Origin of the sequence: Mycobacterium sp. 852002-50816_SCH5313054-b, assembly GCF_001667185.1 — a bacterium.
GTDB lineage: Bacteria > Actinomycetota > Actinomycetes > Mycobacteriales > Mycobacteriaceae > Mycobacterium.
Genome location: NZ_LZIC01000030.1, coordinates 1 through 222,274, shown reverse-complemented (window position 1 = coordinate 222,274; position 222,274 = coordinate 1). Strand labels below are relative to the sequence as shown.

The following is a 222,274-nucleotide window of genomic DNA, read 5'->3' as shown; positions in this document are numbered from 1 at the left end:
CGCCGTCCACGCGCGCATTTTCAGTGAGGCAACGACCCACCCTTTCGCGCGCATTTCAGATGAGTCAACCCGGTCGGGGCCCGGTGGCATACTCGAACCTATGTTCGATGAAGCCGCTCGTGCCGAGGTGACTGCCCGGTTTGACGAGATGATCGAGCGTCACTGCCCGTCGGCGACGCCGGAGTCGGCGGTGCTGGTGGAGCGGATCTGCGCGGCGTCGCGGGCGGAGAACCGGGCGGCGGCCGCGCAGCTGGCTGCGATTCATGAGTTGTTTCGGTATCGGTTGTCGCGGTGCTCAGAGAGTGAGGCGTGGGCGATCGACACGATGGAGGCGGTGGCCGCCGAGATCGCCGCGGCGTTGCGGATCAGCCAAGGCCTGGCCGCCGGCCGGCTGCGTGATGCCCGGGCGCTGCATGAGCGTCTTCCCCGGGTGGGTGAGGTGTTCGTGGCCGGCGACATCGACTACCGGCTGTTTAGCACCATCGCGTATCGCACCGATTTGATTGTCGACGAGAAGGTGCTGGCCAGCGTCGATGCCCAGTTGGCGGCCGGCGTGGCGCGCTGGCCGTCGATGACCCGGGGCCGGCTGGCCGCCCAGGTGGACAAGATCGTCGCCCGCGCCGACGCCGATGCGGTGCGTCGGCGCAAAGAGCACCAGGTCGACCGAGAGGTGTGGATCGGTGATCGGGTCCAGGACGGGCTCGCCGAGATCCATGGCAGCCTGTTCGCCTCGGATGCCCACGCGTTGGACCGGCGGCTGAATGCGTTGGCGGCCACGGTGTGTGCCCACGATCCGCGCAGCCGTGAGCAGCGCCGCGCCGACGCGCTGGGCGCGCTGGCCGCCGGGGCGGACCGGCTGGGCTGCCGCTGCGCGCGCCCGGATTGCGCGGCCGGCAAACGCCCCGCGGCTGGCCCGGTGGTGATTCATGTGATCGCTGAGCAAGCCACCGTCGAGGGCACCGGCACGGCGCCGGGGTCCGAGGTGGGCGCCGACGGGCTGATCCCACCCGAACTGGTGGCCGAACTGGCCGCCTCGGCCAAGCTGGTGGCGCTGATCCACCCCGCCGACGCTGCGCCCGAAAACCGGTACGTGCCCTCCCAGGCGTTGGCCGATTTCGTGCGGTGTCGGGATCTGACGTGTCGCTGGCCCGGCTGTGATTGTCCCGCGGTGCAGTGCGATCTCGACCACACCATCCCGTATGCCCAGGGCGGGTTGACCCACGCGTCAAACCTCAAGTGCTACTGCAGAACTCACCACTTGATCAAGACATTCATGGGCTGGGCCGAACAACAGCTGGCCGACGGGACACTGATCCTGACCTCCCCGGCCGGGCACACCTACGTGACCACCCCGGGCAGCGCGCTGCTGTTCCCCAGCCTGTGTCAATCCGTCGGCGGGTTCCCGGCCGCCGAGGCCGACCCAGCCCCCGAGGACTGCGGTGAGCGCACCGCGATGATGCCCCGCCGGCGCCGCACCCGCGCCCAAGACCGCGCCAACCGCATCGCCGCCGAACGCCGACAAAACCGCGACGCACGTCTGGCCCGACAACCGACACGCCGCGACTACTTCGCCCTGCCGCCGCCCACCGGAGACGAAGAGCCACCGCCCTTCTGACGGCCGGTCAAGGATTTACCCGGAGGCGACTGCGGACAGCCGCCACTCGCGTCGTGCAGGATTTCCCCATGCCCGCGTCGCTACCGCCGCTCGCCGCCGAGGATCACGTCTGCGACGCCTGTTCGGTCGATTACCTGGGCACGGGGATCGACGACGCGGTCGCCGTCATCGCCGGCCTGCCGGGCGCGGTCGCCGACGCGATCGGCGCGGTCGCGCCCGAGGCCCGCCGCGTGCGGCCCGCCCCCGAGGTGTGGTCGGTCGCCGAGTACCTGTGCCATCTGCGCGACGTCTACGTCAGCTTCACCATCCGGCTGCACCGCGTCCGCACGGAGCACGAACCCGCCTTCGAACCGATGTTCAACGACCTGCGGGCCCGCCGCTTCCGGTACAACGACTGCGACATCGAGGCCACGCTCCACGAACTGGCGGCCGGCACCGCCGGCTTCCGCGACGAGGTCAGACGCACAAAAGACTGGGGCCGCGTGGGGAGCCGATTGCCGGGCGAGCGGCGCACCGCGCGCTGGCTGGTCCGCCAGGCGATGCACGAAGGCGTCCATCACCTCGCCGACATCCGCGGATTTGGCTCTGAGCTGGTCGTCCCCTAGACTCTAGGGGTTGCCTTGGGCAGACCTCGGCCGGTGCGAATCGGCCCTGCGTGCCTTTCGGTGACAAAGACCGCGCATGTCAGGCTTTTGGGTTCCTCCTGCCGTGCACACATGAACCAGGTCAGGAGATCGAGTGATTCAGCAGGAATCGCGGCTGAAGGTCGCCGACAACACCGGCGCAAGGGAGATCTTGTGCATCCGGGTGCTGGGCGGCTCGTCGCGACGCTACGCCGGCATCGGTGACGTCATCGTCGCCACCGTCAAGGAGGCCATCCCCGGCGGCAACGTCAAGCGTGGCGAGATCGTCAAAGCCGTCGTGGTGCGCACCGTCAAGGAGCGCCGCCGTCCCGACGGCAGCTACATCAAGTTCGATGAGAACGCCGCGGTGATCATCAAGCCCGACAACGACCCGCGCGGGACGCGCATCTTCGGACCGGTCGGCCGCGAACTGCGCGAGAAGCGATTCATGAAGATTATCTCGCTGGCCCCGGAGGTGTTGTAGATGAAGGTCCACAAGGGCGACACCGTCCTCGTCATCGCGGGCAAGGACAAGGGCGCCAAGGGCAAGGTCTTGCAGGCGTACCCGGAACGTAACCGCGTGCTGGTCGAGGGCGTCAACCGGATCAAGAAGCACACCGCGATTTCGACCAACCAGCGCGGCGCGCGGTCGGGCGGCATCGTCACGCAGGAAGCGCCGATCCACGTCTCCAACGTGATGGTGGTCGACTCGGACGGCCAGCCCGCCCGGGTCGGCTACCGGGTGGACGAGGAAACCGGCAAGCGCGTCCGTATCTCCAAGCGCAACGGCAAGGACATCTGATGACCACCGCAGAGAAGACTCAGCCGCGCCTGAAAGAGCGCTACCGCAACGAGATTCGGGATGCGCTGCACAAGCAGTTCGGCTACGGCAACGTCATGCAGATCCCGACCGTGACGAAGGTCGTCGTCAACATGGGAGTCGGTGACGCCGCCCGCGACGCCAAGCTGATCAACGGTGCGGTCAACGACCTGGCGCTGATCACCGGGCAGAAGCCCGAGATCCGCAAGGCGCGGAAGTCGATCGCGCAGTTCAAGTTGCGCGAAGGCATGCCGATCGGAGCCCGGGTGACCCTGCGCGGGGACCGGATGTGGGAGTTCCTCGACCGGCTCACGTCGATCGCGCTGCCACGTATCCGCGACTTCCGCGGCCTGTCGCCCAAGCAGTTCGACGGCGTCGGCAACTACACGTTTGGACTGGCCGAGCAGTCGGTGTTCCACGAGATCGACGTGGACAAGATCGACCGGGTCCGGGGCATGGACATCAACGTCGTCACCTCGGCGACGACCGACGACGAAGGACGAGCGCTGTTGCGGGCCCTCGGCTTTCCGTTCAAGGAGAACTGAGCAAATGGCGAAGAAGGCATTGGTCAACAAGGCCGCACGCAAGCCGAAGTTCGCGGTGCGCGGCTACACCCGCTGCAGCAAATGCGGCCGTCCGCGTGCGGTGTACCGCAAGTTCGGGCTGTGCCGGATCTGCCTGCGCGAGATGGCGCACGCGGGCGAGCTGCCCGGTGTGCAGAAGAGCAGTTGGTGACAGGGGACTAACGATATGACGATGACGGACCCGATCGCGGACTTCTTGACCCGTCTGCGCAACGCCAATTCGGCGTACCACGACGAGGTGAGCCTGCCGCACTCCAAGCTCAAGGCCAACATCGCCCAGATCCTCAAGGCCGAGGGCTACATCAACGATTACCGCACCGAGGACGCTCGGGTCGGCAAGGCGCTGGTGGTCCAGCTCAAGTACGGCCCGAGCCGGGAGCGCAGCATCGCCGGCCTGCGCCGGGTATCCAAGCCGGGTCTGCGGGTGTACGCGAAGTCCACCAGCCTGCCGCGGGTGCTCGGCGGCCTGGGCGTGGCGATCATCTCCACGTCCTCGGGTCTGCTCACCGACCGTCAGGCCGCCAGACAGGGCGTGGGCGGCGAAGTCCTCGCGTACGTGTGGTGAGGGGAACAGATGTCTCGCATTGGTAAGCAGCCGGTTCTGGTCCCCACCGGAGTCGACGTAACGATCGAAGGCCAGAACGTCTCGGTCAAGGGCCCCAAGGGCTCGCTGAATTTGACGGTCGCCGAGCCGATCACGGTGGCGCGCAACGACGACGGCGCGATCGTGGTCACCCGCCCCAACGACGAGCGGCGCAACCGTTCGCTGCACGGGCTGTCGCGCACGCTGGTGTCCAACCTCGTCACCGGCGTGACGGAGGGTTACACCGTCAAGATGGAGATCTTCGGGGTCGGCTACCGCGTGCAGCTCAAGGGCTCCAACCTGGAGTTCGCGCTGGGCTACAGCCACCCCGTGGTGATCGAGGCGCCCGAGGGCATCACGTTCGCGGTCCAGTCGCCGACGAAGTTCACGGTGTCGGGGATCGACAAGCAGAAGGTCGGCCAGATTTCGGCCAACATCCGCCGCCTGCGCCGCCCCGACCCGTACAAGGGCAAGGGCGTGCGCTACGAGGGCGAGCAGATCCGCCGCAAGGTCGGAAAGACAGGTAAGTAGTCATGGCTCAAAAGAAGGCTGAGACCGCCGCGCGGAAGCCGGTGGGGCAGAGCGTATCCGCGACCCGGCGCGTCTCGCGGCTGCGCAGGCACGCGCGGCTGCGCAAGAAGATCGACGGCACCCCGCAGCGTCCGAGGCTGGTGGTGCACCGCTCGGCGCGGCACATCCACGTGCAACTGGTCAACGATGAAAACGGCACCACGCTGGCGGCCGCCTCGTCGATCGAGGCCGACGTGCGGGGCCTGGACGGTGACAAGAAAGCCCACAGCGTGCGGGTGGGCCAGCTGATCGCCGAGCGCGCCAAGGCCGCCGGCATCGACTCCGTGGTGTTCGACCGTGGCGGATACACCTACGGCGGACGGATTGCGGCGCTGGCCGATGCCGCGCGCGAGAACGGATTGAGTTTCTGATGACAACTGGAAGGACCGCATAATGGCGGAACAGTCGGCCGGCGGGCAGGGCGCCCCGGACAGCCGCGACAGCCGGGACTCGCGCGGTGACCGCGACGGCCGCGGCCGGCGCGATGGTGGCGGCCGCGGCGGTCGTGACCGCGACGGAGAGAAGAGCAACTACCTGGAGCGGGTCGTCGCCATCAACCGCGTGTCCAAGGTGGTCAAGGGTGGACGGCGATTCAGCTTCACCGCGTTGGTCATCGTTGGTGACGGCGCCGGCATGGTCGGCGTCGGATACGGCAAGGCCAAGGAGGTCCCGGCCGCGATCGCCAAGGGCGTCGAGGAGGCTCGCAAGGGCTTCTTCCGCGTTCCGCTGATCGGCGGGACCGTCACGCACCCGGTGCAGGGTGAGGCCGCCGCCGGCGTGGTGCTGCTGCGCCCGGCCAGCCCGGGTACCGGTGTGATCGCCGGCGGCGCGGCGCGCGCGGTGCTGGAATGCGCTGGGGTGCATGACATCCTGGCCAAATCGTTGGGCAGCGACAACGCGATCAACGTGGTGCACGCCACCGTCGCCGCGCTCAAGCTGCTGCAGCGTCCCGAGGAGGTGGCCGCTCGTCGCGGCCTGCCGATCGAGGACGTCGCCCCGGCCGGGATGTTGAAGGCGCGGCGGGAGAGCGAAGCGCTCGCCGCCACCCTTCCCGCGGGCGCGGCGGTCCGGGAGGGAACGGCATAGCCATGAGTCAGCTCAAGATCACCCAGGTGCGCAGCACCATCGGTGCGCGCTGGAAGCAGCGTGAGAGCCTGCGCACGCTGGGGCTGCGGCGGATTCGCCACTCGGTGATCCGCGAGGACAACCCGCAGACCCGCGGCCTGATCGCGGTGGTGCGTCACCTCGTCGAGGTGGAGTCGGCGCCCGAAGGGAAAACACAGTGACCATCAAGCTGCACGACCTGAAGCCCGCGCCTGGGTCGAAAACAGCGCGCACCCGCGTCGGTCGCGGTGAGGGCTCCAAGGGCAAGTCGGCCGGCCGGGGTACCAAGGGCACCAAGGCGCGCAAGAACGTGCCGGCCACCTTCGAGGGCGGCCAGATGCCGATTCACATGCGGCTGCCCAAGCTCAAGGGATTCCGGAACCGGTTCCGCACCGAGTACGAGATCGTCAACGTCGGCGACATCAACCGGCTGTTCCCGCAGGGCGGTTCGGTCGGGGTGGACGAACTTGTGGCCAAGGGTGCCGTTCGCAAGAACTCGTTGGTGAAGGTCCTCGGCGACGGCAAGCTGACCGTCAAGGTCGACCTGACCGCGCACAAGTTCAGCGGCAGCGCGCGCGAGAAGATCACCGCCGCGGGCGGCTCGGTCACCGAACTGTAGTCAGCCCAGCTGCGGAATGACCTCCGCGGCAAGGCGTTCCATCTGCTCGCGGTTCTCTGGCACGTCGACGCCGACGGGATTGAGCAACACATACTCGGCGCCTGCGTCGATCACGTCGCGCAGCCCGCGCGCCACGTCGTCGGGTGTGCCCGACACCGGCACGTCTTCGACGCCGGGCATGTCGCCGTAGATGCGGTGCAACCCGGTAAGCACCCGCTCGCGGGCCCGGGACGCGTCGTCGTCGACCATCAGATACACGCGTTTGCCAATCGTGAAGCCCGCCGGGTCTTTTCGCTGTTCGGTGAGTTCGCGGCGCACCACCGTGACGGCGCCGGCGAAGGCCTCGGTGGTCGACGAGCCCGCGCCCAGAAACGAGTCACCCAGGCGCACGGCCCTGGCCAGGGCCTTGGGGGCCAGCCCGCCGAACCAGATCGGCGGATGCGGGCGCTGCACCGGCTTGGGTGCAATCGGTAGGTCGTCGACATCGCGGAACCGGCCGTGGAACGTCACCCTGGGCTCGTCGGACCAGGCCGCCTTCATCAGCTCCAGACCCTCGGTGAAATACGAGATGTACGTGGCCTTCTCGACGCCGAATGCGTCGAATCGGCGGAAGCCGCCGCCGGTTCCCACGCCGATGTCCAGCCGTCCGTGACTGAGCCGGTCGACGGCCGTCGCGGCCGAGGCGAGCTGGAGCGGGTCGTGCAGCGAGGTCACCAGGACGGCGACCCCCAGGCGCAGCCGCTCCGTGCAGGCGGCGCAATATGCCAGCAGCTCCAGCGGCGCCAGCAGGGGTGCGTTTCCGATGATCTGCTCGAGCACCCAGCCACCCTCGAACCCGAGCTCCTCCGCGCGGGCCAGGTAGGACCGCATGCCGGGCGCGTCGAAGCCGTCGTAGTCGAACTGGGGGATGGCGATGGAAAGCCTCACCCGACCACCGTACGGCGGCCGATCGGTACCCTGCACAGTATGTTCGGTTTCCTGCCCTCGCTTCCCGGCATCGATGACGTCCGTGCGCTGGCCGGCCGGGTGGATACCGCCCGCCATCACGGTGTGCCCAATGGCTGCGTGCTCGAGTTGGACCTGCGCTCGGTGCCGCCGGAGACGACGGGCTTCGATCCGCTGGCGATCGTCACCGGGGCCGGCCGGCCGATGACGCTGCGCGACACCGTCGCGGCGATCCACCGCGCCGCCGAGGACCCCCGGGTGGCCGGGCTGATCGCCCGCGTGCAGCCGGGCGCGTCGCCTCCGGCGGCGGTCCAGGAGCTGCGGGCGGCGATCGAGGCCTTCAGCGCCGTCAAGCCGTCCCTGGCGTGGGCCGAGACCTATCCCGGCACGCTGTCTTACTACCTGGCCTCCGCGTTCGGCGAGGTCTGGATGCAGCCCGCGGGAAGCGTCGGGCTGATCGGCTTCGCGAGCAACGCGATGTTCCTGCGCGACGCGCTCGACAAGGCGGGCATCGAAGCCCAGATCATCTCGAAGGGCGAATACAAGTCGGCGGCAAACCTTTTCACCGAGCATGGCTTCACCGAGGCCCACCGGGAGGCCGTCACCCGGATGCTGCAGAGCCTGCAGGACCAGGTGTGGCGGGCGGTCGCCGAATCGCGCAAGGTCGAGCCGGATGCGCTCGACGCGCTGGCCGACCGCGGCCCGCTCCTGCGCGACGACGCGGTGGCCTCCGGGCTGGTCGACCGGATCGGATTCCGCGACGAAGCCTACGCCCGGATGGCGGAACTCGCTGGGGGGAAGGACGTTTCGGACGAGGAAGAACCGCCCCGGCTGTACCTCGCGCGTTACGCCGGGGCGGCCCGGTCGCGACTCGCCCCGCCCGTGCCGTCGGTGCCGGGGCGCCGGACCAAGCCGACGTTCGCCGTGGTCACCGTCGACGGCAACATCGTCGGCGGCCGCGGCGGACCGCAATTCCTGCCACTCGGCACGCCCACCGCCGGCGCCGACACCATCGCGGCGGCGCTGCGGGAGGCCGCCGCTGACGATTCGGTATCCGCGATCGTGCTGCGGATCAACAGCCCGGGAGGGTCGGTCACCGCGTCAGAAACCATCTGGCGTGAGGTGAAAATGGCACGCGAACGCGGCAAGCCGCTGGTGGCGTCGATGGGTGCGGTCGCCGCGTCCGGCGGCTACTACGTCGCGATGGCAGCCGACGCGATCGTGGCCAATCCGGGCACGATCACCGGCTCGATCGGCGTGATCACCGGGAAGCTGGTGGTTCGTGATCTCAAGGGCCGACTGGGGGTTGCGTCGGATACGGTGCGCACCAACGCAAATGCCGACGCCTGGTCGGCCGATGCGCCGTTCACCCCCGAGCAGCGGGCGCATCGAGAGGCCGAGGCGGACCTGATGTACACCGACTTCGTGGAGCGGGTAGCCGAGGGCCGCAAGCTGAGCACCGAGGCCGTGGATGTCGTTGCCCGGGGCCGGGTCTGGACCGGCGCCGACGCCGCCGAGCGTGGCCTAATCGACGAACTCGGCGGCTTGCGGGCGGCGGTGCGACGCGCTAAGGCCCTCGCGGGCCTGGACGAGGACACCGAGGTGCGCCTCGTCGGCTATCCGAGCTCGTCGCTGCTGGACCTGGTGCGGCCCCGGGCGTCGTCCCAGCCGGCCGCCGCGTCGCTCCCGGATGCGCTGGGCGCGCTGCTCGGTCGCTCGATCGCCGGAATCTTGGACAGCGCCGAGCAAACGCTGAGCGGTGCCAGCGCGTTGTGGCTGGGGAATTCGCGCCTTTAACGTGGCCCGCGCTAGCCGGCGAGCCTGCCGCTGATGAAGATGATCTCGCCCAGCGGGTCGTCGTGCTCGGGGTTGGGCACCTCGATGTCGTTGCGCTGGAACAGTTCGGTTCGCGTGACGCCGTCGACGTCCCATCCCTTGGACCGCAGATAGTCGACGACGTGGTTGCGCTCTCCGGTGTAGACCAGCGATGCCATGTCGATGTCGACGCCGTGCTCGCGGAATACGCCGGCCATGTCATGCACGCGGCTGGCGTCGAAATCGATGATGCCGGGCACGAATTCGGTGGCGACGGTGCTGCCGGGCGCGCTGAGCGCGGTGATGTTGTCGAACAGCCGGTCCTGCGCCTCCGGCGGCAGGTAGATCAGCAGGCCCTCGGCCAACCACGCGGTCGGCGCCGTCGTGTCCAATCCCGCCGCCGTCAGCGCGGCCGGCCAGTCCCCGCGCAGGTCGATGGCGATGGTGCGCCGGGTGGCGGTCGGTTCGGCGCCGATGCCGGCCAGCGTGCTCGTCTTGAACTCGATCACCTGCGGCTGGTCGAGCTCATAGACCACCGTGCCGTCCGGCCACGGCAGCCGGAAGGCGCGCGAGTCCAGGCCGGACGCCAGGATCACCGCCTGGCGCACACCGGCGCCGGTGGCGTCGACGAAGTAATCGTCGAAGTACTTGGTGCGCACGGCCATCCCGTCGCTCATCGCCTGCGTGCGCGCCGGCGACGCGTTCTCGATCGCGTCGAGGTCGATTTCGCCGTCCATCAGCTTGGTGAACAGATCCACCCCGACGGCGCGCACCAGCGGCTCGGCGAACGGGTCGTTGATCAGACCCCGGGGGTCCTTGGTCGCCATGGCGCGGCCGGCCGCGACCATCGTCGCGGTCACGCCCACGCTGGAGGCCAGATCCCAATTGTCGTCATGAGCGCGTGCCATGGGTCAACCCTACTTGAGGGTCGCGGCGACGTAACTCAGCTCGCCGAAGGTGGCCGCCATGTCGTCCTCGGGGAAGTCAAACCCGTTGCGCGCGTACAGGTCCCTGGCGGGGTGGGCCGTCACCGCCCAGCCGTGTGTGCTGAGGTAGTCGACGACGACGTTGCGCTCGCCGCGGTAGAACAGGTCGGCGGCGTCGAGGTCGAAACCGAAGCGCTGCCACCGCTCGGAGATGCGCGCCAGGCGCTCATCGGAGAACGCGTTCGGGTCGGGCACATGCTCGGTGGCCAGCCGGCTGCCCGGCGCGCTGAGCGCGGTGATGTTGTCGAACAGCCGGTCCTGTGCCTCGGGCGGCAGGTACGGCAGCAGCCCCTCGGCGCTCCACGCGGTCGGCCGCGCGGCGTCAAAACCGCCCTCGCTCAGCGCGGCCGGCCAGTCGTCGCGCAGGTCGATGGCGATCGCGCGGCGCTCGGCGGTGGGTTCGGCGCCGATGCCGGCCAGCGTGTCGGTTTTGAACGCGAGGACCTGCGGCTGGTCGATTTCGTAGACCAAGGTGCCGGCCGGCCACCGCAACCGGTACGCCCTGGTGTCCAGCCCGGAAGCCAGGATCACCGCCTGCCGCACGCCCTCTTCGCCCGCGCCGGTGAAGAAGTCGTCGAAGAACCTGGTGCGCACCGTGATCTGCTGGGCCCGGGCTTTGCGGTTGAACAGCGCGTCGTCCTCGACATCGAGCTCGCCGTCGATGATGCGGATGAACGGGTCCAGCCCGACCGCGCGGACCAGCGGATCGGCAAACGGATCGTCCAGCAGCGCGTCGGGGCCCTGCGACGCCACGGCGCGGGATGCCGCGACCATGGTGGCCGTCGCCCCCACGCTGGCCGCGGGGCCCCAGCTGTCGCCGTCGGTGCGGCCCTTACTCATGCGTGCCGCTCACGTAGAGAACGTCGCCCATGCGCATGTCGTCGTCGGCGAGCGGCGGAAGGTCGTTGGCCGAGAACAGGTCTCGGATGCTGATACCGTTCATCGCCCAGCCGCGGTCGCGCAGGTAGGGGGCGGCCTCGTTGCGCTCCCCGAAGTAGACGAGCTCCGCCATGTCCAGGTCGAAGCCGTGCGCGCGCCAGCGTTCGGAGATGGTTTGCATGCGCTGTCTCATCTTGTCCTCGTCCCCGGGCTCGGGGTTGGGCGCGCTTTCGGTGGCCAACCGGCTGCCCGGCGCACTGAGCTCGGTGATGGTGTCCAGCAGGCGATCCTGCGCCTCCGGCGGCAGGTAGCCGAGCAGGCCCTCCGCGCTCCACGCGGTCGGCTGGGCCGGGTCGAACCCGGCGGCGCGCAGGGCGGCGGGCCAGTCCTCGCGCAGGTCGATGGCCACCACCCGCCGCTCGGCGGTGGGAGCCGCGCCCAGCCCGGCCAGCGTGCGGGTCTTGAACTCGATGACCTGGGGCTGGTCGACCTCGTAGACCACGGTGCCGGCGGGCCAGGCCAGCCGGTACGCGCGGGAGTCCAGGCCCGACGCCAGGATCACGACCTGCTTGACGCCCGCCTGCGTCGCGCCGAGGAAAAACTCGTCGAAGAACTTGGTGCGCACCGCCATGTTGTCGGCCATGCGGGACATCGCCCCGGTGGAGCCGGTGGCGCCGTCGTGCACGTCGTTCAGGTCGTCCGGGTTGACCTCGCCGGTCGCCAGCCGGGTGAGCAGGTCCACGCCGACGGCGCGGACCAGCGGTTCGGCGAACGGGTCGTCGATCAGCGCACGGTCGGCGCGGGTGGCCACGGCGCGGGCGGCCGCCACCATGGTCGCGGTCACCCCGACGCTGGAGGCCAGGTCCCAGGTGTCGCCCTCATACCTGGTGGAAGTCATAGTCGCCCCTGTTCGGATCTAGTCGATCTAATATTTAGCCGATATAACAAGCTTTCCCCACTGTACGCTTCCCCGGTTTAGCGGCAACCTTGACGGATGACCTACGCGGCGGCCGGCAAGCGGGTGCTCATCACCGGCGCCTCGTCGGGCTTGGGGGCGGCCCTGGCCCGGCAGCTGGCGGGGCGAGGGGCGGTGGTGGGGCTGATCGCCCGGCGGCGGGACCGCCTGGCCGAGGTGCTGGCCGACTGCCGGCGGGCCTCGCCGGAATCGGCGATGTGGGTGGCCGACCTGGCGGACACCGCGGCGCTGGCCGAGCTGGCGCGGCGGGCATGGGACGCGCTCGGCGGCGTCGACGTGCTGATCAACAACGCCGCGGTCCCGAAGCGGCGCCCCGTCACGGCGCTGGTGCCCGACGAGGTCGAGGACGTCATGCGGGTCAACTTCTTTGCGCCGATGCGGCTGACGCTGGCGCTGCTGCCGCGGATGCTGGCGCGCGGGTCCGGCCTGATCGTCAACGTGTCGAGCGTCGGCGGCCGGCTCGGAATCATCCACGAAACCGCCTACTGCGCAAGCAAGTTCGCGCTGTGCGGCTTCAGCGAGGCGATGGCCGTGGACCTGCACGGCAGCGGGGTCGCGGTGAAGCTGATCGAACCGGGCCCCGTCGACACCGAGATCTGGGACCACCCGGGCAGCGAGGAACCCCTCTACCAGGGCCCCAAGGTGCCCGCCGACGAGGTGGCCGAAGGGGTCATCGAGGCGCTGGGCACCGGCACATTCGAGCACTACGTCCCCGACATGAAAGCGGTCGTCGACGCCAAGAACGCCGACATCGACGCGTTCATCGTAGGGGCGGCCGGCCTCAAAACCAGGGAGTCGCCGCGATGAGGGCGCTCGTCTACGGCGTGCGGCCGGAACCCTTCGGGGTACCCGATGACGCCAACACGCTGACCCAGAACCTGGCCCGCACCCCGACCGCAATGCGAGAAGTGCCGGATCCGGTGCTGCCGCACGAGGACTGGGTGATCACCCGGCCGCGGCTGACCGGAATCTGCGGGTCGGACTCCAAGCAGATCCTGATGGATTTCGGCGAGGCCGACGCCGACAACGCCATGTCGGCCTTCTGCTCTTTTCCCCAAGTGATGGGGCACGAGGTGGTCGCCGACGTGGTCGCGCTGGGGCCGAAGGCCCGGGGGCTGCAGATCGGCCAGCGGGTGGTGCTCAACCCGTGGCTGTCCTGCGGGCCGCGCGGCATCTCTCCGCCGTGTCCCGCATGCGAAAGCGGCGACTACAGCCTGTGCTGGAGTTTCACCGACGGCGACATCAAACCCGGCATTCACACCGGGGTGTCGGCCGACGTGACCGGCGGCTACGCCGAGCTGATGCCGGCCCACGACAGCATGCTGTTTGCGGTTCCGGATTCCGTGCCCGACGAGCTGGCGGTGTTCGCCGACCCGTTTTCGGTGTCCCTGCACGCGATTACCCGCCACCCGCCGCCGCGGTCGGGCCGCGTGCTGGTGTACGGGGCCGGCTCGCTGGGGCTGTGCGCGGTCGCGATCCTGCGGGCGCTCTACCCCGAGGTGGCCGTCGCGGTGGTCGCGCGGTTCGCGGCCCAGCACGAGCTGGCCCGCAGGTTCGGGGCCGAACTGGTGCTGGAGCACGAACCCCGCCTGGCCGTCATCGAGGAACTGGTGGCGTGGGGCGGCGGCCGGCTGCGCCAGCCGCTGCTCGGCCTGCCGATGGCCTACCCGGGCGCGGTCGACGTGGTGTACGACACGATCGGCAAGCCGGAGACCTTCGAAGTCGGGGTCCGGGTCCTGCGCGCCCGCGGGACGCTGGTGCAGGCCGGTGTGCACGCGCCCAGCCGCTGGGAGTGGAGTCCGTTGTATTTCAAGGAGATCGCCCTCGTGGGGTCGAACGCGTTCGGCGTCGAGGAGGTCGAGGGCCGGCGCCGGCACGCCATCGCCCACTACCTGGACCTGGCCGCCGCTGATCGGGTGGACCTGCGGCCCATGCTGACCCACACCTTCGCGCTCGAGCAGTGGCGCGACGCCTTCCTGGCGATCGCCAACCAGGCCGACAGCGGCGCGGTCAAGGTGGCTATCGACCAGCGCTAGACGGGGCGGGTGGCGCGAAAGTAGTTCAATCGCCCGAGAATGCGGTGTCGCGTCGATGCGACCCCGGTGCAGTCGAATCCCGCCGCGGTCAGCAGTCGGGGGACCGCGTCGCCGAGGTTGCCGGCCGCGTGGGGGCTGCGCCTGATGAGCCGCGCGGTCGGGCCGTGGTCGGTGGTCGCCTCGCCGCCGATGTCGACCAGGTGCAGCCGCCCGCCGGGACGCAGGACCCGGAAGATCTCCGCCGCCGCAGCGGTTTTCGCGTCGCCGTCGACATGGTGCAGCATCATCGACGACAGCACCCTGTCGAATTCGCCGTCGGCGTAGGGCAGCCGCTCGGCGTAGCCGCGCTCGAAACGGATGTCGTTCGCCTTGCGGCGCGCCCGGTCGAGCGCCCGCGGGTCTGGGTCGGATCCCGTGACGTCGGCGGCGGGGTGGGCGCGCTTGACCCGGGTGGTGAGATTGCCGGTGCCGCAGCCGATTTCCAGGACGCGGTGGCCGTCGACGATCTCGGCCTGCGCGATCAGCGTGGCATAGAGCTTTGGCATTCCCAAGAGCCGGGCGAACAGGTCGTAGCAGGGGAGCAGCGCGTCGTGGCCGGCGGCGGGCAGGTAGTCATGTGGATGATGTTTTGGCATATATTCCATGGTGAACCGCTGGGGCCGCGGATAATTAGGTGATTCTTGGCAAAAGTAGGATTATCTTTGGTGGCATGAGTGCGGCGACTCGCTTGATCAGCCATCGCGGCGGCGTGCCCGTCTATCAGTATCGAAGCGATCGGGACACCCCGCCGGTATCCGTGATGTGGGCCGGGCGCGAAGACGTGCTCGCGCATGGCCGCCACATTCACGACTTCCCGGCGTTGTGGTACATCCCCGCCGCGGGGCAGGTGTATGTGGTGGCGGCGGGCGAGGTCATCGACCCCGCCGGCGTGAGCCAGATTGCCGGTGGGGTGGGGGTGTTCTTCGATCCCGCGGCGCTGGGCGAGGACGGGCGATCGCCATGGCCGGCGTGGCGGGCGCATCCGCTGCTGTTCCCGTTTTTGCACGGCCGGTCTGGCGGGCTGCTGCGGCTGGAAGTGCCCGCGGAGCGGCGGTCGGCGTGGGAGGGCGCGATCGCGTCGATCGACACCGAACTGACCGGGCGCCAAGACGGTTACCAGCAGGCGGCGCTGGCGCATCTCACGTTGCTGCTGATCGACCTCGCGCGCCTGGCCGTCGACGTGGTCGGCGACCTGCGGCGCAGCGGCGAACCGCTGCTGGCCGAGGTCTTCGAGGTGATCGACCGGCGGCACGCCGAGCCGTTGTCGCTGCGCGATGTGGCCGGCGAACTCGGCATCACGCCCGGACACCTGACCACCGTGGTGCGGCGCCGCACCGGGCGCACCGTGCAAGAGTGGATCATCGAACGCCGCATGGCCGAGGCTCGGACGCTGCTCGCCGAAACGGATCTGCCGGTCGCGGAGGTCGCCGGGCGGGTCGGGATCGGCGACCCGGGCTATTTCAGTCGGCTCTTCGGCCGCACTCACGGCACCTCGCCACGCGCATGGCGCGGTTCAAACCGTTAGCGCCCCTTTGGATCCGGCGATGGGCAGGTCGATCGGGGTGATGACGCCCGGCGGCGCCGCACACAGGAACGGTATGGCGTTGACTGCCGCGACGGCCGTGCTGTCCATCAACACGGTCATCACGTCCTCTCCGGGGTTGCCGAACCGGATCGTCGCGTCGACGCGCGGCTCACCCTCGATCACCACGCTGAAACCCTTGGGGTCGGTCCATTTCGGCTCGAGCGCGTCGTCGCTCATGGTCCAGCAGATGGCCAGCTCGACCACCGGACGGCCGCCGCGATAGCCGCGATAGGTGCGGCGCTGGCCCCCGGCGGTGCCGGCGGCGTAGTCGACCCAGCCCAGATTCAGGTCCCGGGTCAGCACCGCGGGCTCGACGAAGGCCTCCTTGGAGTCGAGCTCGGTACCCAGCATGGTGGCGATCATGTCCAGCGTCTCGAAGTAGCCGAGGCCGTATCGTTGCGTCGCCGGGTCCAGGTGCGTCACCCGCTCCCGGGGCGGTTTCCCGAACCCGAGCACCTTCCACACGTCCTGGACGGGATAGGTGGTGCAGTCCAGCGTTTCGACGAGCTTGACGCTGCGGACTTTTCGGCAGGCGCCGGTGAGGAAGCCGGCGACGACGTTGATGAAGCCCGGCTCGAACCCGGTTCCCAGGAAGGTCGCACCGCCCTGTCGGGCCGCCTCCTGCAGCGCCGGGAGTTCGGCCGGGTGATGGGTGCCGGTCACGAAATCTCCGGTGGTGACGACGTTGATGCCGGAGCGCAGCAACCTGATCACCAGGTCGTAGTCGATGGCGCGGGGCATGTAGTTCACGCAGTCCGGTTTCAGCGCGATCAGCGCGTCGGCATCGTCGGTGGCGGCAACGCCGACCGGGGCCTGGCCCGCCAGCTCGCCGGCGTCGCGGCCCACCTTGTCCGCGCCGAAGGCGTGGACGCCGACCACGTCGAAGTCGTCGCGCTCGAGCAGGGCGCCGAGCGCGCGCGTGCCGATGTTGCCGGTCGACCACTGGACCACTCGGTACGTCATGCTGACACCGTATCGATGTCCAACCATTCGTCGACCTCGAACTGGTCGCCGACGGCGCGGATCGTCGCGCCGCCGTGGCCGGGGTAGTGGGCGGGTATCACCGCGGCCTTGGCCCGGGCGGCCTCGGTGAAGATCCGGCTGCGGGTCACGGCGGCGGCCGAGGGGTCCACGTCGAACGCGCAGGCGTCGGCGGGCCGGCGCAGTTGCAGCGGACTGTGGGTGAGATCGCCGACGAAGACCGCCGGCTGACCGGCGTCCAGCCACAGCACCGAGGAGCCGGGCGTGTGCCCGGGGGCGGGCCGCAGTCGCAGCGACGGGCTGATCTGGAAGTCGTCGGACCAGTGCACCAGCTGCCCGGCCTCCTCGATGGGCAGCACGCTGTCGGCGAACACGATCCGCTCATTGGGCTGCTCGCCCGCGGGCCCGTCCGGTGCGAAGTGGCGGTAGTCGGCGGCCGGCACCAGGTACCGGGCGTTGGGAAAGGTCGGCACCCAGGTCCCGTTGTCTCCCATGGTGTTCCACCCGACGTGGTCGGAGTGGATGTGGGTGTTGACCACCACGTCGACCGCGCTGCGGTCGATGCCCGCCGATCCCAGCGCCGCCAGGAACCCGGTGTTGAGGTGGTCCAGCGGTGGCATGTGCGGGCGGTCGCGGTCGTTGCCGACACCGGTGTCCACGACGACGGTCAGCCCGTCGACCTCGACGACCCAGCTTTGGATCGCGATGTGCCATTGATCGGTGTCGGGGTCGAAGAAGTCCGGCACCAGCAGGTCGGCGTTGTCCCGCCACCCCGAGGGGGGCGTGCCCGGGAAGGCGCGGGTCGGCAGGTCGAACCGAAGTTCCAGCACCCGCGCGACGCTCGCGCGGCCGACCCGGAACCGGCGCATCAGGTGTTGGCGCGCAGATAGGTGTAGACGCCGGCGAAGTTGCGGTTCACGTCCTCGGGAATGGGCACCGGGCCGCCGAGCGCCCTTGCGCCCCAGACTATTTGGGCGGTCCGCTCGACCAGCGCGGTGACGTGCAGCACCTTGTCGGGGCGCGGCCCTACCGCGACCAGGCCGTGATTGGCGATCAGGGCGGCCCCCCGGCCCTCGAGCGCCTTCACCGCGTTGGTCCCGACCTCGGGCGTGCCCGAGGCGGCGTAGTCGGTGCAGCGGACCTCTCCGCCACAGTAGACCGCGAACTCGTCGATGCAGGCCGGAATCGGTTGGTGCGCAATGGCGAACATGGTCGCCCACACCGGATGGCTGTGGATGACGCTGCCGACGTCGTCGAACGCCTGGTAGCACGCCAGGTGGAGCTTCGCCTCCGACGACGGCGACCGGCCCTCGGCGGCGTGCAGCACGGCACCGTCCGGGTCGATCAGCACCAGGTCGTCGAGCTGCATGTCGCGGTAGTCGACCGACGACGGAGTGATGACGACGTTGCCGTCGGGGCGCCGCGCCGAGATGTTGCCGGCCGTTCCCTCGACCAGGCCCCGGCGCAGCATGTCCTTGGCGGCGTCCAGCACGGCATTTTCGGCGTTCTCCACGAATTTCATGGCGCCAGCACCTCCGGGTTGACGATATGGGCCGGCGTCCCGCCGTCCAGCAGCGCTTCCAGGTCGTCGACCACCATCTGCGCCTGCCGCGCCTCAGTGTTCCACGTGGCGCCCCCGATGTGGGGCGTCAGGACGACATTGGGCATGGCCACCAGCGGGTGATCGGTCGGCAGCCATTCGCCGACGAAATGGTCCAGCCCCGCGGCGGCCACCTTGCCGCCGCGCAGCGCCTCGACGAGCGCGTCGGTGTCGTGCAGCTGGGCCCGGGCGGTGTTGAGGAACACCACGCCGTCGCGCATGGCCGCGAACTGTGGCGCGCCGATCATGCCGGCGGTGCCCGCGGTCACCGGCGCGTGCAGGGACACCACGTCGGACTCGGCCAAGAGTTCGTCCAGGGAGTAGCGCGCCTGGTCGTTGTACGGGTCGTGGGCGATCACCCGCATGCCCAGCCCGGCCAGCCGCCACCGCGTGGCGCGGCCGACGGCGCCCAGGCCCACCAGTCCGGCGGTGCGCCCGGCGATCTCCCAGCCGCGGAACCGCTGATAGGGGATGCTGCCGTCGCGAAACGTGTTGCCGCTGCGGACATCCGCGTCGGCGGTCAGCAGGTGGCGGGTGACCCCCAGCAGCAGCGCCACCGCCATCTCGGCGACCGCGTCGGCGTTGCGGCCCGGGGTGTTCAGCACCGGGATGCCGGCGGCGGTGGCCCCGCCGATGTCGACGTTGTTCGGGTCGCCCCGGGTGGACGCGATCGCGCGCAGATTCAGGTCGAACACCGGGCCGCGCACCGAGTCGCTTTCCACCACAACGACATCGGCGGCCTCGGCGGCGATCCGCTCGGCCAGTTGCTCGGCGCTGTAGATCCGCAGCGGCGTCTGTTCGATCCAGGGGTCATAGACCACGTCGGCCAGTTGCCGGAGCTTGTCGAAGCCCGGCCCCCGCAGCGGGGCGGTCACCAAGGCGCGCGGTCTTGACGTCACGACCCCCAATGCTGGCGTACGGTGACGCCCGTGTCACGTGATGACGTCACAATCGGCATCGACATCGGCAGCACCGCGGTCAAGGCGGTGGCCGCCGACGCCGACGGCCGGGTGACGGCGCGGGCGCGCATCCCGCACCGGCTGCGGGTGCCGGCGCCCGATCGCCTCGAGCACGACGCGGACGAGGCGTGGCGGCGGGGGCCCGTGGCGGCCCTCGCGCAGCTGGACTGCCCGGACGCGAGGGCGGTGGCCGTCGCGGCGATGGTGCCCTCGCTCACCGCCGTCGACGCCGCGGGCACACCCCTGACGCCGGGGCTGCTGTACGGCGACGGCAGGGGCCGGGCTCCGGGCGGTGACGAGCAGCCGCTGCCGGCGCTGGGCGAGGCGGCGGAGTTCCTGCGCTGGACCGCCGCCGAGGCGCCCGGCGCCGCCGGATACTGGCCGGCGCCGGCGGTGGCCAACCACGCCCTGGCGGGCGAGGCGGTGATGGACCTCGCCACCGCGGCCACCGCCTTCCCGTTGTTCGACGGGACGGGCTGGAACGAGGCGGCATGCGCCGAGCGCGGCGCGGCCGTCGAGCAGATGGCCCGGGTGGCCACGATCGGGACGGCGGCCGGGCAGCTTCCCGGCACCGGGGCCGTGCTGGGGATCGGCGCCATCGACGCGCTGTGCGAACAAATCGTGGCCGGCGCCGACCGCGACGGCGACGTGCTGGTGCTGTGCGGCACCACGCTGATCGTGTGGAACACCATCCCCGAGGCCCGGCAGGTACCGGGCCTGTGGACCATCCCGCACACCGCGCCGGGCAAGAGCCAGATCGGCGGTGCCAGCAACGCCGGCGGCCTGTTCCTCGGCTGGGTGGATCGTGTTGTCGCGGAAGGCGACCCGACGGCCGCCGACCCGCGCCGGGTGCCCGTCTGGTCGCCGTACATCCGCGGGGAGCGCACCCCGTTCCACGACCCCGATCGCCGGGCCGTGCTCGACGCCCTGGACCTCACCCACGACGCCGCCGCGCTGCGGCGCGCGGCCTACGAGGCGTCGGCCTTCGTCGTCCGTCAGCTCATCGAGCTGAGCGGGGCTCCGGTGGCGCGCATCGTGGCCGTGGGCGGCGGCACCCGGGTCGCGCCCTGGATGCAGGCCATCGCCGACGCCACCGGGCGTCCGGTGGAGGTGTCCGCGGTGGCCGAGGGCGCCGCGCTGGGGGCGGCCTTCCTGGGTCGCATGGCGGCCGGCCTGGAGACCGCGATGGCCGACGCGGCCCGGTGGGCCCGGGTAGAGCGCATCGTCGAGCCGCAGCCGGCGTGGGCCGCGGCCACCGCGGACCGCTACCAACGCTTCCTGGAGCTGGGAAACCGACGATCTGACGCACTACCCCCGGCGGCGTTCTAGGCTGGTGCAATGACTGACCAGGACCGCAAAGCCACCCGCCGAGAGATCGCCGACGCCCTGTTAAAAGCTCTCGAACACCGGCACGAAATAGCCGATGTCGTGGTCGAGTCCGAGAACAACGCGGCCGCGGTCGAGGCGATCGTCCGGCTGCTCGACACGTCCCACCTGGCCGCCGAAGCGGTGATGAGCATGTCCTTCGCTCAACTCACCATCGACTCGCGCCGCAAGATCCTGGCCGAGCTCGAGGACCTGAACAAGCAGCTCAGCTTCACCCTCGGCGAGCGCCCGGCCAGTTCGGGGGAGACCCTCGAGCTGCGGCCCTTCTCCGCCAAGGAGGACCGGGACATCTTCGGCGCCCGCACCGAGGACATGGGCGCCGCCGGCGACGGGTCCGGCGGTCCGGCCGGCAGCCTCGACGACGAGATCGGCGCGGCGCTGGGGCGCCTCGACGACGAGGAGGCCGCCTGGTTCGTGGCCGTCGACTCGGGGGAGAAGGTCGGCATGGTGTTCGGCGAGCTTGCCCAGGGCGAGGTGAACGTGCGGATCTGGATCCACCCCGAGCACCGCAAGAAGGGCTACGGCACGGCCGCCCTGCGCAAGTCGCGCACCGAGATGGCGTGGTGCTTCCCCGCCGTGCCGTTGGTGGTGCGGACACCGCCGGCCAGGCCCGCCTGAGCAGGCTAAGCCAGCGCCGCCGACACGTACTTGATGTCGCCGAAGGCGACCATGGACGGCTGGTCGGGGAACTCAAAACCGTTCTGTGCGTAGAGTTCCGGCGTGCCGTGCACCGTCGAGCGCCAGCCGAGGCCGCCCAGGTAGGCCACCACATCGTTGCGCTCGCCGGGGTAGACCAGGTCGGCCCAGTTGAGGTTCAGGCCCAGCCGCCGCCAGCGCTCGCTCATCTCGCGGCCCCGCTTTTCGATGCGGTCGCGGATGTTGGGCACGTAGCCGGTGCCCAGCCTGCTGCCGGGGGCACTGAGCGCGGTGATGTGGTCGAACAGGCGGTCCTGCGCGTCCGGCGGCAGGTACCCCAGCAGCCCCTCGGCGATCCAGGCCGTCGGCGAAGCGGTGTCAAACCCGTTGTCGCGCAATGCCGCCGGCCAGTCGTCGCGCAGGTCGACGCCCACCGCCTTGCGGTCGGCGGTCGGGGTGGCGCCGAGCCCGGCCAGGGTGCGGGTCTTGAACTCGATCACCTTGGGCTGGTCGATCTCGTAGACGGCAGTCCCCGCCGGCCACGGCAGCCGGTAGGCGCGCGTGTCCAGCCCCGAGGCCAGAATGACGGCCTGGCGTATCCCGGCCCGCGCGGCGTCGAGAAGGAACGCGTCGAAGAACCGGGTGCGCACGGCCATGCCTTCGCCGAGCCGGCGGGGCGTGAAGGCCGGATCGTCTTCCGCCAGGTCGATTTCGCCGTTCATCATCCGGATGAAGGCGTCCACGCCGACGGCGTTCACCAGCGGCTCGGCGAACGGGTCGTCGATCAGCGGGTTAGGTCCCTTGGCGGCCATCGCCCGGCGCGCTGCGACCGCGGTGGCCGTGGCGCCCACGCTGGACGCCAGATCCCAGCTGTCGCCGTCAAATCGTTCCGCCATGCGCGTGCCCTAGCGCAGGGTGGCCGTGACGGCGATGATGTTGCGGAGCTGGGATTCCTCGTCGTCCGGGAACACGCGGCCGTAGTCGGCGAAGAACTCCCGGCGCGGCCGGGTGGTCACTTCCCAGCCACGCTCGCCCAGGTAGTCCACGACATTGCTGCGTTCGCCGTCGAAGAACAGCCCCGACAGGTCGATGTCGCACCCCAGGTTGGACCACCGCTCGTTGAATTGCCGCGCGCGCTGGGTCATGGTGCGGCCGGAATCGCCGTGGTACTCGGTGGCCAGCTTGCTGCCGGGCGCGCTGAGGTCGGTGATGTTGTCGAACAGCCGGTCCTGCGCTTCGGGTGGCAGGTACATCAGCAGCCCTTCGGCGCTCCAGGAAGTCGGCTGTGACGGATCGAATCCGCTGCGGCGCAACGCCTCCGGCCAGTCCTCCCGCAGGTCGATGGCAACGGTGCGCCGGTCCGCGGTCTCCTCGGCCCCCAGGTTGGCCATGGCGGCGCTCTTGAACTCGACGACCTTGGGCTGGTCGACCTCGTAGACCACGGTGCCGGGCGGCCAGGCCAGCCGGTAGGCGCGCGCGTCCAGACCGGCGGCCAGGATCACCGACTGCGTGACGCCGTCGCGGGCGGCGTTGAGGAAGAAGTCGTCGAAGAAGCGGGTGCGCACGGCGATCGAATCCGTCTCGAGTCGCAGGTCGCGTTCGCCGTCCAGCGCCTCGGTCGGGGCCACGTCGCCGTCGACCAGGCGGATGAAGAAGTCGAGGCCGACCGCTCGCACGAGCGGCGCCGCGAACGGGTCGTTGATGATCGCGTCCGGTTCGGCGCTGGCCAGCGCGCGGGCGGCGGCGACCATCGTGGCCGTGGCGCCGACGCTGGAGGCCAGATCCCAGGTGTCTTGATCGCTTCGGGTCATCGATGCTCCTACTTACTTAGCCAATGCAATGAGCCACCGAAACTCTACGCCTCGTGGCTGTCGGCAAAGGGTGTCGAACCGACCAGTCCCGCCCAGCTGTTAGTCTCGTACACGGTTTGACGCGCGACGCCGTACGTCCTGGCCTGCGGGTGTTAGGCGCGTGACGCAGGACGCAGGAGGAAGAGTGCTTTCGGCTTTCATCTCATCGCTGCGGACAGTCGATCTGAGACGGAAGATCCTCTTCACGCTTGGCATCGTCGTCCTCTACCGAGTCGGTGCCGCTTTGCCGTCGCCCGGGGTCAACTACCCGAATGTGCAGCAGTGCATCAAGGAGGCCAGCGGCGGCGAGGCGGGGCAGATCTATTCGCTGATCAACCTGTTCTCCGGCGGCGCGCTGCTCAAGCTCACGGTGTTTGCGGTGGGGGTGATGCCCTACATCACCGCCAGCATCATCGTGCAGCTGCTGACCGTGGTCATCCCGCGCTTCGAGGAGTTGCGCAAGGAAGGCCAGTCCGGCCAGGCCAAGATGACCCAGTACACGCGCTATCTGGCGATCGCACTGGCCGTCCTACAGGCCACCAGCATCGTGGCGCTGGCCGCCAACGGCGGGCTGCTGCAGGGCTGCTCGCTGGACATCATCGCCGACCAGAGCATCTTCACCCTGGTCGTCATCGTGCTGGTGATGACGGGCGGTGCGGCGCTGGTGATGTGGATGGGCGAGCTGATCACCGAGCGCGGCATCGGTAACGGCATGTCCCTGCTGATCTTCGTCGGGATCGCGGCGCGCATCCCCGCCGAAGGCAAGACCATCCTGGACAGCCGTGGCGGCATCATCTTCGGCGCGGTCTGCCTCGCCGCGCTGATCATCATCGTCGGCGTGGTGTTCGTCGAGCAGGGCCAGCGCCGCATCCCGGTGCAATACGCCAAGCGCATGGTGGGCCGGCGCATGTACGGCGGAACCTCGACCTATCTGCCGCTCAAGGTCAACCAGGCCGGCGTCATCCCGGTCATCTTCGCGTCCTCGCTGATCTACATCCCGCACCTGATCACCCAGCTGATCCGGAGCGGCAGCGGCGGTGTGGGCAACAGCTGGTGGGACAAGTTCGTCGGCAGCTATCTGTCCGACCCGAGCGACCCCGTCTACATCAGCATCTACTTCGGCCTGATCATCTTCTTCACGTACTTCTACGTGTCGATCACGTTCAACCCCGACGAGCGTGCCGACGAAATGAAGAAATTCGGCGGGTTCATTCCCGGCATCCGGCCGGGCAAGCCGACCGCCGATTACCTGCGTTATGTGCTGAGCAGAATCACCCTGCCGGGCTCGATCTACCTGGGCGCGATCTCGGTATTGCCCAACCTGTTCCTACAGATCGGCAATGGCGGAGCGGTCCAGAATTTGCCGTTCGGCGGTACTGCGGTTTTGATCATGATTGGTGTCGGTTTGGATACGGTCAAACAAATCGAGAGCCAGCTCATGCAGCGCAACTACGAAGGGTTCCTCAAGTGAGAGTGGTTTTGCTGGGACCGCCCGGGGCGGGCAAGGGTACGCAGGCCCAAAAGCTCGCCGAGAAGCTGGGGATCCCGCAAATCTCCACCGGGGAGCTGTTCCGCGACAACATCGAGAACGGGACCAAACTCGGCCTGGAGGCCAAGCGCTACCTGGACGCCGGTGACCTGGTGCCATCCGATTTGACCAACCAGCTGGTCGACGATCGCCTGGACGATCCCGACGCCGCCAACGGGTTCATCCTGGACGGCTACCCGCGCTCGCTCGAGCAGGCCAAGGCGCTGCACGAGATGCTCGGACGCCGCGGCACCGACATCGACGCGGTGATCGAGTTTCGCGTCTCGCAGGACGAATTGCTGCAACGGCTCAAGGCGCGCGGCCGCGCCGACGACACCGACGACGTGATCATCAACCGGATGAAGATCTACCGCGACGAGACGGCGCCGCTGCTGGAGTACTACCGCGACGAATTGAAGACGGTCGACGCGGTCGGCTCCATGGACGAGGTGTTCGCCCGCGCGCTGCAAGCGCTGGGCAAGTAATCATGAGCGCGCTGGCCCGGCTGCGCAGTCGCAGGGTCGTGCCGCAGCGCAGCCCCGGCGAACTCGACGCGATGGCCGCGGCCGGCGCGGTGGTGGCATCCGCCCTGCAGGCGGTCCACGCGGCCGCGGTCGAGGGGGCATCCACCCTGGGCCTCGACGAGATCGCCGAGTCGGTGATCCGCGAGGCCGGGGCCGTTCCGTCCTTCCTGGGCTATCACGGTTACCCGGCGTCGATCTGCGCGTCGGTCAACGACCGGGTGGTGCACGGCATCCCGTCCGCCGCGGAGATTCTGGCGCCCGGTGACCTGGTGTCCATCGATTGCGGCGCGGTGCTGGACGGCTGGCACGGCGACGCCGCGATCACGTTCGGGGTCGGGACGCTGGAAGCCGCCGACGAGGCGCTGTGCGCCGCGACCAGGGAATCGCTGGAGGCCGGCATCGCGGCGATGGTTCCCGGCAGCCGGCTGACCGACGTCGCGCACGCCATCGAAACGGGCACGCGCGCCGCCCAGTCCCGCTACGGGATCGCGTTCGGGATCGTGGAGGGCTACGGCGGCCACGGCATCGGCCGGCACATGCACATGGACCCGTTCCTGCCCAACGAGGGCTCCCCGGGGCGGGGTCCGCTCCTGGCCCCCGGCTCGGTGCTGGCCATCGAGCCGATGCTGACGCTGGGAACCAGCAAGACGCTGGTCCTCGACGACGCCTGGACCGTCACCACCGCCGACGGGTCGCGCGCCGCGCACTGGGAGCACACCGTCGCGGTCACCGACGCAGGACCGCGCATCCTGACCCTTGCTTAGCCGCCTGAACTGGCCACGATCGCAAGCGCGGCGAAGCCGGGCGTAGCGGGTCGTGGCCGTTGAACCGAGCGCCCGTTCGACTCGTTTCAGTAGTCGGAGGTGATCGAGTGGCCCGTGTGGCAGGCACGTGGAGGGCTTCGGGGGCTGCCGAAGCCGCCCTCATGAAGGCGCTCTACGACGAGCACGCCGCGGTTCTGTGGCGCTACGCGCTCCGGTTGACGGGGGACGCGAGCCAGGCCGAGGACGTCGTCCAGGAGACGCTGTTGCGGGCCTGGCAGCATCCGGAGGTCATCGGCGACACGGAGCGATCGGCGCGGGCGTGGCTGTTCACCGTCGCCCGCAACATGATCATCGACGACCGGCGCAGCGCGAGGTACCGCAACGTCGTCGGTTCGCTGGACGCGGAGGGGGCGCCCGAGCAGTCGACGCCCGACGAGGTCAACGCGGCGCTGGACCGGCTGCTGATAGCCGAGGCCATGACGCAATTGTCCGTCGAGCACCGGGCCGTGATCGAACGGTCCTACTACCGCGGTTGGACCACCGCGCAGATTGCTGCGGACCTCGAGATCGCCGAAGGAACAGTGAAGTCGCGACTACACTATGCCGTGCGGGCATTGCGGCTCACTCTGCAGGAACTTGGAGTCACGCGATGACCATCCGCATGGTCATCGGCTCCGAATACTTGATGGGTGACAGGAGATGGACGAGATGAGGACGCCGCTACGGGGCATCGGCCCGCCCGGTGACAACCACTTTGACAAAGAGGTGTTTGGGTTGACTACTGGGGACGACCACCGTTACGCGATGTGGGATGCCGCATACGTGTTGGGGTCGTTGTCGGCCAACGACCGCCGCGAGTTCGAGTCGCACCTGGCCGACTGCTCGGCATGCCGGGAGGCCGTCGCCGATCTGAGTGGCGTGCCGGCCCTGCTGTCGCAGCTCGACCGCGCGGAAGTCGCCGCGATCGACGAACCGGGCCGCGCCGCGGCGACACCCGAGATGTCGCCGGAGTTGCTGCCGTCGTTGTTGGCGACGGTGCGCTGGCGCCGGCGCCGCACCCGGGTGGCCACCTGGGTCGCCTCGTCCGCCGCGGCCGCGGTGCTGGGGGTCGGCGTGCTGGTCGGTGTGCACGGATACACCTCGTCGCCCGCGCAGCAGGTGACCGCGTCCTCGCAACCGATGGCGCAGATCGGCACCACCCTGCTGGCGTCCACGGTGCAGCTGTCCAGCCAGCACTGGGGGACGTCGATCAACCTCAAGTGCGTCTGCCTGGCCCCGCTGAACGCCCACCACGACACGCTGGCGATGGTGGTGGTCGGTCGCGACGGCAGCCAAACCCGGCTGGCGACGTGGACGGCCGAGCCCGGCCACACCGCGACGCCCGCGGGCAGCATCTCCACGCCGGTCGACCAGATTGCCGCCGTGCAAGTGGTCTCGGCCGATAGCGGTCAGGTGCTGCTGCAGCGCGCGATGTAAAACACGGCGCGCGGTGAACTGAAGTTACCCGCGCGTCGTGTTACAGGCATGCCCAGGAAGCAGCGGGTCGTCGACCACATTGTCGAGCGACTCGCCTCGGTCGGCGTCGACCACATCTTCGGCGTCGATGGCGCCAACATCGAAGACCTGTACGACGCCGCGCACTTCCGCTCCGAGGTCACCGCGGTGCTGGCAAAGCACGAGTTTTCCGCCGCGGCCATGGCCGACGGGTACAGCCGCAGCGGGGCCGGCCTGGGATCCGGCCTGGGCGTGGTGGCGGCGACCTCGGGTGGCGGGGCGCTCAATCTCGTTGCCGCCCTGGGGGAGTCGCTGACGAGCCGGGTTCCGGTGCTGGCCCTCGTCGGCCAAACGCCCACCGCCATGGACGGCCGGGGCAGCTTTCAGGACACCAGCGGCGACAACGGATCGCTGAACGCGCGGGCGGTGTTCGCCGCGGTGTCGGTGTCGTGCGAGCGGGTGCTGCGCCCGGCTGACGCCGCGTCGGCGCTGTCGAGGGCGATCGCCGCGGCGCGCACCGGTGGTCCCGCAGTGTTGTTGCTGCCCAAGGACATTCAGCAGGGCTACCTGGATTGCGAGCGCAACGGGCACGACGTGCAGTATTTGCGGCCCATCGGGAACCCCCACCCGATCGCCGGGATCCTGCGCGAAGCGAACGGCCCGGTCACCATCATCGTCGGGGAGCAGGTGGCCCGCGACGACGCCCGCGCCGAGCTGGAGGCGCTGCGGGCGGTGTTGCGGGCCCGGGTGGCGACCGTGCCCGACGCCAAGGACGTCGCCGGCACCCCGGGTCTGGGCTCGTCATCCGCGCTCGGGGTGACCGGCGTCATGGGCCACCCGGGCGTGATTGAGGCGGTGGCCGACAGTGCCGTGTGCCTGGTGGTCGGCACGCGCCTGTCGGTCACCGCGCGCACCGGCCTCGACGACGCCCTGGCCGCGGTGCGGACGGTCTCGATCGGGTCGGCGCAGCCCTACGTCGCGTGCACGCACGTGCACACCGACGACCTGCGCGCCTCACTGCGCATGCTGACCCGCGCCCTGTCCGGGCCGGGACGGCCGACGCTGGTGCGGGTACCCGACAGGGTCCGGCGCACCGAGTTGTCGCCGCCGACGTTCGCGGGCCCGGGCGTGCGCTACCGCGATGCGATGGCGGTGCTGGACGGCTGCGTGCCCGACGGCGCGGACATCGTCGTCGACGCGGGCAACACCGGCGCGGCGGCCGTGCACTACCTGCCGGCGCGGCGGGACGGCAGGTTCGCGGTCGCGCTCGGGATGGGCGGCATGGGTTACAGCTTCGGCGCCGGCATCGGGATGGCGTTCGGACGGGCCAACAGCGGGCGCCCCGGCGGTCGCACCGTGGTGATCGCGGGTGACGGCGCGTTCTTCATGCACGGCATGGAGGTGCACACCGCGGTGCAGTACCGGCTGCCGGTGACTTTCGTGCTGTTCAACAACAACGCCCACGCCATGTGCGTCACCCGCGAGCAGCTGTTCTACGACGACCTGTACAGCTACAACCGATTCCGCTCCAGTCGACTGGGCGCGGGCCTGGCGGCGATGTTCCCGGGCCTGAGGTCCGCCGACGTGACCGACCTCGACGGCCTGTCTTCCGCGCTGCGTGCGGCGCTCGCCGCCGACGGCCCGGCCGTCGTCAGCGTCGAATGTGCCGCCGAGGAGATTCCGCCGTTCGCACCGTTTTTGATTCCGACCGCCAAGGAGGCCAGGACCGATGTCGCTACCAGCGCTTGAGGACATTCCCACCCCCATCGACGGCGTGACCCGCATCGAGACCAGTCCCCGGGAGAAGGCCACCCCGATCATCATGGACATGATGCGTTCGGTGTATCCGCATGACCAGGTCTTCGGGGAATATTGCACCGTCAACGCCTACGTCGACTGTCCGCCCGACGAGCTGTACGACTACATGGCCGACACCCGCAGCCTCGAGGAGTGGACCTACAGCCTGCGCGGTTTCACCCCTACCGACGAGCCCGGGCTGTGGCTGGCCTACGACCGGCTCGGTTCGGAGACCGAGATCTACACGCGGACCATCGCCAACGAGCGGGCCCGCACCGTCGACTACCACTGCGCGTGGGACCAGGGCAAGCACCTGTGGATGGTCTACCTGATGCGCGTCGTCGATGCGCAGGTCGTCTTCGACAAGCCCGGTTCCGTTGTGCTGTGGACCAATTGCCATCACCCGTTCTATGACCACAACCCCTACCCGGAGACCGCACCGCCGCAGCGGCCGGTGTGGGTCGGCGACTTCTGGGACATGTTCGGCGCCGGCCACCTGCTGGAGCTGAACAACCTCAAGGCCATCGCCGAGTATCGCCATCGCAACGGCCTGCCGGTGACACCGGATTGGATGGCGTGACATGAGCAAGCCGAGCGTCAGCCTGATCGACGTCTCCACCTATCTGCCCGGTGCGCCGATCGGCGCCGAGTACTACGAGCAATTCGTCGAAAGTGACGACCTGCGTGACCATCTCATGTTCCGCGCCCCCAAGTTTCGCCATCACGTCGCGCCGGAGGAAAGTTCGATCGACATGATCGAACGCGCGGCCCACGGGCTCATCGAGCGGCACGGGCACGACGCCGTCGAGGGCGCCGACGTGCTGATCACCCACACCCAGGTGCCGGACATGGCGTTCTACGGCCAAGGGGGCGGCATCGCACACCGGTTGGGCATGCGGCCCTCCTGGGTGCTCGACCTGAACAACGGCGGGTGCGCCGCGTTCGTGTTGGCGCTCAACGTGGCCCGCAATCTGCTGTCGTCGGGGGAGGGGCACACCGCGCTGATCGCCATCGCGCAAAACGCCGCGGGGCAGTTCTTCGACCAGCCGACGATTCGCCGCAAGGCGCAATCGGCGGTGCCCGGCGACGGGGCGGCGGTGGCGCTGGTGACGTTATCCGACCAGTCGCCCATCCTCGACGTCGAGTGCCGCACTTACGGCGAATACGCCGGTGAGATGGCGCTGTCCTTCGACCCGCCCCGCAAGTGGTGGCAGGCAGGGCCCGGCGAGGGCAGCATCGGCTTCACCGAGAGCAAGATCACCAAGGTGCTGGCCCGCGGCAACCGGCAGGTGCCCGAGGTGGCGTTCGCCGTCTGCGACCGAATCGGCTTGTCCGCCAAGGACATCGATCTGCTCGTCACCAACCAGCCCAACCGGGTGTTTCTGCGCAATTGGCGCGACGCGCTCGAATTGCCCCCCGAGCGCCATCGCGACACCTTTGAGGAGTGCGGCAATCTGTTCGGCGCCGGGATCCCGGTCAACCTCGACCGTGCGATCTCCGCCGGTCAGGCCAAGGCGGGCGATGTGGTGCTGATGGCGGCCTTCGCCCACGCCGGCGACTTCGCCGGCGCGGCGGCGGTGCGCTGGGGCGGGCGAGGCTGATGCAACCCGTCCGCGGCCCGTTCGCCGCCGAGATCGACGACGCGTTCCCCACCGCGATCGATCCGCTTGCCTTGTCGCTCAACGAGAATCCGTTCCCACCGCTTCCGGCGGTGCGCTCGGCGTTGATCCGCTCCATCTATGCGGTCAACCGGTACCCCGAGTTCCTGCCCGAACGGCTGCGCGGCGTGATCGCCGGCCACGTCGGCCTGCCCGCCGAGCAGGTGGTGCTGGGTGCGGGCGCGACGGGCGTGGCGCTGCAGGCCCTGCAGGCGTTGACCGCGCCGGGTGACGTGGTGGCGATGGCGTCGCCGACCTTCGACGGCTACCCGATCATCGCTTCGATGGCGCGGCTGAATTCGCTGACCGTGCCGCTCGATACGGACGGCCACCACGACCTCGACGGGCTGGCCGACGCCGCCGCCGGCGCCCGCGTGGTGGTGGTCTGCCGCCCGCACAACCCGACCGGCACGCTGCAGCCCGCGGCTGAGCTCATCCGGTTTCTGTGCCGGGTGCCGCGCGACACCGTCGTGCTGCTCGACGAGGCGTACATCGAATTCGCCGCGCCCGAACACCGCATCGACGTCCCGGCGTTGCTGGGGCGCTTTCCCAACGTCGTGGTGGTGCGGACGTTCTCCAAGGCGTACGGGCTGGCGGGATTGCGGATCGGTTATGGGCTGGCGTCGCCGGAACTGGCCGGCACGCTGTGGACCCAGCAGCTGCCGTTCGGGATCGCGCTCACCAGCCTGCTCGCGGTAGCCGCCTCGTATGAGGCCGAAGACCAACTGCTGCAACGGATTCAGGCGATCAACGCGGAACGTCGCTATCTGCGGATGCGACTGAGTGCGTTGGGCGTCTACACCACCGACGCCCACGCGAACTTCATGTACCTGCCTTCGAGGGGTGGGCCGTGGCATGAGGTTTTCGCGGGTAGCGGCCTGCAGGTCCGCCATTACGCGGACGGCGGCGCGCGGATTACCGTGGGCAACCGCGCATCGACGCTGGCGGTGGTCTCGGCGATAGGAAAGGCCACGGTTGGGCCGCAGATGCGGTAAGAAGGGGCGTGGCCGCATCAAGCTCCAAGCGCGATCCGATCGCCGCGGCGCGGGCCAACTGGGAGCGCGCCGGGTGGGGAGACGTGTCGCAGGGCATGGTCGCGGTCACCTCGGTGATGCGCGCGCACCAGATCCTGTTGGCCAGGGTGGAGAACGCGCTGCGGCCCTACGACCTGAGTTTCTCCCGCTTCGAGTTGCTGCGGCTGCTGGCGTTCAGCCGGACCGGGGCGCTGCCGATCACCAAGGCGTCGGACCGGCTGCAGGTGCACGTCACCAGCGTGACCCACGCCATCCGCCGGCTGGAGGCCGACGGGCTGGTCCAGCGGGTGCCGCACCCGACCGATGGGCGCACGACGCTGGTGCAAATCACCGATCTCGGACGCTCGACCGTCGAGGACGCTACGGTCATGCTCAACGAGCAGGTATTCGCCGACATCGGGATCCAGGCAGCCGAATCCGAAGCGCTGGTGTCGTCCATCGAGACGTTGCGGCGCAACGCGGGTGACTTCTCAGACTGAAACGAGAGAAAGGCAGGACAGTGGACCCATTAGTTGCGCATCAGCGCGCCCAGGAGGCGTTCGCCGGCGTCCTTGCCCGCGTCAACCCCGACCAGCACGGCGCGCCGACGCCCTGCTCGGAGTGGACGATCGGGGACCTGATCGACCATGTCATCGGCGGCAACGAGCGCGTCGGGATATGGTCGGGCGGCGATCAGCCCCCGGCCCGGCCCGACGATGTCGTCGCGGCACACCGCGCTTCGGCCGACGCCGCACAGAAGATCTTCGCCGGGCCGGACGGGATGTCCACCATGTTCAAGCTGCCGTTCGGGGACGTCCCCGGACAGGTCTTCGTCGGGATGCGCACCTCCGACGTGCTGACCCACGCGTGGGATCTCGCCTTCGCCACCCACCAGTCCACCGATCTCGACCCGGAGCTGGCGGTCGAGCAGCTGGCCGCCGTGCGCGCGTTTGTCCGCAACGAGTTCCGCGGGCCGGGCCGGCCCTTCGGCCACGAGCAGTCGTGTTCGGCCGACCGCGCGCCCGCCGATCAGCTGGCGGCGTTCCTGGGCCGAAAGGTGCAGTGAGGCAAGCCCCTCACGCCGAGCCGCCGCGCAACGCCTCGATCACCGCGCTGAAGTCCTTGTCCGCGTGGTCGGCGGCGAACTTGGCGTAGATCTCCGCGGCGTGCGTGCCCAGCGGCGCCGCCGAACCGGTGGAGGTCACCGCATCCATCGCGAGGCCGAGGTCTTTGTTCATCAGCGCGGTCGCAAAGCCAGGCTTGAAGTCGTTGTTGGCCGGCGACGTCGGAACCGGTCCCGGGACCGGGCAATTGGTGTGTACCGCCCAGCAATTTCCGGTCGCGCCGGTGATGACGTCGAACAGGGACTGCGCCGACAGCCCCAGTTTCTCGGCGAGCACGAACGCCTCGCCGACCACGATCTGCTGCACCGCGAGCACCATGTTGTTGCACACCTTGGCCGCCTGGCCCGATCCGGCCGCTCCGCAGTGAATCACCTTGCCCGCCATGGGTTCCAGCACCGGTCGGGCGCGCTGCAGCGCCGACTCGTCGCCGCCCACCATGAACGCGAGCGTCCCGGCGACGGCGCCCTTCACGCCGCCGGAGACGGGCGCGTCGAGCTGTGAAACCCCATGGGATTGCGCGAGCGCGTGGATCTCGCGGGCGTCGGTGACCGAGATCGTCGAGCTGTCGATGAACAGCGCGCCGTCTCGGGCGGCGGGCAGTACCTCGGCGTAGCAGCGTTTGACGATGTCGCCGTTGGGCAGCATCGTGATGACGACGTCGGCCTCGGCCACCGCGTCGGCGGCGCTGTCGGATACCGTGGCGCCGCCGGCGGTGGCGGCGGCCGCTGCCGCGGGTACCGGGTCGTACCCGCGCACCGCGTGGCCGGCGGCAACCAGATTGACGGACATGGGTCCGCCCATGTTGCCCAACCCCAGGAACGCGATTGCCGTCAACTGAGCCTCCTAGGCGCTCGCCCGCACGCGGCCGGCCTCGGCCCGGCCGATGACCACCCGCATGATTTCGTTGGTGCCTTCCAGGATTCGATGCACCCGCAGGTCGCGGACGATCTTTTCCAGACCGTACTCGCGCAGATAGCCGTAGCCGCCGTGCAGTTGCAGCGCCTTGTCCGCGACCTCGAAGCAGGTGTCGGTGACGTAGCGCTTGGCCATCGCGCACAACTCGACCTTGTCGGGGTCGTCGGCGTCCAGCGCATTCGCGGCGCGCCACAACATCATTCGCGATGTCTCCAGCCCGGTGGCCATGTCGGCCAGGGCGAAGCGGATGGTCGGCTCGTCGAGCAGGGGCGAGCCGAAGGCCTGCCGCTCGCGCACGTAGGCGCCCGCCTTGTCGAAGGCGGATTGCGCGCCGCCCAGCGAGCACGCCGCGATGTTGAGCCGACCGCCGTTGAGGCCGTTCATCGCGATGCCGAAGCCGGCGCCCTCGCCGTCGGCGCCGCCGAGCATCGCGTCGGCCGGCACCCGCACGCCGTCGAGGATGACCTGCGCGGTGGGCTGGGCGTGCCAGCCCATCTTCTCCTCGAGCGCACCGAAACTCAGGCCGTCGGTACCCTTTTCGACGACGAACGCGGAGATGCCCCGGGACCCCTCGCCGCCGGTCCTGGCCATCACCACGTAGACGTCCGAGGCCCCGGCGCCGGAGATGAACTGCTTGACGCCGTCGAGCACGTAGTCGCCACCCTGCTTGACGGCGCGGGTGCTCAACGCGGCGGCGTCCGACCCGGCGCCCGGCTCGGTGAGGCAGTAGCTGGCGATGACGTCCATCGACGCCAGCCGCGGCACCCAGAACTTGCGTTGCTCGTCGGTGCCGAAGCTGTCGATCATCCACGCGCACATGTTGTGGATGGACAGGAACGCCGCGGTGACCGGGTCGGCGATGGCCAGCTGCTCGAAGATGCGGACCCCGTCGAGCCGGCGCAGCCCGCTGCCGCCGACGTCCTCGTGACAGTAGATCGCCGCCATGCCCAGCTCGGCGGACTCACGCAGTACGTCGGTCGGAAAGTGCTTGGCCGCATCCCATTCCAGCGCGTGCGGGGAGATCCGTTTGGCGGCGAACGCGGCGGCCGTCTCGGTGATGACCCGCTCGTCGTCGTTCAGGGTGAACATGGTGGCTAGTTCATTGTGGGGATGACGAATTCGGCGCCATCCTTGATGCCGGACGGCCACCGCGACGTGACGGTCTTGACCTTGGTGTAGAACTGGATCGACGCCGGGCCGTGCTGGTTGAGGTCACCGAAGCCGGAGCGCTTCCAGCCGCCGAACGTGTGGTAGGCCACCGGCACCGGGATCGGCACGTTCACACCCACCATGCCCACCTGCACCCGGGACACGAAGTCGCGGGCCGCGTCGCCGTCGCGGGTGAAGATCGCCACGCCGTTCCCGTACTCGTGTTCCGAAGGCAGCCGCAGCGCCTCTTCGTAGTCGTGGGCGCGCACGATGCACAGCACCGGCCCGAAGATCTCGTCGGTGTAGATCGACATCTCGGGGGTGACATGGTCGAACAGGGTGGGGCCGATGAAGAATCCGCCCTCGAGGTTGGCGTCCCCGAAAGTCAGGTCGTCGCTGGTCCGCTCGCGCCCGTCGATGACCAATTCGGCGCCCGCCTCGACGCCCTGGCCGATGTAGTCGCGCACCCGCGCCAGCGCGGCCTCGGTGACCAGCGGGCCGTAGTCGGCCTTGGGGTCCAGGCTGTGGCCGACGCGCAGGTTGCTGATCCGCTCGATCAGCCTGGCGCGCAACCGGTCCGCGGTCTGCTCGCCGACGGGCACCGCGACGCTGATCGCCATGCAGCGCTCGCCGGCGCTACCGTACCCGGCGCCGATCAACGCGTCGACGGCCTGGTCGAGGTCGGCGTCGGGCAGGACGATCATGTGATTCTTGGCGCCGCCGAAGCACTGTGACCGCTTGTCGTTGGCCGCGGCCGTGGAGTAGATGTAGTGCGCGATGTCGGAGCTGCCGACGAAACCCACGGCCTTGATGTCGGGGTGGTGCAGGATGGCGTCGACGGCCTCCTTGTCGCCGTGCACCACCTGGAAGACGCCCGGCGGCAGGCCCGCCTCCAAGAACAGCTCGGCCAACCGCACCGGGACCGAGGGATCGCGCTCGCTGGGCTTGAGCACGAAGGCGTTTCCGCACGCCAGGGCCGGCCCGGCCTTCCATAGCGGGATCATCGCCGGGAAGTTGAACGGCGTGATGCCGGCAACCACGCCCAGCGGCTGGCGCAGCGAGTAGACGTCGATGCCGGGGCCGGCGCCCTCGCTGTATTCGCCCTTGAGCAGGTGCGGGATCCCGATGGCGAACTCGATCACCTCGATACCGCGCTGGACGTCGCCCCTGGCGTCGGGCACCGTCTTGCCGTGCTCGAGGGACAGCAGCTCGGAGAGCTCGTCGATGTTCTTGTTGACCAGCTCGATGAAGCGCATCATCACCCGCGCGCGGCGCTGCGGATTCCATGCGGCCCAATCCTTTTGGGCCTCGACGGCCGAGGCCACCGCCGCGTCGACGTCGGCCTTGCCGGCCATCGGCACTGTCGCCTGCACCTCGCCGGTGCTGGGGTTGAAGACGTCGGCGGTGCGGGTGGACTGGCCGGCGGTGCGCTTCCCGCCGATGAAGTGCGGGATCTGTGTGGTCATGGGGCCCTCGAGTGTTGTTGACGCGCCTTAACTGATACTTGCATATCCTAGTAAATGGGGCCCGGGGTCCGCAAGGTGACGGGCAGCGCACCTTCCCGCGCGGCGGCCCTCCCGATCCGCCCAGGTGAACCACCAGCGGTTCCGCATCGTGCTAGTTCTGGGGGCCCGAGGTCCCCGGCACCCAAAACGCACGACGGGAGATCGCGGATGACGGCAGAGACCCGGCACAGCCCGGACACCGTTGTCATCGGCGCGGGGCCCGCCGGCCTGGCCGTCGCTCGCCAGCTCGACCATCAGCACGGCGTCAAAGCGCTCGTCGTCGACCGCGCGGCGGCCCCCGCGATGTCGTGGCGCACGCGCTACGACAACTTTCGGCTCAACACCACCGGCTTCTTGTCGCACCTGCCAGGGCAGCGCATTCCCTGGAACGCCGGCCGCTGGCCGACCAAGGAGGACATGGTCCGCTATTTCGACCGCTACGTCGCGCGGCAGAACATCGCGATCAGGCTCGGATGTGAGGTCCACCGCATCGACCGGGTCGGGGAAGCCTGGCGCCTCGACACAACGTCCGGTGAGATCCGAACCCCGGCAATCGTCCTCGCGACGGGCAACTACGGTGCGCCCACCATCCCCGCCTGGCCCGGGCTCGGCCGCTTCAGCGGCGAGATCGTTCATTCCGGCGACTTCACCAATGCCTGGCCCTACCGCGGCCGTGACGTGCTGGTCGTCGGCGCGGGCAATTCGGCCGCCGACATCGCCGTTCAGCTCGCCAACGACGGCGCGCGACGGATCTGGCTCGCGGTGCGCACACCGCCGCACCTGGTGCGGCGGGCCATCGGGCCGTTTCCCTCGGATATCTTCCTCGAACTGTTCTCGAGAGTTCCCGCGCGCGTGGTCGATCCGGTGATCGCGCGGATGAACCGGGTGATGTTCGGTGACCTGTCGGCCTACGGCTTCGACCGGCCGACGCTCGGGCTGAAGGCGACGGTGGAGACGCGGGGCCGCATCCCCACGCTGGCCGACGAACTCGTCGGCCAGGTGCGGATCGGGCGCGTCGAGGTCGTCGGCGCCGTCCAGGCACTCTCGGCCGGCGGCGTGGTCCTGGCCGACGGCACGTCCGTGGCGCCGCAGGTGATCATCGCCGCCACCGGGTTCGGCACGGATCTCGACGGCTTGGTCGGCCATCTCGGCGTCCTCGACGGGCACGGCCACCCCCGCGGCGGCTTTGCCTCGCACGTCGGCGACGGAATGTTCGCGATCGGCTACGGCATTCCGCCCAATGGTCCGCTGCGGGCGATCCGCATGAACTCGACGCCACTGGCCGCCGAAGTCGCGTCCTACCTGAAGCGGATTGGTTCATCCACCCGCGAGCCGCTTGCCGATGTGTCAGCGGATCTCGTGACATCAGGCCAGAAAACCAGAGGGGCACAATGATTTTACTTTCCACCGCAAAGGCCTTCCCCCGTGGCGCGGACGGTTACGAACGGGCGCGTCGGGAGACGGTGTGGAACGGGCTTGTGCCGGAACGCTTTCCCGACATCATCGTGCAGGCGTACGACGCCGACGACGTGGTCGCAGCGGTCCGTTATGCGCGGAGGAACGGATATCAGGTCGGCATACGTTCGGGCGGTCACAGCTGGACGGCCAGCCACCTGCGCGACGGCGGCCTGCTGCTCGACGTCAGCCGCCTCGATCATTGCGCCGTCGAACCGGACCGGATGACCGCGGACGTCGGCCCAGGCAAGGTCGCCAGCGTGTTCGCGACCGAACTGGACGCGCAAGGGCTGTTCTTTCCCGCCGGCCACTGCGAGGGAATCTGCCTCGGCGGCTATCTGTTACAGGGCGGATACGGCTGGAACAGCCCGGTGCTGGGGCCGGCCTGCGAGAGCGTGCTTGGACTGGAAGTGGTGACCGCCGACGGCGAACTGATCTACTGCGACCCCGAAAACCATCCGGACCTGTACTGGGCGGCCCGCGGGGCCGGACCGGGTTTCTTCGGCGTGGTCACCTCGTTCAAGCTGCGGGTTCACCCACGTCCCGCGGTCTGGGGCACCTGCCTGTACATGTATCCGATCGAGGTCGCCGACGAAGTGTTCGCCTGGGGACGTTCCCTCATTCCCGAGATCGACGACCGCGTCGAACTGCAGATCCACACCGGGCGCAGCTTTCCCGGAGCCGGTCTGGACCAACCCGGCATCACGATCGCCTCGCCGGTATTCGCCGACTCGGAGGAGGAGGCGATGAAAGCCCTTGCTCCGCTCGGGAGTTGCCCGGTCATCGACAAGGCGATCGTCAGCCTCCCGTATGCTCCGGCAACGTTGGCCAATTGGTACACCGCCGTGATGACCAGCTACCCGAAGGGGCACCGCTACATCGCCGACAACATGTTCACGTCGGCCTCCGCCGAAGCGCTGCGGCCGGGCATCCGCAAGATCATCGAGACCATGCCGCCGCATCCCTCGCACTTCATCTTCACGGGCTGGAAGACCGACCCGGCGCGCGCGGACATGGTGTACGGCGTCGAAGACGAGGTCTACATGGCGCTCTACACCATCTGGCAGGATCCGGCCGACGACGACCGGTACCGCGACTGGGCCGCGTCCAACATGGCGGCGATGTCGCACTTGGCGACCGGCAGCTCGCTCGCCGACGAAAATCTGTGCCGGCGTCCGTCGCGATACATTGCCGAGTCGAACATGGCACGACTCGACCAGGTGCGCTCGGCCTACGACCCGGATCGTCGGTTCCACAGCTGGCTCGGCGGCTCCTGACGGCAACCCCGCACCCTGCCGCTCAGCAAACCGCGGCCGGTGTGCGCTGAATGAACCGAACAGGCGCTTCGCTCGTTTCATCAGCATGGAGGATTTGAGTTGATGAGGGCGCTCCACCGCCCGCAACGAAAGTCGGAGCCCCGGACCGGCGGCTGACCGTCGTTGCGGTGACGCCCTGCCCGCCATTCAGGGCGGCTGAGGAATCTCCGAAATCTCTGAAAGAGCTTTAATACCATGATATCCCAGGAAACGGGGAGTAATAGGATGATGCCGCTTTGGCGGCCCGGGACGCCGACAGTCGGTCACCCGCCCGGGCATGACGAGTACGAGATGTGGGATGCCGCATACGTGCTGGGATCGCTGTCGTCGGCGCAACGGCGCGAGTTCGAAGCGCACCTGGGCTACTGCCCGTTGTGCCGCAGCGCCGTTGGCGAGCTCAACGGCGTTCCGGCCCTCCTGTCGCAACTGGGTCGCGGCGAGATGACCGCGATCGACGAGCACGACGGCGGCGACGCGGAACCGCTGCCGAGCGATGAGTTGCTGACGTCGCTGCTGGCCAAGGTCGACTGGCGACGGCGCCGGGCGCGCGTCGCGACCTGGGCGGCCGGGACCGTCGCAGCCGCGGTCCTGGCGATCGGTGTGTTCGTCGGCCTCGCCGGTCAATCCTCGCCAACCGCGCCGGTGCCGCAGGCCAACGAGTCGGTTCAGCCGATGGCCCAGGTCGGAACGGACAAGCTGGCCTCGACGGTATCCCTGAGCAGCCAGCGGTGGGGAACGTCGATCTCGATGAACTGCGTCTGCCTGGCCCCGCTGAACGCCCATCACGACACGCTGGCGATGGTCGTGATAGCTCGTGACGGCAGCCACACCCGGTTGGCAACCTGGGTGGCGAATCCGGGCCACACGGCGGTGCCCGCGGGCAGTATTTCAACACGTGTAGATCAAATCGCTTCTGTACAAGTGATTTCCGTCGATGACGGCGAGGTCCTTTTGGAGCGTTCACTGTGAATTGTTCGGTCTCGGGTGAACTGAAGTCACCTGGGGGTCGTGTTACTGGCAGCGACATGAGTTAGGTGAGCAGATGCCCAGGCAACACAGGGTGGTCGACCATATCGTCGAATACCTCGCGAGAATCGACAGCGATTACATATTCGGCGTCGACGGCGCCAATATCGAAGATCTTTACGACGCCGCACATTTCAATTCGGACATCACCGCGGTGTTGGCAAAACACGAGTTCTCGGCCGCTACGATGGCCGACGGGTACAGCCGCAGCGGCGCCGGTTTGGGCGTGGTGGCGGCGACATCCGGCGGAGGAGCGCTGAATCTCGTTGCGGGCCTTGGGGAATCGTTGGCCAGCCGGGTGCCGGTGTTGGCCTTGGTGGGTCAGCCGGCCACCACGATGGACGGTCGGGGCAGTTTCCAGGACACCAGCGGCTGCAACGGTTCCTTGAATGCCGAGGCGTTGTTCTCCGCGGTCTCGGTCTTTTGCCGGCGGGTCCTGACGCCCGCCGACATCCTTTCGGCGTTGCCCAGTGCAACCGCGGCCGCGCGCACCGGCGGCCCGGCGGTGTTGTTGCTGCCCAAAGACATTCAACAGGCCAAGGTAGAGATCGCCGACCACGCCGGTGCTGACCCTCGTGGCAGCGAGCACCCAGGGGCGAGCATCGGCGATCCACGTGCGATCGTGCGAGCCCTGCGGCGAGCGAGCGGGCCCGTCACCATCATCGCCGGCGAGCAAGTGGCTCGCGACGACGCCCGGGCCGAACTCGAGGAGTTGCGCGCCCTGCTGCGTGCCCGGGTGGCATGCGTGCCCGACGCCAAAGATGTCGCCGGCACACCGGGTTTCGGTTCCTCTTCGGCGCTCGGCGTGACGGGTGTGATGGGCCATCCCGGTGTGGCCGACGCGATCGCCGCGAGCGCCGTGTGCCTGGTAATCGGCACCCGACTGTCGGTGACGGCTCGCGCCGGCCTCGACGACACGCTCGCGGCGGTGCGGATGGTCTCGCTCGGCTCCGCCCCGCCCTACCTGCCGTGCACGCATGTGCACACCGAGAATCTGCGGGGATCGCTGGCGATGCTGACCCGGGCCTTGTCCGGGCGGGGGCGGGCAAGGGGGCTGCGCGTGCCCGATTTCGTTGCGGGCACAGAACTGCGTCCACCGTCCTTCGCCGGTACGGGCGTTCGTTACCGGGACGCCATGGTGGCGCTCGACAGCGCGTTGCCCGACGGGACCGACATCGTCGTCGATGCCGGCAACACCGGCGCGGCCGCGATCCATCACCTCCCCGTTCGCCGGGACGGTCGCTTCGCGGTGGCACTCGGGATGGGGGGCATGGGTTACAGCTTCGGCGCCGGCATCGGGATGGCGTTCGGACGGGCCAACAGCGGGCGCCCCGGCGGTCGCACCGTGGTGATCGCGGGTGACGGCGCGTTCTTCATGCACGGCATGGAGGTGCACACCGCGGTGCAGTACCGGCTACCGGTGACTTTCGTGCTGTTCAACAACAACGCCCACGCCATGTGCGTCACCCGCGAGCAGCTGTTCTACGACGACCTGTACAGCTACAACCGGTTCGCTCCCAGCCGGCTGGCGGCCGGTCTGGCGAGCATGTTCCCCGGGCTGTCTGCGGTCGACGTGGCCGACCTCGACGCGCTTCCCGCTGCACTTGAACGGGCGATGGCCGTCGACGGCCCGTCCGTGGTCAGCGTCGAGTGCGCCGCCGACGAAATCCCGCCGTTCGCAGCGTTCCTCAACAGAAAGCCCGCCAATCACGTGGTCGAACAACAGATCACAACGCAAAAAGGAGTACCGATTCCATGTCCGTAGCAGCGCTTGACGACATCGCCGTGCATAGCGGCACCACCCGGCCCATCGAGGGGGTGTTCCGCATCGAGACCTCGCCGCTCGAGGAAACCGCCCCGATGTTCATGGCGAAGATGCGATCGGTCTATCCGCACGACGAGGTCTTCGGCCAGTACTGCACGGTCAACGACTACGTCGACTGCCCACCCGACGAACTCTTCGAATACCTGGCCGACACCCGCAGCCTCGAGGAGTGGACCTACACCCTTCGTGACTTCACCCCGACGGAGGAGCCCGGGCTCTGGTTGGCCTACGACCGGTTGCTTCCGGACACCAAGATCTACACGCGCACGGTGTCCAACGCGCAGGCCCGCACGGTCGACTACCACTGCGCCTGGGACCAGGGCGAGCACCTGTGGATGATCTATCTGATGCGGGTGCTCGACGCGCAAGTGGTGCTCGGCAAGCCCGGTTCCGTTGTGCTGTGGACCAATTGCCGCCACCCCTTCTACGACCACAATCCGTATCCCGAGGCCGCCCCGCCGGAGCGCACGGGCTGGGTGGGCGACTTCTGGGACATCTTCGGGGCCGGCCACGGGCTGGAACTGAACAACCTCAAGTCGATCGCCGAATACCGCCACCGCAACGGCTTGCCCGTCACGCCGGAATGGATGAGCACATCATGAACCGACCCACCGTCAGCCTGGCCGACGTCTCCACCTACCTGCCCGGCGAACCGATCGGCGCCGACTACTACGCACAGTTCGCCGGCTCGGATGACCTGGCGGCCAACCTGATGTTCCGCGCGCCCAAGTTCCGCCATCACGTCGGCCCGGACGAAACCGCGACCGACATGATCGAGCGGGCGGCCCAAGGGCTGATCGAACGGCACGGCCACGACGTCATTGCCGACGTCGACGTGCTGATCACCCACGCGCAAATGCCCGACATGCCGTTCTATGGCGGGGGCGGCAGCATCGCGCACCGGTTGGGCATGCGTCCGGGTTCGGTGCTGGATCTGCATAACGGCGGCTGCGCGGCGTTCGTCCTGGGTCTCAACGTGGCCCGTCAACTGCTCGCGTCCGGACAGGGCAGCACCGCGCTGGTCGCGATCGCCCAGAACGCCGCCGGCCAGGTCTTCGACCAGCCCGGGGTGCGCCGCAAGGCGCAGGCCTCGGTCCCCGGCGACGGCGCCGCCGTCGGATTGGTGACGCTGTCGGACGAATCCCCGATCCTGGACATCGAATGCCGCACCTACGGCGAATACGCCGGCGACATGACGCTCGCCATCGACCCGCCCCGCAAGTGGTGGCAGCCCGGCCCCGGTGAGGCCTCCATCGGGTTCACCGAATCCAAGATCACCAAGGTGCTCGCGCGGGGAAATCGGCAGGTCCCCGAGGTAGCGCTGGCGGTCTGTGATCGAATCGGCCTTGCGCCCAAGGACATCGACCTGCTGGTCACCAACCAGCCCAACCGGGTGTTCTTGCGCAACTGGCGCGAAGCGTTGGAGGTGCCCGAATCGAGACACCTCGATACTTTTGACGAGTGCGGCAACCTGTTTGGTGCCGGCATCCCGATCAACTTGGATCGCGCGATATCGGACGGTCAGGTCAAGGCCGGTGACATCGTGATGATGGCCGCCTTCGCGCACGCCGGCGACTTCGCGGGCGCGGCGGCGGTCCGCTGGGGCGGACGAAGCTGATGATGCCCATGCTGGCGGCGAGCCCCGTCACCGCCGAGATCCTCGATGCGCTGCCGATCGCGAGCGATCCATTCGCCTTATCGCTCAACGAGAACCCGTTTCCACCGCTGCCTGCGGTGCGCTCGGCGCTGGTCCGCTCGATCGATGTCGCCAATCGTTACCCGGAGTTCCTGCCCGAGCGGCTGCGCCGCCTGGTCGCCGGTCACATCGGGGTGTGCGACGAGCAAGTCGTGCTGGGGGCGGGCGCCAGCGGAGTGGTGATGCAGGTCCTGCACGCGATGACGCGCCCCGGCGATCGGATTGTGCTGAGCGAGCCGACTTTCGACGGGTACCCGATCTTCGCCCGGATGGCCCACCTCACACCGGTCACCGTTCCGCTGGACACGCGCGGCCACCACAACCTGGGGGCCATGGCGGAAGCGGCGGCGGACGCCCGCGTGGTCGTCTTGTGCCGTCCCCACAACCCGACGGGCACCCTGGAGCCCGTCGCGGACGTGGAGCTATTCCTGCGGCAGGTGCCGGATGACACGATCGTCCTGCTCGACGAGGCCTACATCGAGTTCGTCGCCCCCAGGCTCCGCATCGACGGACCCGACCTGATCCGGAAATTCCCGAATGTCGTGGTGGTGCGGACCTTCTCGAAGGCCTATGGTCTGGCCGGGCTTCGCATCGGGTACGGGTTCTCTTCACCGGAATTGGCCGCCACCCTGTGGGCGATGCAGCTGCCGTTCGGCATGGGCATCACCAGCCTGGTCGCGGTCGCGGCGTGCTACGACGCCGAAGACCAGTTGCGGCAACGCATTCTGCGAATCAGCGGTGAGCGCGACTACCTGTCCCGGCGGCTTCGGGCAAAGGGTGTGTACACCACCGGCGGGCACGCCAACTTCGTTTACCTCCCCGCCGTCGCGAGACCCTGGCGAGAGGTATTCGGCGACACCGGCCTGACGGCCCGCTACTACTCCGACGGCGCCGCCCGGATCACCGTCGGAGGCCGCGCGTCCACCCGAGCGGTGCTGGCCGCACTGGCCAGCGCGCGGGGCTGATCCGAATCGCTTCCGGAGGTTGTGAAAATGGACCCCCTGCTGACGCTCTACTTCTCGGCGGGCATGTCGTTCGCCGGAGCCGGCCTGCTGAAGCTGCAAGCGCGCCTTGAGCGCTGGGCCTACGAGCGACACGCCGAGGACTGAAGTGAACCATTCCGACAAGCTCAGGATCCTCATCGTCGGCGCCGGCGTGGGCGGCATCTCCGCCGCCCGGGGATTGTTGCGCGACGGACACGACGTCACGGTCTTCGAACGGCGACCGGACGCGACGGCAGGCGGCGGCGCCGTGACCATCTGGTCCAATGGCTCGACCGTTCTCCGGCAGCTGGGGGTCGACATGGACGGGGCCGGTCAGCCACTGTCCACCGTGCGGGTCACCACACCGAGCGGCCGCGCGGTCGCCACCGTGGACCTGACCGCGATCACCGACCGGCTGAGAGCACCGGTTCGGATGGTCCCGCGTCGGGTCCTGCTTGAACGGCTGCTGGAAGGCTTTCCGCTCGATCGCATCCGTTGCAATAGCCGGGTGGCCGGGGTCGTCACGACGCACGACGGAGTTCGGCTCGAGTTCGACGACGGCACCTGGGCCGAAGGGGACCTGTTGATCGGCGCGGACGGCCTGCACTCGATGGTTCGCGGCGTCGTCGGTGCGCCGCAGGCGAAACCGACCGGCTGGTGCAGCTGGCAGGGGCTGGTCAGCCTGCCCGACATCGGCGACAAGCACGCCGCGCAGATGATTATCGGCGAGCACGGAAACCTTGGACTGTGGCCGGCCGGGGGTTCGGATCTGCAGTGGTGGTTCGACCTGCCGTGGTCGCCCGACTTCGTCAGACCAGAACGCCCGATCGAGCTGATCCGGTCCCATTTCGGGGGATGGTCCGAGGCGGCTGACCGGGTACTCGCGACAGTGACCGACGAGGATCTGGCCGCTTCGCCGTTCCCCCATTTCCGGCATCCGATCCCGGGCCCGGGCCACGGGCCGGTCACGCTGCTCGGCGACGCCGCACACACGATGCCGCCGACCCTGGCGCAGGGAACCAATCAGGCGCTGCTCGACACGATGGTGTTGTGTAAGGCGCTTTCGGATCTCCGCAAGGGCCGGCGGGGCGCGTACGGCAAGATCCGGGATCTCTCGGATGCGCTGCGCCGGTACGAGAACACCAGGCGACGCAAGGTCGGTGCGGTGTCCTGGGTGACCACGCAGCAGGTGTCGCGCAGCGAGACCGCGCTGAGGCCCGCCGCGATGGTCTCGGACCGCTTCATGACCTGGGCGCTCACGACGTTCCTGTGCGCGGTGAGCCACCGCAGGATGTCGGCGCAGATCGACCGAAGCCTCGGGGCCGCGACCACCACCGATCTTGTCGATGCCACATGATGCCTTCAACCAAGGTGCCGCCCGCCAGGCTGGCCCGCGCGCTCGAGTGGATTCGCCACTACCTGTACCGGCTGCATCAACGGCTGACACCCGCGCCGGCCGCGATGATGGAGATGATCATTGCGAACTGGACCTCGCAGGCGATCACCGCGGTGGCCCAACTCGGCGTCGCCGACGCCCTGGCCGACGGCCCGCTGCCGATCGACCAGCTGGCCGCCCGGGTGGGCGCCGACGCGGACGCGCTGGGCCGGCTGCTGCGGGCATTGGTCGGCAAGGGCATCTTCCGTCATCGGCGCGACGGGCGCTATGAGCTCAATTCCCTTGCCGGAACGCTGCGTTCGGACGCGCCGATCTCGATGACGTGGGCGGCGCAGTTCTACGGGTCGGCCGAACAGCGCGAACGCTGGACCCTGTTGGTCGACTCGATTCGCGCCGGAAGGACGGTCGTCCCGGCGTTGCGCGGTGCGGCGAGCTTCGACTACTTCGACCGATACCCCGAGCTTGCCAACCTCTTCAACCAGACGATGACGAGCGTTTCGGAGCTGACCGACGGGCCGGTGGTCGCCGGCTACGACTTCGGTGCCTACCCCACGATCGTCGACGTGGGCGGCGGGCACGGCCCGCTGCTGGCCGCCATCCTGGCGGGGGCGCCGGCGTCGCGGGGCGTACTTTACGACCTGCCCCCGGTGGTCGCGCAGGCCCCAAAGCTGTTGCGCGAGCGCAACGTCGCCGACCGCGTCAGCGTCGCGGAGGGCTCGTTTTTCGATAGCGTTCCCGGCGGTGGCGACGCCTACATCCTCAAGAACATCATCCACGATTGGCCCGACGACAAAGCGGTGCAGATCCTGCGCAATGTGCGCGCGGCGGCCGGCCCCCACGCGACGGTGCTACTGGTCGAACTGGTCATCCCCGGGCACGACCGTGACTTCCCGGGAAAATGGGTGGATTTGGAAATGCTGCTGAACTTGGGGGCCCGCGAACGCACCGCCGCCGAGTACCGAGATCTGCTCGGCCAGGCCGGATTCCGGGTCACCCGGGTGGTGCAAACCGCTTCTCCGCTCAGCGTGGTCGAGGCCCGGGCGACATAGCGGCAGCCGCCGCGAGGCGGCCGGGTTAGCCTTGACCCCGTATGCACACCCTCGAAGCCGACTACCTGGTGGTCGGGGCGGGCGCCATGGGGATGGCGTTCCTCGACACGCTGGTCAGCGAGACGCGGGCCCGCGTGGTGCTGGTGGATCGCAACCATCAGCCCGGCGGGCACTGGACCACGGCCTATCCGTTCGTGCGGCTGCACCAGCCGTCGGCGTTCTACGGCGTCAACTCGCTGCCGCTCGGTCGCGACGCCCTCGACCAGGTTGGCTGGAACGAGGGGCTTTACGAGCTGGCGACCGCCGGTGAGGTCTGCGCGTACTACGACCACGTCCTGCGCCATCGGTTCCTGCCGACCGGGCGCGTCGCCTACTTCCCGATGAGTGAATACCGCGGTGATGGCCGCTTTACGACGCTGGGCGGCACCGAGTACGCCGTCGACGTCACGGGCCGCATCGTCGACGCCACCTACATGCGCGTCGAGGTTCCCTCGATGCGGCCGCCGCCGTACGAGGTGGTGCCCGGCGTCGCGTGCGTCCCGCCCAACGACCTGCCCCGGCTGGCCGCCCGCGAGCGCTACGTCGTGGTCGGGTCCGGCAAGACCGGCATCGACACCTGCCTGTGGCTGCTGGGCCAGGGCATCGACCCGGACCGGCTGACCTGGATCATGCCGCGGGACTCGTGGCTGCTGGATCGCGCGACGATCCAGCCGGGGTCGTTGTTCGCCGACCGGATCAAGGCCGCGTTCACCGCGCAGCTGCGGGCCGTCGGCGACGCGGACTCCGTCGACGACCTGTTCTCCCGCCTCGAGGACGCCGGCGCGCTGCTGCGGATCGACCCGGCGATCCGCCCCACCATGTACCGCTGTGCCACCGTCACCCACGCCGAGCTGGAGCAGCTGCGCCGCATCACCGACGTCGTGCGCATGGGCCACCTGCTGCGCGTCGACGCCGACAAGATGGTCCTCGACGGCGGCGCCGTTCGCGCGGACGGTTCGGCGCTGTACGTCGACTGCACCGCGGACGGCGCCGAGAAGCGACCAGCCACACCGGTTTTCGAACCGGGCCGGATCACGTTGCAGAGCGTCCGGGGGTGCCAGCAGATCTTCAGCGCGGCGCTGATCGCCCACGTCGAGTCCGCTTACCCCGACGACGCCGCGAGGAACGAGCTTTGCCCGCCGCTGCCGCATCCCGACACCGACCTCGACTGGTTGCGCGTCGCGCGCGCCGACTACGGCAATCAGCTGCGCTGGCTCGACGACGCGGACCTGACCGCCTGGCTCGCCACCGCGCGCCTGGACCTGTTCGGACATCTGATGGGTCACCTGCTGGCGCCGGCGTCGGCGAAGCCGCGGGTGCGGGACCGGATCCTGCGCATCGCCCGCTCGGCCTTGTCGGCCACCGCCGCGAAGCTGGACCGGCTGATGGCCGGCGAACTCTCGTGTAACCCGAGCTGATACTTATCGGTGAAGGAGGCACGTGGCGGCTCACAACGAACCCGGCCCGCGTCCGCTGCGCGCGGTCCCCGATGACGGCTATCCCGACTGGGAGGCCGTGTACTCCGACAACGCGTCCTGGGTGTACCGCACGCTGTTCGCCCGGGTGGGCAACCGCGCCGACGCCGAGGACCTCACCGCGGAGGTCTTCCTGGCCGCGCTGCGGCCGCTGCGCCTGACGGCCAGCGTCGGCGAGGTGCGCGCCTACCTGCGGGCCACGGCCAGGACGGTCCTGGCCGCGCACTGGCGGGAGACCATGGGCCGGGAGATAACCTCGATCGACGACATCGAACAACCACCGGAGAGCGAGGAGGCGATCAGCACCGCGCCCCAGCGTGTCGCCAGGGTCCTCGACAGCCTGCCGGACCGGTACCGCCAGATTTTGGAAATACGTTTCTTACAAGGCAATTCGATCAAGGAGTCCGCCGCCGAGCTGGGAATCAGCGTCGCCAACGCCAAAGTGCTCCAACACCGGGCCCTGCGGCTGGCGGCACAGGTCAACGATGGAGGTCAGCGATGAACGCGCGAGGGTTGCGCCGCTATGTCGATGACCTGTTGCGGGGCCGCCGGCCCAAGCCGTTTGCGGCCGACGACTTCGAGGCGGCGCAGATCCGGACCGCGATCGAGCTGCGGGCGGCCGGGCAGGGTGATGATGAGCCCCGGCAGGAGTTCCTCAGCGAGTTGCACGGCCGGCTCGCCGAGCAGATGAACGGCGCGCCCGCGCCGGCGCCCACCAAGCATCCCACGACGCGCCGCCAGGTCATCGTGGGCACGTCGGCCGCCGCGGCCGCGGCGGCGGCGGCGGTGTCCATCGATCGGGCGCTGATGGGCAGCCCCACCGAAGGTCCGGCTGTCGCCGGGGAACTCAGGCCTTATGACGGAAGCTGGCAGCGCGTCGCGGCCAGCTCCGATGTGCCCGACGGCGTCATGCATCCGTTCGATCTGGGCTCGGTCACCGGATTCGTCCGCCGCGTCGACGGCAAGCCCGAAGCCATATCCGGTGTCTGCACACATCAGGGTTGCCGGCTGTGGTTCGACGCACCCGAGGGCACGCTGCGCTGCCCGTGCCACACGACGTCGTTCTCGCCCAGCGGGAAGGTGCTCACCCACCAGCTGCCAATCTCGCCAAAACCTTTGCCCGCGCTGATGGTCCGCGAGGTCAACGGCGTGATCGAGGTGTTCGCCCCGCCGCGCCGCGAGGTGTAACCCGCCGCCCTATCTCTTGGCATGGATATCGCCAAGCTTCGAAAACATCTGGTCGCGGTGCTAGCCGGGGGCGCGCTGATGCTGGCCGGTTGCTCGTCGTCGCCGCCGCCGGCCGCGCAGCCGTCGGTGACCTTCGGCTCGGGCGCCGGCGGCGTGCCCGGAATGCCGGGCATGAGCGGGATGCCCAGCGCACCGGGCCCGACGCCGGGCCCGGCATCGGCGACCGGGTCACCGGCCGCCGCCACGGGCGACCAGGTCACCATCGACAACTTCGCCTTCGCGCCGGTCACCTTGACCGTCAAGGCGGGCACCACCGTCACGTGGACCAACCGCGACGAGGAACCGCACACGGTGGCCGCGAGCGATGGCTCGTTTCACTCGCCCGGAATGGGAACGGGCGCGACCTTTTCGCACACCTTTCCCACGGCGGGGAAGTTCGACTACGTCTGCTCGATTCACCCGATGATGCACGGCACCGTGGTGGTGACGGGATGAACGACCCGAACACGATGACCCGCCGCCAGCTCATCCGGCACTCGGCGTGGTTCGGCGCGGCGGTCGGGTTCGCCGTCGTCGGCGGCGAGGTCATCTCGCACGTCGCCGGCACGGCGACGGCCGCGCGCACCCAGGCCCGGCCGACGCTGCGGTTCGCCCAGATCAGCGACAGCCACATCGGCTTCTCCGGCCCGCCGAACCCGGACGTCGCGAGCACGTTCGGCCACGCGATCGACGAGATCAACAACCTCGGCTACACGCCGGATTTCGTCATCCACACCGGCGACCTCACGCACCTGTCGAGCCCGGAGCAGTTCGACCAGGTGAAGCAGATGATGACCAAGCTGCAGACGCCGCACATCTTCACGGTGCCCGGCGAACACGATTCGGTCGACGACGCGGGACAGAAGTACCGCAGCGTCTTCGGCGCCGGAACCCGCGGCGACGGGTGGTACAGCTTCGACGTCGCCGGCGTCCACGTGATCGCCCTGGTGAATACCCTGAACCTCAAGAAGCTTGGGCATCTTGGGACGGATCAGCTGGCCTTCGTCGAGAAGGACGTCGCGGGATTGTCGAATGACACGCCGATCATCGTGTTCAGCCACATCCCGCTGTTCGCGATGTACCCCGACTGGGGCTGGGGCACTGATGACGCCGCCCAGGCGCTCAGCTACCTGAGCCGCTTCTCGTCGGTCACCTGCCTCAACGGGCATGTGCACCAACTGTTTTCCAAGACGGAAGGCAATGTGACGTTCTACAGCGGCACGACGACCGCCTACCCGCTGCCGCACCCCGGCGACGGACCGGCACCCAAGCCGGTGACGCTGCCGGCCGGCAAGCTGCGCGACGTGCTGGGGATTCGCGAGGTCAACTACACCAAGGGGCAGACCGCCCTGGCACTGAAAGAGACGACGCTGCAATGAGACTCATTCTTAGGCTCGGCCTGGCCGCCGCCCTGGCCGTCAGCGCCTTCAGCCACGCCTACCTGTATATCCACGGCTACCAACATATCCCGATGATCGGCAACGCCTTCCTGGTGCAGGCCAGCGTGTCGTTTTCGCTGGCCCTGCTGGTCGCCGCGGGTGGCCCGTGGTGGGTCGAATGGTCCGCCGCCGCGCTGGCCGGCGGCTCCCTGGTGGCCTTCGTGCTGTCGAGAACCGTTGGGCTCTTTGGCTTCACCGAGCACGGTTGGGAGCCGGCGCCGCACGCGGCCCTCACCGTGGTCGCGGAGGCGATGTGCGTGCTGCTGTGGGCGGCCGCCTTCGTCAGGATGCCTCGGACGAGGCGTGTTGCCGCCGTGTCTTAGGCCGGATCGAAATAGATCGTCCCCTGACCGGACCTGAATAGTCGTTCCCTGCGAGTCGATTCACGCATCGAATATGGTCGTTCCGGTGCCGCCGGGGCTGTAGGAGAGGTAGATCGGATCTTGTAGGAAGGGAGCGATCCCGGTGTTGAAGTTGCCGCCCAGGAAACTCGACACGACGGACGTCTGTTGCGAACCGACCGTCGTCGTGTACAGCAGCGTCGTCCCGTCGGGGGTGTAGACGGAAATGGTGGTTCCCGCCGGCAGGTATCCGCCGGCATTGGGCGGGTTGAGACTGTCCGGGACGGATCCGTACAGGCCGCCCGAATCGATGAACGCGCCGGAAGTCTGTTGGAGGGCACCGTTATTGATGCGTATGTCCAGGGTGGCGGAGGGGGCGCCGGTAACGGAGCCGATGGCGGGCAACGGGTTTGTACCGAACTCCATCACGCCCTTGGGTTCATCGATCAGCACACCCTGACCGAAACTGCCGGGCAATGCCGTCACGGGGCTGCTTCCGAGTGGTCCGGCGGGATTGACCCCGAGGCCCAAGATGGCCGGTACTTGGGAAGTTGGAACCGGATTTGAAAAGAAGAAGTCGATGGTTTGGGTCGCGGAGGTGGCCACGGCGACGGTGGTCGGCTGGGTGACGATTCCGTTCCCGAAATTCACCGTCGTCGTGTAGGTGGTGAAGTTCACGGTCAAGGTATTGCCGGGCCCGCCGTAGACGACGCTACCGCTCCCGGTGGGCGCGCCGAGGGTCGCCGTGTTCACGTCTTGGGGCGGGAGAATGAGACCCCGCGACCCGGTATCGACCACCACGGACGCTGTCGGTCCCCCGCCCACCGAGAGGCTCGCGATGATGTCGTTGTTTTGCACGGTGATCGGGACCGTGGCCAGGCCGGGGGCGCCGGTGGCACCGGCCATGCCGCCCAACAAGCCGCCCCTGCCGCCGGCACCGCCAAGCGCGGCGGGACCACCCGTCCCGCCGTTCCCGCCGTTTCCCCACAGGCCGGCGGACCCGCCCGCCCCGCCGGGTGCGCCGGTGGCGGTGCTGTTGCCGCCGTTGCCGCCGTTGCCGGACAATAATCCGCCGGCGCCGCCGGGCGTCCCTACCCCTTGGGCGTTGGTTATGCCGTTGGCGCCGTTGCCGATCAGCGGACGCCCGAAAAGCGCGTTAGTCGGCGCGTTGATCAGCCCCAGCACGTCGTCCTGGAGGGTCTGCAGCGGCGACGCGTTGGCGGCGTCGGCGGCGAGATAGGCGCCCGCACTCGCGTTGAGCGTCTGCACCAGCTGGGTGTGAAAAGCCGCCGCCTCGGAACCCAGCGCCTGATACGCCGAGGCGTACCGCGAAAACACTGCCGCGACGGCCGTCGACACCTCATCACCGGCCGCGGCGAGTACCCCCGTGGTGGGTACTTCCGCCGTAGCCTGGGCGGCGCTGATCGCCGAGCCGATGCTCGCCAAACGCGTTGCCGCATCGGCCATTACGTCCGGAACTGCAAGCACAAACGACATCCGACCCCTCCAAGCGTGAAGCGGTCGCGGCCCGACTACAGCGACAAGCGTGATAATAGCGCCACTAGTTGGCGAAAGTGCTTGTTTTCAACCGTGATTCGGTCGCGCCTCAGGAGGCGGTGGAATCCATCGCCCGCAGGCGCTTGAGCGTGAGCCGTGCGCTCCAGGTCGATACGGCCGGCGCGAGGCGTTCCAGATACCACAACGCCTTCCACCAGCCCGGCACGATGATGATCGCGTCGCGGCGCGACACGGCGCGAAGCACGCGCTCGGCGAACTTATCGGGCGCCATCGGCCGCATCGGCTCCCAGAACTTCAGCAGCGCCTCGTCGCCGGCGCCGGTCTTTGTCATCCGTCCGTACTTGCCGCCGGTGAGGATCGGGGTCCGGATCGCGCCGGGACACAGCACCGACACCGATACGCCATGGCGCTCGGCCTCCAACCGCAGCGCTCTCGAGAGTGCGACGACGGCGTGTTTGGCCGCGGTGTAGCTCACGGCGCCGGGCGAGGCGAGCAGGCCGGCCATCGAGGCCGTGTTCACGATGTGGCCCGAACCCTGCCGGATCATGATCGGATACACCGCTTGGATGCCGTGCACCACGCCGTGCAGGTTCACGTCCAAGACGTCGTTCCAGTCGTCGAGCGTGTACGAGTCGACCTCGCCGCCCACGCCGATGCCGGCGTTGTTGAACAGGTAGTCGATGCGCCCGGATTGCTGCGCCGCCCGGGCGACGGCGCTTTCGAATGCCGGGAAGCTGCGCACATCGAGCTCGATCGCGTGCGCCCTCGCGCCACCGTTGCTCAGGTGTTGCGCCAGCTTCTGCGCCGCCTCGAGTTGGCGATCGGCGATCCAGACCTCGGCCCCCGCGTCGGCCACGTTGGTGGCCAGCGCGGCGCCGATGCCGGACGCGCCGCCGGTCACGAATGCGATCTTGCCGGAGAAGCTCGACGCCATTGGGGGAAGGTTACTCGCCTACGGGCAGGTGACGTTGACTTCGAAAGGCTTGTGCACCTGCGCGCCCGCGTTGTCGGTGCCGCTGGCGGTGCCGGTGATCTTGTAGGTGTTGCCGGCCTTGGTGGCGGTGGCGTCTTCGCCGGGCACACCCTCGGTGAAGCTCATGACCACCCCGTCGACGGTGCCGAGCCCTGCGCCGTGGACCACCGACGCGTCGGGCTCGAGCCCGACGATGATGCCGGTGGCCATGTCACCGACCGCGATGGAGAACTTGCCGTTGTTCGTGCCGCACGCGACCGGCCCGCTGACTTTTTGGGGCTGGCCCCCGATGGTGACCCGCACGGGCCCGGCCGCGGTGGGAGTGCTGGTTGGGGCCGCGCTGGAAGATGTTGCGCTCGAAGCGTTGTCGCCCTTGGCGCAGCCGCCCAGCGCCGTGGCGACGGCCGCGGCCGCGACGGCGATCAGCAACCCACGCTTCATCGATCCCTCACGTATCGCGCAGCCCGGCGACGAAGCGCTGCGTCTCTTCCCAGGTGGGCATGAGGCCCGACGCGCGAACTTCCTCGAAGCTGGGCGCCGCGGCGTCGCGGTCGGACAGCGTGGGAGTGGCGCCGTCGACCAGCGGCCAGTCGATCGCCAAGTCCGGGTCGGTCGCGCAGATGGTGTGCTCGCGCTGCGGGTTGTATTCCGACGAACACAGGTACATGATCGTCGAATTGTCTTGCAGCGCAAGGAATCCGTGCCCCAGGCCTTCGGAGATGTAGACCGTCCGGTGGTCCTTGTCGTCGAGCAGGACGGAGTCCCACTGGCCGAACGTCGGGGAGCCGACGCGGGTGTCGACGACGACGTCGAAGACCGAACCGGACACGCAGGTCACGTATTTCGCCTGGCTCGGTGGCACCTGTGCGAAGTGCACGCCACGCAGCACCCCGGCCGAGGACACCGAACAGTTGGCCTGCCGGACGTCGAGCCGATGGCCGGCGAACTCGGTGAACGCGCGATCGGTGAGCCATTCGAAAAACCTGCCGCGGGAATCGCCGTGGATGGTCGGAGTGATCTCCCAAGCGCCGGCGACCTTGAGCTCGCGCACTCCCATGTCACTGACCCCGTTCTTCGTAGCGGCCCTCGGTGGCGTCCTTGAGCGGCCGCCACCACGACTCATTGGCGCGATACCAGTCGATGGTGGCGCGCAGGCCCTCCTCGAAGTTGGCATGCTTTGGCGTCCAACCCAATTCGTTGTACAGCGTGGTCGGGTCGATCGCGTAGCGCAGGTCGTGGCCGACGCGGTCGGTGACGTGGTCGAAATCGTCGGGGTCGCGTCCCAGCGCCTGCAGGATCGCGCGCATGACCGTCAGGTTGTCGCGCTCGCCCTCGGCGGCGATGAGGTAGGTCCGGCCGTTCTCACCCTTTTCCAGGATTCGCCGGACCGCGCTGTTGTGGTCGTCGACGTGGATCCAGTCCCGAACGTTGCCGCCCGCGCCGTACAGCTTGGGGCGGCGCCCGGTGAGCACGTTGGTGATCTGGCGCGGGATGAACTTTTCGACGTGCTGATACGGCCCGTAGTTGTTCGAGCAGTTGGAGATCGTCGCGCGCACGCCGTAGGACCGCACCCAGGCCCGGACCAGCAGGTCGCTGGCGGCCTTGGTCGCCGAGTACGGGCTCGACGGGTTGTAGGGCGTCGACTCGGTGAACCGGCTGGGCTCGTCGAGCTCCAGATCGCCGTAGACCTCGTCGGTGGAGACGTGGTGCAGCCGGACATCGTGCCGCCGCACCGCCTGCAGGATCGCGTAGGTCCCGACCACGTTGGTCTGCAGCGTCGTCCACGGGTCTTCCAGGGAGTTGTCGACGTGGGTCTCGGCGGCGAAGTGCACGACCGCGTCGGACTCGGCGACCAGCGCGGCGACCAGCGCGGCGTCAGCGATGTCGCCCTTGACCACCGTGATGGCGTCCTCGACGTCGGCCAGCGACTCGCGCCGCCCGGCGTAGGTGAAGGCGTCGAGCACCGTCACCGAATCCTCGGGATGCTCCCGCACCGTGCTATGCACGAAATTCGCGCCGATGAAGCCCGCTCCACCGGTGACCAGCAATCGCATGGTCACACACCCTAACCGAGCCGGACGATCAGTTTGGGGCGGTTAGCCCTAATGGCCCGGCCAGCTCGCGCAACGCTGACACCAGCGCTTCGCCGTCCGGGCTGCCCAGCACCTGGACGGCCACGTGGTCGGCCCCGGCTTCGCAATGTTCACCGAGGCGCCGCGCGATGGCCTCCGGGGTGCCATAGGCCACCACCGCGTCGATCAGCTTGTCGCTGCCGGGCTTGCGCACGTCATCCTGGGTGAACCCGAGCCGCAGCCAGTTATTGACGTAGTTGCTCAGCCCCAGGTAGCGGTCGGCCGTTCGCCGGCCGATCGCCCGGGCCTCCTCGGGGTCGGTGGTCAGCACCACCTTGTGCTCGGGCGCCAGGAACACCGAGGCGCCCAGCTGTTCGCGCGCCTTGGCCGTGTGTTCCGGCGTGGTCAGGTACGGGTGGGCGCCGGCGCTGCGTTCCGCGGCCAGCTGCAGCACGCGCGGCCCGAGCGCCGCGAGCACCCGCCGGCTGGTCGGCACCATCGCGGCGTCGAGCGCGTCGAGGTAGCTGACCAGGGCGTCGTAGGGCTTGACGTACTCCTCGGTGCGCTCCCGGTGGCCCACGCCGACGCCGAGCAGGAACCGCCCCGGGTGGGCGCTTTCGATGCGCGCGTAGGACTCGGCGACGGCCGGCGCCGGCGCGGACCAGATGTTGACGATCCCCGTCGCCAGCTGCAACGACGTGGTCTGCTCCAGGGCCGGGTCGACCCAGGCCAGGTCCGCGTCCGGCGACCCGCCGACCCAGACCGCGCCGTAGCCGAGAGCTTCGATCCGGGCGGCCAGGTCGGGCGTGATGGAGCGAGTGGGCAGAAATACGCCGAACCGGCCCAGGTCGGGTTTCAGTGCCACTGCCTCGGTCATCGGTGTCCCTTCGAAGTCGGTCAGCTCAGGCCGAGCGGCCCCGCCAATTCGGCCAACGCCGACACCAGGTTTTCATCCTTGGTGAGCACCTGCACGGGGACGTGGTCGGCACCCGCGTCGAGGTGTTCTTTCAGCCGCGCGGCGATCTGCTCGGGCGTGCCGTAGGCGACCACCGAGTCGACCAGGCGGTCGCTGCCCGGGCGGACGACTTCGTCGTCGGAGTAGCCCAGCCGCTTCCAGTTGTTGCGGTAGTTGGCCAGGTTGAAATAGATGTCGAGCGCCTTGCGGCCCACCGAACGGGCCTTTTCGGCGTCGGTGGTCAGCACCACCTTGTGTTCGGGGGCCAGGAACGCCGCCGGGCCGATGAGCTCGCGGGCCTGCGCGGTGTGCTCGGGGGTGGTCAGGTAGGGGTGGGCGCCGGCGGCGCGTTCGGCCGACAGCTTCAGCACCCGCGGGCCCAGGGCCGCCACCACGCGCCTGTCGGCCGGCACGCCGTACTCGTCGAGCTGGTCCAGGTAACCCGCGAGCGCGTCGTAGGGCTTGCGGTACTCGGTGTGCGCCTCGGGATGGCCGACGCCGATGCCCAGCAGGAAGCGACCCGGGTAGGCCTTGTCGATGCGGTGGAACGACTCGGCCACCGGCCCGGCGGCGGCCGTCCAGATGTTCACGATGCCGGTGGCCACCTGCAACGTGGTCGTGGCCTCGAGCAGGGGCTCCACCCAGGCCAGCTCGGCGGGCGGGGAACCGCCCACCCAGACGGCCCCGTAGCCCAGGGATTCGATGTCTTTGGCTTGCTGGGGCGTCACGCCGCGTCCGAACGATCCGAACCGGCCGAGGTTGGGTTTGCTCATGGTCGTTCCCAACCGGCCCGGGGGGTGCGGCTATTCCGCCGGGTCCTCGGCCGGCGGCGCCTCCAGCGGCAGCAGCACGATGAAGCGCGTGTCGCCCGGCACAGATTCCACTCGCAGATCCCCCCGATGGTTCTTGACGACGATGTTGAACGCCAGGTCCAGCCCCAGCCCCGTACCTTCCCCGAACGGTTTGGTGGTGAAGAACGGTTCGAAGATGTGCTCGCGCGCTTCCTCGGGCACCCCGGGGCCGGTGTCGCAGATCTCGACGCGGACCAAGTTCTCGCCCTCCCGGCAGGTGCGGACGGTCAGCGTGCCGCCCGTCTCGCGCATCGCGGCGATGGCGTTGTCGATGATGTTGGTCCACACCTGGTTGAGATCACCTGGATAACAAGGGATTTCGGGCAGCGACTGGTCGAAATCCTTCACCAGCGTGATCACGGGATTCTTACTGGCCTCCCGGCCGGCGTCCTTGGTCAACCGGTCGGCGAACATCGCCAGCGTGCTGCGCAGCAGTTCGTGGATGTTGGCCACCTGAAACGGGGCCCGGTCAAGCTGCGAATACTGCTTGGCGTCGGCGACCAAGGCCGAAATCCGTTTGCTCGCTTCCAGAATCTGGTTCATCAGCAACTCGCTCTCGATGGTGTAGTTGATCCACCGGATCGCCTCCTCCAACGATGTCGATGCGAGTTCCTCGCTGACGGTCGAAATCCGCTCCAACCAGTCGGTGTCGATGCCGCCTTCGACGAAGGTCGGCGCGATGTCCCAGCCGCCTTCGACGCCGTGCTCGTCCAGCCAGTCGCCGACGGCGTCCTCGCGGTCGGCGGTTTCCATCGCGCTCAGCTGTTCCGTCGCCGACTTGGCGACCTGCTCGGCCACCCCTTGCTGGAGGTGGACCAGGGCGCTGAGCGCCTCGGGGCTGACGGTGCCGTCGGCGAGCATGGCCAGCTTGCCCCGCATGCCGGCGACCCGGCCGCGCAGGTCGGCCGCCGCGCGCGCGATGGCCGCCGCGGGGTTGTTCAGCTGATGGGTCAGCCCGGCCGACAGCCGGCCCAGCGCGAGCAGCTTCTCCCGGTTGTCGATGATCCGCCGGGTCCGGTCGGTGCCGACGGCGATACCGTCGAGCAGGTGGACGGCCATCGGGAACTGGTCTTTCATGAACTGGGCGAACACCGGGGCGTCCATCACGAAGAACCGCGACGGCTTGGTCACGTGCACCGAGGCGTCGTAGCTCTTCTGCTTCCCGCCGGTGAACGCCCGCCAGGCGCCGCAGTAGACGCCGCGCTGCGAGGTGCGATTGGTTTCGATGTCCTGGCCGCCGGAGCGCTTGGACATCGTGAGCTCGCCGTCGATGAGGACGTAGAAGCAGGTCGCCGGCTCGCCCTCGACGCAGATCGGGCCCGGCTGGTAGTTCTCGATGTTCCCGTTGGCGCACAACACCGCCAGCTGCTCGTCGGTGAGCGCCTCGAACAGGAACAGGCTGCGCAGCTCGTCGGGCTCGCAGGGCGTCTTGGCGGTCATGGCCCCTCCTAGCTCTCGGCGAGGTAGCGATGCACCAGCATCACCGCCATGGATCCCTCGCCGACGGCGGCGGCGACGCGCTTGGCGGACTCCGCACGGACATCACCGGTGGCGAAGACGCCGGGGACGCTGGTCTCCAGGTGGTGCGGCGGCCGGTCCAGCGTCCAGCCGCACACGTTGCGCAGGTCCGGCCCGGTGAGGATGAAGCCGTGGTCGTCGCGGGCGAGCATCCCGTCCAGCCAGTCGGTGCGCGGCGCCGCCCCGATGAAGATGAACATTCGCGCGCAGGTGACGTCGTCGGTGTCCCCGGTCCTGTTGTCGACCAGGATCAGCCGCTGCAGGTGGTCGTCCCCGACGGCGCGGCGCACCTCGGTGCACGTGCGCACGGTGATGTTGGGTCGCTGCTCGATCTGCTGGATCAGGTAATACGACATCGAGGCCTCGAGCGACGGGCCACGCACCACGATGGTGACCGACTTGGCCTCGCGGGACAGGTACATCGCGGCCTGCCCGGCGGAGTTGGCCCCGCCGACGACGTAGACGTCCTCGCCCGCGCACTCGGAGGCGACGGAGACGGCCGCCCCGTAGTAGACGCCGCGGCCGGTCAGTTCGCCGCAGCCCTCCGCGGGCAGCTGGCGGTAGGCGACGCCGGTGGCCAGGATGACTGCGTGCGCGTCGATGGAGCCGCCGTCGGCGAACCGCACGGTGCGCTTGGAACCGTTCACCTCCAGCGCCGTCGCGGTGCGGGCGGTGATGAGTTCCGCCCCGAACTTCTCGGCTTGGCGGCGCGCGCGATCGGCCAACTGGCCGCCGGATACCCCGTCGGGGAAGCCGAGGTAGTTCTCGATGCGTGAGCTCTGGCCGGCCTGGCCGCCCGTCGCGGTGCGTTCGATCAGCACCGTGCGCAGCCCCTCGGACGCGCCGTAGACGGCGGCGGCCAGGCCCGCGGGACCGCCGCCGATGACGATCAGGTCGTAGAACTCCTGCGACGGCGTCGTGGTGAGGCCCAGGGTGTCGGCCAGCTGCGCGTCGGTCGGTTCGACGAGGGTGTCGCCGCGCTCGGTGACGACGACCGGAAGCCGCAGGCAATCCGCGCCGGCGGCCTTCAGCAACCGCTCGCCGTCGGGATCGTCGGCCATGAACCACGAGTAGTGCAGCCCGTTGCGGGCCAGGAAGTCGCGCACCTGCCAGGACCGCTCCGACCAGCGGTGCCCGATCACCTTGGTGTGCGGAATGGGGTGTTCCGGCGCCGCCCGCCACGCGTCCAGCAGCCCGTCGATGACGGGGTAGAACTTCTCCTGCGGCGGGTCCCACGGTTTGAGCAGGTAGTGGTCGAGGTCGACGACGTTGATCGCATCGATGGCGGCGTGGGTGTCGGCGTAGGCCGTGAGCAGCACCCGCCGCGCCGCCGGGTACAGGTCCATCGCCTGTTCGAGGAATTCGATGCCGCTCATCTGCGGCATGCGGTAGTCGGCGATGAGCACCGCGACCGTCTCGCCCCGCAGCTTGAGCTCCTTGAGCGTCTCCAGGGCGTCGGGGCCCGATTCGGCCCGCACGACGCGGTGCCGGTCGCCGTAATGGCGACGCAGGTCGCGGGCGACGGCGCGGGAGACCGAGGGATCGTCGTCGACGGTCAGCAGGACGGGTTTGCGGGCCTGCACCGCGGAGTCTGTGGGGCTGCTCATCGGCGTCAAGTATGCCCTCGTCAGGCCCGGTTCGGCAGGTCGTGGAGACGGCCCGGATTTCTCTGGCAGCGATTTTGGGTAAGGGCCCCTTACCAGGTATCGTTGACCAACGGTGCGTTTTCGCGCCGACTTTTTGCGTGCCCAGTCCCTAGGAATTTCCTGTCACCGGCTCACGTTTCGAAGTCGGTGAGTATGTCGCGCCGATCCGGGCGCTGACGCGAACGAAACGAATGACGAGGATTGCTGACAAGTATGGCCAAGAAGGACGGTGCCATCGAGGTGGAGGGCCGCGTGGTCGAGCCCCTGCCCAATGCGATGTTCCGCATTGAGCTGGAGAACGGTCACAAGGTGCTCGCCCACATCAGCGGCAAGATGCGGCAGCACTACATCCGCATCCTGCCCGAGGACCGGGTGGTGGTGGAGTTGTCTCCCTACGACCTGTCCCGGGGCCGCATTGTGTACCGGTACAAGTGACAAAAGCCCGAACCGACCACCGACGAGAAGACAGAACAGGATCGACCAGCCGTGAAGGTGAACCCGAGCGTCAAGCCAATCTGTGACAAGTGCAGGGTGATCCGTCGGCATGGGCGGGTCATGGTGATCTGCTCCGATCCGCGCCACAAGCAGCGCCAGGGCTGAGCCTTCCGAGCCGGAAAATCAGACCCAGACAACTGAATGCAGACCTCCCAGCACCACTGAACGGCTGGCATATCTAGATATGGGCCAGTTCATCCACGCCCGGACGGAGGCCGGGCCCCGCCCCCAACTTTGGGAGCGGGAACGGACTGGGATAAGACCTCCGCCTAGAAAAAGAGGAAACGCCACCTATGGCTCGACTAGTAGGCGTCGATCTCCCGCGCGACAAGCGGATGGAGATCGCGCTGACGTACATCTTCGGCGTCGGACGTACCCGCGCCAACGAAATCCTGGCCGCCACCGGCATCGACAGGGACCTGCGCACCCGGGACCTGACCGATGACCAGGTGACCCACCTGCGCGACTACATCGAGGCCAACCTCAAGGTGGAGGGTGACCTGCGCCGCGAGGTGCAGGCCGACATCCGCCGCAAGATCGAGATCGGCTGCTACCAGGGCCTGCGGCACCGCCGCGGCCTGCCGGTGCGCGGCCAGCGGACCAAGACCAATGCGCGCACCCGCAAGGGCCCGAAGCGCACCATCGCGGGCAAGAAGAAGGCCAGGTAAAACCGAATGCCACCAGCAAAAAAGGGGCAGGCAAGCTCCCCCAAGAAGGGGCAGCACAAGACCCGGAAGCGGGAAAAGAAGAATATTCCGCACGGTGCCGCGCACATCAAGAGCACGTTCAACAACACGATCGTGACGATCACCGACCCGCAGGGCAACGTCATCGCCTGGGCGTCGTCGGGTCACGTCGGCTTCAAGGGCTCGCGCAAGTCGACCCCGTTCGCCGCCCAGCTGGCCGCGGAGAACGCCGCGCGCAAGGCCCAAGAGCACGGCGTGCGCAAGGTCGACGTTTTCGTGAAGGGCCCGGGCTCGGGCCGCGAGACCGCGATCCGGTCGCTGCAGGCGGCGGGCCTGGAGGTCGGCGCGATCTCCGACGTCACCCCGCAGCCGCACAACGGATGCCGTCCGCCGAAGCGCAGAAGGGTCTAGGAGAACATCATGGCTCGTTACACCGGACCCATCACCCGCAAGTCGCGCCGGCTGCGCACCGACCTCGTCGGCGGCGACCAGGCGTTCGAGAAGCGCCCCTACCCGCCCGGCCAGCACGGGCGCGCGCGGATCAAGGAGAGCGAGTACCTGCTGCAGCTGCAGGAGAAGCAGAAGGCCCGCTTCACCTACGGCGTGATGGAAAAGCAGTTCCGCCGCTACTACGAAGAGGCCGTCCGGCAGCCCGGCAAGACCGGTGAGGAACTGCTGCGCATTCTCGAGAGCCGGCTGGACAACGTCGTCTACCGCGCCGGTCTGGCGCGCACCCGACGGATGGCCCGCCAGCTGGTGAGCCACGGGCACTTCAGCGTCAACGGCGTGAAGGTGGACGTCCCCAGCTACCGGGTGTCGCAGTACGACATCATCGACGTGCGGGACGGCTCGCTGAACACGGTGCCGTTCCAGATCGCGCGGGAGACCGCGGGCGACCGCCCGCTCCCGAGCTGGCTGCAGGTCGTGGGGGAGCGCCAGCGCATCCTCATCCACCAACTGCCCGAGCGCGCGCAGATCGACGTGCCGCTCACCGAGCAGCTGATCGTCGAGTACTACTCGAAGTAAAGACCCCCTGCGCTGAATCCGGCGCAGGTCTGAACGGCATCAAATAGCGGGTGCCGAGAAGGAGAAGAAGAAACACCATGCTGATCTCACAGCGACCCACCCTGGCCGAGGAAGTCCTCACCGACACCCGGTCCCAGTTCGTCATCGAGCCGTTGGAGCCGGGATTCGGTTACACCCTGGGCAATTCGCTGCGGCGCACGCTGCTGTCGTCGATCCCCGGCGCGGCCGTCACCAGCATCCGCATCGACGGTGTGCTGCACGAGTTCACCACCGTGCCCGGCGTGAAGGAAGACGTCACCGACATCATCCTGAACCTCAAGGGCCTGGTCGTGTCCTCGGAGGAGGACGAGCCGGTCACCATGTACCTGCGCAAGCAGGGCCCGGGCGAGGTCACCGCGGGTGACATCGTGCCGCCGGCGGGCGTGACCGTGCACAACCCCGACATGCACATCGCGACCCTGAACGACAAGGGCAAGCTCGAGGTCGAGCTCGTCGTCGAGCGCGGCCGCGGCTACGTCCCGGCGGTGCAGAACCGGGCCTCGGGCGCCGAAATCGGCCGCATCCCGGTCGATTCCATCTACTCGCCGGTGCTCAAGGTCACCTACAAGGTGGACGCGACCCGTGTCGAGCAGCGCACCGACTTCGACAAGCTGATCCTGGACGTGGAGACCAAGAGCTCGATCACCCCGCGCGACGCGCTGGCCTCGGCCGGCAAGACGCTGGTCGAATTGTTCGGCCTGGCACGCGAACTCAACGTCGAGGCCGAGGGCATCGAGATCGGGCCGTCGCCGGCCGAGGCCGACCACATCGCGTCGTTCGCCCTGCCGATCGACGACCTGGACCTGACCGTGCGGTCCTACAACTGCCTCAAGCGCGAGGGCGTGCACACCGTCGGCGAGCTGGTGAGCCGCACCGAGTCCGACCTGCTCGACATCCGCAACTTCGGCCAGAAGTCCATCGACGAGGTGAAGGTCAAGCTGCACCAGCTGGGCCTGTCGCTCAAGGACAGCCCGCCGACCTTCGACCCCTCCGAGGTCGCCGGCTACGACGTCGCCACCGGCACCTGGTCCACCGAGGCCGCCTACGACGACCAGGACTACGCGGAAACCGAACAGCTCTAACGACACGTCCGTCCCGGCCCTACCTGATACGGGGGCCGGCCCCACTCAGGAGATAGTGCAATGCCCAAGCCCACCAAGGGCCCTCGCCTCGGCGGGTCGTCCTCGCACCAGAAGGCCCTGCTGGCCAACCTGGCCACGTCGCTGTTCGAGCACGGCCGGATCAAAACGACCGAGCCCAAGGCTCGGGCGTTGCGGCCGTACGCGGAGAAGCTGATCACGCACGCCAAGAAGGGCACGCTGCACAACCGTCGAGAGGTTCTCAAGAAGATCCGCGACAAGGACGTGGTGCACGCCTTGTTCGAGGAGATCGGGCCGTTCTTCGCGGACCGCAACGGCGGCTACACCCGCATCATCAAGGTCGAGGCGCGCAAGGGCGACAACGCCCCGATGGCCGTGATCGAGCTGGTGCGGGAGAAGACTGTGACGTCGGAGGCCGACCGGGCGCGACGGGTCAAGGCGTCGAAGAAGTCTGACGCGCCCGTCGCGGCCGCGGCCGCGCCGCAGGCGGCGGTCGAGCCGGAGGAAGCCGTCGGTCCGACGGCCGAGGACGTCGTGGAGCCGACCGAGACCGAAGCCACGGAGGCCGAGGCCACGGAGGCCGAGGCTGCCGCTGAGGAAAAGCATGACGAGGCCGTGGCCGCGAGGGCCGAGGCCGAGGCCGCCGAAGCGAACGACGAGGCTGACGAGAGTTAACGACCCGGATTTTCAGGTCCGTCTGCGGCTCGACATCGCCTATGACGGAACGGAATTCGCGGGCTGGGCTGCCCAGGCCGGGCAGCGGACCGTTGCCGGCGTTCTCGATGAGGCGCTGACGACGGTCTTTCGCGCTCCAGTGCGGCTGCGCGCGGCCGGGCGCACCGACACCGGGGTCCATGCCAGCGGGCAGGTCGCCCACGTCGACGTCCCCGCCGACGCGTTGCCGAACGCGTACCCGCGCGCGCCGCGGGTGGGTGAGCCGGAATTCCTGCCGCTGGTGCGCCGCCTGGGCCGGTTTTTGCCCACCGACGTCCGGGTGCTCGATATCGCCCGGGCGCCAGCGGGTTTCGATGCGCGGTTCTCGGCGCTGCGCCGTCACTACGTGTACCGGCTGTCCACGGCGCCCTACGGCGTGGAGCCGCAGCAGGCGCGCTACATCACCGCGTGGCCCCGCGACCTGGACGTCGAGGCGATGGCCACCGCGTCGCGGGATCTGGTGGGGCTGCACGACTTCGCGGCGTTCTGCCGGCAGCGGGAGAACGCCACCACCATCCGCGACCTGCAGCGGTTGGACTGGTCACGCGACGGCGACCTGATCACTGCGCACGTCACCGCCGACGCGTTCTGCTGGTCGATGGTGCGGTCGCTGGTCGGGGCGCTGCTGGCCGTCGGCGAACATCGGCGCCCGGTGCCCTGGTGCCGCGAATTGCTTTCGGCCACAGACCGCTCCAGCGACTTCGCCGCCGCGCCCGCGCATGGGTTGACGATGGTCGGCGTCGATTATCCGCCCGACGACGAGCTGGCCGCGCGGATTTTGATCACGCGGGACCTGCGCACGCCCGGCTAGTGGCGATCGCGAGCGCGGTGTTGCCGGGCGATGCGGGTCGACACCATCGGGATTAGACCCGGCTGGCGGCGAAACTTGCGGCCTGGTTGGTGAACCCGGGCACGTAGCCCAGGTGCGCGCTCCACTTGTTGCCGTTGGAGCAGATCGGGTCGCCGGTGTTGCACAGGTCGATGGTCTTGCCGTCGAAATCCGGGGTCAGCGCGCTCATCAACCCGCCCGCCCGGGCCGACGGGTTCCCGAACAGGGCGACGGCGGCGACGTGATCGGCGGCCGCGGCAGGCAGGGGCTGCTGGAAGCCGAGGCCGGGAAGCGGTGCGGCGGTGACGATGTCGATGACCGCGGCGCCCTGGGAGTACCCGCCCAGCACCATCTTGGTCTTCGGGCAGTTGTTGGCCATCTGCTGGACGTGGTTGCTGGCGTCGTTCGCGCCGTCCGCGGCGGCCAGGAAGTCCTTGTTGGCGGGGTAGTTAACCGCGTACGCGCCAACGCTTTTGCGGGTGTTCTGGCGCAGCGAGTTGACGAAGGCCTGGCCCACCTTCCCGACGCCCGGCGGCTCGTCGGTGCCCCGGGCGAACACCACCTCGACGTCCGGGCACGACGCCGAAGCCAGCGGCAACAGCTTAGGGACGACGAAAAGCGCGACCGCCGCAAGGAATGCGGCGGTCAGCCCCAAGCGGATAAGCCTCACATGACGAGGCTACGGGCCGAAAATCAAGGCCCGGTAACGATTTAGACAAGCGGCGCTTGAGGATTCACCGTGGCCGGCGCGTTCGGCGTGTTCGGCGCCGGAACGTTACCGGGAACGGAAGGGCCGGAACCCGGCGTCTGCGGGCCGTATCCCGGTGCCTGCGGCGGGTAACCGGGCGTCTGCGGCCCGTAGCCGGGCACCTGCGGGTTGGACCCGGCCATCAGCTTGGACGCGACGAAGGCCGCCGCCTGCGTGGTGTACGCGGGGACGTAGCCCTCGGTGTGGCCGGTCCACTCGTTGCCCTGACCGGCGTGGCAGATCGGGTCTTGCGGATTGCACAGGTCGATCGCCTTGGAACCGAGCAGCGCGCTCTGGGCCGGCAGCGTGCCGCCGGCGCGGTCGGCCACGTCGCCGAAGGTGGCGACGGCCACGATGTTGCCGGCGTACTGGGGCGGCAGCGTGTTGCCCCAGTTGATGCCGCCGATAGGAACGCCCGCGACGATGTCCATCACCGACGCGCCCTGCGAGTAGCCGCCCAGCACGATCTTGGTGTTGGGGCACGTTTCCACGCTCTTCTTGACGCGGTCGATGGTGTCGTTGGCGCCGTCACCGCCGTGCAGCTGCAGCTTGCTGGCCGCGTAGTTCACCCCGTAGGGCAGGATGTTCAGGCCGGTCTGCTGGCGCAGCGAGTCGACGAACGCGTCACCGACCCGGCCGAGGCCGGGTGGCTCGTTGGTGCCGCGGGCGAAGATGACCTCGACGTCCGGGCAGTCGAAGGCGGAGGCGACCGGCGTCGCCGTTGGGGACAGGAGCAGGCCGGCGGTGGTGAGCACTGCAGAAACCCCCGGGCCCACCCAGCGACCTATGCGGTGGGAAGACACGCCGAAATATTACCCGCAACCAGCGCGAATCGAAATTCGGCGGCCTGTGGATAACGGGTGCGGCCGCGGTCTACCTGCGGCTTAACTGGACCAGGGAGACGGATTCCACAAGTTTTTCGAGGGTATTTTGGACCGTTCACAGCTGCGCCGGCCGACGAACCGGCAACTGGTCAGCGGGTACCGATTCCTGCTGCGTCGCCTCGAGTGCGCGGTGCTGGGCCGGGACATTCACGCCGCGAACGAACCGCTGCGGGCTCAGTCGGCGGCGCTGGGGGTCGGCTGCGTGCTGGCGGCCATCGGGGTGGCGGGATGCGCGTTGCTCGGTGTGCTGCGGCCGCAGGCGGATCTCGCACAGGCCCGGATCGTCATCGGCCAACCATCCGGGGCCTTGTACGTGCGGGTGGGCGACGCCTGGCATCCGGTGCTGAACTTGGCGTCGGCGCAATTGATCGCGGCGGCGGCCGCGAACCCGCAGCCGGTGCGGGAGTCCGAATTGGCCCGTACCAAGCGCGGTCCGTTGCTCGGCATTCCGGGCGCGCCACAGCTGATCGGCGCGCCGTTGCGCCCGGAGGAGTCGGTGTGGACGATCTGCGACACGGACGAAAGCGGCGCGACGACCGTCGTTGTCGGGCCCACCGGAGGATCGCCGGTTCACCGCCTGGCTTCCGACCATGCGCTCCTGGTCGTGCCAGCGTCGGGCTCGCCGGCCTATCTGCTTTTCAACGGACAACGCGCGGTGGTGGACCTTTCCGATGCCGCGGTGGTGCGTGCACTCCGACTGGAGCGCCGTGCGCCGCAACGCGTCTCGCAGGCGTTACTCAACGCGGTGCCCGAGGCCCCGGCAATACGCGCCCCACGGATTCGCGGGCTGGGCGCCGCCGCGATCGGACTGCCCGGGTTTTCCGTTGGCAGCGTCCTGCGCATCGCGCGCGGTGATGCCGACGAGTACTACGTCGTTGTGCCCGCCGGAGTCCAGCGCATTGGGCGCGTCGCCGCCGACCTCCTGCGCTTCAGCGATTCGCAAGGCACCGCCAACGCCATCACCGTCGCACCCGACGCGATCCGCGCCGCAGCGGTCGCGAACGTGCTGCCGGTGGCCGATTTCCCCGACCGGGCACCGGAACTCGACGTTGGCGACACCTTGTGCGTCATGTCGCGGCCCGCGCCGGCCGGAAATTTCGACGCCTCGTTCCTGATCGGTGGCGGCCTGCCGTTGCCGGCCGGTAGGGCGGCGGTGACCCTGTCTCAAGCCGACGGCCGCGGCCCCGCGCTGGACGGGGTATTCCTGCCGCCCGCCCGGAGCGCCTATGTGCGGGGCGGTAACCGAACCGGCACGCGTTACCTCGTCACCGACACGGGGGTGCGGTTCGCGATCCACGACGACGACGCCGCGCGCGATCTGGGTCTTCCGGCGCCGATTCCGGCGCCGTGGCCCGTGTTGGCGACCCTGCCGTCGGGACCGGAATTGAGCAGGCAGGGCGCGTCAGTCGCCCGCGACGCGGTTGGCGGAGGCCCGTAACCGCCCGGCTGCGAGGAGTCCCAGCAGCGCAACCAGACAGATGGCCGCGCCGCGCAATGCGATGTCACGGGCGTGCCGATCCGGCGGTGTCGGTGACGGCGGCGTGACGATCGGGACGGGCGCCGGTGTCGGCGTGGTGGTTTCGGGGGGACTGGAGTCGGTGCTGACCGCGGCCAGCACGTCGACGGTGCCGTTGCCAACGAACGGATCCCATCCGGCGGGCGGGTGGTGCGCGGTCGCCTCGATGCGCTGCGTCACCTGTCTCGCGGTGAACGCGGGGAAGCGGGAGCGGATCAGCGCGGCCAGCCCACTGACTACGGGCGCCGCATAGCTGGTGCCCGAAACGGGTTGTGCGCCCAGCACAGTCACGCCTTCGCCAGTGGCGGCGACATCAACCCAGGGGCCGGCAAGCGTGAAGTCCGACGGCGTCCCGTCGGCGTTGACCGAACCGACGGTCAGCACGTAGTCGTCATACCAGGCCGGACTGACCACGACAGTGGTCGTCTGCCAGGTCGCGTCGGACCGCTGACGTGGGCACTGGGCCGCGCCGCCGCTGTTGCCGGCCGCCGCCACGACGACGGCATTCTTGACGTCGACCGCATATGCCAGGGCGGCTCCCAGCGCTCGGTCGTCGAGTGTCGAGCCGACCGGAACGCAGGCAATCGAGGAGATGTTGATCACCGACGCGCCGAGGTCGGCGGCAGTGCGGACCGCCTTGGCCATGGTGTCCACATCGCCGACCGCCGCGTGCGAACGGTCGCGGGCGGGGGAGAATTTCGAACTGGACTGGCGGATGCTGATCACGGTGGCTTCAGGCGCCACCCCGGGGGAGCCGCCGGATTGGGAATCGGCGGCGGCGGCGATGATTCCGGCCACCAGGGTGCCGTGCGTGTCGCAATCCTGGGTGCCATCGCCGGTCGATACGTAATCGCCGCCGGGCACCACGTCGGGCAGCCTCGGGTGCGATGAGACACCGGTGTCGATGACCGCGACGCGTTGTCCCCCACCGCGAGTGAGTTGCCAGGCCCGGGGCAGGTCGCCGAGATGTGCCAACGGGTCGCGGCCCCTTGTCGAGTCCGTCGTCATCGTCGCGCAAACCTCGCGTTGCAATGTCGGCCACGGCGGCGCCGGCGGCGCCGGCTTGGGCAGCCACTTGTCGTCGATGCTCGGCGGCGAAACCGCATGTGCAGCAGGGGCTCCCAGGTGGGGTAGCGCTACCAGTGCCGACACCGCCAGGAGCCGCGCGGCGCGCGACGCGTTCACGTGAGACTCAAGCCGCGGACGGCGCCGTAGAGCCCGCATACCCAGCACGTGATGGGCACCATCGCGACCAGGGCCAGACCCTCCAGCACGTCGGCGACGCGGCGCAGCACCGGTGACGGTGCTGCCGCCGAAGCCACAAAGCCCAGGCACATCGCCGCGGCGACCAGCGCTGCCGTCATCGCCGCCGTCCATGCTCCGCTTGGCGCACCGCGGGCCAGGGCGGCGAAAGTGGTTGCGATAACCGCTGTTCCGCACGTGGCGAACACCAGTCCGCCTCTGCCGTCGCCGCGACCAGCGCGCAGCACCAACAACGCGCCCGCGAGGGCACCGAAAACGATGCGGGGCGGCCCCGGCGCGCCGGGGAGCACAGTAACGACGGCGCCCACGGTGGCCCCGCACGCGAACGCGGCGAGCAGGCTGGTCAACCAGGTGCCGGCGCGGATCGCCCTGGCGTCCAGATCCGGCGCGGGTGGCAGCTGCGGCGACAATCCGGCCAGAGCGATCGATATCCGCGCCGCCACGCCGAGCAGGCTCAGTGATATCAGCGCGGATACCGAGCCGATGACGTGCGGCGGTGCGGCGGTGATCACACCGACAAATGCTGCGGCGGCGATGATCGTTGCGACGCACGCGAGGGCGGTCAGTGTGACCGCGCCGCAGCCAGCCAGGCGCAGCGCCAAGACCGAGGTGACGGCCGCCGTCATCGCACCCAGCACCACGTTGGGGAGACCGGGGACGCCGGGCACCGCGAGGTAGCCGGCGACCGCGGTGAACGCGGTGGCGATCACCCCCAGCGCGAGCCCGGCGACCGCATCCCCATGCGTGCGGTGCGCAACCCCCGCACAGAGCAGGGCCACCAAACCGGCCGACACCGTGACTCCGATGGTGGCGCCGGCGACGTCGGCCGTGCACGCGTTTCGCATGAGGGTCAGCCCACCGATACCGGTCAGGACGCTCGCCGCGATCGCGCCGGTCAGACGGGCCGCTTGCCGGCGCCGCAAGCTGCTCTGGGGCCGGGCCGTTGAATCCAGCGTCGCCGACACCGCCTCTGCCACATCCTCGTAACGCGGAGCGGGCGGCGGCGTAGCGGACTCGGTCAGGATCAGCATTTCGCCGTCTCGGATGCCTTGCTGCGCCAGGGTTGTCGAGGTGCTGAACGCGGCCGCGCCGGGCCGGGACAGTCGGTAGCGCCTCGCCACCGGTTCACCGGAACCGCAGTCGTCGCGGCCGCCGAGGAAGTCGATGATCGACGGCATCAGGACGGCGACCGGGACCCTCGCGGGCAGGGCCAAGTCGACGGCGGTGCTGCCGTCGTGGACCGACACACGGCGCAGCCCCGGATCGATACCCGCCATCGGCGCCTCCTTCCGTCGGACAAGCGGCACGGTAGCCGGTTGCCCATCCCGCGGAATCCGGCTATCCACAGGCGACTTGCAGCCGATTCCGGCGCTGCATACCGTCGCCCCGACGGTGGGAGGTGCCGAGATGACTCAGTGTTTCGTGCCGGTGGCGCGGCGGCCGCCGCCGGCGGTCGAGGCCGCCGATATCGTCATCGAAGCGCCGCCAAGTCTTCCGCCGCCGCGATCACCCAGATGGCTGCCCGTTGTGGTGTCGGTGGCGGGCCTCGGCGTCATGGCGGCGGCCGTCGGCTCGGGGTCGACGGGCACTCGCAATCCGACGCTCCTGGCATTTCCGGCGATGACGCTGGTTTCCATGGCGGTGTCGGTGGCCGCCGGGCGTCGCCAACGGCAGGGGCGAGGCGTCGACGCCGACCGCGTCGACTACCTCTGGTACCTTAGCCGCCTGCGCGTGACCGTCACCGAAATAGCTGCCGCACAACGTGCCTCGTCGGTCCGTAGCCATCCGGACCCCGACGCGCTGTGGACGTTGATCGGCGGGGTGCGCATGTGGGAGCGCAGCGTGTCCGACCCGGACTTCTGCGTTGCCCGTGTGGGAGTCGGAAGCCGGCCGCTGCCCATCCGGTTGGTGGCCCCGGAGCCTTCATCCCATGAGCCGTCGGATCCCGTCACCGCCACGGCCCTGAGTCGCTTCCTCCAAGCGCATTCGATTGTCGCGGACGCGCCCGTCACGATCGCCTTGTCCGGCCCCGGAAAGGTCAGACTCGAGGGCGATTCGACCTCGGTGCGCGGACTGTTGCGCGCGATGATCTGCCAGCTCGCCGTGCTGCACCCGCCGGATCGATTGCTGATAGTCGGGGCGGTCAGCGACGCGAACCGAGAGTATTGGGATTGGCTGAAGTGGTTGCCGCACAATCAACATCCGATTGCCGCGGATGCGGTGGGTTCCGCCCGGATGGTGTATCGAAGTCCAGCGGAGGTGCAGCGGGCGCTGGTAGGTGTGGGACCCCATGCGATCGTGGTCGCGGACCTCGGGGAGCCCGCTACCCCCGGCGCGATCACGGGTGCCACGCTCCTCGAGGTCGGTTCCGGCCGCGAGGGCACGCCGGTGACGATCCGACGCGGCGACGAAGCCGAAGCGCTGCAATGCCCCGACTGGATGGACATCGTGGAGGCGCTGACGTGTGCGCGCCGGCTTGCGATGTATCGGGTTGCCTCGGCACCGCACGGCGCCTGGCAGGACTCGGCGGGGCTCGGAGATCTCACCGATTTCGATCCGACGGCGTTGTGGCGCAGCCAAGATCACCGCGCTCGGCTGCGCGTCCGCATCGGAGTCGCGCTCGACGGCGCGCCACTGGAATTGGATATCAAAGAGGCGGCGGAAAACGGTGTTGGCCCGCACGGGCTCTGTGTGGGTGCCACCGGCTCGGGCAAGTCGGAGCTGCTGCGCACCATCGCGCTGGGGATGGTAGCCCGGAACTCCCCGGCGGCGCTCAACCTGCTGCTCATCGACTTCAAGGGGGGCGCAACGTTTCTCGATTTGGCGCGCGCGCCGCACGTCGCCGCCGTCGTCACCAACCTCGCCGACGAGGCGCCGCTGGTGGCGCGGATGCATGATGCGCTGGCCGGTGAGATGGACCGTCGGCAACGGCTGCTGCGAGCGGCGCGGTGCGCCGGCGTCGCGGCCTACGAACGCGCGCGCCGGGCCGGCGGCCGGACGGAGGCCTTGCCGACGTTGCTGATCATCGTCGACGAGTTTTCCGAAATGCTCAGCCAGCACCCCGAGTTCGCCGACATGTTCGTAGCGATCGGCCGGCTCGGCCGGTCGCTGGGCATGCACCTGCTGCTGGCCAGTCAGCGCCTCGATGAGGGCCGGCTGCGCGGCCTGGACGCCCACCTCTCTTATCGGATCTGCCTGAAGACCCTGTCCGCCGCCGAATCGCGTGCGGTCCTGGGGACGCTTGACGGATACCAATTGCCCAACACGCCCGGCGCGGGATTCCTGCGGACGAGCAGCGGCGAGCCGATTCGTTTTCAGGCCTCATTTGTTTCGGGACGGGTGGCGGCGGGAGCGCAGGCTCCCGCGCCGACGGCGTCGGTACGGGTATTCAGCACTCGGCCGGTCGGCGCGGTCACCCGCGCGTCCGGGCCGGACTGCTCGGCCACTCGGTCCGTCCTGGAATCCGTGCTCGACCGGCTCACCGGACATGGACCGCCCGCGCACCAAGTTTGGCTGCCGCCGCTGGGGGCGGCCCCGGCCCTGGACACCCTGCTGCGGGACGCACCACCGGCGGCCGGCGGCCTCACCGCACCGATCGGCGTCGTCGACCGCCCCTTCGAGCAGTGCCGCACGCCGCTGATGGTGGAGCTGTCGGGAGCCGCGGGCAATGTGGCGATCGTCGGCGCGCCCCGATCGGGCAAGTCGACGGCACTGGGCACGCTCATCACGGCGTTGGCGGCCACCCATGGCCCGGGGCGGGTGCAGTTTTACTGCCTTGACTTCGGCGGCGGAGTGTTGGGCTCGCTGCGCGCCCTGCCGCATGTGGGTGCCGTCGCCGGGCGGGCCGAACCGGAGCTGGTCCGGCGTGTGGTCGCCGAGTTGGAATCCGTTGTCCGCCGACGGGAGAACCACCGAGGCCGCGCAGCGCGGGACAGCGATCCGTTCGCCCACGTCTTCCTCGTCGCCGACGGGTGGGCGAGCCTGCGGCAGGAGTTCGAGGAACTCGAGGCGCCCATCGCCGCCCTTGCGGCGCAGGGGCTTTCGTTCGGTGTGCATGTGGTGTTGTCGGCATCGCGTTGGGCCGAGATCAGACCCTCGCTGCGGGATCAGATCGGCACCCGCATCGAGTTGCGGCTGGGCGACCCCGCGGATTCCGAGATCGACCGCAAGCGGGCGCAGCAAGTACCCCTTGACAGCCCGGGCCGCGGCCTGTCCCGCGAGGGCCTGCACATGGTCATCGCTTTGCCCACCGAGCGGATCTGTGACGGTTCAGAGGCCGCGCCGCCGATACCGCTGCTTCCCCCGCGCGTGGACCGGGACGCCGTCGTCCAGCGGGCCGGTGCGCAACTTGGTGCGCGGATCCTGCTCGGCGTGGAGGAACGCCGGTTGGCGCCGGTCGCAATAGATTTCGGTCAACACTCACATTTACTGATCCTCGGCGATAACGAGTGTGGGAAGACGGCCACGGTGCGGACCCTGTGTCGCGAGATCGTTCGAACCAAGACCGCCGCGGAAGCCCAGTTGCTGATCGTCGATTATCGCCGCGCCCTGTTGGGCGTCGTCGAATCGGAACATCTCGGCGGCTACGCAATGTCCGCGGCCGCGCTGGGCCGGCTGCTACCGCGTCTGCTCGACGCGCTGCGGCGCCGGATGCCGCCGCCGGACGCCGCCCAGGCGCAGCTGCGCGCCGGGTCGTGGTGGTCGGGGCCCGACTACTACGTCCTGGTGGATGACTACGACCTGGTGGCCACCGCGGCGGGCAACCCGCTCGCTGCCGTCGTCGAATACCTGCCCTACGCAAGGGATCTGGGATTGCATCTGGTGGTGTCGCGGCGCAGCGGGGGCGCCGAGCGCGCCCTGTTCGAGCCGTTGTTGGCGGGCCTGCGCGACCTCGGCTGCATGACGCTGATGATGAGTAGGCGTCCGGACGAGGGCGCATCGTGGGGTGGCGGGCGCCCACGGCCGATGCCGCCAGGACGTGGTCTTCTGATGACCCGCGCCGGTGACGGACAGGTTGTGCAAGTGGCCTGGAGTCCGCCCCCATGACACGTCATCGGGCGGTCCTCGAGGCTGGCCCGGGCACAATCCGCCGATTGTGTTGTGGGACAGGCAAGGTCGCTGACGAGGACCTTTGCGAGGTCGTCCGGGAGGCGCTCGCCGCGGTAGACGATCGGGTGGCGCTGGTCGATGGCCGTCCGGTCGCCGTCGATTCGCTGTGGCGCGCCGCGCTGCGGTCGATGAAATGTGCCAACGGCGACGGCCTGGTCGTCGTGCATCCGTCCTGGTGGCCGTCATCGCGGGTCGACCGGGTGACCCGCGCCGCCAAGAACCTGGGCGATAACGCGCTGGCGCGTCCCAGATCGTGGCTGCTGAGGCGGGCACCCGAGGCCCAAAGCGACGCTGGGGCAGTCGTTGTGGTGGAGATCGCCGAGCGGCTCGTCGCGATCACCGGCGCCGAGGTCGCGGCGATACCGCGGGTGGCGGAAGCGCATTCGGTTGCCGAGGAGGTCGCGACGGTCATCGCCGGCATGACCGCCGCGGCGATCCTGATCGACGCACCCAGCACGGTGAGCGGCGCGCCGGCCCTCGCGGCGTTGATCGCTGACGCCGTGCGCGAGAGCGGCCGCGCAGCGGTCGAGATCGGAGACGCCCGGTTGGCGCGGTTGGCCCAGTCGGCTGCTTCGCTCCCGGACGAAGCGCGCGGATCGGCGGTCAACGCCGAAACCAGGGGAGTTCGATCCCGTGCGCGGACGGCCGGCGGGCTTGCGGCGGCCGCCCTGGTGCTCACGGCCTTGCCGCTGGCGATCTCGGGCAGTGCGCCCCGCGGCGGGCATGGCCCTTCTCCGCCGGCCGCCGTGCTTGCGGCGCCCACGACGTTTCTGGTCGAGGGCCGCGTGGCGCTCACGGTGCCCGCGGACTGGTCCGCGCAGCGGTTGATCACGGGGCCGGGGTCAGCCCGGGTGCAGGTCACGTCCCCGGCGGATCCCGAAGTGGCGTTGCACCTCACCCAGTCGCCGGTGCCCGGCGAAACGCTGAGAGGCACCGCCGAGCGTTTGAAACGCGCGATCGACGCGGAGCCCACCGGGGTGTTCGTCGACTTCAATCCCTCCGGAAGCAGCGCGGGCCGCCCGGCGGTGACCTATCGCGAAGTGCGCGCCACGCACCAGGTCCGATGGATCGTGCTGCTGGACGGGCCCGTCCGGATCAGCGTCGGGTGCCAGAGCCGTCCCGCCCGCGAGGAGGCCGTCCGCGATGCGTGTGAACAGGCGGTGCGGTCCGCCCACGCGATCGGTTGAGCCGACCAATCCGTCGGAACCGAATGCCGTCCCTTGCGGTCCAATCTGATATGGCGAACACACTGAGCACCGACTTCGGCCTCATGCGCTCGGTCGCGGCCACGACGGACGCGCGCAACGACGAGATCCGGGCGATGCTGCAGGCCTTCATCGGCCGCATGAACACTGTGCCGCGCCCCGTGTGGGGCGGGCTCGCGGCGGCGCGGTTCAAAGATGTGGTGGATCGCTGGAACGCCGAGTCGACGCGGCTCTACCACGTCTTGCACACGATCGCCGAGACGATCCGGCGCAACGAGGCGGCGCTGCTGGAGGCCGGCGAGGACCATGCCCACCGCATCGCCGCCGCCGGCGGGAACCTCTGAGGGACGGATCGACCGTGGATCAGGTCCTGTCCTACAACTTCGGCGAAATCGAATACTCGATCCGCCAGGAAATCCATGCGACGGCTGCCCGTCTCAACGCGGCGCTGGACGAGTTGAGCTCGCAGATCGCCCCGCTGCGAGAGCTGTGGACCCGCGAGGCGGCCGCTGCGTACCAGGTCGAGCAGCTGAAGTGGCACCAGGCGGCCACTGCGCTGAACGAGATACTGGTCGACCTGGGAAATGCGGTGCGCGACGGCGCGGAGGAGATGGCGGACGCCGACCGCCGGGCCGCCGGCGTTTGGGCAAGGTAGCTCCGTGGCCCCTGTGTGGTCCCGGCGGTGGAGAGCCGCCGGGACCACACAGTCATTTTGACCTGCGGGGATGCGCATCGGTATGCTGCTCGGTTGGCGTGCGGAACGCCGGGGCCTCGGGTCAATGTCGGTCGCCGAGAACCCTTCCTTTTGGACCCACCGTGAACGCCTGACCGGCACCCGGCTCGACCCGGGATCCACTTCGAGAAGAAGAGAAGGTAAGCACTGTGCCCACCTATGCGCCCAAGGCGGGTGACACCACACGGTCGTGGTACGTCATCGACGCCACGGACGTGGTGCTTGGCCGCCTTGCCGTCGCGGCAGCCAACCTGTTGCGCGGCAAGCACAAGCCGACGTTCGCGCCCAATGTCGACGGCGGTGACTTCGTCATCGTCATCAACGCCGAGAAGGTCGCCCTGTCCGGCGACAAACTGCAGCAAAAGCTGGCCTACCGCCACTCGGGGTATCCCGGCGGCCTGCACTCGCGCACGACCGGCGAGATGTTGGAAAAGCACCCGACCCGCGTCGTGGAGAAGGCCATCGTCGGCATGCTGCCCAAGAACAAGCTCAGCCGTCAGATCCAGCGCAAGCTCCGCGTCTACGCAGGTCCGGAGCATCCCCACACCGCTCAGCTGCCGGTTCCGTACGAGATCAAGCAGGTGGCCCAGTGACCGAAACGACCGAGGCCTTAGAGACCGCCGAGGCCGCAGAGACCCCAGCGACCCCGGAAACCCCGGAAACCCCGGAAACCCCGGAAACCCCGGCCGAGGCTCCGGCCGCCCGGCCTGCCGAGGCGTTCGTCTTCGAGCGGCCCATCCAGACCGTCGGCCGCCGCAAGGAGGCCGTGGTGCGGGTGCGCCTCGTTCCCGGCACCGGCAAGTTCGACCTCAACGGCCGCAGCCTGGAGGACTATTTCCCCAACAAGGTGCACCAGCAGCTGATCAAGGCCCCGCTGGTGACCGTCGACCGGGTGGAAAGCTTCGACGTCTTCGCCCTGCTGCACGGCGGCGGCCCGTCGGGTCAGGCCGGCGCGCTGCGCCTGGGCATCGCCCGGGCGCTGATCGTGGCCTCGCCGGAGGACCGGCCCGCCCTGAAGAAGGCCGGCTTCCTCACCCGCGACCCGCGTGCCACCGAGCGCAAGAAGTACGGGCTGAAGAAGGCGCGCAAGGCGCCTCAGTACAGCAAGCGCTGATCAGCGTTTCTTTCTGGCCGCAACTTGGCAACGTTGCGGCGTGTCTGCGCACCCGTACGCATGGTTTCGGTCAGAAAAGAACGGGCACGTTAGGTGAACGACCAGCAATTGTGAGAGGTTTTAGCGCATGGGTCGACTATTCGGCACCGACGGTGTCCGCGGGGTCGCCAATCGCGAGTTGACCGCCGAGCTGGCGCTGGCCCTGGGCGCCGCGGCGGCCCGGCATCTGGCGAGTTCCGACGGGCCGGGCCGGCGGGTCGCCGTGATCGGCCGCGACCCCCGGGCCAGCGGCGAAATGCTGGAGGCCGCCGTGATCGCCGGGCTGACCAGCCAGGGCGTCGACGCGCTACGGGTCGGGGTGCTGCCCACGCCCGCGGTGGCGTACCTGACCGGCGCGTATGACGCCGACTTCGGGGTGATGATCTCGGCGTCGCACAACCCGATGCCCGACAACGGCATCAAGATCTTCGGCCCCGGCGGCCACAAGCTCGACGACGACACCGAGGATCAGATCGAGGAGCTAGTCGCGGCCGGACCGGGATTGCGCCCGGTCGGCGCCGGGATCGGCCGCCGCGTCGACGCCGAGGACGCCGCCGACCGCTATCTGCGCCACCTGTCCAAGACCTCCACGCTGCGGCTGGAAGGTCTCACGGTGGTGGTCGACTGCGCCCACGGCGCGGCGTCGTCGGTGGCCCCACGCGCCTACCGCGCGGCCGGCGCCCGGGTGATCGCGATCAACGCCGACCCCAACGGGCTCAACATCAACGACGGCTGCGGCTCGACCCACCTGGACTCGCTCAAGGCGGCGGTCCTCGAGCACCGAGCCGACCTGGGTCTGGCGCACGACGGCGACGCCGACCGCTGCCTGGCCATCGACGCCAACGGTGACCTCGTCGACGGCGACCACATCATGGTCGTGCTCGCGCTGGCGATGCGGGACGCCGGCGAACTGGCCTCCGACACGCTGGTGACCACCGTGATGAGCAACCTCGGGCTGCACCTGGCGATGCGCTCGGCCGGCATCGCGGTGCGCACCACCGGCGTCGGCGACCGCTACGTCCTGGAGGAGCTGCGCGCCGGCGACTACAGCCTCGGCGGGGAGCAGTCCGGCCACATCGTGATGCCCGCGGTCGGTTCCACCGGCGACGGCATCGTCACCGGCCTGCGGCTGATGACGCGCGTGGTGCAGACCGGCTCGTCGCTGGCCGACCTCGCCTCGGTGATGCGGTCGCTGCCACAGGTGCTGATCAACGTCAAGGTCGCCGACAAGGCCACCGCCGCCGCGGCGCCCTCGGTGCAGACCGCCGTCGAACAGGCCGAGGCCGAACTGGGCGACACGGGCCGAATCCTGTTGCGCCCCTCGGGAACCGAGCCGATGATCCGGGTCATGGTGGAGGCGCCCGAAGAGGGCTTGGCGCAGCGGGTCGCCACCGCGGTCGCCGAAGCGGTGAGCGCCGCGCGCTGATCCGGCTCTGCGGGAACCCCGGCGCGGAGCCGGGCGTCGGATTAGGCATGAGACTCGATAGCTCAGGGGTACACAAGGTCGCCGACCAGCTGGGCGCGGCCGCCGAACTCCTCGACCGTGCCGTGGGAGATCACCTGTCGCGCTTGGCTTTCGGCGGGGCCGGCGCAGGCCGGGCGCACACCGCTCGCGGCGACGCCCTGCGCGTCCAACTGGAGCGACTGACGGCCGAGGTGACGCAATGGTCGCGGGCGGCGACCGACACCGCCGCGGCGCTGCGCGCGGGCGCTGACTGCTACGCCGACGCCGAGCTGTACGCCGCGGCGCGGATCGCGTGACCGTGGCCGAACGGCTGGACGTCGCCGAGCGCCTCGCCGAGGGCAGGCCCGCCGTCGAGCACACCCAGACCTACGTGCGGGCCTGCCACGCGCTCGGCTATCGATACCCCGAAATGACGTCGCATCCCTTGCGGATTCGCGAGTGGTATGACAGCGAAGAAGGCCTCGACCTTCGCGCGCTCCATCGCGACTGCACCGAACTGCGGGCGGCGGGCGCGGCGGTCGCCGAAGCGCTGCGGCTGCAGCGCGCACAGCTTGCCGACCTGGCGGCGGCATGGGCGGGCCCCGGCGGGGAGTCCGCGGTTCGGTTCCTCGAGCGTCATTGCGACGCCGCGAGCGCTGTCGCCACGGAGGTCCGCGCGGCCGCCCAGCGGTGCGAGTCCCTGCGCGACAACCTGTGGTACCTGGTCGACTCCAAGGTCGCGGCGGCCATCGCCATCGACGATCGAACGCGGGCGCAGCAACCGGGGTGGTTGGCCGCGGCCGCCGCGATCACGACCGGGGTGGGCGATCGGGCGGGCGCCGAGGACGTGGTCCGTGAGCAGATACAGCCCTACGTGGACAACGAGATTCACGACGACTGGCTGACGACGATGCGTTCGACGGTCGAAGGTGTGGACACGTCCTACGACATGGTCATCGACAGGATGGCCGCCGCGCCGCCGGCGCGCTTCGAGGTGCCCAGCGATCTCGGGCCCGGTTATCAGCCGCGCGCGGCAAGCCCTCCGGGTCCGTCCGCGGTGGTTGCGTCCGCCCCGTTCCCCGGGCGGCCGGCGGATCCCGTTCCGGGGCCGCCTCCGGCGATGCCGTCGCCGACTGCGGCGATCCCAGCGCCGCCCCTTCCTGACCTGGGGACCGCCTCGGCCATGCCCGCGGGCGACGTGGGCGGCGGCCTGAGCGGTCTGGGTGGTCTGGCCAACCGGATCGTCGAAGCGATGGGTTCCCTGCTGGGTTCGGCGGTTGATCCCGCTGACACTGCCGATGCGTTCGGCGACGAGGATCCGTTCCATCCCGACGATGCCGAGGACGCCGAGGACAAGCCCGACGAGCCGGACGAGGTCAAAGACGCCGATAAGGTGACTGACACCGCGGCGGCGAAGCCCGCCGAAGAGGCGATACCGGTCGCCGCGCCGGCCGCGCCGGTTGCCGAGCCGCCTGCGCCGGTTGCCGATCCGGCCGCGCCGGTTGCCGAGCCGCCGGCCCCTGTTGCCGATCCGGCGCCCCCGGCAACCGAGGCATCAACGCCGTGCGAGATCGCCGCCGACCAGCTTCCGCAGGCGGGGCGATGAGGGCTCAGGCGGGCCGCAGCGCGAGCACGTCCTCGACGAAACGCGCGCCTTCGCGCGCGTCGGCGGCCAGCGGGCTCACCAACAGTGTCGTCACGCCGGCTTCGGCGAAGGCGGCCAGGCGTTCGGCGACGTACCCGCGGGGGCCGACGAGCGACATCCCGCGCACCAGTTCGTCGGGCACCAGGGCGATCGCCTCGCCCTTGCGGCCCGACAGGTAGTGCTCCTGGATCCGATCGGCGACCTCGCCGAACCCGTAGCGGGTGGCCAGGTTGTGATAGAAGTTGCGGCCCTTGGCGCCCATGCCGCCGAGGTAGAGGGCCAGCTGCGGCTTGACCCAGGCCAGCCGCTCTTCGACGTTGTCGCCGACGGCCAGCGACGCGTGCACCATGACGTCGAGGGGCCCCAGCGCCGGGTCGCGTTTGGCGGCCCCGGCGGCCAGCGCCTCGCCCCACACCAGGTGGGCCTTCTCCGGGAGGTAGAAGACGGGCTGCCAGCCCTCGGCGATCTCGGCGGTCAGTTCCACGTTCTTGGGGCCCAGCGCCGCGATGGAGATCGGAATGCGTTCGCGAACAGGGTGATTGATGAGCTGCAGGGCCTTGCCCAGGCCGGTGCCGCGGTCGGCGGGCAGCGGGATCTGGTAGTGCTTGCCGGCGTATTGGACCCGCTCGCGGCGCCACACCTGCCGGCAGATCTCCACGATCTCGCGGGTGCGGCCCAGCGGGGCGTCGAACTCGACGCCGTGGAACCCCTCCATCACCTGGGGCCCGGAGGTGCCGATGCCGAGCCGGAATCGCCCGTCGGACACGAAATCCAGGCCGGCGGCGGTCATCGCCAGCAGCGACGGCGTGCGGATGTAGATGGGAAACACCCCCGAGGCCAGCTCGACGGTGCTGGTCCTGGCGGCCAGATACCCGAGCTGGCTGACGGCGTCGAAGGAATAGGCCTCGGCCACCACCGCGACGTCGATGCCGGCCTTCTCGAGTTCCACGATGCGGTCGACGCCTTCGTGAAACCCGCCCGAGTAATCCAGAGCGATCCCGATTCGCATCCACGACAGATACCACGACGGCGGCGGCGCGCCGCGGTCGGCCGGGCGTTGTGCGGAATTGCTCCCGTCGCGCAAAGTCGTGCCCTGTAATAGTCTTCTTGCTTGCGCGGCAACAATGCGGGGCAAAAGGAATTGGGGCGGGAAGACTCATGAAGAAGCTGGTAGCGGCGGCGATCGCCATTGGCGCGGCATTCGCAGCAACCCCCATCGCGAATGCGGACGACAATTGGATCGCGATGGCGATATCGGATTCCACCGGGCATATCTCCGGTATCTATGTCGGGCAGTCCAGCCGATCCGCCGCCGAGCAGCTGGTGATGTCGGAGTGTCGCAAGCGGGTCAGCGACTGCCGCGTTCTGGCCAGCGGGGCGGGCGGGTGCGTCGCGCTGGCCAAGAACGCCGCACAAACCAAGTACTTCGGGGGCTGGGGTCCGACGAGCGACGAAGCCGAGGCCGCGGCGCTGGCCAACGCCCACGGCGGCACGATTCTCAAAGACCAGGGCCACTGCCTGGGAGACGCCGCGAGCTGACGCGCTTGCGCGCCTGCCTACTTCAGCAACGCGACGACCTTCTCCTCGAGGGCGATCGGCTCCGCCTCGGGATCCACCGGATCGGTGCGCGGCAGCTTCGCGTCCGGATCGGCAAAGGCTTGGTACGTCTTGTCCCCGCCCAGCGCGTAGAGCAGGTAACCGGTCAGCAGCGCCCGGACCGAGCGCTGCGTGCGCCGGTCGGGGCCGGCCAGCCCGACCACCTTGGCCAGCCGGCGGCCCTCGACCAGCCCGCCGGATTCGGCCTTGTGCACGATGCGCAGCGTCGCGGTGCACCACGCCGCGTCCAGCGCCAGGGCGTTGGAGTTCAGCGATTTCGGGTCTCCCGGCGCGGTCAGGATCAGACCGGGGACCTTCAGGGTCGCGGCGGGCTGTTCGGCCGGGGGATTGGTGACCGACGGAAACAGCGCCGCCGCCGCCGCGGGCTTGTCGGGCATGCCGGCCGCGGCGAACACTGCCGCCGAGCCGCCGAAACCGTGGCCCACCACGCCGAGCTTGGCGGGATGCACGCTGATGTTGCCGGCCCCCAGCCGCACCCCGGCGACGATGTCGAGGGCGGTGCCGAGGTCGAAGGCCAGGTTCAGCACCGAGGGCGCCAGGCCCCGCTGGGTGTCGGGCGCCCCGGCCACGATGCCCCACGACGCCAGGTGCTCCAGCAGGCCCGAGTAGCGGGCGGCGCCGGCGAGCCAGTCGTGGCCGAACGCCACGCCCGGCAGATTGAACCCCGATTCGGGCGTGTACACCACGCCCGGCAAACCGGCGAAGGCCAGGTCACCGCGCAAAACGCGGTGCGGGCCACGGCGGCTGAGGGCTGCGACGAGCTTCCGGATCCGAGCCACCCGTCGACGTTAGCGCATGGCGCCGCTAGGCCGTGACCTCGATGACACCCACCCGCCACAGCGCCGCGTACAGGTGGCGCAGCGGGATGCTCAGCAAACGAGAGGCCGCGTCGACCATCGGGTCACCCCCGGCGAGCGGCGGGCGAGGGGTCCGCTTCGGGGCGGGCGCTACTGTCGGCCGCGGCGCGGCGGCCACCATCATCACTTCGTCGAACAGAACAGCGGTCATGATTCCCTCCTGAAAGATCTTTACGGGTCGTTCACCGACTCCGGATTTCTGTTCTTAACGTTTGCTAGATGGTCATTTGCGTGAGGTTTACGAAAAGTTGAACTATTGGCGTTGGCGGTTATTGCCGGCCAGATTTTCGGCGGCGCTTCGTTGCGTCAAATACCTGGTAGAAGGGCATATTTGCCGTTGAAGGCCGAGCGTCACCCCCGTTGTTCTTTCCGCTGGCCGCGAGTTGTTGCCAGCTGTTACCCGACATTTCGCAGTGTAAGGCTGGAAGTTGCTGGATAGCGGATGCCAATGGGAACGACGCGAATACATCCGGTGAAATGAACGCCGATCGTTCGTGAAGGCGGTGTGAATGCATCGCGGCGGTCCTTCCCGTGCCTGGTGTCGATGGCTATAGCTTCGGGCCCGCGCCTGGAGGGATTCTCAACGATTTCTTGGCGCGACCGGCGCGCGATAGCCGCAGGTCGGGGGCGTGCTGGCGGGGCCAGCGCGATCGCTGCACTACCCTGTTCAGGATGTGCGGGATTGTCGGCTACGTCGGGCACCGCCCGGCCTGCGAGGTCGTCATGGACGCGCTGCGCCGGATGGAGTACCGCGGCTACGACTCATCGGGGATCGCGCTGGTCGACCGCGAGGGCAAACTGACCGTCCGGCGTCGCGCCGGCCGGCTGGCCAACCTGGAAGAGGCGGTCGCCGAGATGGCGCCGGCGTCGAAGGTGGGCACCACGGGCCTGGGCCACACCCGCTGGGCCACCCACGGTCGTCCCACCGACCGCAACGCGCACCCGCACCGCGACGCCGCCGGCAAGATCGCCGTCGTCCACAACGGCATCATCGAGAACTTCCCGGAGCTGCGCCACGAGCTGGAGGCGGCCGGCGTGGAGTTCGCCAGCGACACCGACACCGAGGTGGCAGTGCACCTGGTGGCGCAGGCCTACCGGAATGGCGCGACTGCCGGTGATTTCACAGCCTCGGTGCTGGCGGTGCTGCGCCGGCTCGAGGGCCACTTCACCCTGGTCTTCGCCAACGCCGACGAGCCGGGCACCATCGTGGCGGCCCGTCGCTCGACGCCGCTGGTAATCGGGGTCGGCGAGGGCGAGATGTTCGTCGGCTCCGACGTGGCGGCGTTCATCGAACACACCCGCAACGCCGTGGAACTCGGCCAGGACCAGGCCGTCGTGATCAGCGCGGACGGCTACCGCATCACCGACTTCCACGGCAACGTCGACGTCGAGTACCGCGAGTTCCACATCGACTGGGACCTGGCCGCCGCCGAAAAGGGCGGCTACCCGTACTTCATGCTCAAGGAGATCGCCGAGCAGCCCACCGCGGTGGCCGACACCCTGCTCGGGCACTTCGTCAACGGCCGGATCGTCCTGGACGAGCAGCGCCTGTCCGACCAGGAACTCCGCGAGATCGACAAGGTGTTCGTGGTGGCCTGCGGCACCGCCTACCACTCCGGGCTGCTCGCGAAGTACGCGATCGAGCACTGGACCCGGCTGCCGGTGGAGGTCGAGCTGGCCAGCGAGTTCCGCTACCGCGACCCGGTGCTGGACCGCAGCACCCTCGTCGTGGCCATCTCGCAGTCCGGGGAGACCGCCGACACCCTGGAAGCGGTCCGCCACGCCAAGGAGCAGAAGGCCAAGGTGCTGGCGATCTGCAACACCAACGGCTCGCAGATCCCGCGCGAGTGCGACGCCGTGCTCTACACGCGCGCCGGCCCGGAGATCGGCGTGGCCTCCACCAAGACCTTCCTGGCGCAGATCGCCGCCAACTACCTGGTCGGCCTGGCGCTGGCGCAGGCCCGCGGCACCAAGTACCCCGACGAGGTCGAGCGCGAGTACCGCGAGCTGGAGGCGATGCCCGACCTGGTGGCCCGGGTGCTGGCGATGATCGAGCCGGTGGCCGCGCTGGCGCACCGGTTCGCCCAGTCCTCGACCGTGCTGTTCCTGGGTCGCCACGTCGGCTACCCGGTGGCGCTGGAGGGCGCGCTGAAGCTCAAGGAACTGGCCTACATGCACGCCGAGGGCTTCGCCGCCGGTGAGCTCAAGCACGGCCCGATCGCGCTGATCGAAGACGACCTGCCCGTGATCGTCGTCATGCCCTCACCCAAGGGGCAGGCCACGCTGCACGCCAAGCTGCTGTCCAACATCCGCGAGATCCAGACCCGCGGCGCGGTGACCATCGTGATCGCCGAAGAGGGCGACGACACCGTGCGTCCCTACGCCGATCACCTCATCGAAATCCCCTCGGTGTCAACGCTTCTGCAGCCGCTGCTGTCCACCATCCCGCTGCAGGTGTTCGCCGCGTCGGTCGCGCAGGCCCGCGGCTACGACGTCGACAAGCCGCGAAACCTGGCCAAGTCCGTCACCGTCGAATAGCCCGTACAATCTCCGGACGGTCAAGTCACGCGAGCGAACGGGAGGCACGTTGTCGGCGGATGGTTCGGCGAAGCGCGGCGGGCGCTTCGGAAGGGTGCTGATCATCGGCCTGGTGGTGCTCTTCGTGGCGACCTACGCCATCACGGTCGGGCTCTATTCCAGGTCCGGGTGCGGCTGCCCCCGTCAAATCACCCAGGGGCAGCCGGCGACCGACGGGACCACCGTGACCATCGATCTCCAGGAGCTCCAGTCGGTCAAGGGCGGGCTGAGCGGCAACGTCACCGTGTCGCCGGGGCCTGAGCTGCTCGATCCGCAGACCGGCGGCCTCACCGAGGATCTCACCGTCGCCGTCCACTCCGCGGTGACGCCCACCAAGCGCACCTGGGCGACGGGCACGGTGCCGGGCGTGTCTCCCGTCCCGCTGACCATCACCGGCGACCCGTCGGAGTGGCCCTTCGATCACTACCACTCGGGGCCGATCACGGTCGATCTTTTCCACGGCGATTCCCCGGTGCCGCAACGGGCGTCGGTCACGTTCGTCGACCGCATTCCGGGTTGGCGCGTCGACATACCCGTCAGCGGCAGATCGGATATCGCCGCGCCCATCGCCAAGCCCTACCGAGTGGAATTGCACCGGTCTCCGAGCACGGCGGCCTTCGCCGCCGTCATCGTCGCCATGATGATCGCGATCGCCGCGATCGGTCTTTCGGTCGCCGTGCTGACGGCGCTGGACCGGCGAAGATTTCAGCCTCCGATGACGACGTGGTATGCGGCGATGCTGTTCGCGATCATGCCGCTGCGCAACGCGCTGCCCGACGCGCCGCCCATCGGGTCGTGGGTCGATGTCACCGTGACGTTGTGGGTGATCGTCGCGCTCGTGAACGCGATGCTGCTCTACATCTTCTGCTGGTGGCGGCACCTGAAACCCGAGCCGTCCGCCGTCGCGTAGCAACGCCGGGCGTGCAACAGTTGAACTTGTGGCGAACGCATCGGTGAGCACGCGGCTGCGGCGCATCTGGCTCGCGGTGTGGCGCTTCGTCATCACCGCGCCGCTGACCTACGCCTGGCTGCTGGTCCTGACGATCACAACGATCATCCAGAACGAACTGCCCGGGCGCCAACTGCACTCGGTGCTGCTGCACCGTTCCACCAACATTCACGCATTGGGAACCGATCCGCTCGACGTGCTGTTCTCCAGCCTGCTGTGGCTCGACGGCAAGAACCTGGAACCGTACCTGCTGCTGTTCACGCTGTTCCTCGCGCCGGCCGAACACTGGCTCGGCCAATTGCGTTGGCTCACGGTCGGATTGACCTCCCACATTCTCGCGACGTATATCGGCGAGGGCATCCTGTACTACGCGATCGAGGAGCACGAGGCCTCCGAGCGGCTGGTGCACGCCCGCGACATCGGGGTCAGCTATTTCCTGGTCGGCGTGATGGCCGTGCTGACCTATCACATCGCGCGGCCCTGGCGCTGGGGCTACCTCGGTGTGCTGTTCGTCATCTTCGGTTTTCCGCTGCTGACGATGAGCCGCCACGGCGTGAACTTCACCGCGATCGGCCACTTCGCCGCGATCCTCATCGGGCTGTGCTTCTACCCGATGGCGCAGGAACGCAAGCGTCCGGCGCTGAATCCGGCGCACCTGCGAGCCGCGTTCCGGCGGATCGGTTCGCGCGAGGGGTAGCGATGGGGGTTCGCGCGCTCTACGGCGCATCGCTGTCACCCGACGCCACCGCGTTCGCCCACCTCGTCGACGACGGCGGCTATCCCCATGCGGTGCAGCGCTTCCTGCACGGCCGCCAGTTCAGCGCGCCGCGGAACGTCGAACTCCCGGTCGAGGGCCCGGTCTCGCGGGTCGTCCACTCCGCCGACGGTCACTGGCTGGCCTGCGAGGTGGCCCCCGAGGGCGGCACCCGCCACCAGATCTGGGTCGTCACCACCGATCCCGAGGACCGGATGGCCTGGCGCGCCGACCGCGAGGAGGACGGGACCGCCGAGCTGATCGGGTGGGACGGCACCCGGATCGCGGCCATCCTGACGGGCGAGGACGGGGTGGGGCAGTCGTGCCTGATCGATCCGGCCGACGGCGGTTGCACCGTGCTGGACCGCCGTTCCGGCGCCCGGCTCGTCGACGCGTGGGCCGGCGCGGCGCTGATCCGGGTCGGGCCGCGCGGCTACCAGGAAATGGTCATGCTGCACGGGGACACCGAAATCGCTCTGCTGCCTTCCGATCCCGGTGCGGTGACGGCCAGCGGCGCGATCCTCGACGATCACCATCCCCGCCGCCTGCGTTACGGGCCGACCGGCGAACTCGCCAGGCTGTACAAACCGGGCGTGGGCGCCGACGGATACTTCCGCGCGCTGCTCATCAGCGACAACGGCTGTGAACATGCCCGGCTGCTCGAGGTGATCGCCACGCTGGACGGCGTGAGCTACTTCGTGGTGGCCGAGCGCCCGGGCTGCGACCTCGACGAGTTCGCCGTCAGCGCCGACATGTCTACCGTCGCCCTGCTCTGGAACCTGCAGGGCCGCAGCGAGTTACAGATCCTCGACCACACCGACTACACACTTCAGGAACCGATTCCGCTGCCGGGCGATGTGGCCGGGGAGCTGTCGCTGAGCGCCGGCGGCTCGATGGTGGCGATGACCGTGCAGGGCCCGGCGCTGCCGCGCACCGTCGAGCTGGTCGACCCGCGCACCCGGGAATGGCAACTCGTGGATCACGAACCCAGCCGCGGCCCGCTGGCCCGCGGCTTTTCCGCGCGGCCGACGCTGGAGTCGATCACCGCGCGCGACGGGCTGAACCTGCCGTCGTGGCTGTACCGGTCGGCCGTAACTGGCTCCGGCTCAGGCGCTTTGGTGTACCTGCACGGCGGCCCGGAGGGGCAGGCGCGGCCCGACTACAGCGAGATCTTCCCGGATCTGCTCAACGCCGGGATCAGCGTGCTGACCCCGAACGTGCGCGGCTCCGGCGGGCTGGGACGCACCTTCGTGCACGCAGACAACAAGGAGAAGCGGTTCGCGGCCATCGATGACGTCGCCGACTGCGTGCGCTTCCTGGTGGACAACGAGGTGGCCGACCCCGGCCGAATCGGCTGCGCCGGCTGGTCCTACGGCGGCTACCTGACGATGGCGGCCATGACGTTCTACCCGGAGTTGTTCGCCGCGGGCGTCGCCATCTGCGGGATGAGCGACCTGACCACGTTCTACCGCAACACCGAGCCGTGGATCGCCGATGCCGCCTACCCGGAGTACGGCCACCCGGTCTACGACCGCGAACTGCTGGAGCGGCTGTCGCCGCTGCGCCGGGTCGACGCCCTGACCGCGCCGTTGCTCGTCGTACACGGCGCCCACGACACCAACGTCCCGGTCGGGGAATCCGAGCAGATCGTCGCGGCGCTGCGGGAGGCGGGCCGCGAGGTGCGCTACCTGCTGTTCGCCGACGACGGCCACGAGATCGTCAAGCGCGAGAATCACGAAGCGCTGGCCGCGGCGATGACCGAATGGTTGACCGAGGCGTTCGCCCCGCCCACCTAGGGCATGGAATGCTTGCGGTGATGCGGCACTACTACTGTGTTGACGCCATCCGCGACGCCGAAGCTCCGCTGTTGGCGAGCCTGCCCGACGGCGCGCTGATGCGCCGCGCGGCGTTCGGCCTGGCGACCGAGATCCTCGCCGAGTTGACCGCGCGGGCGGGCGGGGTGGCCGGGCGCCGGGTGTGCGCGGTCGTCGGCTCCGGCGACAACGGCGGTGACGCGCTGTGGGCCGCGACCTACGTGCGCCGCCGTGGCGCGGCCGCCGACGCGGTGCTGCTCAACCCCGAGCGCACCCACCGCAAGGCGCTGGCCGCGTTCCGCAAGGCCGGCGGCCGCATCGTTGAAAGTGTCCAGCCCACAACGGATCTCGTCATCGACGGGGTGGTGGGGATCTCCGGTTCGGGTCCGCTGCGGCCGGCGGCGGCCGAGGTTTTCGCGGCGGCCGAAGGCATCCCCGTCGTCGCCGTCGACATCCCCAGCGGCATCGACGTGGCAACCGGGGCCATCACCGGCCCGGCGGTGCACGCCGCGCTGACCGTCACCTTCGGCGGACTCAAACCCGTGCACGCGCTCGCCGACTGCGGGCGCGTCGAGCTGATCGACATCGGCCTCGACCTGCCCAAAACCGATGTGTTGGGGTTCGAGGCCGCCGACGTCGTCGCGCGCTGGCCGGTGCCCGGCCCGCACGACGACAAGTACACCCAGGGCGTCACCGGGGTGATGGCCGGCTCGTCGACCTATCCCGGCGCGGCCGTCCTGTGCACCGGCGCCGCGGTCGCCACCCACTCGGGCATGGTCCGCTACGCCGGCAGCGCGCACACGCAGGTCCTGGCGCAGTGGCCCGAGGTGATCGCGTCGCCCACCCCGGCGTCGGCCGGGCGGGTGCAGTCCTGGGTCGTGGGGCCGGGATTGGGCACCGACGAGACCGGGGCCGCCGCGCTGTGGTTCGCGCTGGACACCGACCTGCCGGTGATCGTGGACGCCGACGCGCTGACCATCCTGGCGGCCCACCCCGAGCTGGTCGTCAACCGCAGCGCGCCGACGGTGCTGACCCCGCATGCCGGTGAATTCGCGCGGCTGGCGGGTAACCCGCCGGGGGACGACCGCGTCGGCGCGTGCCGCAAGCTGGCCGACATGTTCGGCGCGACGGTACTGCTCAAGGGGAACGTGACGATCATCGCCGACCCCGGCGGCCCGGTGTATCTGAATCCCGCCGGGCAGTCCTGGGCGGCCACCGCCGGGTCCGGCGACGTGCTGTCCGGGATGATCGGCGCGCTGCTGGCGTCGGGGTTGCCGCCCGCCGAGGCCGCCGCGGCCGCGGCCTTCGTGCACGCGCGCGCGGCGGCGCTGGCGGCCGCCGACCCCGGGCCCGGTGAGGCGCCGACGTCGTCGTCGCGGATCGTCCCGCACATCCGGGCCGCCCTGGCCACGCTGTAGCTCCAAGCCGCCCAACGAAAGGATCGATCGTGACCCTCAGCCACCCGTCCGTGCCCGCGCACTCCATCGCCCCGGCCTACACCGGCCGCATGTTCACCACCCCGGTGCCGGCGCTGCGGCTGCCCGAGGAGTCGATGGACCCGGAAACCGCCTACCGCTTCATCCACGACGAGCTGATGCTCGACGGCAGTTCGCGACTGAACCTGGCGACCTTCGTGACCACCTGGATGGACCCGGAGGCCGGGAAGTTGATGGCCGAGACGTTCGACAAGAACATGATCGACAAGGACGAATACCCGGCGACCGCGGCGATCGAGCAGCGCTGCGTCTGCATGGTGGCCGACCTGTTCCACGCCGACGACCTGCGTGACGACGATCCGTTCAGCGCCATCGGGGTGTCGACGATCGGCTCCAGCGAGGCGGTGATGCTGGGCGGCCTCGCGATGAAGTGGCGCTGGCGGGCAAAGGTCGGAAAGGGCTGGGAGAAGCGCACTCCCAACCTGGTGATGGGGTCCAACGTCCAGGTGGTCTGGGAGAAGTTTTGCCGCTACTTCGACGTCGAACCGCGCTACCTGCCGATGGAGGAGGGGCGCTACGTCATCACTCCCGAACAGGTCGTCGACGCCGTCGACGAGGACACCATCGGCGTGGTCGCCATCCTGGGCACCACCTACACCGGCGAGCTGGAACCCGTCGCCGACATCTGCGCCGCGCTGGACAAGCTGGCGGCCGGCGGTGGTGTGGACGTTCCGGTGCACGTCGACGCCGCCAGCGGCGGGTTCGTGGTGCCGTTCCTGCACCCGGAAATCAAGTGGGATTTCCGGCTGCCGCGGGTGGTCTCGATCAATGTCAGCGGCCACAAGTACGGGCTGACCTATCCCGGCGTCGGGTTCGTGGTCTGGCGCAGCAAGGAGTACCTGCCCGAAGACCTGGTGTTCCACGTGAACTATCTGGGCGGCGACATGCCGACCTTCACCCTGAACTTCTCCCGCGCCGGCAACCAGGTGGTCGGCCAGTACTACAACTTCTTGCGACTGGGCCGCGAGGGTTACACGCAGGTCATGCAGTCGCTGTCGTCAACGGCTCGCTGGCTGGGCGAGCAGCTGCGGGTGGGCGACCATTGCGAGCTGATCTCCGACGGTTCGGCCATCCCGGTGGTCAGCTTCCGGCTCGCCAGGAACTGCGGCTACACCGAGTTCGACCTCTCCCACGAGCTGCGCGGCTACGGCTGGCAGGTGCCCGCCTACACCATGCCCGAAAACGCCACCGACATCTCGGTGCTGCGCATCGTGGTGCGCGAAGGGCTCTCCGCCGACCTGGCCCGGGCGCTGCACGACGACGCCCGCAGCGCGCTGGCGTCGCTGGACAAGCTCAAGCCGGGCGGGCACTACGAGGCCCAGCACTTCGCGCACTGATTTCTGGCGCCGAACGTCGACTTGTCGCGCTGATCAGGCCGAATGCGCGGTAACACGTCGACGCTCGGCGGCACTTGGGGCACTTCTGGGAGAATGGCAACCGTGGCCGTTACGCCGATATCCCTGACGCCCGGCGTCCTCGCGGAGGCCGTCGTGGACCTGGACGCCATCGCGCACAACGTGCGGGTGCTGCGCGAGCACGCCGGCGGCGCGGGTGTGATGGCCGTCGTCAAGGCCGACGGCTATGGGCACGGCGCGACGCGGGTCGCCGGGGCGGCCCTGGCCGCCGGGGCGGCGGAGCTGGGCGTCGCCACCGTCGACGAGGCCCTGGTGCTGCGCGCCGACGGCATCACCGCGCCGGTGCTGGCCTGGTTGCACCCGCCCGGCATCGACTTCGGGCCGGCGCTGCTGGCCGATGTGGAGATCGCGGTGTCCTCGGTGCGCCAGCTCGACGAGGTGGCCGACGCGGTGCGCCGGACCGGCCGAACGGCCACGGTCACCGTCAAGGTGGACACGGGACTCAACCGCAACGGCGTCGCCCCGGCGCAGTATCCGGCGCTGCTGAGCGCGCTGCGCGCGGCCGTCGCCGAGGACGCCGTCCGGCTGCGGGGGCTGATGTCGCACATGGTGTATGCCGACCAGCCCGACAACCCCATCAACGACGTTCAGGCCCAACGGCTTTCCGACATGCTGGCGCTGGCGCGCGCCGAGGGCGTGCGGTTCGAGGTTGCTCACCTGGCGAATTCGGCGGCCACGATGTCGCGGCCCGACCTGGCCTTCGACCTGGTGCGGCCCGGCATCGCGGTGTACGGCCTGAGCCCGGTTCCCGGGCTCGGCGACATGGGGCTGGTCCCGGCGATGACGGTGAAATGTCCCGTCGCGCTGGTGAAGTCGATTCGCGCGGGTGAAAGCGTGTCCTATGGGCACACCTGGACGGCGCAACGCGACACCACCCTGGCGCTGCTGCCGATCGGCTACGCCGACGGCGTGTTCCGCTCGCTGGGCGGACGTCTGGAGGTGCTGATCGACGGCAGGCGCCGGCCCGGCGCCGGCCGGATTTGCATGGACCAGTTCGTGGTCGACCTGGGTCCCGGACCGGTCGACGTGGCCGAGGGCGACGAGGCGATCCTGTTCGGGCCCGGCACCAGCGGCGAACCCACCGCACAAGATTGGGCCGACCTGCTCGGCACCATCCACTACGAAGTGGTCACCAGCCCCCGGGGGCGGATCACCAGAACCTATCGCGAGGCCGAAACCGTTGAGCCCGGATAAAACCCGCAGGCGGCAGAGGGAAAAGGCCTGGCTTGCGGGGGGTGCCGGGGTGACCGCCGTCGCCACCATCGTCGGAGCCTCCGCCCGTCGGTCGATGACCCAGCGTGCCGCCGCCCTCGAAGACCCCTACGCGGGTGAGGATTTCGATACGCTGGACCGCGACCGCGGTTATGTGGTCACCACCCCCGACGGGGTGCCGTTGGCCGTCCGAGAGGCCGGTCCGGTGGACGCGCAGGTGACCATGGTCTTCGTCCACGGCTTCTGCCTGCGGACGGGGGCGTTCCACTTCCAGCGGACCCGGCTGCCCGATCGGCTGGCGCCGCCGGTCCGGATGGTGTTCTACGACCAGCGCGGGCACGGGCGGTCCGGCGAAGGCGCGGCGGAGACCTACACGCTCACCCAACTCGGCGAGGACTTGGAAACGGTGCTGAGTGCCGTTGCACCCCGTGGGGTGGTCCTGCTGGTCGGCCATTCGATGGGTGGCATGACGGTGCTGTCGCACGCCCGCCAATTTCCCTACCAGTACGGACGCCGGATCGTCGGCGCCGCAATCATTTCCTCTGCGGCCGAAGGGGTCACCCGGTCGCCGCTGGGGGAGATCCTGAAAAACCCGGCGCTGGAAGCCTTCCGGTTCACCGCCCGCTCCGCGCCCAAGCTGATGCACCGCGGCCGTAACGTGTCGCGGTCGCTGATCGGCCCGATCCTGCGGGCCGCGTCCTACAGCGACCTGCAGGTCAGCCGGAGCCTGGACGCGTTCTCCCAGCGGATGATGAACGCCACCCCGATCGCCACCATGGTCGGCTTCCTGGACGCCCTGGAAAAGCACGACGAGACCGCCGGGCTGTGGACATTGCTCAAGGTGCCGACCCTGATCGCGTGCGGCGACCACGACCTGCTCACGCCGGACGAATACTCGCGCAAGATGGCCGCCTCGCTGCCGCGGTCGGAGCTGGTCATCGTCGCCGGGGCCAGTCACCTGGCGCTGCTGGACAAACCGGAAGCCATCAACGACGGGCTGGTCCGGCTCGTCCACCGGGCCGTCCCGGGCGAGATGACCCTGCGATACCGGCGGTTGAAGGAACGGTTGCGGCGCCGTGGTTGAGACCGTCGGCACGGCCACGTGCGAGCGCGTCGAGGACACCGTCGCGTTGGGCTCGCAGCTGGGCCGGGAACTGCGGGCCGGCGACGTGGTGGTGCTCTCCGGCCCGCTCGGGGCGGGAAAAACGGTGCTGGCCAAGGGGATTGCCGCGGCGATGGACGTCGACGGCCCCGTCACGTCGCCGTCGTACGTGCTGGCCCGGGTGCATCGGCCGCGGCGGTGCGGCGCGCCGGCGATGATCCATGTCGACATGTACCGGCTCCTCGACCAGGGCCGCGCCGACCTGCTGGGTGAGCTCGACTCCCTGGACCTCGACACCGATCTCGACGACGCCGTCGTCGTGGTCGAATGGGGCGAGGGCCTCGCCGAACGCCTCGCCGAGCGGCACCTGGACATCCGTTTGGAGCGGGTCAGCCACTCCGACGTGCGGATCGCCACCTGGGAGTGGGGGCGCCCGTGAATCTCGTTCTCGCCCTGGACACTTCGACTCCGGCCGTCACGGCCGGCTTGGTAGGTCTGGAGCGCGGCGTCCTCACCGGGCTGGCCGAGCGGGTGACCGTCGACGCCCGCGCGCACGCCGAGCGGTTGACGCCCAACGTTCTCGCCGCCCTCGCCGACGCCGCGCTGACGATGGCCGACCTCGATGCCGTCGTGGTGGGTTGCGGGCCGGGCCCCTTCACCGGGCTGCGGGCCGGGATGGCGACGGCCGCCGCCTACGGGCACGCGCTGGGCATCCCGGTGCGCGGGGTGTGCAGCCTGGACGCCATCGGGGTGCGCACCACCGGCGACGTCCTGGTGGTCACCGACGCCCGCCGCCGCGAGGTCTACTGGGCCCGCTACCGCGACGGGTCCCGCACGGCGGGACCGGGAGTCAACGCCCCCGCCGACGTCGACCCCGGACCGGCGCGCGCGGTGGCGGGCTCGCCCGAGCACGCGGCGCTGTTCGGCCTGCCGATCAGCGGGCCCGCCCACCCCACGCCCGCCGGCCTGGTCGCGGCGGTACCCGACTGGTCGGAGCGCCCGCTCCCACTCGTCGCGCTCTATCTCCGCCGCCCCGACGCAAAACCCCTGGCGGCCCCCCGGTGACTGCCTGCAGCGAGCCCGTGACCCTCGGCGCGTTGACGCCCGCCGACGCCGAGCGCTGCGCCGAGCTGGAGGCCCAGTTGTTCCCCGGCGACGACCCGTGGCCCGCGGTCGCGTTCAACCGGGAACTGGCCGCCAAGCACAACCACTACGTGGGTGCGCGCGTCGCCGGGAGGCTCGTCGGCTACGCCGGCATCTCGCGGCTGGGCCGCACGCCGCCGTTCGAGTACGAGGTGCACACCATCGGGGTGGACCCGGGCTATCAGGGCCGGGGCATCGGCCGCCGGTTGCTCGACGAGCTGCTCGCCTTCGCCGACGGCGGCGCCGTCTACCTGGAGGTGCGCACCGACAACGAAGCGGCCATCGCGCTGTACCGCAGCACGGGGTTCGAGCAGATCGGCCTGCGCCGGCGCTACTACCGGGTCAGCGGCGCCGACGCGTACACCATGCGCAGGGAGTCCCGCTCATGATCGTCCTGGCCATCGAAACCTCCTGCGACGAAACGGGAGTCGGCATCGCGCGCCTCGGTGATGACGGCAGCGTGACCCTGCTCGCCGACGAGGTCGCCTCCAGCGTCGACGAACACGTCCGCTTCGGCGGCGTCGTCCCCGAGATCGCCTCCCGCGCGCACCTCGAGGCGCTGGGCCCCGCCATGCGCCGCGCGCTGGCGGCCGCCGGCCTGGACAAGCCGGACCAAAAACCGGACGTTGTCGCGGCCACCATCGGGCCCGGGCTGGCCGGCGCCCTGTTGGTGGGAGTCGCCGCGGCCAAGGCGTACGCGGCCGCCTGGGACGTGCCGTTCTACGCCGTCAACCACCTGGGCGGGCACCTGGCCGCTGACGTCTACGAGCACGGGCCGCTACCCGAGTGCGTGGCGCTGCTGGTATCCGGCGGGCACACCCACCTTTTGCACGTGCGGTCCCTCGGCGAACCGATCGTCGAGCTGGGCAGCACCGTCGACGACGCCGCCGGCGAGGCCTACGACAAGGTGGCTCGGCTGCTGGGCCTGGGGTATCCGGGCGGCAAGGTGCTCGACGACCTGGCCCGCACCGGTGATAGGGACGCCATCGCGTTCCCGCGCGGGATGACCGGCCCGTCCGACGACGCGTACGCGTTCAGCTTCTCCGGGCTCAAGACGTCGGTCGCCCGCTACATGGAAAGCCACGCGAGCCATCCCGACTTCCGCGCGGCCGACATCGCCGCCGGCTTCCAGGAGGCCGTCGCCGACGTGCTCACCATGAAGGCGGTCCGCGCGGCGACCGCGCTGGGCGTCTCGACCCTGCTGATCGGCGGGGGAGTGGCCGCAAACTCGCGGTTGCGGGAGCTCGCCATGCAGCGCTGCGCGGCCGCGGGGCTGTCGCTGCGCATCCCCCGCCCGCGGCTGTGCACCGACAACGGGGCGATGATCGCCGCCTTCGCGGCGCACCTGGTGGCCGCGGGGGCACCGCCGTCGCCCCTGGACGTGCCCAGCGACCCGGGCCTGCCCGTGGTAAAAGCGCAGGTGAGCTGATGTTCGCTCAGCGCGGACACGCCAATGCGCCAGAAGCACCGGGGCGGCCTTGAGTGCTAGCACTCGCATGTATAGAGTGCTAGGTGGCAATCGGCCAAGCCCTGTGCCGGCACCCGCGACGACGGCGCTCGGGCAACGGATGGATGCTGGATCAACTGATAATTCGGGCGGTTCGGGGCGTGCCCCGGACCGACCGCCAACTCCGGCCGGGGTGAACGCCCCGGACCCGATCTAACTAGTGGAGGGCTCCAATCGTGGCGAAGGTGAACATCAAGCCACTCGAGGACAAGATTCTCGTGCAGGCCAACGAGGCCGAGACCACGACCGCGTCCGGTCTGGTCATTCCTGACACCGCCAAGGAGAAGCCGCAGGAAGGCACCGTCGTCGCAGTCGGCCCCGGCCGGTGGGACGAGGACGGCGAGAAGCGGATCCCGCTGGACGTTTCGGAGGGTGACACCGTCATCTACAGCAAGTACGGCGGCACCGAGATCAAGTACAACGGCGAGGAGTACCTGATCCTGTCCGCCCGCGACGTGCTCGCTGTCGTATCCAAGTAAGGACCGTGTTCCGCCCCGGCGATCCCCGCACATAACCCCGCGGGTGATTTCCGGGGCGGCATGCGTTCCGCGTGAAGGAGCCTGATGAGCAAGATCATTGAGTACGACGAGACCGCGCGCCGCGCCATGGAGGCCGGCGTGAACAAGCTCGCCGACGCGGTACGGGTGACGCTGGGCCCGCGCGGCCGGCATGTGGTGCTGGCCAAGGCGTTCGGCGGGCCGGCGGTGACCAACGACGGCGTCACCGTCGCGCGCGAGATCGACCTGGAGGACCCGTTCGAGAACCTGGGCGCCCAGCTGGTCAAGTCGGTGGCCACCAAGACCAACGACGTCGCCGGTGACGGCACCACCACGGCGACCGTGCTGGCGCAGGCGCTGATCAAGGATGGCCTGCGCATGGTTGCCGCCGGCGCCAACCCCATCGAGCTGGGTGTCGGGATCGGCAAGGCCGGTGACGCGGTGTCCGAGGCGCTGCTCGCGGAGGCCACCCCGGTGGCCGGCAAGGAGGGCATCGCGCAGGTGGCGACGGTGTCGTCGCGCGACCAGCAGATCGGCGAACTGGTCGGCGAGGCCATGACCAAGGTCGGCGCCGACGGCGTGGTCAGCATCGAGGAATCCTCGACCCTGAGCACGGAGCTGGAGTTCACCGAGGGCGTCGGCTTCGACAAGGGCTTCCTGTCGGCGTATTTCGTGACCGACTTCGACTCGCAGGAGGCCGTGCTCGACGACCCGGTGATCCTGCTGCACCAGGAGAAGATCACCTCGCTGCCCGACCTGCTGCCGATGCTCGAGAAGATCGCCGAATCGGGCAAACCGCTGCTGATCATCGCCGAGGACATCGAGGGCGAGGCCCTGGCGACCCTGGTCGTCAACTCGATTCGCAAGACGCTGAAGGCCGTCGCGGTCAAGGCGCCGTTCTTCGGCGATCGCCGCAAGGCGTTCCTCGAGGACCTCGCGGTGGTCACCGGCGGGCAGGTGATCAACCCCGACGCCGGGCTGCTGCTGCGCGAGGTCGACACCGATGTGCTGGGTTCGGCCCGCCGCGTGGTGGTCAGCAAGGACGACACCATCGTCGTCGAGGGCGGCGGCTCCAAGGACGCGGTCGAGGCCCGCGTCAAGCAGCTGCGTGCCGAGATCGAGAACAGCGACTCGGATTGGGACCGCGAGAAACTGCAGGAGCGGCTGGCCAAGCTGGCCGGCGGCGTGGCCGTCATCAAGGTTGGTGCCGCCACCGAGACCGCGCTCAAGGAGCGCAAGGAAAGCGTCGAGGACGCCGTCGCGGCTGCCAAGGCGGCCGTCGAGGAGGGCATCGTCGCGGGCGGCGGAACGGCGCTCATTCACGCCCGCAAGGCGCTGAAAGAACTGCGCGGGACGCTGAGCGGCGACGAGGCGCTCGGGGTCGACGTGTTCTCCGAGGCGTTGGCGGCCCCGCTGTACTGGATCGCCACCAACGCCGGGCTCGACGGCTCGGTCGTGGTGAACAAGGTCAGCGAGCTGCCCGCCGGGCAGGGGCTGAACGCCGAGACGCTCGCCTATGGCGACCTGCTCGGCGCCGGCGTCATCGACCCGGTCAAGGTGACCCGCTCGGCCGTCGTCAACGCGGCGTCGGTGGCCCGGATGGTGCTCACCACCGAGACGGCGATCGTCGAGAAGCCCGCCGACGCGGACGAACACGGCCACGGCCATCACCACCACCACTAGCGGTTGATGCCCGACTGTGGGGCTTAGGTAGGAAATCCCAACGATTTCCGTGCGTAGGCCCCACGGTCGGCATCCGGACTATCGAACGCCCCGGCTTGTCGCCGGGGCGTTTCGGTTTCTGATCCTTTAAGGCGTTCGCCGGGGTGAGATCTACTGGTGTGAGTCGCCGGACTGATCCACTCGGGAGCAACGTCGTTGCTCTCGCCGATAACGAATTGAGACGATGCATGAGCATGGCATACCTGGCGCAACCGGAGCAGCAGCAGCAGTTGGAATGGCTCGACGGCGGCACGCTGGCGATCTTGCTCGACGGCAAGGCCACAGATGGCCAGTTGATGATCGGACGCTTCGATGTTAGCGAGGGCGAAGCACCCCCGTATCACAAACACACGCGTGAGGATGAGGTCTTCATGCTGATCAAGGGGACCGCGTTGCTCTGGTACGACGACCAGGAGATGGAGCTATCGGAAGGCGGTATCGTGTTCTTGCCCAAGAACATTCCGCACGCATATCGCATCACATCCAAGAAAGCGGATCTGCTCATGGTCAACACCCCCGCGGGAATCGAAGGTATGTTCCGCTATGCCGGTCGTGACAAAGCAACGCCGCGCCCGGACGGATTCGAAATCTCGCCCGCGCGAATGGCCGAGGGAGCGGACAAGTTCGGACAGGTCATTCTCGGTCCCCCGCGCTGACCACTCGTCCGACGAACAAGCCCGCCGAGTACTCGAACGTCTTGTCACCCGCGACTCGACGGCACCTGGCTGTGGGGCATTGGACCAGCTCGCCCTCTAAGCGCCAGGCCGCGGCGGCTGTAATCCGATACCACCGAGACGGCGATCGTGGACAAGCCCGCCGACGCGGACGAATCCAACGGCCAAACCGGTCCCTGTCGGCCACGCGTCACCGTCGACGGGCGACCCCAACCGGCTAACCCGATTCGGCTATCCGGTCGGTAATGGCCTCAGCCGCTTTGCCGAGGCTGATCAGCTCGGCCCTGGTCAACGGGTCGACCACCAATTCGCGCACCTTCGCGACGTGAAAGGGGGCCGCGGCGGCGACCCTCTTCTTCCCCGCCTTCGTGAGTTCGACGACGCTCACCCTGCCGTCGTCGGCACAGCTCCGCTTGATCACCAACCCGTTGCCCTCGAGGCGGCTGACCACATGGGACAACCGCGACAACGAGGAGTTCGCCCTGGCGGCGAGCTCCGACATCCGCAGCGTCATCTCGTCGGCTTCCGACAGATTCGCCAGCACGAGGTACTCGAACGTCGTCAGTCCGGTGGTGCGCTGCAGGTCGCTTTCCAGGGCGGCCGGAAGCTCCATGATCATCGAGAGGATCTGGCGCCACGCACGCTGCTGATCGCCGTCGAGCCAATCCGTGTCCGGCTGACGACGCCGACGCCCGGGTCGCGTCACCGCGACGACCCGATGGCTTCCGATCGCTCAATCGTCATCCGTCCTCCTCCACCTGAAGGATAGTTCAACCGTCAACCGTCGACGGCTCCGTCGCGGCAACCCAGCGCCCCCGCCGGCGTCCCGTCCTTGTCCAGGCGCCACGGTTCGCGTCACGCAGAGGCGTTCGATCGGGGCCACATTGGTTGACGCTTTAAGTTAACTCCTGCTAGGTTGATTGATGCATCAACTAACGACTTTGGCGCCGCGTGGTGCGAGATTCGCAGGCGGCCGCTCGGGTCATCGGCCCTATGCGACACACACATCTTGGAGGAGCCCACGTGAACATCGCGGTCTGGACCGTGTCCGGATTACTCGCTGCCACCTACTTACTGGTCGGTGGCCTGAAACTAGTGACGCCGAAGGAGCGCCTGGCGAAGAACCCGTCGATGGCCGCCGCGGCCGAGGAGTTTTCCGCGACGTCGATCAAACTCATCGGTGCCGCCGAGGTCGCCGGCGCTCTCGGCCTGATCCTCCCGTGGCTCACCGGCGTCGCGCCTATCCTGACTCCCGCGGCCGCCGTGGGCCTCGCGCTGCTACAGGTGGGCGCGGCGGTGTTCCACGGTCGACGCCGAGAGAACAACCGGTTGCCCGTGAACGCCGTGTTCCTCGCGCTGGCGGCCTTCATCGCGGTCGCTCGGACTTCGGAGGTCGTCCGATGACCAGCGCTCTGCAGTACGCCATCGTGGGTACCGGCACCATCGGCCGGGTTCTGGCGCAACACTTTTCCGACCGGCAGGTCCCCGCGCTGCTCGCCAGCACGCGAGGTCCGGAGACGGTCGACGTCACCGAACTGTCCGACTCGATCACACCGGTCAGTCTCGACACAGCCCTGGATGCGGATGTGATCATCCTGGCCATCCCCTTCCTGCAGGTCCGCGAGCTGGGTCGGCGCCGTACCGACTGGTCCGGCAAGATCGTCGTCGACGCGACGAACGCGTTCCTGGTGCCCGAGGCCAAGGAAATCCTCGGCGACCGCCTGTCGACCGAGTTCAACGCCGAGGCCTTTCCCGGCGCCGCGGTGGTCAAGTCGTTCAACCAAACCGCCGCCAGGCAGTTCGCTGAAAGGCGTCCACCCGAGTTCGGAAAACGCGTCGTCTTCGTGTCCAGCAATGACTCCGCCGCGAGCGCCATGGTGGCCGGGCTGTGCACCGATCTCGGCTTCGCACCGATCGAACTCGGACGCATCGACGAGGGGGGCGTACTCATCCAGGCCCGCAATGCCCTGGTCTTGCGCAATCTCTACGAACTGCCGTCGGAACTCGAGAAGAGCACCGAGGTCGCCTCAACTGTCGAGCGGAAGCTCACCCCCGGCACGTGGACGATCGACCCCGTCCATTCGTCCATCACGTTCTCGGTGCGCCACCTGGTGATCGGCAAGGTACGTGGGCGCTTCGATGACTTCTCCGGCGCGATCACGGTGCCCGAGAACGGAACTCCGAGCGTCTGGGCGACCATATCGGTCGGATCGGTGAACACCGGCAACCCGGACCGCGACCAGCACCTACGGGCACCCGCCATCTTCGGCGTCGACGAGTTCCCCGCCGCGATCCTCGTCTCGACCGGTATACATAGCGTCGGGAAGGACGACTGGGTGCTCGAGGCTGACTTCACCCTGCGCGGAATTACCAAACGCGTGCCGCTGGCGTTTTCATTTCTGGGCGTGAGTCCAGGCCTTGGGCGCGGTGAGGTGTCGGGGTTTGAAGGCGTAATCAAGCTCAAGCGTAGCGATTTCGGCGTCATGACCGACACTCCCGTGCTATCTGGAGGCGCGCTGGTGGTCGGGGACATCGTCGACATCACCGTTTCCGTGGAGGCGGTCATGGCAACCTCCGCGCCGACGGAATGAAGTGGGGAGGCCCACCACGCCGCCTCTTACCGGGGAAGTAGCCCGAGCCCTGGTCCTTGGGTTCAAGATTCATATTTCAAGCGTGCATTCACCGGACGGTAGCCAGGTATATCGCGCCAGGGAGTGAAACCACGTGTGCGCCAGCATCTCTGATGCCGTCGAGGCCGGTCGACCACTGATCGTCGGTGGGATATTTGATCGGGTACACATCCATCGAGCGGCCGCCGAGACGCGTACCAAGCGCGTCGACGAATGCCTGGCCGGTTGGGGCCGACGCCGGGGTCCTCACCGGTGCCGTGGGCGAAGACGACTGGGGTGTCAGGGCAGGGCTGTGCCGACGTCGTAGGAGCACACTGGGCGGCGGTGCCGAAAGCCTGCGGCTGCGAGCAGGACTGCGACACAGAGGCGAAAACGGTTGACTGCCACCGTCTTTCATTGATTCCGGCTCGTGATGGTGCGGAGGTGATCGCTCAGCCTGCTGCCCGCAAGGGATGCGAAATGCGATCACCGGCTAGTCGTCCGTGCGCAGTTTCCAGGGCTGCCAACCGAGAGCTCTGGCCATGTTCTGCTGGAGCGCGACGCCGGCCGGCAGTGTGCGGTAGAAGATTCTCACCTCGGCGATCTCGCCGTCCACGTTGAGCTGAACCAAGAAGATTCCGTTGACCGCGGCGTCCCCGATCTGCAGCCGGAAGAGCGCGGCGTGGTGGGTGTCACCGCTGAGGACCTCCGTGTAGGTGTCGTCGGTCGACAGTTTGTTAACGCTTCGAATGGTCTCCACGACCGCGTCGCGGCCGCTGACCGGGTCATCGCCGAACGGCCCGTAGATCACCACGTCTGCGGCGAGTAAACGGGAGAGGGTGCCTGCGTCGACGCCGTCGCGGCCGGCGCCGTTGATGCAATCAACGAAGGATTCCAGCGTTTCGCGGTGCGAGGCGAAGGAGTTCATGGGATTGCTCCTGTGTCTTTGTTGGCGGAGAAGTAGTGGCCGTTGTCCAAATCGGTGAGCAGGCCGAGTTCAACCGGTTCCCAGCCCAAGGTCTGGCGGGTGATGAGGTTGGATGCCGGGTAGTTCTTCGTGACCAGGCTCGCGAGGGGCCCGAAGTATCCCGGCACCATCAGTTCGTCCACGGGAACGCTCACGACGGGCAAGTCCAGACGGCTGCCGATGGCCTCGGCGATCTCTCGGAGCGGGATGCCCTCGTCGTGGACCGCGTGCCAATATCTGCCAGCCGGACCCTTTTCCAGCGCCAAGCGGAAAACGGAGGCGACATCGCGGATGTGAACGGCGCTCCACGCGTTCGCGCCGTCTCCGGGGTATCCGGCGAAGCCCTTGTCCTTGGCGAGAGCGATCAGCTGCGGGAGGAAGCCGGCAGTATCGGTCGTGCTGTGTGCGATGAGCGGAAGCCGCACGATCGACGACCGCACTCCCTGCTCGGCGAGGCCGATGACAGCGCGTTCCACCACGTTGCGAGCCCGCAGGGTGCCCTTGTCCTCCTCCCTGCTGGGAAGGGCCGGGTCCTCCTCGGTGGCCGGCCGGCCCAGGCCCTGCCCGGGGCCACCGATGCTGCCGGCCACGACCAACGGCTTTCCGGTTCCGGCGAGGGCCTCGCCGTAGGCGTGCATGATCGGGAGCTCCGCGGCGGCCACGGCGTCCATCCCGCCGGAGGGAAGCAGGTCTTGGCGGTGGGCGACGTGGATGACACCGTCGGAGTCCGCGGCCGCCGCCTTGAGCCCGTCGAGATCCTCGAGGCTGCCGCGACGCACCGTCGCGCCCAGCGCAGAGACCGCCGCCGCGGATTCCTCGGACCGGGCCAGGCCGGTGACCTCGTGTCCGGCGCCGATGAGTTCGGGGATGATGTGCGAGCCGGCATGGCCGGTCCCACCGGTGATGAAAACGCGCATGTGAATGTCCTTTTCGGATTGGATTCGGATTGCGGGCGTCGGAGGATTCAGTCCAGAACCGTGATGCCCAGGGCGAAGTTGGTGTGGTTAAGGGTGTTCATCAGGTTCATTTCCAGCAGGCCCGCGTTCTCCAATGTCTGCGCCATGGGCAGCGGCCCGGCATCCAAGGGACGCAGTCCCAGGCTCTCGATAAATACCGATACTTGGGCCTTGGCCTGCGCGTCGTCGCCGGCGATGAACACATCCAACGAACGGCCCTCGGCCGCAGAGAGCGCGTTGGCAAACACGGTGTTGAACGCCTTGACGACATGCGCGCCGGTCGGGGCGGCCTCGGCGATCTCCTGAGCCCCGGAACTGCCCTCGGGGGTGACAAAGCCTGAGAGATCGGAGTTCGCGGGGTTGGTGATGTCGATGACAATCTTGCCGTTCAGGGCGTCCCCGTAGTCGCTGACCACCTCCGCCGCGGCGGCGTACGGCACGGCGAGAATGACGATGTCGCCGGCTGGCGCGGTGCCGGCCGTCCCGACGGTGGCGCCGTCGAGCGTGGCGGCCAATTCGTTGGCTTTGGCCGGGTCGCGACCGATGACCTCGACAGCGTTGCCGCTCGCGAGTGCGCGCTGGGCCAGAGCGTTGGCCATGGTGCCCAGGCCGATGATGCTGATGCTGCTCATGAAATATCCCCTCGGTTGACCATCAAAAGGTTGACTCCTCAACCATAAGTCGGGATTGGTGATGCGTCAACCAACGGGGGTAGGATCGCAGCCGATGGCACCGAACTGGCTCAACCCTCGTGAGGACCGCGCCTGGCGGGCCTTCGTGTATGCGAATTATCAGCTCGTCGCGCATCTCAACCGAGGCCTACAGAAATCGGGCCTGTCCGGGGCCGACTACGCGGTCCTGGAAGTGCTCTCGGCTCACGACGGAGACCGCATGCCCGCCCGCGACCTGTGCATCGCACTGAGCTGGGAGAAAAGCCGCGTCTCTCACCAGTTGCGTCGCATGCAGAAGGACGGGCTCGTCAGCCGCGAGCCCAACCCCAACGACGCCCGCAGCACGATGGTCTGCCTGCTACCGGCCGGCCGCGCCGCCATCGAGAACGCCGCACCCAGGCACGTGGAGGACGTCCGCCGCAACTTCATCGACCTGTTCACTCCGGCTGAGCTCGACACGCTCGCCGCCCTCAACGAACGAATCCAGCGCCACGTGGCCACCCACCACGACTCCCCCGGCGTGGACGAGCTTTCATAACGTTCACTGGCCGGAGGGCGCGGGCCTGCTTGTCGGTAGGGGCGGGCCGCTCTGGCGTGGGGGACTTCGACTTCCCCGTTGTCGTCAACTTCGGCTGAGCTCGCCGCCGGCTGGCGCGGGGATGGCGTCGTCGATGAGCACGACTGCGATGGCGGCGGCGGTGGCAAAGGTTTCGGTGTTGAGGACGCGGTTGCGGGCCGAAGCGCCATCCAGGAGCAGCGCCAGTTGTTCGCCGAGCTGTTCGGGGTCGGTGGCGCCGGCCTCGCGCGCGGTCTCGGTGAGCCGCGCGGCAAATGCCTTCTTGTAGTCGGCGGCGTGTACGCGTGCCGGGTGGTCCGGGTTGGGGATTTCGACGGCGGCCGCGATGAACGGGCATAGCGGCGCGTGGATGTCGAAGGCGGCGAGGAGCCGTTCGCGGGGTGTGAGATCGGCCCGGTCGAACACCTCGGGCAGGATGTCGGGATCGAACCGGCGTAGGTGTTCGGCGATCAGCTCGTCCTTGCCTTTGAAGTGCTGGTAGAACGTGCGCTTGGACACCTGGGCCACCGCGCAGAGCTGGTCCAGGCCAGTGCTGTTGATGCCTTGATCGCGGAACAGCTGTCGTGAAGCGGCGACGATGCGCTCTCGTGCGCCCCTGCCGCGGCGCAGGCCTCGCGGCCCCTTCTCCAACTCCGTCATGCACCCAGCGTAGCCCAGTTGGGTACGGATCGGTGTGCATAGCTTGCATCCCGCGTGAGCCTTCGATACGTTAAGGATACGGATCGGTGTACATAACATCGGCATCACCGAAGGAATGGAGCGATCGTGGGAAAACTCGATGGCAAGGTCGCAGTGATCACCGGCGCAACGAGTGGCATGGCCCTGGCCGGTGCCAAGTTGTTCGTTGACGAAGGAGCTCACGTCTTCATCACGGGCCGACGGAAGGACGCGCTGGACCAGGCCGTCGAACAGATCGGCCGGAACGTGACCGGCGTGCAGGGGGATTCGGCGAACCTCGACGACCTGGACAATTTGTTCGACACGGTCAAGCGGGAAAAGGGTTCAATCGATGTGCTGTGGGCGAGTGCGGGAACGGGTGAGCAGAGCAGGCTCGGCGAGATCACCGAGGAGCACTTCGACGCCACCTTCGGGCTGAATGCGCGCGGCACGCTGTTCACGGTCCAGAAGGCGCTGCCACTGTTCAACGATGGCGGCTCGATCTTCATGACCGGCTCAACCGCGTCGCTCAAGGGCTACCCCGGGTGGAGTGTGTACGCGGCGAGCAAGGCCGTGTTGCCCGCCTACACACGGGTGTGGGTGTCCGAGCTGAAGGACAGGAAGATCCGGGTGAACGTCCTGACCCCCGGCCAGGTCGCGACGGCGAAGCAGGAAGAGTTGTTCGACGAGGAAACGAAGGCGCAGTTCGAATCTTTGATCCCGCGGGGAAAGATGGGCCGCCCTGAGGAGATCGCGTCGGCCGCGTTGTTCCTCGCCTCCGACGACTCGAGCTATGTCAATGGCATGGAGCTGGTGGTCGACGGCGGCACCACGGCGATCTGAGTGATGACGACGGCGCGGACGTCACGCACCGTCAGGTCTCACACACCACGAGCAACACATCACTCAGGGAGAAACCATGACAGCATTCGCCCCGCACCGCGACACCGTGGAAGCCTTCGTCAATACCATGCACGGCGGCGCAGACAAAGACGCCCTCTCCGCAATCCTCGCCGAGGACGTGGTGCTGTACAGCCCACTCGGCGACGAGCCAGTCACCGGCCGCGAGGCGGTCCTGGAAGCCATGCGAGGGATCGGCGGGGCGGCCGACCTCACCTACAAAGAAGTCCTCAGCGGCCAGACCCACCACGCCGCGCACTTCCGACTACAGATCGAAGACACCGTGGTCAACGGGATGGACTACATCCTGCTCGACGCAGACGGAAAGATCGCCGAGGTGACCATCTGGTGGCGGCCGCTGCCGGCCGGCGTCGAGATGCAGCGGCACCTTGCGGGCCACCTCGGCATGAAGCCCTGGGAACTCCTCACCCACCCGCAGTAGCGGCGAGACCCGATCTCCCACGGGCATTTTGGGGCCAGACAACAAGCGGAAGAGAGCATCATGAGCAGCATCAGCATCATCGGCACGGGCAACATGGCTCGCGCGATCGGCACCCTGGCAGTCGCGGGCGGAAACGCCGTCGAGGTCATCGGCCGCGATCAGTCCAAGGCCGCTGACCTGGCCACGACTCTGGGCGGCAACGCCACGAGGGCAGACTTTGGCGCCACCCCAGCCGGGGCCATCGTCATTCTGGCCTTGAGGTACGCCGATGTCGTTCCGGTCGTCACCCAGTATGGAAACGCGTTGAGGGACAAGGTCATCGTCGACATCAGCAACCCGTTCAACGGCGATGCCGACGGGCTGGCCATCCCCGATGGCACCTCGATCGCCCAGGAAGTCGCCAAAGCGGCTCCGGCCGGCGCCCGCGTGGTGAAGGCATTCAACACCGTCTTCGGTCATGTCCTGAAGGAGGGGCGGACGCTGGATGTGTTCTTCGCTGGCGACGATTCGCAGGCCAAGGCGGGCGTGTCGGAGTTCATCGCCAGTCTCGGGCTGCGCCCGTTGGACGTCGGCGGCTTGACCATGGCGCACTGGTTGGAGGGAACGGGTCTGGTCCTCATGGGTCTGGCCCGTCATGGCGTAGACAACTTCGACGTCGCTCTCGGCGCCACCGAATTCGCCAGCTGAGCCGAACTGAACTAACCGTCAAGCCGGGCCCAATCCGGGTGACATAGACAGTTCCTCGTCCGCGCAGCTTTCCCTCGCTGCGCCGAATACGGTTAGGTGTCTGGCTCAGTTGGCTACGAACAGCCTGCGACTAGGGGGGAGCGGCATGGACGTATATGAGGCAGTCACAACCCGACGAGCCGTGCGTGGGTTCACCGACGAGCCTGTGTCGAGCGAGGTGCTGGAGCGCGTGCTGTCCGCCGCGGCGTGGTCGCCGTCTGGATCGAACCTTCAGTCGTGGAACGCCTACGTGGTGACAGGCGCGCCGCTGGCGGAGCTCAAAAAGCGCGCCGGCGAACGTGTGGCCGCTCGCGACCCCTGGGACGAGCGGGAGTACGAGATGTACCCGACCGACTTGAAGTCCCCCTACCGCGAACGTCGATCCGCTTTCGGCCATGAGCGCTACAGCGCACTCGGCGTTGAGCGCGAGGATTGGGAGGCGCGTCAGAGGGCCGCTTCCGCGAATTGGGACTGTTTTGGCGCGCCCGCCGCCCTGTTCTGCTACATCGACCGTGACCTTGGCCGGCCACAATGGGCCGACGTCGGCATGTATCTGCAGACCGTCATGCTGCTGCTGCGTGCCGAAGGGCTGCACAGTTGCCCACAGATGGCCTGGTCGGTATATCGCAAGACCGTTGCGGAGATCCTGTCACCCCCAGACGGCCTGATCCTCTTCTGTGGCATGTCGATCGGGTATGAGGACCCTGCGGTCGGTTACGCACGAACGGGGCGGGCGCCGCTCGGCGAGACGGTCACGTTCGTCCACGATTAGTCCAGCACCGTCATCACCACAAGCACCTGGGAAAGAGGCCCCGGTGAATGCGGCTTGGGGCGCTTTCGTTTGTCAGGGTTGACGCGCCGCGCACTCCGGGTGCAGTGTGATACCCGTCATATGACCACTGGTCATACGTGGCAGAAAGGCGGCCGTTCATGACCACGAGGGACAAGTACACGCAGGTGCCCGCGCCGTACTCGTGGGAGGTCCCCAGCGTCGGCGACGCGCGTTTTACCTGGGAGTACGACGACAGCCGCGCCCGACTCCTTTCCCTCTACCAAAAGGGAAAGGACAAGCAGTGGGATGCCCAGTCGCGCATCGACTGGGCGCAAGACGTCGACCCGACGAACCCGGTCGGGCTGCCCGACGAATTCCATCCGCTGTTCGGCAGCCCGATGTGGGACGCCGCCGACGACGCACGTCGCGCCGAGCTGCGCCTGCATTTCCAAGCCTGGCAGTTCTCGCAGTTCCTGCACGGCGAGCAGGGGGCGATGGTGTGCGCCGCCAAGATCGTCGAGGTGGTCCCGGACCTGGATGCGAAGTTCTACGCGGCGACCCAAACGATGGACGAGGCCCGACACGTCGAGGCGTTCTCGCGGTTCCTGCAGGAGAAGGTCGAGCTGGTCTACCCGATCAACAAGCACCTGACCGCGCTGCTGGACGACACCCTGCGCGACTCGCGCTGGGACATGCCCTACCTGGGCATGCAGGTCCTCATCGAAGGGCTCGCACTCGCCGCCTTCGGGGTGCTGCGTGACATGGCGCCGCAGGACTCGCTGGCCAAGCAGTTGCTGGCTTATGTCATGCAGGACGAGGCCCGGCACGTCGCCTTCGGCCGAATCTCGTTGAAGGACTACTACTCTGAGCTGACCGAGGCCGAGCGCGGCGAGCGTGAGGAGTTCGTCGTCGACGCCTGCTACCTGATGCGCGACAGGTTCCGCGGCGAGGAGGTCTTCGAGACCCTCGACATGGACGTCCAGGCCTGTGCCGACTGGGTCGACTCATCGCCGCTGATGATCCAGTTCCGCTCGCACCTGTTCAGCCGCATCGTGCCCATCGTGAAGGACATCGGGCTGTGGGGCGACAAGGTGCAGGAGGCCTTCCGGGACATGGGTGTGCTCGACATGGCCGGCTTCGACATCGAGACCCTGATGAAGGCCGATGAGGACCAGGCCGATGCGCTGGACAAGGCGCATGCCGAGATGGCCGAGCGGGCCCTCGAGGTGGACCAGGTGATCGCGGCGGGCGCGACCTAACCGAGCGCTTTCGTCGTCAGAGCCCGACGATGACGATCCCCACGCCGAACACGATCGCCAGCGCCAGGGACACCAACAGGAAGCCGACAACCCCTTCCTTTCCCGCCGAGGCCACGTGGTCGGTCGCCGCGATCGGGGCGAGTTTGCGGCCGGCGCCCCACGCCGCGGCGAGCAGCGTCGCCAACCAGTTCGCGTAGGCGGCGTAGACGATCAGCGCGACCGCCGTCACTCCCCAGGCGTAGGCCAAGTGGAGGTGCGGCCAGAGCAGGCCGAGTACCACCAGGAACATGCCGTTAAGCACCGCCTCGAGGTGGCTGGACAGCGCCATGCGCGGATTCTTCAGTGCGGGGATGGCGAACCCGGTGAGCAGGCCGATAAGGAACAGGACCAATCCGAGCGTGAACAGCACTGTCTGCATGTCAGCACAGTAGGGCCGACCGCCCGCGCCCGCCCTGGCCTGGGCCGACCACGCCCAAGATATGAGAGGCATATGAGCCGAGCGCCGGCAGCACTTCACGCGGCGGCCGTGTGCGAGCGTGGGTTTGTGGTCCCGGAACCGCAGTTGGCGGAAGCGCTCAGGCAGGCATCGAGCTACCTGTGGATCGCCGACGTGGCCGGCAAGAGAAATCTGCCGATGATCCAGTCGCTCTACAGCTTTGCCGCCCGGCAGATGGTTGCCTACACGACCGACGGCGACGAGTGGCGCCTGCGGGCCGCCGTCGCCGCCGCGCAGGACGCCACCAAGATGCACCACCTGCTCACCGGTCGCGGGCCGGCAACACCCGGCACGTTCGACAAACCGACGAACCTCTGACGCGCCAACGCGTCTCAGACGTGTACGTCGCGAAGGCCGGCCGCGAAGCGCACGCCCGAGCAGTTGTAGCACCCCACGCACCCGACGCAATTTGTGCAACCGAAGCAACCCAGGCACGCGACACAACGCTTGCAGAGCGCGCACGCGACACACGCGATGCTGCCGGCAATGGCCGCGCTGCCGGCCGTGGCGATCGATCCGGCCACGGCGGCGCTGGCCACGGTCGCCGCCGATCCGGCCACGGCGGCGCTGGCCACGGTGGCCGCCGAACCGGCGACTGCGGCGCTGGCCACGGTCGCCACCGACCCGACGACCGCGGTGTTCGCCCCCGTGGATTCGGGGTGGGCCAGATCGCTGTTGCCGTTAACCGAGTTGGCCACGTGGTCGGCGGCGCTCAGCGGCTGGGCGGAAGGCTCGGAGGCGTCGTCGTCACCGTGTAGCTCGGCGTCGACGTGACCGTCGGGGCGCTGGTGACCGTGACGGTGCTGGTGCTCGTGCTCGTCGACGCCGGTGGCACGGCGGTCGTGGTCGTGACCGTGGTGACGCTCGTCGTCTCGGTGGTCGACGAGGTCGTCGTCGCGGCCGCCGCGGCGATCACACCGCAGGCAATGTGCTTGCTCGATTCGCCGGTGGGGGTGGTGCCGAGGTTGTCCGCGGTCTGGTGGATGACCAGCGCGGTACCCGAGCTACTTCTCAGGTCCGCGGCGGTGAACGAGTTACTGGTGGTGACGAGTTTCGCCGAGCCGTCGGAGCGCACCTGCAACGCGGTCAGGTCGCCGCTGGCGGGAGAACCGGTGTGGCCCGGCGCCTGGTAGACGCTTCCGGCGGAGCTGAAATCCGTGCCCTCGCACTTGCCCACCGAGTGGATCTGCAGCCCGTGGAAACCGGGGCTCAGGACCTGGTTGGGGCCGGCCTCCACGGTGACCGTCGCGTAGCCGTTCGCGAAATCGAAGGTGGCATTGGCGACCTGAGTCCCGTCGGCGCTCTTCACCTGCGTGGTCATCCTCTCGGTGCCAGGCGGGCTGGAGGACGGTGACGTAGTGGACTGGTTGCCGCTCTGGCTTGCGCAGGCGGCTAACGGTGCGATCGTCGCGGTCAGTGCCGCGGTGGCAAACACTAAACCCTTATTCATTGACCGGATCTACCCCGATTGGCGAAGGTCGAAACGAGCCGAATCCCCTATGCAAACTCGCCGCTGAGCGCAATGCTCATCGCAGGCGGGGACCGGCACTAGGAGGACGAGATGTCAGCACCCACAGCCAAGGAGATCCGGGCCGCCCTCGAGCGGCACGTGCAGTTGTGGAACGCCGGCGACAAGGAGGCGTGGCTCGGGCACTGGAAACGCGTCGTGCCGGGTGAGGTCACGATGGAGGACCCCGTCGGCACGCCGGTCAAACGCGGGTGGGACGTCATGGGTGAAGTATGGGATGCCTCGCCGAACGCCGACTGGAAGCTGGGCATCGACCTGCTTCACGTGTGCGGCGCGACCGGCGCGGCCGTCATTCGCAACTCGGGCGCCGTGAACGGCGAACCGGCCGTCATTCAGAGCATCGAGGTCTACAAGTTCGGCGACGACGGCTCGCTGCACACATCGACTTTCTGGGACCTCTCGGCCGGCAATGAATACGCGCAGTGGACGGCCGAGACCGGCGAGGCGAGCTGACAGCTACAGCGAGCTGAGCAGGGCCTTGCGGCCTCGCACCCGGAGCTTGTGAACGTCCGATTGACGTAACCGGTCGATGCGCTCGACCATGTGGTTGCCCAGTGCGTCGAGCATGTCCCCGTCCAGATCGATTGGGGGCGGGCACAAGTCGCGCTCCTCTTCGCTGGCATGGGCGTCGAGGACCAGAACGAACGAGTGCCATTCGTCCTGGTATTCGGGCGCGGTTGGCGGCGTCCGCAGGAGCGCGGCAAGCTGATCCCAGACCTGGCGGTGTTCGGCATGGGCGATCGCCACGAGTTCGGTTGCCGCCGATACCGCCGGATAGAACAAGTCGTCCTCGATACGCATATGGATGTCCAGCTCGATCAACAGTTCGTCGAGAGCGTCTTGCCGTTCGTCAGTGTCCGGCGGTATTGCGGTGATCTTCTCGCAGAGTCCGCGCAATACCTTGTGGTGCTCGAAAAGCACGTCGTAGGCGTTCATTTCGCCACTCCATGCACCTCGACGAATCCGTCGCGTATTCTGGCCGGGTACCTCGGGAGCGGCGCTGTCGCCGGGCCGCGCAGCACCTGCCCGGATTCGCACGCGAACCTGGAACCATGCCAGGGACACACGATGCGGTCGCGGTCGATCCAGCCGTCACACATCGGTGCGCCCAGGTGGGGGCAGCGCTCACCGACGGCCAGCACCCGATCGTCGTTGCGATACAGAACCACGCCGACGCCGTCGACCTCGACCCACTGCGGCTGGCCGTCCAGTGCCGTTGCCGGCAGCACCGGCGTCCAGCGGGCGGCGCTCAGCCTCGTGCCGGCGCGATCTACGCCGGTGGCCGACCCGAACACCAAAGCGCCACCCAGGTAGCCGCTACCGAGCGTGATGCCATAACCCAAAGCGCTGCTTGCCATCCCACGCAGGTGACGGTCGCGGCGGCGGTCCCACCAGGACATCGCGTAAAGACCGGTCGCGACCGCGTTCAGGACGCCATGGACAAGACCGATCCGGCGCGACTGCTCATGCGTGTGCTGCCAGTCCGTCAGACCCGTGGCGGCCGCGCCGACGCTTCCGAGGATTCCGACGCCCAACGCAAACCTCGACGCGTCGCGCCACTGCGGGGTGCGACCCGGAAGCAGACCGGCCGCGTCCATGGCGACCGTCGTGGTCACCGCCCCGGTGGGCACGGACGTCAGCGCCGGATGCAGGGGATGACCGAGCCAGGTGCCATGCAACGCGTTGCTGACGCGGTCCCGGTATCGGCCCAAGGCGGCGAAGAGAAATGTCAGACCGTGCTCGAGCCGGTAGCTCGGCCGATCCAACCACTCCTGCTGTCCGAGGGTTGCTCGTAGGCGATCTGAAAAATGGCGTGACCGTTGCACCACGGCACTCCTCCTGTGCACGTGAGCGAACCGACGCGGGCCCCCGACCGACGGAACGCCCGAACCTGGACCGACGCGGCGCAGCGGATCTCGACACCGCATCGACCATGGACCGCGACCGGTCAGCGGCTCAGTCCACGACTAGAACACGTAGAGCGCCCGCGAATTGTTCACCCGACTAATGGGGCGCGTGGTGGGCCCCCAGCCGCGCAGCGGCCAGGGGAGAGCGGGCCGAAGATCAGGCCGAGCGGCGGATGCCGCGGGTGCGGCCGATGTCGCCCTTGAGGAGCATGTCGCGCTCGGCTTCCGACAGGCCGCCCCACACGCCGTAGGGCTCACCGACTTCCAGCGCGTGCGAACGGCACTCCTGAATGACCGGGCACTGCCGGCACATCTCCTTGGCGCGCTGCTCGCGCTGCATGCGCGCGCGGCCACGCTCGCCGTCGGGGTGAAAGAACATCGACGAATCGACGCCGCGGCACAGGCCCTGCAGTTGCCAGTTCCAGATGTCGGCGTTGGGCCCGGGTAGCTGCTCAGGCTGTGGCATTGGATCATTCCCTCTCTGCACGGCACGCCCCAGAAGGACAGGTCGCGAAGCGCCCGAAAAGCGGTTGTGCAACTGATTTTGGAGTGGCGTCACCGATGACTACCCGACAAACTAGAACTTAGGGCCGTGAGCGAATTTCCGTCAATAGCCACTTAGGTCGGCAAAGTATGTAAGCGTTGTAGCAAATTTAACTCGCCGTTCATCTGCCACCCATTCGGCGACCGTAAACCCTGCTACCAGGGGCTTGGCCGGACCGCGATTTCCCAGCTCAACGGGCGGAGCGGGGGCGGAAGTAATTAGTACGCGGCGGATAGTGATTAACAGTTCGGTAACACGGACACCACGAAGTGTTTACTACTATCACCGTGATTGAAACTCGTCACACTTCGGTGATTCACAGCACACTGGCCGCCGCCGCGCTCGGGGACCGGCCCGGCAGCTGGCCGCTGCCGGCCGCGACCGGCCCGGAGCAGCTGTGGTTGCGCGCCGTCGCGGCGGGTGGGCAGGGCCGCTACGGCAGCGCCTACCGGGACCTGGCGGCGCTGCGCCGCGGCGGCGCGGACGGCCGGTGGGCGTCGTTGGCGCACAGCACCCAGGGGTCGTTCCTGCGCCAGCTCGGCTGGCATTCGTTGGCGCGGGGCTGGGACGGGCGCGCGATGGCGCTGGCCGGCGGGGATCCGGAGGCCTGCGCCGACGCGCTGATCGGGCTGGCGGCAGACGCGCTGGGCATCGGCCGCTTCGCCGCCGCCGCAACGTTGTTGCGTCGTGTGGACCTGTCGCCCGGTGCGATCCCCGACCGGCTGCCGGTGCGCCGAGGGTGGGTGGCCGCCGAGCTGGCGATGGCCTCCGGCGACGGCAAGTCGGCCCTGCGGAACGCCGAAGAAGCCGTGGAGCTGGCCGACGCGATGGGCCAGCCGTCGGCGCGGCACCGGGTGAAAAGCGACGTGGTGCGGGCCGCGGCGCTGTGCAGCGCCGGCGACATCGAGCGCGCCCGCGCGGTCGCGGAGGCGGCGCTGGACGCCACCGGCCGCCTGACTCTGATACCGCTTCGTTGGGCGTTGGCTTGCTTGCTGATCGACATCGAAAGTGTCACGTTTTCAGCACAAAAATTGCGAGAAATTCGCGATATCTGCGCAGGCCAGGTGCGGCGCGCCGGGGGCGCGTGGCGTTGCGCTTAAAACGGCCTTCGGCCCGTTATTGTCATTTCGACAGTTAGCCCGCGATGTGTCCCGTTCGTAACGTTGGAGATACCGCCGTCGATGACAATTCAAGGGGAACGTCTCGACGCTGTGGTTGCGGAGGCCGTGGCGGGAGACCGGAACGCCCTACGGGAGGTGCTGGAGACCATCCGTCCGATCGTCGTGCGATATTGCCGGGCGCGCGTCGGCACAGTCGAACGGGGTGGTCTCTCAGCAGACGACGTGGCTCAGGAGGTGTGTTTGGCCACCATCACGGCGTTGCCGCGGTACCGCGAGCGCGGGCGCCCGTTCCTGGCTTTCCTCTACGGCATTGCGGCCCACAAGATCGCCGATGCCCACCGGGCCGCCGGCCGTGACCGCGCCTACCCCGCGGAAACCGTTCCGGAGCGCTGGTCTCCCGAGGCGGGGCCGGAACAGCGGGCCATCGAGGCCGATTCGGTCAGCCGCATGAACGAACTGCTCGAGATCCTGCCCGCCAAGCAGCGCGAGATCCTGATCCTGCGCGTGGTCGTCGGCCTGTCCGCCGAGGAGACCGCCGCCGCCGTCGGCAGCACCACCGGAGCGGTCCGGGTGGCCCAGCACCGGGCGCTGTCCCGGCTCAAATCCGAAATCGTCGCGGCAGGTGACTATGCCTGAGTCTTTGGATGAGTTCGCGCAAACCGACCTGCTCCTCGACGCGCTCGCCGAACGCAGCTCGGTCGACCTGGACGACGCCAACGACCCCAATTTCGAAGCGCTGGCCGTCCTGCTCGAAGACTGGCGCGACGACCTGCGGTGGCCGCCCGCCAGCGCGCTGGTGTCGCCGGAGGAGGCGATCGAAGCGCTGCACACCGGGCTCGCCGAGCGCAAGCGCGCGCGCCGCGGCCTGGCGACGGTCGGGTCGGTCGCCGCAACATTGCTGGCGCTGAGCGGGTTTGGCGCCATGGTCGTCGAGGCCCGTCCCGGGGACGCGCTGTACGGGCTGCACGCGATGTTCTACGACCAGCCGAGGGTCAACGACAGCCAGATCGAGCTGTCCGCCAAGGCCGAACTGGCGAAGGTTCAGCAAATGATCGACCAGGGCCAGTGGGCCCAGGCCCAGAACCAGCTGGCCCAGGTCAGCGGCACCGTGCAATCCATGAACGACGGGGCCAGCAGGAACGACCTGCTGGACGAGGTGAATTTGCTCAACACCCGCGTGGAATCGCGCAACCCGAACGCGACGGTGCCGCCCGCCGCGCCAAAGCCCAAGGCGCCGGCCGCATCGTCGACGCCGCCGGTCTCGCCCGGTCGCACGACCACACCGCCGACGGTGGCCGGCACAACGGCTCCGACACCGAGCGCATCGACGAGCCCGACAAGCCCCGCAACGACGAGTCCGTCCTCGGGTCGGCACCGGCATCACGGCCACTCGTCCACGCCGTCCTCGGTGGCACCGGACGAAACGCCCTAGCGGCGATCGCAAGCGCGGCGGAGCCGGGCGCGGCGGGTCGCCGCCATCGAGCTAGCGGCGATCGCAAGCGCGGCGGAGCCGGGCGCGGCGGGTCGCCGCCATCGAGCTAGCGGCGATCGCAAGCGCGGCGGAGCCGGGCGCGGCGGGTCGTCGCCATCGAGCTAGCGGCGATCGCAAGCGCGGCGGAGCCGGGCGCGGCGGGTCGTCGCCATAAATCTAGCGGCGGTCAGCGGCGGTGGAAGCCGTCCGCGTCTGACGACGTCGCTTCGTTGAGCGAGGCGTCGGCGTATCCCCGGCAGTAGTCCCACGTGACGTAGGAGTCGGGTTCGGGATCGTAGGCGGGCTCGTGCGGGCGGACCGTCCCATCGATGAGCAGCTGTAGCAGGTTGGCCCGCAACATGTCCCAGTCGTGGTAGTGGTCTTGCTGACACTCGTCGCAGCACACCACCAGCCCGCGAATGCCCTTGTGCGCCAACAGAGCCTCGTACACGGCCAGATCGGCCAGGTCGGCCTCGACCGCCATCCGCTCCTGCTGATCCAGCGGTTGCCCCGGCTCGACGGCCTCGAGCGCCGCCGACGGATCGCAGGGGTCGTCGGCGAACGGGTCGGGTGGCAAACCCGGTGGGAGGTGGTCACGCACGCCCCTAGCCTACGCAGGGGGGCCGTCATAGCGCCAGCAGGGACATGCCCGCCACGCGGCGTCCGCGGCACGCCCGGGCAAGCGGGTCCGGGGGCTGCGGGAGCCGATAGGATGGGCTTCTCACTCCGCGCGCGTATGGAGGGCCTCCCGATGACCCGTGGCATGTCCCACTTAGAAGACAGCTCCGACCTGGCTGTCGGGCCCTACGTGCGCGACCCGCATTTCGCGGGACTGGCCGACGAGCCGGTGCCGACCGGGGGCGACAACCCGTACAAGATCGCGATGCTCGGCCTGACCTTCGACGACGTCTTGCTGTTGCCCGCCGCCTCCGACGTGGTCCCCGCCACCGCGGACACCTCCAGCCAGCTCACCAGGAAGATCCGGCTCAAGGTGCCCCTGGTCAGCTCGGCGATGGACACCGTCACCGAGTCGCGGATGGCCATCGCGATGGCCCGCGCCGGCGGAATGGGCGTGCTGCACCGCAACCTGCCGGTCGCCGAACAGGCCGGGCAGGTGGAGATGGTCAAGCGCTCGGAGGCCGGCATGGTCACCGACCCGGTCACCTGCCGGCCCGACAACACGCTGGCTCAGGTCGACGCGCTGTGCGCCCGCTTCCGGATCTCCGGGCTGCCGGTGGTCGACGATTCCGGCTCGCTGGTCGGCATCATCACCAACCGCGACATGCGGTTCGAGGTGGACCAGACCAGGCAGGTCGCCGAGGTCATGACGAAGTCCCCGCTGATTACCGCCCAGGAGGGCGTCAGCGCCGACGCGGCGCTAGGGCTGTTGCGGCGCAACAAGATCGAGAAGCTGCCCATCGTCGACGGCCACGGCCGGCTGACCGGCCTGATCACCGTCAAGGACTTCGTCAAGACCGAGCAACACCCGCTGGCCACCAAGGACAGCGACGGTCGGCTGCTGGTCGGCGCCGCCGTCGGCGTCGGCGGCGACGCCTGGGTGCGCGCGATGATGCTGGTCGACGCCGGGGTCGACGTGCTGATCGTCGACACCGCGCACGCGCACAACCGGCTGGTGCTCGACATGGTCGGCCAGCTCAAGGCCGAGGTCGGCGACCGCGTCGAGGTGATCGGCGGCAACGTCGCCACCCGGGCGGCGGCCGCGGCGCTCATCGACGCCGGGGCCGACGCAGTCAAGGTCGGTGTCGGACCGGGATCGATCTGCACGACGCGCGTCGTCGCCGGCGTCGGCGCACCTCAGATCACGGCGATCCTGGAGGCCGTCGCGGTCTGCCGGCCGGCGGGCGTGCCGGTGATCGCCGACGGCGGGCTGCAGTACTCGGGCGACATCGCCAAGGCGCTGGCCGCCGGCGCGTCGACGGCCATGCTCGGCTCGCTGCTGGCCGGCACCGCCGAGGCGCCCGGCGAGCTGATCTTCGTCAACGGCAAACAGTTCAAGAGCTACCGGGGCATGGGGTCGCTGGGCGCCATGGCCGGACGGGGCTCCGGGGCAGCGGGCAAGTCCTACTCCAAGGACCGCTACTTCGCCGACGACGCCCTGAGCGAGGACAAGCTGGTGCCCGAGGGCATCGAGGGCAGGGTGCCGTTCCGCGGGCCCCTGTCGTCGGTGATCCATCAGCTGACCGGCGGGCTGCGCGCCGCGATGGGGTACACCGGCTCGCCCACCATCGAGGCGCTGCAACAGGCGCAGTTCGTCCGGATCACGGCGGCCGGCCTGCGCGAGAGTCACCCGCATGACGTCGCCATGACCGTCGAAGCGCCCAACTACTTCGCGCGGTGAGCAGCGAATTGGCCATGGTCGAGATCGGGATGGGCCGCGTCGCCCGTCGCACCTATGAGCTCAGCGAGATCAGCATCGTGCCGTCGCGGCGCACCCGCTCCTCGCAGGACGTGTCGACGGCGTGGCAGCTGGACGCCTACCGGTTCGAGATCCCCGTCATCGCGCATCCGACCGACGCGCTGGTGTCGCCGGAGTTCGCCATCGAGCTGGGCCGCCTCGGCGGGCTGGGCGTGCTCAACGGCGAGGGGCTGATCGGCCGGCACGCCGACGTCGAGGCCAAGATCGCGCAGCTGCTCGAGGCCGCCGAGAAGGAGCCGGAACCCTCGGCGGCGATCCGGCTGCTGCAGGAGCTGCACGCCGCGCCGCTGGACCCCGAACTGCTGGGTTCGGCGGTCGCGCGCATCCGCGAGGCGGGCGTGACCACCGCGGTGCGGGTCAGCCCGCAAAACGCGCAGGCGCTGACGCCGGCGCTGCTGCAGGCCGGGATCGACCTGCTGGTCATCCAGGGCACCATCGTCTCGGCCGAGCGGGTCGCCAGCGATGGCGAGCCGCTGAATTTGAAGACCTTCATCTCCGAGCTCGACGTCCCCGTGGTCGCCGGCGGGGTGCTGGATCACCGCACCGCGCTGCACCTGATGCGCACCGGCGCCGCCGGCGTGATCGTCGGCTACGGCTCCACCCGCGGGGTGACCACCAGCGACGAGGTGCTGGGCATCAGCGTGCCGATGGCCACCGCGATCGCCGACGCCGCGGCCGCGCGCCGCGAATACCTCGACGAGACCGGTGGCCGCTACGTGCACGTGCTGGCCGACGGCGACATCCACACCTCCGGCGAGCTGGCCAAGGCCATCGCGTGCGGCGCCGACGCCGTGGTGCTGGGCACGCCGCTGGCCGAATCCGCCGAGGCGCTCGGCGGCGGATGGTTCTGGCCGACCGCGGCGGCGCACCCGTCGCTGCCGCGCGGGGCGTTGCTACAGATCGCGGTCGGCGAGCGCCCGCCGCTGCGGCAGGTGCTCGGCGGCCCCTCCGACGACCCGTTCGGCAGCCTGAATCTGGTCGGCGGCCTGCGCCGCTCGATGGCCAAGGCCGGTTATTGCGATCTCAAGGAGTTCCAGAAGGTCGGCCTGACGGTCGGTAGCTGAGCGCAGGCCTTGCTGGTTTATTACCGGCGGGTACGGCCATACTGGTGCCATGAAGCCGGATTACGACGTCCTGATCATCGGTTCGGGATTCGGGGGCAGCGTCAGCGCGCTGCGGCTGACGGAAAAGGGCTACCGGGTGGGGGTCGTGGAGGCCGGCCGCCGCTTCTCCGACCAGGAGTTCGCCGAGACTTCGTGGGACCTGCGCAAGTTTTTGTGGGCGCCCAAGCTCGGTTGCTACGGCATCCAGCGGATCCACCCGCTGCGCAACGTGATGATCCTGGCCGGCGCGGGCGTGGGCGGCGGCTCGCTCAACTACGCCAACACCTTGTACGTGCCGCCGGAGCCGTTCTTCAACGACCCGCAGTGGAAGCACATCACCGACTGGCGTGACGAGCTGATGCCGCACTACGAGCAGGCGCAACGGATGCTGGGCGTGGTCGAGAACCCCACGTTCACCGACGCCGACCGCCTCGTCAAGGAAGTCGCCGACGACATGGGCTGCGGGGACACCTGGGTGCCCACGCCGGTCGGGGTGTTCTTCGGCCCGGACGGCACCAAGGCGCCCGGCAAGACCGTGCCAGACCCGTACTTCGGCGGCGCCGGGCCCGACCGCACCGGCTGCCTGGAATGCGGCTGCTGCATGACCGGCTGCCGCTACGGCGCCAAGAACACTTTGGTGAAGAACTACCTCGGCCTCGCGGAATCCCATGGCGCAGAAGTGATTCCGATGACGACGGTGAAAAACTTCGAGCAGCGCCCCGACGGGCTGTGGGAGGTGCACACGGTGCGCACCGGAAGCTGGCTGCGCCGCGACCGGCGCACCTACACCGCCGAAAACGTGATCCTGGCCGCGGGCACCTGGGGAACGCAGCACCTGCTGTTCAACATGCGCGACAAGGGCAAGCTGCCCCGCCTGTCGAAGCGCCTGGGCGTCCTGACCCGGACCAACTCCGAGTCCATCGTCGGTGCAGCGACGCTCGAGGTGCGGCCCGAGCTGGACCTGACGCACGGCGTGGCGATCACGTCGTCGATCCACCCGACGTCGGACACCCACGTCGAGCCCGTCCGCTACGGCAAGGGCTCCAACGCGATGGGGCTGCTGCAGACGCTGATGACCGACGGCGAGGGTCCGGGGGGCACCGACCTGCCGCGCTGGAAGCAGTTGCTGGAGCAGGGCCGCGAGGACCCGCGCGGCATCCTGCGGATGATCAACGTCCGCCAGTGGAGCGAGCGCACGGTGATCGCGCTGGTGATGCAGCACCTGGACAACTCGATCACCACGTTCACCAAGCGCGGCAAGCTCGGCATCCGCTGGTACTCCAGCAAGCAGGGGCACGGCGAGCCCAACCCGTCGTGGATCCCGGTCGGCAACGAGGTCACCCGCCGCATCGCCGCCAAGATCGACGGCGTCGCCGGCGGCACCTGGGGCGAGCTGTTCAACATCCCGCTGACGGCGCACTTCCTGGGCGGCGCGGTGATCGGCGACAGCCCCGAACACGGCGTCATCGACCCGTATCACCGGGTTTACGGCTATCCGACGCTGTTCGTGGTGGACGGCGCGGCGATCTCGGCGAACCTGGGCGTCAACCCGTCGCTGTCGATCACCGCGCAGGCCGAGCGGGCCGCCTCCATGTGGCCGAACAAGGGCGAGCAGGACCTGCGGCCGCTGCAGGGCGATACCTACCGCAGGCTGTCCCCGATCCCGCCCGAGCACCCCGTGGTGCCGGCGCATGCTCCCGGCGCGCTGCGCTGGCTACCGATCGACCCGGTCAGTACCGCGGGCTGATCCCTTGACGATCGCGAGCGCGGCGTAGCCGGGCGCTGCGGGTCGTCACCATCAGCTCGCGTCAGCTCGCGATCTCCTCCGGGCTGCTCACGTCCAGCGGGGCGCCGCTGACGACCCGGCTGCGTTGCCCGTGCACGTTGACGGGCACGTCGCCCATCAGCGTGACCCGGTGCATCAGCCGATGCTGGCCGTCGTAGTCGTCGATCGCGCGGTGCTGCGTCGCCCGGTTGTCCCAGATGGCGACGTCGCCATAGCCCCAGCTCCAGCGAATAGTGTTCTCGGGCAGGGTGATTCGGCGTTGCAGCAGCTCGAGCAGGACGCTCGATTCGTAGCTGTCCATTCCGACGAACCCGCGCACGAAATCACCCAGCACCAGCGTCCGCTCGCCGGTCTCCGGGTGCACCCGAACCACGGGATGCTCGGTCTGGAAGTCCGGCTTGTCGAACGCCTGCCGGAAGGCCCGCTGCACGTCGGTCAAGGCCTCTTCGGTGATGTAGTCATGGCGGTTGGTATGCAGCGCCCACAGGTTGTCGACGAGCCACTTCAGCGGCTCGGGCAGGTGGTCGTAGGCCGCCGCGGTCGAGGCCCACAGCGTCGAGCCCCCGTAACTCGGCAGCGTCACCGCGCGCAGGATCGAGGCCGCGGGGTAGTTCGCGGCGAACGTGACGTCGGTGTGCCAGCGCGTCGCCTTGCCGTACTCGGAGTTGATGGGCGTGATGATCGGCGCGTTCTTGGCGGCGAGGAACTTGGCCGCGGGGTGCCCGATCGGGGTGCCCAGCAGCCGCGCGAACGCGAGCTGCCCTTCGTCGTCGAGGTGGTCCTGCCCGCGAAAGAAGATCACCTTGTGGGCCAGCAGCGCCCCGCGGATCTCGTCGACGCTGGCCAGGTCGAGGTCACCGCCCAGGCGCACGCCGTCGACTCGGGCGCCGATCCGGCTGCCCAGCTTGGTGACGGTGATGGAGTGGGTCATTTCTTTCGTCCTTTTGCCTTTTGCGCAGATCGTGTGTAGTCAACTGACTACATGGGTTAGTGTAGTCATATGACTACAACTTCGGCAAGGGCCGGCCGAAAAAATCCCACCGGGCGCGAAGAGGTCGGGGCCGCGATCCTGCAGGCCGCCACCGAGCTGTTCGCCGAGCGGGGCCCGGCGGCGACGTCGATCCGCGACATCGCCGCCCGGTCAAAGGTCAACCACGGGTTGGTGTTCCGGCACTTCGGCACCAAGGATCAGCTCGTCGGCGCCGTGCTCGACCACCTGGGCGCAACCACGACCGCGTTGCTGCAGAGCGACCCGACCCCCGAGGAGGCGGAGCGGGCGCTGGACCGGCATTTGCGCGTCATGGCACGCACGCTGCTCGACGGCTACCCGGCGGGAAAGTTGCAGTCCCGGTTCCCGGGCGCCTCGCAGATGTACGACGACATCCGCCCGATGCACGGGCCCGGCCCTGACGGAGACCTCAGCGCGCGTCTGGCCGTGGCGAATGCCTTTGCGCTGCAGTTTGGTTGGCGGCTGTTCGCCCCTTTTTTACGCTCGGCGGTCGGCATCGATGACCTACCGGACGCCGAGCTGCGTCAGGCGATCGGCACCGAAATCTCTCGGGTACTCCAGCCTCACTGAGTGCGGGCCAGGGCGCGCCGGTGCATCGGCTCGCGGCCCGGCGGCTGCTGCGGCGTCGGCAGCAGGGGTTTGCGGACGCGCACGGCGACGGTCGTCGGCGCATCGGTGTTCAGCGTGAGTTGTTCGCCGGCGTGCCGCATGGTCAGCTCGTGCTCGGGGCCGTCCTGCACCGCGTAGGTGACGTCGGAGTGGTTGACGTCGACCGTGAGCCGGAAGTCGCGCCACCGCAGCCGGAACCGGAGTCGTGAAATGCCGTCGGGCAGCTGGGGATCCAGCGACAGGATGCCCTCGTCGTCGCGCAGGCCGCCGAACCCCACGACCAGCGTCATCCAGGCCCCGGCCAGCGAGGCCATGTGCAATCCGTCGCGGGTGTTGTGGTGCAGGTCGCGCAGGTCGATCAGCCCGGCCTCATACGCGTAGTCGTGGGCCAGCTCCAGATGCCCGACCTCGGCGCACAGCACCGCCTGGGTGCAGGCCGACAGCGAGGAGTCGCGCACCATGCGCCGCTCGTAGTAGTCGACGTTGCGCGCCTTCTGTTCCGGCGTGAACGCGTGGCTCTGCCATTGCATCGCCAGCACGAGGTCGGCCTGCTTGATCACCTGGGCGGGGTAGAGGCGCACGTAGGCCTCGTGCATCAGCAGGGGATAGGTGTTGTTCTTTTCGAAGTCCCACTCGGCGAAGGTGGTGAACCCCTCGCACTGCTGATGGACGCCCAGCTCGGCGTCGTAGGGGATGTTGACGGCGTCGGCCGCGTCGCGCCAGGCGGCCGTTTCCTCGGTGGTGACATCCAGCGCCGTCGCCTCGTCGGGGTGGCGGTTGCAGGCATCGGCGGCCGTGACCAGGTTGTGCGCGGCCATCAGGTTCGTGAAGACGTTGTCGCGCACGATCGCCGTGTACTCGTCGGGTCCGGTGACCCCGTCGAGGTGCCAGACGCCGTGCCGGTCGTGGTGCCCGAGCGACATCCACAGCCGGGCGGTCTCGACGAGCACCTTGAGGCCGCAGTCGCGCTCCAGGTCGTGGTCGCCGGTGACAATGCGGTACCGCTCGAAGGCCATCGCGATGTCGGCGTTGATGTGCCAGGCGGCCGTGCCGGCCGGCCAGTACGCCGAGCACTCCTGCCCGCGGATGGTGCGCCACGGGAAGCTGGCACCCTCCAGGCCGAGTTCGGCGGCGCGCTCCTTGGCCAGTTCCAGCGTCGACGCCCGCCAGCGCAGCGCGTCGGCGACGGTGTGCGGCGCGGTGTAGGTCAGCACCGGCAACACGTAGGCCTCGGTGTCCCAGAAGGCGTGGCCGTCGTAGCCGGTTCCGGTGAGCCCCTTGGCGGCGATGGCGCGGCGTTCGGCGCGGGCGCTGGCCTGCAACAGGTGGAACATCCCGAACCGGACGGCCTGCTGGGATTCGGGGTCGCCCTCGACCTCGACGTCCGCGTTCTCCCAGAAGTCGTCGAGGTAGGCGCGCTGCGCGTCCAGCAGGCCCTGCCAGCCGGTGTAGCGGGCGCTGTGGATCGCCGCGGCGGCCTGGTCGCGCAGCGCGGGGCGCGAGCGCATGCTCGACCAGCCGTACGCCAGATACTTGACGACGCGCAGCTTCTGGCCCGCACGCAGCCCGCAGATGACCGTGGTCCGGGCCAGATCCGGGCGGGCGTCGGTGCTGAACTCGACGCGCCCGGGGACGTCGATCTCGTGATCCATCGCGGCCGACATCATCAGGGCGCTGGCCCGGGTCCGGTGCATGAGAAGCGCCCCGGTCTCGGTGCTTTCGTGGTCGACGGCCTCCAGCGGATTCTCCAGGATCGCCGAGACCCGGGGGTCGTCGGAGGTCTCCGGCTGGTCCTCGTTGGTGACCAGTTCGGACTGCACGGTCACGCGGACGAATTCGTCGACCGCCTCCACCACGTACTCGATGGCGGCGACGCCGCGCTGGGCCAGCGAGACCAGCCGGGTGGACACGACCCTGACCTGCTTGCCATTGGGCGAGCGCCAGTCGGCGCGGCGGGTCATGGTCCCGGCGCGCAGGTCGAGCACCCGCTCGTGGGAGAGCAATTCGCCATAGCGGACGTCGAACGGCTCGTCTTCGACCAGCAACCGGATGATCTTGCCGTTGGTGACGTCGACGATCGTCTGGCCCGCCTCGGGATAGCCGAAGCCGGCCTCGGCGTACGGCAGCGGCCGCATCTCGTAGAAGGAGTTCAGGTAGGTGCCCGGCAGGCCGTGCGGCTCGCCCTCGTCGAGGTTGCCGCGCAGCCCGATGTGCCCGTTGGCCAGCGCGAACAGCGATTCCGACTGCGCCAGCAGGTTCAGGTCGAGCCGGGTCTCGCGGACCTGCCACGGCTCGACCGGGAACGCCTCTTCGGTGATCATGACAGCAGGTCGGCGAGATCGGTGACCACGACGTCGGCGCCGTTGCGGCGCAAGTCGTCGGCCTGGCCAAGTCGGTCGACGCCCACCACGTAGCCGAAGTTACCGGCACGGCCGGCCTGCACGCCCGACAACGCGTCCTCGAATACGGCCGCGGCGTCGGCGCCGACGCCTAGCAGCTCGGCCCCGCGCAGGTAGGAGTCCGGGGCCGGCTTGCCGGCGATGTGCTCCTCGCGCAGCGTGACGCCGTCCACCCGCTGCTGGACGAACCGGTCCAGACCGGTGATCTCGAGGACGTCGCGGGTGTTGGCGCTCGAGGACACCACGGCAATCCCCAGGCCCGCGGCCGACACCGCCTCCAAGTAGCGCCGCGACCCCTCGAAGACCTCGACGCCGTCGTCGTGCAGCACCTTCTGGAACATGTCGTTCTTGCGGTTGCCCAGGCCGTAGATCGTCTCGGCGTCGCCCGGGTCGTCCGGGTCGCCGTCGGGCAGCTCGATGCCCCGGCTGTCCAGAAACGAGCGGACCCCGTCCTCGCGCTTCTTGCCGTCGACGTACTCGCGGTAGTCGGCTGCCGGGTCGAACGGGACGAACTTTTCGCCGGTTCGCTCGGCCCGTTCGGACAGGTAGGCGTCGAACATGGCCTTCCAGGCCTTGGTGTGCACGCTCGCGGTGTCGGTGAGCACACCGTCGAGGTCGAACAGACAGGCGTGGACCTTCTCTGGCAGACCCAGCACGGTGGACCTCACTCTCGCGGCGGTGGGCGGCTACTTGGTGCGATACCCACTCCACCATGCCGAGATGCGTGCCGCCAATGGTCACCGCCCTGGCGGCGGACCGTTTACATGTCGTTCAGCAGGCCCCGCTCGATGAGGTCGAACACCTGGGCCCGCGCGAACCTGACGGCCGCGGGGCTCCCGGGCAGCGGTCCATCCAGTAGCAGGCAAGCCAGGCCGTGCACCGCCGACCAGGCGGCCACCTCAGCCCCCGGCCTGTGGCGCGCATCCAGCAGACCGGCGGTTTGCGCTTCGTCGAGCACCTGACCGAGGACCTCGAAAGGGTCCGGGCCCGTCGTCGCTCGGTCACTCGCTACGTCGGGGGAGGTCGCGGGATGCGAGGTGAACGCGGTGCGAAACAGTCCCGGCTCGGAAATCGCGAAGTCGATATACGCGGTGCCCACCGCGCGCAGCCTCTTGCGAGGGTCGTTGGTGCGATTGACGCGTCGGCGCATTTGCGCGGCGAGCTCGCTGCGGGCATAGCTGGACACCTCGGCCAGCAGCTCCTCGCGGTCGGCGAAGTGGCGGTAGGCGGCCGAGTGCGACACTCCGGCGGCCCGGGCCGCCTCACGCAGGATCACCCGATCGGGTCCGCCCTCGCGGGCCAGGGCGATGCTGGCCTCGATCAGGGCCGAGCGCAATGCGCCGTGGTGGTAGCCCTTTTTGGCAGGGGGGCCGGCGGAACTCATGCCATCACGATCTCACGCCGTCCGGGATGTTGACAACGGTCACATATCGACCGCATACTGCCGATGTAACCATTGGTCACATTGTCGTATCCGACGGGAAGGAACTCCAATGACAAACACACGTGTGCTGGTCACCGGCGCGACGGGAAGGATTGGCGCCGCGGTGGCGGCCCAATTACTGGAAAAAGGCGTGGCTACTAGGGCATTGGTACGTCGCGACGACGAGCGCAGCGCCCGGTTGCGGGCTTCGGGGGCCGAGGTCGTTGTGGCGGATATGCTTGACATTCAACAGGTTCGTGCCGCGGTCGACGGCGTGGATCGATTGTTCTTCAACCCCCCGTACCACCCGCACGCCCTCGACAGTGCGGTCGCCTTTGCCGTGGCCGCGCGCCGCGCGGGCGTGGAGGCGGTGGTCGCGCTCGGCCAGTGGCTGGCCAGCCCCGAGCATCCGGCCCTGATGACCCGCCAGCACTGGTTGTCCGACAAGCTGTTTCAGTTGCTGCCGGATACCGCCCACGTCGCGGTGGATCCCGGATTCTTCGCGGACAACTACTTCCAGGTGCTGCCGGTTGCCGCCCAACTCGGGGTGTTGCCGACGCCGAGGACCGGGGGACGACTCAACGCGCCCCCGTCCAACGAGGATATCGCCCGGGTCGCGGTGGGCGCGTTGCTCGACCCGCACCGCCACGACGGTCGGGCCTACCGCCCAACCGGGCCAAAGCTGTTGTCTGGTGCGGACATTGCCGACGCGGTGAGCGAGGCGTTGGGCCGTCGGGTCCGGCTCATGGAAATTCCTCCGTGGATGTTCATGCGAGCGGTGCGCCTGAACGCCAAGCGACTCGGAGCCGACATGTACTTCGAATCCGGTTTGCGCCATTACCTGCCAGAGACCGCCCTGGGAAGCTGGGAGGTGGGCGGACCGACCACCCATGTGCGTGATGTCGCCGGGGTCGAACCCGAAGATTTTCTCACCATCGCGCGACGCTACGTCAAAGCGGCGGACACCCGTCGCACAGCGGCAAAGACGTTGCGAGAGATCGGAAACCTCATGCTGACGGGGCTGGTGCCGGCGCACCGGCTCGACCGCTTCGACAGGCGCCAGCAGCATCCTCGGCCGGCGCGACCCCGGTATTCGGCCGAGTCGGCCGTGTGGCAAAGCGAGCACGACCCGTCGGCTGACCCCGCGCACTACCGGTTCGGCCTAGGCGAGCTGGCGGTGGATGTATAGCAGGTGGTGGTCCACCTCGTGCAGCGTGTTGGGGCCACCTGGCGCAGCGTCCGTTCGGCGCGCCGCGGCCAGTCGCAGACGATGCGCATTCAGGGCGTCTGACGGGAAAGGCACTGCCCTGGCTCGGATTCGCAAAAGGGCGTGACTCCGCGGAAGCGATACCGGTGGGCGGCGACCCACCGGTACACGCGTTCTTGGAGTAGGCCTACTCCCGGTAGGTGGTACGCGCGTAGTGGCAGCTTTGTGCCCAACGCAGCTGACAGCGCCGCGTTCACGGCCTCCGCTCCGGCGAAGACCGCGCCGGATCGGTCCAGCCACCAAACGGATTCGAGCAACCGCTCAGCCGAGACGCCGACCAGTTCGGCGGTACCCGGTTTTTGCATCGGCTCGGTTCGCAATCGCCCGGTCCTGTTCAACCGCAGCAGCCCGTTGCGCGCCCGCGTGCACATCCCGCAGTTGCCATCGAACAGGAGAACGCCGTCCACGCTGTTCATTGTGCGCCCCTTTGGACAGATCATCGGCGATGGCCATCGCCCGATAGCCTTCCTTCGCACGCACCAGCTCCCTTCGTCGAGTCGCGCTACGGGCCAACGAACATCAAGGGGACGGACGGTCAATCGTCCGCGGATGGCCGGCGTTCGCGCCAGCGCACGCCGCCAGCTAAAGCGGGCCGGACGACGCCAAAAGGATCGCCGTCGTGGGCGTCACTGCCTTACTCGGAAAACGCGCCACCCGAATCGTCTTCCACCCCCCACAGGTAGATACACCAGACGAGGAGTTCGTGGCGGACTGGACCGCGATGCTGGCCGGCCATATAGAACCAGCCCGGCGAACCTAGAGCCTGCGGCGCCTCACCGGGAGCCGGCACGCAACTGATCCGGAGTCAAACCGAGACCTGGCGCACGAATGTGGGCGGTGAATTCGGCAGCGCTGATCGGGCGGCCCGGATTTGTCGGAGGTGGCTGCGACGATGATGTTATGTCTTCGACCGCATCCGCTGGCGCCGTGGTGGTCAGTCCGAAAGAGCGTCTTGAGGTGTTGTTCGAGGAGTTGGCGGAGTTGGCCGGGCAGCGCAACGCGATCGACGGGCGCATTGTGGATATCGTCGCTGAAATCGATCGTGACGAGCTGTGTGGCATGACGGGGGCGCGGTCGGTGGCGGCGTTAATCGCTTGGAAGCTGGGCTTGTCCTCGGGTACCGCGCACACGTTCGCCGCGGTGGCGCACCGGGTGGAGGAGTTTCCGCGGTGCGCGGCGGGGTTGCGGGAGGGTCGAGTGTCACTGGATCAGCTCGGCGTCCTCGCGGCGCGGGCGGGTGAGGGTTCTGATGAGCATTACGTGCAGTTGGCGCACGTCGCCACGGTGAACCAACTGCGCACCGCCGTCAAGCTCGAACCACGACCCGAACCAGAAACTAGGGCCGAGCTTGCCTCGATCACCAAGACCTCCGATGAGCAGTTCAGTTGTTGGCGGATCAAACTTCCGCACTTTGACGCGGCGAAGTTCGACGCGGCGCTGGCCTCTCATCGCGAGGCGCTGATCACCCAGTGGCGCCACGATCACGGCGATGACGACCGCGCCTCAGGTCAGCGGCCCCCGATGCCCGGCACGCTGGAGGCGTTCCTGCGCCTGGTCGAGGCCGGCTGGGATACCGAGGCCACCCGCCGCCCACACGGGCAGCACACCACCGTGGTGGTGCACCTCGACGTTGCCCAGCGCGCCGCCGCGCTGCATCTGGGTCCTCTGCTGTCCGACGCCGAACGCCGCTACCTGAGCTGTGATGCCACCTGTGAGGTCTGGTTCGAACGGGACGGCCAGGTCATCGGCGCCGGGCGCGCGACGCGGGTGATCAACCGGCGGCTTCGCCGCGCGCTCGAGCACCGTCACCCCACGTGTGCGGTGCCCGGTTGCGGGGCCGGTCGCGGCCTGCACGCCCACCACATCCGGCACTGGGAAGACGGCGGGCCCACGGAGCTGGACAACCTGGTGCTGGTATGCCCCTATCACCACCGGCTGCACCACCGGGGTCTGATCACCATCACCGGATCCGCCACCGATCTCACCGTCACCGACGACGCCGGCCCGAGTATTGAGCCCGGGATCACTCGCGCGCCCACCCACTCAACCCCCGCCCGCGGTGGCTCCGTGCCCCGGGCCCTTCGGCGAACGTGCCGACTGGTGGTGGTACGAACCCTTCCAGCCACAACCACCACCAACCAACTAGGTCGGTGAGCACACGGGGCTGGGACTACAGATATTCGTCTGCGCTACCCGCTGCTATCGGAGCTTGATAACGGACGCCGCGCGTGCCGGATGATACGGACCATCTCCTCGGGCCGCTCGAGGGCCGAGAAGTGCCCAACGCCGGGCACCGTGGCGGCCCGGACACCAAGGAGGCGGGCGACTTGGTCGCGATCCGCCGGGCGCGACCAATCGTGTTCGCTGTAGACCAGCGTGACGGGTGTCTTCACCTGCGAGTAGCGGCTTTTCGCGTCGATGAGCCCGGTCAGGAGGCGCATGATGGCCCGATTGACCCTCGGGTAGCCGGGCCGGCGGCCGCTTCGCCGCAGCTCGGTGAGGAAGTCCTTGGGCAGCGCGTGGCGGTCGGCGAAGCCGCCGGCCAGCACGCCTTCGAGGATGAGGCGGTTTTCCAGCCGGGCGAAGACCGGTCCCGATCCGGGCAGGCGGACGCCCGTTCCGATCACGCGGGCGAACCAGTTACCGCGCTCGAGGCCGCCCGGGTAGTCGTAGGGATTGAAGGCGATCACGCCGCTCACCTGGTCCGTCAGCTCGATCGAGGCCAACAGCGCGAGCGCGGCTCCCATCGATTCGCCCGCCAGCGTGACTTCACGCAGGCCCAGGGTCCTGATGAATTCCACCACGGCGCCGCGCAATTCGGGCTATCCGTATCCGGCACCGGGCACCACGTCGGACCATCCCATGCCGGGCAGGTCCAAGGCGTACACGGTGAAGTCGTCCCAGAGCGCGGGCACGACCCGCTGGAAGTAGTCCAGCTGCGTGCGGACGGTGTGCAGCAGGACGAGCGGTGGGCCGGTTCCAGCCGTGAAGTAGCGCAACCGGGAGCCGTCGAAACGCCGCAGGAACCTGACCTCGCCGCGCCCGCCGCTCCACGCCAGCGTGTAACGCTGATCCGGAATCTCGTTGGTCCTCATTGCACTCGCCGTTCGCAAACCGCCTGGATGGCGCGCAGGCGCCCGTCGGCCAGGGCCTGGGTGAGGTTTTCGGCTTTTCGGCGGAAGTCGGTGACGAAGGCGTGCAGGCCCAGCGGGCTGTCGGGCTGGGCCAGGATGGCCTGCATGAGCGTGGCGGCCTGCTCGGTGAGGTCGTTCCAGTGTTCGACGGTGAACCCGGCGGACTCGACGACGGCGCGCAATTCGTCGGGGGTGGCCAGGTGGCTGTTCCCGGGGTGGTCGGCCCACGGCAGCGGAAAGTCAAGCTCGACCTGGTCCCCAATCGTGATGTCCCACAGGGCAAGCCGCCCGCCATCCTTGAGCACCCGGCGTGTTTCGGCGTACAGGCGCGCCTTGTCGGCGATGTTCATCTGGACATGCTGGCTGATGGCGACGTCGAAAGTGGCGTCGGCGAAGGGCAGTTCGGTGACGTCGGCCCGCTGCACCGAGATGAGGCCGTCGAGCCCGACGAGTCGATTGAGCCAGCGGTTCGTTTCACAGTATTCGTCGGTGAGGTCGACGGCGGTGACCCCGCAGCCGTAGCGGTCGGCGATGTAGCGAGCGGTACCGCCCACCCCGCTGCCGGCGTCGAGCACCGCGCTCTCGCCGGTGATCTGCGCCAGGTCCACCAGCTGGGCGGTCGCGATGCGGCCCATCGTATGAAAGTCCTCGAGCAGGCTCAGGTCGGCGGGCGCGAGGCGATCGAGGTCCTTGCCGGCGGAGCGCAGCGCTCGCTCGATGTTGTTGCGCGACAGGCCGGTCGAATACTGGTCCTGGATGGTGTTGCTCATTTGCGCACCCATGCCGTGATGATGGGCGGCATCGTGATGAGGGCGTTCGCCGCGAGCGCCTCCTCGCGGAAGCGCGGCACGAAGTCCTCGATGTCGGCGACCTCGTCGATGGCGAAGCCGCCCTGTTGCGCGATGGGGGAGACCAGCCGCCACACTTCCGCGCCGTAGGCCAGGATGTCGGCGTCGGCGGCCGTGCCGGTCGGGGCGCCGAGGGTCAGGTGCGGCGTGCCCAGGCCGGCGTCGGCGAAGATCGTGTGCAGCGTGGTGCCGAACCGCGCGCTGAGCCCCATGGCCTCGAAGGCCTGCACGATCCCGGCGATCACCCGACCGAACAGCGGCGTCTCCGGGACGCTGCGTCCTCCGGCGATGTCGTTCTCGGAGAACGCGATCACGCCGCCGGGTCGCACGAACGAGCTGAGCCGGCGCAGCGCCGCGGCCGGATCGGGCAGGTGCATCAGGATTAACCGGCCGACGATCGCGTCGACGGGCTCGTCCAGCTCGATCGCGTCGATCGCAGAATGGACGAAATGCACTGTGGACAAGCCTTGTTCGGCGGCCCGGGCGTTGGCCAGCTCGACCATCGCGGGCGCGGCGTCGACGCCGAGCACGCTTCCGGTTGCGCCGACCAGCCGGGCAGCGACGAACGACACGTCGCCGGGGCCGCTGCCGATATCGAGCACCCGCATGCCCGGGCGCAGCCCGGCGAGCCGCAGCGCGTGCTCGGTGTAGCCGTCATACAGCCGCGCCTGCAGGAGCAGCCGCTGCACCTCCACGTCGGCGTGTCCGAGGACATAGCTGTTGGCGGATGGCGTTGTAGTCATGCTTTTCGTGCCTTTCTTCGTCGGGATTTCTTAGGCCGTGGCCAGTGCGGGGGACGGTCCCTCTTGCCGCGCGCGTGCCGGCAAGAGCCAGGCCACGACGATCGCGGCGCCCAGCGCGATGCCCGCGCACACCAGCGAGCTCACCCGCATGCCGTCGAGGAACGCGCGATCGACGACGGCACGGATGTGGCCGGCCTGTGGGGCGGGCAGCTGCTGGATCACCGTGTGCGCCAACGCCATCGAATGCCGCATCGCCTCCGCGGGTAGTCCCGGCAAGGCCGTTGCTCCGAGATGCCCCGAGTACACCGACGCGAAGATGCTGCCGGCTATGGCCACGCCGAGGGTGCCGCCGAGTTCGCGCGTCGTGTCGTTGACGGCCGAGCCGACCCCGGCCTTGTCGGCGGACAGCGATCCCATGATGGCCTCGGTGGCCGGCGAAACGGTGAGCCCGAGACCGCCGCCGAGCAGCAGCATCTGCACGGCGATCTGGTTGTAGGGCGTGGCGGCGTCGGCGGTGGACGCCCAGGCGAGCCCGGCGGCGAAGACGGTCAGGCCGGTGGCGACGACGGCGGTGGTGCCGAGCCGTTCGACCAGCCGGGGACCCGCGATGCTGGCCAGCGCGATGGAGACGGCGACCGGCAGCAAGCGCACGCCGGCCTGGAATGCCGTGTAGTCCTTGATGAATTGGAAGTACTGGGTGATGACGAAGATGAAGCCGAACAGCGTGAGGAAGCCGGCGGTCACCGCCAGGCTGCCGCCGGAGAACCGACGGTTGCCGAATACGGACACGTCCAGCATCGGGTGGGTGCTGCGCCGCTCCCACCGGGCGAACCCGGCGAGAACGACTGTAGCGAGCGCAAACCCGGCCGCGGTCCGGACGTTGGTCCATCCCCAGGTGGGCGCCTCGATGACCGTGTAGACCAGCGCCGTGATTCCCGCCGTGGACAGGATCAGGCCGGGGACGTCGACGCGGGGCGCCGCCGGGTCGCGCGACGTCGGGACGAACAGGACGCCGCCAATGATCGCCAATGCCGCGATGGGAATGTTCACCATGAAAATCGAGCCCCACCAGAAGTGTTCGAGCAGCCAGCCCCCACTGATCGGTCCCACGGCCACCCCGACGCCCACCATCGCCGCCCAAAGCCCGATCGCCTTGGCGCGCGGCACCGGGTCGGTGAAGATGTTGGTGATGAGCCCCAGGGTGGTCGGAAAGATCACCGCCGCGCCCACGCCCATCGCGGCGCGGGCCGCGATCAGTGCGTCGGCCGAATTCACCTGTGCCGCAACACCGGAGGTCAGGGCGAACAGGGCCAGCCCGAGGCTCAGCGACCCGCGCCTGCCGAAGCGGTCGGACAGGCTGCCGGCCGACAACAGCAGGCCCGACATCACCAGGGTGTAGGCATCGACGATCCACTGCAGCTGGGCGGTGTCGGCGCCCAGTTCGCGAGACAGCGTGGGCAGCGCGACGTTGACAATCGTGGCGTCGACGCTGATGACGAAGACGCCGAGGCAGATGACGGCGAGCGCGGCGATTGGCCGGTTACGGAATATCGGGTCGGGACGCATGGACAAGACGCTAAAGCTTATAGACAAATAAATCAAGTGCTAAGTTGAAAAAGATGTCTATCCGCTGCTAGGCTGGGATGGTGCCGCCCCGCAGGAACTACAACCAGAACTGCCCGATCGCGCGCGGACTCGACGTCCTCGGCGAGCGGTGGACACTGCTGATCCTGCGTGAGCTGGTCGGCGGACCCCGCCGGTACGGGGACCTGCGCGACGCGCTGCCCGGCATTGCGACCAATCTGCTCGCCGAGCGGCTCAAGGAATTACAAGAGGCCGGGGTCGTCGACCGCACCGATCTGCCCGCTCCGATCGGGCGTACCGTGTACACGCTCAGCGACATGGGCTGGCAGCGGGTGCTGCCGGTGTTGCGGAGCGTCGCATGGTTCGGGCTCGATCGGCTGGACCCGATCGGGGACGGCCCGGCATCGCCCCTGAACGGATTTCTGGCCGGATTCCTGCTCGGGTTCGATTCGGGTGGCGCAGCCGGCCTGGAAGCGACGATTCGCATCGAAATCGATGGCCGCCGTTTCGAATTCGCGGTGACGCAGGGTCGGCTCGCCGGCGCTCGCGGCGAGCCTTCGGTGACCCTGACCGCCAGCGCCGCGGACCTGGTCACCGCGCGCCTCGGGGCGAGCGACGCCAAGCGTAAGGCGGCGCTGCGGCGCGTCACCTTCCATGGCGACCCGGAGGCCGTCGACGCGGTGCGTCAGGCCTTTTCGCTGCGGGCGTAGGCCAGCACCTCGTCTACCGTCCATTGGTCGTTGGCGTGGCGGCCGTGCCTGCAGGCCAGAACCCGCCCGTCCGGGCCGATCAAGAAGTCGGCCGGCAACCCCAGATGGCCGCCGGTCGGATGCATGTTCACGTTGCCCATGCCACTGCGGATCGCCGATGTCATTGCGCGGGGGTGCAATACGGAACGCGGCGAGGTGCCGACGCCGAACTCGTCGTAGAGCCCCTTGGTGGGGTCGCCGACGACGGCGAACGGCAGATCGCCGGCGTAGCGGAGCAACTCCTGATCGGTCGAGTGGAACACGACGACCTCGCGGACCCCGGCCCCGGCGATCTCGTCGTGCCGGCGCACGATCGACCGCAGGTGAAGGTTGCAGATGGGGCAGCCGGCGAACCGGCGAAGTTGCAGATGGACGAGTCGATCGGGATCGGGAATGGGCACCGCCTCACCGGAGACGGTGACCAGTTCTCGCGGGGCCACGACGCTCCCGACGTCGGCGCCCTTGCTCACGGGATGGCGGATCCGCCTCACCAGGACACCGGTAGTTCGACGAGCCCGCCGGCGAGCACGTCGCTACGGGTGGGAAGTGTTGCTGGATCGACGGTCAGGCCCATAGACGAAAATCGTGGAATCAGTTGTCCGAATACCGTTTTCAGCTCGATACGCGCCAACGGCGCCCCGATGCAGTAGCGTGCGCCGTGCCCGAACGTGAGGTGGGCGGTTTGCGTGCGGGCGACGTCGACGCGTTCGGGATGAGCGAACGCCGCCGGGTCGTGGTTGGCCGCTCCGATGTCCAGGAGCACGAGATCTCCGGCGTGGATGGTGACGCCCTCGATGTCGAAGTCGGTGCGCGCGTAGCGGGGAACGCCGCCCGCCCCGCCACCGCTCTCCGTCGCCCGCAACAGCTCCTCGACGGCGTGCGGGATCAGCGGGGGGTCATCGACGAGCGCCTGCCACTGATCTCGATTGGTCAGCAAAAGCATTGTCCCGAGCCCGATCTGCACCACCGTGGTCTCATGACCGGCGAACAGCAGGAACATCGACATCGTGGCGGCCTCCTCGTCGGAGACACCGTCGGTCGCGCACAGGCGCGATATCACGTCGTCGCCGGGGCCGGCGCGCTTGCGTTCGACCAACGCGCGGCCGTAATCGAACAGCTCGGCCAGTCCGCGCTCGGAGCGGGCGTGATCGCGCACGTTGCCGGCGTCCTCGGCCCACGCGCGGAACTGCTCGCGGTCGGAATACGGCACCCCGAGTAGCTCACAGATCACCAGGATGGGGAGCGGCAGCGCCAACCGCGCGTGCAGATCGGCCGGCGGGCCCTGCTCCGCCAGCTCGTCGAGCAGGGTGGTGGTGAGCGTCTCCACCCTGGGTTCCAGCGAGCGCAGGTGCCGGGGTGAGAAATGGGGTTGCAGCAGCGCCCGCATCCGGGCGTGGTCGGCCGCCTCGGTGTCGAAATCGCCCAGCGGACCACCGAATAAGGCCGATTCCCCCGTGCGCGCCGCCGTCTCGGGTTCGCGATGGGAGCGACCGAGGCGGTCGTCGTCGAGCAGCCGTCGCACCAAGGCGTAGTCGGTGACCAGCCAGGCCGCGTCGCCGACCGGGGTGCGCACCCGATGAACGGGCAGTCGGGTGGAAGTCATCGCATGTCGCCCCACCAAGTAGAAGAGATCTTATACAAGATTACTTGTATACTCAGCGCTAGACAAGAGGAGGTCGGGGTGACGGTTGTCCAATCCGAGCCGACGCGGCGGATGCCCCGCGCCCAACGGCGGGAACAGATCCTCGAGGCCGCCACGCGCGCCTTCGCCCGCGGCGGCTTCGCGAAGACCGGGCTCGATGCCATCGCCGCTGAAGCCGCTGTCACCCAGGTGATCCTGTACCGCCACTTCGCGTCGAAGGCCGACCTCTACCGGGAAGTCCTCGAGCATGCCAACAACCGCCTCCGCGAAGCCACTGGGGCAGACGACTTCGACGACTCCACCATTCCCGCTCTCGTACGCGCGGCCGCGGCCGATCCGGACGCCTTTCGGCTGCTGTTCCGCTACGCCGCCCGCGAGCCCGAGTTTCGCGACATGGCCGACAGTCTCGTTGAGGGTTCAACCGAGCTCGCCAGCCGCCACCTTGCCGGCATCGCCGACGATCGATGGCGGAACTGGGCGGCGCGACTGCTGCCCACCATGACGATCGACGCCGTCATAGCCTGGCTCGACGCCGGCCAGCCCGATCCCGATCAAGCGGCCACCCGAATCCGGAGCATTGTCGACGCGACGATCGCGGCCGCGTCGGCGCAGTGATCGGTGCGGTCACACTTGCATTGCGTTGATCCACTTTTCGAGCCGTCGGGCCTGGTGGGCCATGACTTCGGGCTCGGCCAGGGCGTTGGTGAGGACGGCGCTGCCCTCGTAGGCGATGACGAGTTCGAGCGCCAGGTCGCGGGCGTCGCGGCGGCCCATGGCGTGGAATTGCTGCTCGGTCCACTCCAGCAGGGTCTGCATGATGGGGGCGGTCAGGGCCGGCGATTGGCCCGGTTGGTTACCGAGTTCGGTGCACAGGCTTCCCAGCGGACAGCCGTGCTCGGCGATCGTGTCGCGCGACTCGGACAGCATCCCGACGAGCGCCTTGAGCCGGGCCTTGGGGCTGCCGTGCCGGCGCTGCAAGGCCGCGGTCGCGGAACGGATTTCCTCGGTGCGCGCCTCGACGACGGCGGCCACGATGTCGTCTTTGGTCTTGAAGTAGTAGTAAACGTTGCCCAGCGGCACCTCGGCGGCCTCGGCGATGTGCGCGAGTGTGGTGCCCGCGATGCCCTGGCGGTAGAACAGGTCGCATGCGGCTGCGATCAGTCGCTCGCGCTTGCCGGTTGAGTCAGCCATGTCACTCACGGACTATAGACGGCACGCGTCCATGCTCAGGTTCCACAGCAGGTCCCGGTTCTCCGGTGTGTTGTGGGCGGTCTTGACCTTCTTCGGCCTGGCATTCGTGAAGTACTGGCCGGAGACCTGCACCGCGTCGGGGGAGCCCGCGAGGAACACCGACGTGGCGGCGCCCTTCTCCGCGGATCGCGAAAACGGCAGCGCCGCATAGGAGATCGCACGGAAGATCCCTTCCGCCCCGCGCATCATCGGAGTCCTGACTATCCCAGGATGCACGGCGTTCGCGGTGACGCGCGTCGGAGCCAGTCGCTGCGCCAGCTCGATGGTGAACAGCAGCACGCAAAGTTTGGACGCGGCGTATGCGCCGATGGTGGAGAACCGGCGCTCGCCTTGCAGGTTGTCCGGGTCGAACTTGCCGGCGCGGTACACGCTCGAGCTCAGGTTGATGACCCGGCCCCGCGGGCTCTTTTCCAATGCGTCGAGCAGCAACTGGGTGAGATAGAACTGCGCGAGGTAGTTGACCTGAAACGTGGTCTCGTAGCCATCCTCGGTCAGTACGCGTTGCGGCATGACGACGCCGGCGTTGTTGACCAGGACGTCCAGCCGCGGGTAGCGCGCCGCGAACGCATCGGCCAGCCGCCGCAGCTGGGAAAGCGAGCGGAGGTCGGCGGTGAGGTAACCGACGTCGCGGTTGCCGGTGGCCGCCACGATTTCGGATGTGACGGTTGCGGCCTTGGCCTCGCTGCGCGCGGCCAGCACGACGGTGTGGCCCTCGCGGGCCAGCGCGGTCGCGGTGACCTTGCCGATGCCGTCGGTGGCGCCGGTAATGAGGCAGATCGGTTTATCCATTTTAGTTGGAGGCCGTCGTGACCCGGCTGGGCCGCAGCAACATGCGCGACATCATCGAGCGGGTGACTGACGCCGGCACGAGCGCGGTGGTTACCCGGTTGACCCGGCCCGGTATGCAGCGCGCCCGATTGCGCTCCAGCGCGCGCAACGCCTCGCGGGCACAAACATCCGGCGCCATGGGCGATATCGGCATCTGGTCGGGGTCCAGGCCGAACGCGGCGAGCGCCGGCGTGCGGGTGGGTCCCGGGTGTAGCACCGTGACGTGCACGCCGTGCTTGGCCAGCTCGCCGTGCAGGCCGGCGCCGAGGCTCGACGCATAGGCCTTGGTCGCCGCGGTGTTCGCCAGGTACGGCACGCCATGTGTGGCCCCCAGCGCGGAGACGAGCACGATGCCGCCGCGACCGCGCCGCGCCATTCGTGCACCGAAGTGGTGGCTCAGGCCCAGATGCGCGGCGGTGTTGAGCCGCAGGATCGCTCGCTGCGCCTGCAGATCCGAGTCCAGGAACGGCCCGGGTAGCGCCTCGCCGGCGTTCGACACCAGCAGGCCGACGTCGATGTCGTTGGTGGCCTGGATGATTGGGGTCAGCATGTCAGGGTCGGACAGGTCGACGCCGACGGCGCGATAGTCGACACCGTAGCCGCGAGCCAGCGCCGCGCCCAGGTCCTGCAGCACGGCCAGGCGCCGCGCGACCAGGACCACGTTGATGCCAGCATCGCCGAGCTGGTGCGCGAACTCGCGTCCGATCCCCGACGACGCCCCCGTCACGACCGCCCAGGGACCGAATCGATGTGCATTGATACTCATGGCCTTTGACCCTCTCTCGTCGGCCGGTGGTGGGACGGCCGGTGTGTTGGCAATTTAGTTGTACAACTTACTAGTTGCCGCAAGCCGAGGCAAGACCGTTGTGCCGCTGTTGTGCAAATATGCAGTCAAAGATGGATTGCGACCAGCGCTGTCTCAAGCTACGGTGTTAGTCACCCAACTTATTCCTTCGAGTAAACCCGAGGACGAGGATGACTGTCGTCAAACGCGCGTGGATCCCGCTGGTCGTCGTGACCATGGTCGCCCTCGCGGGTTTCGCCGTCTACCGGCTGCACGGCATCTTCGGCGTTCGCGGCGTCGGGTCGGCCGTCGGCGCCCACGCCGACGCCATCAAACCCTTCAACCCCAAGCACGTGACGATGGAGGTCTTCGGCCCGGCGGGCAGCGTCGCCGACATCAACTACCTCGATGTCGACGCCGTGCCGCAGCGAGTCGACGGCACGCCGCTGCCATGGACCTACAGCGTGGCCACGACCGCCCCTGCGGTCAGCGTCAACGTCGTGGCGCAGGGCGCCGATGACAACATCGGCTGCCGGATCACCGTGAACGGCGATATCAAGGCCCAACGAACCGTGGCGGGAATCCACCCACAGACCTTCTGCCTGGTGAAGTCCGCGTGATCGCGCGAACGGTTCGCCGGCTTTCGATGCCCATCCTGCTCTTCTGGCTGGGTCTTGCGGCGGTCACCAACCTCGCTGTGCCGCAACTGGAAGCGGTCGGGGAGGCGCACGCGGTGTCGATGAGCCCCGACGACGCCCCGGCGATACAGGCCATGAAGCGCATCGGCCAGGTGTTCAAAGAATTCGACTCCGACAGCGCGGTCATGATCGTCCTCGAGGGCCAAACGCCGCTCGGCGATGCGGCGCACCGGTTCTACGGCGACCTGATCGGCAAGCTCGCGCAGGACCACAAGCATGTCGAGCACATCCAGGACTTCTGGGGCGATCCGCTCACTGCGGCCGGATCGCAGAGCGCCGACGGAAAGGCCGCCTACGTGCAGGTCTTCCTCGCCGGGCGCCAGGGCGAGACGCTGGCCAACGAGTCCGTGGACGCGGTGCGGCGCATCGTGTCAAACGTGCAGGCGCCCACCGGCGTCAGGGCCTATGTCGCCGGTCCCGCGGCGGTGACCACCGATCAGCTCGAATTCGGCAACAAAAGCGCCCGCAAGGTGATGGGCGTGACCGTCGCGGTCATCGTCCTGATGCTGTTGATCGTGTACCGTTCCTTGGTCACCGTCCTGCTGACGCTGCTGATGGTCTTCATCGAATTGCCCGCGGTGCAAGGCGTGATCGCATTTCTCGGAAGCCGAGGCGTACTGGGGCTCTCGACGTTTGCGGTGCAAATCCTTCCGATACTCGCGATCGCCGCGGGCACGGATTACGCGATCTTCATCGTGGGCCGATATCAGGAGGCCCGTCAGGCGGGCCAGGACACAGAAGCCGCGTACTACACCATGTTTCGCGGCAGCGCACATGTGGTCCTGGGCTCCGGCCTGACCATCGCCGGCGCGATGTTCTGCCTCAGCTTCACCAGGCTGCCCTATTTCCAGACCCTGGGCGCGCCCTGCGCGATCGGGATGTTCACGATGGTGGCGGGCGCGCTCACGTTGGGTCCAGCCATCATCACCTTGGGCAGCCGCTTCGGACTTTTCGATCCCAAACGGAAAATCAAGACGCGGGGGTGGCGACGGCTGGGAACCGCCGTCGTCCGCTGGCCCGCACCGATACTCGCGGCGACGGCCGCGACCGCGCTCGTCGGCCTGCTGGCCCTGCCGTCGTTCACGACGAGCTACAACGATCGCAATTATCTGCCCCGGACCACACCGTCCAACATCGGATATGCCGCGGCCGACCGGCACTTTTCGCCCGCGCGCCTGAACCCCGACCTGTTGTTGGTCCAGACCGACCACGACATGCGCAATCCCGCCGACATGCTCGTCCTGGACCGGGTGGCCAAAGGCGTCTTCGGCGCCGACGGCGTCGCGCGGGTCCAGTCCATCACCAGGCCGTTGGGTGCCCCAATCACGCACACCTCCATTCCCTTTCAGATGAGCATGCAATCCACCACGCTGACCGAGAACATGAAGTACCTGCATGACCGGATGGCCGACATGCGGGCCATCGCCGATCAAATGGCGGGCGTCATCGACACCATGCAACGCATGCTCGGCCTGATGCGCCAGCTCGCCGGCACCACCCACGACGTCGCCGGCCAGACGAAGCAGATCGTCGCGGACACGACCGAAGTGCGCGACCGCATCGCCGATTTCGACGACTTCTTCCGGCCGCTGCGTGGCTATTTCTACTGGGAGCGGCACTGCTTTGATATCGGAGTCTGCTGGGCACTGCGGTCGGCATTCGATGCGCTCGACGGCGTCGACAAGGTCACCGACGACCTGGGCAGTCTCGTTAAGGACACCGACCGGCTGGATAGCCTGATGCCGCAGCTGATCTCGCTGCTGCCGCCGATCATCGACGCCACGACGACCATGCGAACGATGACGATGACGATGTACAGCACGTTCGCGGGCCTGCTCGACCAGATGGACGCCGCACAGCAGAACGCGTCCGCGATGGGACAAGCGTTCGACGCGGCCAAGAACGACGATTCCTTCTACCTGCCGCCGGAGGTCTTCGACAACCCCGACTTCAAACGCGGCCTGGCGATGTTCCTCTCGCCCGACGGCAGGGACGCCCGCTTCATCATCACCCACGACGGGGACCCGGCGACCCCCGAAGGCATCTCGCGCGTCGACGCGATCGAGAAGGCCGCGCGGCACGCCGTCAAGGGAACTCCCTTGGAAGAGGCCAAGATCTACCTGGGCGGCACGGCGCCGACGTATGAGGACATGAGTGGCGCGGCCAAATACGACCTGCTGATCGCGGGAATCGCGGCGGCCTGCCTGATCTTCATCATCATGCTGGTCATCACCGGAAGCGTCATCGCGGCGCTGGTCATCATCGGCACCGTGGTGCTGTCGCTGGGCGCCTCGTTCGGACTGTCGGTGCTGGTGTGGCAGGACATCCTCCGTATTCCGTTGCACTGGCTGGTGATCGCGATGGCCGTCATCATCCTGCTGGCCGTCGGGTCGGACTACAACCTGTTACTGGTTTCGCGGTTCAAGGAGGAGATCGGGGCCGGCATCAAAACCGGAATCATCCGCGCCATGGGCGGCACCGGCGCGGTGGTGACCTCGGCGGGGCTGGTGTTCGCCTTTACCATGTCGTCCTTCGTGTTCAGCGACCTGCGGATCATCGGTCAGTTCGGCACGACCGTCGGCATCGGGCTGCTCTTCGACACGTTGGTGGTGCGGTCGCTGATGACACCCGCGATCGCCGCCCTGCTCGGACGCTGGTTCTGGTGGCCCCGGCGAGTGGGCACCGGCCGTCGCGCGCAGCGGCCCCGGCTGCCCGACGCCGTCGCAACGCCGAGCCCCACCGAGAGCCTGCGCGCATGAACCGCCAGACGCTGTCCGACTCGATACGCATCGCCGCGCCGCCGGAGAAGGTGTGGGACCTGATCACCACCGTCGCCGGCATCGCGGAGTGGTACGACACCTGGGACGCCGTCGAGCATGCCGCCGATGATCAACGGCTCCAGGTGGGCACGTCGTTTCGCCTGATCCGGCACCGCGTCGGCCGCGACGACACCGCGCTGTGCCGGGTGACCTCGCTGCAGCCGCGCAGCCGATTGTGCTGGGTGCAGTACGTCCCCCGCCTGCCCACCATGTCCGTCGAATTCCGGCTACTCCCCGAGACCGACGGGACCACCGCCACCCTGTTGAGCCACACCAGGAGCTGGCTCGGGGATGTCAACCCCGGCCACTAAGCTTGCGGCGTGGCGAAACCTGATGACTCCGACGCGGCGGGGCCGGTCGACCGGCCGGTGCTGGTCGTCGACTTCGGCGCGCAGTACGCGCAGTTGATCGCCCGCCGGGTCCGCGAGGCGCGGGTCTTTTCCGAGGTCATCCCGCACACCGCCACGGTCGAGGAGATCAAGGCCCGCAATCCGGTGGCGGTGGTGCTGTCCGGCGGTCCGGCCAGCGTCTACACCGAGGGCGCCCCGCAGCTCGATCCGGCGCTGTTCGACCTCGAGCTGCCGGTGTTCGGCATCTGCTACGGGTTTCAGGCCATGGCGCAGGCCCTGGGCGGCACCGTCGCCCACACCGGCACCAGCGAGTACGGCCGCACCGAGCTGAAAGTGCTTGGCGGCGAGCTGCATTCGGGCCTGCCCGACGTCCAGCCGGTGTGGATGAGTCACGGCGACGCCGTCACCGCGGCGCCGGACGGATTCGACGTGGTCGCGTCCAGCGCGGGCGCGGCGGTGGCCGCCTTCGAGAACCGGGGGCGGCGCCTGGCCGGCGTGCAGTACCACCCGGAGGTGATGCACACCCCGCACGGCCAGCAGGTGCTCAGCCGGTTCCTGCACGACTTCGCCGGGCTTGGCGCCCAGTGGACGCCCGCCAACATCGCCGACGCGCTCGTCGAGCAGGTGCGCGCCCAGATCGGCGACGGCCACGCGATCTGCGGGCTGTCCGGCGGGGTGGATTCGGCGGTGGCAGCGGCGCTGGTGCAGCGCGCCATCGGCGAGAGGCTGACCTGTGTCTTCGTCGACCATGGGCTGTTGCGTGCCGGCGAGCGCGACCAGGTGCAACGCGACTTCGTGGCGGCTACCGGCGCCAACCTGGTCACCGTCGACGCCGAGGAGACGTTCCTGCAGGCGCTGTCGGGGGTGACCAACCCCGAAGGCAAGCGCAAGATCATCGGGCGGCAGTTCATCCGGGCCTTCGAGGGCGCGGTGCGGGACATCGTGGGGGACACCGATTCTCAGGTCGAGTTTTTGGTCCAGGGCACGCTGTACCCGGACGTGGTGGAGTCCGGCGGGGGCAGCGGCACCGCGAACATCAAGAGCCACCACAACGTCGGCGGCCTGCCGGGCGACCTGAAGTTCAAGCTCGTCGAGCCGCTGCGGCTGCTGTTCAAGGACGAGGTGCGTGCGGTCGGGCGGGAGTTGGGCCTGCCGGAGGAAATCGTTGCGCGCCAACCGTTTCCGGGGCCTGGTTTGGGTATCCGGATCGTCGGCGAGGTCACCGCGCAGCGGCTGGACACGTTGCGGCGCGCGGACTCGATCGCGCGCGAGGAGCTCACCGCCGCCGGCCTGGACAACCAGATCTGGCAGTGCCCGGTGGTGCTGCTGGCCGACGTGCGCTCGGTCGGGGTGCAGGGCGACAACCGCACCTACGGGCACCCGGTCGTGCTGCGGCCGGTGTCCAGCGAGGACGCGATGACCGCCGACTGGACCCGGGTGCCCTACGAGGTGCTGGAGCGCATCTCGACCCGGATCACCAACGAGGTGCCCGAGGTCAACCGCGTGGTGCTGGACGTCACCAGCAAGCCGCCCGGCACCATCGAGTGGGAGTAGCTCGTCCGCGATCAATGTCGATGATCGTGGCCTGGGTGGCGCTTTGCCAATCGGTCCTGCCGGCTGTCGACATCAGTGGCCGTGAGCGTTGCCGAAGCGGCGAGGACATCCTCGAGAGCGGCCGCCCACGATTCCCAATAGGGGCGGGCCTCGTCTTGCGCGATGCGGGCGATCAGCCGGGTCCGAAATGTCTTCCATGGCACTGCCGCGGTCTCGTTCAATGCCAGGGTGAGACCGAAAACGCGCTGTTGCCACGGCGCATCGAAGATCACCTCCCCGTTCGCGCGCGGTGGAGCCGCGGGCCCGGTCACGTCCACCCGGTGGACCGCGTTCATGGCCAGACAGCTTCGGCCACGCCGATCATGGCGTCGCGGGTGATCAGCCCCGCCAGATCGGCCTCGCTGAGGTTGTCGGTTCCCTCCGGGCGCATCGGAAGGACCAGGAACCGTGCCTCGGCGGAGCTGTCCCAGACCCGTATCCGGACGCGTGGGTCCAGGTTGAGGCCCATTTCCCGTAACAAGGCGCGGGGCTCGGCGACCATTCGGGACCGGTACCCGGCGCTTTTGTACCAGCTCGGGGGTAAGCCCAGAACCGCCCACGGATAGCACGAGCAGAGCGTACAAACGACGACGTTGTGGACTCCCGGGGTGTTCTCGACGACCTTGAGGTGCGCCGCCTCTAGCCCACCTAACCCAAACTCCGCGATCGCTCGTGTCCCGTCGGCGAGCAAGCGTCGCTTGTACTCGGGATCCACCCACGCGCGGGCAACGACCTTCGCCCCACTCATCGGGCCGACGTGGTGGGTGAAGTGATCGATGAGCCGATCGACCGTCGCCGGGTCGATCAGGCCCTTCTCGGCGAGCAATTCCTCCAGGGCCGCAACGCGGGTAGCGAAAGCCTCGTCACTCATGTTCACTCATTCGCGCTCCAGATATGGCTCGTACAAGTCGATCCTGACTTCCACTCCGTCCTCGGCGGTCGAACCCCACAACTCGCGTCCGTGGAAGGCGATCGTGTAGAGGTGTTGGGGGGGCTCGCGCCGCCCGACCGCGCGTGCGTCCGGCAGCAGAGCGGGCCCGTGATGCTCCGTGACCACGCCTCTCTTGCCAGTGACGTACCCCGGCTGTCGGGTGTGCCCGGCGCGGCGTGGCCGCACTTTGACGGTGTCGCCGACGGCAAACATCGGTGCACGGCGAGTCCAACGAACGCCGCCAAGCACCGGGGGGAGCACGTACACGCACATCCACCGCGGCAGGGTCGGCCTTGTTATCACCCGTAGCGCCACGGCGGCGAATCTGACCCGAACCCTCGACCCGCGCCGGCTTGCGCCGACCGGCTGGCCGGAGAGCATCGCATCCAGTTCGCCGGCGGCGAGATAGCCGTCGTGGTCCAGCTGGTTCTCGAGCGCCGCCAACCATCGCGCGTAGTACGAGAGGAAGTATTGCCGGGCTGGCAACTGCTCAATCTCGTATCGAAATTCGTGGATGGTCTTACCCAGCGTCGGCTGCATGAACGACACGAGGCCGAAAACCCTTGCCTCCCAGCGATCGTGAAAGGCCGGCTCGTCCGCGTCGTGATGAACTGGAGCGAAGTGTTCCGCTCGACCGCCCAAGTCGTGAACGTCGGGCACAGATCCACAATAGAGCCGGAAGCATCGATGTGGATCGTGCAGATCGAGCCGTTTTCACAACACTTGAGGACTTAGGTCTGGACAAATTCGCGCTTGCCGTAGGCGATCGTGGCCGCATCCCAGTCCCCGCCGGACTCGCCGACGAGCCGGCGGGCGACATCTCGGTCTTCGTCCCCGGCGACAAGGAGCAGGGTGTGGTCGGTCGTGGTGACGGACCCGCCCCGGATGCGATCGCGGGCGACCGGATCGGCCGCCAGCGCGTCGCCGAAGCGGGCGATGTCGACGTGTGGCACGGCGACGAGGATCGCGTTCTCGTCCGGCGCGCGCTCGTAGTCGAAGGTCAGCACCGCGTCCTGGTCGAACTGACGGCGCAGCGCCTCGGCGGCGGAGTGTGACGCGCCGTCGGCACCGCACAGGTGAAATTCACGCGAGCGCTCATAGGTGTTCCGTTGCAGCGCGCCCGACCAGTACACCCCGTCGAGCGGGGTCGATCCCGTCGCCGCCGCGCCGCTGAGCGCGATCGTCACGGTGGCCTGCGCCTCGAACAGGGGATCGGTGTTGTCGGAGGCGAACAGCTCCGCTTCTCGACACGGAGCGGCGGCGCTTGGCGCCGGGAAAGTGCAGCAAAAAAGCACCATCAGCCACACCAGTACCGACCGCATAAAGCAGCCTCTCACGTTTCTTGACGCTTGTCGGAGGGTGGGTGTTTACTCGCGAATGTATCGAACATACTTTCGAAAACGCGTGGGGGTAGGAGGCAGTCATGACCGCGGCTCTGGCCTCCGATCACCGCGCTGATCAGCTGGAATCGCTGCGCCGGCGGATGGCTGAGATCTCCGGGCGCGGCGCCCCCACCGACGACCTGCTGCCGGATTCGGAATCCTGGCTGGCGCTCCCGCGGTGGCTCGCGGATTCGCTGCCGGTGCCGTTGCCGCGGGGAACGGTGGCGGTGCTGTCGGGGGCCCGGTCGCTGGTGTTGGGCGTGGTGGCCGCGGTGACGGCGGCCGGCGGCAACGTCGCCATCGTCGGCCAACCCGACATCGGGCTGCTGGCCGCCGTGGAGATGGGGGCGGACCTGAGCCGGCTCGCGGTGATACCGGACGCCGGAACCGATCCGGTCGAGGTGGCCGCGGTGCTCATCGACGGCATGGATCTGGTGGTGCTCGGCCTGGGCGGGCGCCAGGTGCCGCACACCCGGGCGCGGGCGGTGGTGGCGCGGGCCCGCAACAAGGGATGCACCCTGCTGGTCACCGACGGCGACTGGCAGGGGGCGCCGACGCGGTTGGAGGCGCGGGTCTGCGGCTACGAGATCACGGCGAACGGCCGCCCCGGCTTCGGGCGCATCGGCAGGGTGCGGCTGCAGGTCGGCGGGGTGTGCGCGGGTAGGCGGGTGCTCGGCCGGTCGCGAGCCGGGTGAATTCGGGTGGCTTCCTCACGCGCGCTGGCGATCTGGTGCATGGACTGGCCCGCGGTCGCGGCGGCGGCAGCGGCGGACCTGCCCATGACGGCCCCGATCGCGATCACGTTGGCCAACCGGGTGATCGCCTGCTCGTCGGGCGCCCGCGCGGCGGGGGTGCGGCGGGGGCTGCGGCGACGGGAGGCGGCGGCCCGGTGCCCGCAGCTGCACGTCGCGACCGCCGACGCCGACCGCGACGCCCGCTTCTTCGAGGGGGTGATCGCCGCGGTGGACGATCTGGTGCCCCGCGCCGAGGTGCTGCGGCCCGGCCTTCTGGTGTTGCCGGTGCGCGGGGCGGCCCGCTATTTCGGGTCCGAGGAGCTGGCCGCCGAGCGGCTGATCGACGCGGTGGCCGCCGCGGGCGCCGAGTGTCAGGTTGGGATCGCCGACCAGTTGTCCACCGCGGTCTTCGCCGCGCGCGCGGGCCGGATCGTCGAGCCGGGAGGCGACGCGAGGTTTCTGTCGGCGCTGTCGATCCGGCAGCTGGCCACCGAGCCGAGCCTGTCCGGTCCGGGGCGAGAGGAGCTGACGGACCTGTTGTGGCGGATGGGGATTCGCACCATCGGGCAGTTCGCCGCGCTGTCGCGCACCGACGTGGCTTCCCGGTTCGGCGCCGACGGGGTGACCGCGCACCGGTTCGCCCGCGGCGAACCCGAGCGGGGACCGTCCGGACGCGAGTCGCCGCCGGAACTCGAGGCCATGCTGGACTGCGACCCGCCGATCGACCGGGTCGATGCCGCCGCCTTCGCCGGTCGCTCGCTGGCCGGCGCGCTGCACCAGACGCTGATGGCCGCGGGGGTGGGCTGCACCCGGCTGGCCATCCACGCCGTCACCGCCAACGGTGAAGAGCTGCAACGGGTGTGGCGGTGCGCCGAGCCGTTGACCGAGGACGCGACCGCCGATCGGGTGCGCTGGCAGCTCGACGGGTGGTTGAGCAACCGAACCGCCCGCAACCCCCGCCCGACGGCGGCGGTGACCCTGTTGCGGCTGCAGGCGGTGGAGGTGGTGTCGGCCGAGGCGCTGCAGTTGCCGTTATGGGGCGGCCTGGGCGAGGAGGACAGGCTGCGGGCCCGCCGGGCGCTGGTGCGGGTCCAGGGCCTGCTCGGGCCGGAGGCAGTGCGGGTGCCGGTGCTGGCCGGCGGTCGCGGGCCGGCCGAGCGCATCACGTTGATTCCGCTGGGCGACGAGCCGGTGCCGCATGCCGACCCGGGCCCGCCGTGGCCCGGGCAACTGCCGCAGCCGTCGCCGGCGGTGCTGCTCGACGACCCGGTGGAATTGATTGACGCCGAGGGGGATTCGATACGGGTGACCGGCCGGGGGATGTTCTCGGCCGACCCCGCCCGGCTGACCGTGCGCGGCCGGGACGAGCCGCTGCGCTGGTGGGCCGGACCCTGGCCGGTCGACGAGCGGTGGTGGGATCCCGAGGCCAAAGGACGTACCGCCCGCGCGCAGGTCCTGCTGGAGGACGAGCGGGCTTTTCTGCTGTGCTACCGCCAAAGACGTTGGTATCTCGAGGGTAGCTATGAGTGACGGCCGAGCCCGCGCGCGAACGGCGCGACCCGCTCGATGAACTCCTCGAAGAACGCCGCGGGGTCCACGTCAACGCCGATCAGGGCGTTGGCTTTTCGGTCGCCCGACCAGTCGGGCGTCGTCACGCCCCGGGTCGGGATATCCGCCAGTTCGATGTCCACCGTGGCGGCCCTGGTCGACACCAGCTCCGGCTCCAGCGCCGCCGCGGCGGCCAGCGGGTCGTGCATGAACGCGACGTAGCCGTGCCCGCGGACCTCGTGGGATTCGAAGTAGAACCGCATCGCGTCCTCGATCACCGGTAGCAACGGCGACGGGCCCGCGGCAGCGGCCAGCCGGTCCAGGACCTCCGGCGTCATCGCGACGCGCCGGGTGAGGTCCAGGCCACAGACGATCGGAAGTTGTTGCTGCCCGGCCCAGCCGGCGAAGACCTCGCCGGCCGCCTCGGGATCCACCCGGATGTTCCATTCGGCCATCGGATCGGTATCGCCGCCGAACGAGCCGCCCATGATCACCAGCCGTCGCAGCATCCTCGGCAGCGCGGGTTCGGCGCGCAGCGCCAGCGCCAGGTTGGTCAGCGGGCCGGTGACCAGGCCGATCAGCTCGCCGGGATGGGCGCGCGCCGCGGTCACCCACGCCGCGGTGGCGTCGTGGCCGGTGAGCCCGCGGCCGGTGGGGGGCAGGTCGGCATAGCCTAAGCCCTTGGGGCCGTGGAACTTCGAGTGATGCGGCCAGTGGCCGCACAACGGCTCGTCGGCGCCCTTGGACACGGGTATGGCTGGGGCGCGGCACAATTCGAGCAGACCCAGGTTATTGGCGCAAACCTGGTCGACGTGGATGTTGCCGCCGGTCGAGGCGATGCCGACCACCTCGGCGTCGGCGCTGGCCAGCAGGTAGATCAAGGCCATCGCATCGTCGATGCCGGTGTCGACGTCGACGAAAATGGGGTTCACCGCGGGGATTCTACGGCCAGGCCGACGCGAAGGTGATCACCAGGACATCGCGCTGCGCCGGTCCGGAGGCGTCGATCGGCCGGATCGGCGAGACGCCGTGCAGGGTGCGGCGGTCGTCGCCCAGCATCAGCGCCCCCGGCTCGGCCAGCGTCGTCGCCAGCAACTGCCGGCCCTGAAGGTCGCACACGGTGCTCTCGCCGCCGATGGCGTTGCGCCGCCCGATCAGCAGCGAGCTGACCAGGGTGACGCCGTCGCGGTGCAGGCCTTCGGGCGTCGGATGGCCGTCCTCGTCACCGCAGCAGCGAATGCGGAACGGATGCACCTTGACGTTCCAGTCGGCCACGTCATCCAGGGCCGCGGCAACCCGGGCCAGCAGCCCGACCACCTTGTGCAGCAACGGATCCGCGGCGAACGCGTCGGTCAGCGGCTCGAAGTCACGGTCCTTGCCGATGTAGAGCGGGTTGGAGTCCTCCGGCTGCACGAACGCGAGCTTGGGCATCGGGCGCAGCACCCCGTCCCGAAACGAGTACTGGCCGTAACGGCGCAGCCGCTGCACCCCCAGCTCCGCCGCATAGGGATCCGGCGCCAGCTGCCGCCAGTGCCGGGCAAACCGGGTCCATTCCTCGCGGCCAACCTCGAGGCTTCGCGTCACGTCGAAGGAGGACAGCACCGCGACCCCCGTCGTGGCGACCAGCCGGCCCGCGGCGGCCACCGGGTCGGCGTCCGTCCGCTTTTCGCAAAGGACCATCGCGCCGGGATACCGCAATCCGGTGGGGCTAAACCCGGCGTTTACCAGTGCACGCCGGGCACCAGCCGCACGAGCCGCTTGACCGGGCGCGGTGTCCGGATGCCCGCGGCGACGGCGCGGGCCGGGCGCTTGGGCCTCCGGTTCGGCGGCGCTTTCGCCTCGGTGGGCAGCCCGCGCGCCGCGGCGGAATCGGGGTAGCCCAGGTAGAGCTGGTGCAGGATGCGCCGCGACGTCCTCGGCGCGAAGTAATTGCCGACCTCGGCGAGCGTGCCCAGCGGGGTGTCGATGCGCGCCGGTTTCTCGACGAGGCCGCGCACCACCATCGCCGCCGCGCGCTCGGGGCTGATCGCGGGCACCGGGTTGAGCCGGTGCGACGGCGCGATCATCGGGGTGCGGACCAGCGGCATGTGGATGTTGGTGAACGTGATGTGGTCGGAGAGCGTCTCGGACCCGACCACGTCGGCGAACGCGTCCAGCGCCGCCTTGGTGGGCAGGTAGGAGCTGTACTTGGGGTTGCGGGCCTGCACGCCCGCGCTGGAGACGTTGACCACGTGGCCGAACCGGCGCTCGCGCCAGTGCGGCAGCAGCGCCAGCACCATCCGCACTGCCCCGAAGTAGTTGACCGCCATCACCCGTTCGTAGTCGTGCAGCCTGTCGGTGGAGTTGACCACCGAGCGCCGGATCGACCGGCCGGCATTGTTCACCAGATAGTCGACGTGGTCGAAGCGCCCCAGGATGTCCTTGACGGTGTGCTCCACCGACGTGGAGTCGGTGACGTCGCAGGTGAACGCGTGCGCCTGCCCGCCGCCGGCGCGGATCTCGGCGACCAAGGCATCCAGCGCGTCGGCGTTGCGGGCCAGCGCGAACACCGTCGCGCCCCGTTCGGCGACGGCGAGCGCAGCCGCCCGCCCGATCCCGCTGGACGCGCCGGTGATGATGACGTGCCGGCCCTGCAGCGGCGCCTTCGGGTCGTCGCGCCGGGCCCGGTCGGGGTCGAGGTGCTCGGCCCAGTACCACCACAGCTCGGGCGCGTAGCTCGCAAAGTCCGGCACTTCGATACCGGTGCCCTGCAACGCCTTTCGGGTCTCGTCGTTGACGAAAGTCGGCTTCAAGTCGACGACGTCGAATATCTCGGCGGGAATCCCGAGCTGGGTGGCCGCCATGTTGCGCACCACTCGGGCGCGGCCGCGCGCCTTGAGCACCGGCGCCGCCACCGAGCGGGGCAGCGACCCGCGCATCGCCGGCAACCCGGCCGCTTTGGCGACGCCACGGTAAATGCCGCGCAGCCCAATGGTTTTGGGGGAGGTGAGGTGGAAGGTGCGGCCATCCCAACCGGCACCGTAACCGTCCGCGTGGACGAGGGCGACCAGCGCGTCGACGACGTAGTCGACCGGGACGATGTTGGTGCGACCGGTGTCGGGCAACAGGATCGGGGTCAGTTTGGGCAACACCGCCAACTTGGCCAGCACGCCGAAGAAGTAGTACGGGCCGTCGATCTTGTCCATCTCCCCGGTGACCGAATCGCCCACCACAACGGCGGGGCGGTAGACGCGGTAGCGCAGCCCGGGCGTCGACCGCACCAGCGCCTCCGCCTCGAACTTGGTCCGGTGATAGGCGGTCGGCAGCCGCTGGCCGACATCGAAGTCCTCCTCGGTGTACTCGCCGGGAAAGTCGCCCGCCACCGCGATCGACGACACGTGGTGCAGCGTGGCGTCCAGCCGGCGTGCCAGGTCGATCACCGCCCGGGTCCCCTCGACGTTGACCGCCCGCTGCTCGGCCTCGCCGGCGGTGATGTCGTAGATCGCCGCGCAGTGCACGAGGTGATCGACCCGGCCCAGCTCGGCCAGCGTTCCGTCGGTCAGGCCGAGCCCGGGCAGCTCGCCGACCAGCGGCCTGGCCCGGTCGCCCCACACGGCGGCGAGGCGTTCGAAGCGCCCGAGCGATCCGCGGCGCACCAGCACCCACACCTGCGCGTCCGGCCGCGTTTCCAGCAGGCGCGACACGACGCGGCGCCCGATAAACCCGGTACCGCCGGTAACGACATACCGCATGCGGACATGGTAGCCGTCAGCCGTTGAAGTCGCGGATGCCGTCCCATTCCTGCAGCGTCCAGCCCGTCATCGGGTTGCCGGTGATCACCACGCGGCCGGTGTTGGGCAGCGGGTGGGTGGTGCGGAGGCTGTCCTTGGCGTTCTTGACGTTCATCAGCACCCAGTACTCGATGGAGTACAGGTGCGCGAACACCACCGGGTTGTTGTGCCCGCTGTCGTAGACCTTCTGGACGGCCGCGGTGAACCGGTCGTTGAACTCCTTGCCGGTGATCGAGCCGGGGATGCTGTTTTGCACGTCGCCGCTGAGCCAGTCCGCCGGCGCCAGCAGGTAGGTCGTGGGATCCATCGAGATCGGCTTGCCCTCGAACCAGCCGGCGCCGATCTCCTGGATGCCCTGCAGCACCTCCACCTGCTTGTGCAGTTCGGCCGCCAGCGGTTCGGCGGTCTGCTGGGCGCGCGCCATGGTGGAGGCGTAGACGGCGTCGTACTTGTTGTGGGCGACCTGATGCGCGAGCTGTTCGGCCTGCCCTTTGCCCTCGGGGCTGAGGCCCGGGCCCGGCACCGAGGTGTCGATGATCCCGCTGGCGTTGGCCTCCGACTGCGCGTGGCGGATGAACGTCAGCGTGATGCTGCGCGGCTGCGGTGAGCCGCCGCACGCACCGACGACGACCGCCGTCGCGAGCACTGCTATGGCTTTTGCGATCACGCTCCCCTTGCGCATGTCGATAGCCTGCCCTGCCGAGGGTGCCGGAGGGAAGGGTTTGCGACGGTCTGAAATGCTTCAGTACCGAAAAGTCCTTGAAAGGAGACTCGTATGGCCATTGACCCGAGTGCCGTCGGCGCGGTGAGCGATCCGACGCTGTTCGAATGGACCGACAAGGACACGATGCTGTATGCGCTCGGCGTCGGGTGCGGTCTCGACGATCTGTCCTTCACAACCGAGAACAGCCATGACATCGCCCAGCAGGTGCTGCCCACCTACGCGGTGATCTGCTCTCCGGCCTTCGGGGCGGCCGCCAAGATCGGAACGTTCAACTGGGCCATGCTCTTACACGGATCGCAGGGTGTCCGGTTGCATGCGCCGCTGCCGGCGGCGGGAAAGCTATCCGTGGTCTCCGAGGTCACCGACATTCAGGACAAGGGCGAGGGCAAGAACGCGGTCGTGATGCTGCGCGGCCGCGGCACCGACCCGGACTCGGGCAAGCTGATCGCCGAAACGTCGACGACGTTCGTCGTTCGGGGTGCGGGCGGGTTCGGCGGAGTGCCGGGCCAGCGGCCGATCGCACCGGAGATCCCGGACCGCGAGCCGGACGCCCGGATTCCGCTGCCGACCCGCGAGGACCAGGCGCTGATCTATCGGCTCTCCGGTGACCGCAACCCGCTGCACAGCGACCCCTGGTTCGCCCGGGAGCTGGCCGGGTTCCCCAAGCCGATCCTGCACGGGCTGTGCAGCTACGGGGTGGCGGGGCGCGCGCTGGTCGCCGAGCTGGGCAAGGGTGTGGCCGCCAACGTCACGTCGATCGACGCGCGATTCAGCTCACCCGTGTTTCCCGGCGAGACGCTGACCACGCTGATCTGGCGGACGGAGCCGGGGAAGGCGGTTTTCCGGACCGAGGCGTCGGGCGCCGAGGGCAGCCCCGCCCGCGTGGTGCTCGATGACGGCGCCGCGGAGTACGCGGAGGCCTAGCTGACGGCTAGGTCCCGTCGGTGCCCTAATCCGCGCGGGCCTCGCCCAACTGCCGGGCCAGCAGGTCGGTGAACTCCGCGGCCTGCGCGGGGGTCTCCAGCGCGAACCGCGCGGCGGTGGCGCGGTCACCGTCCTCGTTGTGCCGCACCAGGATCGGGACGCCCTCGTCGCTGATCGCATCGAACGCGTCCTCGTCGGTGATGTCGTCGCCGACATAGACCGGGACCAGCGGGCCGGAGGCGGCCTCGCTCAGGTGCTCCATCACCCAGCGCAGGGTCTTGCCCTTGTCCCAGTCCAGGTCCGGGCGCAGCTCGATGACCTCGCGCCCGGTGGTCACCCGAAGCGCGTCGCGCCGGCCCGCCGCGCGCACCGCCGCGGCCACCTCGCCGACGCGGTCCCGCGCGGCGTTGCGGTAGTGCACCGCCACACCAAATCGCTTGTGCTCCACCACAACCCCGGGAATCGAGCCCACCCTGTCGCGTAGCTCACCGGCCGCCTGTTCCAGCACCGGTACGGCCGCCGCCGCGTCCTCGTTCTGGTGGTGCGTCCCGTCGGGCGCGGTCAGCTCGAAGCCGTGGCTGCCGGCGTACCAGATGCCGGGTACGCCGAGGCGCTTCGTCACGTCGGCGAGGTCGCGGCCGGACAGCACCGCCACCGGACACTGCGCGGCCAGCCTCTGCAAGGCCTCGACCGCCCCGGCGACGGGCCGGGCCGCATCCGGATCGTCGACGATGTCCGACAGGGTCCCGTCGAAGTCGTAGAACACCGCCGGCCTGCGCTCGGCCAAGGCGCCCAAGGCCTCTCGCGCGGCGGGCAGCTGGGACATCCGGCGGTCCCCGGCCCGCACCGCGACCTCATCCGCGTCGGTGACCACAGCGTCGGCGCCGCAACGCCGCAGTCCGTCCGCGGCCCCGACGCCGATGACCAACGCGAAGCCGTTGTCGCGCGCCGCCTGAACGACTTCCGGGTCGCCGGTCACGACGGCGCATCGCCCCGGGCGAACCGCCGCCTCGTCAGTGCCCCACGAGAAGACGCCGACGCCGGCGTCGCGCAGCCGCCGGACCAGCGCCGGCGCGTCGCCCAACGCGGCGTCGAACAGCACCGCGTCGTGGCGGCGCGGATCGATGGTGACCGGCATGCACCAACCTTCTCACGATGCCGGGCACCGCCGGGGCCAGGGTCAATAGCGCGCCGACGGGTGCGCTCGATATGCCTGGCTCGGATGCCTGCGGGCCGCGCGCCTGCGCCGGTGGTCCTTGCCGAACAGCAGCACCGAATCCCCGCTGAGTGCCACCATCCGCGCCATGCCCAGTTCGATGCCGGCCACCAGCTCCTTGACGTCGGCCGCGGAGTCGTATTCGGCGGTGATCCCGAACACCACGTCGTCGCCGTAGCTGAGCACCGCGACCCCCGTGCTCAGCCGCACGGCGGTCGGGGGGATCGGCAGCAGGCGTTCTATCGTCCGGCCCATCAGCCGGAGTTGGTGGCGTGGTCCGGGCGTGTGGGTCCCCAGCGTCACGACGCCGGCGTGCGGCAGCCGGGCCAGCAGCTGTAAGACGTTGCTGCGCACCAGCGCCGGCAGGCAGTTGAGCGCCGACTCCACGATGCCGGGTTCACGCTTCTGGACCTTCCACCTGTTGTGCACCGTGCGCAGCTGCTGGACCGGGTCCTCGTGCTCGACGGGCAGATACGGCAGCATGGCCGAACGGACCGGCGCCCCCCACAGTGGCACCAGGGTCCGCAACGAATCCGCGCGCGGCTCCTCGCCGCGGCGCAGCAGAACCCGCCGGAAGCCCTCGGTGATGGCCGCCAGCGCAACGTCGTTGACGGTCACACCGAATTTGCGGCACACCTTGTCGACGTCGGCGGCGGGGACTCGCACCGTGCCGTAGCGCCGCATGACGGGATCGACCGGCAGCCGTTCCGCCGGCCACATCGCACCGACCAGTGTGCCGGCCAGCGCGGCGGCCCGGCCCAGGGCGTCGATCCAGCCGGGTCGCGGCGCCGACGAAACCTGGGTAGCGGCAAGGTCTTTGGCGACGGCGGCCTCACCGGCGTCGTCGCAGAGCCTGGTGAGCAGGTGGGCGGCTGAGTTGCCGTCGGCGACGTCGTGGTGGGTCTTGATCAGGATCGCCCACCGGTTGCCCGTCAGGCCCTCGATCACCCAGCATTCCCACGGCGGGCGGTTCAGGTCGAGGGGACGCTCGAGGGCGAAGGCGATGGCCTGGGACAGTTGGGTGTCGTCGCCCGGGCGCGGGATCGCCACCCGGCGCACATGACGGGCGACGTCGAATCCCGGGCAGTCGATCCACTCGAAGTCCTGCGCGCGCAGCAACTGCGTGCAGCGCGGTATCGACCGAAACCGTTCCACCAGCAGCGCTTTCAGCAATGTGGGATCGGGGGCCGGGCCATCGACGATGGCGACCGCGCCGATCGCCAGGCTCGCGTGCTGTTCGGGATCCTGAGCCTTGAGGTAAGCCGTGTCCAGTGCCTTCGCTTGCGCCATGCTCAGTCCCGCCGTCGTTTTTGCCCTGGTACCAGTATCTGTGCGGCGCCTGCCGGGCGGTAGGCCGGCAGCGTTAAGAACGTGTTTAGACCCGTTTAACAGCGCCGCTCACATTCGAACATATATTCGAGTAGGCTCGGGATGTGGGCTGGTTCAACGGGCCGCCGAGTTGGGCGGAGATGGAGCGGGTGCTCGACGGCAAGCCGCGCCATGCCGGCGCGCCGGCGGAACCCGCGGAGGACGCCCCGCTGTCGCGCAAGCGCGGCACCTACCAGCCGCCGGGCGACACCCGGGCGGCCCGCTCGTCCGTTGCATATGCCGAGCTGCACGCGCATTCGGCGTTCAGCTTCCTCGACGGCGCCAGTACCCCCGAGGAGCTCGTCGAGGAGGCCTCCCGGCTGGGCCTGCGCGCGCTGGCGCTCACCGACCACGACGGCCTGTACGGGGCGGTGCGGTTCGCCGAAGCCGCCGCCGAACTCGAGCTGAGCACCGTGTTCGGCGCCGAGCTGTCGCTGGGGCCGGGCGCCCGCACCGAGACGCCGGATCCGCCCGGTCCGCACCTGCTGGTGCTGGCCCGCGGTCCGGAAGGATACCGGCGGCTGTCGCGGCAACTGGCCGCGGCACACCTGGCCGGCGGGGAGAAGGGCAAGCCGCGTTACGATTTCGACGCGCTGACCGAGGCCGCCGGCGGGCACTGGCACATCCTGACCGGATGCCGCAAAGGCCATGTGCGCCGGGCGCTCTCGCAAGGTCCGGAGGCCGCGGAGCGGGCGCTGGCCGACCTGGTGGACCGGTTCGGGGCGAACCGGGTCAGCGTCGAGCTCACCCAGCACGGTCACCCGCTCGACGACGAACGTAACGCGGCGCTGGCCGCCCTCGCGCCGCGCTTCGGCATCGGCGTCATCGCCACCACGGGGGCGCATTTCGCCCACCCGTCGCGCGGCCGGCTGGCCATGGCAATGGGTGCCATCCGGGCCCGGCAGTCGCTGGACACCGCCGCCGGGTGGCTGGCCCCGCTGGGCGGCTCGCACCTGCGGTCCGGGGAGGAGATGGCCCGGCTGTTCGGCCAGCGGCCCGAAGCGGTGACGGCCGCCGCCGAGCTCGGCGAGCAGTGCGCGTTCGGGCTGGCGCTCATTGCGCCGCAGCTGCCGCCGTTCGACGTGCCCGACGGGCACACCGAAGACAGCTGGCTGCGCCAGCTCACGATGGCCGGCGCGCGCGAGCGCTACGGGCTCCCCGAATCAGCGCCCCGCGCCTACGCCCAGATCGAGCACGAGCTGAAAGTCATTGCACACCTGACGTTTCCGGGCTACTTCCTGGTGGTGCACGACATCGCCCGGTTCTGCCGGCGCAACAACATCCTGTGCCAGGGCCGGGGATCGGCGGCCAATTCCGCGGTCTGCTACGCGCTGGGCGTCACCGCGGTGGACCCGGTGGCCAACGAGCTGTTGTTCGAGCGCTTCCTGTCGCCCGCCCGCGACGGGCCGCCCGACATCGACATGGACATCGAATCGGACCAGCGCGAAAAGGTCATCCAGTACGTCTACGACAAATACGGCCGCGACTACGCCGCCCAGGTCGCCAACGTCATCACCTACCGGGGCCGGATCGCGGTGCGGGACATGGCCCGCGCCCTGGGCTTTTCGCAGGGGCAGCAAGACGCGTGGAGCAAGCAGCTCGGCCACTGGAACGGGCTCGCGGATTCGCCCGACGTCGAAGACATCCCAGAGCAGGTGGTCGATTTGGCGAACCAGATCCGGAACCTGCCGCGGCACATGGGCATCCATTCCGGCGGCATGGTGATCTGCGATCGCCCCATCGCCGACGTGTGTCCGGTGGAGTGGGCGCGCATGGAGAACCGCAGCGTCTTGCAGTGGGACAAAGACGACTGCGCGGCAATCGGTTTGGTGAAGTTCGACCTGCTGGGGCTGGGCATGCTCTCGGCGCTGCACTACGCCATCGACCTGGTGGCCGAGCACAAGGGCATCCGGGTGGATCTGGCCCGCCTCGACCTCTCCGAACCGGCGGTGTACGAGATGCTGTGCCGCGCCGATTCCGTCGGCGTGTTCCAGGTGGAGTCGCGGGCGCAGATGGCCACGTTGCCCAGGCTGCGGCCACGGATCTTCTACGACCTGGTGGTGGAGGTCGCGCTGATCCGCCCCGGGCCCATCCAGGGCGGGTCGGTACACCCCTACATCCGGCGGCGCAACGGCGTCGACCCGGTCGTCTACGACCACCCGTCCATGGAATCCGCGCTGCGAAAGACGCTGGGGGTGCCGCTTTTTCAGGAGCAGTTGATGCAGCTCGCGGTCGACTGCGCCGGCTTTTCCGCCGCCGAGGCCGACCAGCTGCGGCGCGCCATGGGCTCCAAGCGTTCGACCGAACGGATGCGACGGCTGCGCGGCCGGTTCTACGAGGGCATGCGCGCGCTGCACGGCGCCACCGACGAGGTAATCGACCGCACCTACGAAAAGCTGGAGGCCTTCGCCAATTTCGGCTTCCCCGAAAGCCACGCGCTGTCCTTCGCGTCGCTGGTGTTCTACTCGTCGTGGTTCAAGCTGCACCACCCCGCCGCGTTCTGCGCGGCGCTGCTGCGCGCGCAGCCGATGGGCTTCTATTCCCCACAGTCGCTGGTGGCTGACGCGCGCCGGCACGGCGTGGCGGTGCACGGCCCGGACGTCAACGCCAGCCTGGCAAACGCCACCCTCGAGAACGAAGGGACGGAGGTCCGCCTCGGCCTGGGCGCCGTCCGCCACATCGGCGACGACCTGGCCGAGCGTCTGGTCGACGAACGAAAGGCCAACGGCCCCTTCGCATCCCTGCTGGACCTGACCACCCGGCTGCAGCTATCCGTGCCACAGACCGAGGCGCTGGCCACGGCCGGGGCGCTGGGCTGCTTTTCCATGTCCCGGCGCGAGGGGTTGTGGGCGGCCGGGGCGGCCGCCACCCAGCGCCCGGACCGGTTGCCGGGCGTGGGGTCGTCGTCGCACATCCCGGCGCTGCCGGGGATGAGCGAGCTGGAGCTGGCCGCCGCCGACGTGTGGGCCACCGGCATCTCCCCGGACAGCTACCCGACGCAGTTCCTGCGCGAGGACCTGGACGCGCTGGGCGTGGTGCCCGCCGAGGCGCTGCTGGACGTGCCCGACGGCGACCGCGTGCTGATCGCCGGCGCGGTGACCCACCGGCAGCGGCCCGGGACGGCCCAGGGGGTGACCTTCCTCAACCTCGAGGACGAGACGGGCATGGTCAATGTGCTCTGCACGCCGGGGGTGTGGGCGCGACACCGCAAGCTGGCCAACACGGCGCCGGCGCTGCTGGTGCGCGGGCAGGTGCAAAACGCCAGCGGCGCCGTCACCGTCGTTGCCGAGCGGCTGGGCCGCATCACGCTGGCGGTCGGCTCGAAGTCGCGCGACTTCCGCTGACCCCTTTCGCCGAACGTGCACTCAGCGTGAGATTTCCGCCGAATATTCGCAGTGAGTGCACGTTCGGCGCTCAGGCCCTAGCTGGTGGGCGTGGTCCAGACCTTCGTCGGCGTGATCGCCAACCGGGTGCTGAACGCCGCCATCGACATCCCCTCGGCCGACTCCAACTCCTTCGCGAGCTCGCCGTACTTCGCCCAGTAGGGCTCGTCATCTGCGCAATTCACGTCGGTCGCGTCGACCGTCGCGGTACCACCGATGGCGACGATGCCGCCACCGTTACCGTCCGAATCCAGGTTCAGGCTCACTTCGGGGTGCGCCTTGATGTGGGCGACCTTGGCTGCCTGCGGCATGGAGTACACCGTCAGCCGGGTGCCGTCGAAGTAGAACCAGACCAGCCGCGGCACCGGTTGTCCCGATTTGGCGACCGTGGTCAGCCACCCGAACTTGTCCGAATTGAGCCTGCTGGAAACCTCTTGCGTCAGTTCGACTGTCATGAAGCCAACGGTAGTCTCCACCCATGACCCTCAACTTGTCCGTCGACGAAGTCCTCACCACCACCCGCTCGGTCCGCAAGCGCCTCGACTTCGACAAGCCGGTTGGTCGCGACGTGCTGATGGAATGCCTGGACCTGGCGCTGCAGGCGCCGACGGGTTCCAACTCGCAGGGCTGGCAATGGGTGTTCGTCGAGGACGCCGACAAGAAGAAGGCGCTCGGCGACATCTACCTGTCCAACGCGCGCGGCTACCTGAGCGCGCCGGGAGCCCAATACGACGAGGGCGACACCCGCGGGGAGCGGATGGGCAAGGTGCGGGACTCGGCCACCTACCTCGCCGAGCACATGCACGAGGCGCCGGTGCTGATGATCCCCTGCATCGAGGGCCGCGAGGACAAGACGCCGCTGGGCGGCGTGTCGTTTTGGGCGTCGCTGTTCCCGGCGGTCTGGAGCTTCTGCCTGGCGCTGCGCTCGCGGGGGCTGGGCTCCTGCTGGACGACGCTGCACCTGCTGCGCGACGGCGAGAAGCAGGCCGCCGACGTGCTCGGCATTCCCTACGAGAAATACAGCCAGGCCGGCCTGTTCCCCATCGCCTACACCAAGGGCACCGACTTCCGGCCGGCCAAGCGGCTACCGGCCGAGCAGCTCACCCACTGGAACGCCTGGTAGCTCAGGTCGTCAGCGGCCACACCTCGACGACCCCGTGCGCGACGGCACAGGGGGTTTGGCTCACCCGCTCGATCGCCGTTTCGAGATCCTCGGCTTCCAACACGGCGAACCCGGCGATCGGTAGTGCTGATTGCAAGTACGGCCCGGGCTCGGTTCGCACGCCTGAGCTGTCCGGATTGCGCACCCGAACGGGTCGGCCGGCAATTCCGATGAGCGCCCCGGCGGCGCGCATTGCGTCGTCGCGCGCGTGTGCGGCCGCTTTACATTCGTCGCTCGCGCGGTCGTATCCGGCCGCGTCCCCGTAGCCGATCGTGATGAAGGTAGCCATATCAATGCTGACTCGCGGGTGGCCCGGAACTCATCGCGGCTACACCGCCCCGGCGTACCCGTGCTGGCGCCACGCCTCATAGACGGCGATCGCGGCGGCGTTGGACAGGTTCAGCGAGCGCCGGCCCGCCAGCATCGGGATGCGCACCTGCCGGGTGATGTGCTCGTCGGCCAGGGTCGCCGCGTCCAGCCCGTCCGGTTCGGGCCCGAACATCAACACGTCGCCCGCCCGGTAGTCGACGTCGGAGAAAGGCGTTGTCGCGTGCGCGGTGAACGCGATCACCCGCGCCGGCGCGAGCGCGGCCCAGGCGGCCCGCAGCGACGGGTGCACGGTGACCGACGCGAGGTCGTGATAGTCCAGGCCGGCCCGCCGCAGCTTGGGTTCGGATAGATCGAAACCGAGCGGCTCGACCAGATGCAATTCGGCGCCGGTCGCGGCCGCCGTCCGAATGGCGTTGCCGGTGTTGGGCGCGATGCGCGGTGAATAGAACAGCACCTTGAACACACACGCCATCCTGCCCGGGGTCTTCGCTTGGATAATGCTGGCATGGTCGAGGAGAGCATCTGGATGCAGAAGGTGGCAGCGGATTCCGGACACTCGCACTGGTATGTCGAGCGCTTCCGTGCCATGGCACGCGCGGGTGACGACCTGCTCGGCGAGGCCCGCCTCGTGGACGCGATGGTGCCGCGCGGCGCCCACATTCTTGATGCGGGCTGCGGCCCCGGCCGGTTGGGCGGTTATCTGGCCGCGGCCGGTCACCGGGTGGTCGGTGTCGACGTCGACCCGGTGCTCATCGAGGCAGCCGAGCACGACCATCCCGGGCCGCGTTGGCTTGTCGGCGACCTCGCCGAACTCGACCTGCCCGCGCGCGGCATCGCCGAGCCGTTCGACGTCATCATGTCGGCTGGCAACGTGATGGCGTTCCTTGCCCCGAGTACCCGAGTCCAGGTGCTGGGCCGGCTGCGTGCACACCTCAGGGACGGCGGTCGAGCGGTGATCGGCTTGGGCGCCGGCCGCGGGTACGAGTTCAGCCAGTTTCTCGACGACGCGGCGGACGCCGGGTTCGCGCAAGATCTGCTGCTGTCCACCTGGGATCTGCGGCCGTTCTCCGATGAGTCCGATTTCCTCGTCGCGCTGCTTCGGCCGTCTTAGGTCCTACGCGCTGGCGGCCGTCGCCGTCCTGGATGGATCGTGACAAAGCCAATTTGAAAGCCAATGTGTTTGCCAGACTTGCATCCCCGTGCACCGCCCAACCTTGGAGGGCTCTGCCTACTCAGTAGGAATTGTGGAGACCTCGGCCGCGGGCTGTCATACTCGTCGGATTGCCAGGCGTTTACCTCTCGCGTCCACCTGCGCGTGGCAGTCGAATAAAGCAGGAAGTCTCATGAGTCTCTCGTTTCACCCAGCGCCCACGATCGGCGCAGCGGCCGGCCGCGCGGCCGCACGCACGTGACCATGTTCGCCCGCCCGGCCCACGCGGCCGGTGCGGCCACACCCAAGTTCGATGACGCGCCCGCCGCCGGCGCGTCGCGGGCCAAACGTCCGCCCACCTGGTCGCCGAGCAACTGGCCCGTTCGCTACAAGGTCCTGGCGATCATGCTGGTACCGCTGATTTTGGCGACGGCGTTCGGCGGGTTGCGCATCAAGGACGCGATGGCCAGCGCCCGCGGCCTCAAGCTGGCGGCCGCGCGCTCCGACGTGCTGCCGGCGATCACCAAGTACATGTCGGCGCTCGATGTCGCACTGCTGGCCAGCTCCACCGGACGCGACGTCGACGGCGCCAGGAAGAACTACGAGGCGCGCAAGCACGAGCTGCAACAGCGGCTGGCCGACACCGATGTCACCCCGGACGTCCGGTCCGGGGTGAGCACCCTGCTGAACGGCGGGCAGGGGCTGCTGGACAAGGTGGCCGACAACAGCGTCGGTTTGCGGGACCGGGTGACCACGTACGCCCCGCTGCTGCTGACGGCGGAGGACGTGATCAACGCGTCGGTGCGCGTCGGCAACGAGCGGATCCGCGCCGAGGCGCAGGGCCTGAGCCGGGCCGTCGGCGCCCGCGGGCAGATGACGATGCAGGAGATTCTGGTGACGCGCGGGTCCGACCTGCCCGAGCCGCAGCTGCGCACCTCGATGATGACCCTGGCCGGCACCGAACCGTCGACGCTGTTCGGGATGAGCGAGGTGCTGGGCGCCGGGTCACCCGAAGCCAAGACGCTGCAGCAGCAGATGGTCACCCGGATGGCGATCATGTCGGACCCGGCCAGCGCGCTCGTCGACAACCCCGAGCTGCTGCGCTCGATCCAGACCACCGACGGGATCGCCGAACAGGTCGTCACCGACGCCACCGCGTCCGTGACCAAGTCGGTGCAGGCCGAGGCCACCGATCGCCGCAACTCCGCGATCCGGGACACGGTGCTGGTGCTGGCCGCTATCGTGATCGCGCTTCTGGTCGTGTTGCTGGTGGCGCGCGCGCTGGTGCGGCCGCTGCGCGTCCTGCGCGACGGCGCGCTCAAAGTCGCCCACCGGGACCTCGAGGACGAGGTGGCCCGCGTCAAGGCCGGTGGCGCCGAACCCATCCCGCAGCCGCTGCCGGTCTACACCACCGAGGAGATCGGCCAGGTCGCCCACGCCGTCGACGAACTGCACACGCAGGCCCTGCTGCTGGCCGGCGACGAGGCGCGGCTGCGCTTGCTGGTCAACGACATGTTCGAGACCATGTCGCGGCGCAGCCGTTCGCTGGTCGACCAGCAGCTCACGCTGATCGACCGGCTGGAGCGCAACGAGGAGGATCCCGAGCGCCTCGACAGCCTGTTCCGGCTGGACCACCTGGCCGCGCGGCTGCGCCGCAACAGCGCCAACCTGCTGGTGCTCGCGGGCGCGCAGCTGGCACGCGACCAGCGTGAGCCGGTGCCGCTGACGACGGTGATCAACGCCGCGGTGTCCGAGGTCGAGGACTACCGGCGGGTCGAACTGACCGGCCTGCCCGACTGCATGCTCATCGGCGCGGCGGCCGGCGGCGCCATCCACCTGTTCGCGGAGCTGATCGACAACGCCCTGCGGTACTCGCCGCCGACGACGACCGTCCGGGTCTCGGCGGCCGGCGGCGCGGACGGCGGCGTCATGCTGCGGATCTCCGACTCCGGCCTGGGCATGAACGACGCCGACCGGCGGATGGCCAACATGCGGCTGCATGCCGGCGGCGACGTCACCCCCGACAACGCCCGGCACATGGGCCTTTTCGTGGTGGGCCGGATCGCCGCCCGGCACGGCATCCGGGTGGGGCTGCGGGGCCCGGCGGCCAACGAGGCGGGCGCGGGCACCACCGCCGAGATCTATCTCCCGCCGACGCTGCTCGCGGGGGTGGGCCAGGCGGTCGAGCCGCGCGGACGGGCCGGCGCCGTGGCATCGCCGAGCACCAAACTCGCCAACGCCATCGCGACGACGGACCCCTCGGGTGAGGCCGCCGGACACGAGCCGGCGAACCAGAACGGCGCCGAGGCGTCGGGACCGTCGGTCACCCTGCTGCCCCGCCGCAACCCCGGTTCCAGCGGCATCGCAGACGTTGCCAACGTTTCTGAGGCCCCTCCCGAACCTCCCGAGGTTTTCGAGGCGCCCGCCGCGGAGCTGCCCCGGCGGCACCGCCGCGAGCTCGCCACCCCGTGGTGGGAGGCCGGGCAGCAGGCCCAGCCGCAGCCGCAGCCCGACCAGCCGCCACGGCAGCCGCCGGCCAAACCCGCGGTGGCGTCGGACACGTCGGCGTTCTTCGCCGCGCGTGCCCAGAGCGCCCAGGGCAGCGACGCGCCGGAAGCCCCGTCGATCCCGACGATTCCGAAGGCCGCCAAGGCCGCCAACGCCCCCAAGGCTGCTGAGGCTCCCCAGGCCCCGGCCGACGACGACGTCATCTACCGTCGGATGCTGGCGGAGATGCTGGGCGACCCGCACGACCTGGTGAACAGCCCCGACCTGGATTGGCAGTCGGTGTGGGACCGCGGCTGGTCGCTGGCCGCCGCCGCCGAGGACAAGCCCGTCGAGTCGCAAACCGAGCACGGGCTGCCGGTCCGCACGCCGGGCGCCCGGCTGGTGCCCGGCACGGCCAACGGGGCCAGCGGGACCGAGGACGACGAGGACAACGAGCAGGATGAGGACCAGGGCTCCCTCGTCGGGTCCCACGCCGCGGCGCGGGACCCCGAGGCGGTGCGGGCCTCGTTCAGCAGCCATTTCGGCGGCGTGCGCACGGGACGGTCGCACGCCCGCGAGACGAGTGAAGGATCTGATCAGGAATGACGTCTGCTGGCAACTCGCTGGATTGGCTGGTGACGAAGTTCGCCCGCGAGGTCCCCGGGGTGGCGCACGCGCTGCTGGTGTCCGTCGACGGGTTGCCCGTCGCCGCTAGCGAGCACCTTCCGCGGGAGCGGGCCGATCAGCTGGCCGCGGTCGCGTCGGGGCTGGCCAGCCTGGCGACCGGCGCCGCGCAGCTGTTCGAGGGCGGCCAGGTGCTGCAGTCGGTGGTCGAGATGCAGAACGGCTACCTGTTGCTGATGCGGGTCGGCGACGGCTCGCATCTGGCCACGCTGGCCGTGACGTCCTGCGACATCGGCCAGATCGGCTACGAGATGGCCATCCTCGTCGAACGGGTGGGCGGCGTGGTGCAGTCCAGCCGCCGGTCAGCCCCCCAGCACTCTTGAGCCGCGATGGACAGACGCGAGCCCTGGCCAGCCTCCCGTGAGGCGAACCTGGTCCGTCCGTACACCCTGACGTCGGGCCGGACCGGCACCGACGTCGACCTTCCGCTGGAAGCGCCGATCCAGACGCTGCAGGCCGGCCTGGCCCACCGGTGGCCACCCAACGACACGAGAGGCAAGATCGTCCAACTGTGCGTGGAAAGCCCGTCGGTCGCGGAAATCTCGGCCCGGCTGGATTTGCCGGTCGGTGTCGCGCGCGTCCTGGTCGGCGATCTCGTGCTGTCCGGCTACCTTCGGGTGCATAGGACCCTGACCGAGCGCTCCACCAGGGATGAGCGCCACGAACTCATAGGAAGGACACTGCGTGGTCTTCGAGCACTCTGACGCGCGCGCACACGCTTCGACGAAGATCGTCGTCGCGGGCGGGTTCGGTGTCGGCAAGACCACGTTCGTCGGGGCCGTCTCGGAAATCATGCCGTTGCGCACCGAGGCGATGCTGACCGACGCGTCGACCGGCGTCGACGCGCTGGAGGCCACCCCGGACAAAAAGACCACCACGGTTGCGATGGACTTCGGCCGCATCACCCTGGACGAGGAGCTGGTGCTCTACCTGTTCGGGACGCCGGGTCAGCGCCGGTTCTGGTTCATGTGGGACGATCTGGTGCGCGGCGCGATCGGTGCGATCGTCCTGGTCGACTGCCGGCGCCTGCAGGACAGCTTCGCCGCGGTCGACTTCTTCGAGCACCGCAACCTGCCGTTCTTGATCGCGGTCAACGAATTCGACGGCGCCCCACGGTATCCCGTCGAGGCGGTGCGCGAGGCGCTGACGCTGCCCCGGCATATCCCGGTGATCACGGTCGACGCCCGCGATCGCCGGTCGGCGAGAGACGCGCTCATCGCCGTCAGCGAGTACGCCCTGGAAGCCCTGGCCGCGAGCTGATCCCGCATTGCAGCACTGGGTCGACCGCGAGTTCTCCGGCACGGACTTTCGCGACGACGACCTCAGCCGGCTGCGCACCGAGCGGGTGGTGTTCAGCGACTGCGACTTCAGCGGCGTCAACCTGGCCGAGTCGCAGCACCGCGGGTCGGCTTTTCGCAACTGCACCTTCGAGCGAACGTTGCTGTGGCACAGTACCTTTGCGCAGTGCAGCATGCTGGGCTCGGTCTTCGTCGGTTGCCGGATGCGCCCGATGACGTTCGACGAGGTGGATTTCACGCTGGCCGTGCTCGGCGGCAACGACCTGCGCGGGCTCGACCTGAGCGGGTGCCGGCTGCGGGAGACCAGCCTGGTGGAGGCCGACCTGCGCAAGGCCGTGCTGCGTGGCGCCGACCTGTCCGGCGTGCGGACGACGGGCGCCCGGATGGACGACGCCGACCTGCGTGGCGCCACCGTCGACCCGTCGGTGTGGCGCACCGCGTCGCTGGCGGGCGCGCGCGTCGACGTCGGCCAGGCGATGGCCTTCGCGCTGGCGCACGGGTTGCGCCTGGACGCAAAGGATTAGCGCTTGAGCCGGATGCGCCAGCGCACGATCGCGGCATAGCTCACCGACAGGGCGACGAGCATCCCCATGTCGAGCAGCCACGCGCCGGGCGTGTGCGCCCAGTGGCTGTCCTGCTGCACCAGCGAACCGGGCACCAGCAGCCGCACGTTGACCGTGGACGCCGACGCCGCGTAGCCCCACCGGGAGGGCAGCAGCCAGGACAGCTGGTCGAGGAAGATCCGGCCGGTCACCGGGACCATGCCCCCGGCGAGCACCAGCTGCAGCATGAGCGACACCACCAGCAGCGGCATGATCTGCTCGCTGGAGCGCGCGAGCGACGACAGCACCAACCCGAGGACCGCGGCGGCCACGCACATCGCGGCGATGGTCACGAACAGCTCGAAGCTCGCCGCGAATGGGGAGGAGCCGAGCAGCACCGCCGGCTGCGTCGGCGCCCCCTTGCCCGCCAGCACGATGGCCGTCACGATGGCGGCCTGCACTATCGCGAACACGCAGAACACCGCGAGCTTCGCGGCGAGGTAGGCACCCGTCGACAGGCCCACCGCCTGTTCGCGCCGGAAGATCGCCCGCTCGCCGATCAGGTCGCGGATCGTCAGCGCGGTGCCCATGAAGACCGCGGCGACCGACGTCAGGGTCAGGATCTGAGCGGATTCGTCGGGCGTCCCGCCGGTCGGCGCGGCGATGCCGAACCCGGTGTTGCCGGGGACGGTCAGCGACAGCGCGCCCAGGACGAACGGCAACAGCGCCAGGAACACGAAGTAGGCGCGGTCGGAGACGACCAGACGGACCTGGCGCCGGGCGATCGTGGAGAACTGGTGACGCACGCTGGTGTGCGCCGGGGCGCCGAGTTCGGCCGGCGCCGACTCCACCGGTGGCGGGGGCTTGGTCTGCGCCAGAAAGCGGCGGTTCGCCTCGTCGGGGTCGGCGCCCACCTTCGCGAAAATCTGGGCCCAATTGGTGGTGCCCATCGCGCCGCCGATCTGGTCGGGCGGGCCCAGGTAGGCCGTCTTGCCCCCGGGCGCCATCAGCAGCACCTGATCGCAGACGTCGAGGTAGGTCAGCGAGTGGGTGACCACCAGCACCACGCGGCCGGCGTCGGCGAGTTGACGCAGCATCGTCATCACCTGCAGGTCCAGCGCCGGGTCCAGGCCCGAGGTGGGCTCGTCGAGGATCAGCAGCGACGGCCCGGTCAGCAGCTCGAGCGCCACCGAGGCTCGCTTGCGCTGGCCGCCGGACAGCTTGTCGACGCGGGTGTCGGCGTGCTTGGTCAGCCCCAGTTCCTCGAGGACCTGCGCGACGACCTGTGAGCGGTCGGCCTTGCTGGTGTCGGGCGGCAGCCGCAGTTCCGCGGCGTAGCCCAGCGCCTGGTTGACCGTCAGCTGGCGGTGCACGACGTCGTCCTGGGGGACCATCCCGATCCTGGTGCGCAGCGACCCGTACTCGGTGTGGATGTCGTGGCCCTCGAAGGTGACCGAGCCGGTGGTCGGGGTGGCGTAGCCGGCGATCAGCCGCGACAGCGTGGTCTTGCCGGCGCCGGACCCGCCGATGATCGCGGTCAGGGTGCCGGGCCGGGCGGTCAGCGACACCCGTTCCAGCAGGTTCTTCTCGCCGATGCTGAAGTTGACCTCGCGCACCTCCAGGCCGCCGGTCCGCGCCGCCACCTCCTGGCCGCGCACCAGGATGCCGCCGGTGAACACCAGGTCGACGTTGCCGATCGTGACGACGTCGCCCTCGGCGAGCACCGCGGACCCCACCCGGATCCCGTTGACGAAGGTGCCGTTGATGCTGTGGGCGTCGCGGATCTCGGTGCCGACCGGAGTCGCGGTCAAGAACGCATGGTGGCGCGAGGCCAGCACGTCGTGCACGACGACGTCGTTGTCGAGCGAGCGCCCGATCCAGGCGGCGCCGGTGACCGGGGCCTCGAGCTTGCCGGACCCCAGCGCCTTGACCTTGGTGGTCGGGAACTCGGCGATCTCGCCGCTCACGCCGATCTGGGTGGGCGGGTTCAGATCCGACGGAGGCTCCGCCGGAGTCGGACCATGAGGCGCGGTCTCGGCGGGCTTGGCCGGCGGGACGATCGGAATGGCGGCGGTGCGCGGTGTTTCGTCGCGCGGGGGTCGACGCGGCGGTCGCGGCGCGAGGCCCCGGGGACGCACCGGCAGCGGGCCGCTGGGCGCCACGATCGTCGGCACCGTCTCCGTCGGCGGCAACAGCCCGACGGTGCCCTGGTGCTGCCCGACGTGGAACGTGACCAGTGGCCCGTCGGGCTTGCCGATGTTGACGCTCTGGCCGTCCTGGATGTCGACCGCCGGGACCCGCTGGCCGTTGAGGAAGACCCCGTTCAGCGAGTGGTTGTCGACGGCGATCCACCGTCCGTTGTCGAAGCGCAGCAGCAGGTGCGCGCGGGCGACCAGCGGGTGCGCCACGCGTAGGTCGGCGCGCACGTCGCTGCCGACGACCACGTCGCGACCCGGCGCGAAATTACCTTCCCACCGCTGAGATCGCACCGTCAGCACTGGCTGCGCGGGCTGAGCCATCAGCTCTTCGATCGTTTCCTCGCCCTGCGAGCGCCGCGGCCCGAGTGGTGCCCCTTGAGCCGGAGCTTCCACCAGGTGATGGCGCTATAGACCACGCACAACGCCAGGAGCATCCCGGTGTCGAACAGCCACGCGCTCGCCTTGTGGTCGAAGTGCTGGTCCTTCGGGTCGGTCGGGCCGACGACAAGCCGGTGGGTGTCGATCGTCGACGCCGACGACGCGTAGCCCCACCGGGCCGGTGTGGCCCAGGACAACTGGTCGAGCACGGGCCGGTTGGTCACCCAGATCAACCCGCCGCAGAACACCAGCTGCGACATGATGGCGATGACCAGGAACGGCATGATCTGGTCCTGGGACTTCGCGATCGCCGACAGGGCCATACCCAACAGCGCGGACGCCACGCACGTCAGCGCGACGTCGAAGAACAGTTCGAGGCCGGAGTTGCCCAGGACCACGGCGTTGGCGATCGGTTGGCCCCACCCGATCACCGAGATCGCGGTGGCGATTCCCGCCTGCGCGATCGCGAACACGCTGAACACCACGATCTTGGCGGCCATGTACGCCGCGGTCGACAGGCCGACGGCCTGCTCGCGCTTGAAGATGGGGCGCTCGCCGACGAGGTCGCGAATCGTCAGCGCGGTACCCATGAACACGGCGCCCACGGTGAGCATGACCAGGATCTGGTCGGCCTGGTTCGGCGAGTTGCTCGTGGGGTCCCCCATGCCGTACCCGGTCTTGCCGCGCACGGTGAGGGTGAGGACGCCGATGAGGAACGGCAGCAGCGCCAGGAACACGGTGTAGCCCCGGTCGGAGATGACGAGCCGCACCTGGCGGCGCGCGACCGTGGAGAACTGGCGCAGGACGTCGGTGTGCACCGGCTCGCCCAGGTCGCCCGGGCTGGACTCGGACGGGGCCTGCAGCTCCGGCTGCCGGTTTTCGGCGAGGAAGCGGCGGTTGGCCTCGTCGGGATCGGCGCCCACCTTGGTAAAGATGTCGGCCCAGTTGGTGGTTCCCATGGCCGCACCGATCTGGCTGGGCGGGCCCAGGAAGGCGGTTTTGCCACCGGGCGCCACCAGCAACAGCTGATCGCAGACGTCGAGGTAGGAGACCGAGTGGGTGACGATCAGCACCACGCGGCCGGCGTCGGCGAGCTGGCGCAGCATCATCATCACCTGACGGTCCAGCGCCGGGTCGAGGCCGGTGGTCGGCTCGTCGAGGATCAGCAGCGACGGCCCGGTGAGCAACTCCAGCGCCACCGAGGCGCGCTTGCGTTGGCCGCCCGAGAGCTTGTCGACGCGGGTGTCGGCGTGCTTGGTCAGCTCGAGTTCCTCGAGGACCTGCGCGACGACCTGTTCGCGGTCGGCTTTGCTGGTGTCGGGGGGCAGCCGCAGTTCGGCCGCGTAGCCCAGCGCCTGGTTGACCGTCAGCTGGCGGTGCACCACGTCGTCCTGGGGGACCATCCCGATCCGGCTGCGCATCGACGCGTATTCGGTGTGGATGTTGTGGCCCTCGAACGTCACCGTGCCCGTGCTGGGGGTGGTGTACCCGGCGATGAGCCGCGACAGCGTGGTCTTGCCCGCGCCCGACCCGCCGATGATGGCGGTCAGCGTCCCGGGGCGCGCGGTCAGTGAGATGTGGTCGAGCAGCTGCTTTCCGTGGTCGACGGTGTAGGTGACGGCGTTCACCTCCAGGCCGCCGGTGCGCGTGGCGGCCTCCGTGCGACGGACCAGGCTGTCGCGGGTGAAGACCAGGTCGACGTTCCCGATCGTGACCACGTCGCCCTCGGTCAGCACCGCCGAGCCGACGCGCACGCCGTTGACGAAGGTCCCGTTGACGCTGTGCGCGTCGCGGATCTCGGTGCCCAGCGGGGTCTGGGTCAGAAACGCGTGGTGGCGCGAGGCCAGCACGTCCTGGATGACGACGTCGTTGTCGGTGGCGCGGCCGATCGTCACCGCGCCGCTCGGCTTCGGCATCGCGCCGGACCGGCCCGGCATCAGCGCCTGGAACATCTTCGTCGCCAGGTTGGAGACCTCCGGCGGCTTGGCGAGGTTGGCGGCCGACATCTCGGTCGGCGGCGCCGCCGGCGCGGACATCTGCGGGTGCGGCTGGAAATTCGGCGGCGGCGGCGCGCTGGTCGGATACGCGGGTGGCCGGCCCCCACCGCTGGGCGGGTACGCCGGCGGCGGGGGTGGGCCCGGATGCGGTCGCCGCGACGGCTGCTGGGCCCAGCTCGGTCCACCCCTACCGGAAGGGCCGGGAGGACCGGGCGGGGGAGCGGGCGGGGCGGCGACGGGAGGACCGGGCGGCTGCGAGGCCGGCCACGCCGTTCCCGCGTGTGCGGCCACCGGGATGCCCATCGATTCGGTGCGGGGCGGGCGCCCGGCCAACCCTTGGTGGCGACCCACCTCGAAGGTCAGCTGCGGCCCGTCGGGATTCCCGATGTTGATGCTTTGGCCGTCTTGGATGTCCACCACCGGCACCCGTCGGCCGTTGCAGAAGGTCCCGTTGAGCGAGCCGTTGTCGATTGCCAGCCACCGGCCCTGGTCGAAGCGCAGCAACAAATGGGCGCGCGAGATCAGCGGGTGGGTGATGCGCATGTCGGCGCGCAGATCGCGTCCGACCACTACATCGTGGCCCGCCGCGAACGTGCGCTCCGACCCGTCATGGCGAACGGTCAGTGCTGGCGGGGCTGGTGCACTCATCGCCACAACTGTAGCGGGTGCGCCTGCTTCCACCCTGTGGGCTGAGCGGTCTCTGATGCCCGCTTTTCCCCCTCGCCGCTTCGCGGCTGGGGGGACCCCCACCTCACGCCGCCGGCGCGGCGCGCATCGTCAGTGGGCTAAAGCGTCCGGGGCGCCGGTGACCACGCAGCGGGTGCGGGTGTAGATCGTCGGCATGCACCGATTGCAGTGTGTGCACGCCGAATGCACGGTGTGCGCGGCACCGTCGGCGGCTATCCGATTGATCAGGTCGGGCTCGGCCAGCAGCGCCCGGCCCATCGCAACGAACTCGAATCCCTCGGCCATCGCGAGGTCCATCGTCTCCCGGTTGGTGATGCCGCCGAGCAGGATCAGCGGCATCGTGAGCTCGGCGCGGAACAACTTGGCGTCGCGCAATAAATAGGCCTCGCGGTAGGGGTACTCGCGGAGGAACTTCTTGCCCGTCATCCGCATGCCCCAGCGCAGCGGCGGCTTGAAGGCGCCGGCGAATTCTTTGAGCGGCGCGTCGCCGCGGAACAGGTACATCGGGTTGACCAGCGAGCTGCCCGCGGTGAGCTCGATCGCGTCCAGCCCGCCGTCGTCCTGCAGCCACTTGGCGGTGATCAGCGATTCCTCGGTGCTGATGCCGCCGCGCACCCCGTCGGCCATGTTGAGCTTGGCGGTGACCGCGATGGGCGTGCCCTCCTTTTCCACCGCGCGCCGCACCGCCATGACGATCCCGCGGGCGACCTTGGCCCGGTTCTCCAGCGATCCGCCGAATTCGTCGGTGCGGCGGTTGATCAGCGGAGACAGGAACGCGCTCGCCAGATAGTTGTGGCCCAAATGGATTTCGACCGCATCGAAGCCGGCTTCGATGGCCAGCCGGACCGCGTTGACGTGCCCTTCGATGACGTCGTCGATGTCGGCGCGGGTGGCCTTCTTGGCGAAGCGCATCCCGATCGGGTTGAAGAACCGCACCGGCGCCAGGGCAGTGGCCTTGTTGGACTTGGCGTTGGCGACGGGACCGGCGTGCCCGATCTGCGCGCTCACCGCCGCGCCCTCGGCGTGGATCGCGTCGGTGAGCCGCCGGAACCCGGGCACCGCCTCCGGGCGCATCCAGATGCCGTTGCCCTCCGTGCGGCCGCCGGGGGACACCGCGCAATAGGCGACGGTCGTCATCCCGACCCCCCCGGCCGCCGGCAGGCGGTGGTATTCGATCAGGTCGTCGCTCACCAGGGCGTTGGGCGTGCGCGCCTCGAAGGTGGCGGATTTGATGGTGCGGTTACGCAGCGTGATCGGGCCCAGCTTGGCCGGCGACAACACGTCTGGAGGGGTAGACATGCCAGGAGCTTAATCTTGTCCCGTGCCAGACTGTCAGGCGTGGGCGCAATCACGCTGGACGGCAAGGCCACCCGGGACGAAATCTTCGTCGACCTCACGCGACGCGTCGCCGCTCTGACGGCGTCGGGTCGCACGCCCGGGCTGGGCACCATCCTGGTCGGCGACGACCCCGGGTCGCAGGCCTACGTCCGCGGCAAGCACGCGGACTGCGCCAAGGTCGGCATCACGTCGATCCGCCGCGACCTGCCCGCCGACATCAGCACCGCGCAGCTCAACGAGACCATCGACGAACTCAACGCCAACCCCGAGTGCACCGGCTACATCGTCCAGCTGCCGCTGCCCAAGCACCTCGACGAGAACGCGGCACTCGAGCGCGTCGATCCCGCCAAGGACGCCGACGGCCTGCACCCCACCAACCTGGGCCGCCTGGTGCTGTCGACCCCCGCGCCGCTGCCCTGTACCGCGCGCGGCATCGTGCACCTGCTGCGGCGCTACGACGTCGAGATCGCCGGGGCGCACGTGGTCATCATCGGTCGCGGCGTGACCGTCGGTCGCCCGCTGGGGCTGCTGATGACCCGTCGTTCGGAGAACGCCACGGTCACGTTGTGCCACACCGGAACTCGCGACCTCTCCGCGCTGACCAGGCAGGCCGACATCATCGTGGCAGCCGTCGGGGTGCCGCACATGCTGACCGCCGAGATGGTGCGTCCGGGCGCCGCGGTCGTCGATGTGGGCGTCAGCCGCACCGAGAGCGGCCTCGTCGGCGATGTGCATCCGGACGTGTGGGAGGTGGCCGGCCACGTGTCACCGAATCCCGGCGGCGTCGGCCCGCTCACTCGCGCGTTCCTGCTGACCAACGTCGTCGAATTGGCCGAGGGACGGCACTAAGAGGTGCGCGCGACGCTGCGGGCGCAATGGCCGATCCTGTTGGTCGGCCTGATCTTCGCCGCGGCATTTGTGTTGGCGGGGGCCAACTTCTGGCGCCGCGGTGCCCTGCTGATCGGAATCGGGGTGGGCGTGGCGGCGATCCTGCGGTTGGTGTTGTCCGAGGACCGCGCCGGCCTGTTGGTCGTCCGCGGCAAGGGAACCGACTTCATCACGACCGTGACGGTCGCGGCGGCGATGGTCTATATCGCCTCGACCATCGACCCGTTGGGGACGCGTTAGGCGGTACCCCTAAGCCCCCGGCATACCGGGGATTTGCCGGATGCCGGGGATGCCGCCGGCAAGCCCCGGCAGGCCCCCGGGAATGCCGGCGGTCGGGTTGCCGCTGGCGATGTTGGCCATCTCCTGCGGGCAGTACATCTGAATGGCGATGGTGGTGAACATCTTCGCCATCCCCGGTGACATGCCGCGGTTGGTGACGCTCGCCGCGGCCGCAGCGAAGTTCCCGCCCGGCGTGGCGAGCATCGGGCAGATGGACTCGCCTACTTTCATCGCGTTGCCCGGCTCGCCGAAGTCGATGCCGGCGTGGTTGAGCGCGTCGATGAAGGCGTCGTCGGTCGACGGGTCCGCCTCGGCCGGCGCTGCGAACGCCGCGGCCACCGTGAGGAGGCCGGCGGCACCGGCCAGAAGGCGAATGGTCAGGGGCTGGTGACGAAACAGCCAGATCCATCGCTGAGTATCTGCCAGTGCCTTCATGCCAGCCTCCCTGTCTCGGAATGCGCCGACGGCACTCCAGTCACTTAGGGAACTCTGGTCTACGACTGTCACGTTTACAACACGGTGCGATAAAGCTTTGCACAATAAGCGTTTTGTAAGGGCGTAGCGCGCCTGACGTGGCTTATTGGACCGAAACACGCCCGCGCCGGCGCCGGCGGATCGAGGCCACACTGTGACCTGACACTCGCGCCGGGGCCGGATTTTCGGGTGTCGATTGGACCAGAATCCGGCTCATGACGACGAATCGAAGCCGTCCGCTGGACCATGAGATTTCGCGCCAGACCTTTCTGCGCGGTGCCGTCGGGGTGCTGGCGACCGGGGCGGTGTTCGGCACCGCGCGGGCGGCCGCCGACCCCACCGCCGGCTGGGGCGGCCTGGCCTCCTCCATCGGCGGAAGCGTCGCGTTGCCCGGCAATGGCGCTCAATTCTCCTCGGGCAAACAGGTTTTCAATTCGTTCTACAACAACTCCAATCCCGCGGCGGTCGTCACGGTGTCGTCGCAATCCGATGTGCAGAAGGCGGTTTCGTTCGCGACGGCGAACGGGCTCAAGATCGCCCCGCGTGGGGGCGGGCATTCGTACATCGGCGCGTCGAGCGCCAACGGCACGATGGTAGTCGACCTGCGCAAGCTGCCGGGCGGGGTGAACGTCGACGGTGCCGGCAACGCCACGGTGACGCCGGCGACCACCGTGTACGCGGTGCACCAAGCACTCGCCGGCGCCGGGCGCGCGATCCCCACCGCGACCTACCCGAGCATCGGGACCGCGGGGTTGGCCCTCGGCGGCGGGGTGGGGGCCGATTGCCGCCACGCGGGCCTGACCTGTGATGCGCTGCAGTCGGCGACGGTGGTGTTGCCGAGCGGCGATGTGGTCACCGCGTCGGCCAACGATCATCCGGATTTGTTCTGGGCGCTGCGCGGCGGCGGTGGGGGCAATTTCGGGGTGACGACGTCGATGACCTTCGCGACGTTCCCGACCGCCGACAACGACGTCGTGCGGCTCGACTTCCCGCCGGCGTCGGCGGTGCAGGTGCTGGTGGGCTGGCAGTCCTGGTTGAGCGCGGCGGACCGAAACACCTGGGGGATAGTCGATCTCTCGGTCGGCAGCCAGCCGAACTGCCATGTGCTGGCCACCTGCCCCGCGGGCGCCGGGCCCGGCGTCGTCGACGCCATCAAATCCGCGGTGGGCGTGGCACCGACCGCGGTGGTGAACAAGACGCTGAGCCACATGGACCTGGTGACCTACCTGGCCGGTGGCAGTTCGACGCCGTCGCCCGTCGGATTCGTCGCCGGCTCCGACGTGCTCTCGACGCTGAATTCCGCTGCGGCCAAGGCCATTGCGACGGCGATCGGGCAGTGGCCGGCATCGGGCGGCAAAGCGTCGCTGCTCGTCGACCCGTTGGACGGCGCCGCCGGCGACATCGCCCCGGGGGACACCGCCTTCCCGTGGCGCAAGCAGTCCGCGCTATTGCAGTGGTACGTCGAGCCCGCGGCCAACCAGGTGCCCGCCGCCACCCAGTGGCTGAACTCCGCGCACCAAGCGGTGCAACCATTTTCGGTCGGCGGGTACGTCAATTACCTGGAGGCCAACAGCTCGGCGGCGCGCTACTTCGGCTCGAATCTGTCGCAGCTGACGACGGTGCGGCAGAAGTACGATCCGAACCGGGTGATGTACTCCGGGTTGAACTTCTGAGTCAAATACGGTCAGTGGGCGTCCCGCTGGGACGCGCGCGCTTCGAGCGCGGCGGCCAGGGAGCGTTCGGCGCGCCGGCGTGTGTCGCCGAGACCCACTAGCAAGTTGATCGCCAGTGGCACCATCACGTCTCGCCACCCATTGGGCTCGATGATGCCGGCCATCGTCAGCAGCACGAATCCGTGGGTGGCACTCAAGATCTGGGTGGCCACGGGTGTCGGCTCCTGCGGTCGGATTCGCCCGGATTGAATGACACGCTCGACCGCACTGACTAGCACCGACAACGCATCGACCCCTTCGTCGAGATCCCAAGGTGTTCCCCCGTCGGCCGATGGCTTATTGACTCCGCCAAGGTCGGTGAGACCAAACAGCAACCGGTACAGCTGCGGGCTTCGCATGGCGAACTCGCCGTAGGCCAGCCCGCCAGCGAGGAGATCAGCCATCGGGTCGTCGGTATGCGGCACCGCGCGAGTGTGCTCGGCGAAGCGCGCCAGCCCTTCACGCATCATCGCTTCAATCAGATTGGGCATGCTCCGAAAGTGCGTGTACACGGCCATCGTCGACGCGCCGATCTCGCCAGCCAGTGTTCGCGCTTGAATCGCCGCCGGTCCGTCCCGCTCGAGCACGGCTAAAGCGGCGGTCACCAGGCGCTCCCGGGTGCTCAGAGAGGCGTCGGCCGAAGTCACCATTGACATGATGCCATAACAAACGTTATGTTTCTGAAAAGGGATAACAGATGTTATGGAGAAAGGTAGGCAGGAACCTGCCGCAGTGCTTGGGGGACAGAGATGGCTGTGAAGACCTCGCTATATCGACGGATGATCGCCGGCTTCGGCGGCGCCTCGCTGATGGTGGCGCTGTTTCTGCCCTGGGCGGGCGTCCAGGGCGTGAACCGTACCGGTTGGGAGATCAACGCGATGGCCTCGGCGCTGTTCCTGGTGGCGGGCGTGTTCGGGATTGCCACGGCGATCACCCGCGGTCAATATGGCCTGGGCCGACCCGATTTGTCGCTCATGGCCGCAACCGACTTGCTCAACACCACCTCAATGCTGTTACTCGCCTGGCTTATTCCCCTTGGCTTTCCCGAACACGCAAGCCGTCAGCCCGGCGCTTTCTTGGCGCTGATCTCAGCAGCTGCAACCGCCTTCGCCGTCGCCGACTACCGGCCTCTGCGGGGAGCGCCCTGGTTTCCATCCATGACTACCGGCGAACCCACAGGCACCCGTATTCCGCGATAGTTCAACCCTATGAACCCTCTACGCAGTCGAGGTATTTACTCCGTTCATCCCAAAATTAGTTGGATCCACTTGGTTTCACCGGTTCGCCGCGGCGGCTAGTTTGGCACCGCGCGTACCGCTTCAAAGAACTTGCGCCACTGTGGTTTCAGTGGTCACAGCGCGGGCGTTTTTTGTCGGTGGGTGTTCGTAGAGTTTGGGGCATGGGTGCGAGCAGTCGTGAGGAGATCGTCGAGGTCTTCGACGCGCTCGATGACGATGCAGAGCGCCTGTGCGCGTTGTCTTTCGACGTGTTCACCACCCCGGAGCGGTTACGGGCCCTGGAGCGCCTGGAACGCGTGGCGCGCCGGCTGCGCACCCCCGGGCACGCGTTGATCAACCAACTCGAGGCGCAGGCCAGCACGGCAGAATTGGGCGGCACGCTGCGTTCGGCGTTGGCCGACCGATTGCGCATCACCAAGGCCGAGGCCGCCCGGCGCGTCGATGAGGCCGAGGACCTGGGCCAGCGTCGCGCGCTGACCGGCGAGCCGCTGGCGCCGAAGTTGGCCGCGACCGCCGCCGCCCAACGCCAGGGACTGATCGGCGACGGGCAGGTGAAGGTGATCCGCAGCTTTTTCGCCCAGCTGCCCGCGCAGGTCGACGTGTTCACCCGCGCGCACGCCGAAGCCGACCTGGCCGACAAAGCCCGCGCCTATCGCCCCGACGAGTTGGTCAAATACGCCCAGCGCCTCATGGGCTGCCTGCATCCCGACGGGGAGTTCAGCGACACCGAACGCGCCCGCCAACGCGGCATCATCCTGGGCGCCCAACAACACGACGGCATGTCCCGCCTCAGCGGGCTGATCACCCCGGAACTACGGGCCGCCATCGAAGCCCTGCTGGCCAAACTGGGCGCCCCCGGCGCCTGCAACCCCGACGACCAAACCCCCATCGTCGACCCCGCCCCCGACGGGGATGCCGCACGCCGCGACACCCGCTCCCAGGCCCAACGCAACCACGACGCGTTTGTGGCCGGGCTGCGCGGGCTGTTCGCCTCCGGGCAGCTGGGCCAGCACAACGGGCTACCCGTATCGATCATCGTGACCACCACCCTGCAAGACCTCGAGGCCGCCGCCGGCAAAGCCCTGACCGCCGGCGGCACCCTGGTGCCGATGTCGGATGTCATCCGCTGGGCCGGCCACGCGCATCACTACCTGGCGATCTTCGACAAGGCCCGCTCGCTGGCGCTTTACAGCACCAAACGGATCGCCTCCCCCGCGCAACGCATCATGCTCTACGCCAAAGATCGCGGCTGCACCAAACCCGGCTGCGACGCACCCGCCTACCACAGCCAGGTCCACCACATCCGCGGCTGGACGGCCACCCACCGCACCGACATCGACGACCTGGCCCTAGCATGCGGTCCCGACAACCGACTCGCCGAACAAGGCTGGACTACCCGCACCAACACCCGAGGCCAAACCGAATGGATCCCCCCACCCCACCTCGACCGCGGACAACCGAGAACCAACACCTTCCACCACCCCGAAAAACTCCTCCACCCGAAGACGACGACGAGGAAGGCGAGAGTCCCGGCGCGGCATAGCGCCGCCGGCGATGGTGGACATTAAATGCAAGTGCAGCGCTTCCGCTGTTCATGGTGGAATGTCGAATTATGCCTTCCACGATGAGCCGTCAAGCATTCGGTGCGCAGTTCGTCGGCGCCGACGGATTCCTCAACACCCCTACCTATGGGTTGCCGCCGCGGTTCACGGCCGAGGCCATGCGCGATTGCGTGCAGTCGTGGGAAGAAGGCCGGCTGCAGATCGACGCCTTCGAGGAGCCGTTGCGCGCCAGCCGCTCCGCGTATGCGTCACTGATCGGTGCCGACGAATGCCGGGTGGCGATCGGCACCAGCGTGTCGTCGCTGATCGGACTGGTCGCCGCCTCGATACCCGACGGCAGTCGGGTGGCTACCTTGCGTGGCGAATTCGCAAGCGTGAGCTTCCCGTTCGCCGCTCAAGCAGGACGCGGAGTCACCGTCACCGAATTGGCGCCGGGCCAGCTCGAAGATGTCGCCGGCGATTTTGATGTTGTCGCTGCCAGCCTGGTCCAATCCGCCGATGGCGCTGTGCTCGACGTCGAGACACTGCGTGGCAGTGTCGCCGAATCCGATACGGTCACGGTGCTCGATGTGAGCCAGGCTTTGGGTTGGAAGAATGTCGCGCTGCCGTGGGTCGACGCCGCGGTTGCAGCCAGCTACAAGTGGTTGCTCGGTCCGCGCGGTGTGGCATGGATGTCGTTGAGCCAGCGGATACTTGACACGCTCGTGCCGCATACGGCAAACCCGTACGCCGGTGCGGACATGTGGTCGTCTCTGTATGGGTTACCGATGCGCCTGGCTGACGATGCGCGGCGGTTCGACTCGTCGCCGGCGTGGTTCAGTGTGTCGGGTGCGGCGGTCTCGGTGACGTGGCTGGCGTCGCTGGACCGGTCGGCGGTCGAGGCCCATACGCTGGGACTGGCCAATCGGTTGCGCGCCGAGTTGCAGTTGGACGCATGCGAGTCAGCGATCGTATCCGTCCCCGCTGCGCATGCGACCGATGCGCTGCAGAGGGCCGGCATCCGGGCCGCGGTGCGCGCAGGCGCGACTCGTGTGGGGTTTCACCTCTACAACACGGACGGGGACCTCGATCGGCTCCTCGACGCCCTCAAGCCGTAGCGGCCGGCCGGGTGCGGCCGAATGGATCTCAGGCGTCATAGTCACGGTCCTGCGGAAAGCCACGCCTAGCCTCGCGGCTGCGAGTACCCTCACAGCCACCGCATTCGCTCCGCAAAGAGGCGCCCGTGTCGTTTGTCCTCGCAACGCCTGAGGTGTTGTCGAGCGCTGCTGAGGATTTGGCCCGGATTGGGTCGGCAGTCAACGCGGCGAACGCGGCGGCTGCGAACTCCACCACGTCGCTGTTGGCCGCGGCCGCCGACGAGGTGTCGACAGGCATCGCCTCATTGTTCGGCGCGCACGCCTTGGAATTCCAGGCTGCCACCGCCCAAGCGGCGCAGTTTCAGGAGAGATTCCTGCTCACCCTGGCGGCGAACGCGAACACCTATCTGACCACCGAGATGGCGACCGCCCAAACCCTCTTGGCGCGCCCGCCGATCCCGGGAGCAGCGGCAGGTACGCGGATCACGGTTCCCGGCGCAGGACCGCTTTACTACGCGAACTTCATCACCGAGCTGCCCTATCTGGGCCAGTTTGTCTATGCGGGCAGCATCCCGGGGCCACTCTCGGTATCAGTCCTGCAGGGGTACGACCTGCTGAACCACGCCATCGGGCAGAACTGGTTTCCCGGCACCACCCCTCAGGTGGTCAACTACCCGGCCAGTATCGGCCTCGTGAGCGGTAGCCTGGCCGCTCCCGGCGTCAACCAAGCGGTCGCCATGGGACAGCGAGCGCTCAACGACCAGATCATGAATGCGTTCGCCAACGGCAACGGATCACCGGTGCGCATCGCCGCCCTGTCGGAGGGAACCCTCGTCGTCAACCGCGAATTGGCTGCCCTGGCGGCTGACCCGACCGCGCCACCGCGTAACGCCCTGCAGTTCGCCATGTTCAACGGCCCCGAGACCGGCTTGTTCCACACCTACCTGCCGAACGGGTTGACCGTGCCTTTCGTCGACTACACGGCGCAGGGCCTGCCGAACACCCAATACGACGTCAGCGTGGTATTCGGCCAGTACGACTTCTTCGGCAATCCGCCCGACCGACCCTGGGACCTCCCGGCATGGGTGAACTCGCTGTTCGCCGGGATCTACAACCACAACACCACATCGCTGGTCTCCATGTCGGACGCCGTGCAGGTCTCCAGTGTGACCACCTCGCTGGGCGGCACGATCACCACCGACATGGTCCCGGCTCCGACCCTGCCGATGCTGTTCCCGCTCCAGCAGCTCGGCGTCCCGCAGCCAATCGTCAACGACCTCAACTCATTTCTGCATCCGATCGTCGACGACGGCTACTCGTCCCTGACACCGAACGCCGGGCCGTACTTCTTGCAGGGCACACTGCAAGGCCTGCCCCCCTTGCCGAATCTCTTCTGGTGACGCGAAGGATGGAACTTTCCGGCGCGGTTGCCGTCATTACCGGTGGTGCTTCCGGCATCGGCCGGGCCACGGCGCTTGCCCTGGCCCGGGCGGGCGCCGACGTCGTGGTCGGCGACATTCACCAGCAACGGATGGACGAGACCGTGGCGGCCATCGGCGAGATCGGGCAACGGGCACTGGCGGTCCGCTGCGATGTCACCTCCGATGCCGACGTCGACGCCCTGGCGCGGGTGGTGCTCTCCGAGTTCGGCAAAGTGGACGTCGTCATGAACAACGCCGGCGTGGCGCTGCTCGGCCCGCCGGAACGAGTCCCGATGCAGGACTGGCAGCGCCTGTTCGACATCAACGTGTTCGGCGTCGTGCGAGGCATCCGCGCGTTCGTACCCATCCTGCTCGAACAGGGCCACGGCTGGATCATCAACACGGCCTCCATCGCGGGCCTGTACGCCCACGGCTACGACAACATCCCCTACATCGGCGCCAAACACGCCGTGGTCGGGATCACCGAGGGCCTGTATCTCTACCTGCGGCCCAAAGGCATTGGGGTTTCGGTCCTGTGCCCGGAGTTGGTGGCCACCAACATCGGCGAGAGCGCACGTATGATCGGGATCGACGACCCGCGGTGGATCAACTTCCCGCCCCACTTGTTACGCCCGATCCAGCCCGACGATGCCGCCGAACGCGTCGTCGACGCCATCCGGCAGGAACGTTTTCTGATCCTGACGCACCCGGAGAACGAGGAGTGGGTGGTCAACCACGGCCGGGACATCGAGGGCTTTCTCGCCAGCTACCTGCCGATGCTGTACGAGGGCCGTGACCCCTTCGGCCTGCCCGTGACCGAGTCCTAGCCCAGCGCCGCCCGGATACACACCGTGACGTACGGCAGCGCCAGGCCGTTGGCGTTCGCCAGCGCCGGATGGGTCGCCAGCAACTCGCGCACCTGGTCCAGCGTCTGAGTGCGGACGTCGGTCGGCGACGTGATGCAGTAGCTGCGGGACGCGACCAGGTCGATCAGGGCTTGCGGCGTAACGTAATTCGTCCACTCGACCTGATGGCGCTCCGGCTCGCTGAACGACTCCGACAGCGTCACGTCGAAGCGCCCCCGGTCACCGTCGGAGCCGATGATCTCGCCCAGCTCGCGCACCCAGCCCAGCCGTTCGTCGCGAGTGTTCCACACCAGACCGAGCCGCCCGCCCGGCCGCAGCACGCGGGCCACCTCGGGAATCGCCCGCTCGGGGTCCACCCAGTGCCACGCCTGCGCGACCAGCACGGCGTCAACGCTGTTGTCCTCCAACGGAATCTCTTCCGCCGTCCCCAGCAGGGCACGGGTCTCCGGCAGCGAGCTGCGCAGCACTTCCAGCATGTCCGGAATCGGGTCGACGGCCACCACGTCCAGGCCGCGCTCCACCAGCCGGGTGGTGAGCTTGCCGGTTCCCGCCCCCAGGTCGAGCACCCGGCGTGCGCCGCGCGGCAACAGCCAGTCGATCGCCTCCGGCGGATAGGAGGGCCGGCCACGCTCGTAGGCAGCGGCCGCCGAGCCAAACGAGAGCGAGCGGTCCTGGCCGGAGCGGATCACCGTCGATCCCGATCAGCCGAGTCCGCCAAATCCAGTGTCTTGCGGATCAATTCGCCGACGGCCTCGGATTCCACCAGAAAGCCGTCATGCCCGCAGACGGAGTCGACGACGTGCAGCTCATTGCAGCCGGGCAGCAGCTGGGCCAGCTCCTCTTGCAGGCGCAGCGGGTAGAGCCGGTCGGAGGTGATGCCGCCGACCACTACGGGCAGCGGGCACGCGCGCAGGGCGCTTTCCACCCCGCCGCGGCCGCGGCCGACGTCGTGGCTGCTGAGCGCCTCGGTCAGGATGACATAGCTCCCGGCATCGAAGCGGGACAACAGCTTGTCGCCCTGGTGCTCCAGGTAGCTCTGCACGGCGTAGCGGCCGCCGCCAAATGGGGGGGCCGGGTCCTCGCCGCCCTGGGCGTCGTTGGCGAACCGGGTGTCGAGCTCCACCTCGCCGCGATAGGTCAGGTGCGCGAAGCGGCGGGCGATCGTCAGCCCGGCATCGGGTTTGCGTCCGGTGTCGTGGTAGTCCCCGCCCTGCCAGTTCGGGTCGGCCTTGATCGCCGCGATCTGCGTGGCCTGGGTGCCGATCTGATCGGCGGTGGCGCGGGCACCGACGGCGAGCAGCAGGCCGGCCCGCACCCGGTCGGGGTGGCCGACGATCCACTCCAAAGCCCTTGCGCCGCCCATGGATCCGCCGACGACCGCGGCCACCCGATCGATACCCAGCGCGGCCAGCGCGGCGACGTCGGCCTGCACCTGGTCGCGCACCGAGATCAACGGAAACCTTGAGCCCCAAGGCCTTCCGTCCCGGGCGAGTGAGCTGGGGCCGGTGGATCCGCGGCAACCGCCGAGCACGTTGGTGGCCACCGCGCACCAGCGGTTGGTGTCGATCGGCGCTCCCGGCCCGGCCACGCCGTCCCACCAGCCGGGCGTGGGATGCCCGGCGCCGGCGGGCCCGGTGATGTGCGAGTCGCCGGTCAGCGCGTGCAGCACCACCACCACGTTGTCGCGGGTGGGCGACAACTCGCCCCAGCGCTGGACGGCGATGCAGACATCGTCGATCACCGCGCCGCTTTCGGTGGTCAGCGAGCCGATGTGGACATACCCGACTTCGCCCTCCGCGGGCAGCGTCTGCGTCGGAACGTCGGAGATCGTCATGTCAGGCCCCTCAGAACGCCGCCACGGCCTGCGGGTCCGCCGCTCCATCGGCTGCGCTGCCGAACTTCCGGGCCGCCGCGAAGCCGAGCTCCAGGTCGGCCAAGATGTCGTCGATGCCCTCGATGCCGACGGCCAGCCGCACCAATCCCGGCGTGACGCCGGTGGCCAGCTGCTCCTCGGCCGAAAGCTGGGCGTGCGTGGTCGACGCCGGGTGAATCACCAGGGAGCGCACGTCGCCGATGTTGGCGACGTGGCTGTGCAACTGCAGGGCGTTCACGAACGCCTTGCCGGCCTCGACGCCGCCGGCCAGCTCGAACGCCAGCACGGCGCCGGTTCCCTTGGGCGCCAGCTGCTTTCCCCGCTCGTACCACGGCGAGCTCGGTAGCCCCGCGTAGTTCACGGACAGCACGCCCTCGCGGCCGGCCAGAAATTCGGCGACCCGCTGCGCGTTGGCGACGTGGCGCTCAACTCGGAGGCTCAGCGTCTCCAGGCCCTGGGCCACCAGGAACGCGTTGAACGGCGCGGCGGCCGACCCCAGGTCGCGCAGCAATTGCACGCGGGCCTTGAGCGCGTACGCCGGCGGACCCAGCTCGGCGAACACCACGCCGTGGTAGCTGGGGTCGGGCGTGGTGAATCCGGGGAACCGGCCCTGCGTCCAGTCGAAGGTGCCGCCGTCGACGATGACGCCGGCGATCGCGGAGCCGTGCCCACCCAGGTACTTGGTGGCCGAGTGCACCACGATGTCGGCGCCGTGCTTGAACGGCTGGATCAGGTAGGGAGTGGCGATGGTGTTGTCGACGATCAGCGGGACGCCGTTGGCGTGGGCGACCCCGGCGACCCCCGGGATGTCCAGGATGTCGATCTGCGGGTTGGAGATGGTCTCGCCGAAGAACGCCTTGGTGTTCGGCCGCACCGCCGCCTGCCACGAATCGAGATCGTCGGGATCCTCGACGAAGCTGACGTCGATGCCGAGCTTCGGCAGCGAGTAGTGGAACAAGTTGTAGGTCCCGCCGTAGAGCCGCGGGCTGGAGACAATGTGATCTCCGGCACTCGCGAGGTTCAATATGGCGAACGTCTCAGCAGCCTGCCCGGAGGACAGGAACAGCGCGGCCACCCCGCCCTCGAGCGCGGCGACGCGTTGCTCGACGACGTCGGTGGTCGGGTTGCCGATCCGGGTGTAGATGTTGCCCGGAACCTCGAGCCCGAACAGGGCGGCGGCGTGCGTGGTGTCGTCGAAGACGTAGGACGTGGTCTGGTAAATGGGCAGGGCGCGGGCGTGGGTCGCGGGATCAGGACTCTGACCCGCGTGGACCTGCTTCGTCTCGAACGACCACGTTTCGAATGACGGATGCGCGGTGGGATCGGCCTCGGGACTGGTTTCGTTGTTTTGGGAGCTCACGTGCGGTGTGCTTTCTTCTCAGAAGGGCATGAATTCGGGTATCGGGAAGTGCGCGGTCGGGCTACCGACGGCAGACAAAGCGACGCGAATGAGCTTGATGGATGCGCATCACGTTTCCCCTCTAGTCAGGGGTCCGGTATGGCGGACCCGCGCTTGCCGCGCAGCCTGTGGCTACTAGACCTGGTCTTTCACCCGGGGCACCCCACCGCGGTTGGAGGGTTGCCGGCCAGCAAGCCGGGGCTTAGCGCTGGCGCTCATGACCGATGTGAAGCCTATCTCATAGCGGCGAGTCGATGCCAATGGACGATCCGTCCGCCATCGATGCCGCAGTTCAGCGCGCTGGCCTGCAGGTCGACAGGTGTCCAAACACCCTTGATAACGTGGCAACCAGAACGCTCTAGCCCCATCAATATCTGACCAATGACGCCGGGAGATGGACCGTGTGCGCCGAACAGCCGACCGTCATCTACACGCTGACCGACGAAGCGCCGCTGCTGGCGACGTACGCGTTCCTGCCAATCGTGCGAGCCTTCGCCGAGCCGGCGGGCATCAAGATCGAGGCGAGTGACATCTCGCTGGCCGCTCGGATCCTCGCCGAGTTCCCCGATGAGCTGACCGAAGAGCAGCGGGTGCCCGACGACCTGGGGGAGCTGGGCCGGCGGACGGAGCTGGCCGACACCAACATCATCAAGCTGCCGAACATCAGCGCCTCGGTGCCCCAGCTGATCGCCGCCGTCAAGGAGCTGCAGGGCAAGGGATACAAGATCCCGGACTTTCCGCAAAGTCCAAAGACGGACGAGGACAAGCAAATCCGTGCGCGCTACGCCAAATGCCTCGGCAGCGCCGTCAACCCGGTACTGCGGCAAGGCAATTCGGACCGGCGGGCGCCCAAGGCCGTCAAGGAGTACGCCCGCAAGCACCCGCACAGCATGGCGGACTGGTCGCCGGCGTCGCGCACTCACGTCGCGACCATGCGGCACGGCGACTTCTACCACGGCGAGAAGTCGATGACGCTGGACCGCGCGCGCAACGTCAAGATGGTGCTGGAGACCAAGAGCGGGCAGACCCTCGAGCTGAAGCCCAAGGTCGAACTGCGCGAGGGCGACGTCATCGACTCCATGTTCATGAGCAAGAAGGCCCTCGTTGAGTTTTACGAGGAGCAGATGCAGGACGCCTACGAGACCGGCGTGATGTTCTCACTGCACGTCAAGGCGACCATGATGAAGGTCTCCCACCCCATCGTCTTCGGCCACGCGGTCAAGGTCTTCTACCAGGACGCCTTCGCCAAGCACCAGGAGCTGTTCGACGAACTCGGCGTCGACGTCAACAACGGGCTCGTCGATCTCTACAACAAGATCGAGTCGCTGCCCGCGTCGCAGCACGAGGAGATCATCCGCGACCTGCACGCCTGCCACGAACACCGCCCCGAGCTCGCGATGGTGGATTCGGCCAAGGGCATCACCAACTTTCATTCGCCCAGCGACGTGATCGTGGATGCGTCCATGCCGGCGATGATCCGCGCGGGCGGCAAGATGTGGGGCGCCGACGGGCGGCAGAAGGACACCAAGGCCGTCAACCCGGAGTCCACCTTCTCCCGCATCTATCAAGAAATCATCAACTTCTGCAAAACCCACGGGCAGTTCGATCCGCGGACGATGGGCACGGTTCCCAACGTCGGCCTGATGGCGCAGCAGGCCGAGGAGTACGGCTCGCACGACAAGACGTTCGAGATCCCCGAGGACGGTGTGGCCAACATCGTGGACCTCGACACCGGCGAAGTCCTGCTGACCCAGAACGTGGAAGAAGGCGACATCTGGCGCATGCCCGTCGTCACGGACGAGGCGATCCGCGACTGGGTCAAGCTGGCCGTCACCCGGGCCCGCAATTCGGGCATGACCGTGGTGTTCTGGCTGGACACCGAACGCCCGCACGAGGTCGAACTGCGCAAGAAGGTCAAGGCATACCTGAAGGAGCACGACACCGAGGGCCTCGAAATCCAGATCATGCCGCAGGTATGGGCCATGAGGTACACGCTGGAGCGCGCGATGCGCGGGCAGGACACCATCGCCGCGACCGGAAACATCCTGCGTGACTACCTCACCGACCTGTTCCCGATCCTGGAACTCGGCACCAGCGCCAAGATGCTGTCCATCGTGCCGCTCATGTCCGGCGGCGGGATGTACGAAACCGGAGCGGGCGGTTCGGCGCCGAAGCACGTCCACCAACTCGTCGAGGAAAATCACCTGCGCTGGGATTCCCTCGGTGAATACCTCGCTTTGGGAGCGTGTTTCGAAGACATCGGTATCAAGACCGACAACGAGCGCGCCAAGATCCTGGGTAAGACGCTGGATGCTGCGATCGGCAAACTGTTGGAGAACAACAAGAGTCCGTCGCGCCGGACCGGCGAACTCGACAACCGCGGCAGCCAGTTCTACTTGGCGCTGTACTGGGCCGAGCAACTGGCCGCGCAATCCGACGACGAAGGGTTGCGCGAGCACTTCGCCGCGCTGGCCGAGGAGTTGAGCGGCAACGAGGACGCCATCGTGGCCGAGCTCGCGGAGGCGCAGGGCGAGACGGTCGACATCGGCGGCTACTATCGCCCGGACACCGAGAAGACGACTGCAGTGATGCGGCCGAGCAAAACGTTCAACGAAGCGCTAACCGCTTCGCAAGGCTAGGGCCGCGAGAGGAAAGTCGAGCTCGACATGACAGGCGAATCCAAGATCAAGGTCAAGGGCCCGGTAGTAGAGCTCGACGGCGACGAGATGACCCGCGTCATCTGGAAGCTCATCAAGGACATGCTGATCCTGCCGCACCTCGACATCGATTTGGACTACTACGACCTGGGCATCGAGCACCGCGATCGCACCGACGACCAGGTGACGATCGACGCGGCCTATGCGATCAAGAAGCACGGCGTGGGCGTCAAGTGCGCAACGATTACCCCCGACGAGGCTCGAGTCCACGAATTCAACCTCAAGAAGATGTGGCTGTCGCCCAACGGGACAATCCGGAACATTCTGGGCGGCACCATCTTCCGCGAGCCGATCGTGATTTCCAATGTGCCGCGCCTGGTTCCGGGCTGGACCAAGCCAATCGTCATTGGCCGTCACGCTTTTGGTGACCAGTACCGGGCGACGAACTTCAAGGTCGACAAGCCGGGCACCGTCACCCTGACCTTCACGCCCGCCGACGGCAGCGAGCCGATGGTGCACGAGGTGGTGTCGATTCCCCCGGACGGCGGCGTCGTGATGGGGATGTACAACTTCAAGGACTCCATCCGCGACTTCGCGCGCGCCTCGTTCGCCTACGGCCTGAACGCCAAGTGGCCGGTGTATCTGTCCACCAAGAACACCATCCTCAAGGCCTACGACGGCATGTTCAAAGACGAGTTCCAGCGCATCTACGACGAGGAATTCAAGGAGCAGTTCGAGGCCGAGGGGCTGACCTACGAGCATCGGCTCATCGACGACATGGTCGCGGCCTGCCTCAAGTGGGAGGGTGGCTACGTCTGGGCCTGCAAGAACTACGACGGCGACGTGCAGTCCGACACCGTCGCGCAGGGCTACGGCTCGCTGGGGTTGATGACGTCGGTGCTGATGACGGCCGACGGCAGGACGGTCGAGGCCGAGGCGGCGCACGGCACCGTCACCCGCCACTTCCGGCAGTACCAGGCGGGCAAGCCGACCTCGACGAACCCCATCGCGTCGATCTTCGCCTGGACCCGGGGGCTGCAGCACCGCGGCAAGCTGGACGACACCCCCGAGGTGATCGAGTTCGCCCAGAAGCTGGAAGAGGTCGTCATCTCCACCGTCGAGGGCGGCAAGATGACCAAGGACCTCGCCATCCTCATCGGCCCCGAGCAGGAGTGGCAGCAAAGCGAGGAATTCCTGAATTCCATCGCCGAGAACCTGGAGAAGGCCTTAGCTGGCTAGCTAGCCGGTCGACTCTTCGCGGCCCGGGGTCGGGCAGCATTCGTCGATGAAGTCGGTGATCACCCGGGTGATGCGCTCTGGCGCCTCGAACATCGGGACGTGCCCGACGCCGTCGAGCCGGGTGACCTGGTGACTGTCCTTGGGCAGGTGGTTGGTGAAGTGCCGGCTGAACCTGGGTGCGGGCAGGATCCGGTCCTTTTCGCAGACCACCAGGTGGGCCGGGACGGCGTTCTGCGCGACCTCCCGCAGGCCGTGCAGCAGCGTCGCCTTGACCAGCAGCTGGAAGTAGGCGGGGCAGTGCCTGACGTCGTCGATGATGGCGGACAGCTGGCCGTCGTTCACGCCGTCCGGTTTGGCGCTGATCGCGTAGGTGGCCAACTGCCGGCTGAACGGGAGCTGCAACACGCGCGGCCCGAACGCCCAGGCGGCCACCAGCAGCGGGATGCCGAGGATGAACTTGGCGATGACCTCGAACTTTGCCGGGGTCCAGCGCGTCCATCCGCCGGCCGGGGCGATGCCCATGACGCTGCGCGCGCGCCCGCGCCGCTCCAGCTCGAAGGCGACCCAGCCGCCCAGCGAGTTCCCGACGATGTGGGCCGTTTTCCAGCCTATTTCGTCCAGCTGCCGCTCCACGTGATCGGCGAGCACCTCCGACGACAGGAACCACGTTCCGGCCTTGGGCCCGCCGTTGTGGCCGGCCATCGTGGGGGCGAACACCTCATAGCGGCCGGTGTCGGCCAGCTGCCGGGCCACGTCCTCCCACACCGCCTGGGACAGCAGGAACGGGTGCAGCAGCAGGATCGGCTCCCCAGAACCGAGGTGAATCGGTGGACGGCTCCCCATGTTCCCGACATTAAAGGTGATACCGGCGGTACCGCAACCGGCCTGGATTCCTGCGTGAAAAGATCGGGGCATCATGAGCACCGCTACCGGATCCCGCCGGATTTTCTCCGGCGTGCAGCCCACGTCCGACTCGCTTCACCTGGGTAACGCGCTGGGCGCCGTCACTCAGTGGGTCGCGCTGCAGGACGACCACGACTCGTTTTTCTGCGTCGTCGACCTGCACGCCATCACCATCGCGCAGGACCCCGAGGCGCTGCGGCGCCGGACCTTGGTCACCGCCGCCCAGTACCTGGCGCTGGGCATCGACCCCGGCCGCAGCACGGTGTTCGTGCAGAGCCACGTGCCCGCCCACACCCAGCTGGCGTGGGTGCTCGGTTGCTTCACCGGCTTCGGGCAGGCGTCGCGGATGACGCAGTTCAAGGACAAGTCGGCGCGCCAGGGCAGCGACGCGACCACCGTCGGCCTGTTCACCTACCCGGTCCTGCAGGCCGCCGACGTGCTGGCCTACGACTCCGATCTGGTGCCGGTGGGTGAGGACCAGCGCCAGCACCTCGAGCTGGCCCGCGACATCGCGCAGCGATTCAACGGCCGCTTCCCGGACACCTTCGTGGTTCCCGACGTGCTCATCCCCAAGGCCACCGCCAAGATCTATGACCTGCAACTGCCGACCGCGAAGATGAGCAAATCGGCCTCGACCGATGCGGGGTTGATCAACCTGCTCGACGATCCGGCCTTGTCGGCCAAGAAGATTCGCTCGGCCGTGACCGACAGCGAGCGCGAGATCCGGTACGACGCCGAGGCCAAGCCGGGTGTGTCGAACCTGCTCGCCATCCAGTCGGCGGTCACCGGGGTCGGCATCGACAAGCTCGTCGACGGGTACGCCGGGCGCGGCTACGGCGACCTGAAGAAGGACACCGCGGAGGCCGTCGTCGAATTCGCCGGCCCGATCAAGGCGCGCGTCGACGAATTGATGGCCGACCGCGCCGAACTGGAGTCGGTGCTCGCGGCCGGGGCGCAGCGCGCCGAGGAGGTGGCCGGGAAAACCGTTCGGCGGGTTTACGATCGGTTAGGGTTCCTTCCGCAACGGGGATAGGTTTCACCATGAGCGAGCCGGCCACGCCCGGGTTCCTGGATCGGTTGCGGGCCCGGTTCGGATGGTTCGACCACGTCGTGCGCGCCTACACGCGCTTCGACGAGCGCAACGGCGGTTTCTATGCGGCCGGCCTCTCGTACTACACGATCTTCGCGCTATTCCCGTTGCTCATGGTCGGTTTCGCGGCGTTCGGGTTCGTGCTGTCGCGCCGCCCGCAGCTGCTGGCCACCATCGACGATCACATCCGGTCCTCGGTGTCCGGCGCCCTCTCGCAGCAGCTGGTGGACCTGATGAACTCGGCGATCGACGCGCGGACCTCGGTGGGTGTCATCGGCCTGGCTACCGCCGCCTGGGCGGGTTTGGGGTGGATATCGCACCTGCGGGCGGCGGTGACCGAGATGTGGTGGGAGCGGCGCATCGATTCGCCGGGCTTTGTGCGCAACAAACTTTCGGACCTGCTGGCGATGGCGGGGACGTTCGCGGTTGCGGTGGCCACCGTCGCGCTGACCACTCTCGGCCACGAGGCGCCGATGGCTGCGGCGCTGAGATGGGTTGGGATACCCGAGTTTACGGTGTTCGACTGGTTGTTCCAGCTGTTGTCGGTCGTGATAGCCGTCCTGGTGCAGTGGCTGCTGTTCATCTGGCTGATCGCCCGGTTGCCGCGCGAGAAGGTGAACCTGCGCGATTCGGTGCGGGCCGGGCTGTTGGCGGCGATCGGCTTTGAACTGTTCAAACAGGTTGCGTCGCTTTACTTGAAGGTGGTGCTGCGCAGTCCGGCGGGGGCCACCTTCGGGCCTGTCCTGGGGCTGATGGTGTTCTCCTACGTCACCGCCTACCTGGTGCTGTTCGCCGCCGCCTGGGCCGCCACCACGTCGACGGATCCGCGCGCCAAGCCCGTCGATCCTCCGCCGCCCGCGATCATCGCCCCGCGGGTGCACGTGGACGACGGTCTGTCCACCCGCCAGACGCTCACCGCGATGGGCGTGGGAGCCGCTGGGGCGCTGGCGTTTTCCCGCCTGGCTCGCTGGCTCCGGTAGCCGGATCCGGGACCCGTTCAGTCGGCCAGGAAAGCGACCGCCTTCGACGAAAAGTCCTCGTGGTACTGGAAGATGCCGCCATGGCCGGAATTCGGGTAGATGATGAGTTGCGAGCCGGGGATTCTGCGGTGTAAGTCTTCGGAGAGGGTGGTGGGCACCATCCGGTCGTGGTCGCCGTTGGCGATGAGGGTCGGTTGGGTGATTCTGGACAAGTCGGCCGGTGTCGAGCGCCCCCATCGTTTGATCGCCTTGAGTTGGCGCTGCAGCGCTGTGATCTTGATCGGGGTATCGCGATCCTCGGTGCGTTCCTCGAGTCGTTCGACGAACTCGCGGCCCGCGCGGCGGCCGGTGCCGTCGCGATTGAAGAAGAGAAACTCCTTGGGATCGACCCGCCTGAGAGTGGCGCGAACCATGTCGTAGTACGTAACCCCGGCCACCTTGTCGATTCCCTTACCGCCGGCGGGTCCGGTGCCGGTCAGGATCAGCTTGCGGACGAGCTCCGGGTGCTTGAGCACCAGCGCCTGGGCGACCATCCCGCCGAGGGAGAACGAGAAGATGTCGATCTTGCGATGGCCCAGCGCGGTGATGAACGTGTAGGCGTCGTCGGCCATTTCCTCCACGCTCAGCGGCACCTGGCCGCTGGAGGCGCCGACGCCGCGGTTATCGAAGGCGATGACGTGGTGATGCGCGGCGATGGCATCGATGATGCGGGGATCCCAATTGTCGAGGACCGCAGCGAGATGGACGAGGAACACTACGGGCACACCACCTTTGGGGCCCAGTTCCCGATAGGCGAAGCTCACACCTCCGGCGCTGAGCGAGCGCGCCGGGGCATCGCGGTAGGACAGGATCAGGTCATCTTTGTGGTGCGTATTGTTCATTGGACACTCCCTTTTCTTCGCTGGTTGTTTCGCCGCCGAGAAAGCGCAGCACATCGGCGACGAAAGTCTCGTGGTGCTGGAACACCCCGCCGTGTCCCGAGCGCGGGTAAATCTTCAGCTCCGCGTTGGGAATTCGGCGCGCGATGTCGTCGGACAGGCTGCTGTCGACCATCAGGTCATGGTCGCCGTTGGCGACGAGGACCGGTTGGGTGATCGCCGAGAGGTCGTCGGGTGCGCTCAGACCGGCCCCCCGAATGGCCTTGAGTTGTGCGACGCGGGCTTGGATGGATATTCGCTTGTCGCGGTGGTGCGTGCGTTCTTTGAGGCGGCCGAGGTAATCGGACGCGGCGCGCCTGCCTTCCGGGGTGCGAGGGAAGAAGAGGAAGTTTCTGGGATCGCTGCGGGTGAGCGCGGCTTTGAGGTAGGCGATGACGAAGATCCTGGTGATCCGCTCGATGCCTCCTCCGCCGCGCGGCCCGGTGCCGGCCAGGATCATGCGGCGCACCAGGTTCGGCGCTCGGAGGGCGACCATTTGGGCGACGCCGCCGCCGAGTGAGAATCCCAGCAGATCGACCTTCGTCAGGCCCAGCGCCCGGATGAACGCGATCGCGTCCGCGCCCATCTGGTCGATGTTGCCGGGCACTTTGGAGCTCGTCGCGCCGACGCCACGATTGTCGAAGGCGATGACGCGCCGGTGCGCCGCGATGCCGTCGACGACCCGCGGATCCCAGTCGTCGAGCACCGCGGTCAGGTGGTGCAGGAAGACCACGGGAACACCGGTGTCGGTTCCGAGGTCGCGGTAGGCGAAGTCCACGCCGTTGGCGCGAATCCTGCGCGTCGGCGCGTCTTTCCAAGTGGTCATGTCATCCCTTTCGGCATGGTGTCCGCGTACGACGTGGGGGATCGTTCAGCCATTTCGGTTTGGGGCCGGGCCGACCTTGCATCCTTTGGCTGTCGATCATAATATTATGACTGTAAGCTAATGCGGTATCGTGAGTCAAGCGACGAGCTACCCAGAGGAGAGGACGACGGTGGCGAGATACGACAAGACGCACAAGGGCGAGACGCGGCGCCGGATCATCGACCGTGCCGGTCAACGGCTGAAGCGCGACGGTATCGACGGTGCCGGGATTGCGGCGCTGATGTCGGACGCCGGGCTCACCAACGGCGCCTTCTACGCTCACTTCGGATCGAAGAACGACCTGGTGGCCCGCGTGGTGGCTGACCAACTGGCAACCCAAGCGGCCACGATGACGGCGCTCCCGCCCGGGCGGGAGTCCCTCGAACAGTTCATCCGCGACTACCTCTCCCCGGATCACCGCGACCACCCCGCGACCGGTTGTCCGTCGGCGGCGCTGCTCGATGAGATCTGCCGCTGCGACCGACAGGTCCGCGATTCCTACACCGAGGGCGCGCGGGCCATCATCGAGGCGGTGGCGACCCACCTGTCGCCGGACAACCCGGCGGCCGCACTGAGCACGGCGACCGGGCTGTTCGCCCTTCTCGTCGGCAGCCTGCAACTCGCGCGGGCCCTCGCCGACCCGACACTGTCGAGCGACGTGCTCGCAGCGGGCATCAGCGCCGCGCTCGACCTCCTGAGCGTGACAAGCCGGTCTTAGAGAGGACACCCAATGGCTTTGCGGAAACCGAAACAGCTCAACTCGCGATTCGTCCTGGTGGCGTCGCGCTACCTCAGCCGCGCCCACGCTTTCACCTACCGCATCAGCCGCGGGCGCTTGGGCGGCAACTTGCGCGTCGGCGCCGGCTTCCGCAAGCCGGCCCCGACGTTGCTGCTGGACCATCTGGGGCGCAAGTCCGGCAACCGCTTCACCACGCCGCTGCTGTACATGAACGACGGTCGCAACGTCATCGTCGTCGCCTCGGCGGCAGGACGTGACGAGAACCCGCAGTGGTATCGCAACTTGCTGGCCCATCCCGATACGGACGTCACGATCGGTGCCGAGCGCCGCGCCGTCACGGCGCATCAGGCCGACCCCGAGGAACGGGCGCGACTGTGGCCCCGCCTGGTGGACACCTACGCCGATTTCGACTCGTACCAGAACTGGACCGACCGCGAGATCCCCGTTGTCGTTCTCGAGCCGCGGTAGCCCGATCGGCTAGTCGTTCATCACCCAGCCGCCGCGGACCATGGCGTCGGTCACTTCCAAAGCGCCGTTCAGTACAACCAGATTCGCGTCGTGGCCCGCCCGCAGTGTGCCCACCCGTTCGAGGCCGAGCGCCCGCGCCGGAGTCGTCGCCGTCATCCGCACCGCATCGGCCAGTCCCGCGTCGGCGGCCACAGTGCGGAAGATCCCGTCCATGGTGGCGGTGCTGCCGGCGATCGTCGACGTCCCGCGCACCCGCGCCACGCCGGACACGACGTCGACCGGCACCGCGCCCAGCCGAAACGCCCCGTCGGCGCGGCCGGCCGCGGCGATCGCGTCGGTCACCAGGGCGACCCGGTCCGGCCCCGCGGCCCGGATCACCGCCCGCAGCGCCTCCGGGTGCACGTGCACGCCGTCGGCGATGAGTTCGACGGTCACGCCCGCCTCCTGCAGCAGGGCGAGCGCGGGCCCCGGCTCGCGGTGGTGCAGCGGCGGCATCGCGTTGAACAGATGGGTGCCGACCGTGGCGCCGGCGGCGATGGCCCGCTTCGTCTGCACGTACGTCGCATCGGTATGCCCAACGGCGACAACGACACCCGCGTCCAGGAAGCGGCGGATCGCCTCCTGCGCCCCGGGCAACTCGGGCGCCAGCGTCACCATCCGGATCGCGCCGCCGCCGGCGGTGAGCACGGCGTCGATCTCGGCGGGATCGGGGTCGCGCATCAGGGCGGGGTCATGGGCACCGCAGCGCGCCCGGCTCAGCCACGGCCCCTCCAGGTGGATGCCCGCGACCGCGCCGCGCCGGGTGGCCGCGGCGAGCGCGCGCACGCCGGCGATCAGCTCGGCCGGCGCGGCGGTGACCAGGCTGGCCAGCGTCGTGGTGGTGCCGTGCCGCAGGTGGAATTCGGCGGCGGTGCCGATGCCATCGGGGTCGGTGTAGGACGCCCCGCCGCCGCCGTGCACGTGCATGTCGATAAAGCCCGGAACCACAACGCAATCCGGGAAGTCGTCGCCGGCCGGGCGCGGCGGCGGGCCGGCCCCGCAGTCCAGGATGCGCCCGTCGGAAACCTCCAGCCACCCGGGGCGGCTGACCTGACCGTCGAGGACCGCGGTCCCGGCGGCGATCAATCCCATCGCCCGCCGTTTTCCCAGAAGTGACTGATCTCCTCGAGCGGGCGCCCCTTGGTCTCCGGGGCGAACCGGTAGACGAAGCCGAGAGCGACCACCGCGAAAGCCGCGAACACCGCGAAAGTCCCGGCGCCGCCGAGGGAATGCAGCATGGTCAGGAACACGGCGGCGACGATCGCGTTGCCCACCAGGTTGGACGTCAGCATCACGCTGGACCCGATGGACCGCAGCCGCGACGGGAAACTTTCGCTGGCGTACACCCAGCCCAGGGAGCCGAAACCCATGGTGTAGCCGATGATGAACAGCAGGATGCCGGCGAACCCCAAGACCAGGCCCGCGCCGCCGAGATGATTCTGGGCGAACACGGCCAGCAGGACGACGTCGGCGACGATCATCATCGCGATGCCGCACAACAGGATCGGCCGCCGGCCCAGCCGGTCGACGAGAAGCAGCGCGGTGCACACGGCCGCCAATCCGGCGACCTGAACCAGCGCCGGCAACCCGAGCAGCGCGAAATTGCCGGTGAAGCCCATGGCTTCGAAAATCCGCGGGCTGTAGTAGATGATCGCGTTGATGCCGGTGATCTGGATCAGGAAACCCAGCGTGACCACGAAGACGGTCGCCCGCCGATACGGCCTGCGCAGCATCTCGGCGAAGCCGCCGCTGCCTTCGCTCAGGGCGCTGCCGATCTCGGCGAGCTCCTCGTCGACCTGCGCGTCCGGCTCGATGCGCAACAAGGCCCGTCGGGCGTCGTCGACCCGGCCCTTCAGCAGGTACCACCGGGCCGTGTCGGGCATCCGAATCAGCAAGGGCAGCAGCAGGGTTGCGGGTACGGCGGCCAGCCCCAGCATCCACCGCCAGCTGTGGGTGCCGGCCAACAGGTAGCCGGTCAGGTAGCCGAGGATCAGCGCGCTGACGATCGCCAGTTGGTAGGCCGTCAGCAGCGAGCCGCGCACCGCCGCCGGGGACGATTCGGCCACGTACACCGGGACGACCACCACCGTCACGCCGATCGTCAGGCCGAGCAGGAATCGCGCCGCCAACAGCATCGGCAGCGATACCGAGAACGCCGCCAGCAGCGCGAACACCGCGTAGCTGATCGCGATCAGCACCATCGACTTCTTGCGCCCGATGGCGTTGGCGAGCACGCCGGCGCCGAGCGCCCCGGCGATCTGGCCGAGCACCACCATCGTCGTCAGCAGTTCCTGCTGGCGGGTGGTGAGCCCGAAGTCCTCGGTGACGAACAACTGCGCGGCGGCGATGATGGACAGGTCATACCCGTAGATGACGCCGACGCTGGCGGCGGTGAGCCCGACCCGCAGGCCCCGCCGCGACACGGCGCTCAACGGTGTTGCGGTCGGCGGTTCATCGAGCGAGCGACCATGATCAAACTAAACACGATGATCGTTCCGATCACCGCAACACCCACCCGCACCGGCAGCGCGTCGGCCGATGGCATGAACCCGGCGGCCTGGGCGCCGGTGCCCGGCCGGTCGGAAGCGGCGTCGTGGTGGGCCGGCAGCAGCGAGGGATCCGGCTCGATCAGCGTGCCGACCTGGGTGCCGCGCGGCGTGGAAAACCCGTAATCCAGTAGGTGCGCCGCCTGTTCCCACGGGGCGATCGGCTGCCGGGTTCCGTGCATCAGCACCGCCATCAGCCGTCGTCCGTCGTGGTTGGCCGCGCCCACGAAGGTCTGGCCGGCGTCGTCGGTATAGCCGGTCTTGCCGCCCATGGCGCCGGGGTACTTGTAGAGCAGCTGGTTGTCGTTTTCCAGCTCGTAGCCGGGGTGGTCGCCGTGGCCGGGGAAGTCGAAGGTCCGCGTCGCGACGATGTCGGCGAAGGTGGGGTTCTGCCAGGCGTAGCGGTAGAACAGGCCGATGTCGTAGGCCGACGTGCTCATGCCGGGCCCGTCCAGGCCCGACGGGGTCGCCGCCCGGGTGTCCCGGCCGCCGAGCTTGGCGGCGAGCACGTTGATCTTGTCCAGCGCCTGCTGCATGCCGCCGAGTTGCATGGCCAGCGCGTGGGCGGCGTCGTTGCCGGAGTGCATCAGCAGCCCGTGCAGCAGTTGGTTGACGGTGAACACGCCGCCCTCCTGCACGCCGACCTTGGTGCCCTCGGCCGCCGCATCGTCGGCGGTGCCCTGGACGGACTTGTTGAGGGGCAACGCGTTGATGGATGCCATCGCGACCAGCACCTTGATGATGCTGGCCGGGCGGTGCCGCCCGTGCGGGTCCTTGGCGGCGATGACGGCGCCGCTGTCCAGGTCGGCCACCAGCCAGGCGTCGGCGGACACGTCGCCCGGCAGCGGGGCGGTGTCGGGTGCCGCGACGATTCCGCAACTGCTCAGCGCCTCGCCGCCGACCGGCTTGGGCGGCACCGCCAGGGGCATCGGCGGATCGCCGGCGGCGGGGACCTCCGAGGAATCCACCGCGGGCGGGGTGTTCACCTGATATGGGCAGTTTCCGGGACCGGCGTTGGGGCCCGGGGCCGGTTCGGCGAACGCGGGTGCCGCCGGCGCGGCGATCACAACGGTGCCCAGTACAAAAAAGGCCGCTGCCAGGCAAGACGCGGGGCGTAGGAAGTTCATTGTGTGTGCAGACTAGGCGATCGACCGCGCGATTCCCGGGAGCCGCGCTGTGACTGGTGGGGCAGATGTTGCAAATCTCCTGATAGGGCCCATGACGTCGAGGCATTACGCTGTGATGCGGCCGGCTTGACTACCCCCACCGAAGGGTCTGCCCATTCAGAACAACGGATTTTGGTCTCGAACATGGTCCGGGCGGCGGCGCGACGGTGACGGCCCGCGATCGCTGGCACAACTGCTCAAGCAGGTCGAGAAGGGCACCCAGGTCCGGCATTCCGGGGGCGACCGCGTGCTGGACGAGCTGAAGCTGCATCGCGATAACGCGACCGACGCCGACTTGCGGTCCGCGCTCACCTGGCTGTGCAATGCGCAAACGCGGCTGCTGGGCAGCCCGAGCACCGCGCATTCGCGGGAGGTGTTGCTGGCCGCGTACGAGGTCAATCGCGTCCTCGCTACAGGCGCTGACACTCCTCGGTGAGCACGCCGCGCAGCGCGGCCTCGATGGTGTCGAACTCGGCCTGCCCGCTGATGAGCGGCGGCGCCAGCTGGATGACGGAGTCGCCGCGGTCGTCGGTGCGGCAGTACAACCCGGCCTCGAACAGCGCCGAGGAGACGCGGCCGAGCAGCGGCCGCCGTTCGTCGTCGGTGAAGGTCTGCTTGCTCGCCTGGTCCTTGACGAGTTCCACGCCGTAGAAATACCCCTCGCCGCGCACGTCGCCGACGATCGGCAGGTCGTACAGCTTCTCCAAGGTGGCGCGGAAAAGCGGGCCGTGGTGTTTGACGCGCTCGTTGAGACCCTCGCGCTCAAAGATGTCGAGGTTGGCCAGCGCCACGGCGGCCGACACGGGGTGACCGCCGAACGTATAGCCGTGCGGGAACATGGTTTTGCCGTCGTTGAACGGCTCGAACAACCGCTCGCTGGCGATCATCGCGCCCAGCGGCGAGTAGCCGGACGTCATTCCCTTTGCGCAGGTGATCATGTCGGGCACGTAGCCGAAGTCGGCACAGGCGAACATCGACCCGATCCGGCCGAAGGCGCAGATCACCTCGTCGGAGACCAGCAGCACGTCGTATTGATCGCAGATCTGGCGCACCCGCTCGAAATAGCCTGGGGGAGGCGGGATCGAGCCGCCCGCGTTCTGCACCGGTTCCAGAAAGACCGCGGCGACGGTGTCGGGCCCCTCGAACTCGATCGCCTCGGCGATGCGGTCGGCGGCCCAGCGGCCGAAGGCCTTCTCGTCGTTGGCCAACGGATCGGGTGCGCGGTAGAAGTTGGTGTTGGGCACCCGGAAGCCGCCCGGGGTCACCGGCTCGAACGGCGCCTTGTACCGCGGCAGCCCGGTGATCGCCAGCGCGCCCTGCGTGGTGCCGTGGTAGGCGACCGACCGCGAAATCACCTTGTGCTTACCGGGTTTGCCGGTGAGCTTGAAGTACTGCTTGGCGACCTTCCACGCGGTCTCCACCGCCTCGGTGCCGCCGGTGGTGAAGAACACCCGGTTCAACTCGCCCGGCGCGTAGCGCGCGAGGCGCTCCGAGAGCTCGATCGCGGTCGGCGTGGCATACCCCCACAGCGGGAAGTACGCCAGCGTGGCGGCCTGCCGGGCGGCGACCTCGGCCAGTTCGGCGCGGCCGTGGCCGACCTGCACGGTGAACAGCCCCGACAACCCATCGAGGTAGCTGCGGCCGCGGTCGTCGAAGATGGTGACCCCGTCGCCGCGCGTGATGATCGGCGCGGCGATGTCGGGGCCGTGCCGGGCGAAGTGCAACCAGAGGTTCTGACTCATTGGGGTCATTCTGCCCGCCGAGCGCAGCGCCAAAGCGCGCCGAACCTGGTCGTGGCGACCTTTTGTTTCCGGGCCGTTCTTACTACGATCTGTAGTAGCACTGTTACGAGGAGGTTATGGTGCGCGGGCGCGGTGTACACCACGTGGAATTCGCGGTTCTGGACTACGACGGTTCCCTCGGGTTCTACGATGCGATGTTCGGATGGCTGGGATACACGAGCTTCTCGACGCTCGACATCGACTATCGATCGACCTATTACATGACCCGCTTCCTCACGCCGCACAGCTACGTCGGCATTCAGCCCGCGCGCAACGGACAAAAGCTTGTGCACTCCGATCAGGCCGTCGGGATCAACCACATCGCGTTGTGGGCCACGAGCCGACGAGAGGTCGATCGCTTTTATGGCGAGTTTCTGACCCCGCGCGGAATTCCCGTCACCGACGCACCCAAGGTGTATCCGCAGTACTGGCCCGGCTACTACGCTGTCTTCTTCGACGACCCGATCAACGGCATCCACTGGGAACTGGCCTGGCTGCCGAGAATTCCGTCGCCACGGCAACTTTGGGCGTCCTATCGCGCGTTTGGCTCCATCGCCTCGGGCCGGGCGGATTTGGCGGATTCCGTGCCCGGCCTGGCCCGGCAGGCGAGGCGTCCCTTGTCGTCCAGACGGTCGTTGTGACCACCTGGTGCGATTGCCTAGGCTCGCGGGTATGACCGCAGCGCAGCAGGTCAGCGAGTTCGAGTCCCTGCGACCACATCTCATGTCCGTCGCCTACCGGCTGACCGGCACCGTGGCCGACGCCGAGGACATCGTTCAGGAGGCCTGGCTGCGCTGGCACGGGCAGAACGCCGAAAAAGCAACAGCCATCTCGGACCTGCGGGCGTGGCTGACCACCGTGGTGAGCAGGCTGGGCCTGGACCGGTTGCGCTCGGCCGCGCATCGCCGCGAGACCTACACCGGCAACTGGCTGCCCGAGCCGGTGGTCACGGGCTTTGACCAAGGCGACCCGCTGTCCGCGGTGGTGGCCAGCGAGGGCGCCCGATTCGCGGCGATGGTGGTGCTGGAGCGCCTCTCGCCCGACCAGCGGGTCGCGTTCGTGCTGCACGACGGCTTCGCCGTGCCGTTCGCCGACGTGGCCGAGGTGCTGGGAACCAGCGAGGCCGCCGCGCGGCAGCTGGCGTCGCGGGCCCGCAAGGCGGTCACCGCGCAGCCCCCACCGGAACCCGATCCGTCGCACGACGAGGTGGTCGGTCGGCTGATGGCCGCCATGGCCGCCGGCGACCTGCCGGCCGTGGTGGCGCTGCTGCATCCCGACGTGGTCTTCACCGGCGATTCGAATGGCAAGGCGCCCACCGCAGTCCACGTCATTCACGGGGCGGACAAGGTGGCCCGCTTCATGTTCGGCCTGGCCCGCCGCTACGGGCCGGCGTTCTTCACGGCCAACCAGCTGGCGCTGGTCAACGGCGAACTGGGCGCCTACACGGCGGGCAGTCCCGGCGACGGCGGCCACTGGGAGATGCGGCCGCGGATCCTCGCGATGACGGTGCGCGACGGAAAGGTCTGCGCCCTATGGGATGTCGCCAACCCGGATAAGTTCAGCGGCTCTCCGCTGCGGGGCCTTCCTGGGTAGCCCACGGGATACGGCAGGCGTCACCGGAATTGAAGCCCTGCTCGGTGATGCCCAGCGCGGAGTTCACCCGCGCCCGCATGTTCTCCAGCCCGATCTGGTAGGTCAGCTCGAACACGCCGGCGTCGCCGAAGCGCGCGCGCAGGTCGGCGACCTGCTCGTCGGTGACGGTGTGCGGGTCGGCGGTCATCGCGTCGGCGTAGGCGATGGCCGCGCGCTCGTCGCCGCTGAAGAGTGGTGACGTCGCGTAGTTGTCGAGGTCCTTCAGCCGCTCAATGTCCAGGCCGTCCAGCCGCTGCAGCATCGACCCGAAGTCCACGCACCACGAGCAGCCGATCGCGCGCGCGGTCCACAGCACCGCGAGTTCGCGCACGCCGATCGGGAGCGTCTTGGACGCCCGGTCCACCATGGTTTCGTGCACGGCGCCGGCGATCATCAGTTTGCGATGGTGCGCGGACACGGCGAACGGCTCGGGAACCTGGCCGTAGCGCCGCTTGGCGACCCGATACATGGCCCGGGTCAGCAGCCCGGCGCGCTTGGGGGGTAGGGGCTCGAGGCGGGTTTTCTGCGTCATACCCGTCAGACGGGACGAGGTGCGAAAGTGTGACGGGCTCCCGCGATTGAGCCGTAGGATGCGGCTAGCCGCTGGACGGGCAGTAGCGATGGGGAGCGATTGAGAGTCGACGATGACCGCGCTGTTTAGCCGGGGGGCCGATCAGTACGACTGGCTCTCCGGCTACCTTGCTTCGCGGGGTATCAGCGGCGCCACCCGGGCCGTGATGGCATTGATCTCCGCGTCGATGGTGTTGTGCCTGGTCGCGCTGCTGGCCAGTTCGGACGGCCCCCGGGGACCGGTGCCGGTGGCGATGATGTGGGTTGCCCTCGCCGGTGGGGTGGCGGGAATGTTGCTGTGGATATGGCGCTGGCCGACGCGCACGCAATCGCTGGTTTTCGCCATGACGTGCAACACCGCCGTCGCGTTGGCGTGCCTGGCGCACCCGAACCCGCTGGCCGCACTGATCGGGTGTGTCGCCTTCGCGACGTTCGGCGCCTACCTGGCGTTCTTTCACACCACGGGATTCGTGCTGTACAACTTCGCGCTGGCCGCCGCCGTCGGCTCCTGGGAGGCCTTGTCGCTGGCGAGATCGGGCCACCCCAGCCTCGCGGGCGTCGACCTGTGGCTGGTGATCGAGGTCAACATCGCCCTGCCGCTGGCCATCCGGATTCTGGTGCGCGCCTTGTCGGGGGACCTGCTGCGCGCCGACCGCGACCCGCTGACCGGTCTGCTCAACAGGCGCGCGTTCCAGCACGAGGCGCTGGGCATGATCCTGGCCCGGCGCGGCATCGATTCCCACCTGGTGGTGATGCTGATCGATCTGGACAACTTCAAAGGCCTCAACGACCGGTGTGGCCACGCCGCGGGCGACCACGCGCTGGTCCAGGTCGCCCAGGCGCTGCTGGCCGCGGCCGACAACCAGGCGGTGGTGTCGCGAAGCGGCGGTGAGGAATTCCTCTTGGCCGGCACCTCGTCGGGCTGCAACGCCGAGTCGTTGGCCGCGCGAATGTGCCGGGCCATCGCGGCCTCGGCGGCGGGGGTCACCGCCAGCATCGGCACCGCCTGCGCGCGTCTCGACGACGCCGCGCCCGAACCACAAGCGCTGCTGGGGGAGTTGATCAGCGCGTCCGATGCCGCGATGTACCAGGCCAAGCGGCTCGGGGGCAACCAAAGTCATCATCACGAACTCTGCTGACGCGTTGTTCGGCGCGCCGGGTTTCGGGTACCCGGGTCTTACCCGCGCCGCAGCCCGTGTGGCAGGGCACGAGAGGGTGAGGAGACGGTGATGACCTCTCAAAATGACCAGGAATCAGAAAACTCGCGGCTCGAGCACTTCGACGATCCGCCGTTGGGCAGCGGCGCACGCGACACCGGCTCGGACACCCCCGAGCAGGGCCGCGGGGACCGTCCCGTCGGGACCGTGGACGAGGACGCCAACCCGCCGATGAGTGACCCGACCGCGTCGGAGACGTACAGCGGCACCGGTGAGATGCCACCGCAAGACACCGGGAGCGCAGTTCCGCCGTACGAGGGGCGCCAAACGGACTAGCGGCGCCCAGAAGATCAGCGCGAGAACATGATCGCGCGCTTGACCTCCTGGATCGCCTTGGTGACCTCGATGCCCCGCGGGCAGGATTCGGTGCAGTTGAACGTGGTGCGGCAGCGCCACACGCCGTCGACCTCGTTGAGGATGTCGAGGCGCTCGGCGGCGGCCTCGTCGCGGCTGTCGAAGATGAAGCGGTGCGCGTTGACGATGGCCGCCGGCCCGTAGTAGCTGCCCTCGTGCCAGAAGATCGGGCAGCTGGTGGTGCAGCACGCGCACAGGATGCACTTGGTGGTGTCGTCGTAGCGGGCGCGGTCGGTCGGACTCTGGATGCGTTCCCGCGTCGGCGGATTGCCGCTGGTGATCAGGTACGGCTTCACCGCCCGGTAGGCGTCGAAGAACGGCTCCATGTCGACCACCAGGTCCTTCTCCACCGGCAGCCCGCGGATCGGTTCGACCGTGATGGTCAGCCCCGCCTTTTTGGCCTTCCGCTGGTCTTTTGGCAGCAGGTCGCGCATCAGCACCTTGCAGGCCAGTCGGTTGACGCCGTTGATGCGCATGGCGTCCGAGCCGCACACCCCGTGGGCGCACGATCGCCGGAACGTCAGCGTCCCGTCCAGGTAGCTCTTGATGTAGATCAGCAGGTTGAGTATCCGGTCGCTGGGCAGGCATGGCACCCGAAAGCTTTGCCAGCCACCGGTTTTCGCGAACGCCTCGGGCTGGTCGGGGTTGAACCGGGCGATCTTCACGGTCACCAGCACCGCGCCCTCGGGGATCGGGGGCAACGGTGGTTCCAAAGTTTCGGCCTCCGGCGCCTCCGCTGGTTCAAAAGCCATCAGTACTTCCGTTCCTTGGGTTCGTAGCGGGTCTGCACGACGGGCTTGAAGTCCAGCGCGATGTCGCTCAGCAGATCGGTGCCCTGCTTGTAGGCCATGGTGTGGCGCATGTAGTTGACGTCGTCGCGGTTCGGGTAGTCCTCGCGGGCGTGGCCGCCGCGGGACTCCTTGCGGTTCAGTGCGCCCACCACGGTGACCTCGGCCAGCTCCAGCAAGAAGCCGAGCTCGATGGCCTCCAGCAGGTCGCTGTTGAACCGCTTTCCCTTGTCGTGCACGGTGATTCGGGAATAGCGCTCCTTGAGCGAGTGGATGTCGGTGAGCGCCTGCTTCAGCGTCTCCTCGGTGCGGAACACCGCGGCGTTGTTGTCCATCGACTGCTGCAGCGCGTTGCGGATGTCGGCGACGCGCTCGTTGCCGTGCTCGGAGAGGATGTCGCCCACCCAGCCGACGACCATCGCCGCCGGGTCCGGCGGCATGTCGACGAAGTCGTGCCCCCGGGCGTAGCTTGCCGCGGCGATGCCGGCCCGGCGGCCGAAGACGTTGATGTCCAGCAGCGAATTGGTGCCCAGCCGGTTGGCGCCGTGCACCGACACGCACGCGCACTCGCCCGCCGCGTACAGACCCGGGACGGTGGACGTGTTGTCCCGCAACACCTGTCCGGTGACGGTGGTCGGGATGCCGCCCATCACGTAGTGGCACGTGGGGTAGACGGGCACCAGCTCGTGCACCGGGTCTACGCCCAGATAGGTGCGGGCGAACTCGGTGATGTCGGGCAGCTTGGCCTCGAGCACGTCCGCGCCGAGGTGGCGGACGTCGATGTAGACGTAGTCCTTGTTGGGGCCGGCGCCGCGGCCCCCCAGCACCTCGAGCACCATCGAGCGTGCGACGATGTCGCGCGGCGCCAGGTCGACGATCGTCGGGGCGTAGCGCTCCATGAACCGCTCGCCCTCGGCGTTGAGCAGGCGGCCGCCCTCACCGCGCACCGCCTCGGAGATCAGGATGCCCAGGCCGGCCAGGCCCGTCGGGTGGAACTGGTGAAACTCCATGTCCTCCAACGGAAGTCCCTTGCGAAAGACGATGCCGATGCCGTCGCCGGTCAGAGTGTGCGCGTTGGAGGTCGTCTTGTACATCCGGCCCGAGCCCCCGGTGGCGATCACGACGGCCTTGGCGTGGAAGACGTGAATCTCGCCGGTGGCCAGCTCATAGGCCACCACGCCGGTGGCGACCGGGCCGCTCGGCGTCTGTGTGAGCACCAGGTCCAGCGCGTAGAACTCGTTGAAGAACTGCACGTCGTGGCGGACGCAGTTCTGGTAGAGGGTCTGCAGGATCATGTGGCCGGTGCGATCCGCTGCGTAGCAGGCCCGGCGCACCGGCGCCTTGCCGTGGTCGCGGGTGTGCCCGCCGAAGCGGCGCTGGTCGATGCGGCCCTCGGGGGTGCGGTTGAACGGCATCCCCATCTTCTCCAGATCGAGCACCGCGTCGATCGCTTCCTTGCACATGATCTCGACGGCGTCCTGGTCGGCGAGGTAGTCGCCGCCCTTGACGGTGTCGAACGTGTGCCATTCCCAGTTGTCGTCCTCGACGTTGGCCAGCGCGGCGCACATGCCGCCCTGGGCGGCGCCGGTGTGGCTGCGGGTGGGATACAGCTTGGTCAGCACCGCCGTGCGCACCCGGGGCCCGGCCTCGACCGCGGCACGCATCCCGGCGCCGCCGGCGCCGCCGATCACCACGTCGTATCGGTGTTGCTGGATCACCCCGTCAGCCTCCGATATTCGGGTCGAAGGTCACCAGCACGTAGGTGCCCAGCACCAACGTGAACCCGATCGACAGCAGCAGCAGGCTGTTGAGCCAGAATCGGGTGGAGTTCTTGCGGCTGTAGTCGTCGATGATGGTGCGCAGCCCGTTGCCGCCGTGCAGCTCGGCCAGCCACAGCAGTGCCATGTCCCAGATCTGCCAGAACGGCGAATGCCAGCGCTGCGCCACGTAGTTGAAGTCGATGCGGTACACGCCGTCGTCCCACATCAGCATGATGAACAGATGCCCGAGCGCGAGGAACACCAGCGCGATCCCGGAGAAGCGCATGAACAGCCACGCGAATTTCTCGAAGTTGGGGATGCCGGAGCGGCGGCGCGGGGATCGGGGGTTGTCCAGGCTGGCGGGGCGGTCGTAGAAGCGCTGCCTGACCGGCGCCGTCTGGCCCCGGGCCAGCTGGAGGTCGGGGCTGCTCATCGGAAGTGCTCCAGGATGTGGATGCCGGTCACCACGCCGGCGGGAACCATCAGCAGCGCGAAGACGATGCCGACGATCCAGAACATCAGCCGCTGGTAGCGGGGTCCCTGCGACCAGAAGTCGATCAGGATGACCCGGATCCCGTTCAGCCCGTGGAATGCCACCGCGGCGATCAGGCCGTACTCCATCAGGCCGACGATCGGCGTCTGGTAGTCGTGGATCACCGCGTTGTAGGTCTGCGGGCTGACCCGCAGCATGGCGGCGTCCAGGACGTGGACGAACAGGAAGAAGAAGACCGTCGCGCCGCTGATGCGATGCAGCACCCACGACCACATGCCGGGGTCGCCCCGATACAGGGTCCGGGGTGGTCGACGCTTGCGCGCGGTGGCAGTACTCACCAAGTCCTCACCGCCCTTAACGTTGAAACGACAGTCAAGCCGGGCAATTCAGCCTAACCCTGCCAGCTGGAGGGTTGTGCCGAACAGTCCGCGAGGCGAACTGTCGTGTCAGAGTTAGGGTGACTGTCTCGAGCCGGCCATCCACAGCGGGATCCAAGGGAGGTGGGCATGCCCGATATCGATTGGAATGCGCTGCGCGACAAGGCAATCCAGGCTGCGACGGGGGCCTACGCGCCCTACTCGCGATTCGCGGTCGGGGCGGCCGCGCTGGTCGACGACGGCCGCGTGGTCACCGGTTGCAATGTGGAGAACGTCTCATATGGCCTTGGTCTCTGCGCCGAGTGCGGGGTGGTGTGCGCCCTGCACTCCACCGGTGGGGGCCGCCTGGTCGCGCTGGCGTGCGTCGACGCCCAGGGTGCCCCGCTGATGCCGTGCGGGCGGTGCCGTCAGGTGCTGCTGGAGCACGGCGGCCCCGAGCTGCTGATCGATCATCCGGTGCGGCCCCGCCGCCTCGGCGAGCTGCTGCCCGACGCCTTCACCGCCGACCTGCCGAGGGAACCCCGTTGACCGGCTTCGAATTTGACGCGCCGACGGTGATCCGGACCAAGCGCGACGGCGGCCGGTTGTCCGACGCGGCCATCGACTGGGTCGTCGACGCGTACACCCACGGCCGGGTCGCCGACGAACAGATGTCGGCGCTGCTGATGGCGATCTTCTGGCGCGGCATGGACCGCGACGAGCTGGCGCGGTGGACGGCGGCGATGCTGGCGTCCGGCGACCGCCTGGACTTCCGCGACCTGCCCCTGCCGACCGTGGACAAGCATTCCACCGGCGGCGTCGGGGACAAGATCACTTTGCCGCTGGTCCCCCTCGTCGCCGCCTGCGGCGCGGCCGTGCCCCAGGCCTCGGGCCGCGGGCTCGGGCACACCGGCGGCACCCTGGACAAGCTGGACGCCATCGCCGGGTTTTCCGCCGCGCTGTCCGGCCGGCGGGTGCGCGACCAGCTCCGTGACGTCGGTGCGGCCATCTTCGCCGCCGGCGAGCTGGCGCCGGCGGACGCCAAGCTGTACGCGCTGCGCGACGTCACCGCCACCGTCGAGTCGCTGCCGCTGATCGCGAGCTCGGTGATGAGCAAGAAGCTGGCCGAGGGGGCGGGCGCGCTGGTGCTCGACGTGAAGGTCGGTTCCGGGGCGCTGATGACCTCGGAGGCGGCCAGCCGCGAGCTGGCGCACACCATGGTGCGGCTCGGCGCGGCGCACGGCGTGCCCACCCGGGCGCTGCTGACCGACATGAACCGCCCGCTGGGGGCCACCGTGGGCAACGCGCTCGAGGTCGCCGAGTCGCTGGAGGTGCTGGCCGGCGGCGGGCCGCCCGACGTGGTGGAGCTGACGTTGCGGCTGGCCGCCGAGATGCTGGAGCTCGCGGGGATCGACGACCGCGATCCCGCCGAGGCGCTGCGCGACGGCACGGCGATGGACCGGTTTCGCCGGCTCGTCGCGGCCCAGGGCGGTGACCTGTCGGTGCCGTTGCCGATCGGTTCGTGTTCGGAGACCGTGACCGCCGCCCGGGGCGGCACAATGGGCGATATCGACGCGATGGCAGTGGGGCAGGCGGCATGGCGGCTGGGCGCGGGGCGGTCCCGCCCGGGCGAGGCGGTGCAGCCGGGCGCCGGCATCCGGATTCACCGCCGCCCCGGGGAGCCCGTCGCGGCCGGCGAGCCGCTGTTTACCCTCTACACCGACACCCCCGAGCGCTTCGGCGCCGCGCTGACCGAGCTGGACGGCGGCTTCAGCGTCGGCGACACCCCACCGGCTTGCCGGCCGCTGATCATCGATCGGATCGCCACGTGAATCTGGATCTCGAGCAGATCAAGAAAGCGCCCAAGGCCCTGCTGCACGACCACCTCGACGGCGGGCTGCGACCGTCGACCGTGATCGACGTCGCCGGCCAGATCGGCTACGACGCCCTACCCGCCACCGACGTCGACGAGCTGGCGAAGTGGTTCCGCACCCGCTCGCACAGCGGCTCGCTGGAGCGCTACCTGGAGCCGTTCTCGCACACCGTGGCGGTGATGCAGACGCCCGACGCCCTGTACCGCGTGGCCTACGAGTGCGTCGAAGACCTGGCCGCCGATGCCGTGGTCTATGCCGAGGTGCGCTTCGCCCCGGAGCTGCACATCGACCGCGGGCTGTCCTTCGACGCGATCGTCGAGGCCGTGCTGGACGGTTTCGCCGCCGGCGAGAAGGCTTGCGCCGCCGCGGGACGCCCGATCAAGGTGCGGCTGCTGGTCACCGCCATGCGGCACGCGGCGGTGTCCCGCGAAATCGCCGAACTGGCAATCCGGTTCCGGGACAAGGGAGTGGTCGGATTCGACATCGCCGGCGCGGAGGCCGGCAACCCGCCGACGCGGCACCTGGATGCCTTCGAATACATGCGAGACCACAACGCGCGCTTCACCATTCATGCCGGTGAGGCGTTCGGGCTGCCGTCCATCCACGAGGCGATCGCGTTCTGCGGCGCCGACCGGCTGGGCCACGGGGTGCGCATCGTCGACGACATCGAGGTCCTCGAGGGCGGGGGCGTCCGGTTGGGCCAGCAGGCGTCGATCCTGCGGGACAAGCGAATTCCGCTGGAGCTGTGCCCCAGCTCGAACGTGCAGACCGGAGCTGTCAAGAGCATCGCCGAGCATCCGTTCGACCTGCTGGCCCGCGCCCGCTTCCGGGTGACCGTCAACACCGACAACCGCCTGATGAGCGACACCACGATGAGCCTCGAAATGCACCGACTGGTCGAGGCTTTCGGCTACGGGTGGAGCGATCTCGAGCGGTTCACCATCAACGCGATGAAGTCGGCCTTCATCCCGTTCGACGAGCGGCTGGCGATCATCGACGAGGTGATCAAGCCGCGGTACGCGGTGCTGATCGGTTAGTCGTCGATGATCGCCGGCCTGCACAACTGACTCGTCGGAAACGGGGCGACGCGACCTACCGGGGCATCCCCGTGTGGCTGCGGCGGCCCGTCACGGCCTCGTAGATGGCGATCAGGACGACGGCGGCGGCGACCCCGACGAAGAACGGAATCCAGGCGATTCCGCCGTTGGCGTTGTGGTATCCGAACTGGCCGGCCACGGCCGACCCGATCAGGCCACCAACGGCGCCGAGCACCACCGTCATGATCATGCCGATGCTTTGTTTGCCCGGCATCACAAGGCGCGCAACCACGCCGATGATCGCGCCCACGATGATGGCAAGGATGATTGATCCGATCATTGCAGCTCCTGTCTTCGCGGCGCCCGGGGCGGGCGCCATCTGATTGCGGGTTCCCCGAACCGCCGGGCTTATAACCCCTTGTGCCCCCAAACAACGTCTGTCGCCCAGGCTTCCGCGGTGCGACCATGTACTGATGGAGCACGGCGGACTTACCGCGGAGCACGTCCACAATGTGGCCTTCTCCAAGCCGTCCATCGGCAGGCGCGGCTACAACGAAGACGAGGTCGACGCGTTTCTTGACCGCGTCGAGGCCGCGTTGCGGGATCCGGCCGGCCGTGCCCTCACCGCGGACCAGGTTCGCACCGTGACCTTCTCCAAGCCGCCGGTCGGCAAGCGCGGCTATAACGAAGACGAGGTCGACGCGTTTCTTGAAGCCGTTGCGGCGCAATTCCACTCGGGACCCGGCGTGCCACCTGCCGGCCGGTCGCACGCACGCGACCCCGCCCTCGACTCAAAAGGGCGCCGGTTCCTCAACGGTGTCCTCGACATGGTGCGGTGGATCGGCGATTGACGGCGCGAAAGCGCCCCGTTAGAACGCCGGGTTGAGCAGCGAGTCGACGTTGGTGTGGAAGAGCCCGGGCATGTCGGGCTCCGCGCAGCCCATCCGCCGATAGTCGTCGAGCGGGGTCGCGGTCCCCTCGGAGTGGGGGTAGTCGCTGCAGAACATGAACACGTCGCCGCTCATCTCGGCCAGCTGCCTGGGGTTCTCGTAGGAGAAGGAGGACACCCGGACGTGGTCGACGAAGTACTCGCTCGGCCGACGGGCCAGCGGGGTGACCGGCTTGCCGTTGAGCTGGGTGGTGAAGGCGGCCGCGCCGTCCAGCATCAGCAGGAACTGCGGCACCCAGGCGGAGCTGAGCTCGACCACGCCGAAGCGCAGCCGCGGATGCCGGTCGAAGACGCCGTGCAGGATCAGGTCGGTCAGCGCCAGCGCAGGCGGCACCCACAGGAACACCGCCTCGGTGGCGGGCACCAGATCGTCGCCCGGATCGTCCTGATACCAGCAATCGTCGAAGACCCGCACCTGATCGGCGACGTGGAACACCGGCGTGACGGCGTGGTCGACGAACGCGGCCCAGATCCGGTCGTGGTCGGGGTGCGACAGCTCCCGGCCGTCCACCGGCCCGGCGCCGATCATGGCCAGCGTGACCCCGGCGCCCGCCAGCGCGTCGAGCTCGGCCTCGAGCCACTCCGGGTCGCGCAACGTCAGGTGTGCGACCGGGTGCAGCCGGCCGCCGCCCTCGGCCCGCACGACCGCGCACCATCGGTTCCACGCCGTCATGTTGGCCGTCATCGCCGGAAGCGACGGCGACAGGCGGCGCTCCCAGAGCAGGCCGAAGTTGGGAAACAGGACCGCCTCGTGCAGCCCCGCCCCGCGCAGCCATTGCAGGCGCGAGGCCGGCTCCCAGTAGGCGGCCGGCAGCGCTTCGTCGTACCGGTAGGAGGCGGGCTCGCCGGCCCGTTGACGCTTGCGGTGCTCCCCGCAGGATGCGGTGTCACCGGGCAGGTGGACGTCGGCCAGGGCGAGGCGGGCGCCGCGCCAGCTCAGCCAGGTGTAGCCGAGTTGATCGTCGACGAGGCTCAGCGCGTCGTCGCGGGCGGCCGGGTCGATGTGCTCGGCCCACAGCGAACGGCTCTCGTAGAGGTGCTGGTCCGAGTCGACGATGCGGGTCACACCGCCAGTTGTCCCACCGGCGCCCGGCCGCGTCAAGGCGCGATGCCGATGGCCCGCCCGGTGCTGGCGAGGTGCGTGCGCACCGCCTCCTGCGCGCGCGGCAGATCGCCGTCGCGCAGCGCCTCGGCGATGCCGCGGTGCTCGTCCATGATCGTCGCCATCCGATGGGGATCGCCCAGCGCCGATTCGCCGATCATCCGCATCTGACGGTCCCGCAGCGAGGAGTAGAAGCCCGACAAAATGGCGTTCCCGGCCTCCTCCACGGTTACGTTGTGGAAGGCGCGGTCGGCGTCCAGGAACTCCCGCCAATCGTCCGCGGCGGCCGCATCGCGCTGCCGCTTCAGCTCGCCCGCCAGCCGCTCGTAGGTCGCCGCGCGGGCGGCGGGGCCGCGGCCGGCCACCTTGGTCGTCGCGAAATGCTCCAGCAGCAGCCGGGATTCGATGACCGCGCGCGCCTCGTCGGGCGAAACCGGGACGACGAGCGCGCCGCGCTGCGGATACAACCGCAGCAGCCCTTCGGCCTCGAGCCGCAGGAACGCCTCGCGGACCGGCGTCCGCGACATGCCCAGCGCCGTGGCGACGTCGCCCTCGCTGATCAGCTCCCCGCCGGGAAACTGGCCGGTGAGCACCCGCCCCTTGACGTACTCCAGCGCCCGGTCCTTGGCCGAGCCCGCCCGTGGTTCCGTCGCCCCGCCCCTTCCTCGCGGCTAACTTGCGGCTAACTTGCGGCTAAGTCGTATCTCAGATGCGTCCCTGAAGGTACACCCAGCGAAGACCGGGCCCGCCGAGCTTGACGACTAAGATACAAGATAGATACATTGAATATACAAGATGCACCTCAGCCGAAGGGTACTCCTCATGTCCCTCGTGGAAACGAATCAATCCGTCGTCCCCAACCTGGACCCGACGATCCCCGCGCCGATGACCAACGTCGCCGAATACGGCTTCGAGGGCCGGTTCGAAGACTGGGCCGACGATGCCTGCTACTTCGAGTACTCGAAGGCCGCCAATCCGATCGGATCGGGACACGCGCCGCAGGTTCCGATTACCCGCTTCGGTCCGGAGATCTACGTCGATCGGCCGACCGGCGTGTTCCCGCTGGACCTGTCCAAGGAGCTGGGCATCGAGACCGGGCCGGCGACCAGCCCCGCGCTGTCGGCCAACTTCATCCGCATCCGCCCCGGCGAGCAGGTCGACGCCAGCCCCAACGCCACCTCGCAGCTGTATTACGTCCTGTACGGGCGCGGCTTCGCGGCCATCAACGGCCATCTGGTCAAGTGGGAGAAGGGCGACTTCCTGACCCTGCCCGCGGGCACACGTTCGGTGTTCTACGCCGACGACGAGACGGCCATGTACTGGGTTCACGACGAACCGCTGCTGCGCTACCTCGGCGCGCAGGCCACCCAGCCGCGGTTCCGCGCGACCAAGTTCTGCCGCGCCGACGCGGTCGCCAAGCTGGAGGAGATCGCCGCCCGCCCCGGCGCCAACGAAAAGAGCCGGGTCAGCGTGCTGCTGGCCAATGCCGACCAGGAGCAGACGATGACCATCACCCACGTGCTGTGGGCCATGTTCGGGGTGCTGCCGCCGCAACAGGAGCAGCGCCCACACCGGCACCAGTCGGTCGCGCTGGACCTGATCCTCGACGCGCCGCCCAGCGGCTGCTACACCCTGCTGGGCAGCCGCCTCGACGAGCGCGGCGACATCGTCGACCCGACCCGCGTCGAGTGGCAGGCCGGCGGCGCGTTCACCACCCCGCCCGGCATGTGGCACGCCCACTACAACGAGACGGACACCCCGGCCCACCTGATCCCCATCCAGGACGCCGGCCTGCAGACCCACCTGCGCAGCCTGGACATCAAGTTCACCCAGCGCCGGGATCTGGTCGCGGGCTGACCCGCCCGGGCCCCGTGCAGGGTCGGCGTTCGCCGCATAGTGTGGCTGGACATGAAGCTGCCGCTGCTGGGTCCGGTGTCGCTGACGGGCTTCCAGAACGCCTGGTTCTTCCTGGTGCTGCTGGTGGTCCTGCTGGTGATCGGGACCTACGTCGCGGTGCAGTTCGCCCGCCGCCGCCGGGTGCTGCGGTTCGCCAACATGGAGGTGCTGGAGCGGGTCGCGCCGCTGCGCTCGGGCCGGTGGCGGCACGTGCCGACGATCCTGCTGGCCGCGGCGCTGGCGCTGCTGACCACCGCGATGGCCGGGCCGACGTCCGACATCCGGATCCCGCTCAACCGCGCGGTGGTGGTGCTGGTCATCGACGTCTCGGAGTCGATGGCGTCCACCGACGTCCCCCCGAACCGGCTGGCCGCCGCGCAGGAAGCCGGCAAGAAATTCGCCGACGAGCTGACGCCGGCCATCAACCTGGGGCTGGTGGAGTTCGCGGCCAACGCGTCGCTGCTGGTGTCCCCGACGACGAACCGTCAGGCCGTCAAGGCGGCGATCGACGGCCTCAAGCCGGCGCCGAAAACCGCGACCGGGGAGGGCATCTTCACGGCGCTGCAGGCGATCGCGACCGTCGGCTCGGTGATGGGTGGCGGCGACGGGCCGCCCCCGGCGCGCATCGTGCTGGAGTCCGACGGCGCCGAGAACGTGCCGCTGGACCCCAATGCCCCGCAGGGCGCGTTCACCGCGGCGCGCGCGGCCAAGGCCGAGGAGGTGCAGATCTCGACGATCTCCTTCGGCACGCCCTACGGCACCGTCGACTACGAGGGCGCCACCATCCCGGTCCCCGTCGACGACCAGACGCTGCAGGAGATCACCAAGATCACCGACGGGCAGGCGTTCCACGCCGACAGCCTGGAATCGCTCGAGCAGGTCTATTCGACGCTGCAGCGCCAGATCGGCTACGAGACGGTGAAGGGCGACGCCAGCCTCGCCTGGTTGCTGCTCGGGGCGGTGGTTTTGGCCGGCGCCATCCTGGCCGGTCTCGCCCTGAACAGCCGGTTGCCCTCCTAGGCGATCAGGCAGGCGATCAGGCAGGCGATCAGCGAGGTGATCAGATCGGCAATCGCCGGTTGATCAACAGGGCCAGCGCCGTGGCGATCAGGGCGGCGACGACGCCCAGGCGCAGCCACCCCGCGCCGCCGGGGCCGGGCACCGTGCGAAAGCCGATGTCGTTCTCGATGGCGTTGTAGCTCTTGTTGAGTTCGGCGATGTTGGTGGCGGAGTAGGACTGCCCGCCGGACAACTGGGCGATCTTTTTCATCTGGTCGGTCGAGACGGGAACGGCGACCCGCTGCCCGTTCATCTCGATCTCGCCGCCTTTGGTGCCGAACGAGATCGTCGAGATGGGCACGCCCTGGTCCTTGGCCAGCCGCGCGGCGGTGTAGGCGCCGTCGTGCGGGTCGCTGGGATCGGTCGGCTTGTTCTCGCCGCCGTCGGACAGCAGCACGATGCGGGCCGGCGGCGGGGTGTCCCCGCCCGTGATGGCCGCGGCCCCGACCGCGTGCAGCGCGGTGAAGATCGCCTCGCCGGTGGCCGTCCCGTCGCCGAACTCGAGCTTCTTGAGCCCGTCGAGGGTCGCCTGGTGCTGCGGGGTCGGGGGCACCAGCAGGTAGGGCGTCCCGGCAAACCCGACCAGCCCGAGATTGATGCCGGGTGTGAGCTGACTGGCGAACTGGCTGGCCGCCTGCTCGGCCGCTTTTAGCCGGTTGGGCTCGACGTCGGTGGCGCCATGGAGTTCGACATGTCGATGACGAGCACGACCACCGCGCGGTTGAGCGGGAT

229 protein-coding genes, 7 pseudogenes and 1 riboswitch are annotated in these 222,274 nt (G+C 68.8%); of the genes and pseudogenes, 140 read left to right on the top strand and 96 right to left on the bottom strand.

The genetic code is table 11. The annotated features are described in order from the left end of the window. Nucleotides 1–100 precede the first annotated feature (100 nt). The 12 genes from A5787_RS05990 (at nt 101) to rplO (ending at nt 6,518) form a co-directional block, all read left to right on the top strand. The gene (locus A5787_RS05990; protein WP_066963003.1) at nt 101–1,615 is read left to right on the top strand and encodes an HNH endonuclease signature motif containing protein; all 1,515 of its coding nucleotides are present in this window, start codon (nt 101–103) and stop codon (nt 1,613–1,615) included. A gap of 68 nt (nt 1,616–1,683) precedes the next feature. Beyond that, on the top strand, nt 1,684–2,220 hold the full coding sequence (locus A5787_RS05985; protein ID WP_066963000.1) for a DinB family protein: 537 nt from the start codon (nt 1,684–1,686) through the stop codon (nt 2,218–2,220). 133 nt (nt 2,221–2,353) lie between these two features. Beyond that, a complete protein-coding gene (gene rplN, locus A5787_RS05980; protein WP_066962997.1) occupies nt 2,354–2,722 on the top strand; it encodes a 50S ribosomal protein L14 in 369 nt (122 codons plus the stop codon). Further along, nucleotides 2,723–3,040 (top strand): 50S ribosomal protein L24, encoded by a 318-nt coding sequence (gene rplX, locus A5787_RS05975; RefSeq protein ID WP_066962994.1) that lies wholly within the window; start codon nt 2,723–2,725, stop codon nt 3,038–3,040. Further along, nucleotides 3,040–3,603 (top strand): 50S ribosomal protein L5, encoded by a 564-nt coding sequence (gene rplE, locus A5787_RS05970; protein ID WP_066962992.1) that lies wholly within the window; start codon nt 3,040–3,042, stop codon nt 3,601–3,603. Before rplX ends, rplE begins: the two co-directional genes overlap by 1 nt. Before the next feature lie 4 nt (nt 3,604–3,607). Then, nucleotides 3,608–3,793: a type Z 30S ribosomal protein S14 gene (locus A5787_RS05965; RefSeq protein WP_066962989.1), complete on the top strand. Its 186-nt coding sequence runs from the start codon at nt 3,608–3,610 to the stop codon at nt 3,791–3,793. A gap of 15 nt (nt 3,794–3,808) precedes the next feature. Continuing rightward, a complete protein-coding gene (rpsH, locus tag A5787_RS05960; protein ID WP_066962986.1) occupies nt 3,809–4,207 on the top strand; it encodes a 30S ribosomal protein S8 in 399 nt (132 codons plus the stop codon). Nucleotides 4,208–4,216: 9 nt separating this feature from the next. Beyond that, a complete protein-coding gene (gene rplF, locus A5787_RS05955; RefSeq protein ID WP_066962982.1) occupies nt 4,217–4,756 on the top strand; it encodes a 50S ribosomal protein L6 in 540 nt (179 codons plus the stop codon). 41 nt (nt 4,757–4,797) lie between these two features. Beyond that, nucleotides 4,798–5,166, top strand: a complete 369-nt coding sequence (gene rplR / locus A5787_RS05950) for a 50S ribosomal protein L18 (RefSeq protein ID WP_082977091.1) — start codon at nt 4,798–4,800, stop codon at nt 5,164–5,166. Nucleotides 5,167–5,188: 22 nt separating this feature from the next. After that, nucleotides 5,189–5,881 carry a 30S ribosomal protein S5 gene (rpsE, locus tag A5787_RS05945; RefSeq protein WP_066962977.1) on the top strand — a complete coding sequence of 231 codons (693 nt, stop codon included), beginning with the start codon at nt 5,189–5,191 and terminating at the stop codon, nt 5,879–5,881. Nucleotides 5,882–5,883: 2 nt separating this feature from the next. Further along, a complete protein-coding gene (gene rpmD, locus A5787_RS05940) occupies nt 5,884–6,081 on the top strand; it encodes a 50S ribosomal protein L30 (RefSeq protein ID WP_066962974.1) in 198 nt (65 codons plus the stop codon). Next, on the top strand, nt 6,078–6,518 hold the full coding sequence (gene rplO / locus A5787_RS05935) for a 50S ribosomal protein L15 (protein WP_066962971.1): 441 nt from the start codon (nt 6,078–6,080) through the stop codon (nt 6,516–6,518). The genes rpmD and rplO overlap by 4 nt, the downstream gene beginning before the upstream one ends. On the opposite strand, the gene A5787_RS05930 is transcribed toward rplO, so the two are convergent. After that, nucleotides 6,519–7,445, bottom strand: coding sequence for an LLM class flavin-dependent oxidoreductase (locus tag A5787_RS05930; RefSeq protein ID WP_066963114.1), 927 nt, complete (start codon nt 7,443–7,445; stop codon nt 6,519–6,521). It lies immediately after the preceding gene. Between the two features lie 39 nt (nt 7,446–7,484). Here A5787_RS05930 and sppA point away from each other — a divergent pair, with 39 nt between their 5' ends. Next, nucleotides 7,485–9,260, top strand: coding sequence for a signal peptide peptidase SppA (sppA, locus tag A5787_RS05925; protein WP_066962968.1), 1,776 nt, complete (start codon nt 7,485–7,487; stop codon nt 9,258–9,260). 11 nt (nt 9,261–9,271) lie between these two features. Here the strand turns inward: sppA and A5787_RS05920 are convergent, their stop codons facing one another. The 3 genes from A5787_RS05920 to A5787_RS05910 are packed head-to-tail and all read right to left on the bottom strand — an operon-like array spanning nt 9,272 to nt 12,041. After that, entirely contained in the window at nt 9,272–10,186 is a 915-nt protein-coding gene (locus tag A5787_RS05920) for a class I SAM-dependent methyltransferase (RefSeq protein ID WP_066962966.1), read from the bottom strand. 9 nt (nt 10,187–10,195) lie between these two features. Further along, a complete protein-coding gene (locus A5787_RS05915) occupies nt 10,196–11,104 on the bottom strand; it encodes a class I SAM-dependent methyltransferase (protein ID WP_066962964.1) in 909 nt (302 codons plus the stop codon). Beyond that, the gene (locus A5787_RS05910; RefSeq protein ID WP_066962961.1) at nt 11,097–12,041 is read right to left on the bottom strand and encodes a class I SAM-dependent methyltransferase; all 945 of its coding nucleotides are present in this window, start codon (nt 12,039–12,041) and stop codon (nt 11,097–11,099) included. Before A5787_RS05910 ends, A5787_RS05915 begins: the two co-directional genes overlap by 8 nt. A gap of 96 nt (nt 12,042–12,137) precedes the next feature. Here A5787_RS05910 and A5787_RS05905 point away from each other — a divergent pair, with 96 nt between their 5' ends. Together A5787_RS05905 and A5787_RS05900 are read left to right on the top strand one after the other, a co-directional pair. Then, nucleotides 12,138–12,926 (top strand): SDR family oxidoreductase, encoded by a 789-nt coding sequence (locus A5787_RS05905; RefSeq protein ID WP_066962959.1) that lies wholly within the window; start codon nt 12,138–12,140, stop codon nt 12,924–12,926. Continuing rightward, nucleotides 12,923–14,155 (top strand): zinc-binding dehydrogenase, encoded by a 1,233-nt coding sequence (locus A5787_RS05900; protein WP_066962955.1) that lies wholly within the window; start codon nt 12,923–12,925, stop codon nt 14,153–14,155. Before A5787_RS05905 ends, A5787_RS05900 begins: the two co-directional genes overlap by 4 nt. On the opposite strand, the gene A5787_RS05895 is transcribed toward A5787_RS05900, so the two are convergent. Beyond that, complete coding sequence (locus A5787_RS05895) at nt 14,152–14,790, bottom strand: class I SAM-dependent methyltransferase (RefSeq protein WP_082977090.1); 639 nt, start codon at nt 14,788–14,790, stop codon at nt 14,152–14,154. The genes A5787_RS05900 and A5787_RS05895 overlap by 4 nt on opposite strands. 74 nt (nt 14,791–14,864) lie before the next feature. Between A5787_RS05895 and A5787_RS05890 the strand changes: the two genes are divergently transcribed. After that, a complete protein-coding gene (locus tag A5787_RS05890) occupies nt 14,865–15,719 on the top strand; it encodes an AraC family transcriptional regulator (RefSeq protein ID WP_066962951.1) in 855 nt (284 codons plus the stop codon). On the opposite strand, the gene A5787_RS05885 is transcribed toward A5787_RS05890, so the two are convergent. From A5787_RS05885 to A5787_RS05870, 4 genes are read right to left on the bottom strand one after another with little or no spacing between them, the layout of a single operon-like run. Continuing rightward, a complete protein-coding gene (locus A5787_RS05885; protein WP_066962950.1) occupies nt 15,708–16,742 on the bottom strand; it encodes a dihydrodipicolinate reductase in 1,035 nt (344 codons plus the stop codon). The two genes, A5787_RS05890 and A5787_RS05885, sit on opposite strands and share 12 nt — an antisense overlap. Continuing rightward, entirely contained in the window at nt 16,739–17,629 is an 891-nt protein-coding gene (locus A5787_RS05880; RefSeq protein ID WP_066962947.1) for an MBL fold metallo-hydrolase, read from the bottom strand. The genes A5787_RS05885 and A5787_RS05880 overlap by 4 nt, the downstream gene beginning before the upstream one ends. Then, nucleotides 17,629–18,282: an L-fuculose-phosphate aldolase gene (locus tag A5787_RS05875; RefSeq protein ID WP_066962944.1), complete on the bottom strand. Its 654-nt coding sequence runs from the start codon at nt 18,280–18,282 to the stop codon at nt 17,629–17,631. The genes A5787_RS05880 and A5787_RS05875 overlap by 1 nt, the downstream gene beginning before the upstream one ends. Next, complete coding sequence (locus A5787_RS05870; protein ID WP_066962941.1) at nt 18,279–19,259, bottom strand: NAD(P)-dependent oxidoreductase; 981 nt, start codon at nt 19,257–19,259, stop codon at nt 18,279–18,281. Before A5787_RS05870 ends, A5787_RS05875 begins: the two co-directional genes overlap by 4 nt. Nucleotides 19,260–19,289: 30 nt before the next feature. Between A5787_RS05870 and A5787_RS05865 the strand changes: the two genes are divergently transcribed. Next, nucleotides 19,290–20,648: an FGGY-family carbohydrate kinase gene (locus tag A5787_RS05865; protein WP_066963111.1), complete on the top strand. Its 1,359-nt coding sequence runs from the start codon at nt 19,290–19,292 to the stop codon at nt 20,646–20,648. Nucleotides 20,649–20,657: 9 nt separating this feature from the next. Next, the gene (locus A5787_RS05860) at nt 20,658–21,323 is read left to right on the top strand and encodes a GNAT family N-acetyltransferase (protein WP_066962938.1); all 666 of its coding nucleotides are present in this window, start codon (nt 20,658–20,660) and stop codon (nt 21,321–21,323) included. A 5-nt stretch (nt 21,324–21,328) separates the two neighbouring features. Here the strand turns inward: A5787_RS05860 and A5787_RS05855 are convergent, their stop codons facing one another. Both A5787_RS05855 and A5787_RS05850 read right to left on the bottom strand, forming a co-directional pair. Continuing rightward, on the bottom strand, nt 21,329–22,237 hold the full coding sequence (locus tag A5787_RS05855) for a class I SAM-dependent methyltransferase (protein WP_066962933.1): 909 nt from the start codon (nt 22,235–22,237) through the stop codon (nt 21,329–21,331). Between the two features lie 9 nt (nt 22,238–22,246). Then, nucleotides 22,247–23,152, bottom strand: a complete 906-nt coding sequence (locus tag A5787_RS05850; RefSeq protein WP_066962930.1) for a class I SAM-dependent methyltransferase — start codon at nt 23,150–23,152, stop codon at nt 22,247–22,249. Between the two features lie 184 nt (nt 23,153–23,336). On the opposite strand from A5787_RS05850, the gene secY reads away from it, so the two are divergent. The 11 genes from secY (at nt 23,337) to A5787_RS05795 (ending at nt 33,035) form a co-directional block, all read left to right on the top strand. Then, the gene (gene secY, locus A5787_RS05845; protein WP_066962928.1) at nt 23,337–24,662 is read left to right on the top strand and encodes a preprotein translocase subunit SecY; all 1,326 of its coding nucleotides are present in this window, start codon (nt 23,337–23,339) and stop codon (nt 24,660–24,662) included. Further along, nucleotides 24,659–25,204 (top strand): adenylate kinase, encoded by a 546-nt coding sequence (locus A5787_RS05840; RefSeq protein ID WP_066962925.1) that lies wholly within the window; start codon nt 24,659–24,661, stop codon nt 25,202–25,204. Before secY ends, A5787_RS05840 begins: the two co-directional genes overlap by 4 nt. Nucleotides 25,205–25,206: 2 nt before the next feature. After that, nucleotides 25,207–26,007 carry a type I methionyl aminopeptidase gene (map, locus tag A5787_RS05835; protein WP_066962922.1) on the top strand — a complete coding sequence of 267 codons (801 nt, stop codon included), beginning with the start codon at nt 25,207–25,209 and terminating at the stop codon, nt 26,005–26,007. Nucleotides 26,008–26,114: 107 nt separating this feature from the next. Continuing rightward, nucleotides 26,115–26,660, top strand: a complete 546-nt coding sequence (locus A5787_RS05830; protein ID WP_082977088.1) for a sigma-70 family RNA polymerase sigma factor — start codon at nt 26,115–26,117, stop codon at nt 26,658–26,660. 46 nt (nt 26,661–26,706) lie between these two features. Next, a complete protein-coding gene (locus A5787_RS05825; protein WP_066962917.1) occupies nt 26,707–27,483 on the top strand; it encodes an anti-sigma factor in 777 nt (258 codons plus the stop codon). 48 nt (nt 27,484–27,531) lie between these two features. Continuing rightward, nucleotides 27,532–29,250: a thiamine pyrophosphate-binding protein gene (locus tag A5787_RS05820; RefSeq protein WP_066962914.1), complete on the top strand. Its 1,719-nt coding sequence runs from the start codon at nt 27,532–27,534 to the stop codon at nt 29,248–29,250. Continuing rightward, the gene (locus A5787_RS05815; RefSeq protein ID WP_066962910.1) at nt 29,231–29,878 is read left to right on the top strand and encodes a hypothetical protein; all 648 of its coding nucleotides are present in this window, start codon (nt 29,231–29,233) and stop codon (nt 29,876–29,878) included. Before A5787_RS05820 ends, A5787_RS05815 begins: the two co-directional genes overlap by 20 nt. A gap of 1 nt (nt 29,879) precedes the next feature. Beyond that, nucleotides 29,880–30,899, top strand: a complete 1,020-nt coding sequence (locus A5787_RS05810; protein ID WP_066962907.1) for a 3-oxoacyl-ACP synthase III family protein — start codon at nt 29,880–29,882, stop codon at nt 30,897–30,899. After that, entirely contained in the window at nt 30,899–31,951 is a 1,053-nt protein-coding gene (locus tag A5787_RS05805; RefSeq protein WP_066962904.1) for a histidinol-phosphate transaminase, read from the top strand. Before A5787_RS05810 ends, A5787_RS05805 begins: the two co-directional genes overlap by 1 nt. 8 nt (nt 31,952–31,959) lie before the next feature. After that, nucleotides 31,960–32,469 carry a MarR family winged helix-turn-helix transcriptional regulator gene (locus A5787_RS05800; RefSeq protein ID WP_066962902.1) on the top strand — a complete coding sequence of 170 codons (510 nt, stop codon included), beginning with the start codon at nt 31,960–31,962 and terminating at the stop codon, nt 32,467–32,469. Between the two features lie 20 nt (nt 32,470–32,489). Further along, nucleotides 32,490–33,035, top strand: coding sequence for a TIGR03086 family metal-binding protein (locus A5787_RS05795; RefSeq protein WP_066962899.1), 546 nt, complete (start codon nt 32,490–32,492; stop codon nt 33,033–33,035). A gap of 10 nt (nt 33,036–33,045) precedes the next feature. Here the strand turns inward: A5787_RS05795 and mmsB are convergent, their stop codons facing one another. From mmsB to A5787_RS05780, 3 genes are read right to left on the bottom strand one after another with little or no spacing between them, the layout of a single operon-like run. After that, on the bottom strand, nt 33,046–33,927 hold the full coding sequence (gene mmsB, locus A5787_RS05790; protein ID WP_082977087.1) for a 3-hydroxyisobutyrate dehydrogenase: 882 nt from the start codon (nt 33,925–33,927) through the stop codon (nt 33,046–33,048). 9 nt (nt 33,928–33,936) lie between these two features. Next, complete coding sequence (locus tag A5787_RS05785) at nt 33,937–35,097, bottom strand: isobutyryl-CoA dehydrogenase (protein ID WP_066962896.1); 1,161 nt, start codon at nt 35,095–35,097, stop codon at nt 33,937–33,939. 5 nt (nt 35,098–35,102) lie between these two features. Continuing rightward, nucleotides 35,103–36,623, bottom strand: a complete 1,521-nt coding sequence (locus A5787_RS05780) for a CoA-acylating methylmalonate-semialdehyde dehydrogenase (protein ID WP_066962893.1) — start codon at nt 36,621–36,623, stop codon at nt 35,103–35,105. Between the two features lie 207 nt (nt 36,624–36,830). Between A5787_RS05780 and A5787_RS05775 the strand changes: the two genes are divergently transcribed. The 15 genes from A5787_RS05775 to A5787_RS05705 all read left to right on the top strand — a co-directional run bounded on the left by A5787_RS05775 (nt 36,831) and on the right by A5787_RS05705 (nt 51,911). Then, nucleotides 36,831–38,057, top strand: coding sequence for an NAD(P)/FAD-dependent oxidoreductase (locus A5787_RS05775; protein ID WP_066962890.1), 1,227 nt, complete (start codon nt 36,831–36,833; stop codon nt 38,055–38,057). After that, nucleotides 38,054–39,394 (top strand): FAD-binding oxidoreductase, encoded by a 1,341-nt coding sequence (locus A5787_RS05770; RefSeq protein WP_066962887.1) that lies wholly within the window; start codon nt 38,054–38,056, stop codon nt 39,392–39,394. Before A5787_RS05775 ends, A5787_RS05770 begins: the two co-directional genes overlap by 4 nt. Nucleotides 39,395–39,658: 264 nt before the next feature. Further along, nucleotides 39,659–40,402, top strand: coding sequence for an anti-sigma factor (locus A5787_RS05765; RefSeq protein ID WP_066962884.1), 744 nt, complete (start codon nt 39,659–39,661; stop codon nt 40,400–40,402). 73 nt (nt 40,403–40,475) lie between these two features. Then, nucleotides 40,476–42,224 (top strand): thiamine pyrophosphate-binding protein, encoded by a 1,749-nt coding sequence (locus A5787_RS05760; protein ID WP_066962882.1) that lies wholly within the window; start codon nt 40,476–40,478, stop codon nt 42,222–42,224. Further along, complete coding sequence (locus A5787_RS05755) at nt 42,215–42,886, top strand: hypothetical protein (RefSeq protein ID WP_066962879.1); 672 nt, start codon at nt 42,215–42,217, stop codon at nt 42,884–42,886. Before A5787_RS05760 ends, A5787_RS05755 begins: the two co-directional genes overlap by 10 nt. Next, nucleotides 42,883–43,902, top strand: a complete 1,020-nt coding sequence (locus tag A5787_RS05750) for a 3-oxoacyl-ACP synthase III family protein (RefSeq protein WP_066962876.1) — start codon at nt 42,883–42,885, stop codon at nt 43,900–43,902. The genes A5787_RS05755 and A5787_RS05750 overlap by 4 nt, the downstream gene beginning before the upstream one ends. An 8-nt stretch (nt 43,903–43,910) precedes the next feature. Continuing rightward, nucleotides 43,911–44,945, top strand: a complete 1,035-nt coding sequence (locus A5787_RS05745) for a histidinol-phosphate transaminase (protein ID WP_066963105.1) — start codon at nt 43,911–43,913, stop codon at nt 44,943–44,945. A gap of 145 nt (nt 44,946–45,090) precedes the next feature. After that, a complete protein-coding gene (locus A5787_RS05740; RefSeq protein WP_231993839.1) occupies nt 45,091–46,320 on the top strand; it encodes an NAD(P)/FAD-dependent oxidoreductase in 1,230 nt (409 codons plus the stop codon). Further along, a complete protein-coding gene (locus A5787_RS05735) occupies nt 46,317–47,408 on the top strand; it encodes a methyltransferase (protein ID WP_156763782.1) in 1,092 nt (363 codons plus the stop codon). The genes A5787_RS05740 and A5787_RS05735 overlap by 4 nt, the downstream gene beginning before the upstream one ends. Before the next feature lie 41 nt (nt 47,409–47,449). Next, nucleotides 47,450–48,865, top strand: a complete 1,416-nt coding sequence (locus tag A5787_RS05730) for an FAD/NAD(P)-binding protein (protein ID WP_066962873.1) — start codon at nt 47,450–47,452, stop codon at nt 48,863–48,865. Between the two features lie 22 nt (nt 48,866–48,887). After that, the gene (locus A5787_RS05725; RefSeq protein WP_066962870.1) at nt 48,888–49,424 is read left to right on the top strand and encodes an RNA polymerase sigma factor; all 537 of its coding nucleotides are present in this window, start codon (nt 48,888–48,890) and stop codon (nt 49,422–49,424) included. Continuing rightward, nucleotides 49,421–50,110 (top strand): Rieske (2Fe-2S) protein, encoded by a 690-nt coding sequence (locus A5787_RS05720; protein WP_066962867.1) that lies wholly within the window; start codon nt 49,421–49,423, stop codon nt 50,108–50,110. The genes A5787_RS05725 and A5787_RS05720 overlap by 4 nt, the downstream gene beginning before the upstream one ends. Before the next feature lie 21 nt (nt 50,111–50,131). Next, nucleotides 50,132–50,605, top strand: coding sequence for a plastocyanin/azurin family copper-binding protein (locus tag A5787_RS05715; protein ID WP_369829083.1), 474 nt, complete (start codon nt 50,132–50,134; stop codon nt 50,603–50,605). Next, entirely contained in the window at nt 50,602–51,528 is a 927-nt protein-coding gene (locus tag A5787_RS05710) for a metallophosphoesterase (protein WP_066962864.1), read from the top strand. The genes A5787_RS05715 and A5787_RS05710 overlap by 4 nt, the downstream gene beginning before the upstream one ends. Continuing rightward, nucleotides 51,525–51,911: a hypothetical protein gene (locus A5787_RS05705; RefSeq protein ID WP_066962860.1), complete on the top strand. Its 387-nt coding sequence runs from the start codon at nt 51,525–51,527 to the stop codon at nt 51,909–51,911. The genes A5787_RS05710 and A5787_RS05705 overlap by 4 nt, the downstream gene beginning before the upstream one ends. A 60-nt stretch (nt 51,912–51,971) precedes the next feature. Here the strand turns inward: A5787_RS05705 and A5787_RS05700 are convergent, their stop codons facing one another. The 10 genes and pseudogenes from A5787_RS05700 to A5787_RS05660 all read right to left on the bottom strand — a co-directional run bounded on the left by A5787_RS05700 (nt 51,972) and on the right by A5787_RS05660 (nt 61,423). Then, a complete protein-coding gene (locus A5787_RS05700; RefSeq protein WP_066962858.1) occupies nt 51,972–53,426 on the bottom strand; it encodes a PecA family PE domain-processing aspartic protease in 1,455 nt (484 codons plus the stop codon). A 109-nt stretch (nt 53,427–53,535) separates the two neighbouring features. After that, nucleotides 53,536–54,381 carry an SDR family oxidoreductase gene (locus A5787_RS05695; protein ID WP_066962855.1) on the bottom strand — a complete coding sequence of 282 codons (846 nt, stop codon included), beginning with the start codon at nt 54,379–54,381 and terminating at the stop codon, nt 53,536–53,538. Between the two features lie 18 nt (nt 54,382–54,399). Further along, entirely contained in the window at nt 54,400–54,861 is a 462-nt protein-coding gene (locus A5787_RS05690; protein WP_066962852.1) for a lipoprotein LpqH, read from the bottom strand. Nucleotides 54,862–54,868: 7 nt separating this feature from the next. Then, entirely contained in the window at nt 54,869–55,477 is a 609-nt protein-coding gene (rfbC, locus tag A5787_RS05685; protein ID WP_066962850.1) for a dTDP-4-dehydrorhamnose 3,5-epimerase, read from the bottom strand. A gap of 1 nt (nt 55,478) precedes the next feature. After that, a complete protein-coding gene (gene rfbB / locus A5787_RS05680) occupies nt 55,479–56,474 on the bottom strand; it encodes a dTDP-glucose 4,6-dehydratase (RefSeq protein ID WP_066963093.1) in 996 nt (331 codons plus the stop codon). A gap of 28 nt (nt 56,475–56,502) precedes the next feature. Continuing rightward, nucleotides 56,503–57,369 carry an LLM class F420-dependent oxidoreductase gene (locus tag A5787_RS05675; protein ID WP_066962847.1) on the bottom strand — a complete coding sequence of 289 codons (867 nt, stop codon included), beginning with the start codon at nt 57,367–57,369 and terminating at the stop codon, nt 56,503–56,505. A 20-nt stretch (nt 57,370–57,389) separates the two neighbouring features. Beyond that, on the bottom strand, nt 57,390–58,220 hold the full coding sequence (locus tag A5787_RS05670; protein ID WP_066962844.1) for an LLM class F420-dependent oxidoreductase: 831 nt from the start codon (nt 58,218–58,220) through the stop codon (nt 57,390–57,392). A gap of 30 nt (nt 58,221–58,250) precedes the next feature. Next, a pseudogene (locus A5787_RS28760) lies at nt 58,251–58,586 on the bottom strand (sensor histidine kinase); the annotation flags it as partial. Between the two features lie 792 nt (nt 58,587–59,378). Then, nucleotides 59,379–59,738: pseudogene (locus tag A5787_RS28755) on the bottom strand (cyclic nucleotide-binding domain-containing protein); the annotation flags it as partial. Nucleotides 59,739–59,746: 8 nt separating this feature from the next. After that, complete coding sequence (locus tag A5787_RS05660) at nt 59,747–61,423, bottom strand: FAD-dependent oxidoreductase (RefSeq protein WP_066962838.1); 1,677 nt, start codon at nt 61,421–61,423, stop codon at nt 59,747–59,749. Nucleotides 61,424–61,675: 252 nt separating this feature from the next. Here A5787_RS05660 and infA point away from each other — a divergent pair, with 252 nt between their 5' ends. The 8 genes from infA to truA all read left to right on the top strand — a co-directional run bounded on the left by infA (nt 61,676) and on the right by truA (nt 66,333). Continuing rightward, nucleotides 61,676–61,897, top strand: coding sequence for a translation initiation factor IF-1 (infA, locus tag A5787_RS05655; protein ID WP_003418601.1), 222 nt, complete (start codon nt 61,676–61,678; stop codon nt 61,895–61,897). A gap of 51 nt (nt 61,898–61,948) precedes the next feature. After that, nucleotides 61,949–62,062 carry a 50S ribosomal protein L36 gene (gene rpmJ / locus A5787_RS26440; protein WP_003879483.1) on the top strand — a complete coding sequence of 38 codons (114 nt, stop codon included), beginning with the start codon at nt 61,949–61,951 and terminating at the stop codon, nt 62,060–62,062. 188 nt (nt 62,063–62,250) lie between these two features. Next, a complete protein-coding gene (rpsM, locus tag A5787_RS05650; RefSeq protein WP_066962835.1) occupies nt 62,251–62,625 on the top strand; it encodes a 30S ribosomal protein S13 in 375 nt (124 codons plus the stop codon). A 6-nt stretch (nt 62,626–62,631) separates the two neighbouring features. Beyond that, nucleotides 62,632–63,054: a 30S ribosomal protein S11 gene (gene rpsK, locus A5787_RS05645; protein ID WP_066962832.1), complete on the top strand. Its 423-nt coding sequence runs from the start codon at nt 62,632–62,634 to the stop codon at nt 63,052–63,054. A 9-nt stretch (nt 63,055–63,063) separates the two neighbouring features. Next, entirely contained in the window at nt 63,064–63,669 is a 606-nt protein-coding gene (gene rpsD, locus A5787_RS05640; RefSeq protein WP_066962829.1) for a 30S ribosomal protein S4, read from the top strand. A 77-nt stretch (nt 63,670–63,746) separates the two neighbouring features. Then, the gene (locus A5787_RS05635; protein WP_066962826.1) at nt 63,747–64,790 is read left to right on the top strand and encodes a DNA-directed RNA polymerase subunit alpha; all 1,044 of its coding nucleotides are present in this window, start codon (nt 63,747–63,749) and stop codon (nt 64,788–64,790) included. 60 nt (nt 64,791–64,850) lie between these two features. Next, nucleotides 64,851–65,483 carry a 50S ribosomal protein L17 gene (gene rplQ / locus A5787_RS05630; RefSeq protein WP_066962823.1) on the top strand — a complete coding sequence of 211 codons (633 nt, stop codon included), beginning with the start codon at nt 64,851–64,853 and terminating at the stop codon, nt 65,481–65,483. Next, nucleotides 65,413–66,333, top strand: coding sequence for a tRNA pseudouridine(38-40) synthase TruA (gene truA, locus A5787_RS05625; protein ID WP_082977086.1), 921 nt, complete (start codon nt 65,413–65,415; stop codon nt 66,331–66,333). The genes rplQ and truA overlap by 71 nt, the downstream gene beginning before the upstream one ends. Nucleotides 66,334–66,385: 52 nt before the next feature. On the opposite strand, the gene A5787_RS05620 is transcribed toward truA, so the two are convergent. Together A5787_RS05620 and A5787_RS05615 are read right to left on the bottom strand one after the other, a co-directional pair. Next, nucleotides 66,386–67,012 carry a cutinase family protein gene (locus A5787_RS05620; RefSeq protein WP_369829085.1) on the bottom strand — a complete coding sequence of 209 codons (627 nt, stop codon included), beginning with the start codon at nt 67,010–67,012 and terminating at the stop codon, nt 66,386–66,388. Between the two features lie 50 nt (nt 67,013–67,062). Next, on the bottom strand, nt 67,063–67,902 hold the full coding sequence (locus tag A5787_RS05615) for a cutinase family protein (RefSeq protein ID WP_066962813.1): 840 nt from the start codon (nt 67,900–67,902) through the stop codon (nt 67,063–67,065). Nucleotides 67,903–68,029: 127 nt separating this feature from the next. Here A5787_RS05615 and eccB point away from each other — a divergent pair, with 127 nt between their 5' ends. Continuing rightward, the gene (gene eccB / locus A5787_RS05610; RefSeq protein WP_304441141.1) at nt 68,030–69,421 is read left to right on the top strand and encodes a type VII secretion protein EccB; all 1,392 of its coding nucleotides are present in this window, start codon (nt 68,030–68,032) and stop codon (nt 69,419–69,421) included. Here the strand turns inward: eccB and mycP are convergent. Both mycP and eccD read right to left on the bottom strand, forming a co-directional pair. Then, nucleotides 69,386–70,684, bottom strand: a complete 1,299-nt coding sequence (mycP, locus tag A5787_RS05605; RefSeq protein ID WP_369829082.1) for a type VII secretion-associated serine protease mycosin — start codon at nt 70,682–70,684, stop codon at nt 69,386–69,388. The genes eccB and mycP overlap by 36 nt on opposite strands. After that, nucleotides 70,681–72,039, bottom strand: coding sequence for a type VII secretion integral membrane protein EccD (gene eccD, locus A5787_RS05600; protein ID WP_066962810.1), 1,359 nt, complete (start codon nt 72,037–72,039; stop codon nt 70,681–70,683). Before eccD ends, mycP begins: the two co-directional genes overlap by 4 nt. Before the next feature lie 130 nt (nt 72,040–72,169). Between eccD and eccCa the strand changes: the two genes are divergently transcribed. The 9 genes from eccCa to A5787_RS05555 all read left to right on the top strand — a co-directional run bounded on the left by eccCa (nt 72,170) and on the right by A5787_RS05555 (nt 82,012). Beyond that, on the top strand, nt 72,170–75,808 hold the full coding sequence (gene eccCa, locus A5787_RS05595) for a type VII secretion protein EccCa (protein ID WP_066963084.1): 3,639 nt from the start codon (nt 72,170–72,172) through the stop codon (nt 75,806–75,808). Beyond that, nucleotides 75,805–77,058, top strand: a complete 1,254-nt coding sequence (locus tag A5787_RS05590; RefSeq protein WP_066962807.1) for a type VII secretion-associated protein — start codon at nt 75,805–75,807, stop codon at nt 77,056–77,058. Before eccCa ends, A5787_RS05590 begins: the two co-directional genes overlap by 4 nt. A gap of 50 nt (nt 77,059–77,108) precedes the next feature. After that, on the top strand, nt 77,109–77,420 hold the full coding sequence (locus A5787_RS05585) for a WXG100 family type VII secretion target (protein WP_156763781.1): 312 nt from the start codon (nt 77,109–77,111) through the stop codon (nt 77,418–77,420). A 14-nt stretch (nt 77,421–77,434) separates the two neighbouring features. Next, nucleotides 77,435–77,731, top strand: coding sequence for a WXG100 family type VII secretion target (locus A5787_RS05580; protein WP_066962801.1), 297 nt, complete (start codon nt 77,435–77,437; stop codon nt 77,729–77,731). A gap of 227 nt (nt 77,732–77,958) precedes the next feature. Continuing rightward, nucleotides 77,959–78,402: a 50S ribosomal protein L13 gene (rplM, locus tag A5787_RS05575; protein WP_066962798.1), complete on the top strand. Its 444-nt coding sequence runs from the start codon at nt 77,959–77,961 to the stop codon at nt 78,400–78,402. Next, nucleotides 78,399–78,923, top strand: coding sequence for a 30S ribosomal protein S9 (gene rpsI, locus A5787_RS05570; protein WP_082977084.1), 525 nt, complete (start codon nt 78,399–78,401; stop codon nt 78,921–78,923). Before rplM ends, rpsI begins: the two co-directional genes overlap by 4 nt. A gap of 127 nt (nt 78,924–79,050) precedes the next feature. After that, nucleotides 79,051–80,388, top strand: a complete 1,338-nt coding sequence (gene glmM, locus A5787_RS05565; protein WP_066962795.1) for a phosphoglucosamine mutase — start codon at nt 79,051–79,053, stop codon at nt 80,386–80,388. Between the two features lie 47 nt (nt 80,389–80,435). Continuing rightward, the gene (locus A5787_RS05560; RefSeq protein WP_066962792.1) at nt 80,436–80,723 is read left to right on the top strand and encodes a hypothetical protein; all 288 of its coding nucleotides are present in this window, start codon (nt 80,436–80,438) and stop codon (nt 80,721–80,723) included. A gap of 2 nt (nt 80,724–80,725) precedes the next feature. Next, a complete protein-coding gene (locus tag A5787_RS05555) occupies nt 80,726–82,012 on the top strand; it encodes a hypothetical protein (protein WP_066963078.1) in 1,287 nt (428 codons plus the stop codon). A 4-nt stretch (nt 82,013–82,016) separates the two neighbouring features. Here the strand turns inward: A5787_RS05555 and A5787_RS05550 are convergent, their stop codons facing one another. Next, a complete protein-coding gene (locus tag A5787_RS05550) occupies nt 82,017–83,060 on the bottom strand; it encodes an LLM class F420-dependent oxidoreductase (protein ID WP_066963075.1) in 1,044 nt (347 codons plus the stop codon). A 149-nt stretch (nt 83,061–83,209) separates the two neighbouring features. Here A5787_RS05550 and A5787_RS05545 point away from each other — a divergent pair, with 149 nt between their 5' ends. Beyond that, complete coding sequence (locus tag A5787_RS05545) at nt 83,210–83,590, top strand: DUF4189 domain-containing protein (RefSeq protein ID WP_066962789.1); 381 nt, start codon at nt 83,210–83,212, stop codon at nt 83,588–83,590. A gap of 17 nt (nt 83,591–83,607) precedes the next feature. On the opposite strand, the gene A5787_RS05540 is transcribed toward A5787_RS05545, so the two are convergent. Together A5787_RS05540 and A5787_RS05535 are read right to left on the bottom strand one after the other, a co-directional pair. Next, on the bottom strand, nt 83,608–84,447 hold the full coding sequence (locus A5787_RS05540) for a dienelactone hydrolase family protein (protein WP_066962786.1): 840 nt from the start codon (nt 84,445–84,447) through the stop codon (nt 83,608–83,610). A gap of 25 nt (nt 84,448–84,472) precedes the next feature. Beyond that, nucleotides 84,473–84,676: an Rv1535 family protein gene (locus A5787_RS05535; RefSeq protein ID WP_066962783.1), complete on the bottom strand. Its 204-nt coding sequence runs from the start codon at nt 84,674–84,676 to the stop codon at nt 84,473–84,475. 521 nt (nt 84,677–85,197) lie between these two features. Between A5787_RS05535 and glmS the strand changes: the two genes are divergently transcribed. The 15 genes from glmS to A5787_RS05460 all read left to right on the top strand — a co-directional run bounded on the left by glmS (nt 85,198) and on the right by A5787_RS05460 (nt 101,369). Further along, nucleotides 85,198–87,063 (top strand): glutamine--fructose-6-phosphate transaminase (isomerizing), encoded by a 1,866-nt coding sequence (gene glmS, locus A5787_RS05530; RefSeq protein ID WP_066962780.1) that lies wholly within the window; start codon nt 85,198–85,200, stop codon nt 87,061–87,063. Nucleotides 87,064–87,112: 49 nt separating this feature from the next. Continuing rightward, nucleotides 87,113–88,012 (top strand): DUF4436 domain-containing protein, encoded by a 900-nt coding sequence (locus A5787_RS05525; RefSeq protein WP_231993838.1) that lies wholly within the window; start codon nt 87,113–87,115, stop codon nt 88,010–88,012. A 28-nt stretch (nt 88,013–88,040) separates the two neighbouring features. After that, nucleotides 88,041–88,748 (top strand): rhomboid-like protein, encoded by a 708-nt coding sequence (locus tag A5787_RS05520; RefSeq protein ID WP_369829081.1) that lies wholly within the window; start codon nt 88,041–88,043, stop codon nt 88,746–88,748. Nucleotides 88,749–88,750: 2 nt separating this feature from the next. Then, entirely contained in the window at nt 88,751–90,601 is a 1,851-nt protein-coding gene (locus tag A5787_RS05515; RefSeq protein WP_066962777.1) for a S9 family peptidase, read from the top strand. A gap of 20 nt (nt 90,602–90,621) precedes the next feature. After that, nucleotides 90,622–92,037: a bifunctional ADP-dependent NAD(P)H-hydrate dehydratase/NAD(P)H-hydrate epimerase gene (locus A5787_RS05510; RefSeq protein WP_066963066.1), complete on the top strand. Its 1,416-nt coding sequence runs from the start codon at nt 90,622–90,624 to the stop codon at nt 92,035–92,037. Nucleotides 92,038–92,066: 29 nt separating this feature from the next. Further along, nucleotides 92,067–93,452: a glutamate decarboxylase gene (locus A5787_RS05505; protein ID WP_066962774.1), complete on the top strand. Its 1,386-nt coding sequence runs from the start codon at nt 92,067–92,069 to the stop codon at nt 93,450–93,452. Nucleotides 93,453–93,554: 102 nt separating this feature from the next. Then, on the top strand, nt 93,555–94,724 hold the full coding sequence (alr, locus tag A5787_RS05500; protein ID WP_197506967.1) for an alanine racemase: 1,170 nt from the start codon (nt 93,555–93,557) through the stop codon (nt 94,722–94,724). 49 nt (nt 94,725–94,773) lie between these two features. Beyond that, nucleotides 94,774–95,826, top strand: coding sequence for an alpha/beta fold hydrolase (locus A5787_RS05495; protein ID WP_197506966.1), 1,053 nt, complete (start codon nt 94,774–94,776; stop codon nt 95,824–95,826). Next, on the top strand, nt 95,819–96,283 hold the full coding sequence (gene tsaE / locus A5787_RS05490) for a tRNA (adenosine(37)-N6)-threonylcarbamoyltransferase complex ATPase subunit type 1 TsaE (RefSeq protein ID WP_066962765.1): 465 nt from the start codon (nt 95,819–95,821) through the stop codon (nt 96,281–96,283). The genes A5787_RS05495 and tsaE overlap by 8 nt, the downstream gene beginning before the upstream one ends. Then, on the top strand, nt 96,280–96,909 hold the full coding sequence (gene tsaB, locus A5787_RS05485; protein ID WP_066963063.1) for a tRNA (adenosine(37)-N6)-threonylcarbamoyltransferase complex dimerization subunit type 1 TsaB: 630 nt from the start codon (nt 96,280–96,282) through the stop codon (nt 96,907–96,909). The genes tsaE and tsaB overlap by 4 nt, the downstream gene beginning before the upstream one ends. Beyond that, nucleotides 96,906–97,376, top strand: coding sequence for a ribosomal protein S18-alanine N-acetyltransferase (gene rimI, locus A5787_RS05480; RefSeq protein ID WP_066962762.1), 471 nt, complete (start codon nt 96,906–96,908; stop codon nt 97,374–97,376). The genes tsaB and rimI overlap by 4 nt, the downstream gene beginning before the upstream one ends. After that, nucleotides 97,373–98,416 carry a tRNA (adenosine(37)-N6)-threonylcarbamoyltransferase complex transferase subunit TsaD gene (gene tsaD / locus A5787_RS05475; RefSeq protein ID WP_066962759.1) on the top strand — a complete coding sequence of 348 codons (1,044 nt, stop codon included), beginning with the start codon at nt 97,373–97,375 and terminating at the stop codon, nt 98,414–98,416. The genes rimI and tsaD overlap by 4 nt, the downstream gene beginning before the upstream one ends. Nucleotides 98,417–98,670: 254 nt before the next feature. Beyond that, the gene (gene groES / locus A5787_RS05470; protein ID WP_007167930.1) at nt 98,671–98,973 is read left to right on the top strand and encodes a co-chaperone GroES; all 303 of its coding nucleotides are present in this window, start codon (nt 98,671–98,673) and stop codon (nt 98,971–98,973) included. Nucleotides 98,974–99,057: 84 nt separating this feature from the next. Further along, nucleotides 99,058–100,674: a chaperonin GroEL gene (gene groL, locus A5787_RS05465; protein WP_066962756.1), complete on the top strand. Its 1,617-nt coding sequence runs from the start codon at nt 99,058–99,060 to the stop codon at nt 100,672–100,674. A 233-nt stretch (nt 100,675–100,907) separates the two neighbouring features. Then, nucleotides 100,908–101,369 (top strand): cupin domain-containing protein, encoded by a 462-nt coding sequence (locus A5787_RS05460; RefSeq protein WP_197506965.1) that lies wholly within the window; start codon nt 100,908–100,910, stop codon nt 101,367–101,369. 235 nt (nt 101,370–101,604) lie between these two features. Here A5787_RS05460 and A5787_RS05455 read toward each other — a convergent pair whose 3' ends face one another. After that, complete coding sequence (locus A5787_RS05455; protein WP_231993834.1) at nt 101,605–102,093, bottom strand: MarR family winged helix-turn-helix transcriptional regulator; 489 nt, start codon at nt 102,091–102,093, stop codon at nt 101,605–101,607. 317 nt (nt 102,094–102,410) lie between these two features. On the opposite strand from A5787_RS05455, the gene A5787_RS05450 reads away from it, so the two are divergent. Further along, entirely contained in the window at nt 102,411–102,791 is a 381-nt protein-coding gene (locus A5787_RS05450; RefSeq protein ID WP_066962753.1) for a DoxX family protein, read from the top strand. Nucleotides 102,792–102,814: 23 nt separating this feature from the next. After that, nucleotides 102,815–103,978: a YceI family protein gene (locus tag A5787_RS28750; protein ID WP_197506963.1), complete on the top strand. Its 1,164-nt coding sequence runs from the start codon at nt 102,815–102,817 to the stop codon at nt 103,976–103,978. Between the two features lie 121 nt (nt 103,979–104,099). On the opposite strand, the pseudogene A5787_RS26430 reads toward A5787_RS28750, so the two are convergent. The 4 genes and pseudogenes from A5787_RS26430 to A5787_RS05430 all read right to left on the bottom strand — a co-directional run. Further along, nucleotides 104,100–104,379, bottom strand: a pseudogene (locus tag A5787_RS26430) (cutinase family protein); the annotation flags it as partial. 110 nt (nt 104,380–104,489) lie between these two features. Beyond that, on the bottom strand, nt 104,490–104,924 hold the full coding sequence (locus A5787_RS05440; RefSeq protein ID WP_066962750.1) for a hypothetical protein: 435 nt from the start codon (nt 104,922–104,924) through the stop codon (nt 104,490–104,492). After that, nucleotides 104,921–105,880, bottom strand: a complete 960-nt coding sequence (locus A5787_RS05435; protein ID WP_066962748.1) for an SDR family oxidoreductase — start codon at nt 105,878–105,880, stop codon at nt 104,921–104,923. The genes A5787_RS05440 and A5787_RS05435 overlap by 4 nt, the downstream gene beginning before the upstream one ends. A 47-nt stretch (nt 105,881–105,927) precedes the next feature. Continuing rightward, nucleotides 105,928–106,551, bottom strand: a complete 624-nt coding sequence (locus A5787_RS05430) for an NADPH-dependent F420 reductase (RefSeq protein ID WP_066962745.1) — start codon at nt 106,549–106,551, stop codon at nt 105,928–105,930. Nucleotides 106,552–106,645: 94 nt separating this feature from the next. Between A5787_RS05430 and A5787_RS05425 the strand changes: the two genes are divergently transcribed. Continuing rightward, entirely contained in the window at nt 106,646–107,128 is a 483-nt protein-coding gene (locus A5787_RS05425; protein ID WP_066962742.1) for a MarR family winged helix-turn-helix transcriptional regulator, read from the top strand. 84 nt (nt 107,129–107,212) lie between these two features. On the opposite strand, the gene A5787_RS05420 is transcribed toward A5787_RS05425, so the two are convergent. Beyond that, nucleotides 107,213–107,806: a TetR/AcrR family transcriptional regulator gene (locus tag A5787_RS05420; protein WP_066962739.1), complete on the bottom strand. Its 594-nt coding sequence runs from the start codon at nt 107,804–107,806 to the stop codon at nt 107,213–107,215. A gap of 126 nt (nt 107,807–107,932) precedes the next feature. Here A5787_RS05420 and A5787_RS05415 point away from each other — a divergent pair, with 126 nt between their 5' ends. The 5 genes from A5787_RS05415 (at nt 107,933) to A5787_RS05395 (ending at nt 111,923) form a co-directional block, all read left to right on the top strand. Then, entirely contained in the window at nt 107,933–108,667 is a 735-nt protein-coding gene (locus A5787_RS05415) for an SDR family NAD(P)-dependent oxidoreductase (RefSeq protein WP_066962736.1), read from the top strand. Nucleotides 108,668–108,743: 76 nt separating this feature from the next. Further along, nucleotides 108,744–109,166, top strand: coding sequence for a nuclear transport factor 2 family protein (locus A5787_RS05410; RefSeq protein WP_066962733.1), 423 nt, complete (start codon nt 108,744–108,746; stop codon nt 109,164–109,166). Between the two features lie 60 nt (nt 109,167–109,226). Beyond that, the gene (locus A5787_RS05405; protein ID WP_066962730.1) at nt 109,227–109,853 is read left to right on the top strand and encodes an NADPH-dependent F420 reductase; all 627 of its coding nucleotides are present in this window, start codon (nt 109,227–109,229) and stop codon (nt 109,851–109,853) included. A gap of 145 nt (nt 109,854–109,998) precedes the next feature. Further along, nucleotides 109,999–110,664: a nitroreductase gene (locus A5787_RS05400; protein ID WP_066962726.1), complete on the top strand. Its 666-nt coding sequence runs from the start codon at nt 109,999–110,001 to the stop codon at nt 110,662–110,664. Nucleotides 110,665–110,822: 158 nt separating this feature from the next. After that, on the top strand, nt 110,823–111,923 hold the full coding sequence (locus A5787_RS05395) for a ferritin-like domain-containing protein (RefSeq protein WP_066962723.1): 1,101 nt from the start codon (nt 110,823–110,825) through the stop codon (nt 111,921–111,923). A 16-nt stretch (nt 111,924–111,939) separates the two neighbouring features. On the opposite strand, the gene A5787_RS05390 is transcribed toward A5787_RS05395, so the two are convergent. Next, on the bottom strand, nt 111,940–112,341 hold the full coding sequence (locus A5787_RS05390; protein WP_066962720.1) for a hydrogenase: 402 nt from the start codon (nt 112,339–112,341) through the stop codon (nt 111,940–111,942). Nucleotides 112,342–112,413: 72 nt separating this feature from the next. On the opposite strand from A5787_RS05390, the gene A5787_RS05385 reads away from it, so the two are divergent. Beyond that, a complete protein-coding gene (locus tag A5787_RS05385; RefSeq protein WP_156763778.1) occupies nt 112,414–112,737 on the top strand; it encodes a hypothetical protein in 324 nt (107 codons plus the stop codon). Between the two features lie 14 nt (nt 112,738–112,751). Here the strand turns inward: A5787_RS05385 and A5787_RS28015 are convergent, their stop codons facing one another. After that, on the bottom strand, nt 112,752–113,117 hold the full coding sequence (locus A5787_RS28015) for a hypothetical protein (protein ID WP_369829080.1): 366 nt from the start codon (nt 113,115–113,117) through the stop codon (nt 112,752–112,754). 14 nt (nt 113,118–113,131) lie between these two features. Next, the gene (locus tag A5787_RS05375) at nt 113,132–113,869 is read right to left on the bottom strand and encodes a superoxide dismutase family protein (RefSeq protein WP_066962714.1); all 738 of its coding nucleotides are present in this window, start codon (nt 113,867–113,869) and stop codon (nt 113,132–113,134) included. Between the two features lie 111 nt (nt 113,870–113,980). Between A5787_RS05375 and A5787_RS05370 the strand changes: the two genes are divergently transcribed. Further along, on the top strand, nt 113,981–114,400 hold the full coding sequence (locus A5787_RS05370; RefSeq protein WP_066962711.1) for a hypothetical protein: 420 nt from the start codon (nt 113,981–113,983) through the stop codon (nt 114,398–114,400). Between the two features lie 3 nt (nt 114,401–114,403). Here A5787_RS05370 and A5787_RS05365 read toward each other — a convergent pair whose 3' ends face one another. The 3 genes from A5787_RS05365 to A5787_RS05355 form a co-directional block, all read right to left on the bottom strand. Then, nucleotides 114,404–114,883, bottom strand: a complete 480-nt coding sequence (locus A5787_RS05365) for a hemerythrin domain-containing protein (protein WP_066962707.1) — start codon at nt 114,881–114,883, stop codon at nt 114,404–114,406. Further along, entirely contained in the window at nt 114,880–115,713 is an 834-nt protein-coding gene (locus A5787_RS05360; RefSeq protein WP_231993832.1) for a Rieske 2Fe-2S domain-containing protein, read from the bottom strand. The genes A5787_RS05365 and A5787_RS05360 overlap by 4 nt, the downstream gene beginning before the upstream one ends. A 298-nt stretch (nt 115,714–116,011) precedes the next feature. Continuing rightward, nucleotides 116,012–116,320 carry a WhiB family transcriptional regulator gene (locus A5787_RS05355; RefSeq protein ID WP_066962701.1) on the bottom strand — a complete coding sequence of 103 codons (309 nt, stop codon included), beginning with the start codon at nt 116,318–116,320 and terminating at the stop codon, nt 116,012–116,014. A 365-nt stretch (nt 116,321–116,685) separates the two neighbouring features. On the opposite strand from A5787_RS05355, the gene A5787_RS05350 reads away from it, so the two are divergent. The 3 genes from A5787_RS05350 (at nt 116,686) to A5787_RS05340 (ending at nt 118,951) form a co-directional block, all read left to right on the top strand. Continuing rightward, on the top strand, nt 116,686–117,498 hold the full coding sequence (locus tag A5787_RS05350; RefSeq protein WP_066962698.1) for a hypothetical protein: 813 nt from the start codon (nt 116,686–116,688) through the stop codon (nt 117,496–117,498). 81 nt (nt 117,499–117,579) lie between these two features. Further along, the gene (gene sigD / locus A5787_RS05345; RefSeq protein WP_066907839.1) at nt 117,580–118,155 is read left to right on the top strand and encodes an ECF RNA polymerase sigma factor SigD; all 576 of its coding nucleotides are present in this window, start codon (nt 117,580–117,582) and stop codon (nt 118,153–118,155) included. Continuing rightward, nucleotides 118,148–118,951, top strand: coding sequence for an anti-sigma-D factor RsdA (locus A5787_RS05340; protein WP_082977080.1), 804 nt, complete (start codon nt 118,148–118,150; stop codon nt 118,949–118,951). The genes sigD and A5787_RS05340 overlap by 8 nt, the downstream gene beginning before the upstream one ends. 226 nt (nt 118,952–119,177) lie before the next feature. Here A5787_RS05340 and A5787_RS05335 read toward each other — a convergent pair whose 3' ends face one another. Then, on the bottom strand, nt 119,178–119,591 hold the full coding sequence (locus tag A5787_RS05335) for a DUF5319 domain-containing protein (protein WP_066907738.1): 414 nt from the start codon (nt 119,589–119,591) through the stop codon (nt 119,178–119,180). Nucleotides 119,592–119,741: 150 nt separating this feature from the next. Here A5787_RS05335 and guaB point away from each other — a divergent pair, with 150 nt between their 5' ends. Genes guaB through A5787_RS05320 form a run of 3 tightly spaced genes read left to right on the top strand, consistent with a single transcriptional unit; the run spans nt 119,742 to nt 124,277 of the window. Beyond that, a complete protein-coding gene (guaB, locus tag A5787_RS05330; RefSeq protein ID WP_066963051.1) occupies nt 119,742–121,349 on the top strand; it encodes an IMP dehydrogenase in 1,608 nt (535 codons plus the stop codon). Nucleotides 121,350–121,363: 14 nt separating this feature from the next. Beyond that, the gene (locus tag A5787_RS05325) at nt 121,364–122,491 is read left to right on the top strand and encodes a GuaB3 family IMP dehydrogenase-related protein (RefSeq protein ID WP_066963047.1); all 1,128 of its coding nucleotides are present in this window, start codon (nt 121,364–121,366) and stop codon (nt 122,489–122,491) included. Between the two features lie 49 nt (nt 122,492–122,540). After that, nucleotides 122,541–124,277 (top strand): GMC oxidoreductase, encoded by a 1,737-nt coding sequence (locus tag A5787_RS05320; protein WP_066962691.1) that lies wholly within the window; start codon nt 122,541–122,543, stop codon nt 124,275–124,277. Between the two features lie 61 nt (nt 124,278–124,338). Here the strand turns inward: A5787_RS05320 and A5787_RS05315 are convergent, their stop codons facing one another. Further along, nucleotides 124,339–125,247: a TauD/TfdA family dioxygenase gene (locus tag A5787_RS05315; RefSeq protein WP_066962688.1), complete on the bottom strand. Its 909-nt coding sequence runs from the start codon at nt 125,245–125,247 to the stop codon at nt 124,339–124,341. Between the two features lie 69 nt (nt 125,248–125,316). Here A5787_RS05315 and A5787_RS05310 point away from each other — a divergent pair, with 69 nt between their 5' ends. Continuing rightward, nucleotides 125,317–125,895: a TetR/AcrR family transcriptional regulator gene (locus A5787_RS05310; RefSeq protein ID WP_066962685.1), complete on the top strand. Its 579-nt coding sequence runs from the start codon at nt 125,317–125,319 to the stop codon at nt 125,893–125,895. Here the strand turns inward: A5787_RS05310 and A5787_RS05305 are convergent. From A5787_RS05305 to A5787_RS05295, 3 genes are all read right to left on the bottom strand, one after another. Then, nucleotides 125,889–128,255, bottom strand: a complete 2,367-nt coding sequence (locus tag A5787_RS05305; RefSeq protein WP_066962681.1) for a glycoside hydrolase family 65 protein — start codon at nt 128,253–128,255, stop codon at nt 125,889–125,891. The genes A5787_RS05310 and A5787_RS05305 overlap by 7 nt on opposite strands. Then, nucleotides 128,252–128,989 carry a beta-phosphoglucomutase family hydrolase gene (locus A5787_RS05300; RefSeq protein WP_066963044.1) on the bottom strand — a complete coding sequence of 246 codons (738 nt, stop codon included), beginning with the start codon at nt 128,987–128,989 and terminating at the stop codon, nt 128,252–128,254. The genes A5787_RS05305 and A5787_RS05300 overlap by 4 nt, the downstream gene beginning before the upstream one ends. Before the next feature lie 104 nt (nt 128,990–129,093). Next, a complete protein-coding gene (locus A5787_RS05295; protein ID WP_066962678.1) occupies nt 129,094–129,717 on the bottom strand; it encodes a TetR/AcrR family transcriptional regulator in 624 nt (207 codons plus the stop codon). A 109-nt stretch (nt 129,718–129,826) separates the two neighbouring features. Here A5787_RS05295 and A5787_RS05290 point away from each other — a divergent pair, with 109 nt between their 5' ends. After that, nucleotides 129,827–130,945 carry an NmrA family NAD(P)-binding protein gene (locus A5787_RS05290; RefSeq protein WP_066962675.1) on the top strand — a complete coding sequence of 373 codons (1,119 nt, stop codon included), beginning with the start codon at nt 129,827–129,829 and terminating at the stop codon, nt 130,943–130,945. A gap of 89 nt (nt 130,946–131,034) precedes the next feature. Here A5787_RS05290 and A5787_RS05285 read toward each other — a convergent pair whose 3' ends face one another. Further along, on the bottom strand, nt 131,035–131,439 hold the full coding sequence (locus A5787_RS05285) for a thiol-disulfide oxidoreductase DCC family protein (RefSeq protein ID WP_066962671.1): 405 nt from the start codon (nt 131,437–131,439) through the stop codon (nt 131,035–131,037). 484 nt (nt 131,440–131,923) lie between these two features. Here A5787_RS05285 and A5787_RS05280 point away from each other — a divergent pair. Continuing rightward, nucleotides 131,924–133,169 (top strand): annotated as a pseudogene (locus A5787_RS05280) (HNH endonuclease signature motif containing protein). A gap of 43 nt (nt 133,170–133,212) precedes the next feature. Here the strand turns inward: A5787_RS05280 and A5787_RS05275 are convergent. From A5787_RS05275 to A5787_RS05260, 5 genes are read right to left on the bottom strand one after another with little or no spacing between them, the layout of a single operon-like run. Further along, complete coding sequence (locus A5787_RS05275; protein WP_197506961.1) at nt 133,213–133,839, bottom strand: alpha/beta fold hydrolase; 627 nt, start codon at nt 133,837–133,839, stop codon at nt 133,213–133,215. Nucleotides 133,840–133,845: 6 nt separating this feature from the next. Further along, a complete protein-coding gene (locus A5787_RS27620; protein WP_197506960.1) occupies nt 133,846–134,118 on the bottom strand; it encodes an alpha/beta fold hydrolase in 273 nt (90 codons plus the stop codon). Next, nucleotides 134,115–134,927, bottom strand: coding sequence for a class I SAM-dependent methyltransferase (locus tag A5787_RS05270; RefSeq protein ID WP_082977078.1), 813 nt, complete (start codon nt 134,925–134,927; stop codon nt 134,115–134,117). Before A5787_RS05270 ends, A5787_RS27620 begins: the two co-directional genes overlap by 4 nt. After that, nucleotides 134,924–135,748 (bottom strand): class I SAM-dependent methyltransferase, encoded by an 825-nt coding sequence (locus A5787_RS05265; RefSeq protein WP_066962665.1) that lies wholly within the window; start codon nt 135,746–135,748, stop codon nt 134,924–134,926. The genes A5787_RS05270 and A5787_RS05265 overlap by 4 nt, the downstream gene beginning before the upstream one ends. A 30-nt stretch (nt 135,749–135,778) precedes the next feature. Further along, on the bottom strand, nt 135,779–137,314 hold the full coding sequence (locus A5787_RS05260; RefSeq protein WP_066962662.1) for a DHA2 family efflux MFS transporter permease subunit: 1,536 nt from the start codon (nt 137,312–137,314) through the stop codon (nt 135,779–135,781). A gap of 77 nt (nt 137,315–137,391) precedes the next feature. On the opposite strand from A5787_RS05260, the gene A5787_RS05255 reads away from it, so the two are divergent. Continuing rightward, nucleotides 137,392–138,042 (top strand): winged helix-turn-helix transcriptional regulator, encoded by a 651-nt coding sequence (locus A5787_RS05255; protein ID WP_066962659.1) that lies wholly within the window; start codon nt 137,392–137,394, stop codon nt 138,040–138,042. Here A5787_RS05255 and A5787_RS05250 read toward each other — a convergent pair. Together A5787_RS05250 and A5787_RS05245 are read right to left on the bottom strand one after the other, a co-directional pair. After that, a complete protein-coding gene (locus A5787_RS05250) occupies nt 138,018–138,563 on the bottom strand; it encodes a peroxiredoxin-like family protein (protein ID WP_369829084.1) in 546 nt (181 codons plus the stop codon). The two genes, A5787_RS05255 and A5787_RS05250, sit on opposite strands and share 25 nt — an antisense overlap. 5 nt (nt 138,564–138,568) lie before the next feature. After that, nucleotides 138,569–139,684, bottom strand: a complete 1,116-nt coding sequence (locus A5787_RS05245) for a cytochrome P450 (RefSeq protein ID WP_066962655.1) — start codon at nt 139,682–139,684, stop codon at nt 138,569–138,571. A gap of 111 nt (nt 139,685–139,795) precedes the next feature. Between A5787_RS05245 and A5787_RS05240 the strand changes: the two genes are divergently transcribed. Then, nucleotides 139,796–140,338, top strand: a complete 543-nt coding sequence (locus A5787_RS05240; RefSeq protein WP_066962652.1) for a TetR/AcrR family transcriptional regulator — start codon at nt 139,796–139,798, stop codon at nt 140,336–140,338. Between the two features lie 9 nt (nt 140,339–140,347). On the opposite strand, the gene A5787_RS05235 is transcribed toward A5787_RS05240, so the two are convergent. The 3 genes from A5787_RS05235 to A5787_RS05225 are packed head-to-tail and all read right to left on the bottom strand — an operon-like array spanning nt 140,348 to nt 142,568. Further along, nucleotides 140,348–140,914 carry a TetR/AcrR family transcriptional regulator gene (locus A5787_RS05235; RefSeq protein ID WP_066962649.1) on the bottom strand — a complete coding sequence of 189 codons (567 nt, stop codon included), beginning with the start codon at nt 140,912–140,914 and terminating at the stop codon, nt 140,348–140,350. A 12-nt stretch (nt 140,915–140,926) separates the two neighbouring features. After that, complete coding sequence (locus A5787_RS05230) at nt 140,927–141,763, bottom strand: SDR family oxidoreductase (RefSeq protein WP_066962645.1); 837 nt, start codon at nt 141,761–141,763, stop codon at nt 140,927–140,929. 1 nt (nt 141,764) lies between these two features. Beyond that, nucleotides 141,765–142,568: an SDR family oxidoreductase gene (locus A5787_RS05225; RefSeq protein ID WP_066962642.1), complete on the bottom strand. Its 804-nt coding sequence runs from the start codon at nt 142,566–142,568 to the stop codon at nt 141,765–141,767. A gap of 209 nt (nt 142,569–142,777) precedes the next feature. Between A5787_RS05225 and A5787_RS05220 the strand changes: the two genes are divergently transcribed. From A5787_RS05220 to guaA, 4 genes are read left to right on the top strand one after another with little or no spacing between them, the layout of a single operon-like run. Beyond that, nucleotides 142,778–143,206, top strand: coding sequence for an MmpS family transport accessory protein (locus A5787_RS05220; RefSeq protein ID WP_066962639.1), 429 nt, complete (start codon nt 142,778–142,780; stop codon nt 143,204–143,206). 26 nt (nt 143,207–143,232) lie between these two features. Then, on the top strand, nt 143,233–146,043 hold the full coding sequence (locus tag A5787_RS05215) for an RND family transporter (protein ID WP_066962636.1): 2,811 nt from the start codon (nt 143,233–143,235) through the stop codon (nt 146,041–146,043). After that, complete coding sequence (locus A5787_RS05210) at nt 146,040–146,414, top strand: SRPBCC domain-containing protein (protein ID WP_066962634.1); 375 nt, start codon at nt 146,040–146,042, stop codon at nt 146,412–146,414. Before A5787_RS05215 ends, A5787_RS05210 begins: the two co-directional genes overlap by 4 nt. 9 nt (nt 146,415–146,423) lie before the next feature. Continuing rightward, a complete protein-coding gene (gene guaA, locus A5787_RS05205; protein WP_156763775.1) occupies nt 146,424–148,007 on the top strand; it encodes a glutamine-hydrolyzing GMP synthase in 1,584 nt (527 codons plus the stop codon). 11 nt (nt 148,008–148,018) lie between these two features. Here guaA and A5787_RS05200 read toward each other — a convergent pair whose 3' ends face one another. From A5787_RS05200 to A5787_RS05185, 4 genes are all read right to left on the bottom strand, one after another. After that, a complete protein-coding gene (locus A5787_RS05200; RefSeq protein ID WP_066962632.1) occupies nt 148,019–148,342 on the bottom strand; it encodes a nitrile hydratase accessory protein in 324 nt (107 codons plus the stop codon). Beyond that, nucleotides 148,339–148,917: a nitrile hydratase subunit alpha gene (gene nthA / locus A5787_RS05195; RefSeq protein WP_066963035.1), complete on the bottom strand. Its 579-nt coding sequence runs from the start codon at nt 148,915–148,917 to the stop codon at nt 148,339–148,341. Before nthA ends, A5787_RS05200 begins: the two co-directional genes overlap by 4 nt. A 6-nt stretch (nt 148,918–148,923) precedes the next feature. Further along, a complete protein-coding gene (locus A5787_RS05190) occupies nt 148,924–149,637 on the bottom strand; it encodes an SH3-like domain-containing protein (RefSeq protein WP_066962630.1) in 714 nt (237 codons plus the stop codon). Nucleotides 149,638–149,708: 71 nt separating this feature from the next. Continuing rightward, a complete protein-coding gene (locus A5787_RS05185; RefSeq protein WP_156763774.1) occupies nt 149,709–150,299 on the bottom strand; it encodes a hypothetical protein in 591 nt (196 codons plus the stop codon). Nucleotides 150,300–150,400: 101 nt separating this feature from the next. Between A5787_RS05185 and A5787_RS05180 the strand changes: the two genes are divergently transcribed. Both A5787_RS05180 and A5787_RS05175 read left to right on the top strand, forming a co-directional pair. Then, nucleotides 150,401–151,054: a hypothetical protein gene (locus tag A5787_RS05180; RefSeq protein WP_066962627.1), complete on the top strand. Its 654-nt coding sequence runs from the start codon at nt 150,401–150,403 to the stop codon at nt 151,052–151,054. 39 nt (nt 151,055–151,093) lie between these two features. Continuing rightward, nucleotides 151,094–152,623 carry a DNA polymerase Y family protein gene (locus A5787_RS05175; protein ID WP_066962624.1) on the top strand — a complete coding sequence of 510 codons (1,530 nt, stop codon included), beginning with the start codon at nt 151,094–151,096 and terminating at the stop codon, nt 152,621–152,623. On the opposite strand, the gene A5787_RS05170 is transcribed toward A5787_RS05175, so the two are convergent. Genes A5787_RS05170 through A5787_RS05155 form a run of 4 tightly spaced genes read right to left on the bottom strand, consistent with a single transcriptional unit; the run spans nt 152,614 to nt 157,093 of the window. Continuing rightward, the gene (locus tag A5787_RS05170) at nt 152,614–153,582 is read right to left on the bottom strand and encodes a nucleoside hydrolase (RefSeq protein ID WP_197506969.1); all 969 of its coding nucleotides are present in this window, start codon (nt 153,580–153,582) and stop codon (nt 152,614–152,616) included. The two genes, A5787_RS05175 and A5787_RS05170, sit on opposite strands and share 10 nt — an antisense overlap. 1 nt (nt 153,583) lies before the next feature. Beyond that, a complete protein-coding gene (locus A5787_RS05165) occupies nt 153,584–154,321 on the bottom strand; it encodes a 2OG-Fe dioxygenase family protein (RefSeq protein ID WP_082977073.1) in 738 nt (245 codons plus the stop codon). Nucleotides 154,322–154,362: 41 nt separating this feature from the next. Further along, a complete protein-coding gene (locus A5787_RS05160) occupies nt 154,363–156,372 on the bottom strand; it encodes an SDR family oxidoreductase (protein ID WP_066962618.1) in 2,010 nt (669 codons plus the stop codon). A 16-nt stretch (nt 156,373–156,388) separates the two neighbouring features. Continuing rightward, nucleotides 156,389–157,093: a histidine phosphatase family protein gene (locus tag A5787_RS05155; protein WP_066962614.1), complete on the bottom strand. Its 705-nt coding sequence runs from the start codon at nt 157,091–157,093 to the stop codon at nt 156,389–156,391. Nucleotides 157,094–157,186: 93 nt separating this feature from the next. Here A5787_RS05155 and A5787_RS05150 point away from each other — a divergent pair, with 93 nt between their 5' ends. Then, complete coding sequence (locus A5787_RS05150) at nt 157,187–158,059, top strand: MaoC family dehydratase (RefSeq protein ID WP_066962612.1); 873 nt, start codon at nt 157,187–157,189, stop codon at nt 158,057–158,059. 25 nt (nt 158,060–158,084) lie between these two features. On the opposite strand, the gene otsB is transcribed toward A5787_RS05150, so the two are convergent. Together otsB and A5787_RS05140 are read right to left on the bottom strand one after the other, a co-directional pair. After that, nucleotides 158,085–159,197 carry a trehalose-phosphatase gene (gene otsB, locus A5787_RS05145; protein WP_066962609.1) on the bottom strand — a complete coding sequence of 371 codons (1,113 nt, stop codon included), beginning with the start codon at nt 159,195–159,197 and terminating at the stop codon, nt 158,085–158,087. 42 nt (nt 159,198–159,239) lie between these two features. Further along, entirely contained in the window at nt 159,240–160,565 is a 1,326-nt protein-coding gene (locus A5787_RS05140; protein WP_066962606.1) for a wax ester/triacylglycerol synthase domain-containing protein, read from the bottom strand. A 143-nt stretch (nt 160,566–160,708) separates the two neighbouring features. Here A5787_RS05140 and A5787_RS05135 point away from each other — a divergent pair, with 143 nt between their 5' ends. Next, the gene (locus A5787_RS05135) at nt 160,709–163,987 is read left to right on the top strand and encodes an error-prone DNA polymerase (protein WP_066962603.1); all 3,279 of its coding nucleotides are present in this window, start codon (nt 160,709–160,711) and stop codon (nt 163,985–163,987) included. Between the two features lie 77 nt (nt 163,988–164,064). On the opposite strand, the gene A5787_RS05130 is transcribed toward A5787_RS05135, so the two are convergent. Beyond that, nucleotides 164,065–164,481 carry a TIGR03667 family PPOX class F420-dependent oxidoreductase gene (locus tag A5787_RS05130; protein ID WP_066963026.1) on the bottom strand — a complete coding sequence of 139 codons (417 nt, stop codon included), beginning with the start codon at nt 164,479–164,481 and terminating at the stop codon, nt 164,065–164,067. A gap of 23 nt (nt 164,482–164,504) precedes the next feature. On the opposite strand from A5787_RS05130, the gene A5787_RS05125 reads away from it, so the two are divergent. Continuing rightward, entirely contained in the window at nt 164,505–165,149 is a 645-nt protein-coding gene (locus tag A5787_RS05125) for a nitroreductase family protein (protein ID WP_066962600.1), read from the top strand. 1 nt (nt 165,150) lies between these two features. On the opposite strand, the gene A5787_RS05120 is transcribed toward A5787_RS05125, so the two are convergent. Beyond that, entirely contained in the window at nt 165,151–165,477 is a 327-nt protein-coding gene (locus A5787_RS05120) for a YciI family protein (RefSeq protein ID WP_066962597.1), read from the bottom strand. Between the two features lie 39 nt (nt 165,478–165,516). Then, nucleotides 165,517–165,981, bottom strand: coding sequence for a tRNA (cytidine(34)-2'-O)-methyltransferase (locus tag A5787_RS05115; RefSeq protein ID WP_066963023.1), 465 nt, complete (start codon nt 165,979–165,981; stop codon nt 165,517–165,519). Nucleotides 165,982–166,023: 42 nt separating this feature from the next. Here A5787_RS05115 and A5787_RS05110 point away from each other — a divergent pair, with 42 nt between their 5' ends. From A5787_RS05110 to A5787_RS05085, 6 genes are all read left to right on the top strand, one after another. Then, the gene (locus A5787_RS05110) at nt 166,024–166,629 is read left to right on the top strand and encodes a bifunctional 2-polyprenyl-6-hydroxyphenol methylase/3-demethylubiquinol 3-O-methyltransferase UbiG (RefSeq protein ID WP_066962593.1); all 606 of its coding nucleotides are present in this window, start codon (nt 166,024–166,026) and stop codon (nt 166,627–166,629) included. Nucleotides 166,630–166,926: 297 nt separating this feature from the next. Further along, nucleotides 166,927–169,761 carry an ATP-binding protein gene (locus A5787_RS05105; protein ID WP_156763773.1) on the top strand — a complete coding sequence of 945 codons (2,835 nt, stop codon included), beginning with the start codon at nt 166,927–166,929 and terminating at the stop codon, nt 169,759–169,761. Then, on the top strand, nt 169,758–170,162 hold the full coding sequence (locus A5787_RS05100; protein WP_066962590.1) for a serine protease inhibitor: 405 nt from the start codon (nt 169,758–169,760) through the stop codon (nt 170,160–170,162). The genes A5787_RS05105 and A5787_RS05100 overlap by 4 nt, the downstream gene beginning before the upstream one ends. Nucleotides 170,163–170,168: 6 nt before the next feature. Then, a complete protein-coding gene (locus A5787_RS05095) occupies nt 170,169–170,543 on the top strand; it encodes a DUF742 domain-containing protein (RefSeq protein ID WP_066962587.1) in 375 nt (124 codons plus the stop codon). Further along, nucleotides 170,524–171,099, top strand: a complete 576-nt coding sequence (locus A5787_RS05090) for an ATP/GTP-binding protein (protein ID WP_066962584.1) — start codon at nt 170,524–170,526, stop codon at nt 171,097–171,099. Before A5787_RS05095 ends, A5787_RS05090 begins: the two co-directional genes overlap by 20 nt. A 7-nt stretch (nt 171,100–171,106) precedes the next feature. Beyond that, nucleotides 171,107–171,661 (top strand): pentapeptide repeat-containing protein, encoded by a 555-nt coding sequence (locus A5787_RS05085; RefSeq protein WP_066962581.1) that lies wholly within the window; start codon nt 171,107–171,109, stop codon nt 171,659–171,661. On the opposite strand, the gene A5787_RS05080 is transcribed toward A5787_RS05085, so the two are convergent. From A5787_RS05080 to A5787_RS05070, 3 genes are all read right to left on the bottom strand, one after another. After that, nucleotides 171,658–174,198: an ATP-binding cassette domain-containing protein gene (locus A5787_RS05080; RefSeq protein WP_066962578.1), complete on the bottom strand. Its 2,541-nt coding sequence runs from the start codon at nt 174,196–174,198 to the stop codon at nt 171,658–171,660. The genes A5787_RS05085 and A5787_RS05080 overlap by 4 nt on opposite strands. Further along, nucleotides 174,198–176,900 (bottom strand): ATP-binding cassette domain-containing protein, encoded by a 2,703-nt coding sequence (locus A5787_RS05075; RefSeq protein WP_066962576.1) that lies wholly within the window; start codon nt 176,898–176,900, stop codon nt 174,198–174,200. The genes A5787_RS05080 and A5787_RS05075 overlap by 1 nt, the downstream gene beginning before the upstream one ends. Before the next feature lie 129 nt (nt 176,901–177,029). Next, entirely contained in the window at nt 177,030–178,238 is a 1,209-nt protein-coding gene (locus A5787_RS05070) for an NADH:flavin oxidoreductase (protein ID WP_066962573.1), read from the bottom strand. Between the two features lie 39 nt (nt 178,239–178,277). Here A5787_RS05070 and A5787_RS05065 point away from each other — a divergent pair, with 39 nt between their 5' ends. Together A5787_RS05065 and A5787_RS05060 are read left to right on the top strand one after the other, a co-directional pair. Further along, complete coding sequence (locus A5787_RS05065; RefSeq protein ID WP_066962570.1) at nt 178,278–179,126, top strand: bifunctional methylenetetrahydrofolate dehydrogenase/methenyltetrahydrofolate cyclohydrolase; 849 nt, start codon at nt 178,278–178,280, stop codon at nt 179,124–179,126. A 3-nt stretch (nt 179,127–179,129) separates the two neighbouring features. Further along, entirely contained in the window at nt 179,130–179,405 is a 276-nt protein-coding gene (locus A5787_RS05060; RefSeq protein ID WP_066962566.1) for a DUF3017 domain-containing protein, read from the top strand. Nucleotides 179,406–179,414: 9 nt separating this feature from the next. On the opposite strand, the gene A5787_RS05055 is transcribed toward A5787_RS05060, so the two are convergent. Beyond that, the gene (locus tag A5787_RS05055; RefSeq protein WP_066962563.1) at nt 179,415–179,879 is read right to left on the bottom strand and encodes a DUF732 domain-containing protein; all 465 of its coding nucleotides are present in this window, start codon (nt 179,877–179,879) and stop codon (nt 179,415–179,417) included. Nucleotides 179,880–180,157: 278 nt separating this feature from the next. Between A5787_RS05055 and A5787_RS05050 the strand changes: the two genes are divergently transcribed. After that, nucleotides 180,158–181,591 carry an FAD-binding oxidoreductase gene (locus A5787_RS05050; protein ID WP_197506968.1) on the top strand — a complete coding sequence of 478 codons (1,434 nt, stop codon included), beginning with the start codon at nt 180,158–180,160 and terminating at the stop codon, nt 181,589–181,591. A gap of 11 nt (nt 181,592–181,602) precedes the next feature. Here A5787_RS05050 and A5787_RS05045 read toward each other — a convergent pair whose 3' ends face one another. Continuing rightward, nucleotides 181,603–182,277, bottom strand: coding sequence for a TetR/AcrR family transcriptional regulator (locus A5787_RS05045; RefSeq protein ID WP_197506959.1), 675 nt, complete (start codon nt 182,275–182,277; stop codon nt 181,603–181,605). Nucleotides 182,278–182,379: 102 nt separating this feature from the next. On the opposite strand from A5787_RS05045, the gene A5787_RS05040 reads away from it, so the two are divergent. The 5 genes from A5787_RS05040 (at nt 182,380) to A5787_RS05020 (ending at nt 187,754) form a co-directional block, all read left to right on the top strand. Further along, on the top strand, nt 182,380–182,829 hold the full coding sequence (locus tag A5787_RS05040; protein WP_156763772.1) for a hypothetical protein: 450 nt from the start codon (nt 182,380–182,382) through the stop codon (nt 182,827–182,829). 200 nt (nt 182,830–183,029) lie between these two features. Next, on the top strand, nt 183,030–184,436 hold the full coding sequence (locus A5787_RS05035) for an HNH endonuclease signature motif containing protein (RefSeq protein ID WP_082977071.1): 1,407 nt from the start codon (nt 183,030–183,032) through the stop codon (nt 184,434–184,436). 56 nt (nt 184,437–184,492) lie between these two features. After that, complete coding sequence (locus tag A5787_RS05030; protein WP_066962552.1) at nt 184,493–185,527, top strand: aminotransferase class V-fold PLP-dependent enzyme; 1,035 nt, start codon at nt 184,493–184,495, stop codon at nt 185,525–185,527. A 125-nt stretch (nt 185,528–185,652) separates the two neighbouring features. Further along, nucleotides 185,653–186,906, top strand: coding sequence for a PE-PPE domain-containing protein (locus A5787_RS05025; RefSeq protein ID WP_066962549.1), 1,254 nt, complete (start codon nt 185,653–185,655; stop codon nt 186,904–186,906). Then, complete coding sequence (locus tag A5787_RS05020) at nt 186,903–187,754, top strand: SDR family oxidoreductase (RefSeq protein WP_066962546.1); 852 nt, start codon at nt 186,903–186,905, stop codon at nt 187,752–187,754. The genes A5787_RS05025 and A5787_RS05020 overlap by 4 nt, the downstream gene beginning before the upstream one ends. Here A5787_RS05020 and A5787_RS05015 read toward each other — a convergent pair. Genes A5787_RS05015 through A5787_RS05005 form a run of 3 tightly spaced genes read right to left on the bottom strand, consistent with a single transcriptional unit; the run spans nt 187,751 to nt 191,026 of the window. Next, nucleotides 187,751–188,482 (bottom strand): class I SAM-dependent methyltransferase, encoded by a 732-nt coding sequence (locus A5787_RS05015; protein ID WP_066962544.1) that lies wholly within the window; start codon nt 188,480–188,482, stop codon nt 187,751–187,753. The genes A5787_RS05020 and A5787_RS05015 overlap by 4 nt on opposite strands. Then, nucleotides 188,479–189,627 (bottom strand): homoserine O-acetyltransferase, encoded by a 1,149-nt coding sequence (locus A5787_RS05010; protein ID WP_066962541.1) that lies wholly within the window; start codon nt 189,625–189,627, stop codon nt 188,479–188,481. Before A5787_RS05010 ends, A5787_RS05015 begins: the two co-directional genes overlap by 4 nt. A gap of 10 nt (nt 189,628–189,637) precedes the next feature. Then, on the bottom strand, nt 189,638–191,026 hold the full coding sequence (locus tag A5787_RS05005) for a bifunctional o-acetylhomoserine/o-acetylserine sulfhydrylase (protein WP_066962538.1): 1,389 nt from the start codon (nt 191,024–191,026) through the stop codon (nt 189,638–189,640). A 144-nt stretch (nt 191,027–191,170) separates the two neighbouring features. Further along, nucleotides 191,171–191,288: riboswitch (SAM riboswitch) on the bottom strand. Between the two features lie 178 nt (nt 191,289–191,466). On the opposite strand from A5787_RS05005, the gene A5787_RS05000 reads away from it, so the two are divergent. Further along, a complete protein-coding gene (locus A5787_RS05000) occupies nt 191,467–193,704 on the top strand; it encodes an NADP-dependent isocitrate dehydrogenase (RefSeq protein ID WP_066962535.1) in 2,238 nt (745 codons plus the stop codon). Nucleotides 193,705–193,731: 27 nt separating this feature from the next. Continuing rightward, the gene (locus tag A5787_RS04995; protein ID WP_066962532.1) at nt 193,732–194,961 is read left to right on the top strand and encodes an NADP-dependent isocitrate dehydrogenase; all 1,230 of its coding nucleotides are present in this window, start codon (nt 193,732–193,734) and stop codon (nt 194,959–194,961) included. Here A5787_RS04995 and A5787_RS04990 read toward each other — a convergent pair whose 3' ends face one another. Beyond that, nucleotides 194,962–195,804 carry an alpha/beta fold hydrolase gene (locus A5787_RS04990; protein ID WP_197506958.1) on the bottom strand — a complete coding sequence of 281 codons (843 nt, stop codon included), beginning with the start codon at nt 195,802–195,804 and terminating at the stop codon, nt 194,962–194,964. Nucleotides 195,805–195,877: 73 nt separating this feature from the next. Here A5787_RS04990 and trpS point away from each other — a divergent pair, with 73 nt between their 5' ends. Further along, nucleotides 195,878–196,897, top strand: a complete 1,020-nt coding sequence (gene trpS / locus A5787_RS04985) for a tryptophan--tRNA ligase (RefSeq protein WP_066962529.1) — start codon at nt 195,878–195,880, stop codon at nt 196,895–196,897. An 8-nt stretch (nt 196,898–196,905) separates the two neighbouring features. Further along, entirely contained in the window at nt 196,906–197,934 is a 1,029-nt protein-coding gene (gene yhjD / locus A5787_RS04980; protein ID WP_066962526.1) for an inner membrane protein YhjD, read from the top strand. A gap of 17 nt (nt 197,935–197,951) precedes the next feature. On the opposite strand, the gene A5787_RS04975 is transcribed toward yhjD, so the two are convergent. Next, nucleotides 197,952–198,815 carry an alpha/beta fold hydrolase gene (locus tag A5787_RS04975; RefSeq protein ID WP_066962523.1) on the bottom strand — a complete coding sequence of 288 codons (864 nt, stop codon included), beginning with the start codon at nt 198,813–198,815 and terminating at the stop codon, nt 197,952–197,954. Beyond that, nucleotides 198,790–199,677 (bottom strand): alpha/beta fold hydrolase, encoded by an 888-nt coding sequence (locus A5787_RS04970; protein WP_066962520.1) that lies wholly within the window; start codon nt 199,675–199,677, stop codon nt 198,790–198,792. Before A5787_RS04970 ends, A5787_RS04975 begins: the two co-directional genes overlap by 26 nt. A 169-nt stretch (nt 199,678–199,846) precedes the next feature. On the opposite strand from A5787_RS04970, the gene A5787_RS04965 reads away from it, so the two are divergent. Both A5787_RS04965 and A5787_RS04960 read left to right on the top strand, forming a co-directional pair. After that, complete coding sequence (locus A5787_RS04965; protein WP_066962516.1) at nt 199,847–200,434, top strand: TetR/AcrR family transcriptional regulator; 588 nt, start codon at nt 199,847–199,849, stop codon at nt 200,432–200,434. A 12-nt stretch (nt 200,435–200,446) separates the two neighbouring features. Further along, a complete protein-coding gene (locus A5787_RS04960) occupies nt 200,447–200,923 on the top strand; it encodes a nitroreductase family deazaflavin-dependent oxidoreductase (RefSeq protein WP_066962513.1) in 477 nt (158 codons plus the stop codon). A 9-nt stretch (nt 200,924–200,932) separates the two neighbouring features. Here the strand turns inward: A5787_RS04960 and nagA are convergent, their stop codons facing one another. The 3 genes from nagA to A5787_RS04945 are packed head-to-tail and all read right to left on the bottom strand — an operon-like array spanning nt 200,933 to nt 204,635. Next, nucleotides 200,933–202,054 (bottom strand): N-acetylglucosamine-6-phosphate deacetylase, encoded by a 1,122-nt coding sequence (nagA, locus tag A5787_RS04955; RefSeq protein ID WP_066962509.1) that lies wholly within the window; start codon nt 202,052–202,054, stop codon nt 200,933–200,935. After that, nucleotides 202,045–203,394 (bottom strand): sugar porter family MFS transporter, encoded by a 1,350-nt coding sequence (locus A5787_RS04950; protein WP_066962506.1) that lies wholly within the window; start codon nt 203,392–203,394, stop codon nt 202,045–202,047. The genes nagA and A5787_RS04950 overlap by 10 nt, the downstream gene beginning before the upstream one ends. After that, nucleotides 203,391–204,635: a D-alanyl-D-alanine carboxypeptidase family protein gene (locus tag A5787_RS04945; RefSeq protein WP_066962501.1), complete on the bottom strand. Its 1,245-nt coding sequence runs from the start codon at nt 204,633–204,635 to the stop codon at nt 203,391–203,393. Before A5787_RS04945 ends, A5787_RS04950 begins: the two co-directional genes overlap by 4 nt. A gap of 223 nt (nt 204,636–204,858) precedes the next feature. Between A5787_RS04945 and A5787_RS04940 the strand changes: the two genes are divergently transcribed. Further along, on the top strand, nt 204,859–205,110 hold the full coding sequence (locus tag A5787_RS04940; RefSeq protein ID WP_066962498.1) for a hypothetical protein: 252 nt from the start codon (nt 204,859–204,861) through the stop codon (nt 205,108–205,110). Here A5787_RS04940 and A5787_RS04935 read toward each other — a convergent pair. Further along, nucleotides 205,085–206,416, bottom strand: coding sequence for an aspartate aminotransferase family protein (locus A5787_RS04935; protein WP_066962495.1), 1,332 nt, complete (start codon nt 206,414–206,416; stop codon nt 205,085–205,087). The genes A5787_RS04940 and A5787_RS04935 overlap by 26 nt on opposite strands. A 119-nt stretch (nt 206,417–206,535) precedes the next feature. Between A5787_RS04935 and A5787_RS04930 the strand changes: the two genes are divergently transcribed. Together A5787_RS04930 and A5787_RS04925 are read left to right on the top strand one after the other, a co-directional pair. Then, a complete protein-coding gene (locus tag A5787_RS04930) occupies nt 206,536–207,096 on the top strand; it encodes a VOC family protein (RefSeq protein WP_066963012.1) in 561 nt (186 codons plus the stop codon). Between the two features lie 31 nt (nt 207,097–207,127). Continuing rightward, on the top strand, nt 207,128–208,048 hold the full coding sequence (locus A5787_RS04925) for a sigma-70 family RNA polymerase sigma factor (protein ID WP_066962491.1): 921 nt from the start codon (nt 207,128–207,130) through the stop codon (nt 208,046–208,048). Here the strand turns inward: A5787_RS04925 and A5787_RS04920 are convergent. Beyond that, nucleotides 208,014–208,652: pseudogene (locus A5787_RS04920) on the bottom strand (carboxymuconolactone decarboxylase family protein); the annotation flags it as partial. The gene A5787_RS04925 and the pseudogene A5787_RS04920 sit on opposite strands and share 35 nt — an antisense overlap. Before the next feature lie 79 nt (nt 208,653–208,731). Between A5787_RS04920 and A5787_RS04915 the strand changes: the two are divergent. Together A5787_RS04915 and A5787_RS04910 are read left to right on the top strand one after the other, a co-directional pair. Further along, nucleotides 208,732–209,796, top strand: coding sequence for a diguanylate cyclase (locus A5787_RS04915; protein WP_066962485.1), 1,065 nt, complete (start codon nt 208,732–208,734; stop codon nt 209,794–209,796). 90 nt (nt 209,797–209,886) lie between these two features. After that, entirely contained in the window at nt 209,887–210,150 is a 264-nt protein-coding gene (locus A5787_RS04910; RefSeq protein ID WP_066962482.1) for a hypothetical protein, read from the top strand. A gap of 14 nt (nt 210,151–210,164) precedes the next feature. Here A5787_RS04910 and A5787_RS04905 read toward each other — a convergent pair whose 3' ends face one another. The 4 genes from A5787_RS04905 to sdhC are packed head-to-tail and all read right to left on the bottom strand — an operon-like array spanning nt 210,165 to nt 213,544. Then, nucleotides 210,165–210,980, bottom strand: coding sequence for a succinate dehydrogenase iron-sulfur subunit (locus A5787_RS04905; protein WP_066962479.1), 816 nt, complete (start codon nt 210,978–210,980; stop codon nt 210,165–210,167). Beyond that, nucleotides 210,980–212,734, bottom strand: coding sequence for a succinate dehydrogenase flavoprotein subunit (gene sdhA, locus A5787_RS04900; RefSeq protein ID WP_066962476.1), 1,755 nt, complete (start codon nt 212,732–212,734; stop codon nt 210,980–210,982). Before sdhA ends, A5787_RS04905 begins: the two co-directional genes overlap by 1 nt. 4 nt (nt 212,735–212,738) lie before the next feature. After that, nucleotides 212,739–213,209, bottom strand: coding sequence for a succinate dehydrogenase hydrophobic membrane anchor subunit (locus tag A5787_RS04895; RefSeq protein WP_066962474.1), 471 nt, complete (start codon nt 213,207–213,209; stop codon nt 212,739–212,741). Then, the gene (gene sdhC / locus A5787_RS04890) at nt 213,206–213,544 is read right to left on the bottom strand and encodes a succinate dehydrogenase, cytochrome b556 subunit (protein WP_066962471.1); all 339 of its coding nucleotides are present in this window, start codon (nt 213,542–213,544) and stop codon (nt 213,206–213,208) included. The genes A5787_RS04895 and sdhC overlap by 4 nt, the downstream gene beginning before the upstream one ends. A 231-nt stretch (nt 213,545–213,775) precedes the next feature. On the opposite strand from sdhC, the gene A5787_RS04885 reads away from it, so the two are divergent. Genes A5787_RS04885 through A5787_RS04875 form a run of 3 tightly spaced genes read left to right on the top strand, consistent with a single transcriptional unit; the run spans nt 213,776 to nt 216,536 of the window. Next, nucleotides 213,776–214,174, top strand: a complete 399-nt coding sequence (locus A5787_RS04885; protein WP_066963009.1) for a cytidine deaminase — start codon at nt 213,776–213,778, stop codon at nt 214,172–214,174. Continuing rightward, nucleotides 214,171–215,457 (top strand): thymidine phosphorylase, encoded by a 1,287-nt coding sequence (locus A5787_RS04880; protein WP_066962468.1) that lies wholly within the window; start codon nt 214,171–214,173, stop codon nt 215,455–215,457. The genes A5787_RS04885 and A5787_RS04880 overlap by 4 nt, the downstream gene beginning before the upstream one ends. Further along, the gene (locus A5787_RS04875; protein ID WP_066962465.1) at nt 215,454–216,536 is read left to right on the top strand and encodes an adenosine deaminase; all 1,083 of its coding nucleotides are present in this window, start codon (nt 215,454–215,456) and stop codon (nt 216,534–216,536) included. The genes A5787_RS04880 and A5787_RS04875 overlap by 4 nt, the downstream gene beginning before the upstream one ends. Nucleotides 216,537–216,591: 55 nt before the next feature. On the opposite strand, the gene A5787_RS04870 is transcribed toward A5787_RS04875, so the two are convergent. Continuing rightward, nucleotides 216,592–216,876, bottom strand: a complete 285-nt coding sequence (locus A5787_RS04870) for a GlsB/YeaQ/YmgE family stress response membrane protein (RefSeq protein ID WP_066962463.1) — start codon at nt 216,874–216,876, stop codon at nt 216,592–216,594. A 133-nt stretch (nt 216,877–217,009) separates the two neighbouring features. On the opposite strand from A5787_RS04870, the pseudogene A5787_RS28005 reads away from it, so the two are divergent. Together A5787_RS28005 and A5787_RS28600 are read left to right on the top strand one after the other, a co-directional pair. After that, nucleotides 217,010–217,135 (top strand): annotated as a pseudogene (locus tag A5787_RS28005) (DivIVA domain-containing protein); the annotation flags it as partial. Further along, a complete protein-coding gene (locus A5787_RS28600) occupies nt 217,133–217,387 on the top strand; it encodes a DivIVA domain-containing protein (protein ID WP_304441142.1) in 255 nt (84 codons plus the stop codon). The pseudogene A5787_RS28005 and the gene A5787_RS28600, both read left to right, overlap by 3 nt. Nucleotides 217,388–217,405: 18 nt before the next feature. Here the strand turns inward: A5787_RS28600 and A5787_RS04860 are convergent, their stop codons facing one another. Both A5787_RS04860 and A5787_RS04855 read right to left on the bottom strand, forming a co-directional pair. Then, entirely contained in the window at nt 217,406–218,551 is a 1,146-nt protein-coding gene (locus A5787_RS04860; protein ID WP_066962459.1) for an amidohydrolase family protein, read from the bottom strand. A gap of 32 nt (nt 218,552–218,583) precedes the next feature. Next, the gene (locus A5787_RS04855; protein WP_066962456.1) at nt 218,584–219,201 is read right to left on the bottom strand and encodes a GntR family transcriptional regulator; all 618 of its coding nucleotides are present in this window, start codon (nt 219,199–219,201) and stop codon (nt 218,584–218,586) included. 208 nt (nt 219,202–219,409) lie between these two features. On the opposite strand from A5787_RS04855, the gene A5787_RS04850 reads away from it, so the two are divergent. Both A5787_RS04850 and A5787_RS04845 read left to right on the top strand, forming a co-directional pair. Continuing rightward, nucleotides 219,410–220,444, top strand: a complete 1,035-nt coding sequence (locus A5787_RS04850; RefSeq protein ID WP_066962453.1) for a cupin — start codon at nt 219,410–219,412, stop codon at nt 220,442–220,444. A gap of 51 nt (nt 220,445–220,495) precedes the next feature. Continuing rightward, nucleotides 220,496–221,503 (top strand): VWA domain-containing protein, encoded by a 1,008-nt coding sequence (locus A5787_RS04845; RefSeq protein ID WP_066963006.1) that lies wholly within the window; start codon nt 220,496–220,498, stop codon nt 221,501–221,503. A 40-nt stretch (nt 221,504–221,543) separates the two neighbouring features. Here A5787_RS04845 and A5787_RS04840 read toward each other — a convergent pair. Next, nucleotides 221,544–222,274: pseudogene (locus A5787_RS04840) on the bottom strand (VWA domain-containing protein); the annotation flags it as partial.

Bases quoted from the DNA above. Each gene is read 5' to 3' on its own strand.
- A5787_RS05990 (WP_066963003.1), top strand. From the start codon at position 101: ATGTTCGATGAAGCCGCTCGTGCCGAGGTGACTGCCCGGTTTGACGAG.
- A5787_RS05985 (WP_066963000.1), top strand. From the start codon at position 1,684: ATGCCCGCGTCGCTACCGCCGCTCGCCGCCGAGGATCACGTCTGCGAC.
- rplX (WP_066962994.1), top strand. From the start codon at position 2,723: ATGAAGGTCCACAAGGGCGACACCGTCCTCGTCATCGCGGGCAAGGAC.
- rplE (WP_066962992.1), top strand. From the start codon at position 3,040: ATGACCACCGCAGAGAAGACTCAGCCGCGCCTGAAAGAGCGCTACCGC.
- A5787_RS05965 (WP_066962989.1), top strand. From the start codon at position 3,608: ATGGCGAAGAAGGCATTGGTCAACAAGGCCGCACGCAAGCCGAAGTTC.
- rpsH (WP_066962986.1), top strand. From the start codon at position 3,809: ATGACGATGACGGACCCGATCGCGGACTTCTTGACCCGTCTGCGCAAC.
- rplF (WP_066962982.1), top strand. From the start codon at position 4,217: ATGTCTCGCATTGGTAAGCAGCCGGTTCTGGTCCCCACCGGAGTCGAC.
- rpsE (WP_066962977.1), top strand. From the start codon at position 5,189: ATGGCGGAACAGTCGGCCGGCGGGCAGGGCGCCCCGGACAGCCGCGAC.
- rpmD (WP_066962974.1), top strand. From the start codon at position 5,884: ATGAGTCAGCTCAAGATCACCCAGGTGCGCAGCACCATCGGTGCGCGC.
- sppA (WP_066962968.1), top strand. From the start codon at position 7,485: ATGTTCGGTTTCCTGCCCTCGCTTCCCGGCATCGATGACGTCCGTGCG.
- A5787_RS05920 (WP_066962966.1), bottom strand. From the start codon at position 10,186: ATGGCACGCGCTCATGACGACAATTGGGATCTGGCCTCCAGCGTGGGC.
- A5787_RS05915 (WP_066962964.1), bottom strand. From the start codon at position 11,104: ATGAGTAAGGGCCGCACCGACGGCGACAGCTGGGGCCCCGCGGCCAGC.
- A5787_RS05910 (WP_066962961.1), bottom strand. From the start codon at position 12,041: ATGACTTCCACCAGGTATGAGGGCGACACCTGGGACCTGGCCTCCAGC.
- A5787_RS05905 (WP_066962959.1), top strand. From the start codon at position 12,138: ATGACCTACGCGGCGGCCGGCAAGCGGGTGCTCATCACCGGCGCCTCG.
- A5787_RS05900 (WP_066962955.1), top strand. From the start codon at position 12,923: ATGAGGGCGCTCGTCTACGGCGTGCGGCCGGAACCCTTCGGGGTACCC.
- A5787_RS05895 (WP_082977090.1), bottom strand. From the start codon at position 14,790: ATGCCAAAACATCATCCACATGACTACCTGCCCGCCGCCGGCCACGAC.
- A5787_RS05890 (WP_066962951.1), top strand. From the start codon at position 14,865: ATGAGTGCGGCGACTCGCTTGATCAGCCATCGCGGCGGCGTGCCCGTC.
- A5787_RS05885 (WP_066962950.1), bottom strand. From the start codon at position 16,742: ATGACGTACCGAGTGGTCCAGTGGTCGACCGGCAACATCGGCACGCGC.
- A5787_RS05880 (WP_066962947.1), bottom strand. From the start codon at position 17,629: ATGCGCCGGTTCCGGGTCGGCCGCGCGAGCGTCGCGCGGGTGCTGGAA.
- A5787_RS05875 (WP_066962944.1), bottom strand. From the start codon at position 18,282: ATGAAATTCGTGGAGAACGCCGAAAATGCCGTGCTGGACGCCGCCAAG.
- A5787_RS05860 (WP_066962938.1), top strand. From the start codon at position 20,658: ATGACTGACCAGGACCGCAAAGCCACCCGCCGAGAGATCGCCGACGCC.
- A5787_RS05855 (WP_066962933.1), bottom strand. From the start codon at position 22,237: ATGGCGGAACGATTTGACGGCGACAGCTGGGATCTGGCGTCCAGCGTG.
- A5787_RS05850 (WP_066962930.1), bottom strand. From the start codon at position 23,152: ATGACCCGAAGCGATCAAGACACCTGGGATCTGGCCTCCAGCGTCGGC.
- map (WP_066962922.1), top strand. From the start codon at position 25,207: ATGAGCGCGCTGGCCCGGCTGCGCAGTCGCAGGGTCGTGCCGCAGCGC.
- A5787_RS05825 (WP_066962917.1), top strand. From the start codon at position 26,707: ATGGACGAGATGAGGACGCCGCTACGGGGCATCGGCCCGCCCGGTGAC.
- A5787_RS05820 (WP_066962914.1), top strand. From the start codon at position 27,532: ATGCCCAGGAAGCAGCGGGTCGTCGACCACATTGTCGAGCGACTCGCC.
- A5787_RS05815 (WP_066962910.1), top strand. From the start codon at position 29,231: ATGTCGCTACCAGCGCTTGAGGACATTCCCACCCCCATCGACGGCGTG.
- A5787_RS05810 (WP_066962907.1), top strand. From the start codon at position 29,880: ATGAGCAAGCCGAGCGTCAGCCTGATCGACGTCTCCACCTATCTGCCC.
- A5787_RS05805 (WP_066962904.1), top strand. From the start codon at position 30,899: ATGCAACCCGTCCGCGGCCCGTTCGCCGCCGAGATCGACGACGCGTTC.
- A5787_RS05785 (WP_066962896.1), bottom strand. From the start codon at position 35,097: ATGTTCACCCTGAACGACGACGAGCGGGTCATCACCGAGACGGCCGCC.
- A5787_RS05780 (WP_066962893.1), bottom strand. From the start codon at position 36,623: ATGACCACACAGATCCCGCACTTCATCGGCGGGAAGCGCACCGCCGGC.
- A5787_RS05775 (WP_066962890.1), top strand. From the start codon at position 36,831: ATGACGGCAGAGACCCGGCACAGCCCGGACACCGTTGTCATCGGCGCG.
- A5787_RS05770 (WP_066962887.1), top strand. From the start codon at position 38,054: ATGATTTTACTTTCCACCGCAAAGGCCTTCCCCCGTGGCGCGGACGGT.
- A5787_RS05765 (WP_066962884.1), top strand. From the start codon at position 39,659: ATGATGCCGCTTTGGCGGCCCGGGACGCCGACAGTCGGTCACCCGCCC.
- A5787_RS05760 (WP_066962882.1), top strand. From the start codon at position 40,476: ATGCCCAGGCAACACAGGGTGGTCGACCATATCGTCGAATACCTCGCG.
- A5787_RS05755 (WP_066962879.1), top strand. From the start codon at position 42,215: ATGTCCGTAGCAGCGCTTGACGACATCGCCGTGCATAGCGGCACCACC.
- A5787_RS05750 (WP_066962876.1), top strand. From the start codon at position 42,883: ATGAACCGACCCACCGTCAGCCTGGCCGACGTCTCCACCTACCTGCCC.
- A5787_RS05745 (WP_066963105.1), top strand. From the start codon at position 43,911: ATGCTGGCGGCGAGCCCCGTCACCGCCGAGATCCTCGATGCGCTGCCG.
- A5787_RS05735 (WP_156763782.1), top strand. From the start codon at position 46,317: ATGATGCCTTCAACCAAGGTGCCGCCCGCCAGGCTGGCCCGCGCGCTC.
- A5787_RS05730 (WP_066962873.1), top strand. From the start codon at position 47,450: ATGCACACCCTCGAAGCCGACTACCTGGTGGTCGGGGCGGGCGCCATG.
- A5787_RS05720 (WP_066962867.1), top strand. From the start codon at position 49,421: ATGAACGCGCGAGGGTTGCGCCGCTATGTCGATGACCTGTTGCGGGGC.
- A5787_RS05715 (WP_369829083.1), top strand. From the start codon at position 50,132: ATGGATATCGCCAAGCTTCGAAAACATCTGGTCGCGGTGCTAGCCGGG.
- A5787_RS05710 (WP_066962864.1), top strand. From the start codon at position 50,602: ATGAACGACCCGAACACGATGACCCGCCGCCAGCTCATCCGGCACTCG.
- A5787_RS05705 (WP_066962860.1), top strand. From the start codon at position 51,525: ATGAGACTCATTCTTAGGCTCGGCCTGGCCGCCGCCCTGGCCGTCAGC.
- A5787_RS05700 (WP_066962858.1), bottom strand. From the start codon at position 53,426: ATGTCGTTTGTGCTTGCAGTTCCGGACGTAATGGCCGATGCGGCAACG.
- A5787_RS05695 (WP_066962855.1), bottom strand. From the start codon at position 54,381: ATGGCGTCGAGCTTCTCCGGCAAGATCGCATTCGTGACCGGCGGCGCG.
- A5787_RS05690 (WP_066962852.1), bottom strand. From the start codon at position 54,861: ATGAAGCGTGGGTTGCTGATCGCCGTCGCGGCCGCGGCCGTCGCCACG.
- rfbC (WP_066962850.1), bottom strand. From the start codon at position 55,477: ATGGGAGTGCGCGAGCTCAAGGTCGCCGGCGCTTGGGAGATCACTCCG.
- rfbB (WP_066963093.1), bottom strand. From the start codon at position 56,474: ATGCGATTGCTGGTCACCGGTGGAGCGGGCTTCATCGGCGCGAATTTC.
- A5787_RS05675 (WP_066962847.1), bottom strand. From the start codon at position 57,369: ATGACCGAGGCAGTGGCACTGAAACCCGACCTGGGCCGGTTCGGCGTA.
- A5787_RS05670 (WP_066962844.1), bottom strand. From the start codon at position 58,220: ATGAGCAAACCCAACCTCGGCCGGTTCGGATCGTTCGGACGCGGCGTG.
- A5787_RS05660 (WP_066962838.1), bottom strand. From the start codon at position 61,423: ATGAGCAGCCCCACAGACTCCGCGGTGCAGGCCCGCAAACCCGTCCTG.
- infA (WP_003418601.1), top strand. From the start codon at position 61,676: ATGGCCAAGAAGGACGGTGCCATCGAGGTGGAGGGCCGCGTGGTCGAG.
- rpsM (WP_066962835.1), top strand. From the start codon at position 62,251: ATGGCTCGACTAGTAGGCGTCGATCTCCCGCGCGACAAGCGGATGGAG.
- rpsK (WP_066962832.1), top strand. From the start codon at position 62,632: ATGCCACCAGCAAAAAAGGGGCAGGCAAGCTCCCCCAAGAAGGGGCAG.
- rpsD (WP_066962829.1), top strand. From the start codon at position 63,064: ATGGCTCGTTACACCGGACCCATCACCCGCAAGTCGCGCCGGCTGCGC.
- A5787_RS05635 (WP_066962826.1), top strand. From the start codon at position 63,747: ATGCTGATCTCACAGCGACCCACCCTGGCCGAGGAAGTCCTCACCGAC.
- rplQ (WP_066962823.1), top strand. From the start codon at position 64,851: ATGCCCAAGCCCACCAAGGGCCCTCGCCTCGGCGGGTCGTCCTCGCAC.
- truA (WP_082977086.1), top strand. From the start codon at position 65,413: ATGACGAGGCCGTGGCCGCGAGGGCCGAGGCCGAGGCCGCCGAAGCGA.
- eccD (WP_066962810.1), bottom strand. From the start codon at position 72,039: ATGGCGGGTATCGATCCGGGGCTGCGCCGTGTGTCGGTCCACGACGGC.
- eccCa (WP_066963084.1), top strand. From the start codon at position 72,170: ATGACTCAGTGTTTCGTGCCGGTGGCGCGGCGGCCGCCGCCGGCGGTC.
- A5787_RS05590 (WP_066962807.1), top strand. From the start codon at position 75,805: ATGACACGTCATCGGGCGGTCCTCGAGGCTGGCCCGGGCACAATCCGC.
- A5787_RS05585 (WP_156763781.1), top strand. From the start codon at position 77,109: ATGGCGAACACACTGAGCACCGACTTCGGCCTCATGCGCTCGGTCGCG.
- glmM (WP_066962795.1), top strand. From the start codon at position 79,051: ATGGGTCGACTATTCGGCACCGACGGTGTCCGCGGGGTCGCCAATCGC.
- A5787_RS05560 (WP_066962792.1), top strand. From the start codon at position 80,436: ATGAGACTCGATAGCTCAGGGGTACACAAGGTCGCCGACCAGCTGGGC.
- A5787_RS05550 (WP_066963075.1), bottom strand. From the start codon at position 83,060: ATGCGAATCGGGATCGCTCTGGATTACTCGGGCGGGTTTCACGAAGGC.
- A5787_RS05545 (WP_066962789.1), top strand. From the start codon at position 83,210: ATGAAGAAGCTGGTAGCGGCGGCGATCGCCATTGGCGCGGCATTCGCA.
- A5787_RS05535 (WP_066962783.1), bottom strand. From the start codon at position 84,676: ATGACCGCTGTTCTGTTCGACGAAGTGATGATGGTGGCCGCCGCGCCG.
- glmS (WP_066962780.1), top strand. From the start codon at position 85,198: ATGTGCGGGATTGTCGGCTACGTCGGGCACCGCCCGGCCTGCGAGGTC.
- A5787_RS05515 (WP_066962777.1), top strand. From the start codon at position 88,751: ATGGGGGTTCGCGCGCTCTACGGCGCATCGCTGTCACCCGACGCCACC.
- A5787_RS05510 (WP_066963066.1), top strand. From the start codon at position 90,622: ATGCGGCACTACTACTGTGTTGACGCCATCCGCGACGCCGAAGCTCCG.
- tsaD (WP_066962759.1), top strand. From the start codon at position 97,373: ATGATCGTCCTGGCCATCGAAACCTCCTGCGACGAAACGGGAGTCGGC.
- groL (WP_066962756.1), top strand. From the start codon at position 99,058: ATGAGCAAGATCATTGAGTACGACGAGACCGCGCGCCGCGCCATGGAG.
- A5787_RS05460 (WP_197506965.1), top strand. From the start codon at position 100,908: ATGGCATACCTGGCGCAACCGGAGCAGCAGCAGCAGTTGGAATGGCTC.
- A5787_RS05440 (WP_066962750.1), bottom strand. From the start codon at position 104,924: ATGAACTCCTTCGCCTCGCACCGCGAAACGCTGGAATCCTTCGTTGAT.
- A5787_RS05435 (WP_066962748.1), bottom strand. From the start codon at position 105,880: ATGCGCGTTTTCATCACCGGTGGGACCGGCCATGCCGGCTCGCACATC.
- A5787_RS05430 (WP_066962745.1), bottom strand. From the start codon at position 106,551: ATGAGCAGCATCAGCATCATCGGCCTGGGCACCATGGCCAACGCTCTG.
- A5787_RS05425 (WP_066962742.1), top strand. From the start codon at position 106,646: ATGGCACCGAACTGGCTCAACCCTCGTGAGGACCGCGCCTGGCGGGCC.
- A5787_RS05420 (WP_066962739.1), bottom strand. From the start codon at position 107,806: ATGACGGAGTTGGAGAAGGGGCCGCGAGGCCTGCGCCGCGGCAGGGGC.
- A5787_RS05410 (WP_066962733.1), top strand. From the start codon at position 108,744: ATGACAGCATTCGCCCCGCACCGCGACACCGTGGAAGCCTTCGTCAAT.
- A5787_RS05405 (WP_066962730.1), top strand. From the start codon at position 109,227: ATGAGCAGCATCAGCATCATCGGCACGGGCAACATGGCTCGCGCGATC.
- A5787_RS05400 (WP_066962726.1), top strand. From the start codon at position 109,999: ATGGACGTATATGAGGCAGTCACAACCCGACGAGCCGTGCGTGGGTTC.
- A5787_RS05395 (WP_066962723.1), top strand. From the start codon at position 110,823: ATGACCACGAGGGACAAGTACACGCAGGTGCCCGCGCCGTACTCGTGG.
- A5787_RS05390 (WP_066962720.1), bottom strand. From the start codon at position 112,341: ATGCAGACAGTGCTGTTCACGCTCGGATTGGTCCTGTTCCTTATCGGC.
- A5787_RS05385 (WP_156763778.1), top strand. From the start codon at position 112,414: ATGAGCCGAGCGCCGGCAGCACTTCACGCGGCGGCCGTGTGCGAGCGT.
- A5787_RS05375 (WP_066962714.1), bottom strand. From the start codon at position 113,869: ATGAATAAGGGTTTAGTGTTTGCCACCGCGGCACTGACCGCGACGATC.
- A5787_RS05370 (WP_066962711.1), top strand. From the start codon at position 113,981: ATGTCAGCACCCACAGCCAAGGAGATCCGGGCCGCCCTCGAGCGGCAC.
- A5787_RS05365 (WP_066962707.1), bottom strand. From the start codon at position 114,883: ATGAACGCCTACGACGTGCTTTTCGAGCACCACAAGGTATTGCGCGGA.
- A5787_RS05355 (WP_066962701.1), bottom strand. From the start codon at position 116,320: ATGCCACAGCCTGAGCAGCTACCCGGGCCCAACGCCGACATCTGGAAC.
- sigD (WP_066907839.1), top strand. From the start codon at position 117,580: ATGACAATTCAAGGGGAACGTCTCGACGCTGTGGTTGCGGAGGCCGTG.
- A5787_RS05340 (WP_082977080.1), top strand. From the start codon at position 118,148: ATGCCTGAGTCTTTGGATGAGTTCGCGCAAACCGACCTGCTCCTCGAC.
- guaB (WP_066963051.1), top strand. From the start codon at position 119,742: ATGACCCGTGGCATGTCCCACTTAGAAGACAGCTCCGACCTGGCTGTC.
- A5787_RS05325 (WP_066963047.1), top strand. From the start codon at position 121,364: ATGGTCGAGATCGGGATGGGCCGCGTCGCCCGTCGCACCTATGAGCTC.
- A5787_RS05320 (WP_066962691.1), top strand. From the start codon at position 122,541: ATGAAGCCGGATTACGACGTCCTGATCATCGGTTCGGGATTCGGGGGC.
- A5787_RS05315 (WP_066962688.1), bottom strand. From the start codon at position 125,247: ATGACCCACTCCATCACCGTCACCAAGCTGGGCAGCCGGATCGGCGCC.
- A5787_RS05310 (WP_066962685.1), top strand. From the start codon at position 125,317: ATGACTACAACTTCGGCAAGGGCCGGCCGAAAAAATCCCACCGGGCGC.
- A5787_RS05305 (WP_066962681.1), bottom strand. From the start codon at position 128,255: ATGATCACCGAAGAGGCGTTCCCGGTCGAGCCGTGGCAGGTCCGCGAG.
- A5787_RS05295 (WP_066962678.1), bottom strand. From the start codon at position 129,717: ATGAGTTCCGCCGGCCCCCCTGCCAAAAAGGGCTACCACCACGGCGCA.
- A5787_RS05290 (WP_066962675.1), top strand. From the start codon at position 129,827: ATGACAAACACACGTGTGCTGGTCACCGGCGCGACGGGAAGGATTGGC.
- A5787_RS05285 (WP_066962671.1), bottom strand. From the start codon at position 131,439: ATGAACAGCGTGGACGGCGTTCTCCTGTTCGATGGCAACTGCGGGATG.
- A5787_RS27620 (WP_197506960.1), bottom strand. From the start codon at position 134,118: ATGAGGACCAACGAGATTCCGGATCAGCGTTACACGCTGGCGTGGAGC.
- A5787_RS05270 (WP_082977078.1), bottom strand. From the start codon at position 134,927: ATGAGCAACACCATCCAGGACCAGTATTCGACCGGCCTGTCGCGCAAC.
- A5787_RS05265 (WP_066962665.1), bottom strand. From the start codon at position 135,748: ATGACTACAACGCCATCCGCCAACAGCTATGTCCTCGGACACGCCGAC.
- A5787_RS05260 (WP_066962662.1), bottom strand. From the start codon at position 137,314: ATGCGTCCCGACCCGATATTCCGTAACCGGCCAATCGCCGCGCTCGCC.
- A5787_RS05255 (WP_066962659.1), top strand. From the start codon at position 137,392: ATGGTGCCGCCCCGCAGGAACTACAACCAGAACTGCCCGATCGCGCGC.
- A5787_RS05245 (WP_066962655.1), bottom strand. From the start codon at position 139,684: ATGACTTCCACCCGACTGCCCGTTCATCGGGTGCGCACCCCGGTCGGC.
- A5787_RS05240 (WP_066962652.1), top strand. From the start codon at position 139,796: ATGCCCCGCGCCCAACGGCGGGAACAGATCCTCGAGGCCGCCACGCGC.
- A5787_RS05235 (WP_066962649.1), bottom strand. From the start codon at position 140,914: ATGGCTGACTCAACCGGCAAGCGCGAGCGACTGATCGCAGCCGCATGC.
- A5787_RS05230 (WP_066962645.1), bottom strand. From the start codon at position 141,763: ATGGATAAACCGATCTGCCTCATTACCGGCGCCACCGACGGCATCGGC.
- A5787_RS05225 (WP_066962642.1), bottom strand. From the start codon at position 142,568: ATGAGTATCAATGCACATCGATTCGGTCCCTGGGCGGTCGTGACGGGG.
- A5787_RS05220 (WP_066962639.1), top strand. From the start codon at position 142,778: ATGACTGTCGTCAAACGCGCGTGGATCCCGCTGGTCGTCGTGACCATG.
- A5787_RS05215 (WP_066962636.1), top strand. From the start codon at position 143,233: ATGCCCATCCTGCTCTTCTGGCTGGGTCTTGCGGCGGTCACCAACCTC.
- A5787_RS05210 (WP_066962634.1), top strand. From the start codon at position 146,040: ATGAACCGCCAGACGCTGTCCGACTCGATACGCATCGCCGCGCCGCCG.
- A5787_RS05200 (WP_066962632.1), bottom strand. From the start codon at position 148,342: ATGAACGCGGTCCACCGGGTGGACGTGACCGGGCCCGCGGCTCCACCG.
- nthA (WP_066963035.1), bottom strand. From the start codon at position 148,917: ATGAGTGACGAGGCTTTCGCTACCCGCGTTGCGGCCCTGGAGGAATTG.
- A5787_RS05185 (WP_156763774.1), bottom strand. From the start codon at position 150,299: ATGCGGTCGGTACTGGTGTGGCTGATGGTGCTTTTTTGCTGCACTTTC.
- A5787_RS05180 (WP_066962627.1), top strand. From the start codon at position 150,401: ATGACCGCGGCTCTGGCCTCCGATCACCGCGCTGATCAGCTGGAATCG.
- A5787_RS05175 (WP_066962624.1), top strand. From the start codon at position 151,094: ATGGACTGGCCCGCGGTCGCGGCGGCGGCAGCGGCGGACCTGCCCATG.
- A5787_RS05165 (WP_082977073.1), bottom strand. From the start codon at position 154,321: ATGGTCCTTTGCGAAAAGCGGACGGACGCCGACCCGGTGGCCGCCGCG.
- A5787_RS05160 (WP_066962618.1), bottom strand. From the start codon at position 156,372: ATGCGGTATGTCGTTACCGGCGGTACCGGGTTTATCGGGCGCCGCGTC.
- A5787_RS05155 (WP_066962614.1), bottom strand. From the start codon at position 157,093: ATGCGCAAGGGGAGCGTGATCGCAAAAGCCATAGCAGTGCTCGCGACG.
- A5787_RS05150 (WP_066962612.1), top strand. From the start codon at position 157,187: ATGGCCATTGACCCGAGTGCCGTCGGCGCGGTGAGCGATCCGACGCTG.
- otsB (WP_066962609.1), bottom strand. From the start codon at position 159,197: ATGCCGGTCACCATCGATCCGCGCCGCCACGACGCGGTGCTGTTCGAC.
- A5787_RS05140 (WP_066962606.1), bottom strand. From the start codon at position 160,565: ATGGCGCAAGCGAAGGCACTGGACACGGCTTACCTCAAGGCTCAGGAT.
- A5787_RS05130 (WP_066963026.1), bottom strand. From the start codon at position 164,481: ATGACAGTCGAACTGACGCAAGAGGTTTCCAGCAGGCTCAATTCGGAC.
- A5787_RS05125 (WP_066962600.1), top strand. From the start codon at position 164,505: ATGACCCTCAACTTGTCCGTCGACGAAGTCCTCACCACCACCCGCTCG.
- A5787_RS05120 (WP_066962597.1), bottom strand. From the start codon at position 165,477: ATGGCTACCTTCATCACGATCGGCTACGGGGACGCGGCCGGATACGAC.
- A5787_RS05110 (WP_066962593.1), top strand. From the start codon at position 166,024: ATGGTCGAGGAGAGCATCTGGATGCAGAAGGTGGCAGCGGATTCCGGA.
- A5787_RS05100 (WP_066962590.1), top strand. From the start codon at position 169,758: ATGACGTCTGCTGGCAACTCGCTGGATTGGCTGGTGACGAAGTTCGCC.
- A5787_RS05095 (WP_066962587.1), top strand. From the start codon at position 170,169: ATGGACAGACGCGAGCCCTGGCCAGCCTCCCGTGAGGCGAACCTGGTC.
- A5787_RS05080 (WP_066962578.1), bottom strand. From the start codon at position 174,198: ATGGCTCAGCCCGCGCAGCCAGTGCTGACGGTGCGATCTCAGCGGTGG.
- A5787_RS05075 (WP_066962576.1), bottom strand. From the start codon at position 176,900: ATGAGTGCACCAGCCCCGCCAGCACTGACCGTTCGCCATGACGGGTCG.
- A5787_RS05070 (WP_066962573.1), bottom strand. From the start codon at position 178,238: ATGTCTACCCCTCCAGACGTGTTGTCGCCGGCCAAGCTGGGCCCGATC.
- A5787_RS05055 (WP_066962563.1), bottom strand. From the start codon at position 179,879: ATGAAGGCACTGGCAGATACTCAGCGATGGATCTGGCTGTTTCGTCAC.
- A5787_RS05040 (WP_156763772.1), top strand. From the start codon at position 182,380: ATGGCTGTGAAGACCTCGCTATATCGACGGATGATCGCCGGCTTCGGC.
- A5787_RS05035 (WP_082977071.1), top strand. From the start codon at position 183,030: ATGGGTGCGAGCAGTCGTGAGGAGATCGTCGAGGTCTTCGACGCGCTC.
- A5787_RS05030 (WP_066962552.1), top strand. From the start codon at position 184,493: ATGAGCCGTCAAGCATTCGGTGCGCAGTTCGTCGGCGCCGACGGATTC.
- A5787_RS05010 (WP_066962541.1), bottom strand. From the start codon at position 189,627: ATGACGATCTCCGACGTTCCGACGCAGACGCTGCCCGCGGAGGGCGAA.
- A5787_RS04995 (WP_066962532.1), top strand. From the start codon at position 193,732: ATGACAGGCGAATCCAAGATCAAGGTCAAGGGCCCGGTAGTAGAGCTC.
- A5787_RS04990 (WP_197506958.1), bottom strand. From the start codon at position 195,804: ATGGGGAGCCGTCCACCGATTCACCTCGGTTCTGGGGAGCCGATCCTG.
- trpS (WP_066962529.1), top strand. From the start codon at position 195,878: ATGAGCACCGCTACCGGATCCCGCCGGATTTTCTCCGGCGTGCAGCCC.
- yhjD (WP_066962526.1), top strand. From the start codon at position 196,906: ATGAGCGAGCCGGCCACGCCCGGGTTCCTGGATCGGTTGCGGGCCCGG.
- A5787_RS04975 (WP_066962523.1), bottom strand. From the start codon at position 198,815: ATGAACAATACGCACCACAAAGATGACCTGATCCTGTCCTACCGCGAT.
- A5787_RS04970 (WP_066962520.1), bottom strand. From the start codon at position 199,677: ATGACCACTTGGAAAGACGCGCCGACGCGCAGGATTCGCGCCAACGGC.
- A5787_RS04960 (WP_066962513.1), top strand. From the start codon at position 200,447: ATGGCTTTGCGGAAACCGAAACAGCTCAACTCGCGATTCGTCCTGGTG.
- nagA (WP_066962509.1), bottom strand. From the start codon at position 202,054: ATGGGATTGATCGCCGCCGGGACCGCGGTCCTCGACGGTCAGGTCAGC.
- A5787_RS04945 (WP_066962501.1), bottom strand. From the start codon at position 204,635: ATGAACTTCCTACGCCCCGCGTCTTGCCTGGCAGCGGCCTTTTTTGTA.
- A5787_RS04935 (WP_066962495.1), bottom strand. From the start codon at position 206,416: ATGAGTCAGAACCTCTGGTTGCACTTCGCCCGGCACGGCCCCGACATC.
- A5787_RS04925 (WP_066962491.1), top strand. From the start codon at position 207,128: ATGACCGCAGCGCAGCAGGTCAGCGAGTTCGAGTCCCTGCGACCACAT.
- A5787_RS04915 (WP_066962485.1), top strand. From the start codon at position 208,732: ATGACCGCGCTGTTTAGCCGGGGGGCCGATCAGTACGACTGGCTCTCC.
- A5787_RS04910 (WP_066962482.1), top strand. From the start codon at position 209,887: ATGACCTCTCAAAATGACCAGGAATCAGAAAACTCGCGGCTCGAGCAC.
- A5787_RS04905 (WP_066962479.1), bottom strand. From the start codon at position 210,980: ATGGCTTTTGAACCAGCGGAGGCGCCGGAGGCCGAAACTTTGGAACCA.
- A5787_RS04895 (WP_066962474.1), bottom strand. From the start codon at position 213,209: ATGAGCAGCCCCGACCTCCAGCTGGCCCGGGGCCAGACGGCGCCGGTC.
- sdhC (WP_066962471.1), bottom strand. From the start codon at position 213,544: ATGTGGTCGTGGGTGCTGCATCGCATCAGCGGCGCGACGGTCTTCTTC.
- A5787_RS04885 (WP_066963009.1), top strand. From the start codon at position 213,776: ATGCCCGATATCGATTGGAATGCGCTGCGCGACAAGGCAATCCAGGCT.
- A5787_RS04870 (WP_066962463.1), bottom strand. From the start codon at position 216,876: ATGATCGGATCAATCATCCTTGCCATCATCGTGGGCGCGATCATCGGC.
- A5787_RS04850 (WP_066962453.1), top strand. From the start codon at position 219,410: ATGTCCCTCGTGGAAACGAATCAATCCGTCGTCCCCAACCTGGACCCG.
- A5787_RS04845 (WP_066963006.1), top strand. From the start codon at position 220,496: ATGAAGCTGCCGCTGCTGGGTCCGGTGTCGCTGACGGGCTTCCAGAAC.